The organism is Singulisphaera rosea (assembly GCF_054877945.1).
The window spans coordinates 1-230,686 of record NZ_JBTYIP020000005.1 but is presented as its reverse complement, the minus strand read 5'-3'; the positions used below and the strand labels follow the sequence as shown (position 1 = coordinate 230,686).

Here is a 230,686-nt window from a genome sequence, read left to right as displayed (position 1 = left end):
GCCGGACGGCCGCAGGGGCGCCGGGGTCGTCATGGGCACCTTCCCGAATCCACTCGGTGATGTATTCGTAGCTCTTGGTGTTCCGCGAGATCCGCAGGCCCCCTTCGTGCGGGAGCTCGCCGAGCGGCTTCCGCAGGACCAGGCTCGTCTCAGCGGCGAGTGGATTGATCCGACGGCCCCCCGCCTCTCGGCTCAGGACGAAGAAATCCTGGTCGGGCAAGTAGCCGCGGAGGCTGAGCTTGAATCCACCTTTGCCGGTCGGCGTGCCGTGGCAGGCGCCCATATTGCAGCCGGCCTGGCTGAATGCCGGGACGACATCCCGACGGAAACTCACCGGGATGGTCTGCCCCATCTTTTCGACCTTCACGGTCGCCTTCACCTCGACGCTGCCGCGCCTGGCGACGATCGTGGCCAATCCGTCGGCCTTGGGCAGCACGCGACCCTTCGCGTTCACCGAGGCGACTTCGGGATTGAGGCTGATCCATTCGAGGGCATGGGTGAGGTCGCGGATCGTGCCGTCAGCATAAGTCGAGGACACGATCAACTGTCGGGTCGCCCGGCTCCCATGGAGCGTCGACTCGACGGGGGCGATGACCACCGTCGTGGGGCTGCCGATAATAGCCGCCGGGTCGTCGGCAGCCCGGGCCGAAGCGGCCCCGAGCGCCAGGAAGGTCGAGACGGTGAGTGCCCAGGACCTCACGGTTCGTCGAGCGGGCATCGATCGCTCCTCCTCAATCGTCGAGTTCGGCGGCGGGCTGGTCGCGTGCTCAGGGATCGACTCCCCGAGCCTTGGCGCCAGGAATCGAGCGGCGGGGACTGCCATGGACGGTCGGGAACCTCGCATGGAATGCGCTAACATACTCGAAGGTTGGCGGGAGTTTCAAGGAAAGTCAAACATTTTCGACGTCGAATCCATTCGTGTCACGAACGACGAGGCACAAAAAATCCACTCGAACGCCCAGGACGCCTCTTCTCCGGTACCGTTCAGGTCTTCGTGACCCCTCCATTTCTCGCAGCCGGCACTGGGCTTGCACGAAGGAATCAGATGGATAGAATTTTACGGAAGATGATGCTCCGTCATTCGAGGTCGAGCGTCGTCGACTAAAGTTTCCGCGAGCTCGACGACACGATTTCGGTCGTCCTTTCAATCTCCACCGTCGGGTGTGGTAAGCTAGAGGCGTTCGGTAGCCTCGCGAAGATACGTCCCCGTCCCGGAGCATGCTCCGGGGTTTGGGTCACCGAGAGTTTTCGGTGCATCTCTCCACGGAGGGGAGGTGCAATCCCGGGCCAATCAAGGAGGAGGCGGGAATGCCCTTGCGTGGCTGGAGTGGTGTGGCGCGTTACGGCTTGCCGGGCCTGTTACTGGGCCTGACGTTGATGGCAGGGTTCGGGGGGATCCGGGGGCCTGTCCTCATGGCCCAATCGGAGAAATCGCTCGCCTCTCCGGGAGAACGTCCGCGGGCCGCCGCGGCGGCGACCGGCGATCCTTCGGGGACGCTCGCGTTCACCACGCAGGCCGACGGCGGGGCCCAGATTCTCTACCTGATCGATACCCGATCTCAAGCCTTCACCGTCTATCGGATCGATCCCATGGGGGGCGATAAGACCGTCAAGCTCGTGGGTGCTCGACAATATCTATGGGACATGAAGCTTTCCCAATTCAATAACCAACAGCCCGAGGTCGCCGCGATCGAGTCGATGGTGAAGTCCTTGGGGCGCCCGATTCGCCGATGAGGGTTGGGGTCGTGGGCGTGCATGTTCGCCGACGCGGTCCCCTCCTTCCGACCTCGAGAGCGAAAACCGGTACAACGGCCCAACCCGGCCGGGAAGATCGCGAGGAGCACGTCCATGGCTCAATTCTATACCCTTGAAGAAGCCGCCCGCGTCCTGGGAATGAGTCCCGACGAGCTGAAAACCAAGGCCCAGCAGCGCGAAGTTCGCGCCTTCCTGGACGGCGGATCGTGGCGTTTCCGCGTCGGCGACGTCGATGAGTTGGCCCGCCGCCGAGGACTCGGCAGCGACGCCGAACTGCGACTCTCCGACCTCGACATCCCGGCCGCCGACGCTGGGGACGAGATCGACCTCTCGGAATTCCAGATGGGCGTCGCCAGCCCCGATCTCGGCGCCCACACCACCGAGATTCCCCGCAGCGACTCCGGCGCCGAGCACGACATCCTCCTCGACGACCTATCCCTGCCCCCCGGGCCGACGAACTCGAGCTCGGTGATCATCGGGATGTCCTCCGGCGGCAAGCTGCCGAGTGACTCCGACGTCCGCCTCGTCCCCGAGACGCCCCCGGGTGCCCGGCCGAGCGACTCCGACGTCCGTCTGGCGACGCCCAGCGACTTCAAGCCGCCGAGCGACTCCGACGTCACCCTGATCGCCGACGACACCTCCGACCATCACGCACTCACCCCCGGCGACACGTCGATCCGGCAGAGCCCCAAGTTCGGCTCGTCCGCCGAGGTCGTCGCCGCGAACGACGACGGGGACAGCGACTTCGAGCTCACCCCCTCGAGCGTGATCGACGCCCTCCAGCCGGATTCGGGCAGCGACTTCGAGCTCAGCGCCCTTGAGGACGCCAGCGACGAATTCGAGTCGACCCCGCTCGCCAAGCCGGGAGACTCCGACGTGACCGCGGCCGACCCCGGCTTCTCCGGGATCAACCTGTCGCGGCCCAGCGACTCCGGGATCAACCTCCAGATGGCCCCCGGGCTCGGGCTCGGCGGCGGCGCCAGCTCCATCGAGCTCTCCCCGTTGAGCGGCAGCAACCTGCCTAAGTCGCCCGCTCCCGGGAAGCCCAAGCCCGCGCTCTCGGCGACGCCCCCCCCGTCGACGAAGAAGGGCGAGAAGGACATCTTCGACGACACCGACTTCGAGGTCGACGCCCTCGGCTCCGAAGGCGACTCCGACGACAAGACGATGCAGCTCGAGGCCGCCAGCGACTTCGAGCTCGAAGAGGCGGACACCGGCTCGGAAGTCTTCGCCATCGACGAGGACGAGGTCGACCAGAACGCCGCCACGGCGATGGGTCCGGCCATCCTCGAAGCGGAAGACGATGAGGAGGACGAAGGGGACGACGACGGATTCGAAGCCGCCACCTCCGGCGAAATGGCGAGCGCCTGGGACGTCGAGAGCGAAACGCCCTCCTCCGCGTCCCGAGCCTCGGCCGGGCCCACCGCCCTCGTGTCGGCCGGTCCTTCCGCGGAGTGGGGCGGCCTCTGGGTCTCCATGCTCGGCGTCGCCACCTTCTTCATGCTCTTCCTGGCGTTCGTCGCGATGGACCTCGTCCGAAACCTGTACGAGTACCAGAACGACTCGCCCGCCTCGGGCATCGTCAAGACCCTCGCCGGCCTCATCGGCGGCTGAGATTCGTTATCCGCAGCCGGGCGGGCCAGGGAGGTCCGCCCCGACTCGATCGATCGCCCCGGGGATGTTGAATCCCTCGGGGCTCGTCACGTTCGAGTCCCCTCGTCGTTCAGCGAAGTCGGACGCTCCCTTGCGAAGGAACCGCGAGGATTGTTCGCCCGGCCTCGAGACCCGCAGTGGCCTCCTCGTACCGAAAGGAGTCGGAACGGATGGTCGAGCCGTCTCGGCGCACGCGATCGTTGCGAACCTGGATCCTCGGATGCGTCGGCCTCCTGGCCGGTTGCTCCACGGTCCATCGTTCGAAGCTCGACGAGTGCCACACGCTGAGCCGCACAATCCAGTCGGAAAACTCCCGGCTCAAGGACATGGTCCTCAGCCAGAAATCCGAATACGAGGACCTCGCCCAACGCGCCGACGACGACGCCCGACGTCTCGCCGCCAAGGACGAGGAGAACAAGCTCCTCCACAAGAGCGTGCTCACCTATCAGGATGAGCTGGAGAAGGTGGGCGTCGAGCTCAACCAGATCAAGAGCAAGATCAGGGTCGCCGCGAACCCGATCTCGACGAGTACCCTCGAACGCTTCGAGACCTTCGCGAAATCCCACGCGGGCTGCGAATTCGACCCCAAGTCGGCGACATTGACCGTCACGACCGACCAGCTCTTCCAACCCGGGACAGACCGGGTCAAGCCCGAGGCTCGCTCGTTGATGCAGTCGGTCGCCAACCTGCTCGAACAGCCGGAGTTGCGCGCGTACCACGTCCTCGTGGCGGGACACACCGCCGACTCCCCAATCCAGGCGACCGGGCTCCGCGACGAAGCGCCGAAGTCAGGCCACCTCAGCCTCGAGCGAGCGACCCGAGTCCGCGAGATGATCGCCTCCGACGGCCGGATCGACCCCGTCAGGATTGAGGTCGCCGGGTTCGAGGCGACCCAACCGAAGGACGACGGTCTCGACGACGGCGCTCGAGCCCAGAACCGTCGGATCGAAATCCAGATCCGACCCGACATGGTTGCATCGGGCGTCGGCAGCGACCCTTGACTTCCGCGCACCCCAACTCCCATAATCCAAACAATGTCGAAGGATCCGGGATCCACCCGCCAAACCCCTTTCGATCCGGGAGTTTAGACCTCATGTCTCCATCAATCTCCGCGTTTTGCGGGACATTGATCCTCCTCGGTGCGACCGCGGCCGGCGCGGCCGGTATTCAAGGCGAATACATTGAAGCACGCACTGCGGACGTGTTCACTGGCCCGTGTTTCTCCAATGCCGAAATTTTCATCTATGGCAAGCAGGCCGTGATGGCCTGGAAGGTGACGGAAGGCTCCTACAAGGGGGTCCGGCTGAACGGCCTGAGCGTCGCCGCGGCCGTCCAGGCGACCACGACCTTCTCCGAGGACAAGCCGGAGGAGGCGAAGGCGGTCTTGATCGTCGACGAGAAGGCGACGGCCCCTCAACGTGAGGCACTCGTGGCGATGGCCAGGGAACTCGGCGGCCAACGACTCTCCAACGTCGTGGACATCAAGCCGGCTCGGATCAGCTTGAAACTCGAGTCCCACTCCCCCGGCGAGGCCGAAGCGGCCCATGCCGCACACGGTATGCCCCACGCTCCCCGCGCCTCGTTCTGGGCCGCGGGCCTGGCCCAGATCTTGACCCGACCGCTCGACGACGGCGATCATTTCTGCGGCAACGAGGTCGTGGCCTACCAGCCGCTCTCCAAAGGGGTCGACGTCCTCCCTGCCTACACCCTCGGACACCAGTTCAAAGGGCAAGGCCTCGAGACCCGTTGGGACGACCCGAACTGCCGAAGCAGCTTCGTCGGCCATTTCGCGCTCTGAGTCTCCTCGAGAATGACCCGACTCGAGGCGTGTCGACAAGACACCGAGACGGGGGTCTCCGGACTGCAGCCTTCAGACGCCGAGGGAGGGCCCCATCATTGCGGCCTTTCCATCGGCGTTTCGCATCGCATCCTCGACGTCGAGGCCCCAAGCGACCGAGATCCAACACCCGCCCGCTTCTATTCACGAATCCTCGAGAATGGACATCCGAATGCGTTGGAACCCCCTCGTCCCCTTGCTCGCCCTGCTCCTCGCCCCCTCGATTGTTCTCGCCCAGGGGACTTACAAGATCGCGGCTATGAACGAGGCGCCTCCTGCTGGATACTCCGACGCGATCAAGGGCCAATTGAACAGTCAGGGGTATCGGGTCGTCGACGATCAGGGAAAACCCTACGCCGACTTCTGGCTTCGCAAGGTCGTCCCCGCCTCGGGCAAGCCGGGCGCGCCAAATGGGACGATCCAGTTCCCGGTCCTCGCGCCCGGCGAGTTGCTCGGTGCCCTCCGGTTCCCCGGCGAAGGTCGAGACTACCGCGACCAGTCGATCCCCCAGGGCCTGTACACCCTCCGCTACGGCCTCCAACCCGTCAACGGCGACCACCTGGGCGTGAGCACGTATCGCGACTACACGCTTCTGCTCCCCGCTTCGAAGGATAAGGGGTTGCCGACCCTCGCGAAGAAGGCGCTCGAAGAAGGGAGCGCGGAGTCGGCGGGGACAAGCCATCCGGCGATCCTGATGTTGCTCGGCGCCCCGGAATCCTCGGCGAAGGCCGCGCCGACGATGGTGCACGACGACGCCAAGGATACGTGGGGCGCCGTCGTCCCCTTGACCCTCGCGGTCAAGGGCGAGTCGGCCCCGGCTCTCCTTCCCGTCCAGTTCGTCCTGGTCGGCACGGCGGCGAACTGAACGACCAAATCCCCGATCACGGCGGCCTTCGTGGGTTCGAGACCGAACTCGGTTCATTCCGAGGCATGCCTCGGATCTCTAGCGAAGGTTCGCCGATCACCATTCGCATCTCTGCCTGGTCAACACGGAAGGGGCGATCATGCCTTTCCTTTTGCTGGTCGCCCTTTTCATCGGATTCGGGCTCGAGGAGGCGGTGACGACCGTCGACCAGCCCCAACCCGACTTCGGCTCGGGCCTAACCCATGTCTTCGGGAGTATCGCCACGGTCGCGGCCCTGGCGCTTGCCCTGGGGCGTTGGACGGCGAATCGAATCGGCCGGCTCGGCCGCGCGCCTCTGTGGTTCCGAAAACGCTATGCCTGGGGGATGACAGGGCTTGAGATCCTGTCCTTGATCGCTTACGCGGCGATCGTCCACCTGTGGGGCTGGCCGCAGATCGTCCGACTGGGGCTCGGGGGCGAGAAGATCCCCGTCGTCGACGAAACCCTGGTCTTGCTCCCCTATATCGCGATGCAGCTCGCGATCTGGTGGGGAGCCTACCCGGCCGAGCGGGCGATGCGATCGAGCCAGGTCTCGCGACGCCAGGCCACCCTGGTTCGACACCTGGTACTCCGCGCCCGACAGACCCTGGGCCTCGCGCTCCCAATGCTCCTGATCTTCTCGCTGGGCCAGGACGTGATCGAGCGCGTCTGGCCCCAATGGGGGACGAGCGCCTGGTCGCAACCGGCCGAAGTCGTGGTCATGGCCGGAGTGATGCTCGGACTCTCGCCGCTCTTCGTCCGCGCGGCCTGGCCGAGCTATTCGTTGCCGAAAGGTCCTCTGCGCGACCGGCTCGAACGACAGGCCTGTCGGCTCGGGTTCCGCTACACCGACATCCTCGTCTGGGACACGGGGAATGTCGTCGTCAACGCATGCGTCACGGGTGCGTTGCCCTGGTTCCGATACGTGCTCCTGAGCGATGCCCTGATCGACTCACTCGACCCTTACGAGATCTCGGCGGTGTTCGGCCACGAGTTGGGTCACATTGCGCACCGGCACCTTTTCTACTTCGGCTTCTTCTTCGCCGGCAGCCTTGGACTGCTCGCGATGTTCAACCAGTCGATCGACGCGAGCCTCATGTCTCTCTCGTCGCTCCTGGCGGGTCCGGAACATCCCGCGCTCGCCTCGATCATCGAGGCGACCGTCGTCCTTTCCGTGATCGGTGTCTACTTCCTGGTGGTGTTCGGCCACGTCTCCCGTAGGTTCGAACGCCAGGCCGACGTCTTCGGCTGCCAGTCGGTCTCCTGCGGCCTGACCGACTGCCCGCCGCACGCCGATCTCGACCATGACCCCGACCGCGGGCCCGCTGCGGTCGTGCCGTGCCCCGTCGGGATCCGGATCTTCTCGAATGCACTGGCGAGCGTCGCCACGCTCAACGGCATCGAGCCCCGAGCCCGATCCTGGCGACACGGGAGCATCGCCAGGCGCATCGCCTTCCTCCAGGAGCTCGAGGGCAAACCCGAGGCTGTGCGGACCTTCCAACGAGGCGTTTCCCGGCTCCGTTTCGCGGTCGCCGGGGTTCTCATCGCGCTTGCCTTGATCGCCCTCGCCTCGGGGACGATCTCCTGGCGCTAGGCCCCGGATCTGAGCCCGAGAGTTGTCTACACGCCTGCTTAAGTTTGCCATCCGGTCAGGTCACGGCTGTACCGAATGGACGACAAACGGCCCCTCGGCTGCACGATCGTCAGACTTTAGGAAAACCTTCACGATGCGTCTTTGAGGCTCCAGGGGAGTGTGGTATAGTCCCCCGCGTCATGCCGAAGCGGACAAAGGCACTGTCCGTCGAGCGACAAGGAGGTCGTCGCCATGCCCCAATGGCCTATTCGCGTCAAGATGATTGCCGGTCTCACCTTGGTGGTCGGGATGATGCTCACCCTCATGGGTGGCTCCATCTTCGGCCTCCACTCGTTCCACACCAGCATTTTGAAGCACGTCGACTCGCTCCATGAGCTCGGGGCATCGAAGGATCTGCTTCAACTCGTCGTCCGCCTCGAAAATGTGGGGAACCTCGACTCGCCCACCGACCGCCGCGAGCTCGAGCAGCGGGTGCTCAAGGCCCAAGAAGCCTTGAAGACGTATCACACCGAGCTGAAGAAGAACACGACGAAGAAGACTCGCGCCGACGACGGTCGCGACGAATTGGCGCTCGCGTTCCTGATCGACAGCGACCTCACCGCGATCCTGGCCGAGCTCCACCCCGAACGGAAGGTCGGCCCGCTCTTCGACGGGACCTCGACTTATCTCCACCGCCACCCCGAGAAGCAGCCCCCGCTCAAGGCGCGGTCGAGCTCGGATTCGACCCTGAACATGCGGATCGAGCGGCTGAACCAACGGGTCATGGAGCTGCCCGATATCCTCCATCAGGACCTGTATAGCGTCCTGCTGATGTCCAAAGGCCAGTACCAGACGAGCCGAGTCATCGTATGGACCTCGGCCCTTACCGTACTCGCAATGCTCTGCGGACTCGCGGCGCTCTTCCACCGCTGGGTCCTCTACCCGGTCCGCCTCCTCCAGCGCGGGGTCCGAAGGGTGGCTCGAGGGGGCTTCGACTACAAGATCGACCTCAAGACGGGGGATGAGATGCAGGGCCTCGCCGAGGCCTTCAACGACATGACCGCCCGATTGAGCGTCACATACGCCGATCTCGAGCGTCAAGTGAACGAACGGAGTCGTCAACTTGTGCGTTCAGAACGTCTGGCCGGCGTCGGGTTCCTCGCCGCGGGCGTCGCCCACGAGATCAACAATCCCCTCGCGTCGATCGCGTTCTGCTCCGAGGCGCTCGAACATCGACTCCGCTCGATGCTCGACGCGAGCGAGGGGAGCGACGCCAAGGTTATCCGCAATTATCTGCGGATGATCCAGGAAGAGGCGTTCCGCTGTAAGAACATCACCGAGAAGCTCCTGGATTTCTCCCGATGCGGCGAGATCCAGCGCGAGCGGACCGACCTGGCGGGCTTGATCCAGGGGGTCGTCGAGATGATCCGCCACATGGGCAAGTATCGCGGGAAGCACATCGTCTTCCAGCCCCGCGAGGCGGTCATGGCGCACGTCGACGGCCAGGAGATCAAGCAGGTGGTCTTGAATCTGGTCGTCAATGCGCTCGACTCGATGAACGCCGACGGGACGCTCCGGATCGAACTGCGACACGCCGAAGGGATGGCGGAGATGGTCTTCGACGACGAAGGGTGCGGGATGCCGCCCGAAGTCCTCGAGAACATCTTCGAGCCGTTCTTCACCAAGCGTAAGGTCGGCAAGGGGACCGGTCTCGGACTCTCGATCACGCACCGGATCGTCAACCAACATCACGGCGAGATCATGGCCACGAGCCCCGGCGAGGGTGCGGGCGCGACGTTCGTCGTGCGGCTCCCGATCCGAGCGGCCGAGACCACCACCGCCGACTCGTCGGCGAACCCGAAGAGCCACCGCGCGGCCTGAACGATTCCAATTCCGATGGTGGGGACCTCTCTGCCAATTGGTTGTGTCTCACGGAGGAGACCTGTCTCATGGAGAAGACCCACCCGGGAGGCTTGCGGATCCTGTTCGCCGACGACGAAGCCCATCTGCGCGACCTGATGCAGATGGAGCTCCCCCGCCTCGGCCATGAGGTCACCGTCTGCCCCGACGGCGCGGCGGCTATCCGCGCGTTGGAGAAGGGCTCGTACGACGCCGCGCTACTCGACTTGCGGATGCCCGGGATGACCGGGATCGAGGTCCTGGGAAAGGTGCGCCAACTCAACCCCGATACCCAGGTCATCATCCTGACCGGCCACGCGACCGTCGATACGGCGGTCCAGGCCCTCCGGCTCGGGGCGTTCGACTACTTGACCAAGCCTTGCAAGTGGGCCGAGCTCGAGGTCATCCTCAACAGGATCGCCGAGCGCCGCGACCTGACCAACAAGGCAGCCGCCCTGGAAAGCCGCCTCAAGTCGGCCGAGGGGACCCCCACCCTCATCGGCGACACCCCGTCGATGCTCTCCGTCAGGCGCCTGATCGACACCATCGCCCCGACCGACGCGAGCGTGATGATCCTGGGAGAGACCGGCACCGGCAAGGAGCTGATCGCCCGGAACCTCCACGACAAGAGCCGAAGGGCCGGACACGCTTTCATCCCCGTGAATTGCGGGGCGCTGCCGGAAAACCTCGTCGAGAGCGAGCTGTTCGGCCACCGCAAGGGCGCGTTCACCGGCGCCGACACGCACCGTAAGGGCCTGTTCGAGGTGGCCAACGGCGGCACCCTCTTCCTCGACGAAGTCGGCGAGCTCGACAAGAGCGTCCAGGTCAAGCTGCTGCGGTTCCTCGAGTCGGGCGAGATCCGTCGCGTCGGCGAGAACGACCCGTTCCGCGTCGACGTCCGCGTCCTCTGTGCGACGAACCGCGACCTCCGCGAGATGATCGAGGCCGACCAATTCCGGGAAGACCTCTTCTTCCGGATGAATACCTTCGAAATCCATCTCCCGGCGCTCCGCGAACGCAAGGCCGACATCCCCGCACTCGCAAAACACATGCTCACGCGATACACCTCGAAGCGGGGCAATCTCGACTCGGTCCTGACCCCCGAAGCGATCGAGTGCCTCATGGCGCACGACTGGCAGGGGAATATCCGCGAGCTCGCCAACGCCATCGAACGCGCCACGATCCTCGCAGGTGGAGGCCCGATCAGCCCCGAACACCTGCCGACCCAGGTCCCCGTGCGACGGCCGGCTTCGGCGACCTCGAACGGAACCGTCGTCCACGGCCCGCACTTCCAGATCCCCGACGGGAACCCGACCCTCCGCGACATCGAGATGAAGTACATCCAGGTCATCCTGGAGAAGCATAACGGCAACAAGCCCGCCGCCTCGAAGGAGCTCGGGATCAGCCTCAAGACCCTGTACAATAAGATCAATCAGCTCCAACAGCCTTGAGGCGTGAGAATCCTTTCGTCGCATCGCTTTTCGCATTTTTTCCCCGACCCGCCCCAACCCAAATGACGTCCTGAGGGGGACCTCAGTTCCCCCTCGGGTTCCGCAAGCAGGGACGTTCGACCTGCCCTCGATCTCGTCATATCAGTATATACCGATTCGTTAATTCGGTTCGCGGGTTAGGAGAGTTCTCCTACCGTTCGCCGTGCGATGTCCGCGATCGCGCGGTAGGATGGGCAATCCCACCCACATTCAGAATTCGGTCCAACTGGGAACGACCGAGGATATAATCGGGAGACGGCTCCGCTCGGGTTGCAGCGCAGAGGCGCTCTCGGGCGAAATACGCCCTCAATCAGAATCGGTTTCGGAGTGGACACCATGAGGGACTGGCACGGTGTCTTGCAATATGTTGGCCTCTCCGTCGTTGTGTCAGTCATCGTCCACTCACTGGTCAAACGTTTCGGCATCGCAATTTTTGTCATCGCGACGTCGTGCCCTGCGCTGAGCCTGTTCCTTGACGCCTGGTCGGTCGACTTTCAAGTAAATGTCGGCTGGATGGTCCCCTTGTTCCTCGTTGGTGGCTTCCTCGGGTTGCCGGTAGCCCTTGTGGTGGGCCTGCCATTCCTCGTAGCTCGGTCGGAGGGTCATGTCCAAGCGCCTGATCTGTTGGAGGTTCTGAGTCGGGTCGGGCGGCTGTCTGAGGAGGATCTCACCCGATAGAACGTGCGATGAACTTTAAATTAACTGGCCTTTATGGATTCCGACTCTGTTATCGAATGCTTCCGCCAGGTGAGAAATTCTCAGCAGGACCATCGATCTCGAGGCTACACTGCGCCCGCCATCAAATCTCAACAGTCGCACATGTCAAACAGTTCATCAAACTAGCTTTGCCTCGTTCGTCCAACCTCTCGGTCCGCGCCACGTCGTTCGATCTGCAACACGCTGCGGAACATTGCGATAGCTCCGGGGTTGCATCTTCATCGTGTCGAGCAATCCTCAAGGCCATGGACCATGACTGGAGAACGGATGCGCGTTGACATCTCGACAGCTCTCGCCATCCTGCTCCTGACGATCTCATACCAGGCGAGTCTTGCTCTGGACGGGTCCCTCAACGGCCGCAGGAATGCCCAGGATTCCTTGAAGGCGTACTCGGGACTCGTCGGAGGCTGGCGGGGTACGGGCCAGCCGGAACGTGGGAAGGTCCGAGGTTCCTGGCGCGAATCGGCCCGATGGAGCTGGAAACTTTCCAAGGAGACCGCGTCCCTGGAGGTCGCGATCGAGAAAGGGAAGTATCTCCGATCGGCGTCGTTGAACCCCGGTCCCCAGGCCAAGACGTTCGTCCTCAAGGCGACTCTCGCCGACGGGACCGAGCGAGTTTTCCAGGGCAAGGATCTTGGAACAAAAGCCCTCGTCTTGTCCGCGGGTGCGCCGGGAGAGGGGGTCCGCCGGATCACTCTCACGCCGCTTCACGACACCCGGTTCTTGATGAAGCTGGAGGCCCAGGACTCGGAAAACCAGGCGTACTACCAGCTCGCCGAGGTCGGCTACACGAGGGAAGGGGTGGCCTTCGCGGCCGGAGAGTCGGGGCCGACCTGCATCGTGACGGAAGGCCGAGGGACAACCCCCGTCACTTACAAGGGAAAGACCTACTACGTCTGCTGCTCGGGGTGCCGCGACCTCTTCAACGAGAACCCCGAGGCCGTCCTCGCCGAAGCCGCCGAACGGCAGAAGTCCCGGGATAAGAAGTGACGCCCTGTCCAGCATCGCTCGCGGAGAATCCTCGTCGTCGACGACCTTGGAGTCGTCGACGAGGGGCTTGATTTCGAACTCTGGCGAGGTTCTCAGGGATATCCTTTCCGCCGACGACGCATTCTAATAAGCGGTGCGGCCCCACGACTTCTCTCCCTCGCCGATCATCGGCTCGCGTGGGCTGCGTCCGGGACCTTGCGACGGTCCCCGCCTTTTGAAGAAGGAAGGGCACCCATGATGGACGGGAATCTCCGGCGACGTCGGTTTCTGCAATCGGCCTCGGCGTTGGGACTCGGGGCAGGCCTCGGCCACTGGGCAGGCCTGGGCGCGATCACGCCCGCTCGGGCGGCCGACCTGAAGGTCGGACCCGACGCTGTCCGCTTCCGCCCCGAAATCGAGCCGGTCGTCCGCTGGATCGAGGAGACCCCTCGCGAAAACGCCCTCGAGACGGCGATCGCTCAGTTGAAAGACGGACTGTCCTACCGCGATCTTCTCGCCGGCCTCTTCCTCGCCGGGATCCGGAACATCAAGCCCCACCCGGTCGGGTTCAAGTTCCACGCCGTGATGGTGATCAACTCGGCCCACCTCCTCGGTCAGACGGCGGCGGCGTCCGACCGACTCCTCCCGTTGCTCTGGGCGCTCGACAATTTCAAGGGCTCGCAGTTGCAGGACATCAAGGAGGGTGACTGGACCCTCAGCAAGGTGGACGAGTCCCGACTGCCCCGGCCCGAGAAGGCGAAAGCGGAATATCTTCGCGCGATGAATGCCTGGGACTACGAGTCCGCCGACGTCGCGATCGCCGCCCTCTGCCGCTCCTCGGGTGCGGCCGAGACCATGGAACCCATCTGGCGGATGGCTATCCGAGACCAGCGCAACATCGGCCACAAGGCGATCTTCGCCGCCCAGAGCTGGCGAACCTTGCAGGCGATCGGCTGGCAGCACGCGGAGCCGGTCGTCCGCTCCCTCACCTCGGGCCTCCTCGACACTCACGGCGACTCGCGCCCCGTCGTGGTCGGCCCCTATGAAGCAAATCTCGAGAACGCCGCGAAGATCAACGACGCCTGGCAGGTCGGCAAGGCCGACCCGGGAGCCACCCGAAGCCTCCTGCAAGCCATGCGCGAGGGTAGCCCCGAATCGGCGTCGGCCGAGGCCGTCGCGCTACTGAATCGAGGGGTCGCCCCCGACTCGCTCTGGGATGCCGTCGTCCTCTGCGCCAGCGAGTTGCTGATGCGCAGCCCGGGCATCCTCGCCCTCCACGCCGTTACGTCCTCCAACTCGCTCCACTTCATCTACGGCGCGACCGGCGACGAGACCACCCGTCGTCTCGCCTTGCTCCAGGCCGTCGGCTGGCAGCCGCTCTTCCGAGGTGCCATCAAGCCCGGCGACTCGATCTCGATCGACGGCCTCCAGCCGATCAAGCCCGAGACCACCGGCAAGGACAAGGACGAAGCCATCGGCGAGATCTTCGAGGCGGTGAACGAAAACCGGGGGACCGCCACCGCCAAGGCCCTGGGCTACCTCGAATCCGGGGGAACGCCCGACATCCTCTTTGCCGCCGCCCGTCGCATGATCTTCCACAAGGGCCGGGACAGCCACGACTACAAGTACGCCGCAGCCGCCTGGGAAGAGTGCCAGCTCGCCGCCGACCCGAAGTGGCACGCCCCCCTCGCCGCTGCCATGATGTTCTATCTCCCGGGCGCCAAGACTCCCGACAGCCCCCTCATGAACCGCGCCCGCGAGGCCGTGGGCAAGGTCCTCGGCTGAGCCGGCGTTTCGGAATACGAGGTCATTTTTCGCGAAGGCGCAAGGCACACAGATATTCAGAGGATCGATAGCAGGGGCTGGTAATCCCCGAGAGACCCGGTCTTGACTAAAGACCGGGTTTCGATCAAATATCCAGGACTCAGATGGCTTCTTGAATTTCGCAATTTTTAATCTCAAACATTCGCATTGAATCCTTTGGTCGGCGAGATCGGGCCACCTGCTATTGCCACAGATTGCTCGAAGCTAACCCAATTGAGTGGGGCGCTTCGATACAATTTCAAATAGGATTGCAATTAATATTACAAGGCACTCTCGTGTCGTCATGGGAAGGTACGGTTCATGGAGGATTGAATGATGAAATTGCTTCTCGTCCTCGCCTTGTGCTCCCCATTCGCCACCGAAGCCAAAGACGATTCGAGCGCCCCTGAGAGCTCTCTTACGTCGCTCGCCGGAGATTATGGTTACAGCGATGGATTCACCGGCCACGCGCTTTCGATCACCCCCGAAGGACGATACACGTCAGAAACCGATGGTTGCATGGGTCTCTTCGACTGCAACTCGGGATCCGTCGAGATCGTCGCCGGGGGGATTCGCTTGGAGCCCGATCGCATCAACCTCACAAGGCTACGATTTTACTTTTTCTCTATGAGGGAAACCCTCTCGATGATGACCGGAGGTCTGGTCTCAGAGATTTTCGAGGGCGAACGACGGGCAGTGCCGGATATTGATGAGATAACCTCTGCTTTTCGGGGTTTAGGCACAAGAGTGGGCGAGTTCGTCACGGAGTATCGCGAGGGGAACAAATCGGTCGAATTGGTCCCTGTCCGTTGGGGCAAGTGGATGCATCTCGTCCCGCGCGAGGACGCCTCGAAATACTGCAACCTCGTCAATCTCGGATGGGTCGCTTGCAAGCCCGCGCAGAGTTTCTTCCTAAGAGGCGATGATGCCAAGTTCGAGCCCATAGGTCTGCCAGACGTGCCCGGAGGCTGGAAACCGATGCTCCTCCTGGCACCATTGGACGGTCAGATCGAAGAGGTCAAGTCCGACGGTAGAGCTCGCATCGATCTAGGGATCCAAGACGGAATCTGGAAGGGCATGTGGCTCGATACGGACTCGGGCGATGCCATCGTCGTGCGGGTTTCCGCGACTACCGCCATCATCGAGCGGACCAACGATCAAGGTCACCCGTTTCGAAAAGGAGAGCGTTTCTCTTCAAAAACCAAGCGCCTTCAGTAGATTTTCAAAAACAATCAATACAAATACAAGAGATTAACCAGGCATTCAACGCGAGGCATTCCGAGCCGGCTCACTCGAATTCGATGAAGCCACGAATCATTCGACGAATCCCGAGAGGGCCACCGTATGCAAGTGCTCGCAGAATCGCCCGAGGCGAGCGACATCGAGGAACCGGGCGATGTCGCGAGGTTGGATCGCCCGCCCCGTTCAAACGTTGGCCTGTCACTTTAACGCTTGGTTCTCAATCAGGATTTCCCTCGCGGCCGGTTAATCGAGGTGATCGAGTCCGCCCCCTTGCTGGGCTTCCCTGCTTTCTCCTCCAGAGTACCAGGTTTCGGGCCCGTCACGGACCACCAATCACCCCGAGTCATCCGCGCATGTCGGCGACCAGGGCCTTATAGGCGGCGACGGCCATTCGGTCACAGGCTTCGTTCTCGGGATGTCCGTTGTGGCCGAGGACGTGGGTCACGCGCACGCGGTGACGGGAAAGGAGTTCGTCGATCTTCTGCCAAAGGTCGACGTTCATCACCGGCTTGAGGCGTCCGCCTTCCTTGCGTTGCCAGCCTTGCGCCTTCCACTTGGGCATCCACTCGTTGATGCCTTTGGCCACGTACTGGCTGTCGGTGATCAGCTCGACCTGGCAGGGGCGTTTGAGGGAGGCCAGGCCTTCGATCGCACCCGACAGCTCCATGCGGTTGTTGGTCGTTTGAGGCTCGGCCCCCGACGCGTCGCGGGTCTGGCCGCTGGCGGGGTGCTCGAGGATGTACGCCCAACCGCCGGGGCCAGGATTGCCGCTGCAAGCACCATCCGTATACAGCCGCACCGAATCGTTCGGAGCCGAGGAATCCATTGCCATGAAGACGATCCTGTCGCATGCACGTAGACGATCACGCCGGACGATCCAGGTCGATCGCCGGGCGAGGGGAGGCCTGTGATTCTATCGTGCCGTATCACCAATCACGAGCCGAGACTCGTCGAGATTCTCCGCCGAATGGTGACGAAGGAGGGTGGGAGAGGGGGAGGGGAGACGCCGGCCGATTGATGGGATCCGGCACGACGTCACCCGTCCTGTCCTTCAGGCTCGAGTCGTTCCATCGCAATCCCATCCTGGGGATAGGGCAGCTCTCAATACTTGCGAACCACGCCGACGAGGACGCCGAGGATGTCGACCCGATCTCGGAAGATCGGCTTCATCGTCTTGTTGGCGGGTTCGAGGCGGACGCGGTTCCGTTCGCGGAAGAACCGCTTGAGGGTCGCCTCCCCGTCGTCGTCGCGGACGGCGACGATCTGGCCGTCCCGAGCGGCCTCTTGCCTCTTGATGACCACGAAGTCGCCGTCGGCGATGTGCTCTTCGATCATCGAGTTGCCGGTGACGCGGAGCGCGAACTTGTCGTCGGACCCTTCCCACTCGGAGAAACCGAGTTCCTCATCCTGCTCGATCGCCTCGATCGGCTGACCGGCGGCGATCCGGCCGAGGAGCTTGAGGGCGGCGGGGCGGGGGGCGGTCGTCGGGTCGTCCAGCAATTGGATCGCCCGCGACATATTCGGCTCGCGGTGAATCAGGCCTTTCTTCTGAAGGGCCTTGAGGTGACACATGACCCCGTTGGGGCTCTTGATGTCGAACTGGAGGCCAATCTCACGGACGGTCGGCCCATATCCACGCCCCTGGATCTTGGAGCGGATGAAGTCGTAGATCTCGCGCTGTCGGGACGTCAGCGCCTCGAGGTCGGCCATGGCTGGCTCCGATCGCCGGAGAAACGGTAAGGGAGGGGGACCGCCCTACGAACGGACGATCACCAACTGACCCTTTGGCTGCTAATGTACACAGGTTGTCTAGCGCACGCGAGAACATTTTTCCAGAATAATTCGGAATTGCCGTCAAGCGATCGGAAAAATCGCGCCTCGGTGATTTTTTCCTTGGCGTCCGCGAGGCCCGGCGTTTGATTGGTAAGCGACCCTAGTCGTGGAAAACCCGATGTCCCGGAGCTCGACATGACCGTGCCGATTCGCGTTTTGGCCCTGCACTCCCATCCCGACGACATCGAGTTCCAGTGCGCCGGGACTCTCGCCCTCTTGCGGGAGGCGGGCTGTCACGTGACCCTGGCGACGATGACGCCCGGCGATTGCGGCAGTGCCGAGCACGACGCCGAGACGATCGCCGAGATCCGGCGCGGCGAGGCGAAGGCGGCCGCCGACCTGATCGGGGCCGACTACCTCTGTCTCGAGTTCCGAGACCTTGCCATCTTCAACGACGACGAGTCGAGGCGGCGAATCACCGAGGTCCTGAGACGCACTCGTCCCGACCTCATCCTGACGGCGCCACCGAGTGACTACCTCTGCGACCACGAGATGACGAGCCTGCTCGTTCGAGACGCGTGCTTCACCGCCTCGGTCCCGAACTACGTCACCCGTCAGTGGGAACCCGCGCCGGCGTTACCGAAGATCCCCCACCTGTACTACGTAGATCCCATCGAAGGGAGCGACCGCGACGGACGCGCCATCCCCGCGGGGTTCCACGTCGACGTCTCGCGCGTGTTCGAGACTAAACGTGAGATGCTCGCCTGTCATGCAAGCCAGCGCAACTGGCTTTTGCGCCAGCACGGCATCGACGAATACCTCGACAGCCAGGCGAAGTGGGGGGCCCATCGAGGTGCCGAAATCGGGGTGGCGCAGGGTGAAGCGTTCCGGCAATACCTCGGGCACGCCTACCCGCACGACAACCTTCTCCTCAGCCTCGTCGGGCAAGACGGGCGAGGGAAATCGTTCGCGACTTCCTGAATCCAGTCGTCAAAACGGCCCCAAAGCGCGAGCGAGTGAATTTCCCCGGATCGGATTCACTCGCTTGCGCTTCAGGCTGGTAAAGGGGCGTTCGAAGCGCCAGCCGGTGGGGAAGGCCATGGGCTCGAGGATTTGTTCCCACGGCGAGGCTCAGGGGGCGAAGTAGTCGATGAGCTGGGCGAGCATGCTCCGCAGGTCGCGGCGATGGACGATCCGGTCGATGAATCCGTGCTCGAGGAGGAATTCGCTGGTCTGGAAGCCGCTCGGGAGTTGGACCCGGACGGTCTGGGCGATGACCTTCGGGCCGGCGAACCCGATGAGGGCCTTCGGCTCAGCCAGGATGATGTCGCCGAGCGACGCGAAGCTGGCCGCGACCCCTCCCATCGTCGGATGGGTTAGGACGCTGATGTAAAGGCCCCCGGCCGCATTGTGGCGCGCGAGCGCGGCGGAAACCTTGGCCATCTGCATCAGGGACAAGATCCCCTCGTGCATCCGCGCACCGCCGCCGGAACCCGACACGATGACCAGGGGGAGTTTCTGCCGGGTCGCTTCTTCGATGGCCCTCGTCAGCTTCTCGCCGACGACCGAGCCCATGCTCCCCATGATGAATCCACTATCCGTGAGCCCGAGGACCGTCCGGATCCCCTTGATGAATCCTTGCCCGACGATCGCGGCTTCATTCAGGCCGGTCCGTTCCTGCTCGGCGCGAACACGCTCGGGGTAGGGGCGTCGGTCGTTGAAACCCAGGGGGTCGCCGGGCTTGAGGTCGGGGAACCATTCCTCGAACGTGTCCGCGTCGATGAGCTGCGCGATCCGGCTCACGGCCGTTACGGCAAAATGATGGTTGCACTCGGGACAGACGTTGAGGTTCTGCTCGACTTGCTTGCGGAAGAGCGTGGCCTGACACCCGTCACACCGCATCCAGACGCCTTCGGGCACGCGCTTGGGCTCGAAGTGGCCGTGCCAGGCGTTCGAAGATCCTCCTTGTTTCAGGGCCATGGTCCGCGCTCCTGCAATGCGGGCGAGTCGGGCAGAATAGAAATCGGTGTGGGCGTAAATTTCGAGGGTGGCAAACCCGAAGAACCCTCGGGCTCGTCGAGGATCCTCTCCCTGCCATCGGACATCAAACCGTCGGAACTCGCTTTTTTCAATGGCCGTTGCGGCCCGGCTCCGGGACGATCTGGATCCGCTCGAAGCCGCCGGTGGGGACGCGGTCGTCGAGTTGGACGCGAGGGTCGCGTCGGAGGTAGCAGGCGATCAACTGGGCGATCGGCTCGCCGGCGACGAGCCCGATCACCTCATCCTGGTGTCGCTTGACCAGGGGGCGGACCGCTTGCTTGATCCGCTCGAGGGCATTCTCGATGGTCTCGCCGTGGGGAGGGCAAACGGTCACCGGGTCGTCGAGCCACTGGCGGAACACCTTGAGGTTGCGCCGCTTGATCTCGTCGAGCTGGAGCCCTTGCCAGAGGCCCTGGTCGAGGTTGCGGAGGTCGTCGATTCGCTTGGGCCGAAGCCCGAGGGCCTTGCCGACGGCCTCTGCGGTCCGGACGACGCTCTCGCCCGGCCCGCAGTAGAGCGCAGCGAGCTCGACGCCGGCGCAAGGCTCGGCGATCCGCTCGGCCAGCGAGGCGACCTCGGCACGCCCTCGCTCGCTGAGCGGGATGTCGAGGATCCCCTGGACGCGGTTTTGCTCGTCGTAAACGGTTGCGCCGGGCCGGATCAGGACGACCTGGGTCATTCTGGCGACGAAGGCCGGGCCCTTGAGGCCCGGCCATCACCTCACTCGCTGCCGCGGCGGGCACCCTGGACCAACTCGGCCAGGGCTGCCGCGTAGTTGCCATCGTTGCGAAAGACCGCCGAGCCGGCGACCAGTTGCGTGACGCCGGCCGAGACCGCCGCCCCGATGGTCGTCGGGTTGATACCACCATCGATCGAGATCCGCAAATCGGGGTGCGACTTGCGGAGCGCCCGAACCTTTTCCAGGACCTCGGCCTCGAACTTCTGGCCGCCGAAGCCGGGCATCACGCTCATCACGAGGACGGCGTCGAGCTCGTCGAGAAACGGTTCGATGGCCGAGAGCGGCGTCGGGGGGTTGAGCGCCAGAGACGCCTCGCAGCCCGCGTCGCGAATCTTGCGGAGCAGGGGGCGGGGATCCGGAACCGCCTCGATATGGAAGATGATGACGTCGCAGCCGGCCCGGATGAAATCATCGACGTAGCGAGCGGGGTCAGATATCATCAAGTGCGTATCGAACGGGAAGTCGGTCCACTTCCGCCAGTCGGCGATGACCGGAGCCCCATACGTCAGGTTCGGCACGAAGTGGCCGTCCATGACGTCGAGGTGGACGGCGATCGTCCCGGCCTGCTTGAGCGCGTCGAGCTCCTCGGTCATCCGGGTGAAGTCGCAGTTCAACAGCGACGGGGTGATGACCGGCCGTTCGGCCGAATTCAAGACATCGAGCCGGGCCGAACGATCGGCCGGCGCCTGGCGTGGTTCGCCCATCGCGTTGTCTACTTTCTACGACCGGGAAGCGATCGATGGGAGACGCGGGGCCGTAGGGGGGGGAACGATACGGCCCTCTTCGTTATCGATCGGGAATGACCTTCAGAGAGTTGAATGTTTTCCCCTCGAGACACTCGAGGAAGGCACCCCCGCCGGTCGAGACATGGCTCACCTTGTCGGCAAACCCGAACGACTCGACCGCCTCGGCCGTCTCGCCACCGCCGACGACGGTGATGGCCGGGGAAGCCGCCATCGCCTCGGCGACCTTAACCGTCCCCTTCCGGAACGGCTCGTCCTCGAACTTGCCCATCGGGCCGTTCCAGATCACCGTCCCGGCCTCGCGGATGATCTTGCCATAAGCTTCGGCTGTGGCTGGGCCGATGTCGAGCCCGAGCCAACCGTCGGGGAGCTCCGGCCCTTCGACGATTTTCGTCTCGGAGGTCGGGTCGAGCGAAGTCGCGACCAGGTGGTCCTGGGGCAAGACGAGCTTCGGCCCCGCGAGGGCGAGCAGGCGATTGGCCTCCTCGAGCCTGTCGGCCTCGACGCGGCTCTTGCCGATCGAATGGCCCTGGGCTTTCAGGAACGTGTAGGTCATCGCGCCGCCGATCAAGAGGCGATCGACCTTGGGCAGCAAGTTCTCGATGACCAGGATTTTATCGGAGACCTTCGCCCCCCCCATGACCGCGACCATCGGCGGCTTGGGATGGCCGAGCAGCGTGTCGAGGATCTGGAGTTCCTTCTCGACGAGGAATCCGATTGCGCGATTCTCGGGCGGGAAGCACTCGGGCACGGCCACCATCGAGGCTTCATCTCGGTGGCATGTGCCGAACGCGTCGTTGACGTAGGCGTCGGCCAGGCCAGCGAGCTGGGCGGCGAACTTCGGGTCGCCCTTCTTCTCGCCCGAGTTGAATCGGACGTTCTCGAGGACGAGGACGTCGCCTGGCTTGAGGTCGGCCGCGGCAGCCTGGGCTTCGGGCCCGACCGTGTCGCCAACCTTGCGGACGGAGCGGCTGAGCACTTCACTGAGCCGATCGGCCACACGGTCCAGCCGGAACGCGGCGTCTTCCTCCGGCTTTCCGGTCGGGCGGCCGAGGTGGCTCACCAGGATCAGGCTGGCCCCCTTCTCGAGGGCGAAGGTGAGGGTCGGCAGCGCGGCTCGGATCCGGCGATCGTCGGAGACCGCCCCATCCTTGGTTAGGGGGACGTTGAAGTCGACCCGGACGAGGACCTTCTTCCCAGCCAGGTCCAGGTCGCGAATGGTCTGCTTGGCCAAAGGGGTGATCCTTGAATAGGGAAGAGTCACATGCCGGATGCCCAACGCCCGGGCGTTCGCCGGACATTGGGCATCTCACGAAAGGCACGATCGTCGACGTTCAGCCGAGGTTGGCGATCTTCAAGATCAACTCGGCGGTCCGGCAGGAATAGCCCCACTCGTTGTCGTACCAGGCGATCGTCTTGACGAGGTTGCCGTCGATGACGGTCGTCCAGTCGGCCATGAAGATGCTGGAGTGGGGGTTGCCGATGATGTCGCTCGAGACGAGCGGGTCGGTCGTGTACTGGAGGATTCCCTTGAGCGGCCCCTCGGCGGCGGCCTTCATCGCGGCGTTGACCTCGTCCTTGGTAACCGACCTCTTGAGCAACGAGGTCAGGTCGGTGATCGAGCCGTCGGGCACGGGGACGCGGAGCGAGAAGCCGGTCAGCTTGCCGTTGAGCTCGGGGATGACCTCGCCGACGGCCTTGGCCGCCCCGGTAGTCGAGGGGATGATGTTGATCGCGGCCGAGCGGGCACGATACGGATCCGAATGGATCTGGTCGGCCACGCGCTGGTCGTTCGTGTAGGCGTGGCAGGTGGTCATGAGGCCCTTCTCGATCCCGAAGGTCTCGTGGAGGACCTTGGCCATCGGGGCCAGGCAGTTCGTCGTGCAAGAGGCGTTGGAGACGATCTTGTGCTCGGGCTTGAGCGTGTTGTCGTTCACGCCGAGGACGATCGTGGCGTCGAGTTTATCCTTGGGGGGGGCGCTCAGGATCACGCGTTCGGCGCCGGCGTCGATGTGCTTCTGGAGGGCAGCCTTGTTGGTGAAGAAGCCGGTCGACTCGAGGGCGACCTGGCACTTCAGGGCCTTCCAAGGCAGATTGGCAGGATCCTTCTCCTGCGTGATCTTGATTTCCTTGCCGTTGACGATCAGGGCCTGCTCGCCCACTTCGACCGTGCCCTTGAAGGGGCCGTGGACGCTGTCATACTTCAGAAGGTAGGACAGGTGCTTGGCATCCGACAGGTCGTTGATGGCAACGACTTCGAAGTCATTCGGCCGCTCCGCCAAGGCGCGGAAGACCAGGCGTCCAATCCGCCCAAAACCATTGATCCCAACTCGAACGGCCATGCGTCCCGCTCCTGGCTCTTTCAGAAAGGGCTTCCGACTCAATCGTGCACCGATGCGGCCTCCGGCGTTATGCCAGGAAGCGCGTACCGCCACCTCGTTTCTAATCCGAGACCGGATTATAGGCGTCGTCCGCGGAGACTGTCAACGTAACGGCAGACGCCACCGGCCTCCACGAACACCTGTTGGGGACGCCCACGAACCTGACCTTTCCGAAGAGTTCACGGGCATTGACGGCCACGCTCGCAAAGAGCCCGTCCTTGCCCGATTCCGCAAGAAATCGGCGACCACTCCGCAGCGAACGGCCCGCGTCGAATGACGGTGCTTGAAGAAAATATCAAACGCTCGAGGAACTTTTTCAGGAGAATCGGCACTCTGATTCTGAGACGATGGGTTCAGAGCCTCGAAACTCGTATGATCGCCGTCGAGTGAAGCGGAGTGACCTGAGCGAGTCCATGTTGACGTCGAAAACGGTCCGCCAATCCCTGGTCATTGCCCTCGCCACCTTCCACATGGTGGTGATGCTCGCGGGGCCTTGCCTCCACGCGGTCCCGGGCTGGGATCACGGGGCCTCGGCGGGGGCGTTCGCGACGGACCATCCCTCGGGCGAAACGACCTCGACGCCTCATGCCAACTCGGATCACTGCCTCGTCTGCCAATTCCTCGCCCAAGGGCAGTTGATCGCCCAGCCGACGCTCCAATCGACCGACGAACGCATCGCGACGCTCGTCCCCCTCGACCGCCCCTCGACGATATCCCACCCGTCACATGCTCCCTCGCGCCTCCGCGCACCGCCCCTTGTCTGACGGACACCACGCCTGATCTCGAAGTCAGGAAGTCCGGATGCCGGCGATCGTCAGGTTCGAGGTCGGATTGCCTCGGCAACCCAACCTCGACCGATCACCGTCCGAGGATCGATCTCGATCGGTTCGCCCGAATCCACGAGGGCGACAGTCGTAAGCCCGACTCGTCGGCTTGACGACGCTCCTCCGGTATCCCTCCCCTTCGAGGTCTTCGCGAAATTCCCGGCCCTTAGCGAACCCGACGCGCAAGCGGCCCGAGATCAACGGTTGTCCGTCCAGGGTGATGGTCGCCCTGCACGTGGCTCACTCGATGGATCGCCATCAGGAACGAGGAGCGAGGGAACCCCGATGATCTCGGGAGTCGTGACTTCAGAATCCCGGCGTGCGCAGGCCGCACCTCGCGGGAATCGCTTCGACCATACGGCAACACGACCACGAAAGGCCCTGGTGGGCAAGGGGCAAGAGGGCCTTTTGCTCGAGGTCCAACCCTTGCTTCGACCCATGGTCGCGGTGGCGAGGAAGATCCTCGGGAGCGACGACCTCGCCTGGGACGCGGTCCAGGAGGCCCTGCTGAGCCTCTGGCTCGAGGCCGAGCCGCCGGCCAAACTCCGCCCCTGGCTGATCCGGACGGTGGTCCACCGCAGCCTCCACCTCTCCCGGAGCCGAGCCAGGCGCCGGAAGCACGAGGAGCGGGCCGCGAAGGGACGCCCCGAGACCAGCCGACACGACGAACCTTCCCAAAAGCTGGAGAACGAGGAGCTCGAACGATTGGTCCACCGCGCCCTCCTCGGAGTCACGAGCGACCATCGAGACATCCTCATCCTTAGCTTGCTTTCCGACATGGACTACGCCTCGCTCGCAGAGCACCTGCGGATCCCCCCCGGCACCGTCCGCTCGCGGTTGAACCGCTCGCGGAAGGCGCTCCGGCTCGAGCTCTCGCGACTCCTCTCGAAGGATGATCATGACGACTTATTTCGCCGCGAGCCGAACATCTGATCCGCAACATCGCCGAGGTGCCGAAATGCCCAAGCCTCGAACGTCATCCGCGTGGGAGCCGCGCGGATTCACCCTGATCGAGCTGCTGGTCGTCATCGCGATCATCGCCGTGCTCATCGCCCTGCTGTTGCCGGCGGTTCAGGCCGCTCGCGAGGCGGCCCGTCGCTCGCAATGCATCAACAACCTCAAACAGATCGGCGTGGCCCTGCATAACTACCTCGACGCCCAGCAAGTCTTCCCCCCCGGTTACGTGAGCTCCATCAACAAATCGATCACCAACGCCTGCGACCAGGATGCCGAGGACGCCAGCTCGGTCGACCTGGGGTCGGGATGGGCGTGGGGGAGCATGATCCTGCCGCAGATGGAGCAGGGACCGCTCTTCAACGCGATCAACTTCAACCTCTCGGTGGCCTTCGCCGCCAATAACACATGCAGCACCACGGCGTTGAGCGTCTTCCTCTGCCCCTCGGACTTCGGGCCGTCGGTGGTGCCGGTCCTGAAGGACCCGCCCGATCCGGCCCAGCCGGGGACGTACACCGGCTCGGCGATCGTCGACACGGTCTCGCGGGGAAACTACGTCGGGATGTATGGCCTCGGCGAGATCTGCGACGGCTCGGGGGCCAACAACTCCTCGAACGCCCTCGGGATCTTCTACCGGAACAGCCGGACGGGCGTGGCCGCGATCAGCGACGGGACGAGCAACACGATCGCCGTCGGTGAGCGGAGCCACAACCTTAGTTATGTGACGTGGACGGCCCGAAGTATCGGGGGATGGCTCGGAACGACCTCGCTGATCGAAGGGGGAACCGACCGATTCAACCCCTCTCCCGAGGAATGCTGGACCCAGGTCCTCGGCCCGGCGGGGCTCGAAGACGGGACGAGGACGCCGAACGACATCGAGGCCCACGTCGAGGATTACTGGAGCTACCACCCCGGCGGCGTCAACTTCCTCTTCGCCGACGGCTCCGTCCACTTCCTCAAGTCGAGCATCAGCACAACCGCCTGGCGAGCCCTCGCCACCCGCGCATCCAACGAAGTCATCTCTGCCGACTCTTTCTAACCACGCCCCTCGCGACGCTTGTCGGCGACGATCGACCCTCTGATCGTCGCCGACAAGCGAATCTGCCAATTCGGTGAGTCCATCGCCGACATTTCTCCTTCTCGTCAATACCCGAGCGATCGCCAAATGGGTCGCGGGAATCTTGTCTGCGGGTGACCCGGGCGTCGCTCCGTCGCGGACGCGTCGTTTCTCAATCCGTCCCATCCCAAAGCATGCGCTCCAACCGCCCTGCACCGGGAAAAACTGATCGACTCACGGGTCGAAATCGGTGCTCCCAACTGGGGGTTAGGAAAGTCGTCGCGAACCGCTCGAATTGCGTTGTGTGGGCAGCCGACCGGGCCTTCCGGAAGGCCCGTGGGCAATGCCCACAGGACACGGATCTCAGCACCGATTTCGCTCCATGAGCTAAATCGATCCGTTCCTTAATGGCGGGATGCCCCGGAACCCCCCCGAATTTCAGGGTTCACGGATCGAGTCAAGGTCAATCGACCTTTCGAAGGAAATCTCGACTTCGAGGCGAAATCATTTAAGTTCGCGACGTCGCGTTGAACTTTTGCGATTCGGTATGGTATTGAGGGGGGGGACATTGTGGCTTGCAAGGCCACCTGTCCGGATTTCACACCGCGCATCGCGATTCAAATGCACAGTGGGGGTTTGAAAGACTTTTTTCCCAAGCGGGCCGTTGATTGTAAAAACCACCACACGGACGAGGGTGATTCCCGTCTCGCGTCATCGAGATCGCCATCGAGATTTCGGGATTTGAATCGTCGGAACCCTTGGAGGGTTCTCACCTTCGGAAAGTCAATGCGTCTCCTCGATCGACCTCGTTTGACATCGGCATCAGGGAGGTAGAGCCATGGCACAAGGATTGCACCAGTTATATGACGGATTACGGCGGCAAGAGGTAGCCAGGACGGCCACCCTCTCGGGCTCGAACAGGAGGTTCACGTTGACCACCGGCAAGACGATCGCTTTCGCGGTTCTGGTCTCGGGTCTCCTGATTTCGCCGGTCAAGGCCGACCCCATCTCCTGGACGTCGTCATGGGCGTCGAGCTCGAGCCTCTTCGGGGGGTCATCCATCCCGACTCGGGTTGTCTCCGCCCCATACACGCCTCCGACCACGACCCAGTCCTTCGGTTTCGCGCCGGTGTCGATGTCCGCATTCTTCAAGACCCCCACGTCCACCCCGACACCCATTGCGACGGCCACTCCAGTTGCAACTGCCGTGCCGGCCGCCACGACGTTTGCTCAAGCCGCCGCCGCACCCGTTCAGCCCGCGATGGTCGACGCGTTCATCAACATGGGGACCGGTCCTTACCCCGGCGACAGCCTGATCACGACGGGTGGGACCCAGCCCTGGTACGACAGCACCAAGCTCAACAGCTTCTTCGGCGGCCAGGCCACATCCCAGCAGCGTGCCGACTTCGCCCAAGCGGTCATCCAGGACGTCCAACAGACCTTCTCGCTCAGCGGCGTCCCCGTCTCCCTAACGGGTGACCCGAATGTCCCCGCCGCCCACACTCTGAGCCTGGTCTCCAACACTCAGGCCCAGTTGGCTCCCAACGCCATCGGGATGACCCAAATGGGAGCGAGCGGCTTCAGCTTCATCGATCAGATCGCGGGCTCGGCGCAAAACCTCACGCAGCTCCAGTGGATCGTGGCCCACAACATTTCTCACGAGCTGATGCTCGCCTTCGGCGTCGGCGAAAATCACGACACGACGGGCAACTACATCGACGCTCGCGACGCGACCTGGGCCATGATGACAGACCCGAACTCCACCTTCAGCCCGAGCGCCGTCCAGGACCTCCTCTCGAAGAACTTCCAGTCGAGCACGGTCCCGCTCTCCGGCCAGGCGGCGCAGGTTCTGGACGTCCAGCCCGTCCCCGAGCCGACCACCCTGGCTTGCTGGGCCCTGGCCGGGACGATCGCGGTCGTCGGTCGGCACCGCCGCACTCGACGAGCGGCCGCCTGAATGGTCCTGGGCATGTCCGCAACTTGCCGGGCCCGTGGCTGACCGCACGCAGCTCCAAACGAGTTCAGAGATCTCAATCTCGCCCACCGACTCTGCAAGTCGGTGGGCGATCGAATTTCGAAGGGAGCAAGTTCAGCAGGCCTCACTCGACAACTCGAGAAACCGCTCGCCCGCTGTTGGACCGATCGCCGCGGATGCGACCGTGGGCTCCATCAGGCTACAATCGGCCCGACTTGACCTGGCTTGCCCCGCGCGGTGCTGGGGACGACCTGGGTTCTCTCACCCGAGAGCGACTAACGATGCGATCCTCGATTGTCCTCGGACTACTCGCCGTGCTCGGCCCCGCAGCAACCCTGTTTGCATCGGGCAGGCTGGAGCCCGTCGAGGATTCCAAGCTCGCCGCATTCTTCCAGGCGTATCTCGAGAAGGCCTTCCGAGACGAGCCTCTCATGGCCACGCGGCTCGGCGATCATCGCTTCGACGACCAGCTCGACGACATCTCCGCGGAGGCCAGGAACGCCCGGCTCGAGCGTGACCGGAAGACCTTGACCGAGCTCCCTCGACAGGTCGACGCGAAACGGCTGTCGAGGGATGCGCAGATCGACTACGAGATTTTCGAGCACCACCTGGCTCGATCGATCTGGATCGCGGAGACCTTCCGTCCCTTCGAGGACGACCCTCGGACCTACGGCGAGTACGCGACGGAGAGCGTCTACCTTTTGCTGACTCAATCAACGCTTCCGAAAACCACGAACCTGAAAAACACCCTGGCCCGGATGACGCTCGTCCCTCGGGTTCTCGAGACGGCGAAGTCGACCCTCAAGGATCCGGCTCGAGTCAAGGTTGAGACGGCGATCCGCCAGACCGAAGGGGCGATCGGCTTTTATACAACAGACATCTTTATCCTCTCCGGCGAGCCGAAGGGGCGGGGTGAGCTCGGGAAGTCGGCCGCGGCGATCGTCGAGTCCCTCAACGATTATCTCAGGTTCCTCAAGGAGACCGTCCTCCCCAAGTCAAACGACGCATGGCGGATCGGCAAGGAGAAGTTCGCCAAGAAGCTTGAGCTCGAGCTCGACTCCGGGCTCTCCGCCGCCGAGGTCCTCGACGAGGCCGAGCGAGAAGCGACCCGGGTCGAAGGGGAAATGGCCGTCATCGCGCGACAACTTTGGGGGACGACGTTCCCCGGCGAGGTCATCCCTCCGGACGATCCCGAAGGTCGTCGTCGATCCATCCGGCGCGTCCTCCAGAAACTCGGCGAGGACCACGGGACGCCGGAGTCGCTCGTCGACGACGCACGATCCACGGTCGCTTCGATCAAGGCGTTCATCGCCAAGAACGAAGTGCTGCAACTGCCCGAGCCCGACCAGTGCAAAGTGATCGAGATGCCCGAGTTCCTCCGAGGGAACTCGGTTGCCTATCTCAACCCGTCCCCACCGCTCGACACGCGGGCCTCGAGTGAATACGCCGTCAGCCCGCCCCCTTCCGACTGGTCCCCCGCGAGGGTGGCGAGCTATCTCCAGGAATACAATCGTTCGATGCTCAAGATCCTGACCATCCACGAGGCGTATCCCGGGCATTACGTCCAGCTCGAGTACAGCAATCGCCACCCCTCCCTCATCCGGAAGGTCCTCTCCTCGGGGACGTTCGCCGAAGGGTGGGCCGTTTACACCGAGCAGATGATGCTCGACCAGGGGTTCGGCGACGGAGACCTGTCGCTCCGGCTTCACCAGTTGAAGTTCTATCTCCGCGCCGTCGTCAACGCGATCCTCGATCACAAGATGCACGCGGGCCAGATGACCGATGCCGAGGCGATGGACTTGCTCGTAGGGCGGGCGTTCCAGACCGAGGGGGAGGCTGTCGGCAAGATCATCCGCTCGAAGCAGTCGTCCGCTCAGCTTTCCACCTACTTCGTCGGCAGGACCGCCTTCTATCGGCTCCGCCAGTCGGCCCAGCGTCGACTCGGCGATCGATTCAACCTCGGCCGATATCACGAGGCCGTGCTTTCCCACGGGACTTTACCCGTCAAGTATCTTCCCGAGCTCGTTGTGAAGCCCCTGGAAGCCTCGAAGTGAGCGAGCCTCGTTAAGACGAGAGTGTTGGATCCGTGGGATGCTGATCCCAGGGTCGTCCTTGTTTCGATGTCGAGTCTTGTGAAAACCGAGACGCCCGGCCCCGAGTTGAAACTCGGGGCCGGGCGTCGTTTGTAACCGGATGTGTCGAAGATCGAGATGTCGTGGGACAAGTGCGGGAAGGCCCTCGTCGCGGCCGATCTTATTGATCCTTGCCGCCCAGGTGATTCATGTTCATCCCCTGGAAGAAGTCGGTCGGGTTGCCCTTGGGCTTGGGAGCCGGCTGGGAGGTATCGATCCCGGAATCCTTGACCACGCGGTCGCGGTGGGAGACCAGCTTGGGGTAGAGGTCGGCGTAGATCGCACGCTGCTCGGGGGTGGTGGCGGGGGCGAACCGGAGGTTGTAGGTGTGCATGAAGCCGAGCAGGCCGCCGAGGGTGGTCTGCGGGTGCTTCTCCAGCGCCGCGATCGCCTTCTCCACCCGGGGATTCTCGAGCATCCGGGCGAGGCCGGCCATCGTCTTCACGTAATTTCGCCCCTCGCTCAAGGCGAGCTTGTCGGCAGGGGGTGAGGCTTCGAGCTTGTCGTGAATTCGCAACGGGATCGCACGAAGCGTCGCGAGGGTCTTGGCCTGGATCCGCCCGTTCTCATCCTCCTTCAACACCTGGGCAATCGCCGCTTCCCAGGCCTTTCGTTCGGGCTGGAAGGCGTCGTCCTGGAGGGCGAGGGGCCAGTTGTCCTTCGAAGTGAGTTGATGGAGGCTGAGCGTCACCGAATCCGAGGCATTCTCGAACGGGATGTCGTCGATGATGCTGCCGGCGATCGGGTCGTTGGCCATCCGAATGGCTGAGCTGTGGATCCTGGGGTCGGTGATCTGGTCGAGGACCAGGTTCAGCGCGTTGCCGTCATTGATGTCGGCGTCGGTCGGGTTGTCACGTAGGCGCTGGTAGAGTTGGTCGGATGTCTGGTTGATGGCCTGCTGCCGCTGGGCCATCCGGAGATACTCGCGGCGGTTGGCTTCCTGCTGCGAGCTCCACAAATACTGGTTCCAGCGAACGACCGTGTCGGTGTTGATCGATGCGGCCTCGGCCGTCATCTCGTTGTATTCGCCGGCGCCGATGTTGTAAGCGCCGAGGCCTCGGGCGTAGTCGCCCTGGGGGGTCGCACCACCGCCGCCCCATCCACCCCAACCATATCCCCCGTAGCCGGGGTAATACTGGGCGTGAGCCTCACCGGCGAAGATCGCGATCGAGGCCGCGATCCCCATCAACATTCGTGAACCTCGGACCATCGGAAACCTCCTTCGGGGAAGGCGTTCGCGCCCACCCTCGTTGCGACCTCATGTCTTGTTCGAATTCCGAGCCACCACTCAAATTCTTCTCAAGTCTAAAGCTTAGGGAGCCGGGTGGGATTCACCAGCGGCCGACTTGAGAAAATGGACAACCATGCGAATCCCGAGCCCATAGGACCGGAACCGCTACGATTTTTGGTCAATCACCGGGCGGATTCGAGGCTCACACAACCGGGCTAGTCCACGGGAACAAGATCACCGCTTGGGTCGTGCGGATCGCGTGGGAGGTGCGGAAGGTCGGGAGGATGGGGGTGGACTTTCGGAGAGGGGACGACGGGGGCCGGTTCGGATTGCTCGACACGATAGAGGACGGGTCCGATCGCGACCTCGTCGCCGAGTCGGAGTTGAGACGCTTCCACGACCCGGCCGTTGACCCTCAGACCGTTGCGACTGCCGAGGTCCCGGATCAATAACCGGTCATACGCCAGGGCGATGCAACAATGGCGGCGAGAGATCTTCGCCAGGTCGATGCGGATGTCACACTCGGGATGACGACCGATCAGGATCACAGGCCGCTGGAGGGGTATGACCGCGAATTTTCCGACGGTCAGGGGGGTGAGTTGGGCCGACATGCGTCGAGGTTCTCCACCGCGTCCTCGTCATCACGCATCTGGACGATCACCTGGATCCGGCAACGATCGGCCATCCCCGCGGGTAGCAGTTCCCGGACGGCCGCCGCAAGCGGGTTCTCGTCACCAGGCGGGACGTCGTACGGGAGGTCGCTGAGGGGCGAGCCGGCGTAGACGGGGTCCGAGTCTTTCGTCCCGTTCGAGCTCTCGGCCACGGTCAGCTCATGACCCACACCGTCGTCAAGTCGAAATCGGATGTGGGCAATCGCGAGCTCATCCCCGGGCTTCAACCGACCCGTCTCGACCCGCTGCCCATTGATCCGGATCCCATTCGTGCTCCCCAAGTCGCGGACGATGACCTCGCCCTGATCCCGGGTCATGCAGCAATGGTGGCGAGAGACGCGGAGCGACTCGAGCCTGGCATCGCATTGCGGGTGGCGCCCCACGACGACCATGGTCCGATCCAAAGGGATGTCGGGGCCTTCGTCGAGTGCCACCAGGCGTGTGCGCATGGTCGAGTCCCTGCACCGAAGCCATTGACATCGCTTGGATTATTATCGCCCGGCGTCCCGCCCTGTCACTGAGATTATAGCGCGAAATCCAAGCGATAATCTAGAACCAATCCCCGGGAAAATACAAGGAACCTCGCCCCTCGAAGCCGATCCTCAACGACCGATTTCGTTGTCTCACCCGTCAGTTAAGGAACAAGACGACTCGCGGTCCGTTCGGTTCTGAGTCGGGCGAAATCGCCCTTCCTTCGTGGGACGAGAGCAACGGATCGTGCGAGATGATCCGTCACGACCCATCCCGATCATCGACCGGCCGAGGCCGGTCTGCCCATATTTCTGCAATTCCCGGGCCGCGCTCTCCATCGTCGTCCACCTCCACGCACTACCAAACCCTGTCAAGGTACGAGCGATCCGGCGAGACGTGTCACCGCGATGGTTTCTCGAGTTAGGCCGTCTGCGAGGGGCTCCCGCTCGAATTCGTCAGGGATCCCGTAGGACGGTCTCGATTCGAGTTACGCGGGCCTCGACGCGCTCCGACCTGCCCGACCTGCCGAAGCCAGGTCACGGCGTCCTCGAGCGACTCCCGGACGGGCCGAGGTGAGAGGCCAAGGGCCTCGAGGCTCCTCGAGGGGTCGAAATGCATGGTCCGCTGGGTCAGACGGACTCCCGTGACGGTGGCCTTCGGGGCCACGCCCGAGACGTGGTCGGCCCAGAATTCGCTGAAATGCGCGACCGCCAGGCCCAACGCGTAGGGAACTCGCCAACGTGGGACTGGAACCCCGGTCGACTCGGAGAGGACCCCCAGGAGGCCCGCCAAGGTCAAGTTCTCGCCGCCGAGCAGGTAACGACGGCCCGGTTCGCCGCGTTCCATCGTGCGGACAAGGCCCTCGGCCACGTCGCGGACGTCGATCAAATTGAGAGTGCAGTCCATCAAAGCGGGAAGTTTCCCCAGGCAGAAGTCACGGATCAGCCGAGTGGGAGGCGAGAGCCCTCGATCACCGGGGCCGACCGGCATCGTCGGGTTCCCGACCACGATGGGGAGCCCAGCCCGAGCCCGATCCATCGCTTCGTTCTCGGCCCGGAGCTTCGAGCGGCAGTACGGACCTACCGCATCCGAGAGGTCGACGACCACATCCTCGGCGATAGGGCCCGTCGCCCTGGCACACGTCAGGATGCTCTCGGTGCTCGTGTGCAGCACCCGCTCCGCACCGGCGGCGAGCGCCGCGTCGAGGACGTGGATTGTTCCTCGATAGTTCACCGCGTCGAATTCCGCACGGTCCCGGACCCAGAGATTCGGATTCGCGGCGAGGTGATATACCCACACCCCACCCTTCAACGCCCCTCCCACGGCCGCCCGGTCGCGAATGTCGGCCCGAACAACCTCCACCCCCGCAGGCAGATGCGAGACATCCGCCCCAGGCCGCTCGACCACCCGCACCCGACCCCCATCGGCCACAAGTCGCTCGACCAAATGGCTGCCGATAAACCCGGCGCCACCCGTCACGATCGTCAATGCGTCCATGCGGTCTCCTCGGCAATTCAGTCCATTTTTTGGCCACGGATTGAATACAGATAATAAAATCGAAATATTTAATTTTCGAAACAATTCAGAAATTTTAAATTTGACAACAGATTTATCTGTGTTTCATCCGTGGCTAAAAAATCCGAAGCTCCTATCGCACGCGATACAAATCCTGCCTCTTTCCCAGGGCCACCGGTGCGTCGAGCACTCCCCCATCGATGAGACGAGTGAATTCGCGAGGGGTGACGTACGGGGTGAAGCCGTAGTTTCCGGGAGAGCGGTATCGTTCGATCTCGAACCAGTCGACATAGACGTGGGTGATGCCCAGGTCCCGAAACGACTTGCGAACGTCTTCGGGGGAGGCCCCTTCGGTCAACGTCTGGAATGTCTCGTGGTTGAAGACCGTGTTATAGACGAGCGGGAACCGCACGTGGAAGACGGCAGCCTGGCCCACGAGCAGGATCTTGGAATGGGGCGGAACGTGAGACTCGAGCGAGGCGAGTGGGGGGTTGAGCATCTCGGGGACGCGCGTCCGGAGATCCTCGAGTGACGCGGTCCACTCGTTGAGCCCGGTCAATGCGGTGGAGACATACGCGAGGTTCGTCATCGTCGAGAGGCCGATCATCCCGAGGAGGATCGCCGACCACCCTCGGTCCCGGACCCAGTCGGCTCCCAGGCCGGCCAGGACGGCCATCGGCGCGAGCATCGGGAGCCAGAAGCGATCGAGCCGGTGAGTCAGGAGCCACCACGTCGCGAAGAGGTATGCCACCAGCCCCCAGACCACCAACACTTGGCGGCGTGTCGCCCGTTGCAGGAGCGAGAGGGGAGCGAGGGCCACATAAAGGGCCGACTGCCAGTCGGAACGGCCGGCGACATCGACGAGCGACGCGCCGAGGGCCCGGAGAGTGATCGGCTTGGGGCCGTGTCCCCGGGTCCATTTCGCATCCAGTTCCGCGTCCCAATGGCTGCCGCCGAAAATGCGGAAGGCGAGCGGATAGACGGGGTTGCCCGTATCGACAACGTTCTTGGCGAGCCAGGGGGTCATGACCACGGCCCAGCCTGCCACGAAGGCGAGGATACTCGACGGTGACCGTCCCCGGATCGACGCGGCCAGAGCAAACGCGCCGAAGGGGATGACCGCGGAAATCAACGCAGGGTATTTGCAGGCCATCGCCCCACCGGCGAGGAGCCCGACGAGGGCCCAGGAGCGGATTCGTGCCCGCGGGTCGGCCTCCTCCGGCCAGGCGCGGGCCGCGGCCCAAACGAGGGCCGCGTGGTAGTAGCAAAGCGGTCCCTCGACATAAGGGAGGACGCCGAGGCGATAGATCCAGGGGGTTGTCAGATAGACGACGGCGGCGACCCAACCCGCTCTCGGCGAGGCCCAAACCCTGGCCGTCAACGCGACCATGGCCGCACCTGCCGCCGCGAACGAGGCGATGAGCAACTGACCGACCAGGGCGCCGCTCCACCAGTCGTCGAAGACTTCCATGCCCAGCAAGTGGAGCATCTCGATGCTGAAGGGCATGCTCGTGTAGACGTTATGCGGAAGGAACGAGATGCGACCGGCCTGGAAATACTCCTTGGGCCCTTGCAGGTGGTACTCGATGGCGTCGAAATCGATCGTGGGCAGCATCGCCCCGAGGGCCATGAGCACGAGGAAAGGCCCGAGGATGAGGATCAGGCCCAGGTAGGGAAGTCGCGACGAGAAGTTGAGGCGGCCGACGTTCGCCTTCGAGCCCGGACTCTGACCGGAAACCTGACGATCGCCTCCCCGAAACCGGAGAGCGACTTCCGCGAGGATGAGCGCCCCCAGTCCGACCCGAATCGGCCACGGCGAGAGCGCTCCGAGGCGTCCGGCGATCAAGGTCCCGACTCCGAGACCGGTCGTCCCCAAACCGTATGCCAGCGGGACGATCTCGACCCGACGTAGCGACCTTCGGAGCCCTAAAACGCGGAGGGTGAGACACCCCAGGGCCACCGCCGCCGCGCCGATGTAGCCGGCGACGACGACGATCGGCAGCCGCTGCGGCAGATATTCGAGGTGGGACAGATCCCTGAGAGCCAAGCCGAGATACGACTGCCCAAAGCTCACCCCCGGGACGACCTCGGGAAGAAAACGCGCGGCGAAGATCCAGCGCCGGACCCTCGCACCGGTCTCGCTAGGCGGGACGTTGGGGAGGGGCTCGAACAGGTACCACCCGAACCAGGCGGTCTCAAGAATGGCCAGGAGGCCGATTAAGGTGTAGAGGAGGGGGCCCGACCTCGTCCTCGACTCCAACCTCACAGCATCGGCCCGATCAGCCATGGGGCGAACTCCTCCTCACCGACGCCCTGCTTCTCGCTCTTGGTGCTCTGGCCCCCGGCCACATCCAGGATCAGGTCGAACATCCGCCGACCGACGCTCTCGACCGATTCGCCCTCGAGGATCGTGCCCGCGTTCAAGTCCATGTCGTCGACCATGCGGTCGAACATCGGGGTATTCGTGGCGACCTTGATGCACGGGGTGGGCTTCAGACCCAGCACGCTCCCCCGACCGGTGGTGAAGACCAGGACGTTCGACCCACCCGCGATGAGGCCCGTGGTACACGCGGGGTCGTAGCCGGGCGTGTCCATGAAGACCAGGCCGGGGATGTCGACTCGCTCGGCATAGCCGACGACGTCGACGAGCGGGCTCGAGCCCGCCTTGGCGAGCGCCCCGAGCGACTTTTCATAGATGGTCGTCAGTCCGCCCTGCTTGTTGCCCGGCGACGGGTTGTTGTTGATCTCGGCGCCGAACACTCCGGCGTACCACTCCCACCACTTGATCCGATCGACGAGTTTCTCGCCCACCTCCCGACGCACGGCCCTCCGGGTGAGGAGGTGTTCGGCGCCGTAGATTTCGGTCGTCTCGCCGAGCACCGCGGTCCCCCCGTGCGCGACGAGCAGGTCGGCCGCGACCCCGAGCGCCGGATTCGCCGTCACCCCCGAGTTCCCGTCGGAGCCGCCGCATTCCATGGAGAGGTGGATCTTCGAGGCGGGCTGTTCGGAACGGACCCAGGCATTGGCCTCGGGGAGGAGTTGGTGGACCGCCGCGACGGCGGCCTCGACCGTCTTGGTGATCCCCCCCTGTTCCTGGATGTTCAGCATCCTCGGCCGAGCGGCCTCCGCCCCCGGGCTCCGGACGGCGCCCATGGCGACGAGGTCATGCGCCTCGACCAAGTGCTGGGCGTAGCTGACCTCGCATCCGAGGCCCACGATGACATAAGCGGCGATGTTCGGGTGGTTGGCGAAACCGGCCAGGACCCGCTCCAGCGTCGTGTGGTCGCCCCCCTGGAACGGCATCGCACATCCGCCCTTATGGGTGATCGCGAAGACGCCGTCGACGTTGGGGAAGTCCTTCCGCCACTCGTCGCCCCGAAACCGCTCGGAGATATACTTCGAGGTACTCGCCGAGCAGTTGACCGTGCTGATCACGGCGACATAGTTCCGGGTCCCCACGCGACCGTCGGGGCGGAGGTAGCCTCGGAAGGTCCTCGGGGTGATCAGAGGAGGTGTCGGGGGTGCTTCGGAGGCATAGGCGTAGTCGCGTTCGAAGAGGTCGGCCCGGACGTTGTGCTCGTGGACCCAGGCACCGGGCGGGATCGGCTTCGTCGCGAAGCCGATGATCTGCCCGTATTTGCGGACGGGCTCGCCCGGCGTGATCTCCGTCAGGGCGACCTTATGCCCGAGCGCGATCGGCTCGCGGACTTCCACCGGTCCTTGGCCGACCGTCAGGACGAACCCCTTCGGAATCGGCCGAGCGGCGACCGCAACATTATCATCCCCACGCAAGAGGATCGCTCGCTGCATCTCGGCCGCCATCGCCATGATGAACCCTAATCGATTTCTTCGATGCCTGTGCGTGCCCCTGACGCGGAGATCTCAGTTTAGTGCGTCCCCTCCACTTTGGGAAGAAAGACTGCCCCCCAATCCGACCGTCGCATTACGCTTCACCTCCCAGAGGGCCATCCGCCTCCGGAGACCGGCCCCCCTCCTCACCATTGCATGCTAAGGAGTTTCGGCGTCATCACGAAAGGTCACCGGCCGACGTCTCCTCGAGACTCCGTGCACTCGACGACTCGATCCGCTTGACGAATGTACCCCCCAAGACCGATCCCTCGGGATCGCCCCGTCTAACCTTTGGCGATTTCTCCGGAGAATCACATCTTTTAAATTAAAGAATGCGAGTTCGATGGGATTGTGGATTTATTCTTTAGCTCGAGCCCGAAGATCGAAGGATGGACTCTAACGTGGCCTGGCTTCGCCTGACGGCCCCTCGCCGCACCGTGGTCAGAGAGGGCGGACGAACGACTACGGGCACCCCAGCCCCTAGAGACGCTCCCCCCAGTTGGCCCGCCAGGGCGTCCGGATTTTCCGTAAGGACCTGGACGGGACCATCGAGGTCCGCAGCGACGGCAGGACCTGCCGCGTCGTCGCGCGGCACCTCGCGACCTGGGGGCCCCCGGCCGGAAAGGGCCAGCGGCGACCCCAGAGGGGCGGGATGTCGGGCTCGGCCAACATCAACACCGCGAGTCTAACCGAGCTCGAGGCATTACCAGGGATCGGGCCGAAGTGTCAGACAGAGATCCGGTCTCTGGCGAAGGCCGAATAGGTTCAAGGCATCGTGTATCGCGGTGAAGGATTTGACTGGATCGTGGGAGATATTTCAAATGGAGATAACAAGTGATTCCACGGAGTGGATTCCTAGAAAACGGAGATAGCAATGAGTGCCAGAATAGAAGTCTATCTAAATGTCCAGAGGCGGCGAGACCGAAACATCACGATCTCGCTGTCCTCCCTGGTTGGCGGTGTGGATACGGCACATGTCTTTGCTTAAAGGTTTTAAGGCCCCGACTTCCCTCGGCTCCCCAAGTCCTCGAGGGATCGTGCCGAACACGTAGAAGAGAGGATGGAGTAGCACACTCAACGAGGATTTCGGAGCACGCGAAAGGCAATCTCCTGATTTCCCGAGATCACCGACGCAATAGGCTCGCGACCTGGCGTCCTCTGGCGAGCAAACCGGGTCGTGCAGGAGGAATTCCTGGCCGGCAAAACATCGCCACTTCCCGTATACGCCCCGCCATTTCGAGGTGGGGCGAAACAACATCCATCCCTCGGTTGACCCGCAATGTGTGAGTCCAAATCCCGCCTGAGCCACTGACGCAGCGAAGCGCTTCCATGACCGGGCGGTGGAGCTAGAGCGGTTCAAACACGCGATGCGCACGGCGGAGGAAAACGGGGACTGGCTCCCGGCCGGGTTAGGCTGGGCCGCTCCCGGATCAACTCCGAGGCCGGGTGCCTGTCTCCATTTTCCGGGCCGTCGCCGTCCGCTGCGGCGGAAACGGGGACAGCCTTCACGCCGCCATTCTGGCGGCACCCGAAACCCATGCGCTCTAGTAGACACGCGACTCCGAGACGGTCGTGCCGAGGCCAAAGTCGTGGGAATACGAATCTCCTGTGGTCACTCGATGACGCCCAGAGCGGTCGACACCGCGCGCTGCACCCTCGGGTCGCGATCATCGAGCGCCCGCGTCAGCCCGGGGATCGCGGCCTTCGCGCGGGATCCGTGCCGCGTTAGCGCCTCGGCAACCGATGCGCGGATTTCGGGGTCCTCGTCGCCGAGCTTAGCGATCAAGTCCGGCAGCGTCTCCTTGTGGAACTTGCGGGATTCCTTGTCGATCGCCTCAGCGGCCATTCGGGCCGCGAACCTCAAGTCAGCGGCGCGGGAGCTGTCTCCGGCCAAGGCGCGGAGGGCGGGCAGCGCCTGGTCGGCCTCGAGGCCGAACTCGCCCAGGGTTCGGACGCTCCACACGGGGGTGGGGTGGCGTATGTCAAGGTCGCGGATCAGCACCGGCACAACCCGGCGAGCCATCTTCTGGCCCAACTGGATCAGGACATCGGCGGCCCTGCGTCGCACGCGATCATCTTCGTCCTCCAGGTAAGCCAGCAAAGCCCCCGCAATGGGCTCAGCGACCGTGAAATCCGGGTTGCGACGATACCAGTTGCCGTCCGAGGCGCGGAGGAAACAGTTCAAGGCGATGATGCCCGAGATTCGGACCTGGGGGTCGCGGTCGTCCATCGCCTCCAGGATTGCGGTCAGTGCCTCCGGCTCGTCGCGGTAAGCAAAGCCCAGGACCCACAGCGCGTCGGCCCGGTCGTCCGCGTCGACGACCGAGCGGAATCGGCCAACTGGCTGGCCTGTCGTCCTTGCCGCGTGCAGGAGGATGGCGAAGCCTTCCTTCGACCTGGCGTTGAGTTGTCTGGTCGAGCCCAGCCCGCTCGCCGCTCGCAGGCGGACGGTCGGATGAGGATCCCGCAGCGCCTCAGTGAGCGCCGCCTTGACAGGCCCCGCGAGCGACACATTGGGTTTCTGGTGCGCGGCGTCACGCTGAATAGCAACCGCCATCGCCTGCACCGCCGCCGCACGCACAGCCGGGTCGGCATCGTCGAGTGCAGTGAGCAATGACTCGATGAGGTCAGAATCTGATGCTCCGGAGCCAGTCAGCTCCCGGACGTCGGAGTCAATGATTTCTCGGATGGCCGCAATCTTCCCGTCGGCGTTGGCATACCGAATCTGGCGGGCGCGGGCGTAGGTCGGGTCGTAGACCCCGCGGCGATACAGGAACGCGGCCATAAACGTCGCGCACACGGCGACCAGAACGAGCATGTGCCAGACGCGGATCCTCGGAGCACCCATCGCCCACCCCCAGCTCGGCTAGCGGTGCGTTCGTAGCGGCCCGAGTGTAACCTCTGACGCTTGTCGTGTCCATGAGTTGTTGCTCGGTGCCTCCATGGTAGCGGTGGGTTCTGCCTCGTCGCGACGGCGTTTGACGAGGAGAGAAGTCGCTCCGACGACTGGGGCCAACTATGCTATCCGTGACGACGACGGTATGTGGATCGCCTACAACCAGGGGGGGGTTATGGCATAAATTTGCAAGCATCAAGAAAATCATTTTGCATTCCGGGTTTTGGCCAGTTATTTTGAGGAAGAATCCCCTTCCCAAAGCGCAAACTACTACGGCTCAATCTGGCTGATCATGAACTCCGCCGACCCCGCACGAATCATGAGGTCGATCTCGAGAGCATGCCTCATGCTCTTGGGATTGGTCCTGTTCGCGCCGGCCCAGGCGAATGCGGGGTGCAGCCATCGCGGTTTGACGAGCATCACGATGCCGGGAATGGATTCGCTTTCTGGCCTCGCGTTGCTCGACGCGACCGATGGCCGGGCGAAGACGGATCCTCCTCCTCGCGACCGGCCCTGCTCGGGGCCTACGTGTTCGAAGAACTCCGGCGTCCCCTACGTCCCGGCTCCCGTCACCTCCGTGCGGAGCGAACCGTGGTGCGAGACGTCGATGGTGCTCCGGCCGGTCACTCCCGACCTGGTCGATGAGCTTTCAGAGCTCGCCCTCCTGAACTCGGCGCCTGTCGGGTCCGCACTCGAACGTCCCCCTCGATCCCCCGCCTGACGTCCCTTCTCTCCAGATCGCCCGAGCAAACCATCGAGGTGGGGTCGGACCATTGGGTCTCCCCGAAGCCTGTCGCACGCCGCTGGGTTTTCCAGGCTTGCTGACGAGTCGAGGCATCGACACGTCGAGTGACCGGCCCGAGGATCCTCCCGTTCGGGTCAGCTCACCACCTCGCTCGCCTGGATACCGTTCTTCGACAATCGAACGCGGTGCCGACGCCGCTCCGAGTGTCATCGCCCAACGTCCGGGATCCGCCTCGATCTTGCCCAACCTCTCCCGGGGTGTGGTCGAGGGGCTGTCCATGCGATCGCCTTGTGCACGTCCATAGTTTCCTTGATCTGAACATCTCAAATCATTTTGATGAGAAAGAATCGAACGATGCGCCGCAATCGTACCGGTTTCACCCTGATCGAGCTATTGGTCGTCATCGCGATCATCGCCGTCCTCATCGCGTTGCTCCTCCCGGCCGTCCAGGCGGCCCGCGAGGCCGCTCGCCGCACCCAGTGCGTGAACAACCTCAAGCAACTCGGCCTGGGCTTGCAGAATTACCACGACTCGACCAACGCCATCCCCCTCGGCCGCACGCTCCAGGCGGGGACCTATCGGCCCTTCTCGCAGTTCGCGAGGATCCTCGGCTTCATGGAACAGAAGAATATCTTCGACACGCTCAACTTCTCCGTGAGCAGCTATGACCCCATGAACGTCACCGGCGCGGCGGCAAGCCTCAGCGTGTTCCTCTGCCCGAGCGACACTCCGACGCAAATTCCCCCGGGTCAGGTCCTGCCCGGATACGGCTGGGGTGGCGTCAACTACCGAGGCAATGAAGGGACCAGTGTAGCGATGTGGTATGGGGCCGACGACACGGCCGGCGTCAACACGGCGATCCTCGCCCCGAACGGGATCTTCCACAGCGACAACCTGGTCACGATCGCGACGATCACCGACGGGACGAGCAACACCGCCGCCTTCAGCGAGCACCTTCTCGGCGACTTCAGCAACTCGATCTCCACCCAACTCAGCGACACGTATGCCCCGGGGACTCACCCCACGACCTCGGACGAAGCCGTGGCGTTTTGCCAGGCGACCGACGTCAAGAACCTGACCCTTCAGGGGTATTCCAACGTCGGGGCCCCCTGGATTTACGGCTATCACTCGACGACCAGCTACTGGCACTCCTCCGCGCCGAATACGCTCTCGTGCATGTTCCCCCCGTCGCGGATCTCGACGACCGCCAACAGCCGGCACCCCGGCGGCGTCAACGTCGGGCTGGCGGACGGCTCGGTCCGGTTCGTCAAGTCGACCGTCAATCTCCAGGCCTGGCGCGCGCTGGGCACTCGCAACGGCGGCGAGGTCATCAGCGCCGACAGCTTCTAATGGCCTTTCGGCGTCACCCGATCCCCCGAAGTGGAGGGGATTCCGCGCCGGCGGCATCCCCGACCCGAGGAGTCGACAGACATGAGAATGCGACTGCGGTACGCCGGGCCCCTCTCGCTCGCCCTGGGCATGATCGCGAACCTTTCAGGTTGCGGAGGTGCGGCAGGATCCGCCGCCGACCCGATGCGGGCCCAGGAGGCCCTCCAGAAGGTGCTCGATGCGTGGAAGGCGGGTGAGACCCCCGAAGCCCTCGCGACTCGGACGCCTCCCATCCACGTCTCCGATGGCGACTGGCGGAGCGGCTTCCGCCTCGTTGGCTACAAGGCCATTGGGGAAGGCCAGCTCGTCGGCTACGACATGACGTATCCCGTCACCCTCGAGCTCAAGAGCCCCAAGGGCCGAGGCGTCGCCAAGAAGGCCGTTTACACCATCAGCACGAATCCCATGCTCCTCGTCCTCCGACAGGAAGGCTGAGCACGCCGACACGCGGACCATCACAATATCCAGGCACATCCATGAAGCGTATGGAGAACCGTCCGATGCGAACGAAGCCCTACCCGATCGCGGCCGGTTGCCTCTTGTTGGCAACCTACGCCCCAGGCGCTTCGAGCGCCGCCGAGACATCGCCGTCCGACAAGCCGACGCCGATCTCGCTGACCCGTCCTGAGTTGAAAGAACAGCTCGAACGTTCGAAGAAATCCCAGCCAAGGCTACCCCTTCCGCCACCGACGCAGGAAGAGATCGCCGCCGCCGAGAAGGCGAGGGCCGCTCAGAACCGGGGGCCGATGGGCGGCATCATCAACAATGGCCGGATGCGGAAGTTGTACCTGCCGGCGGAAGTGACCGGCGGCGGCTTCACGCGCGAGCCGGACCCGGCGATGACCCTGAGCAACACGTTCAAGACGATGTTCTTCTGGATCGTCTCACGGGCCAACAACTGCATGTACTGTCAGGGCCATCAAGAGGTCAAACTCGCTGGCGACGGCGTGACCGAGGACACCATCGCCGCCCTCGACGGCGACTGGTCCGAATTCACCCCCGCCGAGCGTGCGGCGTTCGAGTTCACTCGCAAGCTGACTTTCGAGCCCAACCACCTGACCAACGCCGACGTCGACCACCTTCGAAAGCACTACAAGGATCTTCAGATCCTCGAGATCATCACCGCGGTCGGCGGATTCAACGCCATGAACCGCTGGACCGGGGCCCTGGCGATCCCCCAAGAGGATCATCGCGAGTACCTGACCGCGACCCCCGAGAAGTTCAAGACGGTCCGAAGCCATAACGCGCCCCAGGTGATCAGTTCACCGAACGCGCCGACCTGTGCGAAGCCGGCCGATCGCGGGACGCTCGAATCCCGAGCCGAAGTGGACGCCGCCTTGGCGGCCTGCCGAAAGCGTGAAGCCCGATTGCCGCTGGCGACCGAGGCCCAAGCTCGCGCGGTGCTCCCCGAAGACTGGTCTGGCTCGGGTCCGCTCCCCGCCTGGGTCAAGCTCCTCGCCAACTTCCCCAAGGGGGGGAAGAACTGGGTGGGCATCGCCTATTACAGCCAGACCAAAGGACGCCTCAGCCCGAAGCTCAAGGCGGAGATCGCTTACGTCGCCGCCCGCAACGACCGCGCCTGGTATGCCCTCGGGCACGCACAGCAGCGACTCAAGGAACTCGGCTTCGACGACGCCTCGATCGACGCGCTGGATCACCCCGGCGACTCGATCCCCAAGGCCGAGCGCAACGTGATCGCTCTGGCCCGCAAGCTGACGGTCGACCCGGCCCTCATCACCGACACCGACATCGCCGGACTCCGCAAGGATTACTCCGACCGTGAGGTCGCCGAAATCGTCTTCCACGTGACCCAGGCGGCCTTCTTCGACCGGCTCACCGAGGCTGCCGGCCTCCCGCTCGAGTTTTGAACGTGATTCCCGAATCAGACCAACGCACAAGGCCCGCCCTCCGCGACGGAGGGCGGGCCTTTCGTCATGACATCTGGGGATTGTCGCCCGATTGGTCGACGGAGACCAGACGATCAAGGTCGCGGGACGAGCCGGTAAATCTTGCCGTCGAAGGCAAGGATGTAAAGCTCACCCGCGGCGTCCTCACCGAAGGCCGCGATGTTGAGCCGGGTCTTCTCACGCTTCTTGTCGATGATCTCGGCGTTCGCGACGGCCTTGCCATCCTTCTCGCGAAGGCCCCAGATCCGGCCCGTGTCGTAGTCGCCGTAGACGTAGACGCCCACGAGTTCAGGCAAGGCCTTGCCGCGATACACGTAACCGCCGGTGATGCTCTTCCCGTCGTCGGGCCGAGCGGCCGTGGGGGCGTGGGGGTATTCGACGATCGGCGGGCTGATCTTGCCGCTGGCACGCTCGATGCGCTGGCGGCGTTGGGGCTCGAAGGGGTGGAAGGCTTCCTTGATGCTCCAGCCGTAATTGCCGCCGTTCTCGATGATATGGACCATCTCATAGAGGTTCTGGCCCACTTCACCCGCCCAGAGCGCCCCCGTCTGGCGATCGAAGGTGAACTTCCAGACGTTCCGCAGCCCGATGCAGTAGACCTCGGGGGCCCACTGGGCAAACTTGGGAGAGCGCTTGGCGGGGTTGTCGGAGGGGATCCCGTAGGCCTTGCCGTCGGAGGGGTGGTCGACGTCGATCCGAAGGATCGAGCCGAACCAGTCCTTGGGGTTCTGGCCGGTCGTCAAGGGGTCGGCCGCGGCACCGCTGTCGCCGAGCGAGATGTAGAGCAATCCGTCGGGGCCGAACTCGATGCAGCCACCGTTGTGGTTCTCGAACGGGTCCTTCTCCGAGACCCAGATTCTCGTCTCGCTCTTGGGGTCGGCCTTGCGGGGGTCGTCCTTCGAGACGAGGAACCGAGAGACGACCGAGCGCCGTTCGCCCTTGTCGTTCGCGGAGTAGTAGACGAAGAACTGGCCGTTCTCTTTGTACTTGGGGTGGAAGGCCAAGCCGAGGAGCCCTTCTTCGTTACCTCGGTGGATCGGGTCGGGCAGCGTCAAGAACTCTTTCTTGTCGCTCGTGGTCTTGTCATTCGGGAACGAGAAGATCTTGGGCGTCTGCTGCTCGACGACGAAGAGCAGGCCGCTGCCGTCATTGGGATAGGCGAGGGCGACTGGGCGTTCGAACTTGAGATTCGGGAACGCGACTTCGGTGGTCAGGGCGGGGAGGGTCTGCGACTGCTGCGCCTCGACTCGGGGCGCAAACACCACTCCGAGTGCCAGGGCCAGGGCGAAGCCGAAGGAGGCACTCGACCGGAGAGGTCGCGGGGCGGGGGCGGGCATACCAGTCCTTTCCGAAGGAGTCGTCGGACGAGTCTCGAGCATCGCGGCCGGCGACGATCCGGCGGTGGCCCGAGACCCGGTGCACCTCGGGGGCGGGAGAATCCCCCTCCCGAGCCAGTAGACCGGATCGCAAGGCCGAGGTCAAACCTCCGAACGACCTTCCATGCTGCTGGACCCCATGCCCCGGCGCCATTATGCTGGCCTTTCGATCCATTCAAATCCAGAACTTTCCCCGCCGCACCAGTCGAGGCCTCGATGGCTACCTATCCGCTTACCGACCTCACGCACGACGTCTGGATTGATAGCTTTGATCTTAGTGCCTTCGACTTCGATATGCCGCCGGAGCCGGACTGGACCGTGATCAAGCGGACGTTGCGCGGCGGGCGGCGGCAAGGGGTCGACCTGATCCACGTCAACAACGGCGCACTCTCTTTCACGATCGTCCCGACCCGAGGGATGGGGATCTGGAAAGCCTGGTACCAAGGCGACCCGATCGGCTGGGATTCGCCCGTCAAAGACGGACCTGTCCACCCCCACTTCGTGAACCTCATGAATTCGGGCGGCCTGGGTTGGCTCGAAGGCTTCGACGGGTTGCTGGCCCGTTGCGGCCTCGAGAATAACGGCGCTCCGTACGGCACGAAGTCCGTGGACCCGGATGGCTCCGAGCGTCACACACTCCACGGCCTGCATGGCAAGATCGATTATCTCCCCGCGTCGTTCGTGGCCGTCCACATCGCCCACGATCCTCCCTACGAGATCACCATCGAGGGGCATGTCGAAGAGGCGAGGCTTTTCGGCCCCCAAATCCGGCTGGTCACGAAGATCACGACGACTCCGGGGTCGAATACGGTCAAGATCCACGACGAATTCGTGAACCTGAAAGACTCTCCCGGAGAGATGCAGATCCTCTACCACTGGAACTTCGGGTCACCGTATCTAAACGAAGGGTCGCGATTCGTCGCGCCGATCAAGGTGGTCGCCCCTCGCGATGCCCGAGCCCAGGAAGGCATCGACCACTTCGAACACTACGCCCGCCCCGAGCCCGGATTCGCCGAACAGGCGTATTTCGCCGAGCTCCACGCCGGCAAGGACGACCGGACCCTCGCCATGCTCCGCAACCAGGCCGGCGACAAGGGAGTAGTCCTCCGCTATGCGAAGAGCCAACTCCCCGCGTTCACCCTCTGGAAGAACACCGGCGGGCGCAAAGAGGGGTATGTGACCGGGCTCGAACCCGCCACCAACTACCCCAACCCCAAGCCGTTCGAGGCGTCGAAAGGCCGCGTCGTCGCCCTTGCCCCGGAAGGTCGCTACCTCACCGAGACGACGCTCGAAGTCGTCAGCTCAGTATCGGCCGTCGCCGGCATCGAAGCCGAGATCCGCGCCATCCAAGCGCAAGCCGCACCGGTCGTCCACCGGGCACCGACGCAGCCGTATTCACACGTGGATTGAAACCCCAACACTCCCGGCCGTCCCCGAACGGGACGGCCGGATCGGCTCTTCGATACTCCACTCGTCAGGCATTCTCGGGCAGCCAGACGGTCCGCTCAGGCCGGTGGACGACTCGCTTCGCCGCCCACCCGACGACGAGCAACAGCAGCAGCACGCCGACGGCAATCGAGCCATTCGTCCCCAGGATCCCGGCGATCGTGATCAGGATCCGCTGGAGCCCTCTGCGCCGGACGCCGTTGACTTCGACGTCCACCCCGGACGCAAGCTCGCCGGCCGTGTGGTAGATCAATCCCCAAATAATCCCGCCAACGACCCCGAGCAGGGCGGGCGGGATCAAGGCCTCGACCACGCCGATTTCTTCCTGGGCGGGTTGGTAAGTCCGGCCGGACCGGGCCAGGATCGTCCGGAGGATTTCATCGGCATTGTCCTCCGCCGGGGCGAACTCGACCTTCGGCGCCCCCTCGCCCTCTCCATGCAAGGTCAGCGAACTGTTCCCCGGACTGACGACGGCCTTCCCGATCGCGCGGACGTCGAGCGTCTGCTGCAGCTTCGCCTTCACCTCCGCCGGGTCTTGCCCTTGCCCCAAGGCGTCGAGGACCCCTTGCACCTTCCCCTTCAGCGTTATCGACATCCCCGACACCTTCAGGCTGCTGACCTCGTTTCCTCGCAGGATGAGGATATTGGCCCATTTCTCCTGGGTTTTGCACCAGATTTGCGTTTCCATCATGCACCTTGAACCGAGACAACCGAGCGTGCGAATCGGTCCCTAGCCGGACCATCCGAGGCCGGGGATTCGTCCAAGGGCACACTTTACCATCCCACCAGGCATGAATGAAACGCAGATTGGTTCAACCACTCAGGGTTTCGATCGAGTGGGCCATCAACGTTGAACGATTCTTGAAGACGACATGAGGACATGACCGAGCCCGAAGGCAGGACGACCTCGGTCAGGGGCGAGGGCGTGCGGCATGCTCGGCCCCGGGCGAATGAAGAAGGCGGAGGGCGTTCGCGGTGACCAGGAGACTGGTGCCAAGATCGGCCGCGATCGCCAGGCCGAGGCTCGCGTAGCCGAGTGTGGCGAGGATGAGGACCAGCCCTTTGGTGGCCAGGGCCAGGGCGATGTTCTGGCGGATCCGAGCGAGCGTTTTGCGGCTGTGTCGGACCAGCCAGGGGATTCCCTCGAGGTCGTCGGCCATCAGGACGATGTCGGCGGTCTCCAGGGCGGCACCGCTCGAGATTCCCCCGAGCGCGACGCTGACGCGGGCATTCGCGAGTGCCGGGGCGTCGTTGACGCCGTCGCCGACCATCCCGGTCGGCCCATGCCGAGCGTCGATGTCGGCGAGGGCCGAGACCTTGTCCGCGGGGAGTAGCCCCGCCCGATGCTCGTCGATCCCGAGTTCCCGCGCCATCTCCGCGGCGGTGGGCGAGTTATCGCCCGTGAGCATGACTACCTGGACGTCCAGCTCCTTCAGCTCCGCCAGGACCCGCGCCGCCTCGGGACGGGCCCGATCGGCGAGCCGGATCCACCCGAGGGGACCCGAGCGCGCGCTCAGGGCCACGGACGTCCCCGCATCGCGCTCGGCGTGGCCGAGCCTCGCGTGGAAATCCGGGGGGCAAAGCCCCGCCTCGTCGATGTAGCGATGACTCCCGATATGGTACTCGACCGATTCGATCCGACCCGAGGCCCCCAGGCCCGGCTGGGCCACGTAGTCGTCCGCAACCGGGACGCTGAGGCTCAGACCTCGGGCATGCCTGGCAATCGCCCGGCCGAGCACATGCTCACCGCGGTCACCCAACGCGGCGGCAATCCGCAAGACGTCCTCGTCGTCCTGGCCGTCGGCCGAGACGACCTCGACCACGTCGGGCTCGCCGCGGGTCAACGTCCCCGTCTTGTCGAAAGCCAGGGCTCGGAGTCGACCGAATTCCTCGAGGTACGCCCCCCCTTTGACGAGGATCCCGCGCCTCGCGGCCGACGCAAGCCCGCTGACGACCGCGACCGGCGTCGAGATCACCAACGCACAAGGACAGGAGATCACGAGCGAGACGAGTCCTCGGGCGAACCAGGTCCGCCAGACCTCGGCCCCGACCGAACTGCCCGAAGCGAGTTGAAACAGTGGCGGGACGAGCATGATGGCGAGTGCCACCACCATCACGGCCGGCGTATACGTTGCGGCAAATCGCCCGATCCGACGCTCGACCGGCGCGCGGACCGCCTGAGCCTCGCGGACCTGGGCGATGATCCTCGAGATGAGGGCGTCGCCGAGCGTCCCCGAGGCCCGCACCTCGAGCGCCCCTTCGCCATTCACGGTCCCGGCGAACACGGGGTCGTCCACCCCTCGCGAAACGGGGACCGACTCGCCCGTGATCGCCTTCTGGTCGACGCTCGACCGTCCGGTAACCACCGTCGCGTCGATCGGGATCCGCGCCCCCGGGCGGATTCGGACGCGGTCGCCGGCCTTCACCTCGCTGGCAGGGATCACCTGGACCTTCTCGTCGGGACCGACGAGCTCGGCCGTCTCAGGGGCGATCTCCATCAGCCTCCGCACGGCACGCCGGGCCCTGTCGAGGCTCAGGGCCTCGATCGCTTCCGAGAGGCTGAACAGGAACGCCACCGTCGCCGCCTCATCCCACTGCCCGAGCGCCAAAGCCCCCGCGACCGCCGCCGACATCAGCACGTGGATATCGAGCTTGAGCCCGGTCAGGCTCCGAAACGCCTTCGGGAAGAGCTCCGTCCCTCCCAAACCGATCGCGAGCAGGTACAAGACTCGGGCGATTTCGACTCGACCACCCAAGGAGTCGATCAGGACGCCCAAGAGAAGCGCGATCCCCGAGGCCCCCGTCGTGAGCCAACGGCCGTATCGCGGCCACCAATCGTCCTGGACGTCCGCCTCGCCGACGACGGACGCTCGCATCTTGGCGTGCTCGGAGATGCGGCCGACAAGCCGTTCCGGCGCGGTGGTGTCGACGTCATAGTCCACGGTCATCGTGCCGTGGATCAGGTCGAAGCCGAGCGAAACGACCCCCTGGTAGGCCTCGAGCGCGGCGCGAAGCGCTTCCATCTCGACAGGGCAGTCGAGTCCTTGGACTTTGAGCGTACAACGAGCCCGACGCATCTTGGCCCATCCTCTCGGCCACGGGAAGGACGAGCCGCAGGCGTCTTCGGCCCGAGCTCTCGCGGTATTCCTATTCCGACCGCTGCGGCCATTCCGGTCGCTCGGTCGCCTCCTCCGGAGGTACGTCGCCGCCCCGATCTAGTCCTTGAGACGACGCCCGAGGATCACCGAACGGACGACGCCCCAGAGGGCGCAATCCATTCGGTCCTCATTCGACGCATTATAGAGAAGAGTCGCGGTTTGCGAAAACGCGAGGTCGTCCCGTTTTGGTCGACTTGCCACGGTTCAAGTGCACCTGTTACCTTGGATCACGATCGGATCCCCCCGTGTCGAGCAACGAGGCCTGTATGCCCTTTTGGTACGTGATCCGCTACGGCCTGATGGGCCGAGTCGGCCGGTTCTCGTCGGAGTCCTCCGATTACCAACGCGGTCAGACTGTGGTCATCCGTTCCCATCGGGGGACCGAGCTCGGCGAAGTCCTCGTCTCAAGCCCCGCCCCCTCGCCGACCGACCCGACGTCGGCGTCCCCGGTCTCGGCCCAGATCCTCCACCTCGCCGACGATGAGGACTTCGAACGCGCGCAGCGGGCTGATGCCGATCGCTCCGGACGCTTCGACGCCTGCCGACGCGTCTTCGAGGACGGCACCTGGCCGCTCGAGCTTGTCGACGTCGAACCCCTGCTCGACGACCGCCGCACCGTCCTCCATTACCTCGGCCCGCACCGGCTCGACGTCGCCGGCCTCCTCGCCGCGTTCCGCTCGACCTGCAACCTCGACGTGATGCTCGAACCGGTCGGCCGCGACGCCCCGGAGCCCGAAGACGAGACGGACGAAACCCCCGAGGCCGAGCATGGTTGCGGCCAGGGGGGCTGCGGCTCAGGCGGAGGTTGCGGTTCCTCCCACGGCGGCTGCGGCTCCTGCAGCGTCAAGAAATTGGTCTCGGGCCGCAGCACGGCGATTCCCGGTTGAAAGCCCCTCCTCCCCGATCGTCCGTCGCGGCCTCAGGCCCGTGGAAACCCGACCCTCGGCCACGACGGATCGTCGCCGATCGGTTTCCTCAGCGAGCTCGAGGCGCCCTTCGATTCCCCTCCTCAAGCCGTTCTAATTTTGACAAATGAACGTGCCTTCCTTTTTCCCACAATTCGCGACCAAAGAAATCCGCAATTGTTTTCATTCTTTTATATTGAATGGCTTCTTCTTTAGTGAGTTGATTCGCATGGCTTTTCAGCATCAAATGTCCCTTTTCCTTCAGGAGCGAGCGAAGGGTCTCCTTGTCGGCCTCATATTCCAATTCTTCGATCTCCGCCTTCGCGCGAGAATCGGCGATTCTCTGCCGCTCTTCGGCGGCCAGCTCGGGAGTCTCCCCCTTGGGGACTCGAGGGGCTTCGACGGGTTTGCCATCCGTCGCGGCACTCGTTTCCTGTGCGGTGTCCCCTGGTTGGTTGGCCTCTCGCTTGGGAAGTTGGCCGAATCCGACGGTGACCATCCCCACCGCCAGCAAGAGTCCGCCCGCGCCCAAAACCTTCGAATGGCTCATCGTTCTCACCGTTCCCTTGACTAGGTTGAGGACCGACGGCGAGGTAATCCCCGCCGTCATGGTTCGTCCGGTCGCGAGACGGCTCGCGGCCCGAACGAGGGACGACCGCACCGCCACCGGGATTGCCGCCGAAACGATCTCGGAAGAGGCCAACGAGCCCGTGACGGCGAACGTCGGGGTGATTCCTCGACGGGTCAGGCGAATCCGAAGTCGCTCCCGGGCTCGATTCAGGCGGCTCTTGACCGTCCCAATGGGGCGCGCAAGAAGACGCGCCGCCTCGTCGTAAGAGAACCCTTCGAGGTCGCAAAGCACGACCGGACGCCGGTATCGATCCGGTAGACGATCGATCTCCTCGTGCAAGATCGCCTCGAGCTCGGCGCGAGCCTCGATGTCGTCTGATTCCACGGGAATCTCGATCGTGCCCGTCTGGCCTTTGCGCCTTCGATCGGCAGCGATCTTCGCGTGGGTGGCCACGCGATAGGCAACGCGATGGAGCCAGGGCCCCAGCGAATCCTCGATCCAAACGGACCTCTTCTTGAAGACAAGGATGAGGAAGGTGGCCTGGAACGCGTCCTCCGCCTCGTGAGAGTCGCGAAGGACCCTCCGACAGGTGTTCAAGACCATCGGCCCATGCCGCTCGACCAGGGAGTTGAACGCCAACTCCGAGGCGTCGCCAGCATCGGACCGGAAATGCTCCAAGAGCTCGCCGTCCGACCGGGCCGCGACCCTTCCCACGCCGAAGAGAGTTCGCAGGTATCGCGTCGGGGTCTCCCTTCGATCGTGCATCATGGGTCAGGAACTCGCTTCGGCTCGCGTAAGATCGTCCTTCGGATAGAAAGAGGCGAGACCGCGAAATGTTCCCGATTTCTCGAAGATCGCCGAGCCGCTTTGGCCGCATAAGGAAGAAGGGCGGCGAGACCAACCGGAACTTCTCCCGATTCGATCCTGCCGCCCCTTGGATTGGCCGGTTCGCTCGTGGCGAGGCGTTCGCGAGGTCGTTCCCGTTCTTATCGGGCCGGACCCTCGAACAGGAGCTTGCCGTAGTCCTCGTAGCGGTGGAAGCTCGGCTGGGTCAACGGGGCCGAGCTCATGAGGATCGGGTCGGTCCCGTCCGGACCGTAGTCGTAGCGGCAGAGGGCGAAGTTCCAGGTCGCGCCGGCCTTGGGCCGACCGCCGGTGGGCGAGAAGGCCGACCAGGGGATCCGACCTTCGACGGTCCACCCTTTGTCCTTATCGCCGGGCTTGTCGAGAGTCCCGTCGACGACCGCCACCGCGACGAAACCGTGGGGGGGGAGTGCGGCCAGCTTGTCGAAGTCGAACCCTCGCTTCGGGATCGGCAGCTCGAGGATGACCGACTTCGGGTTCACCTGGAACTCGTAATACTCCGGCCGATTCGCGTTCGGCTTGAAGAAGAGCTCGAAGACATCGCCGTCCCAGAGGTGGTCATTCCGCTTGTCGCCGAAGGCCCGCATCTCGGCGTCGGTCATGCTCGCGGTGAAATAGAACGCATCGGCGTCCCAGAGTAGTCGGGCGCGAGTCCCCGTGCCGGTGTCGGTGTTGCTCCAGAACGCCGGGAATTTGTCGATCACTTGCGCCTTTTCCCAGACCGCCTCGTCGGGCTTTCCGTCGATCTTCGGGGCCGACGCTGTCCAGCGACAGATGGCTTCCTTGGTCGCGGGGACCTCCTTCAAAGCGGACTTCACCTTCGAGGAGACCTGCTCGGCGAGGGCCAGGGAGCCGGCCTTGGTGAAGTGGACCCCGTCGGCGACGATCGCCCCCTCGGCCCCGATCCGCTCGACCACGCCATGCAGGTCGTCGATCTCGACCGCAGGGGCGGCCTTCATCACCTCGAGCGCCACCTTGTTGTACTCGCGGACATCCGCCTCGTGGCGCGAGAAGACCTTGTTCGCCTGGTGCCGAGCATCGATCACGGGCGTGGTCGTCGCGAAGATCAGCCGTGCCGAGGTCTTGCCCTTGAGCCGGGTCACGACCTTCTCGAGGTTGGCCCGGTAGGCGTCGAGCTCGACCTGGTGCCTCCCGGACTCACGGTCGGTCTTCAGGTCGTGCAAGCCGGCGTTGAAGTGGATGACCGCCGGCTTCGGGTCGACGGCCCATGCGTCGAGATGCTTGAGGACGTTGCTACTGTCGCCACCGTTCTCGGGCACGCTGATCACGGTCGCCACTCCCTTGAGTTGCTCGGCGACCATCGGCGCGTAACCCATTCGGATCGAGTCACCGATCAAGACAACCACCGGCGTCGAGGACGTGTCGCCCTGGACGGTTCCGTTCGCGGCGATCGCCGCCAAGGCAGAGACGATGGGGAGGAAGGCGAAGCGGCGCGAGTGTTTCATGATGGGATAGCCTCACCATTTCGCGGGACGTTGAAGGCGATGTCGAAATGACCCCGGACAGGATAGTTCACCCCAAAGCGCCGGGCAATCGTCGAGGCTGCGGGAACCGAACATCCCTTCGAGACCGTTCAGACGGATGTCCGTGTTGACCAATCCGGGGACCTGGACCAGAATTCGGCGCGAGAAACGCCTTGTCGGTGCGTGCCGACAGGTCGAGGGGTCCTCTCAAACGGAGCCGGCAAGGATGCCCGATCGACGCGTCGCCTGGGGATTGATCGCGCTGGCGGTCGTGGCCCGATCGGCCCTGGTTTTGGTTCTCCAGAGCCACCACGTCCCGAACAGCACCTACGAGCACGGCGAGATCGCGGCGAACCTGCTCGCCGGGCGGGGCTTCTCCACCCGATTCCTCGGCGCCGAGGGGCCGACATCGCAGCAGGCCCCCGTCTATCCGGCCCTCGTAGCTGGGGCCTACGCGCTAGGTGGGGTAGGGACGCCTCGCTCCCTCCTGTTCCTCGAGCTCGGCCAGTCGCTCCTCGGCGGGTGCCTCGTGGCGAGTGTCCTTATGCTCGCGCACGAGGTTCTCCCAGGCCGGACGTGGACCGCCCGGCTCGCCGGACTGATCGCGGCGGTACATCCTTCGCTCGTGTACGCCGCCACCCATGTCCAGGTCGCGTTACTCGCCGCGGCAGGGCTCACGGCCACGCTCGCCTGGGGATATCGCACCGGGCGGACGGGACGTCTTCGCGACGCGGTCGTCTGCGGTGGCTTACTCGCATTCCTCGCCCTGACCGACCCAATCCTGGGACTCGCGGGGGCGGGAGTGGCCTGGGCCATTTTCCAGGGCAGGGGGCTTCGTCCGGCGATTGGGCCCCTGGTCACGGTCCTCGTGGTCGCGGGGCTCGGCGTAGCACCCTGGATCGTCCGCAACGCCCTGGTCCACGGCGAGCTCTTCTTCGTCAAGAGCTCGTTCGGCTACGCCTTCTGGCAGGGCAACTGCTCGTTGAGCGAGGGGACCGATAAGGTCGTCCGCCCCTCCGTCGAGGTCGCACTGAAAGGCCCTCGTGGCAGCCTCCGAGCGATGAATCAATCCCTCTGGGAAGCCCGGCACCAGGCCGGATATATCGACGACATCGCCCTGTCGGCGGCCGACTACCGCGAGCTATCCCAGGTGACCGAGCCCGAGCGTTCTCGCATCTTGTTCCGTCGAGCCCTGGTCGACCTCCGCGCGGCCCCTTGGCGATACGTCCGGCTGTCGGTCCGCCGGCTCCGCTACTTCGTCCTCTTCGACGAGACCAACCCGAAGACCCGGAACCTGATCTATCGATCAAGCCACCTCGCGTTGACCTTGGGAGCGTTTGTGGGGTTCTGGCTTGCCCCCTACAATGTGAAACGGCGACTCGGGCCCACCGTCTTGACGGCGGCCCTCATCGCCACGTTCCACAGCCTCACGATCGTCTCCGCCCGCTTCCACATCCCGATCGAGCCCTTGTTGGCCCTCTGGACAGGGGCAGGGGCTTCGAGCTGGGTCGGTTCGATCGCGACTCAGCCCCGGCTACTGACCACGTCGAAGGCGTCGGCGTCGAATTCGGGCTTGGTGAAGGTATAACCCTGGGAGTTGGCCCGATTCGCTAGCCTCGAAAAGTGGACCCAGGCGATGGTGGTTCCGCCCAGGACGCCCATACCGGCCACGATCATACTCGTGAACCAAATCAGCTCGCCCATACCTCTCATCTCTTCGCTCGCGGCCCAGGCGAGGACGAACAACCCAAGCGGCTGAAAGACCCCAAGGGCGACGCTGATCCGGGGCGCCGACCACCACGACTCATCGCCGAGGTGATTCCGGCCGAGCTCCATCGCCCGAATCCGTTCCCGATGCTCGAGCTCGCGCACGAACCGCCGATGTTTCATCCAGAGAGAGATCGGGACGATGATGATGGGGATCGACATCGCGAAGATCGGGATGATCAGAGGGTCGATGGAGGAGTGCATGAATAAGGTCCATCGCGTGACAACGTGAGTAGATGAAAGCGGGCGACCTCGACAAGGCACTCGCCTTCAAAAGTCCGGAGGAGTTGCCCCCTCACATTCGCGGATTATCGAATTTCCAGGCCCGTCGGGGAAGGCTTCATTGGTAGAGTGGGGCCTTCCCAACCACCAATCCGAGTTCTCGCACCGAGACCTTGCTCCGGGGGCAACCACGATGGCTCGCGACCACCTTTTGGCGATCGACCAGGGGACGACCAGCACCCGCGCCCTGGTTTACGACAACCGGTTGCGGCCGATCGGTCAAGCCCAGGCGGAGGTCCTCCCAACGTATCCCCGATCGGGATGGGTTGAACACGATCCCGCGGCCCTCGTCGACTCGATCGGCCCGCTCGTCACCCGAGCCCTCGCAGAGTCAGGTCTCGTCGCCGACCGGATCGCCGCGATCGGGCTCACCAACCAACGCGAGACCACCGCCATCTGGGATCGCCGGACGGGACAGGCGATTGGGCCGGCCCTCGTCTGGCAGGATCGTCGGACGTCGAAGTTCTGCGAAGAGCATCGGGACCGTCGCGGTTGGCTTGCGGAACGGACAGGGTTGGTCCTCGACCCGTACTTCTCCTCCACCAAGATCGCCTGGCTGCTCGACAATGTCCCGGGCGCCCGCCAGCGTGCCGAAGCTGGCAAGTTGGCTGCGGGGACTGTCGACAGCCTGGTGATCTGGCATCTGACGGGGGGGCGTCGATTCGTAACCGACGTGACCAACGCGTCTCGGACGCTGCTGATGGACCTCCGAAGCTTGCGCTGGGCCGATGACCTCTGTGAGTTCTTCGCCGTCCCTCCCGGGATATTAGCGGAAATCCTGCCGAGTTCCGGGGAGTTCGGGCGTACCCTCGGCCTCGACTATCTCCCCGACGGCCTGCCGATCATGGGTGTGGCGGGCGACCAGCAGGCGTCGCTCGTCGGCCAGGGCTGCCTCGCCGAAGGCCAGGCCAAATGCACGTACGGCACCGGGGCCTTCCTCCTCGCCCACACCGGCTCTACGATCGTCCCTTCGACCCGAGGGTTGGTCACGACCCTGGCGGCGACCTTGGGAGAAGGGCCGCCGCAATACGCCCTCGAAGGGAGCGTCTTCGTCGCCGGTGCGGCCGTGCAGTGGTTCCGCGACGGCCTCAAGGCCGTGGGGGCGGCCCCCGAGATCGACACCCTCTCCCACGACGCCGATCCCAACTCGGGCGTCCTCTTCGTCCCCGCCCTGACCGGCCTGGGCGCCCCCCACTGGGATCCCGAAGCCCGGGGCACGATTTTCGGCCTCACCCGCGCGACCACCATTGCCGACCTTGCCCGCGCGACGCTTGAAGGGGTCGCCTACCAGATCGCCGACCTCATCGACGCGATCAACGCCGACCTCTCCACTCCGCTGGCCGACCTCCGCGTCGACGGCGGCATGGCCCGCTCCGACCCGTTCCTCCAGTTCCAGGCCGACCTCCTCGGACTTCCCCTGCGCCGGAGCCCCCAGACCGAATCCACGGCATTGGGTGCCGCCCTCCTCGCCGGCCTCGGCGCCGGCCTCTGGCCCGACCCCGCATCCGCCGCCGAACTCCTCCAGGCCGGCTCCCACGCGTTCCAACCGGGCCGCGACCCCGCCTGGCGAGCCGCAAGCCTCGGCCGTTGGCAGCACGCCGTCGCCACCGTCCGGGGGCACTATCGAGAATGAATTATCGGGCAGGCGACAGTTCCGGTCCGATCCGCAACAAATGCTGGGGCTCAGGACATCGGTCATTCTGGCGGGGCAAGAGTGCCCCTCCAGAATGAGCACTAGATATCAGTGAAATCCTCTAGATCTGACGATCGGATCCGGATGCCTTCGACGTCCTCTTCCTCATTTTGGACGCCTTCCGCCCGTTGTTCCGCCCGTTGACGCGGGTCACCGTCACCGGCAGGATTGGCCGTCGGACGGATTCGAGCGAGAGGCCTGCCCGCAATGCGCAAAGGACCCCGACGGCTTCGAGATGGTTTTCAACGACGTGGAATTGACCAGACGCCCAGGGCAGGGCGGCGATGTCATTGCGCATCAAATTGACGTTGTCGCGGACGGCGATGACCGGAATTCCTTGCTCGAGGGCCGCAAGGACGGGAAGGCCGAGGCAGCCGTCCGGCGTGATCAGGCAGGAGACGTCTCGCGCCCCGAGGATCGACGGGTGATCGAGTGCGGCGGCGTCGGTCACGATCCGAGGGCTTCGCTGGAGGCCCTTGAGGATCGACTGGAGGAAGGTGATCGAGACGGCCTCGGCCGCCATCCTCGGATCGACGATACCAGGGTCGGCCGACTCGATCTCCTCGGATTCGATCATCGGTGAGTGGGCCGAGGGGATCCCGCGCAGGAGTGACAGGGCGTGCGTGAAGATGGCTTCGACGCCCCCCCAGGGGTTGACCATCTCGCCGCCGCTTTCGAAGTAGTCCTGGTGGAACTCCGGGGGGACGTCGATGACCGACGACACCGCCAACGCGTCGAACTCATGGGAATACGGGGCGATCGCGTCGAGGAAGACGGAGAGGTTATCGACGCGACCCGCGGCCCGGCCCGAGGCCGTGTAACTGGAGACGAGCTTGACCGGCGGGTCGAGCATCAGGATCCGGGGGCACTCGAGTCCGTAGCAGGCCCGCGCGGCATTCATGGAATTGATGGCCGCGTTCGAGTAGGCAACTTCCTCGTGGCGATCGATGACCAATAGGACGCGGTTCGACCTCGTGCGTTGAAGTCCCGCCGTCCCCATCAGGAGCCGGCAGATCACGCTCCCTTCGACGTACAAGGTGTTCTCGGTCATCTCGTTGATGTCCGAGCCATTCACGACGTTCGGATGCGTGATCAGCGTATCGGCCACGCTGGCGATGAGTCGCGCGACCGGCCCGGCGTCGCCAGCATGCCCCCCGAGCGTCGCGTGGACGCCCGTCGGGACGAGGAGGACGACGTTGAACGCGTCCGTATTCTCGAAAAGGCGTTTCCGGAACCCGAAGATCGAAGGAACCTCCGGCGTCTCCCCAGGGTCCACAGCGAGCAGCCCGACCTCGCAACGATAGTTGCACTCGTCAGTCACCGAGACGACGAACCGGACGGGAAACTCGCCGGGTGGGAGGCCCTCGGAAACGCCCTTGGCGAAGCTCGAGAGCAGGTTGCGATGCCCGGGGACGAGGGGAAGGTCCAACTCGCGTTCAAAGAGACGCATCGCCGGTGGCTCCGGAACGGGAGAGGAAGTCGTCGTAAGTGAAACGCCTGCGGAGCACGAGCCGGCCTTCGGCCGTCATCGAGTAGATCGTCGGGAGGTTGACCCCGTTGAACATGTGAGACTTGACCATCGCGTAAGCCCCGACGTTCGGCATGACGACGCGTGAGCCGAGCTCCAGCCGCCTCGAGAAGGAATACTCGCCGAAGAGGTCGCCGGCCAGGCAGGTGCATCCGGCGAGCAGGTAGTCGTACTCGCCATCGTCTTCATGCCCGAGCACGTCGGGCTCGAATTGGTACTCGAACACTTCCGGGAAGTGGTTGACCGTCGTGTCCAGGACCGCGACGACTCGGTTGCCCGAGCGGAAGACGTCGATCACCTCGGCGACAAGGTAGCCCGCGTCCCGGACCAACGCCGCGCCCGGTTCGATGAAGACTTCGAGGTCCTGGCGGGATCTCAGGAGCGCCACCGCTTCGGCTAGTATCCCGAAGCCGTCGGGATTGTCGAAGACGTAGCCCCCTCCCAGGTTGAACCACTCGAGGCCGGGGAGCAGGCCTCGGAGGCGTTCCTCGACGTGTCGTACGGTCCGCAACCAGGGCTCGAAGTCGGGGCTGTCGCAGTTGGTGTGGAACTGGAGGCCCTTGAGGCCATCAAATGCGGCGGGATCCTGGCGATGGGCCTTCACAAGCCGATCGATCGGAGCCCCGAGCTTCGAATACGGTCGGCACGGGTTGTATCGGGGGTCGTCGACCAGCGGCAGTTGGGGGTTGATGCGCAGCCCTGCCTTCGAGGGCCCGCACAAAGTCCCCGCCAGGCGCTCGAACTGACTGAGCGAGTTGAAGGCCACGTGGTCGCAGAAGCGGTCGATCTCCGCCATCTCGGCCGCCCGGAAGCCTGGAGTCGTGATGTGGACCGAGCCGGAATCGCCAATCACCGACCGCGCGAGCCTGGCTTCAAAGGGTGAGCTCGTCGCGAAGCCTTCGACGTGCGGCGTCATCAACTCCAGGACGAACGACGCGGCCATGGGCTTGAGTGCATAGAGGAGCTTGCACCCGGCCACTTCGCACGCCCGACCCGCGACCTCGAGCGCATCAAGGATCGAAGGCTCGTCTATGACGAACGCCGGAGTTTCCACCTCGGGCCACACCGAGACAAGATTCATCGTGCGGGAGCCCGCCTCGATCCCATGACCCCCTGCGCCAATACGGCTTCGCCCCAACCTCCGAGGCGGTCTTCCTGGCTGAGGAGGTTCCGGTGGAATATACCCCCGATCGTCGGCCCTTGCGGATGATCCCATCGTCGCCTCGTCCCGTTCTCGACGTCGCCGTGACCGATGGAGATCCGGCCCGGGCCCCAATCCAAGCATTCGACGACCGACGCAACGCCTTGGAAGGCCCGGAAGGAAGCCCTGCCCGATCGCGCCCCATTCCAAAGAATTCGGGGTCTTTCCGGCCTTTTTTGTCTCAATGCCAACCTTGAAGATGCGGATCGACTCGGCTATTTTATCTGAACACCTCAAACGTCCAAGTCGCATGTAGCGAGGCAACAGGACGTAGGACGATCACCCGGGGGAGTTCTTCGCGATGCGAACCAGCGTCGGGAACCGTAGGCGCTTGGTTGGAATTTCCGCGGTCACGATGCTGGTTCTCGTGATTCCCGCGTTCAAAGTTCGAGCCCAGACGCCAGCACCGGCCCCCGCACCCACACCCTCTCGCGGGACGCCTGGCGGCTCGGTCGCCGGATCGCCCAGGTATCGGGTGAACTACCGACCGTCCAGTTCGCAGCCGTGGCAGTTGTACGCGGAGGCCCGGACGAAGGACAAGGCCAATGCGACCGCGGCCGAAGTCCGTGAGTCGGGCTACGAGGCCGAGGTCGTCACCAACGCAACGCCACTCCCGCAACCATATCCCGACGTCTCCGAGTCTAGCGCCTCATCATATTACCCCACATCAAACTGGTCGAACGACTACAACTATTATTCCGTCCCCGGCGGGGGATACAACTACGGTTGGTGGGGGGGTACGAACCCGTCCTACGGCTACCGTTCCTACCCCACTTACTCGGCCGGGACGGGATCGAGCTGGACCAGCGGAAACTGGCGTGGCCACGGCTGGAACGGCGGTTGGCGACGCGGGAGTGGCGGCTACGGCTGGTACGGCGGGACCGGCGGCTACGGCGGTTGGGGCGCGAGCCACCGGAACTGGAATTACAACCACTCGAGCCGGGGCTCGCACTGGAGCCATAGCGGCCGACATAGCTTCACCGCCCACCACGGCTATCACGCACACTCCGCGACCGCCGGCCATCATTATGCCGGACATCACGCGGCCGGGCGCCACTCGAGCCACCACACGAGCGACCATCGCGGGACCGGCCATGCCGGCCACGGAGGCCGGACCGCCGGCCGGAACGGGAATCATCAGGCCGGGGGCCATGGGCGCGGGGGCGGAAGCCGTTCGGCCGGGCATCACGCCGGCGGCCACGGCGCCCGGCATAACGATCCCTGAGGGGCGCCCGACGCTCCTTCGCCTCATTTTTCGTCGTCCCTCGACCCGACCAAACTACGAAGAGGTTCGATCAACGATGATTTATTCGATATTCTCGAGAAACCTCCGACGGTTCGTCATCGTCATACTCCTCGCAGCGGGTGCCCCGACGATGAGCGTGGCCCAGCAGGGACCTGACGCCAAACCGATCGAGCAATGGGTCCAGCAGTTGAAGGACGCGGACCCCGCTCAGCGCCGACAAGCGGCGGTCTCGCTCGGCTCGTTCGGACCCGACATCACGAAGTCGGCCATCCAGGCCCTCGGGCAGACGCTCGCCGATGCCGATAAGAACGTGAGGCACGCCGCGATCCTCTCGCTGGGGAACTACGGCCCGTCGGCCAAGATTGTCCTCCCGGCCATCCGAGCCGCCGTCAAGGATCAGGCACCCGCAGTCCGCCGTGCCGCGGTCTTCGCCATCGGCAACATCGGCACCCCGGCCAAGTCGGCGGTACCTGAGCTGATCCAGGCCCTTGGCGACGACAACGAGAACGTGCGACATGCCGCGGCCTACGCGCTCGGCAGCGTCGGCGAAGAGGCCAAGTCCGCCGCCGAGGCGCTCGGCAAGGCCGTCGCAGGCGACTCCGACGCCGACGTCCGACAGGCGGCCGCCTTCGCACTCGGCGAGATCGGACCGGACGCCGCCGACGGTATCGACTCGCTCGCCAAGGCCCTCGAGGATGCCGACGACGGCGTCCGCAAGTCCGTCGTCGAAGCCCTCGCCTCGATGGGCCCCGAGGCGAAGTCGGCCGTCGACGCCCTGGCGAAGGTCATGCTCAACGACAACGACTTCGCCATCCGACGCTCCGCGGCCTATGCCTTCGGCGAGATGGGCCCGGAGGCTCGCGGTGCGACACAGTCCCTCGCCCAGGCCCTTCGCGACCCGGATCCGGGAGTCCGCCACGACGCGGCCCAGTCGCTTTCCGTCATCGGCCCCGACGCCAAGGCGGCTGTCCCGGCGCTCGCCCAGGCCCTCGTCGACGAGGACGTCGAGGTCAAGAAAAAAGCCGCGTTCGCCCTCGGCGAGATCGGCCCCTCGGCCAAGGACGCCTCCGACGAGCTCGGCCGGGCGCTCAGCGACCCGGATGAAGACGTCCGCAAGGCGGTCGTCTACGCCCTCGCCGCGATCGGGCCCGGGGCCAAGCCCGCCGTCCCCGCCCTCATCCAGACCTTCCGCGACAAGGTCGAGAGCGTCCGACTCGGGGCGGCCTACGCCCTCGGCGAGATCGGCCCCGACGCCGTCGAGGCGGTCCCGACCCTCATCAACTTCCTCCGCGACCCCGACGACGACGTTCGCCAGGAAGTGGCGTTCGCCCTGGGCGAGATCGGCGACAACGCCAAGCCCGCTCTTCCCGCCCTCCAGGCCGCCCTCCAGGATCGCTCGGGCGTCGTCCAGACTGCGGCCCGGGAAGCCATCGACAAGATCAACGACACCGATGGCGAAGAAGACGACGACTCGGACAACGCTCAGACTCCCCCTAATACCAAGCCTGACGCCAATATCAACAACCAGGGTGAGGCCAACCCAGCTCCCCCCGACAACGATCAACCAGCGACCAGGCCGATCCGACGCAATCGGCGCACGCGTCGTCCGCCCCCTCCCAACTGACCACGGATCCTACGATCCCGCCCGCACCGCATGCCTGTCCGATTGATTGACCTGCGAGGTGAGAATCTTTCCTGCCGCACCTCATTGACTCGGCCCTGGCTCGGACTTAGCCTGACGAGATGGATTCCGACGTCGTCCGTCTCATTCCTCTCCCGTAGGTCAACCGGAGATTCGTCCCATGGCAGAGGCCAAGGCTCCCCACAACACCGAATGCGGCTCGATCCTCTCACGACGCGAGTTCGTCAAGGCCCTGGGGACGACCGCGATCGCGGCCTCGGTCCCGTTGATCGGAACTCGTGGGGCCTCGGCCGCCGCACAGGGCCCCACCTCCTCGGCGGCCGCGGAAACGGCCGTGGCCCGCTTCTTCAAGACGCTGAAGGACGATCAACGAAAGCTTATTTGTTTCCCGTTCGACCACCCGCTACGTTCGCAGGTCCGGAACAACTGGGCCATCGTCAAGCCGACGATCGGCGACATGTCGACAGAACAGCAGGCGCTCTGCGAGGAGATCTTCAAGAACCTCTGTAGCGAAGAGGGCTACGAACGGTTCAAGAAGCAAATGGACGACGACTACGGCGGGTTCGACAGCTACCACGTCGCCGTCTTCGGAGAGCCCGGCACCGACAAGCCGTTTGAATGGGTGATCACCGGTCGTCACGACACCCTCCGGGCCGACGGCAACAGTGTCGATGGCGCCGCGTTCGGCGGGCCGATCTTCTACGGACACGCCGCCGACGGCCACAACAATGAGGATTCCAAGCACACCAACAACGTCTGGTGGTATCAGGGCCAGCAGGCGAACAAGATCTTCGGCACCCTCGACGAGAAGCAACGCGCCAAGGCGCTTGTCGCCAAAGGCGAGGCGGACGATGCACGCTCGGTCAAACTCCAGGGCGAGAAGCTCGGCGAGGCGGGCCTCGCCGTCTCCGAGCTCGACGGCCAGCAGAAGCAGATGGTCCAGCAGCTCCTCAAGGACCTGACTCGGCCCTTCCGCGCCTTCGACGTCGAGGAAGTCCAGGAGTGTCTCCGCGACGCCGGCGGCGTCGACAAGCTCCGCCTGACCTACGCCAAGGAAGACGACATCGGCGCTGACCAGGTCTGGGACATCTGGAAGCTCGAGGGCCCGGCCTTCGCCTGGTACTTCCACGGTTCGCCGCACGTCCACACTTGGGTCAACGTCGCCCACCAGGCCCCGAAGGCCTGAACGGAGTGAGTGGCCACACCATGAAACGAGGACGCCCGCGGTAAATTCCGCGGGCGTCCTCGTTTCGATGGATTGTGACGAACACCGCCGGGCCTTAAGAGCAGCCCATGCTGTTGCCGCAGTTGAAGCAGCGGTAGCAGGTGCCGCACCGGACCGTGAGGGCGCCGCAGTTATCGCAGGCCGGGGCGTCGCTCTGGAAGTGGGCGAACTGCTTCTCGCGACCTTCCGGGCCGTCCTCGAGCGGGGAAATCGGCGTGATCTGATGGACCTCGCTCACGGCCTGGACGTGTTCGAGGTCTTCGATCGTCGCGGTCCGGTGTCCGTTCACCTTGACGACGGGCGCGGGCTTGGGGGGCTCGGAGTGTTCGTCGGTCGGACGCTGCGGGGCGTTGGCCTCGCGGTAGCCGGGGATGAACTCCATGCCGAGCCAGCGGAAGATGTAATCCGCGACGCTCTTGGCGATCGGGATGTCCGGGTTCTGGGTGAAGCCGGCCGGCTCGAATCGGCTGTGGGCGAACTTGTTGACGAAGACGTCGAGCGGCACGCCGTACTGGAGGCCGATCGAGATCGACGTCCCGAGCACGTCCATCAGGCCGCCGATGGTCGAGCCCTCCTTGGCCATGGTGATGAACACCTCGCCGGGCCGGCCGTCGAGGTAGAAGCCGACGGTGACGTATCCCTCATGCCCCTGGATGTTGAACTTGTGGGTGAGGCTCTGCCGCGTGTGAGGTAGGCGCTCGCGACGCGGGCGAGCCGCGGGAGCGGCAGGGGCCGGGGCAGCCACGACCGCCGGAGCTGGGGCGGGGGAGGGGGAGGGGGAGGGGGTCACGACCGGAGCCGCGGCCACTTCGGCCTTCGCCTTGCCATCCGAATCCGACTTCGTATTTACCGGCTGGCTCCCCTTGGAGCCGTCTCGGTAAATCGCCAGGGCCTTCAGTCCCAGTCGCCATCCTTCGAGATAGGCATTGCGGATGTCCTCGATCGTCGCGTCGTTCGGGACGTTGCAGGTCTTGGAAATCGCGCCGGAGAGGAACGGCTGGACGGCCGACATCATCCGAAGGTGGCCGAGGAAGTGGATGCTCCGCCCCCCCTGCGGCGGCGCGAACGCACAGTCGAAGACCGGCAGGTCGTGGGAGTCGATCCCGGGCGCCCCTTCGATCGTGTCGTGGGAGTCGATGTAGTCGAGGATGCCTCGGATCTTCGGCTCGTCGTAGCCAAGCTTCCGGAGCGCCATGGGCACGGTCCGGTTGACGATCTTGAGCATGCCGCCGCCGGCCAACGACTTGTACTTGACCAGCGCGATGTCGGGCTCGACCCCGGTCGTGTCGCAATCCATCATGAACGCGATCGTGCCCGTCGGCGCCAGGACGGTCACCTGGCTGTTGCGGTAACCGTGACGGCGGCCGACTTCGAGGCACTCGTCCCAGGTCGCTCGGGCCTCCGCGAGCAGGTCGGCGGGGACCGTGGGATCGATCGACTCGACGGAGTCGCGGTGCATCTCCATGACGCGGAGCATCGGCTCGCGGTTGAGGGCGAAGCCATCGAACGGACCGAGGTGCCCGGCGTGTTCGGCGCTCGAGAGGTACGCCTGCCCGTGCATGATCGCCGTGATCGCACCGGCGAGGGCACGTCCTTCGGCCGAGTCATACGGCAAGCCCGAGGACATGATCAGGCTGCCGAGGTTCGCGAAGCCCAGTCCCAGCGGGCGGAACTTGTGGCTGTTGCCGGCGATCCGGTCGGTCGGGTAGCTCGAATGGTCGACCAGGATCTCCTGCGCCGTGATGAAGATCCGGCAGGCCGCCCGGAACGACTTGGCGTCGAAGCTGCCGTCCTCGCGGCGGAACTTCATCAGGTTGATCGACGACAGATTGCAGGCGGAGTCGTCGATGAACATGTACTCGCTGCACGGATTACTCGAGTTGATCGGCGCCGTGTTGGGGCAGGTGTGCCAGCGCTGGATCGTGTCCTCATACTGCATGCCCGGGTCGCCGCAGAGCCAGGTCCCCTCGGCGATCTTGTCCATCATCATCTTGGCCGAGAACGACTCCATCGGCCGGCCGGTCGTGACGGCGCGGGTCGTCCAGTCGTCGCCGTTCTCGACCGCCCGGAGGAACGCGTCGGTGGCGCGGACCGAGAGATTGGCGTTCTGGAACATGACCGAGCTGTAGGCTTCGCCGTTGAAGTTGGCCTCGTAGCCCGACTCGATCAGCGTCTGCGCCTTCTTCTCTTCCTTCGTCTTGCACTCGATGAAGTCGAGGATGTCGGGATGCCAGACCTTGAGCGTCTGCATCTTGGCGGCGCGTCGGGTCTTGCCTCCCGACTTCACAACGCTCGCGACGGCGTCGTACACCCGCATGAAGCTGACCGGGCCCGAGGGCTTGCCGCCGCCGGTGAGCTTCTCACGGCTCGAGCGGAGCGACGAGAGGTCCGTGCCGGTCCCGCTGCCGTACTTGAAGAGCATCGCCTCAGAGGTTGCCAGCCGCATGATGTCCAGCATGTCGTCGGAGACACTCTGGATGAAGCAGGCCGACCCTTGGGGATACTGGTACGCGCTCTCGGCCTTGACGACGGTCCGGGTCTCTTCGTCCCACCGCCAGTTGTTGGCTGAGCCGGTCAGGCCGTAGTTGTGGTAGAGGCCGACGTTGAACCAGACCGGCGAGTTGAACGAGCCGTACTGGTTCACGCAGAGGGTCGTCAGCTCGTCGTAGAACCGGTCGGCGTCCTCGGTGCTCGCGAAGTAGCCGTCCTCACGACCCCAATCCGAGATCGTCCGGCTCACGCGGTCGACCAGTTGACGGACGCTCGTCTCACGCTCCGGGGTATTCACCTCGCCGTAGAAGTACTTGCTGACCACGACGTTGGTGGCCAACTGGCTCCACGACTTCGGGATCTCGCACCCGGTCTGCTGAAACAGAACCCTTCCGCGCTCGTCTTTGATCTCCGCCGTCCGCAAGTCCCAATCGACCAGGTCGAACGGATTGACGCCCTCGGTGCTGAATACGCGAGGGACCGCCATGCCCGAACGCCCCTGGCCTGTCCTCGACTCCGAAGTCCCCTTCGTCGTCCGCTCGTCAACGGTCGCCATGGACGGTCTCCCGAAATCCACCAACTGTACACTGCACCACGTTGCCGCTTGTATAGTGTGAACTGTCGTCTCGGGTCAAGTCAATTCTTGCGAGTTTCTTTCGCGAGGAAAGTTTTTCGGAGAATTGACTGCCCGAGTCCGTTCCGACACTCGGGTTCGTTCGTCCCACGCGTCCTGCGAACGTTCTCAGAGGACTGGGGCCGCCGGGCCTCGATTCGACAGGGATCGCCTTGCGTTGGCAGGGCTCAATCGTTGGTGCAACCAAATATCCATTCTACACAACGTCTGGCCGCTTGTGAGAAATTGGGGAAGCCGGGGACGATAAGTAGAAACAGGAGTGCCGTCTTTAGCGACTATAGCCGCGTCGGAGGTCGTGATGAACGAGTTCGTCGACCTGTTTTGATTCTTGGATTCTTCACTGGGGCCGAGGCGGCGAATGCAACTGCGAACGAGACGGGGACGATTCGGCTTGAGCATTTCGCTGCCGACAGCTTGTCCGAAAGGACCTCGAAAATCAAAAGCCGTTCCTCACCCGGTCGATGACGGGAAAAGAACGGCAACTTCGGCATCGAAAGTGGGCGGATCTGGAAAAGAGACATCCCAAGTTCGCCATGAGGCGCACTCGGGATGTCAATGATTCGCGTTTGACCAGGCGACGATCGCGGTCAGGTCAGGCGGAGGTGACGACCTGGGTGATCTTGATCATGGTGTAGGGCTGACGGTGGCCCTTTCGACGACGCATGTTCTTACGACGTCGGAATTTCTGAATGATGATCTTCTTGTCGCGGAACTGATTGACAATCTTGGCGACGACCTTGGCTCCTTCGACCAGCGGAGCTCCGATGGTCGCGCCGTCGGTCCCGGCGATGAGCAAGACCTTCGGGAAGATGACTTCGCTGCCGGGGTCGCCCTGACGCCGGTCGACAACGATTTGGTCTCCCTCACTCACCCGAAACTGGTGACTACCGTCCTCAAAGATCGCGTACATCCATCAAGCTCCTCGCGAACCGGGCCGAAGTCGGCGAATGGTAGGGCCGGGTCCGTTTTCTCAATCTCGACCGACGCCGGCCCCCCCGCATGGAGAACGTTCCCACTTCTTGAATTCGCGGAGGGCGACTACGGAAAAGGTCGAATTATACCTCGAGCTTGCGCCGAGGGGAAGGCCATCGTGGAGACGTCTCGGTACTCGGTACCCCGGTACGCCAGGCCGGTGGAGCGACGTCCCGCGGACGGATCAGGTCAGGACGGGCCGGCCCCCCAAACAGGGGACCGGCCCGCGGTTGGAACTCGAAGTCGTTCGACCCGACTTAGTGGGACCGCCGACCGGTCGGAGTGGGTTGGGGCAGGAGACGAATCTCCGCGTTAGCACCGTCGAAGCAGTCGATCTGGAGGTGCTCGGCGGACGCCTCTCCCTCGGTCCGAATGTGGATGGTCATGTTGGCCTCCAACTCGATCCGAGCGATCTCGCGCCGCTTCCGGTTATTCAGGAAGGCCGCAACCGCCGGGCTCACGCTGATGTTCACGCGACGGATGTCGTCGCGGTGCGAGGCCAGGGCGAGGAGCCGCATGACGTCGATCGACATGCTCTCGACGGTCTTGACGACACCCGCACCGCCGCAGTTCGTGCAGTCCTCGTAAACGGATCGCTTCAGGCTCGGCCGGATCCGCTGGCGAGTCATCTCGATGAGGCCGAACGCGCTCATGCGGAGGACCTTGGTCCGGGCACGGTCGCGTTTGATCGCATCGCGAAGGGCCCGTTCGACGCCTCGACGGTGGCGTTCGTCACGCATGTCGATGAAGTCGTTGACGATTACGCCGCCGAGGTCTCGGAGCCGGAGTTGACGGGCGATCTCCTTGGCCGCACGGAGGTTCATCTCGTACGCGGTCCGCTCGGCGTCGTTCTCGACCCGGAAGTTCCCCGAATTCACGTCGATGGCGACGAGGGCCTCGGTCTGGTCGATGACGATCGACCCTCCCTCGGGCAGCGGGACGTGCCGGCGTTGGATCTTGGCGATCTCGTCCTCGATGCCGTACTTGTGGAAGAGAGGGGCCTTCTCGTCGTACAGCTTGAGGCGGTTGACGAACCGCGGCATCACGACCCGGAGGAACTCCTGGGCACGCTCGAACGCGGCGGGCTCGTCGATCCAGATCGTGTCGATCTCGGAGGTGAAGATGTCGCGAATCGTTCGCGTGATCATGTCCGATTCTTGATAAATCGGGGCAGGCGTTCGGGCCTTCTTGATCCTCCGGAGGATCACCTTCCAGAGGCGAAGCAGGTAGGCGAGGTCGCGGGCCAGCTCGCGCTTGGTGCGCTCGAGGCCGGCAGTCCGGACGATGAATCCGAGCCCCTTGGGGGGATTCAGCTCGTTCATGATCTCGCGAAGCTTGCGGCGCTGGGCTTCGTCGGCGATCTTCCTGGAGACGCCGACCCGGTTCAAGCCGGGCATGAGGACGAGGTAGCGGCCGGGGATACTGATGTAGGTCGAGAGGGTCGGACCCTTCGTGCCGATGCTCTCCTTGATGACCTGGACGAGGACCTCGTCGCCGCGGCGGAAGACTTCCTGGATCGGCGGCTTGGCCATCCCCCGCCCGCGGGTGAACCGGTTGCCGCCGCGTCCGCCCTCGGGCTCGGCACGTTCGTCGCCGCGTCGAGGACGAGCCTCGACCGGCCCTCGGAGGCCCATCTCTCGCTCGAGCTCGGCGATCTCGGCGATCTCCTTGCGGATTTCCTCCTCGAGCTCGGGGTCGATCTCTTCGTCGACCGCCGCCGGGCGCCGAGCCTCTTGGAATTCATCGGAGGTCAAATCGTCGTCGTCGACCTCGTCCACGGTCTCGTCGCCGAAGTCGAAGTCGTCGATCGCGGGCTCGAGCTCGAGATCGGGATCGGCCGACGCGCCGGGCCTCCGGGATGACTCGCGGGGGGCGCGGGGCTCGACGGTCTCGACATCGTCGAGGAATTCGGTTTCGTCCTCCTCGGACGAGGACGTGACCTCGGAGCGATCGCGTTCACGACGTCGTCCTCGACGTCGACGACGCCGACGCGGGCCATCGGCCTTGGAAGCGCCCGAGTTCGCGTCATCACCGGCGCCGGCGTCATCCTCGCCCTCGACCTCGTCGACGTCGGCCTCGGCGATCGGTTCGAGCCAGTCGAAATCGGGAGTTGGCAATTCGGGGCCGAACGGATCGGTCGGACGCGATCGCTCTCGGCGCGGGACATATCCCGGCTCACCCGCCCGATCATGCGGCTTGGAACGCTCGCGAGGGGCCTCGGGCTCGGCGGCACGGCCGCGCTCGACGTCCCTCGGACGTTCGCGTTCGCGTTCGCGCTCGCGCTCGCGGCCACGTTCGCGTTCGGGCTCGGCGGATCGATAGCGCGATTCGGGTTCGAATTCCGGAGCCGCACCACGCGACCGCTCGGTCACGGGTTGATCGCGCACACGTTCGGGTGTGGGTCGCTCGACGATCGGCTCGCGGGATCGCTCGAGGGCGGGGCGCTCGACGACCGGCTCCCTCGGACGCTCCGGCAAGGGGCGCGGCTCGACGACCGGCTCCCTCGGGCGTTCCGGCAACGCGCGCTCGACGACGGGTTCACGAGGACGCTCGGGGGCGAATTCGCGTTCACCGCCCCGGGAACGGATCGCCGCACGACCACCGCGCCGCTTGGGTGGAAGCTCGGGAAAGTCTTCGGCGACCAGATCCGCAGGCTCCTCGACGCCCGGTGATTTCGGTAGGGACTCGAGCTCGGGTTCCGGCGAGGAGAGAATCGGATCGGGCGCCGACCGACTCCCTCGACCGCGGCCGCGTGACCGCCTCGGCTCGCGAGCGGGCGGCGGCTCCGGAGCCGAGTCGATCGGGTCGGCCGTCCGACCTCGATCCAGGTCCTCGAAATCGAAATCGACCGGACGTGCCGGGGCGGGCGGGGGAGGGGGCGTCGATGCGGCCCCGCGTGAGCGTTGTGTGCGGCTCGGGGGGAGGTCGGGATCGAACGGCTCGGGAGCCCGGTCAACCCGACCGTACAGGTCGTCGGGAGCCGTTGCCCGAGGCTCACGTTCCCGATCTCGATCTCGATCTCTGTCGCGGTCGCGGTCGCGGTCGCGATCCCGTTCCCGATCGCCACGGACCCGCTCGCGTTCCGGGGCGCGGGGTGCCGGGGCGTCGTCAGCCCAGGAGACCGGAGAGGGAGCCTCGCCCCAAGGGGAACGAGGTTCCTCGCGGATCGGCTCGGGTCGAGACGGTTCGCGGGATTGGGGAGGGGAGGGTCGGTCGTCGGCCAAACCCTCACCGAAAGGCCTGGCTTCCGAGCGGTCACGACGCCCTCGTTCGGAGAGGTCGGGCCGTTCGCGATCACGGTCTCGGCCTCGGTCTTCACCCCGCGGGGGGGGAGGCGCACCGCCCGAGTCGCGGTCGTCGACGCGAGGACGGCGCCGGTCGTCGCGATCACGACGAGGTTCGCGCGGGGCGGGCGCCGGCTCGGTTTCGTCGAGCAGCCGCTGATAATATTGCGGCTCCACGTCGGAGATGTGGAGGAAGCCGTTGCGGCCGACCGAGAAATCGACGAATGCGGCCTGGATCGCCGGTTCGAGGTTGACGATCTTTCCTTTGTAGATGTTGCCGGTATAACTCTCGTGACTGGTCCGTTCGACATAGAGCTCCTCGAGGACGCCATCTTCGACGATGGCGATTCGGCATTCCTCGGGTTGGAGCACGTTGATCAGCATTTCTTTCTTCATGCGGTCATCTTTCTGACACGATCGCGGTGTGCATTGGTCGGGTAAGGGGTTCTCGGCTCGAGAGGCCGGTCGGGGCGACGGTTCGGACTCGATCTCGGGTCCTGCGTGCGCCGCCTCCGCCTCGGGAGGCCATGTCGAAAACCCACCTCGGTCAGGAGACTAGTTGCACGTCGGTGCGAACCAGAATCGACCCATTCCCCAGCAGGTCGCGCAGCTCGAGGGCGTCAATCACTTCCTCAGGGCGAGCCGAACCGCTTGGGGAGATCTTCATTCGGAATCGGAGGAGGCCGGAGTCGTCGAATCCGGCGTCGAGGACGAACGGGCGAAGGTCGATCGCGACGGTACGATCGGGACGATGTCGCGTGTACGGCCACTGCGTCTCAGCCAGGAATTGGTCTAGGCGGGCCCGCGCGGCCTCGAGACGCTCGATGGGGACGTCGAATTCGTACGCCACCACGTCGGGTTGCGAGGCGCGACCGGGGTTCACCGCCTCGACGTCGAGCCAGTCGAAGCCGGGAGGGGCGACATCAATGAGTCGTCGAAGGACGTCGTCCGGTTCCATCGGCTCGGCCAGTTCGATCTCGACCACTTCCCGACGCCCCTCGATCCCCAACGCCAAGGCGAGCGTGAACACCACCTTGGGGCGGGGGTTGAAGCCCTGGCTGTGGGCCAAGGGGAGCGAAGCTCGGCGCGCCATCCGCTCCAAGCACCGCATCAGGTCGTGATGGCTGATGAGTCGAAGATCGCCACGTTTGGCGAAGCGAAGTCGCACCTTGGTCGCTGTCATCATTTGCGGCGTGGTCGGGCCCCGGGAGGGGTCCGCATCGTCCGCCGATCGCGAAAGGTCCTCGAACGTCTTCGATGGGCGAGGGCCGCACGACCGCCGGGCGGTCAAAGGACTCGGGTCTTACTCCAGGAGAAACTCGCGATTCCGACACCGAGCCGAAACCACGGACGATCGATTCGCCGGGCGCCGCGAGACCCGCCGACAATCCGGCGATTCGCGCCGGTCGCGGTCGATCTGGGGCGACCGATTGTGTTCTCGAAAAGGGGCTTCGTCACCGGGCACCACCCCGCCCTTGGTCGTGGGGCGTCGGCGTGTCCGGCAACGCACGCCGGAGCGCGTCCCGGAGTAACGCGGTGACCGCCTCCGAGGTATCCAGCCGGAGCGCCTCCGAGGCCAGGGCCCGGGCCTGCTCGGCATGGATCCCGCGGATCACCCGCTTGATTTCGGGGAGTTGGTGCGAGGGCATGCTCAACTGCCGCACGCCGAGCCCCATCAATAGCATCGCGTAGAGCGGTTCGCCCCCCATCGTCCCGCAGACGCTGACGTCGATCCCACGCGGCCTGGCCGCGTCGACGACCATCGCAATCAGGCGGAGCACGGCCGGGTCGGCGGCGCTATACAGGGACGCGACGGTCTCATTCGTGCGGTCGACCGCCAGGGCGTATTGGATCAGGTCGTTGGTACCAATCGAGAAAAAATCCACCTCCTTTGCGAATTGGTCGGCCACCACCGCGGCGGCGGGGACTTCGATCATGACGCCGACCGGCAGGTCGGCCCGGATCGTCACCCCTTCGGCCATCAGGTCGGATGCGACGTCGTTCAGCAACGCCCGCGCCTGGCGGAACTCGGCCAGGTTCGTCACGAGCGGAAACATCACCCGGACGTCGCCCAGGGCCCCGGCGCGGAGGATCGCGCGGAGCTGCGTTCGGAACAGGGCCGGGTCCCGGAGCGAAAGGCGAAGACTCCGGAGCCCCAGCACGGGATTCGGCTCGGCGAAGCCCGCGCTCTGATAGGAGACGAGCTTGTCGGCGCCGAGATCGAGGGTACGGATCGTGACCGGATGACCCTGGAGCGAGCGGACGACGGCGGCGTAGGACTCGAACTGCTCGTCTTCGCTGGGGGGCCGATCGCTGTTCAGATAAAGAAATTCCGTCCGGTAGAGCCCGACGCCCAAGGCGCCTCGTTCCAGGCACGGAGCGACCTCGCCGGGGAACTCGATGTTCCCCCAAAGGCCAACAGCCTCGCCGTCGAGCGTCACGGCGGGGAGCTTGGCCAGCCCTGCCAACCCTTCGAACCGAGCGGCCCGCTCGGCCGCGGCGCGTCGGTAACGCTCCTGCGTCGGCGGGTCGGGGTCGAGGACCACAAGCCCTTCGTCGCCGTCGATGATCACCCGCCGACTCTCCCGGGCGAGGTCGAGGAGTCGCCCGAGGCCGACGACGGCCGGGATCTCCAAAGCCTCGGCGACAATCGCCGTGTGGCTCGCACGCCCCCCGGCCTCGGTCGCGAAACCGATGACGCGTTCGGGGTCGAGACCGGCGGTCTCGCTCGGCGAGAGATCGTGGGCGAGGATGACGGTCGGACCGGTGACATCTTCGAGGGGATTCGCTTCGCGATGCCCGAGGAGTTGGCCGAGAATCCTGCGCTGAATGTCGCGGACATCAGCAGCCCGCGCGGCGAGGTGCGAATCGGTCATCCGCTCGAGGCGGGCGGCATGGACGTCGAGGACCTCGCGAACGGCGTGCTCCGCGGAGATCCGGCTCGATTCGATCAGGGTCCGGGCGTCGCGACGGAGCGTGGGGTCGGCGATCATCTGGGCGTGCGCGGCGAGAATATCGGCGTATTGCGGCCCGAGTCGCTCTCGAGCCTCGGCCTCGGCGAAGGCCGCTTCAGTCCGAGCGGCTTCGAGACCTTGATCGAGACGCTCCAACTCGGCCGGGATCGTCTCGGCCGGGATCGCGCGATGGGGAAGGCGTTGGCCGCGAGGGTCAATCACGAGGGGTGGCCCGATCGCGATTCCGGGACTGACGGCGATCCCTCGGAGGGTTTGCATCGTCATGGCATGACCCGGGGGCATCGGGACGCAGCCCCAATCGTCTGGGCGTCGGATCGTGGGTTCGGCCCGCAAAGGGCGTCGGTCGCCGCGACCCCGCCCGGCTCGTGGTTTAGGCGACTTCGGCTCCGGAGCCATCATGGAATAGGCTCCGGCTCACCCTCGTCATTCTCATAGAACTGGGCCAGGACGAGGGCCTCGAGGGCCTCGAGGGCCGCCTCGGCATCAACGCCTCGCGCCTCGATCTCAAGGCGGGTGCCGCGCTCGGCGGCGAGGGATGTCAGGTCCAGGATACTCTTCCCATTATACTGCGCCCCGTCGTGATAGACCCGGACCTCCGACTGGAACAGCAGAGCCAACTTGACGAACTTGTCGGCGGGCCGCATGTGCAAGCCGAGGCTATTGGTAATCTCGACTTGGCGACGGACGACGGGCGAATCGTGGCTCATCGGAGGCTCGATCGGCCTAGGCTCGGGAGACCACCGAATTCTTCGCAGAAGGGCGACGGTCTCGGGCCGGTAGTTTCATTCGTGGATTTCCGTCAACCCGCCCCTCACGCACGCGGGAGGGGGACGCCGGCGGTCATATCTCGACAAGGATCCGGGCGGTTTCGTCCTTCGCGACTCGAGGGACGGTAGTCCGACGGCCGCGATGGACGACTTTCGGCGCTCGGTCCGATCAAGGCGTTGCCTGGTCGGCTTCTTCGAGCAGGTCGACCACGCCCTCGCGGGTCTTGGCCTGACGGAGGAAACTGACGAAGCGTTCATCCTTCAGGTGCCGCGAGATATTCTCGAGGGCCCGAAGGTGGTCACCCGGCTGATTCGGGGGCGAGATCAGCAGGAAGAGGATGTCCACCGGTTCCCCGTCGAGGGCGGCGAAATCGACCCCGCGCCTCGAGAGGGCGACGGTCCCAATCAGACGGTTCACGGTAGGATGCCGGGTATGCGGGACCGCGACCCCCTGGCCGATCCCGGTCGAGCCGAGTTCCTCGCGACCGAGGATCGCCCGGGCCACGCTCTCCAGATCCCCTTCGGCAAGCCGGCCCGCATGCACCAGGCTTTGCACGATCTCACGGATCGCATCTTCTTTACCGGTCGCCTGAAGATCGACGAGGATCGCCTCGTTCACCACGAAATCCGAAAGCTTCATCCGACCCTCCATCGACGTGCCGCCAGACTCCCGATCCGACCGCGGGCGGCCCCGATCGGGAGACACCAAGGCGGTGCGGCCACGCCGGCCGCCCTTTCCAGGGCGGCCCAGTCGTCGCGACGCTCTCTAGTCAGAGACTGAGACGGTTCCACGCTCGATCGCACCCCTCGAGATCGAATCACGACGACTCCGGAGGCTCGGGAAGATCGGCCTCCGGTGACGCCGTCTTGCCGAGATGGACGTCTCCCTTGTGGCTCTGGACCTTCTCTTTGTACCGGCGAAGCTGCTGCTCAATCTTGTGGACGCACTGATCCATCGCCGTTTCCGGGGTCGGCCCCTCTTCGCGAGCGACGAAGTCGTGCTTGTGCTCCGCAGACACGAGGATCTCGACCTGCCAAGAATGCTTGAGGTGCTCAACCTCCACGTCGATCGCCATCAGACGGCCGAAATACTTCGTGAGTTTCTCGGCCTTTTCGCGGAGGTAAGACTGCTGTTCGGTCCCCAAGCCACCATGGCGGGTCGTAATCTCGATATGCACCCGTCCGCTCCTTGCCTAGTCATCCCGCCTGCCCGAAACAATGTCGCGGGCGTCAACAAAGACTAACTCCGCTGGCGACTTCGGTCAAGGGTCCACCGTCGTCCGACGTGCCTTCCCGGCCCCTCGCGCCGGCTCCTCGCCGTCCCCGATGGAGGCATCCTCCGGCCGGGTCGGACACATCATAAGGTAAGCACGCCAACGTCGGTTCCGAACGGCAGACTCGCCTCGACAGACGACCCGCGACGCCGACCGTGGGCGGGAGTTGTTTCCCGATCGGCTAGTAAACTACTATGCGAAAGCAATGCGTCGTCGCAATGCCTCCTTCACGGATTCGACTCAAAACCTGCGCAGGGGCGATGGGCTTATGGCTCTGCTTGGCGTCCTCGATCGCGAACGGACCGTGGCCCCGCCCGGGTTCGATCGCTGGCTCATCCCGCCGGCCGCGCTCGCTGTTCACCTCTGCATCGGCGAGGTCTATGGGTTCAGCGTCTTCAACAAGCCCTTGACCCAGGTGATCGGGGTCACCGAATCGATCCGAGGCCGCGATTGGACCATCCCCCAGGTCGGCTGGATCTACTCGATCGCCCTGATCATGCTCGGCCTCTCGGCGGCCGTGCTCGGGCGCTGGGTCGAACGCGTCGGGCCGAGGAAGACGATGTTCGCGAGCGCCTGCTGCTTCGGCGGCGGGTTACTGCTCTCCAGTCTCGGCACCCACCTCCACAGCATCGGGCTCCTCTACCTGGGTTACGGCGTCATCGGGGGCATCGGCCTGGGACTCGGCTACATCGCCCCCGTCTCGACGCTCGTCAAGTGGTTCCCCGACCGCCCCGGGATGGCGACCGGCCTGGCAATCATGGGCTTCGGAGGAGGGGCCCTCATAGGAGCCCCCCTGGGTATCGAGCTCATGGGTCACTTCAAGACGAGCACCTCGGTGGGAGTCGAGGAAGCATTCCTCGTCATGGGACTCGTGTACTTCGCCTTCATGATGTTCGGTGCGATCAGCGTCCGAGTCCCCGCGGCGGGCTGGACGCCCGCAGGTTTCGTCCCGACGACTCGACCGAGGGCGATGGTCACCCAAGACCACGTCGCCGTGGACCGCGCCTGGACGACGCCCCAGTTCTGGCTACTATGGGCCGTGCTCTGCCTGAATGTCACCGCCGGGATCGGCATCCTCGGCCAGGCCTCCTTGATGTGCCAAAACATGTTCGGCGTCCCCGAGGCCGTTGGCGCCGGGTACGCCGGGCTCCTGAGCCTCTTCAACATGGGGGGCCGGTTCTTCTGGTCCTCGACGTCGGACTGGACCGGGAGGAAGGTGATTTACACCCTCTACTTCGTCCTGGGAGCCTTGCTTTACGCCCTGATTCCACTCACTCAGAAGATCCACAACGTCTCACTATTTGTCCTGGTGACCGCCCTGATCATCTCGATGTACGGCGGCGGGTTCGCCACGATCCCCGCCTATCTGCGCGACCTGTTTGGCACGATGCACCTCGGCGCGATCCACGGGCGGCTGATCACCGCCTGGTCGATGGCCGCCGTCCTCGGGCCGCAGCTCGTCAACTACGTCTCGACGTATCGGATCGAACACGGCGTCCCGAAAGCGGAGGCTTACAACGCCACCATGAACCTGATGGCTGGCCTCCTCCTCATCGGCCTCGTCTGCAACCTCCTCGTCCGACCCGTCCACACTCGGCATCACCACCAACGGGATTCGCCAGTCCTTTGATCTAGCCAACGGAACCGACCCATGATCGATTCCCGAACAAAGACCCCGACCGGCCGGCTCGCGTTGGCCTGGATCATTGTCCTCGTCCCGCTCGGCTGGGGGGTCTACCAGAGCCTCCTCAAGTCACTCCCCCTGCTCCGCGGCACGACCTCAGCCACTTCGCCCCTCGCCCCGAGGAATCCGGGACCAGATGGAAGCCACTAATTCTTTCAATTATTAAAAATGAATTTCGTCGACATCCAAATATTATAAATCGACAAAAATCAACCGGCACAGTCATCCCGGCTTCTCGCGTTGACTCGGCACGAGCCTTCCCCCCGGCGGGCGGGGCACTCTCGCCCCGTTCTTGCGGCGGGAACCGAGGCGAAAGTGGCGGGGCAAGAGTGCCCCGCCTTCCGGGGGATCGCCCTCATCCGCGAAGGATCCCTGCAGGCGGCCCAACGTTTCGCCTCGACCCCCCACTTGAAGATCGGCCTCGAGCCTATCGAGAAGGCGAAAGCGGTCGGTGATTTGACAATTCAGTGAAGCCTCCCAATCGCGGCAGTCATCATGTAAGGTCGTTCCCGGGGATTTCGACCTGACGAAGAGTCGGGCGACTTGGCCGGAAGCCCCTGGGGAGCGATGCTGACGTGTGGACGCAAGTTTATGACCCGTTGGGCAACTGGCCGGCCTCGACGTTCATGGCGGCCCTGCCGGTCCTGGTGTTGCTCGGGCTTTTGGCCTCGGGGAAGGTGGGCGCCTGGCAGTCGGCCCTCTTCGGGCTGATCTCGGCGAGCGCGGTGGCGATTTTTATCTTCAAGATGCCGGTCGCGATGGTCGTCTCGAGCGCCGGGGTGGGGGTTGTCTTCGCCCTGTTTCGGATCGTCTGGTTGATCGTCGCGGCGGTCTTCCTCTACGACCTCGCGGTCGCGACGGGGCAATTCGAAGTGATGAAGGCGTCGATCGCCGAGTTATCGGGGGATCGCAGGCTCCAGGCCGTGCTTGTGGCGTTCTCTTTCGGAGCGTTTATCGAGGGTGCGGCGGGGTTCGGAGCTCCGGTGGCGATCTCGGCAGCCTTCCTCGTCGGACTGGGATTCGACCCTTTCAAGGCGGCCGTCCTCTGCCTCATCGCGAATACCGCCCCCGTCGCCTGGGGAGCCATCGGGACGCCGATCCTGACCTTGAGCAAGGTGACCGACCTGGATGTTGAAGCCCTGAGCGCGACGTCGGGACGAATCCTCCCGCTCCTTTCGCTCCTGATCCCGTTCTGGCTCGTCCGGACGATCGTCGGCTGGCGCGAGACGTTCGCGATCTGGCCGGCCCTTGCGGTGATCGGGGGAACATTCGCCGCGATCCAGTTCGCTTGGTCGAACTTCGTCGGCTTCGAGTTGGTCGACCTCGTCTCGTCGGTTGGTAGCCTGGTCGCGGGCGTCGTCCTGCTAAAACTCTGGCATCCTCGAGAGACCTGGCGTTTCGCCCACGACGGCGGGACGCCCGAGGCGACCGCCTCGCCGACCATCGAGCTGACGACGAAGCGCGTCGCCCGAGCATGGATGCCCTTCGGTTTGCTCTCTCTCACGGTCTTGATCTGGGGCATCCCCGCGATTGCGCCGTTGGGGACGCCGGCGGTCAAGGACTGGCTCGACGCTCGGACCTCCTGGAAACCCGAAGTCCCCTGGCTTCATCTGAAAGTGGCGAAGGGGGCTGCGGTCACCGGACATGAGACCCCCGAGGAAAAGGACAAGGAGAAGGCCACGGTCGACCTGGTCCCGGCCTCATCCACGGGGACCGCGGTCTTCCTCGCGGCGATCTTGAGCGGCCTGTTTCTGGGCGTGAGTCCAAGCAGGATGGCCGCGATCCTGGGACAAACCGTCGTCCGGATGATCCCCGCCATTGCCGCGATCTTTAGCATGCTTGCATTGGGTTTCGTGACCAAATATTCGGGAATGGACGCGGTCCTCGGTCTCGCATTCACCCGGACCGGCCCCTGGCTTTACCCCGTCTTCGGGACCATGCTGGGCTGGCTTGGCGTCGCCTTGACGGGCTCTGATACGTCGAGCAACGTCCTCTTCGGTAACCTCCAGAAGATCACCGCGAAGACGCTCGGCCTGGATCCGGTCTTGATGGCTTCCGCCAACACGACCGGCGGTGTGATGGGAAAGATGATCGACGCCCAGTCGATCGTGGTGGCCGCGGCCGCGACCGGAGAAGGGGGGCGCGAAGGAGAAATCCTCCGGGCGGTCTTCATCCACAGCATCGTTCTGGCGCTACTCGTCGGGGGGATCGTGTGGGTCTATGCCCACTACATGCCCTGGATGGTCGCCGCCGCGGGCGCCTCGGGACCGTGAAGCGAAGCGAAGTGATCGGTCGAGTCGCGACCCTGTCGGATTGTCCGAATCGGACCAATGGAAATGCCCCGCGACTTCACCCGGTGGCCGGGTCGGAATCGGCGGGGCATTCGGAATGGAAAGCGATCGAGGTTACCGGCCCGAGGTTCGGGGGGACATCCGGGAGAGAGGAGCCCGCGAATGGGCCGGTAGAACGGGGCGGTGGGGCCTCCGGAATCCCAGGACAAGGTCCTGGCCCGACCGCTCAGCTCTGGCTCCGGCCGTGCGTGAATTCATGCTCCGAGAAGGAGGATCGCCCTTCCCCGGCGTCGGGGGCCTCGGCCCATCGTCCCGCCCGGGTTTCCGGGGCCTCGCGGACGACGTCTTCACGTTCGGGGGCTTCGGCGACGTTCGATGCCGGCAGGCTCTCCATCGAGAGGGGGCTCGACACCGACTTGGTCGAGGACGGGTTAATCAAACGCTTCGTACGAATCGCGACGGACATGCAACACCTCCCCGCGCGGCGCGGGAAAACCCAGGGACGGGGAGTGGCGATCCCTCGAAAGGGTCAATCCGGTCTCCCTTCCCGCGACAGACCTTGCTCGCGGCCGGTCGCGCGACCGCCCCACGGGGGCGATCGCGGAGCCTTCCAAGGATACGTTCGCCACCCTCTTCGAGGTTCGACGGACCCATCCTCGAGTTCTCCATTGATGAGTCTAACCGCTCACCAATGGTTCGGCCAGTGAGATAAGAGGGCGGATTCGTCGGGTTCTACTTATTAATCGGCGCCGGTAAGATCCCCGGTTCCGGACTGAAATCCTTGGGAGAGAGACGATGCGGATCGGGATCCTATCCGACACCCACGACCAGGTCGCGAGGACGGCCTCGGCCGTCAGGCTCCTCGTCGCCGAGGGGTCCGAAGCCCTGATCCATTGCGGCGACATCACCATCCCCGACGTCGTCTACGAGTGCGCCCGGCTCCCAACCTATTTCGTGTTCGGGAACAACGACTTCGATCAAGACGACCTCCGCCGGGCCATGAACGACTCAGACGGAGTCTGCCTCGGACGCGCCGGCGAGATCATGATCGGCGGGAAACGGATCGCCGTCGCGCACGGAGATTCCTCGCGAGACTATCGGCGCCTCCTCGGGACTCGGCCGGATTACCTGTTCTACGGCCATACCCACGTGGCGGCCGATGGTCGCGACGGTCCGACCCGCGAGATCAACCCAGGTGCGATTTATCGCGCGTCGGTCTGGACCGTCGCCACCCTCGACCTGGAGACCGACTCCCTCCGGTTCCACACCGTGACCGATCCGATCGTCAGGGGCCGTTGAAGGTCCAACGGTTACATCCCTCGCCTTACGAACGAGGGATGTTCCGATCTGGCGGACATTGCGGGCTCGGTGATATGATGCCGGGCACCTCTCAAGAGACCACATCCTCGGCACGAATGGACTCGCGACGGCGCCGCTCGAGACCTCGACTCTCCCGCGTGACATCCACTGGAATGGAGGTAAGGATGCGTCTTTGCCTGGTGGAAGACGACGCTGTGGCCGGGCTGGAGCCCTTGACGTTAACCCGACCCGCGTATGAACTTATCCTGGGTGCGACCACGCTCGGCGCGAAGATCGCGCGCGCCTTTCGGATCGGCCCCGGGCCGCATCGCCGAGGCGCGGTCATTCGCCCTTACCTCGGCCCGATCCAGCAATTTCGGGATCCCCACACCACCGTGAACGACCGGGACTGGCTGGCTCGAGGGCCGGTGCTCGTGGCGAACGCCCGCTGGCTACCTCCCGACGACCTCGAACTCCCTCAGATCGGAGGGACGTGGCTCGGCCTGTGCGATGGTTTGCCGGCGTGTGCCCTCGTCGGACCCGACCAGGCGGTCGACCTCGAGACGAATCGTGTCTCGGGATGGTTCGAGGAGCAAGCCGAACGACTCGGAGGTCAGGAACTCGGCGGCGAGTGGATCCGGAGGCCCTGGGACCTTGTCGCCAAGAATGCCGATCACCTCAAGCGAGACTTCGTCGCGGAAGGGCGGATCGGGGTCAGCAATCGCCACCTCGTGACGGCGGCGGTTGTCGGGCCGGTCAACCGCCTCTTCATCCACGAGTCGGCCAGGGTTGATCCGTACACGGTCTTCGACACGACGCAAGGGCCGATCATGGTCGGCGCCGGGGTCGTGGTCCAACCGTTCACGAGGATCGAAGGCCCCAGCTTCATCGGCCGAGACACCCAACTGTTTCGCGCCAACATCCGTGGTGGGGTGACTCTCGGGCCAAACTGTCGGATTGGCGGGGAAGTCGAGGCATCGATCGTCCACGGCCATTCGAACAAATACCACGAGGGATTCCTCGGACACGCGTATGTCGGCGAGTGGGTGAACCTCGGAGCGATCACGTCGAACAGCGACCTGCGCAACGACTATGGCGAGGTCTCCGTCCCGCTCGGCGGCGACCCCGTGGCGACCGGCCAGGCCAAGGTCGGCTGCTTCATCGGCGACCACACCCGCACCGGCCTCGGGAGCCTGCTCAACACGGGGACCGCGATCGGCGTCATGTGCAACGTCTTGCCCGCGGGACCGCTCCTTCCGAAGCATGTCCCGTCATTCACCGCAGTCTTGCACGGTCGGGTCGCGCCGGGTTCCCCTCTCGAATCGATGTTCGAAACGGCCAGGACGGTCATGGCACGACGGGGCCAGCACTTCACTGACGTCGAAGAGCATCTCTACCTCGACCTCTACGAACAGACCCGCCTCGAACGCGAACGCGCCTGGCAACGCAACTACGACCGACGTATCGATCCTTGGCCGCTCGGCCTCCGCAACCCTCGTTCGGGAATTCCAGGCTCGGACGCGGTCTGAAGGGAACGACTTCGAGGTGCTTGAGTGGATCCACAGATAGCGTAGAACGACGCAGATGGAATCGAAAACGTTTTCGACGTTCATCTGCGCCGATCTGCGACATCGGCGGAAAGACTGACCTCCTCGGTACGGTTCGATGGGCTCCAACGCCAGCCGAGCCGGCGATGGACGACCTCGGCGGAAGGGTGAGTCGACTCCCGTCCGCCGAGGATGCCACAACGCTCAGTAAGAGTCGGCGCTGATGACTTCGCCGGCGCTCATCGATCCGAGGGCCACCCAGGTGGTGATGTTGACGGTGTTTTTGGCGAAGCGAACCGAGCCGTCGCACATCAAGGAGTTGACGCCACCGGGATGTCGGCTTCGCGAGGCGGCGTAGCAGCCGGCCTCTTTGCCCTGGGCGAAGCAAGGGAGATTCTGGCCGGGCTGGTTATCGCAGAGGTCGCCATTGGCGAGATTCGCGGGGCTCTGGCCGGGCTTGGACGACCCGTAGGCCGGGAGGTTGTCCATCGTGTTGCCGCCGGCAGAGTCGATGTAAGGCGAGCCGGCCCAGAAGTCCACATTGCCGTTGGGGGCGAGTCGCGTGACGAACGAATGCGCCCCAGGGAAGTCGGTCCAGATCAGTCCTCGGATATCATCCGAAGCACCCTGGAGGATTTCGCCACCGAGTAACGTGTTGCTCGTACCGTCGGTGACCGAAGCGATCGAGGCGAGCAGCGGCCCCGTGGCCCCCTGGTTGTAACCGAACGGCGAGGCGCGGTGAGCAGAGGGGTTCGACACGAACCAACTGTCGCCGGTCTGGCCTTGGCCGTAGTCGGTGTTCCCCCAGTTCACCCCGTAATTCCCCTTCGTGATCTGGAGGGCCGGGACACCGGATAGCACGGCTCCCACGGCCGACCCCTGGACACTGAACGTCTTCGGCGAGTCGCTGGGGCACTGGAAGAAGCCGATCTTAGTCGTCAACAACGTCGAATTTGCTACGTACGAGTATGGATAACCCGTCACCAACATCGTCCCTTCCGAGCCAACCGAGAAATTGAAGGCATTGGCCAGGTTCACACCTTCCATGTAAGGCAGGGTGAGGAGGAACCAGGTGGTGTTCTGGCAATTGCTGCCGAAACCCACGCCGCCACACGGCGGCATCTTGGTGTTGAACACCTTGCCCGAGGGGAACGAATTGTTGGAGCTGTGATAGTTGTGCATCGAGAGGCCGAACTGCTTGAGATTATTGACGCACTGGATGCGTCGCGCCGCCTCTCGGGCCGCTTGCACGGCGGGCAGCAAGAGGGCGATCAGGACCGCGATGATCGCGATCACCACCAACAGCTCGATGAGCGTGAACGCGCGACGACCGGTTGACGTCCTCATACCATGCGACCCCGATTATTGTTGGTGACGAAGGTTGGTTTCGAGACGGGGGGATGGTGAAAGGCTTGCCCCGTGTATGAATAAGCATACTCGATCAGATTCACCAGTAACTCCATGCTCCCGTTCATGACGTCAGATTGCAAGGGAATTCCCAGAGTTTTTTTTGAATCCGAGGGTGCTGGTCTATCGACGGTGATTGATCACCACATCGTCGCCCGTTCCCTTGAAACCCAGCGGGTTCGGGATCCAGTCGAGGGTATCCTTCGATTGAGCGACAGGTACGGCGCCCGCGAAGACCTGCGGCCTCTAACGGCATGGGACTCAGTCCCGCGCAAGGAGACTCGGTGCTCCGATCCCAAGGTCGACGCAGGATCGGCACGCCGAGCTTCGTTCCAATGGGAAAGCGTTAGTGGACACCAAGGTCTCTTGAGTACTAATAGACATCAACTCGCAGACGTTTCGGACTCCATGAATGGAAGGGGATGGGATCGCGCGTCGGAGACGCGAGCGACATTCATCCTGTTTCCTTGTACGTCGAGCAAATGCCTCTGAGACAACCCTTTCGTAGAATGTCCTCAACAACCTTAGGTTACGCCCGCGTCCGAAGACTCTCGTTACAATCTTTTACAAACACAAAGAGGCGGCCATCGTCGCGAGTGTGGCGCTCGCCCAAGCACAATGGTGCAGGCGAAATGATGCGGACTCGACTCGACGCTGCTCGGAGGTCGTGAGCGAGCCGACGATTTCGCGTTGAGCGAACGTTGCTGAATGGCCGACCTTGATTGGGATAGGCGATCGAGAAATCGATCAGTCGGACGGGAGGTCGGGAGATGGGACGTCGTCGGGGCCGCCGAGGGCGTGCATAGCATCCTGACGTTCGAGCCACCGCCAGAAGCCGAAGCAGGAGGAGAAGAAAGTGTTGGTCAGGTGGTTGAGCAGCTCTTGGTGGATCCCTCCCTCGAAGTTGAGCCACTGTTCGCAGACGACCCGGCCTGAGGTCGAGGTGTTCGGGTCGTCGATCTCGAGGTAGACCTTCGGCATCTTGTAGAGGCTATTCCATTCGTTGCAGAGGCGGAGCACCCGATCCCAGTCGGTACGAGCGACGCGCCTCATGGTGTCACCGCGGAGGCAGTATTGTTCGTCCTCGTCGCCGGAGACCGCGAGGAGGAATCGGGGATAGCCGGAGATCTCCTCGTCGTAGCCAAACTCGACGATGAAGTCGCCGTCACGGTCGCGGAGGTAATGGAGTTCGCCCTGGTCGAGGAAGGACTCGATCATCGTGCGGCCGAAGGTCTCGACGAATCCCATGCAATGGTCCCCCCCTGGACGGTCCCGACCGACAGACCTTTCGCATGCCATTGGAGTCGTCCCCCGGGGCCGCCGCAAGGGGCGTGTCGCCGACTCGAGGGCGAACCTCGGGCTTGCCCTGATGTCTACGATAATGTTTGTTGGGCGTGTGGGTCCGACGAGCAAATGTTGTCGATGTGTTAGAACCGGGAAGGTGGCGTTAGCCATGGCCGCGGCGGGGGTTTCGGAGCCGGGTGTCGTCGATCGTCGGGAAATCGATTTCGGCGCGTATGTCCTTTTGGCCTTAATGGTTGTGATCGGTTCCGGCACGGCGCCGGCGGCCAAGTTCGCGGTCAAGGAATTGCCCGTGGGCCTCCTCCCACTGGCGAGGTTCGGCGGCGCGGGTCTTTGCCTCCTTCCCCTCGTCTGGCGAGGCGGGGTGCTCCGCAGGATGTTCCGCGAGGACCTCGGTCGGCTTGCCCTGGCGGCCGCGTTCTGCGTGCCAATCAACCAGTACTTCCTCCTCAGCGGCGCGAAGCTCGCGCCGACCTCCCATGTCGCCATCATCTATGCGTCGTGCCCGCTCGTCGTCGCCCTCTTAACCTCGGTCCTCGGCCAGGAGCGACTGGCCGCCCGGCGGTTGGCCGGGATCTTGCTGAGCGTCTCGGGCGTGGTGGTGATCGGCATCGGCAACCTCATGCACGGGACGGCGTCGGGCCGTGACGTCCTCTGGGGCGACCTGCTGCTCGTCGGGGCGGTGGCCTCGTGGGGCATGTACCTCACCGTCAACAAGCCCCTCATCACCCGACACGGGGCACTCCCAGTCCTGGCCGGCACATTCCTTCTCGGTGCCCTCTTCAACCTGCCGATCGCGCTCGCGACCCTCCCCGACTGGCCGCCGCTCTCCGCCGCGTCTCCGGCCGCCTGGAGAGGCCTGGCCTACCTCACCTTGATCGTGTCGGTCTTCGGGCTCGCGTTTCAGAATCAGGCACTTCGCCGCCTCGACGCGAGCCAGGTTGCCAACGTCGGCAACGCCGCACCCATCCTGACGGTCCTCTGGGGGATCTGGCTTTTTGAGGAGGCCATCACCCCAGCCCTGGCCCTCGGTGGGTTGCTGACCCTGGCCGGCATCGTCTGGACGAGCCGACCCGAGCCCCGCCGAGCCTGCCTCGAGGCGCGATGACTCTCGATGCGGGTGCGGACGGATCCAATCCGCGGCACCCGCATCTTCCCCGAAAGGCCGGACGACTCGCTTATCGCTGAATCGTCTCTCCGGCAATGTGATCGCCTCGAACGATCCTGCCGGACAGCGCGACGTCCTCGAGGGGCGTCGCCGCGGGAACAGGCCGATAGTCGGGGAGCTTCGACCAGGACCCAGCTTTCGATGGGGAGGCGAGGTCTCGGGCCAGGATTTCGGCGAGGTCGAAGGACAGGGTGTGCGCCCCTTGGCCGTCGAGGTGGGTCGCGTCGACGAAGACATCAGGGCCGTAGCCAGCGTACCGGCCGTCGACGATTCGGATGTGGGGATATCGGGATTCGAATCCGCGGATGAATGCCAGGTATCCCGCCTCCGCTCCCGATGCCTCTCGCCTGGCCTGGAGTTGCGGAGAAAGCGGCGGCAGGATCCAGTAGACAGGGATCGCTTTCTGGGCCGTGAGGTCGAGGATCTTGCGCACGTAGGCCTGGTTGACCCGATGGCAGTACCATCGGTCCGACAGGAGGGTCTTGTGCTGCGCGGCGTCGACTTCGCCGGTGAACGCGGGGTTTTTCGACGCAACGTTGGCGCCGTCGTTCACGCGCCAGTTCCGTTGACAGATCTGGTTCGTCAGGCGGAGCGGATTCACCTCGCCCCGCAAGGCCGCGGTGATCGCGCCTCGGATCTCATGTCGCGAACGGAACGAGGGCAGGGCCCTCCCGATCGCCAGTTCGGTGAGCAGTGACGCGCCCCCACCCGTCCTGACGAGGTCGAAGCATTCTCGGGGCGTCAAAACCTCCTGGAAGTAGCGGAGGTTGTATCGGGGGCTGCCCACCAGGACCCCGGGCTTGAAGTTAAGCACGACCGCCGACGGCTTCGCTCCTGCCTCGAGGGCCCGGCGGAGCAGAAAATACGTGATCGGCGAGGGGCCTCGCGCAGCGGCGAGGTTGCTGGTCTTCCGACCGATCCGGGCCTCGACCACGGCGGGGATCACGCCGTGTTTGACGAGGCTGTCGCCGACGCAGAGGATCTCGGCCCCGGGGGCTCGATCTCGAGCATCCTCGGCACTCAGTCGCCAGTTCAAGCTGACCGGGTCGGAGAACTCGATCGGGTGGCCCGCGACGAACGTCTCCACGAGCATGATCAAGCCGAGCATCCCCACAACCCCGGGGGGGAATCTCCCTCGGCTATCGGCAGCTCGCCCGGGCTCCTCGTCGCTTACACGTGAATCGGCGTCCATCCGCTTCAGGCCCATGTGGTTCGATCTCGCAGCAGGCCCTTGAGATTCCTCAACGTCTCGCCGGCGCCGACGGCAACGCCCCTGATCGGCTCGTCGCTCGGCACTTAATTCGGGGACGGTCGCGCCCTCATAAGCCTCGGATCGCGAAAAAAATCCAGCCCAAAGTCGATGTGTGGCGACGCTGCCGTGATGGAGATGGTCTCTGCACCGTCTTGCACTTGCTGCGAGTCTTGCCCCCGGCGGCGCCGGGCGGTTATCCTCGTCCTCCCCGTCGCCTTGGCCCAAGGGCCCGGCGATCTGCCGCTACTTATGAGTGAGGTTCTTCGATGGGACAGCGCGGTGGACTCGTCGTCTACGTGACCAGCCACGGGTTCGGCCACCTGAACCGCTCCGTGGCCGTAATCAATCGGATGCCGACGGACATCCCGGTCACGATTCGGTGCCATCCAAACCTGTTCGATCACTGGCAGGAGCGGCTCCGGAGGCCGGCGACCCTGGAATCCCACGTCTCGGATGTCGGGGCACTGAATCCCCCCGGCGATAGCGCGACGACCGACGGCGAGGGGACGCTCAAGCTCGCGGCCCAGGTCCATGCGGGAGCGATGGAAGGGGTCGATGACGAGGCCGAGACGCTCCGCGAGGCGGGAGTCGGCGCCGTCCTCTGCGATGCCCCTCCCGTCCCCCTGGTCGCCGCAAGGCGGGCCGGCGTACCGGGCTTCCTGCTGGCCAACTTCACCTGGGCCGACATCTACGCGCCCCACGCGAAGAAGCTTGGCGGCGAACACGTCGCGTTCGTTTCCGAGCTTCGCAAGGCCTACCGACACGCGACGGGCCTCTTCCGCACGGAGCCCGCGCTCCGGCTCGTGGACGTCGCACCGACGACGGAAGTCGGCATGGTCGTCACGCCTGGTCGTAACCGCTCCGTCGAACTCAAGGGTGTCCTCGGGCTCTCCCCCTCCGACCGGTTGGTCTACATCTATGTCGGCCGTTACGGGCAGTCGAACCTAGGCTGGGAGCGTCTGGGCGAGCTCGAGAAGAAGGGGATCCATTTCGTCGGCTTCCACGCGGCCCCATCCGGATCGGCGTCGAACGTCCACGTCGTGCCGGCCACCGGCTGGACCGGGGCCGACCTGGCGGCCTCGAGCAACGCGATGGTCGCGAAGGCCGGCTACGGAACCGCCTGCGAAGCGATGGTCGCGGGGACCCCGATGATCTACCCGCCCCGGACCGGTTTCGCCGAACATCGGGCCCTCGACCGAGCCCTCCGAGACTGGGGAGGAGGCATCCCCGCCAGCGCCCGGGCGTTCGCCGAGTTGCGGATCGAAGGGTTGCTCGAGAAGGCCCTGGCCCTCAAGCCCGGCCCGCCGCCGTTCCCCGCGGACGGCGCGGCGAGGGTCGCCGAACATCTCACCCAGACCTGTCGGACCGCCTCGCCCACCCTGCGAGCGGCTCGGAAACTCTGAACGCGACGTCTCGCACGCCGACGTCACGAGCACGAAGGCGGGCGATCGCGAACTCGAACGCCGCCGGAGAACGCCCCATGAAGTTCGTCATCCATCCGGCCCTCGAAGCCGATCGTCTCGAGACGCTGAGGGCCCAGGCTCCGGAGGCAGAGTGGGTCAACGCCGCCGATCCCGCCGAGGCGATCGGCTCGATCCAAGGCGCCGACGCCTATCTCGGCAAGATCACGCCCGAGATTCTCGCCAAGGCCGACCGACTCTTTTGGGTCCAGGCGTTCACCGTCAGCCTCGAGCACTACATTTTCCCCGAGTTGATCGCCCATCCTTGCCTGCTTTCCAACATGCGGGGAATCTTCGGCGACGTCATCGCCGACCAGGTGATGGGATACGTACTCAGCTTCGCCAGAAATCTTCACATCTACGCCCGCCGGCAGATTGAACACCGTTACGAGCCTGTCGGCGGCGAGTCCGCGCGGGTCAGCAACGCGAGTGGCCCGGGGACGGTCAATGCCATGGACCGCGGCACGATCTACCTCCCCGACGCCACGCTCGGCGTGGTCGGCCTTGGCGGGATCGGGGCCGACATCGCACGTCGGGCCCTGGCTTTCGGGATGACGGTCCGCGCGGTGGATCGCTACCCGGACCGCACGAGCCCGCCGGAAGGGGTCATGTCGGTCGAGGGACTCGACGCCCTCCCTGAGGTCCTGGCGTGGAGCGACTTCGTCGTCATCGCCGCTCCCCAAACCCCCGAGACCGAGCGGCTCTTCGACGCCAAGACCCTTTCCTCCATGAAGGAAACGGGTTATCTCATCAACATTGGTCGAGGTGCCATCGTGGTCCTCGACGACCTGGTGGCGGCCCTCCGCTCGGGCCGGATCGCGGGTGCCGCGCTCGATGTCTTCGAGGTCGAGCCGCTCCCCGCCAATCATCCCCTCTGGGACCTCCCCAACGTCATCATCACCCCGCACACCGCCGGATACTCCCCGATTATCGCCCGGCGACACCTCGCCACCCTGGTCGAAAACGTCCGGCGCTTCGCCGGCGGAGTGACCCCGACCAACGTCGTGGACAAGGCCCTCTGGTTCTGACCGCGGACGCCGAGTCACCTCCTTGGCCTGCCCTTCCGACATCGATTCCGAGATCCGCCACCCCTGATCCGCCTTGATCCCTCAACGCGTGGAGCTCGCCGATGCGAACCGTCCTGACGGGACTCCTGGCCTTGCTCATCTCGTGCTTGCTGAACGTCCAGGCGACCGCCCTCGGTTCTACCCCGTATGAGCGAATCAAGACGGCGATCGACGCCGTCCCGGCGATCGACACGCACGACCATCTCTGGCCGTTCGACCGCTTACCGGGCCTGATCGACACGGACAAAGGCCGCGGGATGACGCTGTACGGGCTCTGGCAGGCGAGCTACATCCCGCCAGTCGCCCCGCTCACGATTCGACAGCCAGGCGAAACGTTCGACGCCTGGTGGTTCCGAGCTCGTCATGACTTCGACGACGCCCGCGCGACGGGGGTCTACCGATACCATCTTCCCGCGTTCCGCGACCTCTACGGAGTCGACTTCGACCGCATCACCGACGCCGAGGCGAAGGCCCTCGATGCCAAGATCTTCGAGAACTACCGCGACACGCGATGGGTCGACCACGTCGTCCGGGAGCGAGCCAACATCGAGTTGATGGTGAACGACCCGTATTGGGGACGCTTCGACTTCATCACACGTTACCCGTACGAAGTCCTCGTCTTCAACGTCACGACCCTCCTCGACGGCTTCCACCCGTCCGAGTTCAAGTCACCCGCCGACGACCCGTACCGATTCGCGTCCGGGAAGAACCTCAAGGTCGAGACTCTCGATCAATACCTCGAAGTCCTCGAAAGTCTCTTCGTCGAGGCGAAGTCCAAGGGGGCCGTCTGCCTCAAGTCGACCCGCGCCTACTCGCGGACCTTGCAGTTCGACGACATCTCGAAGGAACGCGCGAGCAAGGTTTTCGGCAGGCCGAGGAGCGAGCTCTCGCCGGTTGACGTGAAGGCGTTTCAAGACTTCATCATGTGGCGGCTCTGCGAGCTGAGCGCGAAGCACGAGCTCCCGTTTCAAATCCACACCGGGCACGGGCGGATCCAGGGGTCAAACCCGATTCTGCTCGTCGACCTGATCCAGGCCAACCCGAAGACCAAGTTCATCTTGTTCCACGGCGGGTTTCCATGGGTCGGCGAGACCGGCGCAATCGTGCTCCGTCACGGGAGCCATGTCTGGATCGACATGGTCTGGCTCCCCACGCTCAGCCCGACGATGGCCCGTCGAGCCTTGCACGAATGGCTCGAGTTGGTCCCTTCGAATCGCATCATGTGGGGTGCCGACTGTAGCCATGCCGAGGGGATCTACGGGGCGGCCGTCGTGATGCGCCAGACCATCGCCCAGGTCCTCGCCGAGAAGGTCGAGCGGAGCGAGTTGCTCGAGGAACACGCCTTGCGGATCGGCCGCCAGATCCTCCGCGACAATGCCCTCGCGATCTTCCCCCAGCTCAAGGCCCGGACCCGACCCTATCCCGTGAAGTGATCTCGAAGCTCCGTCTCCCCAGGCGTCGAATCCCGAATCCCGGGTTCTTTCTCAAAAACCGGGTTTCTGACGCAGTCGAGGTCGTCAGGCCCGATTGGGGTTCCGCTGAATACTGGCTCAGAAACCCGGTTTTTCAGAAAAACCGGGTTGCGAAACGAACACTCGATTCTCAAAACCATAAACATAACAAGTTTTCTCCGAGATTTATCGACAAACAAGAAGCCCCGACCTCCTCCTGCGACTCTCATCGAGCCACGGTGGACGATCGGGGCAATGGTCAAAGAAATCGCTGTGATGATTCGCGTCAGATCAGCCGTTCGGGCCTCGCGACAGGTCGTCCATCACGGCTCGCTTGTAGTCGTCGTTCGTCGCGGGGCCGGCGTCATTGGCCACCCGGGCGCCGGGAGCGGTGAGGGCGTGATAGGCGATGAGGAGCACCACGGCGCCGGCAATGGCGGCGATCCAATCGGTGATCCCGGTGCTCGGGTCATATCCCATTTCCCGGGCCGCGTAGCCGCCGAGCTCGGCGCCGCCGATGCCGAGGAGCATGGTCCAGAACCAGTTCATGGGGTCGCGGCCGGGGTGGACCATCCGAGCGATCGCGCCGGCGACAAGGCCGAAGATTGCATATCCAACAATCCACATCGAACGTTCTCCTTGATCTTGTGAGGTCGGTTGTTTTTGACGAAATCCGGGAGCGATATCCTGTTCCGACGCCCGGTCAACGATCGTAAGAGCGGTTCAGGAGTTTGCCGGCGATTACCCCCACGAGGCCGGCGACGAGCGGCTTGCTCATCCAGCGGACGAAGAACGGCTTGTCCGCCACGACTCGACTGAAGACCTCGGGGTGGTTCTGCCTCGAGTATTCGGCGAGCTTGGCCACGTCGTCGGCGCTGGCTTTGTCCGGCTCCGAGCTGCCTAGGCCGAGCATCTTCTGGAGCCAGGTCGGTGCGAGCCCGCGTTGCTGGAGCTCGTCGAGCAGATCCTTCGCAATCTCGGAGCGCTCATGGGGCTGCATCTTCGACGCGGCGTCTCGGAATTGCGGCTCCATCTGCTCCGGCGGGACCGACTCGGGATGAAAGGCCTCGCCGACTCCCGCTTCGACGTCGCGTCTCGGGGCGCCCGACGAGAAGTTGGAAAAGTGCTCGAAGTGGTCGGTGTCCGGCGAGTCGCCGCCAGAGCCCTTGGAGAGTTGCTCGAACACGGCATTCTTATAGTCTTGATTGCCCCACTGCGGCATGGACGTGCTCCTTCGAGTTAGTCTTCCCAGCGCACTTCGCCGTCGCGTTCCAGATGGGCCTTCCCGATCCGTTCCCCTTCGGGGTCGAAGACGGTGGCCACGAGCTCGCCCTTCGGGAATTCCTTCCGCGCCCCTTCGAGCAAGGATTTGGTCAGGGGCCGGACGTCGGCCGGCTTCACATCGCGTGTAACGCCGAACCAGAGCCGTCCGTTCCGCTCGAGATCGGCTTCGACGTAGCGGATCAACGACTTGCCGTGGGACTCGGCCCAGGCCGCGAACGTCTTGTCGCGTTCGGTAACTCCGCCCCTTTGGAGGGAATCCGTGGCAGGTGGCTGCGAGGGTGCCGGGACTTGCGTATGCGGTGCGGCATTCCCCGGGCTACCCTCGTGAGCGATCCGATAGCGAACCCCTTCGCCGGGCCGGAAGTGAGCCTTGAGTATGGGCTGTCCCTCCGGGTCGTAGACCGAGAGGAGGATGGGCCGGTCCGGGAAATCTTTACGGGCCCCGGCCATCAAGCTTTTGGTGAGAGGCAAGGTGTCGTCGGGCGCGACCGACCGCGAAACCTCGACGCGCAACTCGCCTTTCTTCTCGAGACCCACGGCGGCTTTCTTGATCAGCCCGCCGGAATGGTCGCGAAGGAACTTCGCGAAGGTGCCGTCGCGCTCGGTTTCCCAAGAGACGTCGGCCACAGCCGCGGGCCGATCCACGTCCCGGGGAGCCGTCGAGGGGAGGGAGGGCCGCCTCGTCTCATACGGTACGCGAGGGGTCTCGGTCGGGATCTCGACGTCCCTCCCGTTGCAGCCGGCTGCAAAGCCACTCCCGGCCGCCATCGCCGCCATCAAGATAGACCGCTTCCAAACCGATGTCACCACGATGGCAACTCCTTCGTCTCAAGCTTCGTCGACGACAGGTCCCGGGACTCCAGAAACTGCCGCTTCCATCTTGAGCAATTCTCGGGCCGAATTCGAGTCATCGATTCGTTGAAAGGACGATGCCGATCGTACGGGATCCGACTCCGCCCTCTCAGTCCTTCGGATGTGGGGCCACAATATCGAGCCCAAGCGGCGGACCAGCCTTGAACCGTCGCGACCCGAACCAGGGGAGGAGTGTACGTAGGATCTCACGCCATCGCGTCTCCGCCTGTTGGATTCCGGGGAAGCGTCGTGGTTAAGATGAGCGGCACGTCGGCGAGTCGGTCCGGGGAGCGAAGAGTTGAGACGTCTGCCCCCGGAGCTCGTCGCGACGCACGTCGCCAAGCCTAAGGTGTCCCCAGGGGTTCGTCCATGAAGAGGAATTTCGTCCTGACCCTGACAGGCCCCGACCGGATCGGGATCGTCGGCGAGTTGACCAGGCTCTTGACCGAGCGTGGGGGTAATGTCGAGACGAGCCGGATGGCCCGGCTCGGGGGCGAGTTCGCCGTCTTGATGCTCGTCACGATGCCCCCCGACGCCTTAAGCTCGCTCGACGACGGCCTCAAGGGACTGCTGGGCGACGGCTACAAGGTCACGACGACCGTCTCGGAACGCACCTACGCCGAGGCCTACCCCGGGTGGCTCCCCTACCAAATCGAGGTCAACGGGGCCGACCACGAGGGGATCATCCACGAGATCTCCCACTACCTCTCGCAGAGGGGGATCAGCATCGAGTCGATGGAGTCGGAGTGTACCCCCGCGCCGACCAGCGGCATCCCCTTGTTCTCGATGACCGCCCAGGTCGTCGTCCCGCCGAGTCTCGCCGGCCAGGGGTGGGAAGCTGGGCTCCAGGACATCGGCAACCGGATGAACCTCGAGATCGAGGCCTTCGCCCAAAAGGATTGAAAGTCTCGCTCCCTTTTGCGTTCGCCCCACGATTGCGGAAGTGCAGGGATTCTCAACGCCAAAAGTGCCACTCCGATCCGACGATCGACCCGTACGAGGGAGGACACGTCCATGAAACGGCTCGTCACGTCTCTGGGGCTGACCGCTTGCCTCGTCGGCCTCGTGTCGGCGGAAGAGGCCTTCGCCGCGGACCCGTCATCGAAGATCGACACGCCTCCGCGTAAGGTTGTCGTAGGGACGGCAATCTTCGGGACCTACGGCAAGTACCCCGGTCTCGAGGAACGGATCCAGGCGCTATGTGGCCTCGTCGACGAGATGGCCCGCCAGGCATCGGCCAAGTCGCCCGGGCACGGTTTGGACCTCGCCGTCTTGCCCGAGACGTCCGTCACCTCCAACGCCGGGGGGGCCTCGTCGCGAGCCATCCTGCTCGACGGGCCGGTCCGCGAGACGTTCCGCAAGTTGGCACAGTCCCATAAGACGTACATCGTGGTCCCGATGGATCTGACGGAGATTGGGCCCAAGGGACCGACGTATTCGAACGCGGCGGTCCTCTTCGACCGCAAGGGGGACATCGCCGGGGTCTATCGCAAAGCCCATCCCGTTGCCTTACTCGGGAGGAGCGACCTCGAAGGGGGAATTTCCCCCGGGCGCGAATTCCCGGTCTTCGCGTGCGACTTCGGGAAACTCGGGATCCAGATCTGCTGGGACATCAAGTACGACGACGGCTGGGACGCCCTCGGCAAGAACGGCGCGGAGATCGTCGTCTGGCCGACCGCGTCGCCCGCCACCGCCCAGCCCGCGGCGAGGGCCGGGGCCCATCGTTACTACATCGTCTCGAGTACCTGGCGTGAGGATGCCACCGTCTTCGAACCCACGGGCCTGATCGCCGCCCAGGTCGTGCCCCCCGGCCGAGTCCTCGTCCACGAGCTCGACCTGAGTTACGCGGTCCTCGGCTGGTCGCCTCCGCTCCAGAACGGGAAGGGACTGACCGAGAAATACGGGGACCGCGTCGGCTACCACTACGAACCGAGAGAGGACATCGGCCTCTTCTGGTCGAACGATCCGAAGACCACGATCGGTGCCATGATCCGATCTTTAGGGCTCGAGGAGATCGACGCCCAGGTCGAGCGGAATCGACGACTCCAGGATCAGGCCGCCGGCAATCAGGGCTCCTCGGCCGCGGACACCCCTCACACTCCCCGCTGACCCACCGAAAGCGGCCGGGCGTCACCCTGAAACGGGACCAACGACCGGCCGTCGACGCTTCTTCTCCATTGTACTCGTGAATCGGTCTAATTCGACCGATGCTCTCTGGACGAGCGAATTCGGAGTCGGTTCAATATTCGTTGGAGACGACCCGCCGAACGAGCCGCTTCGACGCCCTCGAGAGTTAGCGGCTCGGAGATATCTCGTCGCCTTGATGGCGGCCCCGCGCAAAGCCGAAGACCGACCAACCACGCCTCCCCTGGCCCTCGACCCAGGCCCACCATGAGACCTTTCCTCGCCGCCTTGTTCGTCGCGACGACGGTCGCCGTGCCCGCCCTGGCCATCAGCCCCGCCATCCGAGGGATCAGCCCCGTCGGCGGCCAGCGCGGCACGGACGTCACGGTCACCTTCACAGGCCAACGACTCACCGACGCCAAGGAGATCCTCTTCTATCAGCCGGGGATCACGGTCACGAAGATGGAGGTGGCCCAGAACGGCCAGCTCGCCGCCACCCTGAAGATCGCCCCCGACGCCACACTCGGGCTGCACGACTTTCGGCTCCGCACGGCGACCGGGATCAGCCCCTTGAAGACCTTCAGCGTCGGGGCACTCAAGGACGTGTCGGAGGTCGAACCGAACAACGAGTTCGCGAAGCCCCAGCCGATTGAGATGAACGTCACCGTGAATGGCATAGCCGACAACGAGGACGTCGACTACTACGCCGTGCCGGCGAAGAAAGGGGATCGGATCACCGCCGAGGTCGAGGGGATCCGCCTGGGCCTGATCCTCTTCGACCCCTATGTGGCGATCCTCGACGCCAAACGGTTCGAGCTCGCCTCCAGCGACGACTCGGCCCTGACCTGGCAAGACGGATTCGTTTCGATCGTCGCTCCGGCGGACGGCACGTACATCGTGATGACACGCGAGAGCGCCTACGCCGGGAACGCCAACTGCCTCTACCGACTCCACGTCGGCAACTTCCCGAGGCCAACGGCCACGATCCCCGCGGGGGGCAAGTTCGGTGAGGCCGTCGCGGTTCGCTGGATTGGCGACGTCCTCGGCGAACGGACGACGAACCTCACGCTCCCGGCCCACCCCGATCGCCGGTTCGGCCTGGTTGCCCATGACGAACGGGGGACTGCACCCTATCCCAACCTCTTCCGACTGAGCCCATTCGGCAACACGATCGAGGTCGAGCCCAACGATACTCCGGCCACCGCCTCGGCCTTCGTACCGCCCCTGGCCCTGAACGGGGTCATCGGGTCGGCGGAGGATGTCGACCATTACATTTTCAAAGCCACCAAAGGCCAGACCTTCGACGTCCACGTCCTCGCCCGACAGCTCCGGTCGCCGCTCGACTCCGTGCTCACGATCGCGGAGAGGAATGGTGGGCAAGTCGCGGGCAACGACGACAGTGGCGGGCCCGACAGTGCGATCCGATTCACGGCACCGAAGGACGGCGAGTTCGTGATCGCGGTGACCGACCACCTCAAGAAGGGCGGGCCCGACTACGCCTATCGCGTCGAGATCAGCGCGGTCGAGCCGAAGCTGATCCTGACCACGCCGAATGAATCCCTCCGCCGGGGGACCGGCACGATGGCCCTCGCCGTGCCTCGAGGGAACCGGCAGGCGATCCTCATCAATGCCGAGCGTGCGGACTTCGGCGGTGCCCTGTCCCTGGCCGCCTCGGGACTTCCCCCGGGCGTGACGTTCGAGGCCGACGCCATGAATCCCGGCTCGGCCGTCCAGCCCGTCCTCCTCGCCGCGACCGCCGACGCACCGATCGGCGCGACGCTGGCGACGGTCACCGGAAAACTCACCGACTCGACTCGACATGTGCCTTGCGAGTTCACCTCGACCGCCGAGTTGGTCCTCGGGCAAAACAACGTCCCCTTCTGGACGAGGACCGTCGAATCCCTCGCCGTTGCCGTGACGGAGGAGGCCCCTTTTACGATCGAGATCGTGGAACCCAAAGTCCCGCTTGTGCGGGGTGGGTCGATGGATCTCAAGGTGATCGCCAAGCGGAAGCCCGGCTTCACCGCCCCGATCGCCATTGCCTTGCCGTGGAACCCGCCCGGCGTCGCCTCGAAGGGGGGGATCGTCATCCTCGAGAAGCAGGATGAGGCCGTGATCCCGATCAATGCCAGCCCAGGCGCGGATCTCAAGACCTGGCGGATCCTCGTCAACGGGACCTACGTCGAGATCCCCACCACGCCGCCCCCCGCAACAGGCGTTGGCGGTCGCCAGCGCCGCGGGGCAGGTCGCTTGATGGTGTCCTCCCCGTTCGCGAAGCTGGCGGTCGCGTCCCAGTTCCTCGGCCTCGAACTCGCCGCCGTCAGCGTCGAGCGAGGGAGAGACGCGGCCCTCGGTGTGAAAATCAACAAGGCCGTCGATTTCGAGGGCGAGGCCAAGGTGACACTCATCGGCCTCCCCAATAAGGTCACCACCGACGTTGCGACGATCACCAAGGACTCCTCCGAGATCGTCTTCCGACTCAAGACCGACCCGACGTCCCCCGTGGGCGAGACCACGAGCCTCTTCTGCCAGGTGGTGATCATGAAGGACGGCCAACCCATCCTTCACAACCTCGGCAGTGGCCGGCTCCGCATCGACGCTGCACTGCCATCGACCAAGAGTTCGCCCGCCGCAAAACCGGTCGTCGCCTCGGCCGGGACGTCGACCACGAAGCCCCTCAGCCGCCTCGAGAAGCTGCGGTTCGAAAACCAGGAACGCACCAAGGCCGTCGTCAACGAAGGGACAAGGGCCCCTCAGGACCAGGGCGCCGTGCTCACCCCTCAACAACCCTGACCCGTATGCCTGCGGCTGGAACCCGGCGATTCCTTCGAAGTGGGCTTCTTGACACGATGGAATCCGGACCGCCCAACCGGCGTGGACAAGGCAGACCATGCGCGTCGATTCTCGTCGATCCATACGCGACGGCGAGGCAGGGGGCTGGTCGTCGATCGATTCGTCGTCCTTGAGAGATCACGGCCGAGTCGTTACCTTGAAAAATCATTCGGTCCCCGAGGAGGGTGGGGCCGGGAGCCAAGGCTCCCGCAGGATCGTCCTCCTCGGGAACCAGGCCTTCGAGCCGGGTTACGAGAACGCATTTTCCAAGGACGACGACGAACATGGCCAGACCCAGCGTTTACTTCGACATCGCCATCGACGGCAAGCCGGCCGGGCGGATCACCTTCGACCTGTTCGACGACGTGGTCCCCAAGACGGCCGAGAATTTTCGCGCCCTCTGCACTCACGAGAAGGGCTTCGGCTTCAAGGGCTCGAGCTTCCACCGCGTGATCCCCCAGTTCATGCTCCAGGGGGGCGACTTCACCAACCACAACGGCACGGGCGGTAAGTCGATCTACGGCAACAAGTTCAACGACGAAAACTTCCAGCTCAAGCACGACCGGCCCTTCCTGCTCTCGATGGCGAACGCCGGCCCGAACACGAATGGCTCGCAGTTCTTCATCACCACCGTCGTGACGAGCTGGCTCGACGGAAAGCACGTCGTCTTCGGCGAAGTGACCGACGGGTCCGACCTCGTCAAGACGATCGAGAGCCTCGGATCGGGCAGCGGCAAGACCCAGTCCAAGATCGTGATCGAAGACTGCGGTCAGCTTTGAGCCGACTCGCGGACTGAGTGAGATTCACCCGTCCGAGGTCTCGCCTCGGACGGGTCTCTCGCCGTCCACTCTCCCCGCTTACTAACAGTGCCTGGGAGATTCAATAGGGGCGGGCCTTCTCCTTACCGCCCGACCGCCAGCCACCAGGGAGACGGCTTCAATGGGAGATCGGCGATGAGCATAGGCGCGGCCGTTTCCGACGACATTTCCCCGGTCCTGACTCGTGAGCAACTGGAGCGACTCGAGCACTTCGGACAACGCAAGGGCGTCAAAGAAGGGGAGATCCTCTTCGACCAGGGGGACCAGGGGATTGATTTCTTCGTCGTCATCGAGGGCTTGCTCGAGGTCCTGCAGTACTCCGATGTGGGGATGAGGCCCGTCGTCCAGCACGGCCCCGGCCAGTTCAGCGGCGACCCGGCCACTCTGACCGGGCATGCGGCCGTGGTCCAATGCCGCGCGGCGGAAGACTCGCTGATTTTGAGGATCTCGCAAGAACGATTCCGCCGGATCGTCGTCGAGGATTCGGAACTCTCCGACCTGTTCCTCAAGACCTTCCTGGCACGCCGGACGGCCCTGATCGCCGGAGGCTTCGGTTCGATTAAGGTCGTCGGGTCACGCTATGCCCGCGACACCCATCGGATCCGCGAGTTCCTCTTTCGAAACAGCCAGCCGCACGTCTTCCTCGACGTGGAGCGTGACGATGGGGTCGCGACCCTGCTGGAAACGCTCCGGCTCAACGTCGACCAAACTCCGATCATCATCTGCTGCGAAGGCCACGTCCGGAAGAACCCGAGCGACTCGGAGCTGGCGAGGGCCCTCGGGTTCGACACCATCAACCAGTTCGAGTTGTACGACGTGGTCGTCGTGGGCGCTGGGCCCGCCGGCCTGGCCGCGTCGGTATATGCCGCATCCGAAGGGCTGTCGGTCACCACGATCGACACCGGCTCGCCCGGAGGTCAGGCGGGCACGAGCTCGAAGATCGAGAACTACCTCGGCTTTCCCACGGGGATCTCCGGCCAGGAGCTCACCCAGCGAGCCATCACCCAGGCCGTCAAGTTCGGCGCCAGGATGGCCAACCCCGTCGAGGCGGTCGCCCTCGAGAAGCGGGGAACTGACTACGAAATCCGGTTTGCCGACGGCCGACACGTCCGGGGCCGCTCCGTCGTCATCGCCAGCGGGGCGAAGTATCAGAGGCTGGAAGTCCCGGGCTCCGACACGTACGAGGGGAGTGGTCTCTACTACGGTGCCACCCCGATGGAGTCGGAGCTGTGCGCGGGGTGCGACGTCATCCTCGTCGGCGGCGGCAACTCGGCCGGGCAGGGTGCGGTCTACCTGTCGAAGCATGCCCGAAGCGTCCACATCCTGATCCGACGCCCGGATCTCGCCGAGACGATGTCGCGATACTTGATCCGTCGGATCGAGGAGACCCCGAACATCCACCTCCACCCGCGTTGCGAGATCACTCGGCTTTTCGGCGAAGACGGGAGACTCCAAGGCGCCGAGTTCGTCGACCGAGGACGCGGCGAGACCACGCGCATGGAGACCCCCGCCGTCTTCCTGTTCCTCGGGGCCAAGCCATGCACGTCGTGGCTCGAAGGGACGCTCGCCCTGGATGAGAAGGGTTTCATCAAGACCGGCCCCGACCTCAGCCCCGAAGACCTCGGCCTCGGCGGAGGCGACCCCGAGCGCCGACCCAGCCTTTTTGAAGGCAGCCTCCCCCGCGTCTACGCCGTTGGCGACGTCCGAGGAGGCTCGGTGAAGCGGGTCGCCTCCGCGGTCGGTGAAGGGTCGATTGTCGTCCAGTTCATTCACCGGGCACTCGGCGGCGAATAACCTGACATCCCGGGTGGAACCGAACGTTCGCCGTCGTGGTTAATCGACCACGACCACGACGGCGACGATCGACCTTCCAAAACGCTTTCCTTCCATCGATGCGAAAGATGTCGACCCCACACTGGAACGGTTCCGCTCATTGATGAGGGTTCCATCGATGGTCAAGATGAAACGGATCGGCATCCTCGGCGGCTCGAGCGACCAGGCGACCGCCGACTACTACCGTCGGATCAACAAAGTCGTGAATGACCGCCTCGGGGGATGGAACACCGCCGAGCTGATCATGACCTCGATGAACTTCGCCTTCAGCGCCGACTGCGTACGACATGAGCGCTGGGACGCGATGGGAGAGTACCTCGCCGACCGCGCCGCTGCGCTGGAGAAGGGGGGGGCCGACCTCCTGATCTGCGTCTCGAACACGCTCCACCGAGTCGCCGACACATTCATGGCCGGGCGAAATATCCCGTTCCTGCACATCGTCGACCCGACGGCCGAGGCCATCCGCAAGGCGGGCCTCGACCGCGTGGCGCTGCTCGGAACACGACCGGTGATGGCGACCGACTTCCTCAAGCGTCGCTACCTCGAAAACTTCGGGATCGACATCCTGGTCCCCGAGGACGATGAGCAGGAACTAATCGACCGCATCATCTTCGACGAGCTCTGCCGGGGCCAGTTCACCTCGCTCGCCAAGACGGCCTACCTCGAGATCGTCGACCGGATCCGCAAGCAAGGGGCGGAAGGCGTCATCCTCGGCTGCACCGAGATTCCTCTCCTCATCGGTCAGGCCGATCGGCCCGACCTGCCGATGTTCGATACGACGGGCCTCCATGTCGACGCTGCCGTCGGCCAGGCTCTTGAGGGCGTCGAGACCCCCGGCTTCTGATGCGAATAGGGATCCGATCCGATGATCATCATCCCCACAGGGACCGATGCGCCCATTTACCACTGGCCCTACGCCACCGTCGGATTAATCCTCATCAATATCGCGTTGTTTATTGTCGTGCCTCCCCCGTCGAGCATCCCCAGGCTCGACGATGGCGAGGATGAAGCCATCGCGAAAGCCGTCCAGTCGAACTTCGGCAAATACAGCCTCACGATCGGCGACGGCCACCTCGACCCTAAACAGTGGGTTACGCACAACTTCCTGCACGATGGGATCGGCCAACTCCTCGGCAATATTCTCTTCATCTGGGCCTTCGGGATTGTCGTCGAGGGGAAGCTCGGGATCTTCAAGTATTTGCTGGTGTACCTCTCGATCGGGACCTTGCACGGCCTATTCCTCCAGCTACTCATGCCGCGTTCGGACATGATTTCACACCTGGCGGGGGCTTCGGCGGTTGTCTACGGGCTGCTGGCCGCGTGCATGGTCTGGGCGCCGAGGAATGAGCTGAGCTGCCTCGTGATCATCCTCGTGGGACTGCGAGGGATCACCCGACATTGCGAGTTCTACTTCACGACGGTGGCCTTGTTCTACGTCGGGGGGCAGGTCTTAACCCTCGTGTTCTGGCACGTTCCCGGGGAGTTGTTCATGTCCTCGGAGTTGGCTCACCTCTCCGGTGCGTTCTGGGGGGCCGCCCTATCCTTGGCATTGCTCAAGCTCAAGCTAGTGGACTGCGAAGGTTGGGACATCCTTTCGCTCTGGTCCAAGAACCGTGACCTGGCTCGAGACTGGAAGGCGCGAGGCGATCGGCAAGAGCGTTCGGCCAACGCGCTTCGCACAAGCGTGAAGAACACGATAAAAGCGAAGGCCGCGAAGCGAGACCGGAACACCGAGGAGGACGCCGATTCCGAGGCCCGTCGCGACGCCGCGATTCAGAAGGTCCAGACCTTGATCGAGAGAGGGGACCTCGCGGGGGCCGCGACGGCGTACGACAAGTCCGCACGGACGTTGGTGAACTGGCCTCCCCAGCCCGCGCTCCTCGCGATGATCAAGGCGCTCCAGGCCCGAGGCGCCGAGGTCGAGTCCGTCCGCATGATGCGTGACCACTGCCGATACTACCCCGCGGCATCGACCCGGCTCCGTCTGAAGCTGGCGCAGGTCCTCACGAAGAACTGCCAGCGCCCCGCCGCGGCCCTCAAAGTCCTCAACGAAATCCCGCCCGGCTCACTCGATGGCGAACTCGAAGTCTTCCGGAAGAAGCTCGCCCTCCAGGCGACTCAGATGTGCGAAGACGGGGTCCTCGAGCTCGAGGGCGACGACTGACGAATCCTGATCTCAGAGCCAGCTCGATCAATCTCGGCAACTCGACATCCGGATAGGAGAGGACGGCAGAGCACGATCCGCCGATGACGCAGATTGGGACAGATGAAATTCAAAATTTTCGAAATTTCATCTGTGTCAATCTGCGTCATCTGTGGATAGATCCGCTTCTTCTTAACCGCCTCGTCAACGACGATCGCCAAGGTTTCGGAGCACCTCGAACGGGGGCTCCCAGGAATCCTTGCCGTACTCGCGTGTCGTGAAGAAGTTGAAGAGGTAGATTCCGTCGGCACCGTCCGCCAGGAGATGACGTGCGTTCCGGCGATAGTCATCGGCCTTGAGGTACTGCTCCTTTTTGCCGCCGACCGTGCATTCGATCCCGCCATAGACCGGGAACTTGCCCAGGGCGGTTTTCCAAGGTCGAATCGAGAGATCTTCGCGGTTGTGAAGAAACTCCGAGACCGTGACGAAGTCGACCAAGCCGTTTTGCACCCAGGCGGCGATGTCGCAGCCCACCTCGCGGCTACTTTCGAGGCTCGGAGGAGTGCGCCCGTAGTTCGACGGGACACGAACTCCTAAGACGAGCCGACGTCGGCGATTTCGGCCGAGTTTCGTCACCACATCGCGGACCTGCCCCATCAGGGCATTCATCGCCTTGATCCGCTCCTCGGTGGACCCGCCTTCGAAGAACGTGGGGAAGCGGTTGAAGTCGAGCTCGATGCCATCACAGTCGTAACGCCGAAGGCTCTCTTCGATCAATCGGAAAACATAATTTCGTACGGGTTCCTTCGCGAAATTGAGGGCTCCTTCACCGAGTCGACAGTCCGGGTGGTCGAGCCAGAATCGCGTCTTCAGGAAGTCGTTGCCATGGTTGTCGTTCATCCGGAACGAGACGAGGGCTTCCCGGCCTCGCTTTCGCGCCTCCGTAATGATCACCGAATAGGGATCAACTCCCGCGTCGAAGAAGCGGCGAAGGTTTTCGTACCGTTGGCGTTCGGAGGCAGGCCAACGCGATCGCTCCTCGGCCGTCGCGAGCGTCCCGCGCATCGTGCCGACTCGGCTCGGGTAATACGTCACCTGGGCATTCACGCAGAGCAAGATCGTGTCGACCTGGCTCCCCTCGTAGGCAACCTCATCGACCAGCCGGATCAAATCCTCGCGGGTAATGGCGACCGGACCAAGCCCCCCGGCCTTGGTGGTCATGCAGGAGTCGCCGTCGAGGTTGTAAAGGACGCGCCTTTCTCGTTCGTCGGCCTCGACCGTCATCCCGATGAGGAGTAGTCCAACGAAGAGGCCAAGCCTGGTCGAAGCTGCATGCGTCACGATGAACCTCACTGCGGGTTTCCATGATCATCCCAAACGGCGACAGAGCCTCGCCCCGGCCTGCCGGCCTTGCGAGAATTATGTACGCGACTCCTCCGCAATTGAAGGCCGAGGCGTATGGCCGTCATCCAATAGGGTCAGACGCCGGCGGACGGAAGACAAGGCCTGGAACCCCTCGAGGGATGAACGATGCCACGTAGTCTCGCCGTGTTGATGGTACTGACGTCGATGATGGTCACGAACGGTACGGCGGCAGAACCGTTGAAGGTGGGCGTGTTCGCCGTCGACGCCTCGCCGCCGATCGGCAGCCCGCTCGCCTATGATCCGACCAGAGGTGTTGCCCATCCGCTCAGTTGCCGGGGCGTCGTCCTCATCGGCGAGGGAAAGCCGGTCGTCCTCTGTGCAATCGACTGGATCGGCGTCGCCAACGACGGCCAGACCGAATTCCGCAAGGCGCTCGCCGAGGCCGCGGGAACCGTCCCCGGCCGCGTCGCCGTTCATGCGCTCCACCAACACGACGCCCCGGGCTGCGACTTCACCACCGAGAGATTGCTCGCCCAGTATGGGATCAACCGCGAGGTCTTCGACACCACGTTTGCCCGTGACGTCATCACCCGGGCCGCGGCCGCCGTCCGCCTGGCCTCTGAGAAGGCCCGTCCTATCACCCATGTCGGGGTCGGCCAGGGAGAGGTCGAAAAGGTCGCATCGAACCGGAGGATCCTCGGTCCTGACGGCAAGGTCCAGTACATCCGTTGGACCGCCTGCACCGAGCCGGAGGCGAGGGACGCCCCCGTCGGGACGATCGACCCGATGGTCAAGTTGATTAGCTTCTGGGACGGAGAAACGCCGATCGCCGCCCTGACCTATTATGCGACCCATCCCCAGAGCTACTACCGCACGGGCCTCGCCAATCCCGACTTTCCCGGGATGGCTCGAGACCAACGCGAGGCGGCCACCAAGATCCCGCACATCCATTTCAATGGAGCGGGGGGCAACATCGGGGCCGGGAAATGGAATGACGGCTCGCCCGGGAACCGGCAAGTCCTCGCCGACCGTGTCGCCGAAGGCATGGCCAAAGCGTGGAAGGCGACGGTCAAGTCTCCGATCTCGGCCAACGACCTCGCATGGGGATCCGTCCCGGTCGCCCTGCCGCGGGCGCCTCATCTCGACGAGTCGAGACTGAAAGCGACTCTCGAGGATGCTTCCAAGCCGGTCGCCGCGCGGTCCGACGCGGCCACCGAGCTCGTTTGGCTCCGGCGCTGCCTCGCCGGTGACACGATCGACGTCACGTGCCTCCACCTGGGCAAGGCTCGGATCTTGCACCTGCCCGGCGAGTTGTTCGTCGAATACCAACTCGCCGCGCAGGCGATGCGGCCCGACCTCTTCGTCGCGATGGCCGCCTACGGCGAATACGCCCCCGGCTACATCGGGACGGAAGTGGCCTACCCCCAGGGCGGCTACGAGACCAGCCCAGGCGCGTCTCTCGTCGCCCCCAGCGTCGAGCGGGTTCTCATGGACGCGATTGGCAAGCTTCTGAAGTAAGAACCTCTTCGGAGACAGCGCCCCGGCTTTCGCGAACGTTCAATGTGCCTGCCATGGCCGTTCCTGGAGCCACTCGCGAAAGATCTCGGCCGCGGGTCGACTGTCGCCCGGAGCCCGATCGATCAGGGTCAAGTCCTGGGCACGGACCAGGCGGCGGATCCGCTCATCTTCGGCCGACTTCGTCGGGTCGGGGGCGACCACGGACGGGTGGACGACGACGCAGTCCCATCCGCCCAACCCGAAGTTCAAGGACCAGTTCATGACCCATGCGTAACTGTGGATAAATGACTCGTCCGAGTCGGCCTTGGCCTCTCGAGGAACAGCCAGGACGACGAGGTCGGGGGCGAGGGGCCGGACACGGGCCTTGGCGTCGGCCTCGACTTCCGCGAGCGACTTCTTGTCGACGCTCCAGGGCGTGATCTCAACCTTGGCCTCAGGAACCGCATCCTTGAAATCCGCGACGATCTGAGCGTCGAACGGCGACATGGCGAGGATCCGAACGGGCTGGTGTTCCGCGATCCTCGCCGCGACGCGAGGGAGGACCGGGGTCGGAGGGGGGACGTCGTCGAGCGAGACGCTTTGCCCCGTGATCGTTCGGGCCAGCAACTCCGCCATACGCTTATGTCCGTCCATATTCGGGTGGACTTCGTCGCTCATCGTCATCCGCCAGGCGAGCGGGTCGCGGGCACGTTGCGCCTCGAGCTCGGTGTAGAAGTCGCAGACCGGCACGTCCAGGCGACGACCGGCTTCGCGGGTTTCCTGGCAGCAGAGTCGAACTTTCTCCGCGGCCGGCCCCTGGCTTGTGATCACATTATTTGTCGTGCATAGGAGCACGTCCGCGCCGGAGGCGCGACACTTGGTGACGATCACCGCGAGGTTCTTGCGAAACTCGTCGATCGGCAGGCGGGCGGCGTCGTTCAGGCCGAACGCGACCGTCACGAGCGTCGGCTTGTGGGCGAGGACGTCGCGGTCGATACGGGACAGACCGTCCTGCGTCGTGTTGCCGCTGATTCCCGCGTTGATCGTCGTGAGATCGGCGTCGGGAAGGATCCGCCGCAGGGCGATCCCGAGCATATCCGTATAGGCCCGACGCCCCCCGGTGTGGTAGTAGACGCCGGTCACGCTGTCGCCGAAGCAGACCACCCGCACGGGCTTCTTGGCCTCGAGGGTCTTCCTCAACGCGGAGTTCGTCGAGACTTGCGCCGGCGGCTGGAGTGAGGCGAGGAGCACCGGGAGCATGAGGTCCGCCATCTCGCGGTGCCCTCGAGGATTCGGATGGCACCCATCCGTCATCCAGTCCCGGAGCGCCTGTCCTTTCGCTTCTGCCTCGGTCCAGTGAGCAAAGTGGTCGACGAGCGGCACGCGTGCGTCCTTCGCCACCTCGCGACAGGCGTCCATGAAGGGGATGAGAGGACCGTTCGGGTTCTGGCCTCGGCCGTCGGTGGCATCCGGCGCCCAACGGGGTTCGGTCATCAGGACCGGGACGATGTTCTGCTGGCGCAGGTCGGCGACGATCGTCTTCAGATTCTTCCGGAACTCCTCCACGGTGATCCGACTCGCAGACTTTCCGGGATCGACATAACTATCATTCGTCCCGTACATGATCGTGACGATTCGAGGATGGGTGTCGAGCACCGACTTGAGCCGCCGGACCGACTCGTCGGTCCTCTCGCCACCGATCCCCATGTTGATCGCCTGGACCTTGAGGCCTTTCGCCTTGAGCTGGCGCTCGACGAGCGCCGTGAACGTCTCCTCGGGGAGGACGCCGGCCCGCACCCCTTTGGTGATCGAGTCACCAAGGGTCACGAGCGTCGGCGACTCGTCCTTCAATACGTCGGCCCTGGCGATCGAAGTCGCCAAAATGGCGACCAGGTAAACGAACAATCGTCGATCCGGCATCAGCGATTCTCCTCTCTCGAGTCCGCACGTCGGCGGGGTTAGGGCCCGACTCTATCACCTCGAAATCCACCTCGCGACCCCGCGGAGGGGAGACTTTTCGGGGGATGGCGCAGGCAATTCGTGTGGGTTTACTTCAAGGGACGGGTCTGGGATAGTCATGCGTCACCGCTACCAGCTTGAACGACGAGCATGGCTCGACGAGCGTCCTCCCGCGAAATCGGAGGCGGCCCTCGCCGTGGTCGGCTGCGCGGTCGAACCGATGGGTCGAGTCCCGACTCCCCCGAAAACGAGGAGATGATCATGAACCGTTCCCTTGTGTGCTCGGTACTGACCACACTGATCGCGGTCGGGATGGCCGACGTCGTCGTCGCCGACGACATCGTGCCGCCCGGCGCGACGTTGGAGTTGATCTATACGAGAACCGTGCCCATCAAAGGAGGGCTGACGGAAGGGGTTGCCGCGGCCCCCGATGGGACGATGTACTTCTCCGAGATCCTCCTGGGTGAGGACAAGGGGATGATCATGCATTTCGACCCGAAGACGAAGATGACCTCCGTCTTCGCGAAAGACAGCCACAAATCCAACGGGCTGATGTTCGACGCGAACGGCTCGCTTCTCGCCTGCGAGGGTTCCGACCACGGGGGACGTTGTGTCGCGCGTTGGGACGTCAAAACGGGTCGGCGAGAAGTCGTCGCCGACCGTTACGAGGGCAAGCGGTTCAACGCCTGCAATGACCTTTGCATCGACGAGCAAGGGCGTATCTATTTCACCGACCCCCGCTATCTCGGCACCGAGCCCCGCGAGTTGAAATATCGCGCCGTCTACCGGATCGATAAGGACGGCACCGTCGTCGAGATCACCCACGACGTCGAGAAGCCGAACGGCATCGCCATCAGCCCCGATCAGAAGACCCTCTACGTCGCCGACCACAATAACGGCGTCGATCGGATCGACCCGACCGCACCGGCCCCCAAGAAGGGTGCGATGAAGGTTTATGCGTTTCCGCTCGGCTCCGACGGGCTCGTCAACGGCCCCAGGAGGACGCTCATCGACTTCGGCGACGAGGAAGGGAGTGACGGGATGACCGTGGACACCGAGGGGCGACTCTACCTCGCCTCGCGACGACCGAGCCGCCCCGGGATCCTCGTGCTCGACCCGGCCGGGCGGGAAGTGGCCTTCATCAAGACCGGCTCCCCTCAGGGTGGTGCCCGCGAGGTCAAGGGTAACCCGAGCAACGTCGACTTCGGGATCGGCGACGACAAGAACCTCCTCTACCTCACCGTCGACACCAGCGTCTACAGGATCCGGCTCAACGCCACGGGCTACCACATACCCTGGGCCTCGAAGTAGCTCCAGGTTTCGGGAACCTGGCGCCGGAAATGACGCCAGGTTCGGTGGCAAAAACCTCAGTCCTGCCAGAACGTCGGGACGGTCGGGGCATGGTAGCGGACCGCGAGGTGGGGCGTCGGCATGCGAACCTGACCGGTGGCGAGAGACTCGACGCACGCGGCGACGAGACCGGTCGTCAGCAGGGTTCGCTCGATCGGGTACGGGGTCTTGCCGGTCAGGAACATCTGCTCGGCGCCGTTCATGAGCGCGGCCGAGTAGACGACGTTCGGGTTCGGCGGGAGATAGAAGAGGGTCGAGAGCGGTTCGGGCTTGTCCTTGAGTTTGGCGGCGAAGGTGAAGTCTTTCACGAGGCCATTCATCAAGAACATCGTGGACTTCAGGCCGTCGGCGTACTCGATCCGGTAGGCGACGGGTTCCTTGACCCACTCGCGAATCTGCTCCGGAGTCGGGTAGCGGTCGCTATAAGTTGGGGGTTGGGCGAGCGTCTGGCTACGGGAAAGGCAGGCTTCCCAGAGTTTCGGATCCCAGCCTCCCGCCGCCCATGAGCCGGCACTCATCGCCTTCCAGACCGAATCTCCACGCAGACCTTGCACCGCGACCACGCCGGTCTCGCCGCCGCGTCGGCGTTCCGCCATGCACTGGATGGTCTCGAGCGCGTGGAAGTCGTAGACGTCGACCGGACCGTTCGCGAGACACATGACCTCTTCGAGGACCGCTCCCTCAGGCATGTCGATCGAAGGCATTCGCCAGGTGTGGGGCAACGACGAACCGGCCAGGAACGGGAAATTCATCGCCTTGGACGCATCGACCATCTCCTTGGCCCAATCCCACTTCCATGACAGATGCTTGTCGTTGAAGACGGGAGCCGTCCGGCCATCTTGCTTGTACACGTCGACGATCTGCCTGAAAAACTCGTAGCGCGGGTACATGTTCTGCCCGAAAGCAGATTTCGGGTACTTGCCGTGTTCCCCGATGACAAGCACCGCGTCGACGGCGAGCGACTTCCCCCCGCAACGAAGTGCCTCCGCAATCGTGGGATAGATGGTGAATCCGAATTCCTTGGCCCGGCCCCGACTCAGATCCTTCTCCGGGAACTGGTCGACGTACGCCGAGACAACCTCCAACTCGGGCGTATGCCACTTGCCTCGGAGTGGGTAACCGACGAGGAACCGCTCGGCCATATGCCAGGCGTGCGACTCGTACCGCCACTCGGTCGTGACGACCGCTATCTTCTTGCGACCCGATGGGCGAGGCTCGAGAGCCCCCGCCGACAGGGGGACCAGCATCGCGGCGCTCGCGGTCGTGAGAAAATCTCGTCGCGTGATCATAGGTGGGCCTCTCTCGTCGGTCGTCGACGGCGGGTGGGTCTGCAGGCGGGAGCAGCGTACGTCGAACTCGAGGCACGAAGGCCCGAAGTCGTCCGGCCGGCTCATCGAGCGGTAGTGGCAATGCCCATGGGTCAACCGAGGGCCGATGATGGTCGACCCCCTGCCGGGTTTGCTTGATTCGCAGTATAGCGGGCAAGTCCCACTCAGATAACAGCCCGCCGCGACCTCGTTGAAAAAACGTAGGGCCGAGTTTCTTCGGTCGGCAAGCCTCGCAGAACCAAACAAAGCACCGGTGCTCGGAAGATCCGGCGAGATCCAGATCTATCACGGTCCAATGCTCGAGGAGGTGGACCGATGGCCGACAGTGCCCTCATCTACGTGGGAATCCTGGTCTCCGTCGCGTATCTCTTGGCCAAGTACTTCGAGCATGCGAGCGGAAGAAAACGCTCGGCGACGACCCAGGTGCGTCGAGGTGTCGGGAACGCATTACTTGGTTTGCAAGGATTCGTCGAACCGTCCGTCGAGTACATCGTCCAGGCTCAAAACGTCGAGCAGAAGGACGAAGAGGGTGATGATGGCGACGGAGGCGACGAGGCGGAGATCCGTTCGGATCTCGGCACGGCGCTGGAGCGTACGCCCGTCGACCTCGAGGAAGTCCGGCGACACCTGGCCGCGGCCTCGCGGCTCGGCCTCGAGTGGAAGGCCGTCTTCGAAGATGCCGTCGCGGCCGAGGTTCAGAAATGCCCCTACCGGTCGCCGTCCATGCCCCCGGTCTGGCGAGTGGCCCCCCGAGAATGAGCGTGACTCCAAGGAGTCGTTGCTTGTCTCGAAGCCGATCTGATTCTCCAGAACAACGACTCGCCTCCTAGAGCGACTAACATGTGATGTGGCTGGCACAAGGCCCGACGTGTCGCTTGACCCGAGAGCGGAGGCGGAAACGGGGACTGGCTCCGCAGCGAAGCGCGGGTGCCAGCCCCCGCTTCCGCCGCAGCGGACGGCGACGGCCCGGAAAATGGGGAGAGGCACCCGGCCTCGGGGCTGATCCGTGAGGAGCCCAGCCTGACCCGGCCGGGGGCCAGTCCCCGTTTTCCTCCGACGTGTTCAATGCGTACGTGAAACGCCCTGGCGAGTCGAAGGGGTCCAAACCATCCGCAGTTGACACAAATTGACATAGATAGAATAAAAAGATTTTACAATCTTATCTTTGTCAATTTGCGTCATCTGCGGGCACATACGCTTTGACTTGTCCCGCATTCCATGCGGGCCTCGCTCGAATCGAGCTGGTTTACACCCCGAGGAGGCGACGCGCGTCGGCGACGCCGGGCGCCGGGTGGCCGTGTTCGCTCGCCGTCACGCGGGCAAGGGCCGCGAGGTGCCGCCAGCGGAAGGTGGGTCGGCCCACGGCGAACTCCTCGGTGACGGTCCGATAGAACTTCTCGGCGTGGAGTGCCCCGTCTTCGCTAATCGCGTAGCGCAGCAGCAGGTCGAACGCGGGTCGAGCGGGGTTCCCGAGCTCGCCGTATCGATGGACGAGGGCGCAAGCACGCGACTGGTCGTTCGCCCGGATCGCGGCGTCGGCCTCGGCCAGCAGGGCCTCTGGTTTGACGTCCCGGATCTTCTCGCGATGCTCGGCGAGCGGGTAGGGCTGCGGGTTCAGACTCCCGGACTGGCCCGCGGTGTGGTAGGCCCCGACGATGAGGCTCGCCATCGCATTCCTCGGATTGCTCACCCGCGCGATGTTCCGCCAGGCGTTGGCGGCGTCGGAGGCATGCACCCCCACCGAGGCCCCGTGGACGCTCCCGACCGGCTTGGCGTCGGAGTCGGCTTTCTTCCGGCCAGGGTCGTGGAGGACCAACTGGTTGGCGGCAAGGGAGATCGCCTCGCCGACGACCTCGGGCGAGACACCATCAGCCAACGCAGCGGCCACGGCGTCGGCCGCCTTCGAACGGTCGTTGCCGTAGACGATCTGGGCAAGCTGGTCGACCCACGCGTCGTCGGGACGCCGGTCGCCGGGGCTTCGACTCTGGAGGTGGTACTGATCCAGGAGTTTGGGAAGGAGCGTACGGAGCGGGTCGTTCCCGAAGTGCTTGCGGACCCCCGCCTCTTCATTGACGCAGAACCGGACCGACTGCCGGAGCATCGTGTGCGCGTGCTCCTTGCCCGTCAGGTCGAGGAGCGCCCAGGCCCGCCAGGCGAGGACGACGCGATGGACGTTCGTGTGATCCTGGACCGAATAGAGGAGGTCGTTGTAGGCCTCGTCGAGCGACCCGCCCACCAGCGTTGCGAAGGTACGCTCGGCGCCGTCCATGTCCTGCCGACGCACGGCATCGCGCAAGGCCTCGGCGGTCGGCCGGTCGCCGGTGGTCGTCGGCACTTCAAGCGAGTGGAGCGTCTCGTGCGCGCAACCGCCCGTGTTCTGAATATGGTTCGTATTCCGGTACAACACCTTCAAGACAGGGAGGGCCCGTTCCGAGGCCGGGAGCTCTTGGGCCATGTGGTACGCCGGCGCGAGGGCCATCAGCGCATGGTAGCCGTCGTAATCTTGCCCGCCGAAGGCACGGGCATTCGCCAGGGCCGCGGCGGCGACGAACTCGCGGAGGTCGGCGCCCCCCCGGATCTTCTCAACGACAATCGGCAGGAGCTTGTCGGCCGGGGTGTCCTGCATCAAGTCGACCAGCGGCTCCATCGCCCCGAACGAAAGATGCCCTTTCGACTCATCCGCCAGCGCGGCCGGCGCGAGTCCCAGGTCCTGTGCGAGCGTCGAACCGACGCTCACCACCAGCATCCCACGACCGACGTCCGCGAGGAATTGACGGCGACGATAGCGATCCATGGACGGTCTCCCTGGGGCGAAATGCCCTATCGAAAGCCTGCAGCCCGGTCACCTCGACACACGACAATCGCGATTCTCCGACGTGCCGCCCCCCATTGCACGACATTTTTTGATCCCGCACGACACATTGGTCAGGGCATTGCCACGCAAAAATCCACGCCGTTTATCAAGTTCAGGACCGTCGACGCCTGTGCCGCCTGGTGAATCCAAATCGATGAAGAGATTTGAAGTCTTGAAGGAACCGCACGGTTTGGACTCACCGCCCCATCTCGCGGGCATGCCAGCCGACGGCGTAAAAATGATCCAGGTGGAGGGGCGTCAGCAGCCCCAACGCGCCTCGAGGGCCGGCCACCCGGAGATTCGCCACCCCGGGTTGGTAAACCGGTCGACCGAAGCCGCTCAGGCCGGGGACCCAGACGTGTTCGAGGTGATTGGTCAGCGAGGCGCAGTCCAACTCCTCGAAGATCAGGCGATGCTCGGGGACCGAGGGGTCGAGCAGAGTGATCCGAGCCACACGCTGGCCGGTGCGCTCCATCAGGACTCGAGCCGCGCGGATGGCAATGATGCAACCCGAGCTATGCCCGACGAGATGAAGGCTCGACGGTTGGACGCCGGCATGGTAGAGAGTCATCCCCAAGGCATTTCCCTGGGCGATCGCGTTCTGCCTGATGATCGCCGCGCGATAGCTCGGCATCGTCGCGGCATTCCAGTCCCAGCCCACGACATTGACATTCGAGCCGTACCGACTCCCGATCGACTCCGCGTATCTCTCGGCGATCGTGAAGTGGAGGCGGGGGTGATACGGGTTGAGGCCGTGGACGACGGCGACCGTCCAACGCGTCGGATCGATCGGGTCGAAGGGCCCCGCTCCCACGGTCGAGTTGACGAGGATCCCCGTCGCCTCGTCACGGCCCTTCGCGATCAAATTGGCCGTGAGGTCGACCCCGGGCTGACCCAGGACCGTGGCCGCCAGCAGCGTGGCAAATGAGATCATTGGCCGACCGGGAGTTGTGGTGTCTAGGTGTGGCATCAAGTTCGGGCGGCTGCCCTGGGCAGCTTGCCGTAAATCTATCACGCGTCCGTCGTATACGTCGGACGCAACTCCGGGATTGGTCCGGCGTATTCAAGGTGGTCCGAGAGCGACCTCGAAGGCGACCCACACGCTCGCTCCGCTCGCCCATTCTTGTCCGTCCCGCAAGAGTTCACGACGGGGGATGGGGATGGCCGTCGTGGCAAGAGTTCGGGTCGTGAAGGTTGGACGTCTGTTCTGGCTTTCGACTTAGGAATGCGCTCGGGACTTGTCACTCCCATGCCGATCTCGTTGATCCGAATCGGGTTTTCGTATTCCTGGAGAAGTCACTTGCAGATTGCTACTCGGATTGACTACAAATGTCTTAGTTTTGGTTCTCGTCGCCTTGAGAGACCTACAAATCGCTGGCGATACGTGACGGCTTCGAGCGAGGATTTCCGAAGTCTCGCGGGTACAAGGTGGAACGGCCGCCCCCCGAGACCGGTCTCCTACCCAACGAAGGTGACATGACGTTGATACGATCGGCGGTGGCGATCCTCATCTTCCTGCCCGGACTGGCGTTCGGACAGGTCAAACCCGACGAGGTCGACAAGGTCTCCAACGATAATCCTGCCCGCCCCCTTCAGATGCCCGCGGCCTCGACCGAGGCGAAGGAGGCCCTCGACGACTTCGACCGGTTTCAACGTCGAGGGGCCTGGGAGCGGGCCTTGAAGTCGCTCTTCGCGATCCCGGACGATCAAGCTCGCCGGTTCGTCGACGGCGACAACGGATTCGTCATCTCGATCGCGCGGAAGCGTCATGTCTTGCTATCACGGCTCCCGGCGAATGGGCAGGCCGCGTTTCGGGTCTTCTATGACGCCGAGGCCCGGAGGCTCCTCGAGGAGGCCGAAGGTCCCTCGGAGTTGGCGAACCTCGAGCGCATTTATTCGGCCTACTTCCTCACGTCGGTGGGCGACAACGCCGCCGATCGGTTGGGCGACCTCTACTACGAGCTCGGCCGGTTCGACCGGGCGGCCGAATGCTGGATGGCGGTGTTGAAGGAACGCACGGACACCGACCTGTCTCCGGCGTTGCTCACCTTGAAAGCCGCCCTCGCCCTCTCCCGCGCCGGGAGGATCTCCGAGTTCGAAGCACTCCGAAGTGAGCTCGCGAACCGCTATCGCGACGATTCGCTGGTGATCGGGGGACGCGCCGGGTCCCCCTCCGAGCAGCTTCGCCGCCTGCTGGAAAGCCCGAGCACTGAGACTGTCGCCAAGAGTCCATCAACATCGGAAAGCGCCACCGATGCAACGCTGGGGGCCGGGGAGCAGGTCGACCCGACCTGGCAGACCCGGGTCGCCGAGTCGATCGAGGCGGGGATGAACCCTCACGAGTTGACCCAGTGGGAATCGAACCCGCTGAGCGCGGCGGTCCCCGCGGTGACGATCGACGGATCGAGCTTGTATGCCAACTACCTCGGCCACGTCTTCGCCATCGACCTGAAGAGCGGGAAGATGCTCTGGCGCTCGGCCTCGTTCCACAACCTCGAAGTCATCGCGATGCAGGACCAGTCCCGGATGTTAGATCCGAACCGGTTCGCGATCATCGCCTCGGGTGACTACGTCTGGTCCCTCGGCCGCGACATCAAGGACCAGAACTTCATGGCCCCGTTCCGACTGACTTGTCGACGGGCCTCGAGCGGCGAGGTTGTCTGGCAATCGTCCGACCTCGCCGACTATGCCCAGGTCGACATGTTCGGGGCCCCACTCCTCGTCGGCGACAAGATCTTCGTGGTCGGGAAGGCGGTGGCGAATCCTCAGCAGCAAGGTCTCCCGCAAGAGCTCCTCCTTGCGATCCAGCCCCATGACGGGAAGCTGCTCTGGAAGACCGAGGTCGCGACCTTCCGCCAGGCCAACCAGATGTACTTCTATTACTATGCTCGCGACACCTCGCCGCTGCCGCGACTGGTCTACCGGGCGGGCTCGATGTATCTCGACACCCAGGTGGGACTTCTCGCGAGAGTCGACGCCGAGTCGGGCACGCTCGACTGGGGCTACGGCTATCGGACCGACCCTTCGCAAAACATGGGTGGCCGATTCTTCTTCGGTTATCCCCAGCAGCAAGACGCAACGACCGCGAGCAGCCCACCTCTCCCGTTGGGAGACGCCTTTCTGGTCAAAGGGGCGCAGTCCGACCGTCTCACGGCGGTCGAGCCGAACCAGATGAAAATCCTCTGGGAACGCCCGATCTCGAAGTCGGCCCGGATGCTTGGCGCGGACGACAACGCCCTTTTCCTGGGTGGTCCTGAAGTCAGCGCGATCGACCTCAAGACGCGAGACCTCCTCTGGGCGACCCGGATCCCGAACGGGAGCCTCGAGGGCCGGGTCCTGGTCCGCCCCGACGGTGTGTGGCAGCTCACACCCCGAGGGGTCTTCGAGATCGATCCCAAGTCGGGTTCGATTCGACGGATCTTCCGCGGCAAGGACCTGGGTTCGGTCGGGGGCGACCTCTACCTGACCGACAAGTTCTTCCTCACCGTCTCCAACCGTACGATCTCCGCCTATCCTCGATCCGGTGCGGCTTCCGACGCCGCCGGCCGAGACGAATCTTCGACCGCAAAGGAGAAGGCTTCGGATGAAGAATGAGTCGAAAGTCGCGGCCTTCGTCCTCTCCCTACTCCTCCTCGGCCAGTCGAGCCCCGCGCGGGCCCAGTACTTCTACGGGCAGTCGATGCCTTCGTCGATGGAGAACATCGAAGGGTTCTCGGTCACCGGCAAGGGCTCGGTCGCGGCCAAGCCGAATCTGGTCGAAATCGACCTCGACATCTCCGCTTCTTCGGAACTGACCGGCGATGCGATCGTCAAATATCGCGACGCCCGGAAGCGTCTCCAGGAAGCTTTCAACGGCCTCAAGCTCGACAACGTGGCCGTTGAAGAGCGGGGACTGCTCGTCGACCAGAAGGGGGCGATGATGAACCCCTACTTCTTCGGCGGGTTCCAGCCCAATTCGAGGACCAAGGCCGAGGTCCAACTCTCCCGCAAGCTCATCGTGAAAACGTCGAAGATCCGAGAGATGGAGGAGGATCGCCTGCTCCAACTCATCGGGAAGCTTCTCGACGTCGCGCAGGATGCCGGAGCTCGGGTCGGATCTCAGCCGAACTTCAACCCGTACTACTACAACCCCTATCAGCAAATGGGGGGAGGGCTCGTCCGCTTCGTCCTCGACGACTTCGACAAGCTCCAGGAAGAGGCCTATGAAAAGGCCATCGCCGACGCCCGGGTCCGGGCGACGCGACTGGCCAAGTTGAGCGGGGTGGAGCTAGGCCCGGTCGTGGCGGTCCGCGAGCTCGCAGTCCCTGCCGATCGGCAAGCCTCGCCTGACGACGAGATGCCCCGCAAGCGGCTGGAGACCTCAAAGTTCCAGGAGATCCCCGTCCGGGTCGAGTTGCTCGTGCGCTTCCAGATCCATTCCAATCCCGACGGGAAAGGAAAGGCCGGAAAGTGATGCACCGATCGGGATCAGATGATCGACGACCGGAGTCGGGCCGACGGACCGATCGGCGCCGGTTCCTGACGAGAATCGGAGCCGGGGCCCTCGCCTCGGCCTATGGAGCGGCATGGGTCGGGATCGGCCGGGCCGCGGAGAAGGAAGTCCTCCCGAAGCACGTCACTCCGGAGACGCTCCAGGCCGTCGTCAAGGGCCTCGACTATCTCGCCGGGAAGCAGTCCGACGACGGGTCTTGGATCATCGGCGGGGGCGAAGCCTATCCGACCGCCATGACGGGCCTCTCCGGGATGTCCTTCCTCGCGCATGGGAACTCGCCCACGCGAGGCAAATACTCGAGGAACGTCCAGGGGGCCGTCGAGTATCTGGTTCGTTGCGCGACCCCGACGGGGTTGATCACGAGCAGCTCGCAAGATAGCGGGATGCCGATGCACGGGCACGGTTTCGCCTTGCTCTTCCTCGCGTCCGTCTACGGGATGATCAGCAAGGAATCGCTCCGACAGCAGGTCCGGGCCGCGATCCGTAAGGCTGTGGCGCTCACGAGCCAGGGGCAGAGTGCCCAGGGAGGCTGGACCTACGTCCCGGGGACCGGTGACGAAGGCTCGGTCACCGTCACCCAGGTCCAGGCCCTACGCGCCGCGCACAACGCCGGGTTCCTCGTGCCGAGGGCCGTGATCGACGAGGCCGGTAAGTATCTCGAACGCTGCCGAACTCCCGAGGGGGGGATCCAGTACTCCCTCGGCTCGGGGGGCGGGCCGAGGCTCCCCATCTCCGCGGCCGCCGTCGCCACCCTGTATAACGCCGGCCAGTTCGACAGCACCATCGCCACGGACTGCCTGAAATTCGTCTGGGACCAGTTCAAGGCCAACGACGGCTGGGAGAAGGGGGGCGGGCACGCCTTCTACACCCACCTGTATGCCGCCCAGGGCTTTTACATGGCCGGCAACGAGTACTGGGATGCTTACTTCCCCAAGGCTCGCGACCAACTCATCGGGATGCAAGGCCCCGACGGCTCCTGGAACGGCGACGGCATCGGCCAGGTCTACGGCACGTCCATCGCCACGATCATCTTGCAGCTCCCCTACAAATATCTCCCGGTCTTTCAAAGATAATAGCGGAGGCACGCGATCTTGAGCGGCACACCTGCTGATCTCGACCTGGCCGAGCTGGAGGATCTGCGATCCGCCCACGACCAGATCCGCGCCCAGATCGCCCGGCAAATCGTCGGCCAGGACGAGGTCGTCGACCAACTCCTGATCGCCGTGTTCGCCCGCGGGCACTGCATCCTCGAGGGCGTCCCCGGCCTTGCGAAGACCCTGATGGTCCACTCGCTGGCCCAGTCGCTCTCGCTGGACTTCAGCCGGATCCAGTTCACCCCGGACCTGATGCCGAGCGACATCACCGGGACCGAGGTGCTCTACGAGGATCGCAACACCGGCGCCCGCGAGTTACGCTTCGTTCAAGGGCCGATCTTCGCGAACCTGCTCCTCGCCGACGAGATCAACCGGACCCCGCCGAAGACCCAGGCCGCGTTGCTCGAGGCCATGCAGGAGCGGCAGGTGACCGCCGGCGGCCATCGCCACGTCTTGCCCGACCCGTTCTTCGTCCTCGCGACCCAGAACCCGATCGAGCAGGAAGGGACCTATCCGCTCCCGGAAGCCCAACTCGACCGGTTCCTCTTCAAGATCTACATCAGCTATCCGACCCCCGACGAAGAACGGCGAATCTATCGGCTCACCACGGGGTCGGAAGAGCAGACGATCACCCCGCTCTTGACCGGCGAGCGGATCGCGGCCCTCCAGAAGCTGGTGCGCCGGGTGCCGGTATCGGACCACTGCATCGACTACGCGATGGACCTCGTCCGGGCCACGCGAGGCCCCGAGCACGGGGGCCCGGCCTACATCGGGGAATGGGTCTCCTGGGGCGCAGGTCCGCGAGCGGGACAGGCCCTGATCCTGGCCGCGAAGGCGAAGGCCGCGCTCGCGGGTCGGCCGAGCGTCTCGATCGACGACATCCGGGCCGTCGCCCGCCCGGTGCTCCGCCACCGGATCGTGGTGAACTACAACGCCCAGGCGGTCGGCGAGTCGAGCGACTCGATCGTCAAGAAGCTGCTCAACGACATCCCGGTCCGGAAGGGAGCCGCCGATGCCGCCGTCGCGGAAATTTTCCGATCCTGACGCGATCGCGCGGATCTCGGACCTGACGCTTCGCTCCCGACGACTCGTGGAAGGGGCGATCAACGGCCAGCACCGCAGCCCGTTCCACGGCTTCAACATCGAGTTTGCCCAGTATCGCGACTATGCCCCCGGCGACGACCTCCGTCGGCTCGATTGGCGCGTCTTCGCGCGTTCGGATCGCCATTACATCAAGCAATACGAGGAAGAGAGCAACGTCCGCGTCACCTTCGTCGTGGACGCCAGCGCGTCGATGAATTACCGAGGGTCGGGGACGCTCTCAAAATACGAATACGGCGCCACCTTGGTCGTCTCGCTGGCAATGCTCCTGACCCGTCAGCAAGACCCCGTAGGCCTCGTCCTCTTCGACGAGAAGGCGAACACGGTCCTACCCCCCAACGCCACGCCCTCGCAGGTCGTCGTGATGTCGGGCCTGCTCGAGCGTTGCACGCCGGCGAGGAAGACGGAGCTAGGAGGACTCCTCCGGACCCTCACCGACCAGCTCCGTCGCAGGAGTCTCGTGGTCATCGTCACCGACCTCTTCACCGACCTCGACGCCGTCTACGACGGTCTGAACCGCTTCCGGTTTCTCGGCCACGAAGTCCTGCTCCTCCAGATCCTCGACCGGGACGAGGTCGACCTCCCCTTCGAAGGGCCGACGATCTTCCGGGACATCGAAGGGGACGAGGAGCTCTTCGCCGAACCCTGGGCGTTCCGACGGTCGTATCAGCAGGCGATGACCGACTTCCTCGAAGGCGTCACCAAGGAATGCCGCAAGCGTGGGTACGACCACGTCCGCTTCTTCACCGATGAGCCCCTCGGGGCCGCGCTCAGCCTGTTCCTGCACACGAGGGAAGAGTCCGGCCGCTCGGTCCGACAGGGCAATCGATCATCATGATGTCACTGCTGAGCCCGCTCCTGATGTGGGGGATGCTCCTCGGCGCGATCCCCATCGTGATCCATCTCCTGAACCGTCGACGGTTCCGGCGGGTGGAATGGGCCCCGATGCGCTACCTCAAGCTGACAATCCAGCGCAATCGGCGACGGATCCAGATCGAGCAATTCCTCCTCCTGCTCCTGCGGATCGCCCTGTTCCTGATCCTGTTCTTCCTCCTCGCCAGGCCGGTGCTCAACCCGACCGGGCTCGAGAAGTGGCTCGGGAACGGCGGCCGATCGAGCCAGGTCGTCCTCGTCGACGACTCCTTGAGCATGGGCTACGCCTCGGGCGAAGCCGTCGCGTTCCGCCGGGCCAAAGAGGTTGCCTCCGCACTCTTGGCGGCGGCACGTCCTCAGGATCGTTGCACGATCCTGACGACCTCGAGGCCCCGGACTCCCGTCCTCCACGAAGTCGAGGGGACCCGACGCGACGACCTGACCGGGGCCATCGCCTCGATCCAACTCGGCGCCACGCACGCGGCCTGGCCGACCGTGCTCGAAGGGGTCGACGAGGTCTTGCGCTCGTGTACGTACCCCACGAAGCAACTCACGATCGTGACCGACCTGAGGCGCGCGGGTTGGGAAAGCGGAGCCCTCTCCGTAGGCCGGCGCTGGAGCGAACAGGGGGTGGTCGTCCGAGTGGTCGACGTCGGTTCCGACGAAACCGCCAACATCGCCATCGATTCCCTCGTCCCGCTCGATCGGACCATCCTCGCGGGGGCGGAGAGCCGATGGGAGGCCGTCATCCGGAACGACTCCTCGAAAGCCCTCGCCGGAGTCAAGGCGACCATCCGCGTCGATGACAGTCCGGCGGAACTCCGCCTGCCCGAGATCGCCCCGCGCCAGGTCGTCCGGGTCCCATTCGGGGTCCATTTCCCCGGCGCAGGCCCGCACGACCTCTCGCTGCAACTCCCCGAAGACCCGCTCCCTGGCGACAACCAGCGGTGGGCGGCGGTCCCGGTCAAGGACTCGCTCCTCATCCGGCTCGTCGACGGCGAGCCCTCCGCCGAACCGTTCGGATCGGAGATCGACTACCTGGCGGCTCCGCTGTCGATCGGGATCGGGGCGGCCGAGGCCTGGCGGGTCGAGGTGGCGCAGGACAACGACTTCCTCTCCCAGCGGCTCGATCCGGCGGACGTGCTCATCCTCGCCAACGTCGCGGCCCCCACGGCCGAGCAGGCCGAGCGTCTGGGTAAGCTCGTCCGGGACGGGATGGGCTTGATGATCTTCACCGGCGCGAAAGTCGATACGGGGACCTATAACGAGCTGCTCTCCCGGCCGAATAGCCGAATCCTGCCGTTCCCGCTCCGGACCCTCGTGGACGAGAGCTTCCGCGGTCTCATCGTCGAACCGGTCAGGCCTTCCCCGCTCGAGAAGCTCCTCGAGTTGAAGCCGTCGGCCCTCGAACGGGTCGCCGTCAAGCAGTTCATGTCGGTGGAAGAGCAGGGGGATGGCGCCCAGGTCCGCGTCCTGGCCCGTTGGAACGACCCGAGTCGTTCGCCCGCGGTCGTCGAGCGGATCCTCGGCGAAGGCCGGGTCCTGCTTTGGACCACAACCGCCGACCGCGCGGGGAACGACTGGCCGATTGAACCAAGTTTCGTGCTGGCCGTGCGCGAAGCCGTTCGCGGGAGTGCGCGGCCGACACGATTCGCCAACAACGTCACCGCGGGCGAGTCGATTCGGCGCGTCGTCAACTCGAGCCAGCAGGTCGCCAACGCCCGATTGAACCCACCAGGAGGCGGCGAGCCGATCCCGCTCACAGCCGTCCCTCGGCCCGAGAAAGCCGAGGACTCCGGGCCCTCGGTCGAGATCACGGTGCCCGACACGCGTCGGGCCGGACTGTACCGGATCTCCTGGGACGAGGGCCCGCTCGGGTCGCAGCAAGATTTCTACGCGTCGAACCCCGACCCTCGCGAGAGCACCCTCGAACGCATCGGCGGTTCGGAGCTGAAGGAGTTGCTCAGACCTTTAAAGGTCGAAGTCGTCCCCGCGAGGGGGGACGCGACCAGCCTCTTCGCGGCGACCGGCCACGAGATCTGGTACGAACTGGCGTGCGGACTCCTCGTCCTCCTGATCCTCGAGTCGATCTTCGCAACATGGGTCGGCCGTTCCCGATAACGCCCTTTTGATCGAAGACCATGAATCAACTTTGGCAGACACTCATGGGAGTCGGTCGATCGCCGGGCGACGCCGTCGGCGAGTCTCGGCTCGATCTTTCGAGCGCCCCCCAGGGGGCCGCGACACTCCTGGTCATCCTCGCGTCGATCGCCCTCCTCGCCTTCCTCTGGCGACTCAACGGGATCGAGAGCCGAGAGCTCACGAAGGCGAGGAAGACCGCCCTGGTCGTCCTCCGCGCGATCACGCTGCTGGCCGTCCTGGCCATGCTCCTGGAGCCGGTGCTGGTCACGTCCCACCGCGAGACTCAGCCCTCGCACCTCGCGGTGATCTTCGACGACTCGGAGAGCATGAAGTTCTCCGACCCCTATACCGACGAGTCGAAGGCCGCCCGGCTCGCGTCCGAGTTGAAGATCCCGTCCGACGGGGGGCGGTCGCCCGTCCAACGACTCCGGGAGACGCCTCGCCTGGATCTCGCGAAGTCGGCCCTGGCCGCGAACCTCGACGCCCTGAAACGAGGCCGAGAACTCCATCTCTATGACCTCGAGTCCGCGGCGAGGAGCCTGCCGAACTCGTCCACCAAGGCACGCAAGCTCGAGCACATCAAGCCGAATCGCCCGGTCTCTCCCCTCGGTGACGCCCTCCAGGGGGTTCTCTCCGGGCTCCGGGGCCAGCCGGTCGCCGGGATCGTGCTCGTCACCGACGGCCGATCGAACACGGGCGAAGACCCACTTCGATCGGTCGACGCCGCGCTTCGCCAGAACATCCCGATCTATTCGATCGCCGCAGGCGCCGCCGAAGGGCCGAGGAATATTCGGCTCGCCGAGGTCGAAGCGAGCCCGGTCGTCTTCGTCCGCGACCCCATGAACGTCGCCGTCGTCGTCGAGGCCCGCGGCCTCCGCGACGCCGAGGCGACGATCGTGTTGGAACAACGCGTGAACGAAAACGATTGGGAGCCGGTCGGGACCCAACGCGTCGTGCTGGGCGAAGACGGGATCCTCAAACGGTCGTTGTTCCGAGTCACTCCCAAGGTCGTCGGCTCGCACGAATTCCGCGCCAGGGTCGAGGACGCAGGGCCGGAGCTCACGCTCGAGGACAACGTGGCGACGGCGGCCGTCAAAGTCGTGAGACAACAGATCCGGATTCTCTGCATCGCGGGCGCACCGTCGCCGGAAGTCCAGTTCCTGCGCAATGCGCTGATGCGCGACCAACACGTCGAGTTCGCGTCCTGGCTCCAGAACGCCGACCCGGGATACCGCCAGGCGGGCGACCACCCGATTCAGCGGCTGCCGAACGACCAGGCCGAGCTGAGTCGCTACGACGCCCTGCTCCTGATCGACCCGGACATGAAGTCTCTCGGCCCGCAATGGCCCGCGATGATCACTCATTTCGTCGGTCAAGAAGGGGGAGGCCTCATCTTCGTGGCTGGCGAGCTCTACTCGCAGCAGCTCTTCGAGTCGGTCGAGGCCGACGCGAGCGGGGGCAACTGGACGCGGATCCTCCCGATCGTCCGGGAGCCCGGCCTTTTCCGGACCGAAGCGGAAGTGCGGCTCAGCACCCAGTCGACCTATACGCTCGACCTCACGCCCGAAGGGCGCGGTGATCCCGTCTTCGAATTCAACGGGGATCCGATTCGCAACCGGACCATCCTCACGAGCCTGCCCGGGATGTACTGGAGCTTCCCCGTGACCCGAGCTCGACCAGGGGCGACGGTGCTCGCACGCCACGGCGACCCGCGGATGTCGAACCAATACGGGCGGAATGTCCTGCTGGATTCGCAGTTGTACGGGCCGGGTCGGACCGTCTTCATCGGTTTCGACAGCACCTACCGCTGGCGTTACCTCTCCGAGGATTACTACGACGGCTTCTGGGCCCGGCTCGTCGATCGCGTCGGTCGGAATAAGGCCCTGGGGGGGCGATTCCCGTTCGAAGTCCACCTCGGCAAGGACCTTTATCACGTCGGCGAGCAGGTGAGCATCGGCATCCGGTACACCGAGGCCGCCGCCCTGGCCGAGGCCACCGACCTGACCGCCGAGATCGAGATCGCCGGCCAGCCCCCGGAACCGCTTCACTTCGAGCGCGTCCCCGATGACCCGGCCCTCCTCAGCGCGACCTTACCCGCCGAGAAAGCCGGAGCCTATACCCTGCGGATCGTCTCCACGACGGCCGCGGACCCGAGTTCGGGCGTCCGCGCCTCGACGACGACCTTCCGAGTCGAGCCCCCTAGACGTGAGATCGACGAGCCCGCGCTGAATCGGACTCTGCTCGCGGACCTCGCCCGGCTCACCAATGGCCGCGTCTTCGAGCTCGGCGAAATCGGGCGCATCGACGACGCGATCCCGATCCGCGAAGTCACCCGAACGATCGAGACTCGCGATGAACTCTGGGATGCCCCCCTCATTTATGCGACAATTGTGCTGGGCCTGACCGCCGAGTGGCTTCTCAGGAAACGGTATCGGATGGTCTAGGGCCGACCACGCATGGATAGGAAGGAAGACGGGTTTATCGACAGACGACGCAGATCAACACAGATTTTAAAGCACAATTATTATTTAATTGTTTTTATTATCCGTGTTTCATCCGTGGCCAGATGTTTTCCTGCCCCATCCGCAACTCCGGGCTCGTAGGGTCGAGAGGTCTGAAACGTGACGATCGCACAGGACTTGCCGAGCCTCGGTTCCCTCCGCGAAGAGCAGCGTGCCCTGCGCGCGGAGCTCGCGAGTTTGCGGCAACGCCTGAAGCTCCAGCTCGCGCTCGAGTTCGCGGTCGATGCCATGACGTGCGTCGTGGCCTCCGCCGCCGTCCTCGTCTTGCTCGACTGGTGGCTCCGGTTCGGCGTCCAGGCCCGATTGGCGATCCTGGCCCTGAGCGTGTCGGGGGGCCTCGGTTTCCTCGTGGTCAGGGCCTTCGGTCGTTGGCGGTCCTCGAGGCTCGACGAGCTGTCTCTGGCGATGGCGCTCGACCGATACCGACCGGGGACGGGCCAGCAGATCGCCGATATTCTTCAACTCCCGGACCTCCTGGACGAAGAGACCAGCTCGGCCTCACCGGCGATGGTCCGGCTGGCCGTCCGGCAGGCGACCGAGGCGCTGGCCCGATCGGACTGGCGAACGCTCTGGAATCGGAAACGGACGACCTTGCACTCCGGCGCGCTCGTGCTCGGACTCGTCATCCCGCTCGTCTTCGGTCTCGTGGCGCCGGACGCCGCCCGACTGAGCGCGGCCCGCTGGCTCTTCGGGTCTTCGGAACGCTGGCCGCAGTGGACGTATCTGACCGTCAACGGCCTCGACGACCAGGGCCGGCTCCTGGCACCTCGAGACGAGCGGGTCGTCCTCGACGTCCGATCCGACCTACCCGAACTCACGTCTCAGAACGGCGAGTGGTTCGTGTCGGGTCGGGGCGAACCCTTCACGCTCCGGCGGAAGCCCAAGACGTTGCGGAATCCCAAAACGGTCCGGGTCAACGAACGGGCTCCCGACGGGGTAACTCGCTCAGCAATCATGGTCGCGACGGGGCCGTCGCGGTTTCGATTCGAGTTCCCGGCCTCGTCGACGTCCTCGACGTTCGACCTCGTCGGGGGCGACGACTGGCTCGGCCCGCTGAAGCTAGAACGCATCGATCGGCCCTCGCTCGGTGACATCAAGCTCCGGGTACGCGAGCCGGGCGCCCCGGCCGGTTCATTCCGGGCGATCCCCGACGCTCGCCAACACCTCCTCTTCCTGCCCGACACCGAGATGGAGCTAACCCTCGTCGGCAGCGAGGCTCTGGCGGATATCCAGTTGAAGTTCCATCCCGAAGGTTCGACGGAATCGAGGCGCGTCGATGAACGGACCTACGCGGTTCGCTGGGTCCTCCGCGAGGCCACGACCCTGGAGATCGTGCTCACGTCCGCCAAGTCTCGACTGCTTTCGCGACCCGCGTTCCTCTCGATCGGGTTGCTGCGAGACCGGGAGCCGCGAGTGACCCTGCGGGCAGTCGGGGTCGGCAGCCACGTCACCCCGGTCGCCACGATCCCACTGACGATCGCCGCGACTGATGACTTCGGCCTGGCCGCCGTCCGACTCCGGGACGAACGGACGACGAACGTCGACGAGAAGTCGGAGGACAAGACGCCCCCGAAGACCGAACGGAAGGTGGTGGATCTCCCGCTCTCTCCCGAGCCCGGGCGAGCGATCCTCGACCACCAGGCTCGACACGAAGTCTTGCTGCAAACTTCCCCACCCCCCGTCGGGACCGTGCTCCGATTCCTCGCCGAGGCCGAGGACCGTTGCTCTCGAGGCGCCCAGGTCGGGCGATCGAGCACGCTCCAGCTGCAGGTGGTATCGCCCGATGAACTCTTCTATGAGCTGTTGATCCGGCAGAGGGCCGAACGGGCGAAATTCGTGACGTTGCTCGAGACGCTCGAGAAGCAGACGCCGGTCCTGGACGGGAACCCGTCGGCCGAAGAGATCGTCAAGATCTCGCGAGTCGAACAGTCGGCGGGCCGGCAGGTCGACCAGGTCGCGGCGAAGATCGGCGACGCCCTCCTGGAAATGAAGCTCAACCAGATCGGGTCGCCCAAGTCCCATCGTCTCCTCCAGGACGGGATCCTCACGCCGTTGAAGGCCCTTTCCCAGGGCCCGGTCAACGAGCTTCGCGGGGTCCTCCAGAACCTCGCGGCCGGCAGCTCGACGCCCACGGCCAACAAGGACTCGGCCCGGAAGCTGCACAAGGAGGTCGTCTCTAAAATGCAGGCGATCCTCGAGCAAATGTCCCAATGGGAGAGCTTCGTCGACGTGGTCAATCAGGTCGCCGAGGTGATCCGGATGCAGCAGAAGGTCCTCCAGAACACGGAAAAGGCCCGTGAGTCGCGCACCCAGGAGATCTTCGATGCCAAACCCTGACACGCCTCCCTCGCGGGCTTCACGGCGACCTCTTCGAGGCTTCGTCGAGCCGTGGATTGTCCGTCTCGTCGTGGTGCTCTTCGTCTCGATCGGTACCTCTTCGATCGTCGTCGGGCAGGACAAGCCAGCGGCCGACAAGGCGGAAGGGCTGTTCGACGACGAGGAGAAGAAGAAGGACGAGAAGGCTCCCGACTCGAAGAAAGGGGCCGACTCACCCAAGGCCGAGACCGTTTCGGATCGCGACACCATCGGGTTCACCCAGGAAAACGTCGCCTCGCAGATGACCGAGTTGGAGGAACGGATGTTCCGGCTCTCCGAAGCCCTCCGGAGCCTGGAGCCGGAGAACGCCTCGCGACTGACACTGGCGCTCAAGTTCTCGCGCGAAGAATTGATCCTGCACCAGATGAAGCAGACGCAGTCGCTCCTGAAAGAGGCTCAACTGAGCAAGGCCGAGACCGAAGCCCGGGAGCTGCTCGCCAAGCTCGAGCACCTGCGGAACCTCCTCCTCGCGGAAGACCTCGACTTCCAGATGAAGCTCGCCCGGCTCCGCCAGATGCGCGACGCGCTCAACCAGCTCGATCGCATCATCAAGGAAGAGAAACGCGAGCTGACCTGGTCGCGCATGGCCACCGATGCCCAAAAGGACCTGGCGACCCTCAAGAAGCACCAGACGGGCCTGGAACAACTCGTCCGCGATCAGAAGGCCGTCATAGGGGAGACGAAAGACTCGTCCGGAAAGGAAGGGGACGCGGCGAAAAAGGCGGCACGTGTCGCGGCCCGAGAACGAGAGACGGGCGTCCGGACCGGGACCGAGGCCCTCGCCGGAGAAGCCTTTTTCGCGGGGCTCCAGCCACCGTTCCTGAAGCAAGCGGGGCCCCACCTGGGCGATGCCGTCACGCACCTCGACGCGACCCGGGTCGACGAGGCCGTGGCCTCGGAAGACCGCGCCCTCGCGCAACTCCAGAAGGAGCTCGACCGCCTGAACAAGCGGGTCGACGACGTCGAGAAATCCGCGTCGACCCCCGAGTTCAAGAAGTTCGAGCAGGACCAGGCCCGGAACCGAGGTGCGGCCGACTCGCTGGCGGAAGCCTCGGCACGCATGGGGGATTCCGGGGTCGCGCTCCAGAAGGATCTCATCCGCGCCGGCGGATCCATGCAGTCCGCCGTGGGCGACCTGGCGAAGACCGAGGCCAAGCCCGCGGCCGACGATCAGGCCGCGGCGCTCAAGCATCTGCAAAAGGCCCGAGAAGACCTCTCCAAGTCCATGGAGAGCCTGCTCGTCGAGCTTCGCGTCGAGCTCCAGGCCCGCATCATCGCCGAGTTGACCGAACTGCACGAGATGCAGGTCGCGATCCGAGAGACCACGGAGGCCCAGGCCCCCCGCATCGCCCAGCGGTCGCGGACCGCCCTCGTCCTTGTCGTCGGGTTGTCGCCCAAGGAGTCCGTCCTGGGGGATCGGACCGACGCACTCGCCGCGCTCGCCGAGGAGACCGAATTCGGCATCGCACTGCCGACCTCGCTTCGCGTCATCTCGCGCGAGATGCGAAAGGCCCAGGCGTGGCTCAAGGAAGGGGACGCGACCGTGCACACGGTCACGCTCGAGAAGCGAATCGAGGTCGACTTGCTGGGGTTGCTCGAAGCCATGAAACGCCTACCGCCGACGACGCCTCCCCCCCCCGGCACCCCTTTGCCCTCGGAGCCGAGGGCCCGCGAACGGGAGCTCAACCGACTCATCGCCGAACTCAAGATGATCCGTCTCCTCCAAACCCGGATGAACGACGACACCTTCGAAGTCGATCGCTCGCATCCGGCCGAAGCCGTCCTGACCCCGGCCCTCCGGCGTGAGATCGAGGCTCTCGCGAGCAGCCAGGAAGAGATACGCGACTCCCTCGACAGGATTTCCGAACGACTCGAACCGGCCGAAGAGGCCGAGCCCAGGTCGAAGGCCGAGATCTTCGAACGATAAGCAACTGTCCCGAGACCCGGTTTTTCTTAAAATCCGGGTTTCGGGATGGGATCTCAGTGTCGATGATCACTGATTCACACGGCAAGCGTTTCCACGGAACTGACGTCTTTTTATCGAACCTCAGCGAGGGTGTGATGAGAAAACTTCGCAACGTCCTCGTCGCGACCACAACGATCGTCGGGATGCTCGGCACCTCGGGCCGGGCTGAGACCCCGATCACTCCGATCACGAAGAAGATGACCGTCGTGGTCGGCGACCTCGGCAAGCCCCAAACCAACGAGCCGGTCCAGACGAAGCAGAAAGAGATCGTCAAGGATCTCGATGTTTTGATCGCCGAGCTCGAGAAGGAGTGTCAGGCATGCAAGAACGGGATCAAGCGCAATAACCCGAAGCAGGGGCTGAAAGATTCGGTCATCCGGTCCGGCACCGGCGGCATCGGCGACCTCGTCGCGCCGGGCGAAAGCGAAAAAGACTGGGCGAAGCTCTCGGGCCGCGAACGGGATCGGATCCTCCAATCGATGTCGGAAGGATTTCCCCCCGAATATCGCACGGTCCTCGAGCGTTACTACCGTCGCCTCGCCGAGGAGAAGTCCGCCCCGGCCAAGGGGGCGAGCACTCCGGCGAAGGACGCCGAGGCCTCGCCGGAGCGTTGATGCGGATCGAATCCGCCGGGGAAGGGAGACCGACCCGGCGGTTCGCTCGACATCAAGAAGGTGGGTCGTCTGAACTCTGACTTGTGCAATCGCGACAGCGAGTCCGGGGCGGTCGCGTCCGAGGAGCTCGAGGAGTCGACATGCAAGGCACGGCCCTGATCTTGTTCTGCCTGTTGGGCGTCGGCCCTCAAGACTACTCGCGCCCCCTCGACGCCAAGGCGCTCGACCAGGCGACGCTCGATACCGAGGGCTACGGCGAGAAGAAGGCGTTCACGCGTGAGAACGCCGGCCTCAGGATCAAGCTGGCCCCCGGCGAACCCGAGACCGGGTGGAAGACGCCGCAGACCGTGAGGTTCGGCGGGAACTTCAAGATCACGGCCAACTTCCTCATCAAGACTCTCCCCAAGCCCGGCCAGGAAGACGGCGCCGCGTTCGGCATCGCGATCGCGTTCCAGGACATCAACCAACCCGACATCACCCTCCTTCGGATGCGTGAGCCGAACGGTGCGGAGATCTTCCGCACCGTCGAGAAGGCCGGCGGCAACCCAATGCAGCCCCAGCACGTCCAAATGATGATGATGATGGGGGGAGGGTTCGGCCAGCCCGGCGGGAAGCCCCCGAAGCCGCCTCGTCCGACGTTCCCGGCTTCCGGTGACGAGGTACGGGTCGAGCTGCAACGCGAGGGGATGATCCTCCGCTACCAGGTCCTCGACGCCAAGTCGAACCGACTCCGCTACCTCGGACAGTCGACGCTTCAGCCGCAAGACGTGGCGGCCGTCAAGCTGTTCGCGGCGAACCGGAACGGGGCCGAGCCCGTTAATGTCCTCCTGAAGGACGTCTCGATCCATGCCGAACGGATCAACGGTCTCGGGACGATCGTCCGCACCGTCTTCGATCGGCTCGTCTACGCCGACCCGACGTCGATCGACAAAGACGTGTTGATCCTCGGCGGCGAGCCCAAGGCTCCCCCCCCGGCGCCGAATGCCAATCCCGCCGCCAAACCGGGAGAGCCCCCGAAGTCTGACCCCGCGGCCAAGCCTAAGGACGCCGAGAAACCGAAAGAGGCCCCGAAAACCGAGGCGGCCCCAGCCGCGGCAGCCGCTCCGGCCCCTGCGGTCGCAGCCGTTGCGGTCGCGGTCGCCCCAGCCGCCCCAGGAGTCGTCGCCGTCGTGGGTGTCGCCCAAGCCGCCCCGGCCGTCGCCGCACCTCCGGCCGCCGCCACTCCCGCGCCAGCGCAGGCAAACCCGGCTCCAGGCGCTCCTAACGCCCAGGGGGGAGCACCGGCCCAACCGCCGAAGCCCAAGGAGCCGAAAGCCAAGATTCCTCTCGACGAACTCGCGAGCATTCAATTCGAACGCACACCGAATCTGACCGCTCGATTCGTCGGCCAGCCGAACCTCGACTTCACCATGCCCGGCCTGAGCGCCAAGAAAGAGGACGCGAAGACGAAGCCGGGAGAGAAGACGGACGAGCCGGCGAAGGACGGTGACAAGAAGCAGGACGCGAAGGAACCCGAAAAGAAGGCCGGCGACAAAACTGATAAGAAAGACGCGAAGGAACCTGAGAAGAAGGACGGCGACAACGCCGAGAAGAAGGACATCAAGGAGCCGGAGAAGAAAGACGGGGCAGAGGCCAAGGCGAAAGCCGAGCCTGCCGCGAAGAAGGCCGAGGCGAAGCCGAAGAAAGAGGGCGAGAAGAAGCCGGGCGCGGCCGACGACCCGCTCGCCCCGCCGCCGGGGACGGCGGCCGTGGCCAAGATCGCCAAACTCGAGCCGAAGAAGAACGGGATCCGCGACATCAACCTCTCACTCGGCAACCTCCGCCCCGTCGCGATCAAACAGATCATGATCACCTGTCCGACCGATGGCGGCCCGACGAGCTGGCGACTCGACACGACCGACTCGCAGGATTGGCCGGTCGTTTTGCGACGTTCAGGGACCGAAGGATGGGCCGACGTCTTCCTCGAGCCTCCCGCCAGCGACTGCCACCAGAAGGACTTCACGGTCAACGTCACCTATGAAGATGGGCAGAACGGCAACGCGAACGCGAAGGCCGAGGGCCATTCCGACGCCAAGCTCGCGATCGACTCAAAGACGCCTCAGACGCCTACGCTCGATGCCTGGGTCGTCCTGTCGGACGACGAGAAGCTGTTCGGTAAAATCGAGGGGATGACTGAAGAGACCCTGAAGCTTACATCCCCCGCGCAAGAACATCTCAACATCCCGTTGGGTCGAGTGGTGGGGATCCATTTCTGCCTGCTCGACCGCAAGGAGACCCCCGCGTCGTTCGCCAAGCGCCTGAAGTCGCGAGGGACCGAGGATGTCCTCCTGGCCCAGACGAAGAACGGCGAGGTCGTCGCGATCTCCGGCGTCGTCGAGAAGCTCGAGAACGAGCGGCTGTCCATCCTCTACCAGGGGAAGAGCCGATCCCTGCCGATCAAGCAAGTCGAAGGGCTGGTCATGGCCACGAAGCCCGAGGCCAACACGCCGAGCGAGCCTCGGCCGACTTTCACGATGCCCGGCGGGGTGATGATCTCCGGTAAGTGGAAGGACCTCGACACCAGCGTCTGGAAAGTGGAAACCGCCTGGGGCCAGGAGCTCAAGCTCCCCGCCGGGGACGTCCAGGAGGTGAAATTCCGAGGTGGCAAGGTGACGTATCTGTCCGACCTCACGCCCGGAAAGGTCGAGGAAACCCCTTTCTTCGGCCGCAAATTCGGCTGGCGGAAGGACGTCAACCTGCTCGGCGAACCCATCAAGGTGGACGGTCAGACCTATGAGCGTGGCCTCGCCGTCCATTCCCGCTGCGTCCTGACCTACGACCTCAACGGGCAGTACTCGTCCTTCGAGACCACCCTCGGATTCGACGACGCCGCGAAGGGCAAGGGGCGAGTCGATTGTCGGGTCCTGGCGGACGGCAAAGAGATTTATGCGAACCCCGACCTGCGGGCCGATGCTCCCCCGCTCAAGTTGTCACTGCCGGTCAAGGGGGCCGCGGAGCTCAAGCTCCTCGTCGACTTCGGCCGCGGCCAGGATACGGGCGACCGTGTGATCTGGGCGAACGCCCGACTCGTCCGCCCCACGCCCGCCGAACCCTCGGCGACGAAATCGGCGGCCAAGGCCGACACATCGAAAACCCCCGAGAACGTGACCGAACGACGCTGAACCCGGCGACCACTCGGCGAGGGATGAATCGCTCTATGCCTATTGCCTGTGTCCACCCCGCCCGCTTGGCGATGTTGCTCTGCCTCGGGATCCTTCCCCTAACCTCGAAGGCCGACGAGAAATCGGCGGCCAAGGCGGGGGAAAAGCCCGCCTCCGACAAGGCCGAAGGGAACGCCCAGACCCCGGTCGAGGTACAGGAGTGGTCGATCTGGGTCGGCAACCCCGCCCTCACCACGATCAACTCCTCGCGCGTCTATCGGAATGCGATGCCGAGCGTCGTCGGGACCAGCCGGCCGAAGTTCGAAGAGAAAGAGCTGTCCGGAAAATTCCCCGTCGAGCCGATTTCCGTGGTTCAATTCTTCGGCGAACCAAGCCGAGACGTGGACGTCGACATCCGGGTCAAGAAGGGGATGATCCTCGCCCACTGGCCCGCCAGCACGGAGCGGGGCGGACGGCTCCAATGGTTCGGCTCGGACCTCAACCCCGAGGATCCGCCAGGCATCCCCCAGAGCTACCTCCCCGAGAATCACTGGTTCCACAAGCTCCGGGTCGAGAAAACCTCGCTGGTCCTCAAGCATGAAACCCACTTCGAGCGGTTCATCGCCTACGACACCGAGCTCTCGATCCCGATCCCGCTACGCCTCCGAGGCGGGCCGGACGAATACTCGCTTCAGAACCTGACGGCGCGAAAGCTGACGGACGTCGCCGTGATCGCCCCGAGCGACGACGGATTTCGCGTCGGCTGGCTCGACGAATTGCCGACCGCCGCCCCCGAGAAGAAGGAGGAGGCGAAGGATAAGGACAAGAAGAAAGAGACTCCGAACGCCGATGCCGTCTTCCAGGAAGCTGAGGCCAAGCCGAAGGAAGAAGAGGAGGCGATCCCGCCGCTCCCCGCCGAAGGCGACGCGAACGTCCGGGCGCAGATCGACCAGGTGCTCAACCGGCCGATCTCGGTCACGGTCAACCAGATGCCGAGGCGCGAGGTTCTCGACCTCATCGCCGGACAGACTCGTCTCCAGTTCGAGCTCGACGACCGGACGATCGCCAAGGCGGAGATCAACCTCGGCGAACCCACGAGCCTGCGGGCCACGAACCTCGCCGCACGCGACGCCTTGGCCGACGTCCTGGGGGGTGCCGGTCTGAGTTACCGGGTCACCGAAGCGGGTAAGCTGTTCATTACCACGTCCGTGAGACTGGCCGAGGACACGGGGAAGAAGGGGGGAGTCGTCGAGGGTCCGCCCGTCAAACTCCTCATGTCCCAACCGGTCAAACCCTCGGCCCCGACCTTTCGCGAGGTCACGCGCGACACCCTGACGCGTAGGCTCGCCGGCCAGGGGCTCCGTCCCGAAGTCATCAAGCTCCTCCTCGACCAATACAGCAAGGCCCTTTTCGAGCCCGGCGAGTTGATCGTCCTGGCCCACGTCTCGCGCGAGACGATCGACGAGGCGGTTCTGCTCGACGTCTTTCCCCCGCCGAAGAAGATCGTCCGTACGGCCCTCCTCGTGATCCACGGGATCGACCCACGGCTCCAGGATCGCGCCCGAGGGCTGGTGAAGCAGCTCGGGGACGACTCCCCCAAGACGCGTGAGACGGCGGAGTCGAAACTCCTTGAACTGGGGCCGGTGGCGGTCCCTGTCCTTGAGGAGGCTCTGAGCAACAAGGACGTGGAAATCGTTTTTCGGTCAGAACGCCTCCTGCTGAGGCTCAATCGACCGGTTCCTTGAGCTCCACACTCCAACCTCGTGCCGCGACGACACCGTAACTGATAGAATCCACGGCGAGAGACGGAGGCCCGACACGCAGGCCCTCGTGGATGCCTCGGGCTTTGCCTGTGTCGAACCAGTGCCCTCGGAGTTTTGTAGCGTGGGCATTGCCCACCGGGGCTTCGATATGCTGGTGGGCAAAGCCCACCCTACAAAACTCGGATTCGGACCTCAGCCCCGGTCATCTGCGCGGAACACGCCAATGTCCTTACCCGAAACAGGATCCCGACTGGTCCTCCCGCGGTTCGACTCGTCGGGACGTGAGCCGGCTTGGCGTGATCTCTCCCACAAAGCTTCCGGTCCGGTCGGGTTTCTGGGATGCCTCAGGTCCGCGATCGTCAACATTGGCTTACTCGCCGTTATCGCCGTCCTCTGGGGGCTCTGTTCCGGCGTCGAGGCCGCCACGGACGCCGCTTCGACGGACGCCTCCCGCCGAACCTTCTTCGAGGAGAAGATCCGGCCGGTCTTGGCCGGCCATTGCCAGTCCTGCCACGGGCCGCAGAAGCAGGAAGGGGGACTCCGCGTCGATTGGCGTGAGCCGCTCCTGAAGGGGGGCGAGTCCGGGCCGCTGTTCGAACCCGGGCAGGCCGGGGACAGCCTCCTCATCCGCGTGCTCGATCACAGCGAGGCGGGGTTGGAGATGCCGAAGAAGGCCCCCAGGCTCCCCGATCGGGTCGTCCGTGATTTCCAGGCCTGGATCGTCTCCGGGGCATTCGACCCTCGGGATAAGCCCCCGTCGGCGTCCGAGGCCGCCCAGCAGGAGTGGGAAGCCAAGCTCGCCGAGCGCCGATCGTGGTGGAGCTTGCTCCCATTGGCCCGACCCGTCATTCCCGAGCCGAAACGGGTGGGGTGGGCGGATGGGCCGGTCGACAAGTTCATCCTCGTCCGGCTCGAGTCGGCGGGGCTCGCGCCCGCCCCTCGGGCGGATCGGTTGGTTCTCGTCCGGCGCCTTTCCTTCGTCCTGACCGGGCTGCCACCGACCCCCGAGGCGATCGACTCGTACCTGTCGGATCCGGCGCCCGAGCCCGAGGCCTACGGGCGACTCGTCGATCGACTCCTGGCCTCTCCGCATTTCGGCGAGCGCATGGCGCGCCACTGGATGGACGTCGTTCGCTATGGTGACACCTACGGCTACGAGTGGGACATCCCCGCCAAAGGGGCCTGGGTCTATCGCGACTACCTCGTCCGGGCCTTCAACGCCGACGTCCCCTTCGATCGGTTCGTGCGGGAACAGGTGGCGGGCGACCTCCTGGTGGAGCCTCGTATCAACAATGTGGCCCACGTGAATGAGTCGCTCATCGGCCCGATGTTCTACCAACTCGGAGAGAATCGCCACGGCGACAGCGCCGAGTTCGACGGCATCCATCAAGAGATGCTCCACAACAAGATCGACGCGTTCTCCAAGGCTTTCCAGGGCGTGACGGTCGGTTGCGCCCGCTGTCACGACCACAAGCTCGACGCGATCTCTCAGCGCGACTACTACGCTCTGGCCGGTGCCTTCATGAGCGCGCGTTGGGTCAGCCAAACCGTCGACACGCCGGGGCGGAACGCCCAGGTCCTGGCAAAACTCCGGGCTCTCAAGGCCGAGTTACGCCAGGTCCTCGCGACGGAATGGCTCGAGGAGTCGTCCCGGTGGGTGACGGACTGGATACGCAGCACGCCGACGAGCCCGAGCCCATGGGATAAGGCCAGGATGGCCGCAGGAGCCTCGCCGGGCTGGGAGCAGCCGGTCCGGGCTTGGGCCGAAGCGTTGGATTCGAAACGTGACGAGAACCTGTCCGCGACCTGGTCCCGACTTGCAAAGCAGTATCCCGAGGAGCATCGGATACGCGCCGAGTTCAATTCGAAGACGTTTACCGTCGTCGCCGATTTCCGCAACCCGCTCCCGCCCGATTGGTCGGTCGATGGTGCGGCTCTTCAAGAGGGCCCGGCGCCTCCGGGCGACTTCGTCGTCTCGCTCGAAGGGCCGACGGCCGTCGCGGACCTCCTGCCGGGCGGGCTCTTTACTCACCGACTCTCGCCCCGCCTGAACGGAGTCGTCCGGACCCCCGATCTCGCAAAGTTTTCCGGGGCTTGGCTCAGCCTTGAGACGTGCGGGGGAGACTTCAGCGCCGAGCGTACCGTCGTCGACAATGCGTTCCTGACCGAACGTCAGGCGTACCTGGCTCGGCGAGATCCGGCCTGGTCGTCGTTCTCCCCGTCGCCGGATTTCAAAGACCGTCGGGTCTTCCGCGAAGTCGCGACCAAGACGAGCAACCCGAACTTTCCGCCTCGGATCGGCCTCGGAGGGGCTTGTTCCACCGCCCAGGAAGCCGAGCCTCGGAGTTGGTTCGGGATCACTCGGGCGGTTGTTCACAAGGCGGCGGGGACGCCGAAGGACGACCTGTCGCGTTTCCTACCACTGTTCGACGGTCCCGTCCCGACCACCCGAGACGAGGTCGTCGGCCGCTTCGCCGCCTGGCTGCGGCACGCGGTGGAACGCTGGGCGCGGGACGAGGCCACGGATGATGACGTGATCCTGCTCAAAGGGATGCTCGACCAGGGCTTCCTCTCGAACCGTTCGGACGACTCGGCCTCGCCCCGAGTTCGTTCGCTCGTCGACGAGTATCGCCGAGTGGAGACGCGTGTGCTCGCCCCGAGGACGGTCAACAGCATGGCCGACCTCGACGACGGGATCGACTACCGGCTGAACGTCCGAGGGGAATACGACCAGTTCGGGCCCGCGGTCCCTCGTGGCTATCTCGAGGTTCTCGCGAGAGGCGGCGTTCCCCCTCGGTTCCAGGACTCGAAGAGCGGGCGTCGAGAGTTGGCCGAACGGGTGGCCTCGCCCGAGAATCCCCTCACGGCGCGGGTCTACGTCAACCGCGTCTGGCAGTGGGTCTTTGGCACGGGCCTGGTCGCCACGCCCGACGACTTCGGCCACCTCGGCAGCCCTCCCACCCATCCCGAGCTCCTCGACTTCCTCGCCGGACAGTTCATCGATCGTGGCTGGTCGACCAAGGATTTGATCCGCACCCTGGTTTCGAGCGCCACCTTCGTTCAGGGGAATACCGCCGATCCCCGGGCCATCGAAGTCGACCCCGGCAACCGCCTGCTCCACCACTATTCGCTCCGTCGCCTCGAGGCCGAGGAGGTCCGCGACGCGATCCTCGCGGCGTCGGGGCGACTCGACACGCGACTCGAGGGACCGAGCGTCGATCCCCACCGCTCCGGCGAGGATCTTCAAAAGCGGCTCGTCTCCGGCCCCCTGGATGGCCTCGGCCGACGTTCGCTCTATGTGAAGGTCACGATCATGGAGCCGCCCCAGTTCCTCGCGACGTTCAACCAACCGCCTCCCAAGATCCCGACCGGTCGCCGCGACGTGACGAGCATCCCCGCGCAGGCCCTGACCCTGCTCAACGACCCGTTCGTCGTCGGCCAGGCGAACGCCTGGGGCGCCCGGATGGCGAGCCTCAATCTCTCCTCGACTCGAGACGGGCTGGATCGGATGTCCCTCGAGTCGCTCGCACGCCTCCCGAGCCCCCAGGAATCAGCCCGCTGGGAGACGCTGATCCGAGAGCTTGCCCGAGAACACGGGGTTGACCAGGAAGACGCCGCGAGGAGCGCGGCGGTCTGGTCGGATGTTGCCCATATTCTGTTCAACACAAAAGAATTTCTCCATTTCCGTTGACGCGAAGAGGCCGCGATGCCAATGACCGAGAATCGCCTTGATCGACGGGCGTTCCTCCGGGCCTCGACCTCCGGATTCGGGGGTCTCGCGCTCGCGGGCATGCTCGGCTCCGACGCACGCTCGGCCACGGCGGAGGCTCCCGCCAAGAGTGTGATCTTCTGCTTCATGGACGGAGGCCCCAGCCACGTCGATACCTTCGACCCCAAGCCGGCGCTGCAACAACACCAGGGACAGGCCATCGGGGCCGGCGCGGTCTCGAAGCGGTCGCAATCCACGGCCGGCCGTGTCTGGATGCCGAGCCCTTGGGATTTCCGCCAACGGGGTGAGAGCGGGCTCTGGGTCAGCGAGTTGCTCCCCTATATGGCGAGTTGCGCGGACGACCTCTGCGTCGTCCGGTCGATGGTCGGCGAGTTGCCGCTGCATGGCCAGCAGAACCTCCTCCTGCACACCGGCAAGGTCACCGGCCAGGCACCGAGCTTCGGGTCCTGGGTCTCCTACGGCCTGACTCCGGGCAACGCCAACCTCCCCGGCTATGTGCTGCTCAACAACGACTGGGTCCCCAACGGCGGCTACGAGAACTTCGCGAGTGCCTTCCTCCCCGCCGTCCACGGGGCGACGACACTCCGGGCCAAGGGGGTCCCCGTCGACAACATCCGGCCGGCCGACCCCTTGGGCCGCCAACGCCGAAAGCTCGACCTCCTCGCCGCGCAAGACCACGAGTTCGCGGCCCGGACCGCCGAGCGTTCCGTGGTCGAGTCGGCCGTCCAGAACTACGAGACGGCGTTCCGGATGCAGTCGGCGATCCCCGCGATTGCGGACGTCCGCCACGAATCCGCGGCCACCCGCGAGCTCTACGGCCTCGACCGCCCCGACGACTATCAAAAATTCTACGCGCTCCAATGCCTGAGGGCCCGTCGACTCGTCGAGGCCGGGGTCCGATTTGTCGAGATCACCTGCCCCCTCACCCACGCCAATAATTCGCCCTGGGACCAGCACAGCCAACTCAAGAAGCATCACACCGAGAACGCCCGGATCACCGACCAACCGGTCGCCGCGCTCATCCAGGACCTGAAGCGGCGCGGGCTCCTCGACCAAACGATCGTCGTCTGGGCCGGCGAGATGGGGAGGACCCCGCATACGACCAAACTCGGGGAGACCGCCGGGCGTGACCATCACGTCGACGGCTACTCGATCGCCCTGGCAGGCGGAGGCTTCCGCGGCGGATTCGCATTCGGCGAGACGGATGACTTCGGCAACTCGGTCGTGAAGGACGCCCTCTCGATCCACGACATCCACGCGACGATCCTGCACCAGATGGGACTCGACCACGAAAGGCTGACGTTCCGCTATGGAGGTCGCGACCACCGCCTGACCGACGTCCACGGCAAGGTCGTTCGTGCGCTCCTGGGATGAGGACCGGGGTATCGACGCGACCGATAAGGCGATCCTCGAGCGAAGGCCGCGTTTCGTTCGAGTCGACCGAGACCCGGTGGAGTTTCCCTTCCGCCGGTGTTAAGTTCACACGATTCGGCTCCCCGAAGCGGGGAACCTGGAACGCCTTGATTTCGAACCGAGGATGTCACGAAATGTCAATTCCACGCGGGACGTTACTCGCCATCGGTCTCGTCGCCACCACGATCGCGGCCGACGCCGCGCGAGGCGCGGAGCGGGGTGGGCCGATTACCTGGAAGAAGACCGTCGTCGAGGCCCGCTTCCGTTCCGAGGGCGTCGCGGTCGCTGACGTCAATCGGGATGGCAAGATGGACGTCCTGAACGGCGACTTCTGGTACGAGGCGCCCGCATGGTCGAAGCACGAGATCCGCAAACCCGGCGAATTCGGCGACGGCCTGCACTCCTACAGCGAATGCATGGCCGCCTGGACCGACGACATCAACGCCGACGGGTGGGCCGATCATGTGGTCGTCGGCTTCCCGGGCGCCCCCGCCTACTGGTACGAAAACCCGAAGGGCAAGGAAGGGCACTGGCCGAGGCACGAGATCTGGCACAGCGCCTGCAACGAAACGCCCTTGTACGCCGACCTCTTCGGCGACGGGCACCGCGTCCTGGTGATGGGATGGCAGCCCAAGGGCAAGGACAACGAAGGCCAGATGGCGTGGTTCTCGCCCTCCGGCGACCCGACGCAGCTCTGGGAGATGCACGCGGTCAGCCTGCCCAGCCAACCCGGCAAGATCATCCCCGGCACCTTTCGCTTCGCCCACGGGCTCGGCGTCGGCGACCTCAACGGCGACGGTCGATCGGACGTGATCTGCGTGGAGGGTTGGTGGGAACAGCCGAGCGACGGACGCCAGGCGAGCACCCCCTGGAAATTCCACGAGGCCAAGCTCGGCGACGCCGTGGCGGACATGATCGCCTACGACGTCAACTCCGACCGGAAATCGGACGTCGTCGCGAGCTCCGCCCACAAATTCGGGATCTGGTGGTTCGAGCAGGGCGCCGATGTCGACGGCTCGCCCGTCTTCACCAAGCATGACCTCTTCCCAGAGCTCATCTCCGAAACCCACGCCCTGATCAGCGCCGACATCAACGGGGACGGCCTTAAGGACTTCGTTACCGGGAAGCGATTCTGGTCGCACGGCAAGAGCGAGCCGGGCTCGGAAAAGCCGGCTCGGATCTACTGGTTCGAAGCCGGCCGCGGCATCGATGGCAAGGTCGGATTCACGCCCCACGAGATCGACGACGACAGCGGCATCGGCACCCAGTTCGTCGTGGCCGACTTCAACGGCGACAATCTGCTCGACGTCGTCACATCCAACAAGAAGGGTGTGTACATCCTCGAACAGGTTCGCTCGAAGCGTTGAACGACCCGAGGATTGTTACTCCGTGTCAGTCCCCAAACCCCGATTCTCATGAAAACCAGGTGGCTCATGGGGCGAGATCGGTGCCGAAGTCATCCCGTAGAGTGGGCATTGCCCACCAGTCTTTCCTACTGACAATCGAGGACAGGAAAGTTATCAACCCCGAAGGCTGGTGACGTCTACTGGGCCTCCCGGAATGCTGGTGGGCAGTGCCAACCCTACGAGGAGCTCCGCACCGAATTCGCTCCATGATCCAACCGGGTTTCTGCCCCAGTCAACGTCAAAACCCCTCCTGGGATGTCGTCGCCTACTCCCTCAGAAACCCGATGTTCAAGAAAACATCGGGTTTCGGGGCCCGAGCTCAGCTCGCCGAGGGGAGGTCCTTGGCGAGCTGCTCGGCTTCGGTGACCATGTCGCCGAGCAGGCGCAGGCCGAGGTCCCAGAACTGGGGGTCGGTCACGTCGATGCCGAGCCGGTCGAGGAGGGCGTCGGGCGAGTCGGAACCGCCCGACGAGAGGAGCTCGAGATACTTCGGTACGAACGAAGGCCCCTCGTCCTTGTGTTTCTGAACGAGCGCGAGGACCAGGAGCTCGCCGAAGGCATACGCATAGCAGTAGAAGGGGGAGCGGACGAAGTGGCCGATGTAGAGCCACCACCAGCCGTACCCTTCGGTCAATCGGACCACGTCGCCGTGCATAGGCCGATTGGCTTCGAGCCACAGGGCGTTGATCCGCTCGGTCGCGAGCTCGCCTTCCTCGCGACGGGCCCGGTGCAGGGCCTGCTCGAAGCGAGTGAGCACGACCTGGCGAAAGACGGTGGCGAAGCTGTCCTCGATCTTGCCGCAGAGGAGTGCCAGGCGTGTCCTCGGGCTCGGCTCCCGTTGCAGGAGGCGCTGGAACGTCAGCATCTCGCCGAAGACGCTGGCGGTCTCCGCGGTGGTCAGGGGCGTCCCCGACTGGAGATAGCCGACCGGCCGGGACAGATACTGGTGCAGCCCGTGGCCGAGCTCGTGGGCCAGGGTCATGATGTCCCGGAGCCGGTCGGAGAAGTTCATCAGGATATAAGGGTGGACGCTCGGGACCGCCCCGCTGCTGAACGCGCCCCCGCGTTTGCCGGGCCTCGGCTCGGCATCGATCCAGTTCTTCTCGAAGAATTCGCGGATGACCTCCCCCGCGCGAGGGCTGAATTGCTCGTAGCTCTCCGTCACCACCTGCCGCGCATCGGCCCAGTCACAAGCCGGGAGATCGGAGAAGAGCGGGGCGTAGCGATCGTAGTCCTCGAGGGACTCGACCCCGAGTAGGCGGCCTTTCAGCCGGTAATAGCGATGGACCAGGTCATGGTGCCGCTCGGCGGCCGTCATGAGCGCCTCGACGACATCGTCGCGGATCTCGTTCGCGAGATGCCTCGACGCCATCGGGCTGTCGAAGTGGCGGAGGCCGGTGTCCGACTGGTGGTCGAGGACGATCGTGTTGAAGATGTACGTGATCAGCCGGGCCTGGTCCTTGAGCCCTTGGGTCAGGCCCTCGGCCGCCGCTCGCCGCACAACACGATCGGCGTCGTACAGCTTGGAGAGGATCTGCTGGGTGTCGAGCGACTCGGTCGTCCCGCCGAGTTCGAACGGACAACGCATCGAGGACATCGTCTCCTCGAAGAGCCGGACGAACGCCGACCGCCCCGTCCCGGACTTCTCGTCGAGGATCTTCTCCTCAGCCTCGCCGAGGTAATGCGGCCGCCAGGCCCGCTCGCGGTCGAGGTAGTGGCGGTACCGGGCCAGCTCCGGCGCCTCGATGAGGGCATTGGCGACCTCGTCGGGGACCTTGATCCACTCGAGGTCGAAGAAGATCAGGTGCTTGTTGATGACGATCCGCCGCTCTCGAGTTTTCGCAAGCAGGGCCCCTCGCTTCGGGTCGTCGGTCTTGGCCGAGTGGAGGAGGCCTGCGTAGACCCCCGGGCGATCCCGCTGCTCGGCGAGGCTCTCGAGCTCCTGGAGCGCGGTGAGGAGTAGCGACGGAGTCGGGCTGGCGACGACCTCGATCTTCCCCCGATACGTGTTCTCGAACGCCTGGGCACGCCGTAGGGCCTCGTCGAGGTCGCGCTCGATCCCGGGATCCTCGGGCCCCGAGTACAGGTCGCTCAGGTCCCAGGCAATCCCCTCGGCGCTGCTCGCGGTCCCCTCGGTCATCGACATAATCCTCTCCTCGAAAGCAGAACGAAATTCGGACGCCGGCCTCGAAACGGAGGCCCGGCGTCCCGGAGCCGGATCAACGGCCGACTCGGCGACGTCCCGGTCGGCCGAGTCATCTCAAATCAAGATCGTGGGATCACGAAGTAGCGACGGTCGACAGGACGCCTCGGATGTAGCCGACGCTTTCCGCCAGGCCGGGCAGGGGGTCGCTGGAATCCTTCTCATACTCGAGCCCGACGTGATGGGCGTACCCAAGCTGCTTCAACGTCATGAGCATCCCTCGGACGTCGAGGACGCCTCGGCCGATCTCGACCGGCTTGGAGGCCCCCGTAACGCTCGAGATGTCCTTGAGATGCAGGTCATAGAGCCGTGAGGAGCACTTCTGGATCGCCTCCGAGGGATCGACCCCACAACGGGCGGTATGGCCCACGTCGATGCAGAGCCCGATCCGAGGATCGAAGGACTGGATCACCTCCCAGACGTCGAAGGGGGACGGCCATACCTTGTCTTCCGGCCCGTGGTTATGGATCGCCAGCTTGATGTCGTATTCCTTGACGAGCTTGTCCAGGAGCGGGAACGACCCGCGTTTCGTCGTGCATACGATGGTGGGGATGCCCGCGTCTCGGGCGTATTCAAAGGCGTTCCGGACCTGGGCCTCGTCGTCGGTCAGCGAGATCACCCCGCAGCTTATGGGGGTGATGCCGGCGTCTCGAAACGCCTTCACGACGGCCTTACGCTGTTCCGCCGTGCTCTTGAGCGGGAGGTGGGCATCCTTGATTGACACGTAGTTGACGCCAACCCGTCGAATCCCCTGCACGGTCGTCTCGAGGGACAGCTTGTGGAACGTGTAGGAGGCCACGCCCAGCTTCAGGCCTCGCCAGGGATCGTTGTCCTGGGCTTTGGGGGCCAACACGCTGGCGTTGGCCGGCGCCCCGACCCCGACGAGCCCCGACAAAGCCGCGGACGCGCCGAGGCGTACGAGATCCCTGCGGGAGAGTTCGCGGAACGTATCCAAGGGAGGCTCCATTCGTTCTCGAGGTCCAGGTATCGCGCCCGGTCGCCGTCCCCGCGGACGGAGGACCGCCCGGCGAAGCTCCCCGAGCGTCCAGGGGGCGACGGTCCCCTATCGTAACCGGAGTGCTCCGCCAGCGGCAGCGTGGAGCGTCTTCACCGGGACGTCCGGGAATCGACAAGGGACGATGGAGCCTTACCTTCTCCGATGCTATGCTCAGCCTCGTCCGTTACGACCATCCTCGGAGGAGATCCCATGCTCGCCGCTCCCCAGTTCCGTCCCGCCATCATCTCGAGCGTCGTCGCGTTCGTCCCCCAATCGACGCTCAGGCGTCTTGGCCTCTGTCTCATCTCCTCCTTCGCTCTCGCCTCACCCATCGTTGCCGGGGCGGACGAAAAGGCCCAGGCGGGCCCCGAGGCTCCCCGCCCTCTGGTTCTCTTCGACGGCAAGAACCTCGACGGATGGAAGCGCACTGACTATCGGGGCACGGGCGATGTCGCCGTCCAGGATGGGTCGATCGTGTTGAAGACCGGCCGCGCCATGACCGGAATCACTTCCACACGTCAAGACTTGCCAAGGACTAATTATGAACTGACATACGAGGCCCAGCGGCTCACCGGCATCGACTTCTTCGCGGCGGCGACGTTTCCCGTGGGGAAGTCGTACGTAACCCTGGTCAACGGCGGCTGGGGCGGGAACGTGACCGGGCTCTCCAGCCTCAACGGGGCCGACGCGCTGGAGAACGACACCAACACTTACGTCAAATATCAGGACAAGACCTGGTATCGCTTCCGAATCCGGGTCACGGACAAGATGATCCGCGGCCGGATCGACGACAAGGACGTCGTGGCGGTCGACTACTCGGAACGGATCGTCGGCACTCGGATCGAGATGCGGTCGTGCCAGCCGCTCGGCTTCGCCACGTATGACACGACCGGCGCCTTACGTAAGATTGAAGTCCGTCCCCTGACCCCGGCCGAGATCGCCGAGACCGACAAATAGGGCGGTCACTGTCACTGGAGAGAGGCGACTCGATCGTATGCCGCTCGATTCGAAAACGACAAGGGCCGGCCGCGAATCGCCTTCGTGGCCGGCCCCGGTTTATCTGACTTCCAAGGATCAGGCGAGGTGCCGATCGACTTCGGGGAGGAGCTTGGCGAAGTCGAGCTTGTTGGGGCAGGCGGCGCGGGCGGCCTCGAGGTCGGCGCCGGACCAGTCGCGAGCTTCGGCGTCGAGGGCCGCGTACTGGCGACGGGCCTCGGTACGGATGCCGTGGTGCTCGTGGTAGGTCAAGAAGCGGGTCAGGTTGCCGAGCTCGGCCTTGGTGCCGGCCGCGGTCGAGCAGCGGCCGTCGCAGTCGGCGCAGAGGGTCGGGCCGAACGCGAGGGCGGCGTCGCGGAGCTGCATGATCTCGGCCGTCTTGAGCGGCTCGTAGCGTCGGGCGGCGTCGGCGTTGTCGCGGAGCTGGTCGGTCGTCTTGATCGAGACGCACGAGCCGCTGATCCGCTCGTCGGTCCAGATCGCGTGGAGGAGTCCCTGGTAGGGGGTCAGCTTCTTCTCGGCGAGCATCGGGACCTTGCGGACGACCTCGTCGAGGATGTTGACCTTGGGCTTCTCGGGGAACTGCCCGGCGACCTGCTTCATCGAGATCAGGCCGATCTCCTTCTTGTGGCAGGCGTCGAGCGCCTTGTTGAGCGCCGAGTCCTTGTCGAGCCAGGGGGTGTACTGGAGCATGATCGCGTCGACGATCCCGGCGTCCGCGGCCGCCTGGATGATCTCGGCGCGATTCCGGTGGTGGGTCGAGAAGCCGAGGAACTTGGCCTTGCCCGACTTCCGGATCGCCTCGGCGGTCTCCTTGAATTCCTGGCTCTTCACGAAATTGATCGACTCATCCAGGCTGTGGTCGTCGCCGAGACCGTGGATGAAGAACAGGTCGATGTAATCGGTCGACAGCGCGGCGAGGCGCTGATCGAGCATCTTGATCATGTCTTTCGGGACGCGGGGATTGTCCTTCGTGACGAGGACGATCTGCTTGCGGATCTCGGGGAATTCTTCGAACCACTTCTTGAAGCCGGGCTCGGTGCCGTACGCCTTGGCGGTGTCATATGTACGGACGCCGTTGGCGAAGGACTGCCGGAGCAGGCGGTCGAGCACCCCACGCTCGCGGAGGGCGCCGGTGCCCATCTCGAGCATGGTGATCTCAAGGCCGGTCCTCCCGAGCTTCCGCGTGGGCAGGACGTTCGAGGTCTTGGCGGCGACCTGCGCCTCCGCACCGGAGGTGGCGCCCAGGGCCGCGACCGTCGCCAGCGCCCCCGCCTGAAGGAAGCCGCGGCGGTCAGTTCCGTTCGTCTCGTCTTGGGACATCGCTCTGAACTCCTCGTAGGGCGGACCGTTCAATACGAGTCTCCGTCTCCGCTCCCGAGGATCATATCAGGTGCGAGCCGGCTTGGCACGCCCGTTCGCCTCGTTGTCAGCCAATTGTCAAATCATCTCCGACCACCCCGTCCGAAGGAGTCGAGCAGGTTTTCCCTCGCAAAACGTACGATTCACGGGCCGGAATCCGGGACGACGCCGTGCTCGAGTATCCCCGTGGAACCTCACCGACGCTTCGGATCGACGAAGTTATTTATTTTCATTTAGTAGATCTATTATCTCAATAGCTATTTTATAACTGTTTTCTCATTTAAATTCAAGTCCAGCCCTTCGGGCCTCCTGAGCGTCCCGACTGGATCGTTCCCCGATCATCGCTCCCTGCGACCCGCAAGATTCTCCCCGAATGAGTACGTCGGGACTTGACCCACATCGACGCCAAGGGCAAGTTGGGGCGAGCCGCATCCTCCGCCCCGTCGAGGGTCGTCCTCTCGAGCGGGACGATGCAGGCATCAGGGGGGAGCGAGGTCCCGATGTTGAGCTCGAGAACCGCAGGAACCCTTGGCCTTTGCGGCCTCTGGGTTGGTATCGCGTTGGGGATCGGCGCGGTGGCCGTCGGCGGAGAGCCGCCGAAGGTCGTCAAGCACGTCGTCGTCTACTCGGAAGAGGGCCGATTCGCGGGCTGGCCGGCGAATCACGGGATCTGGATCTGGGGCAACGAGATCCTGACCGGTTTCAGCCGGGGCACACACAAGGACCGGGGCAACTTTCACAACATCGACCTCGAGAAGCCCGAGGAGATGCTGCTCGCCCGGAGCCTCGACGGCGGCTTGACGTGGTCCGTTGAAGAGCCCAAGCCTCGAGGCATGCTCGTCGGGACGCGGAATGTGCGCCACGGGACCATGCCTCCGGGCGTTGAAGAAGAGCGCCCGGTCGATTTCCAGGGGAAGATCGACTTCACCCATCCCAACCTGGCATTCACGGTCCGGATGGAGAACAAGGACGCGGGGACGTCCCGCTTCTTCTACTCCTACGACCGAGGTAGGTCTTGGCAAGGCCCGTTCCGGCTCCCCCTCTTCGGCCAGAAGGGCGTGATGGCCCGCACCGACTATGTCGTGAACGGCCCCGAGGATTGCACCTTGTTCCTGACCGCGTCCAAGAGCAACGGGCTGGAAGGACGACCGTTCTGCGCGAGGACGACCGACGGCGGGAAGACCTGGCGATTCCTCTCGTTCATCGGGCCCGAGCCGATCGGCTACTCGATCATGCCGTCGACGGTCCGGACCTCGCCGACCGACCTCGTCTCCGCCATCCGGCGCCTGGATCCTCCCAAGAGTTGGATCGAGGCTTATGCGTCCCACGACGACGGCCTGTCCTGGTCGCCCCTCTCCACGCCCGAGCCCGACGCGGGCGAAGGGAACCCGGCGAGCATGCTCCGACTGCCCGACGGCCGGCTCAGCCTGATCTACGGCTATCGCGCCAAACCCTTCGGGATGAGGGCCAGGCTCAGCAGCGACAAGGGCAAGACCTGGACCGAGCCGATCGTCCTCCGCGACGACGCCGGCGGGCGCGACATCGGCTACGCCCGTTCCATCGTCCGACCCGACGGCAAGGTGGTCGCCGTCTACTACTATCACGACCGGACGAGCCCGACCCGACACATCGCCGCGACGATCTGGGATCCGGGTACCCCTTGACCGACGCCTCGATGGCTCGCCCCGACTTCACTTCCTCCGTGTATGGAGATCGGCCCCCACAATGAATTCACGCACACTGGTCTCGAACTCCCCCCAACGCTTGCGCATCGATCGGTCGACCTTGCTCCTCAGCCTATTCGTGCTGATTGCGGGCTCCGCCACGCACGCCGCCCAACCCTCGACCAGGGACGCTTCCGCGCCTCGTCGTGAGGAGAATCCCAAACCAACCCTGAGCCCCGGGGATTCCGGCAGGGCCGTCGAGGATCTCCAGCGCAGGTTAAACGCGCGGATGACCCCTTCGCCGGGCCTGGATATCGATGGCGACTACGGCGACGCCACACGCTCGGCCGTCGCCCGGTTCCAAAAATCCAAGGGGATCGAGGCCACGGGCATCGCCGACCCGAAGACCCTCGACTCGCTCGGCAACACGCCGATTGTGGAGCCCGAGGTCCCCGCCCCGGAAACCGTCAATAACCTGGTCCTTCCCAAGAAACCCGCCGACGCGCTCGAAGGGCCGCCGTGGGTCACCTCGAAGGCCTGGGCCATCGCCGACGGCAAGACCGGGAAGATCCTGGCCGGCGATCACGAAAAGGATCCGCTCCCGATGGCCAGCACCACCAAGCTGATGACCGTCCTGGTCGTCATGCGAGTGGTCCAGTCGAACCCGGCCGCACTCGACGAGATCGTCACCTTCTCCGAGCGGGCCGACCGCACGCCGGGATCGACTTCGGGAGTGCGCGCGGGGGAAAAGCTCACCGTTCGCGAGTTGCTCTACGGATTGCTCCTCCCCTCCGGGAACGACGCGTCCGTCGCGCTGGCGGAACATTTCGGGAGTCGAGTTCCTCCCCCCGCGGACACTCCGGCGGAGGCGGACCCGCTCGCCCGCTTCGTCGCCGAGATGAACCGACTGGCCGAAGAATTAGGTCTCCACGAGTCGCATTTCGCGAACCCGCACGGCCTGCCCGCCGCGAAGCACCACGCAAGCACGCGAGACCTGGCGACGATCGCGAGGCATGCCTTGAATCAGCCCGAGATCGCCAAGGTCGTCTCCACTCGAAAACGAGGCTGCATCCTCGTCGACGGGGCGGGTGCGAAGCGGAACGTCCTCTGGACGAACACCAACAACCTACTGGATATCGAAGGCTACGACGGCGTGAAGACGGGCACAACGACGGCCGCAGGTGCCTGCCTGGTCGCGAGCGGTCGACGCGGTAACGACCATCTGATCGTCGTGGTCCTGGGCGCCACCTCTTCAGAAAACCGCTACATCGACGCACGAAACCTGTTCCGCTGGGGTTGGAATACCTTGATCGGTGCTCCAGCAGTCCCCAAACAATAGAGCTCACCCGGTGAGTCCCGCCTGGATGGCAGTCGGGTCTCACCGTATTTCGCCCCGGGTCCATTCGATTCCGGAATATCGAAGTTTTCCTGCCCACGGATGGGACACGGCCACGATAATCTCAAATTATCAACAATCATCCCAACAATTATTCGCCAAAAACACAATATGTTTCGACATTAAATTAATGCCAGGTGGATGCGAGGAAGGCCGTCGCATCCCCCAAGAACTCTGACGAAATAGGACACTCCTCGCCGATCTCCACCAGACTTTCCCCGCGCGCGAGGATTTCACCACAAAGGCACAAAGGACACAAAGAAGAGGAGCCAGAGAGAACCAATCCACTTCGGACCTGCTTCGATGTTCCTTTCTGCCTCCGTGGTGAAGCCTTCTTCCGGCCAGGGAGACGCGCGTGGCGCTCGCGAAAACCGCTCTGGCGTGGGTGTACATCCCCGAGATCGCTTATGGGGATCTGATTTCAGCGTCGATAGGACGGCAGGTTCTAGCCTGGTTGTGTAGGCCCCGAGGAAGTGAACAAGACCACGTCCTGCCTTCGTTTCGTACTCCGCGTGAACGGTCGACTTCTTCGGAACGGCTCGATTTCGCCCTGCCCTGGTTGAATTCCAGGCCGTCTCTCCGAACACGCGGCGGTGATCATCGCCGGCTCTTTTTCTTCTTCCCTGCCGCCTGAGCTTTGGCCGTCGCGGGGTCGGCCCCGAGGTCCTTCTTCAGCTTTTCCGAAACCGAGAGGCCGTATTCGGGATCGCTTCGGTCCTTGACACCTTCCAGTGGCGCATTGCCACCGCCGCAACCGGCGAGGAGGCCCAAGAGCAGGGCGGTAACGGTTCCGATCGGGATCTTCATAAATCCAACCTCCTCGGGAGGGAATGAGCGATGGTAGAGTTCGGGGCCGCCCCGAGGGCGGGGATTTTCCTCAGGTCGGCGGCACCTCGGCTCTTGGATTCTCCTGGATTTTCTACCAAGGGGTGATCAAAGGGCGTCGGCGCTGATGATTTCGCCCCCGCTGCGGGTCCCCAAGCCCCACCACGCCTGCAAACCCACCGTATCCTTGACGAAACGGACCGAGCCGTCGCACATCCCGACATTGACGCCACCGGGGTGATTGCTCATGGCCGTCAGGGCATCCATGCCGTCACCGACAGGGTTCCCGCCCGAGGCGGCGTAGCACGACGCCGAGTTGGGGGGCATGAAGTGGTCGTAAGAATTGAAGCGAAGCGTGCAGCCGTGGCTCCCCGCCCAGACGGAGGCCGTGTAGGGGTTGAACGCGGCCGTGGTCGTGGACGTGGACGCCGAGATACTCTTACACACGCCGACGAAGGCATTGGCCCCGGCCAAGCCCCCCGTGTCCATGGTTTCCGTGGCCGTGATCGGGAAATGATAACGCTTGCCGTTGTTCCCGCCGGGGGCCTGTGCCGCCGAGTTGCCGAGGCCAACGAGCTTTTCGCTGAAGGCCGCCGTGTTCGACGTCCCGTCCATGATGGACTGCATCCCGAGCGTCGTACAGTTGCTGGTGTAGAGGGTGTACATGCTGTCGGCCATCGACCCATTGCCCGATGCCGCCATGGGGACCAGCACGCCGCTCCAACCGGAGATCGGAGGAGCCCCTCCGATGTTGGCCGCGTAGTTTGTCCACGAATTGAAGACCGGCCCCTGCTGTTGGCTTTCGGAAGGACAAATGTAAGTCGCAACTTTCGACTGGCTCACCGTTCCATTCTGGGGACCGTCGGCACCATAGGAATAGTTGGCCGCGTTGTAGAGCGCCGGCTGCTCCATGAACGGGAGGAGGGCGACGCCCCAACCGAGCGGCCACGCGCCCGAATTGAGCTTCGGCAACGCCACCGAGCTCGCCGAGTTCGAACTGGTAAACAGAGGAGGGATGCTGTTGTTGGTCGAGATGTAATTCTGAAGCCCCAGCCCCATCTGCTTAAGATTGTTGACGCACTGCGCACGACGGGCCGCCTCACGAGCGGACTGCACCGCCGGCAAGAGCAACGCGATCAGGACCGCGATAATGGCAATGACGACCAAGAGCTCGATCAGTGTGAATGCACGACGCCTCGAAATCGCAATCATGAACATCGACTCCCTGGATCACGGTTTCATAAAAACAGTGGGGGGAGGGGGGAATGATGGAAGGGATTCAGGACATGCCTGATACGAGTCTCCGACCCGGATTCGCTGGAACTCTCCTCGGGGAGTTCTCACACTCCCAAGTCGATACGTGAGCAAGTCCTCCACAACGCGCGGGCGACGAACGTCGAGGATGGGGGAAGGGAGCGGGGTCGTGGAGGGCGACTGACGAGGTCCGCAAATCCGCTTGTCGACAACCCGGGCCGACTCGACCTCGTACGGTCCCAACCTGGTGAGGATGGCCCACAGGCATGGACGCCCTTGCGCACGACGCGCCGACTACCAACCCAGGTTTGACGCGGGCCCAGGACTCGATGCAGGCCGCAACGTCGACCCCGAGATCCCTGATTGAACTGTCACGAGCCCGGTTTCGAACGGTCTTGACGAGGATTTCCAGGCCCCCATGCCAAGGAAAAGTCCCAATTCCGGAATTCGTGTCGTCGCGGTGTTTGATCCCGTACCTGAGTTGCCACGCTTGGGATAGGTGGGACCGCCCTAAGACTACAGCGACTTTCCCTTCCCCCTCGTCCACAAATCTCGACAAATCTTCAACCTCTGTTCGCAGAATCGGTCCCATCCCAGAAGTCGCCCTCCGCCGCAACCGCGCAGCACCGAACGGCACCGCTATCGGGACGGCAGGCGCGAGATTCCTTAGCTTTCCCTGAAGAGGACCTCGCGATCGCACACACGGGCATGGATGGAGTCTTGCGTGATCGTCCGAGGATTAAACCATCAGGCGATCGACATAGAGGATTATATCGGCAACTCGATCCTGGGAAATAGTCGGAGTGTCAAAATTTCTTTGCGGCTGGGCTGATCGCTGGTTGATGGGCGAGGCGGAGATCCGGAAAACGGGTGCAAAACATCGTGACGCAAGGTCCATCGGGCGGCTCGTCGGAGCTTTGCCTTCCGTGCTCGGGTCGTGCGACGGTCGCGGCCCGCGCCTCCCCGTATACATCGGTTGACGCAGGCATGTCGCACGAGGTGAACGGTTCCGCCCGAAATCCAAGGCTTTCAGGCTATTCTGTAGCGTGCGACGCGGCTGGGGGCCGCTGTGGCAGCGTCGGTTTGCAGCGTCCAACATTTCCAACTCCAACCGACCGACCACACCATCAAATATCAAATAATTAATAATAACAATATAACAATATAAAAAATTTTAAAAACATTGGCCATTTTTCCTTATCGGTGTTCCATCCGAAGCTGAACGTCCTCCGTCGATCATCGCTCGAAGTGCAGTCGCTACCGAAGGTTCATGAGGTAAGTTGACGAATCAACGCTTGAAGCTTAGTGAAGTCGATGGGCTTGGTCATGTGGGCGAGGAAGCCGGCGTCTCGGCTCTGGCGGATGTCTTCTTCCATGCCATAGCCGGTCAGGGCGATCGCCGAGACGGGCCCTCGACGGGCGATGACCTGCTGCATCAACCGCAATCCACTCCCGTCGGGGAGGCCGATGTCGCTGATGATGAGGTCGAAATCCCCTTCGGCCTCCGCCTCCAGGGCCGCCGCGATGGTCTCGGCCGCGGTCACTTCGTGGCCCAGACCTCGAAGGAGCTTCGCCAGGAGCCTCAACGTCGCGGGCTCATCCTCGACGAGGAGGATCTTACGCCGGGCGATGTCGGCGGAATCGGGCGAATCGGCGGGATGATCCGACGTTTCGGAGTCCTCCGGCCCTGGATCTGCTGACGTTTGCAGCTCGATCCGGAACGTTGCACCCTGGCCCGGCCCTCCGCTCTCGGCGATCAGCACGCCGCCAAGGCCTTCGATAATCCCCTTGCTGATCGCGAGGCCGAGCCCCAGGCCTCCGAACCTGCGCGTGATCGAAACCTCTCCCTGCTGGAACGGGTCGAAGATCGCCGGCAGGATCGCGGGATCGATGCCGATGCCCGTGTCGGTGACCTCGAGAACCAAGAACTCCCGATCGTCCGGGTCGACCCGATTGCGAGTCCGAATCGTGATCACCCCCGACTGCGGAGTAAACTTTACCGCGTTCTTGACCAGGTTCCACAAGACTTGTTGGAGCCGGGCGGGATCGGCGTTGACGTGTCGCCGAGGGGCCGCGACGTCCAAATCGAGCCGCAGCTCCTTCCCCAGCAACTCGCTCCGACAGACCTCGACGGCTCGCTGGACCAACTGGTTGCAGTCGGTGACTTCCCAATTCAGCGGCATCTTTCCGCGCACGATCCGCATCACGTCGAGCAGGTCGTCGATCAGTTGAGCCTGGAGCCCGACGTACTGGCGGATCATCTCGAGATTCGTCCGGAGCTCCTCGACGGCGTCCTGTCGCTCCAACATGGACGTGACGGCCAAAAGGATGGGATTGAGCGGCGTCCGGAGCTCGTGGCTGAGGACCGCGAGGAACTGATCCTTCGCGCGGTTCGCGTCCTCGGCCGCTTCCTTGGCCAGTCTCAGTTCGTCCTGACCGCGTTGTCGCTCGGTCACGTCGCGAAAGACCATGACCACGCCCGACACCCGGCCCGAGTCCTCGCGGATCCGGGCGGCATTCACCTCGATCGGCAGTTCTCGGCCGTCACGTGCCATCAACAAGGAGTGATCGGCGAACCCAACGCCGGCCCGTTCGTCGACGAGCCGCTCGAGCGCGATCGGAGGGGCGTGAGGCGATTGTCCGTCCAGGATCGGACCGACTTCGAGTACCGACCGACCGGCCGCGTCGTCTTGCGACCATCCCGTCAGCGACTCGGCGACCGGGTTCATGAACCGGACCCGCCCGAGCTCGTCTGTGGCGATCACGGCGTCGCCGATGCTCGCAAGCGTCGTCGAGAGCCAGGCCGAACTCTCTGTGAGGGCCTGGGTGTACGTCTTCCGCTCGACGCCCAGGGCGATGACTCGCGCGACGGAGGCCATGGCGAAGAGCGTCGCGTCGGAAAAGGGGCGACGCGAGTAGGTCGCCCAGAAGCCGAGGGGTTCTCCGTCGGCGACGAGAGGAAAGCCCGCGAACGCCACGATCCGCTCACGCCCGGCCCACTCGCCCGCCGGGACGAGGGGGTCGCGCGGGACGTCGTTTGATAGATACGGATGGCCTGCCTCGACCATCCGTCGGAGCTCGGGCTCGGCGACGAGGACATGGTGGTGGGCATCCTCGGCCTCGGTGCCGACGTTGGTACTCGCCTGGAGCTCGACGTGGCCCTGCTCCCCGACCGTCCAGATCCCCGAGAATGTGGAGTCGAGACGCCCGACCGTGAGCTGAGTGCATCGCCCGAGGATCTCCGGCAGCGTCCCCTCGCCGGAGAGTGCAAACCCCATGTCTCGGCCGAACTCGGCGAGCCGACGCTGTTCGTCGCGGAAGGCGTCCTGTCGCCTCCGCTCGGTCGTGTCCCGGAACACCAGGACGACGCCGACGATCTTCCCGTCCTCGTCCTTGATCGGCGCGGCACAGTTTTCGATCGAGGTCTCGCTCCCGTCCCTGGCGACCAGCAAGGTGTGATTCGCCTCGGCGAGGGTCCAGCCTTCCCCGATCACGAGGCCGACGGGATCCTCCGAGGGCTTGCGGGTCGTCTCGTCGATGATCGTGAAGACGACGGCCATCGGCCTGCCGACGGCCTCGTCGGCCCCCCAACCCGTGAGCTCGGATGCGACCGCGTTCATGAGTCGGACACACCCCTGGTCGTCGGAGGCGATGACCGCATCTCCGATGCTGGCGAGTGTCGTCGACAACCAGGCTTCACTCCGCTTGAGCGCCGACGCCGCCTTCTCCCGGACCGAACCTTCGAGCCATTGGAGAAGGAACACCGCGAACAGGAGGACAATCGCCGCGCCCGTGGTTGCGGCGAAGGTCAGCACCAGTCGGCGGACGGCCGATCGGGCGGCCGCCGTCCGGATGATCAGGAGCCGATCTTCCTCCCTCCCGAAATCGCCCGCGACCCGGACGATCTTCTCCATGACCTCCTTGCCTCGGTCGGTCAGGACGATCTCGAGCGCTTTCTCCAGCCCCTGGGACCGTCGGATCTCGACCGTCTGCCGCAGCTCGATCATCTTCACGGCCGCGAGGACCCGCAAGTCGGCGATGAGCTCTCGCTGTCGAGCGTTCTCCTTCGTCAATCGCTCGAGACGGCCAAGTCCCGCATTGAAGCGGGTCTCCGCCGACCGGAGAGGTTCGAGGTAGGAGCTCCGCCCCGTCAGGAGGTACCCGCGCTGGCCCGTCTCCGCATCCTTGAGGATCGCGAGGGTGCGTTCGAGCTCGGCCGAGACCTGGCGAGCGTTGTCGACCCGTTCGTAGCTCCGGAGGATCGTCCGCACGCTGGCGGCGACGAGGAAGGCGTCGACGAGGAGGACCGCGATGACGAAGAGGTATCCGGCGGCGAATGTCGCACGCGTCATGCGGTCCATAGATATTCACGCATGCATAGTTTCGACGATCACGCTCGACCCGGACCCCGCGGCCCGGCCTGGGTCGAGGGATCAGGCGTACGGCTCGGGTCGGATTATATACGAACCGGGCGCGACATGGCCACGACCTCCGGTCCGTCGAATCGACCGGGTTCACGCCGAGGAGGGAAGCCGGACGAAGTGAGCCCATCAGGGGCGGCGCATCGCAATCCAAGGCATCGCCCAGTCGAGCTCGCCCCGGTGCCTCGATCGATCTGCCGGGAATGATGACTCCCCGGCGATCATCCTCGCAGATATCGAAATAAGGAACCGGCGGCGTCCGGATGGGTATGCCACCCGGACGCGCCCGTTTCGCGAATTACAACGACTTGGAAACGTTCGCCTTCGACGCGAGCGGGCCGTCGATCGACTTCGGGTCGACCCTCAGGCCCGGTCGAAGTCGCTGAAGGCCTTCGACGACGACGAGTTCGTCGGGCTTCAGGCCGTCCTCGATCGCGGACATGTCGCCGTGGCGGGCCCCGACCTTGATCGTCCGATCGAGCACGACGTACGAGGGCTCCTGACCAGGCTGATCGTCCGCCCGTTTCTCGGGCCGGACGACGTAGAGGTAGTTTCGACCCTGATCGCTCCCGATCGCTTCTCTGGGGATCAGCACCTTCTTACGCGGGTTCCCGATCGGCAGGCGGACCCGGGCGACCATGCCGGCGGAGAGGATCCGGATCGAACGGTTACCCTCCCCCTCGGACGAGTTCTTGATGATCGCGCGGAGTCGAAGGGTGCCCGTGTTCGCGTCGAATTTGTTCTCGCTGAAGTTGATCTTCCCCTCGTGCGAGAAACCGTCCTCGTCGAGCAAGCCGATCTGGACGGCCGTTTCCGAGTCCTGCGTCGTCGGGATGACCCCTTCTCGGATCAGGTGTTGGATCCTCAGCAGCGTCTGCTCGTCCACGTCGAAATAGACGTAGATCAGGTCATCCGAAACGATCGACGTCAGGATCGTCTCGTTCGCCTGGACGAAGTTGCCCGGGTCCAGCATGCGACGACTGAGCCGGCCGGTGAGGGGTGCGGTGACCGAGGTGAAGCTCAGTTGGAGATCGGCCATGTCGAGGCCGGCCTTGGCGGAACCGACAAGAGCCAGGGCCTCGGCGTGGTCGCCCTCGACCTTGTCGAATTCCTCTCGACTGACATCCTTGCGCTCGAAAAGGCTCTTCGCGCGATGGTAATCCGCTTCCAGCCTGGCGAGGTGGGCCTCGGCGCGCTGGAGATTCGCCCGGCTCCGACTCACCTCCGCGAGGAAGGGGCGTTGATCGATCCGGAAGAGAGGATCCCCCTTCTTGATCTCGGTACCGTCGACGAAGAAGACCTTGTCGAGATAACCGCCGACCCTGGCCAGGACGTTGACCGAGAGGACGGAGTCCGTCCTCCCGCTGAACTCCTCGTAATCGGCGAGGTAGTCGATCACCGCCGGCTTCACGATGACGGTCGGAGGCGCCTCCTCCACCACCTTGGGCTGGGGGTCTTCACATCCGACGATCGTGACGGTCAAGACCAGCGACACGAACAACAACGCGGTCCATCGGCCCATGGGACGGAAACTCCGGCGGGAGGAACTGGGGAGAAACCTGGCGGCGGGGAGGTTTAGGGGGGGCCAGGACGGCTTGCGTCAACGGAGGGAACCGGCCTCGAATCCCGGGACGCACTCATCGGCGTCCAAACACATCATCACCAGTGTTTGTGGAAGCGAGGCACGGCGAACGGCGAGGTGACCTCGTGGAACTTTCGCTCATGGCTCGCCCGATACCAGAGGCCGAGGCGGCCTAGTAACGTCCAGGCGAGCGCAAGGGTCCAGGGTACCAAAGCCAGCATGCAGGACCAATAGACGAAGTCGAACATGGTCGCCTCGCTTCCAAGAAACCCGGTCCGGGCGCCCTCCGCCGTCCTGGTCTCGCGAAGGATCTCGACACTCCGGGACGATCGATCGCCCCACAACCGCAAGACCCCGACGGGGCCACTCCTTGTCCCCACGTAAGCTCCTGCGAAAAATGATCTCGTGACCCTTCATGGTTTTTTTCGGAGGCGGGATGGAGAGCGAGCGGCCGAGGGACCTGACGCGGATCCTGGGCCGCGCCCAGGCCGGCGACGATCGCGCCAGGGATGAGCTCATCACCCTGGTCTATCACGAGTTGCGTCACGTGGCCGCCCGACTGATGCGAAAGGAGCGTCTGAATCATACCCTGGCCCCGACCGCGGTCGTCCATGAGGCGGTGATGCGGCTCCTGGGAGACCAGGTTTTCGAAAAAGCGCCCGACCGCAACTACCTTTTCGCCTCCGCGGCCCGAGCCATGCGAGAGATCCTCATCGACCACGCCAGGCAAAGGGCCTCGGCGAGGCGGGGAGGGGGGTGGCAACGTCGCCCGCTCGATTTGGTGGTCGATTACTTCGAGTCGCAAAACCTCGATATCCTCGCGGTCCACGAGGCTCTCGACCGGCTCGCGGTGCTGAACGAACGTCAAAGCCAGGTCATCACGCTCCGGTACTTCGGCGGACTGACCGTACCCGAGGTCGCTTCGGCCCTCGACGTGTCGGTGGTCACCGTCGAAAGGGACTGGAGGCTCGCGAGGGCCTGGCTCCTCGGGCAACTCCGAGGGGGGGAAGGGGCATGACTCCCGAACGCTGGCGTGAGATCGACGAACTCTTCGGCTCCGCGATCAAGCTCAAGCCCGACGAGCGGCCCCCCTGGCTCGACCGTGCTTGCGGTCCCGACCTTGCTCTGCGCGCCGAGCTCGACCGGCTGCTCGCGCACGATGAGCAAGCCGATGACGACGGGTTCCTCGTCCCCCCGGAAGGCGTCGTCAACCGGTCCGACGTGACGGCGGACTGGGCCACGACACGACATGACCTGCCAGGTCTCGACGGCCGCGCACTCCCGCCTGAAGAAGCCGCCCGCAGCGAGGACACCGGGGGATTCACCCCGAAGGCGGTGATCCAGCCCGGCGAGGGGCGTAAGGCCGGCGACGAGTCGACCTCGCTCATCCGGGCCCGCGTCCGCGAGCTCCCCGTGATCTACATGCTGATCTGCGGCATGACGATCTTCTGGCGGCACCTCATGCTCAGGATCGCCGACGTCACGATCTCGGCCTACAACGCGGCGGCGATGCTCGCCCTCGGCGTCATCGCGGCCGTGCTTTGGAGCCGACGAAGTCTCTCGCTCGGCCGGCTCAAGGCCCTGGAGTTCGCGACCGTCGCGGTCCTGGCGGCCATGGTCGCATGCACACAGTACCACGTCATGCTTCAATCATCCGAGCTGGGCAACACCCTCAAAGCCCAGCGGGTGATGAAGAACTCGGTGCTGCTCACGTCGATCCTGATCCTGACGTACGGGATCTATGTCCCCAAGAATTGGCGGAGGACGGCCGCCGTCACGATCCCGCTGGCGCTCTTGCCCTTCGCGACGCTGCTGTCCCTCGGGGTCGGGCACTCCGAGGCCATGTCCTGGCTGTTGGAAGGAAACACCGACGACGGGACGATGCCCCTGGCCCTGTTCAGCTACGACGCCATGCTGTTGCTGATCCTCGCGCTCTGCTCAACCTACGGGGCGCACACAATTTCCAGACTCCGCAGGCAGGTGGTCGAAGCACGCCAGCTCGGCCAGTATCGCCTGCGACGTCGAATCGGCGTCGGCGGAATGGGCGAGGTTTATCTCGCCGAGCACGAGCTGCTCAAACGTCCTTGCGCCATCAAGCTGATCCGGCCGAGCAACGTCTCCGACCCGAAGACTCTCGAGCGTTTCGAGCGTGAGGTCCGGATCACCGCGACCCTCTCGCACTGGAACACCGTCGAGATCTTCGACTATGGCCGGACCGAGGACGGGACCTACTACTACGTCATGGAATACTTGCCCGGCCTGAGCCTCGAAGAGTTGGTCAAGCGCCACGGCCCTCTTCCTCCGGGACGGGTGGTTTACCTCCTGCGGCAGGTCTGCCTTGCCTTGCGCGAAGCCCATGGCGCGGGCCTGATCCATCGCGACGTCAAGCCGTCCAACATCTTCGCGGCCCGTCGCGGAGGGGTGGACGACGTTGCCAAGCTCCTCGACTTCGGCCTGGTCCGCCCCGCGACCACGGTCCACGAACCGAGCCTGAGCCGCGAAGGCCAGATCCTCGGGACCCCGCTCTTCATGTCCCCCGAGCAGGCGATGGGGGCTCGCACGCTCGACGAGCGCAGCGACATCTACTCGCTCGGGGCCGTCGCCTACTTCCTCTTGACCGGCCGAGCCCCGTTCGACGAGGAGAGCGGGATCGGCGTCATGATTGCTCATGCTCGGGACCCGGTCGTCCCCCCGTCGAGCGTCGTGGCGGACATCCCGGAGGACCTCGAGCGCGTCGTCATGAAATGTCTCGAAAAGCGCCCCGACGATCGATACCAGGATGCCGAGAGTCTGGGACTCGAACTCAGCGACTGCCCATGCTCCAACGACTGGGACCAGGCCCGAGCCGCCCGTTGGTGGAGTTCGGGCGACACCAAGTCGGTTGCCATTCCGGAGCCAAGACCGGCCTGAGAATCGAAACGAGGCGACCGTCGTTCGCTCGAGAATGAAGGCGGATCCCAGCGACCCGATCCGTTCAGGCTCGTGCTTGCGAAGGTCGCCTCGTCGAAGGTGGTAAGCGACTCGGTTTCGAGAGACTCCTCACGGCTCCCCACCGAGACCAATGCGGAAGAACGCTTCACCACAAATGTGCAAAGGACACAAAGGAACATCGAAGCAGGTCCGAAGAGGATTGGTTCTCTCTGGCTCCTCTTCTTTGTGTCCTTTGTGCCTTTGTGGTGAAATCGTCGCGCAGCGAGAGTCTGGTGAAGATCGGTGAGGAGTGTCGGCGTCGTCGACTCAGACCCCCTTTGCGAGGATCTGCTTCATCGCGTCGACGAAGGTATCGACCTCGTCCAGCGTTGTATAAACGTTGGGCGAGATTCGCACGCCTTCGAACTGGGCATGCTTCGTCGGCGATGTGACGATCCGGTGCTTGTCCCAGAGGTTACCGAAGACCTTCCCAGATTCGATCCCTTCGATCTGGACCAAGGCAATACCGCCGGAGATCGCGTCTTCGCCGACGGGCGTCCAGAGCTTGATCCGAGGGTCGGCCGCGAGGAGCGGCTTGACCCAACGCTCGCGGAGGAACCGCAGGCGGGCGATCTTCCGCTCGATGCCGATTGACCTGTGGAACGCGAGCGCCGCGGAGATCGCATTATGGTTAGCGGCCGGGTGCGTCCCGATCTGCTCATACTTGCGAATGTCCTCGTCCAGCGGGGCGTCGGCACCCATCATCGGCCAGATCGATTTCTGCTTGGATTTCCGGACGTAGAGGAATCCGTTGCCGATCGGGGCCAGGAGCCACTTGTGCAGGCTGCACCCGAAGTAGTCGCACTCGAGGTCGTCGCGTTTGAAGGGCAGGTGGGCGAAGCCGTGGGCGCCGTCGATGAAGACCTGGATCCCCTTCTCCCGACCCAGGCGAACGACGTCACGCACCGGCAGGACCTGGCCGGACATGTTCGTGACCTGGGGGAACTCGATCACTTTCGTCTTGGGCGTGATCGCCTCGCGGACCTTGTCGACGAAGACGCTGGGCGAGGGCAAGGGGACCGGGAAGGAAATCTTCTTGACGACGATCCCCTCGCGGCGGGCCCTTTGCTCCCAGCTCGTGATCATCCGAGGATAATTCTGGTCGGTGATGATGACCTCGTCACCCTTCTCCAGGTCGATCCCGAAGATCAACGTCTCCATGGATTCGGAGGCGTTGCGGGTGATCGCGATCTCCTCGGTGTCGCAGCCGAACTCGCGGGCGAGGTCGTGGCGGACCGACTCGACCCGGGGCTCGAGGACGCGCCACATGTGCTGGACGGGGGACTCATTGGTGAACTTCAGGTCCCGGATCATCTGATCGAGGACGTGGGTCGGCGTGGGGCAAACGCCGCCGTTGTTGAAGTTGATGACGGTCCGATCGATGTCGAAACAGCGCTGGATTTCCGACCAGAAGTCTTCGTTCGTGGCGAGGTCGCAGGCCGCGCATTTGACGGCATCTTCCGCGGCCCTGGCGGCACGCACGAGCGCGTCGCCTCGAAAGGCGGCGCCGACCAAACCGGCTCCCGCGACACCAGACATGAACGAGCGGCGAGTCGCCATGGCACACCTTCCGAGAGAATTGGGAGATCGGGGATGAGTTCGGCCCCGAGCCGTCGAGAAGACGTCCGGGGCCGAGGATGGCGTCGAGATCACGTAGGCAGAGGGACGGGAAAGCCGAGGTGAGAGGTCCGGGACTCGCGCCGAAGGCGACTCCCGGACCTGGGCCGGGCTCAATAAGCGTCGGCGCTGATGACTTCGCCGCCGTTGCGGCTGGAGAGGGCCTGGTAGACGCCGCCCTGCGTGCCGGGGGCGACCGTGTAGGTCGTTCCGGTGTAGGTCACGCCGTTGGGCAGGAGGGTGGACTGGTTGACCGGCCAGGAGTTGATCGAGTCCTTGATGAACTTGACCGTGCCATCGCACATGGCGAAGTTGGCCCCGCCGGGGTGGTTGCTCGAAGCCGACGCCTCGGTGGCGTTGCCGCCGCCCGGGATGTCGAAGTCTTGCGCCTCGCCCTGAATCAAGCGAGTCGGGTTGATCGGATATAGAGTCGAGAACATGGTGTCGCTATACGCGCCGGAGAACCAGAAGAACCAGACCTGCTTGGCCGCGGCGGGCTGGAGCTTGTTGAAGGCCCGTTCGCCGATCAGGAAGGTGTTGCTGGTGCCGTCGGTGATCGACTGGATCGAGGTGGTGCTGCCGAAGTAGGTCACGCCGCTCGCCTGGCTCAGAATCGTCGTATAGTTCGGGTCGGCACCGGGACGGGCCGGGGGAGCGGTCTGCGGGCCGGTGGGGTAAACGGGCAGGATGCCCGCGTTGCCGGCATACGTCGTGTGGTAGAGCAGCCAAGGCGGGGTCACGACCTGCCCGCCGCCCATACCGCTGCAGCTACCAAGGACGTTCCGGGGGATCGATGCCGAAATCGGCGCCGCGACTTCGCCGTCGCTGGGGCACCAGAGGGCGGCGAATCCCAGGCCCTGGACGGTCGAGTTGTGGGCCTGGTAGGGGTGCATCGAGTAGTTGTAGGCGTTGGCCGCCGAGGTCTGCTCGATGTAGGCGAGGAGGCCCAGGAGGAAGCTCGGGCCCTGCTTCCAGCGGTTGCAGCTCGAGGGCCACATGTAATATGTGCCCGACGGGAACGAGTTGTTCACGTCGTGGTAGTTGTGCGAGCCCAACGCGAGCTGCTTCAGGTTGTTGGTGCACTGAATTCGCCTGGCCGCCTCGCGGGCCGACTGGACCGCCGGGAGGAGCAGGGCGATCAGGACCGCGATGATCGCGATGACGACGAGCAGTTCAATCAAGGTGAACGCTCGCGTCGAGGGGGAACGGCGAACTGAGGCTGTCATGGCAAGACAACTCCTAAACGAGAGACAACGATGAGAGCAGATCAGTCCGAGCGATACCGGGACGATTGGTAAGCCGAACGGATGATAATCGTCCCTTCGACATTCCGGAGTCGCGAGGGGGGCAGACATCGCCCCGCAGAAACCGACCGATCAATTCAATCCGCCCTCGAACTACGCCCGGTGCTCGACGCCTTGGCGCCCCGGGGAGACCGCTTCGTCTTCGCCTGTTCGAACTTCTCTCGATAATCCGCAGGGGTCATCCCGTTAATCTCTTTGGGAGCCTCGCCCGGCCCCGAACCGGAACAACCCGGCACGGCGACCATCGCGGCCGCGACGCCCAAAGCCAACAGGAATCGCCCCACGCGGAAGGAGGGGACCCTCCCCCCGATTCCACCGAACACAACACTCAGCATGTTTTGAAGACTGGCGGTAACCAAGCCCCCGCATGAAGATCGGACTCGAAGCCTCGCGGGGCACGCCCCGCTCCGACCTTGGCCATCGACGAAGGCGATGCATCACTAACAGCGACATCGACGACATCGGGCATGACCCGAGCTCGCCGAGTTGGTAGCTCTGCCTCCGTGTTGGGTGATCGTGTGTAGTTATCATGCGGAACGGCCATGCATATCGCAAACGATTTCTTTCCGATTTTCCATTTAATCTCCTCACTCAACAATGCGGACGTGCCCTACCCAAACCCTCGACAATGGCATAAGGCCTCCGTGCCGTACACGTATTGCGGTCCCAAGTCCTTAACTCATCCAAACCTAGGACTTCAACGATGGGAGCCTCGATCAAGCAGCAACGACGAAAAATTCGCCACGACAACAGTCCGAGACTAACTCATACCCAACGATATCGATCGATTTAATTTGATCCATAAAGACAACATCACTCACGAAGCCATCCCCGCAAAAGGGCATGGGGTACATTCGGGGATATCAAAGAAATTGAGAGGGTCCGCATTAGTCGGATCCATCGGCCACCTGGAGACGACGAGGGATCCGGAAAGAAAGCGCTTGCCAAGACCGTCGCGGATCACCTAGCTTTGGGCCTGAGCTTCCGATTCGGGACGCCAAGTTCAAGCGACAAGCCGCCAGATCGATTGCATCCCGGCGGCCTATGCCTCAAGGCTGAGCGTCACAAACGACTGGGTAGAGACGTACTTACGAAAATTCTCTCGGTTCGGGATCGATAAACCGGCATTACCGGAGATTCTCTCAAGATGGACCAGGCCAAGTATTACCTCGTCTACTGGGTAATGTTCCCGGGGCTCTTCGTCTGCTTCGCGATCGTGACATGGAAGATGCTGACGAACCGCCATTGGAAGTCCGCGTTGCTCGGCATCGCATTCCTCTGGGCGTGCGGCGGAGGGCTCTTCATCCCCCTGATCGTCGGTTGGCAGGAGGCCGACAAATGGAAAATCAAGAAGGTGATGATGCTCTATAGCGGCCTGATCGTCGTTTGCGGGGCCATCTTCGTTTATACGACCTTCGACCGGATGATCAACCCCGAAGTCGTCCTGGACGCGAAGACCAAGGCTCGGATGAAGGCCCAGGCCAAGGCCGATGCGAACCGTAAGGGTCGACTCGGGAATTAATCGCGTCTTCGACGGATTTGGCCTCGGGGTCGAGACTCGCGACGACCTTATCATCCGCGACCTGGCCCCGAGACGTTGACTGGCCTCGACGATTGTCCCACCTCCGCACCTCCACTCCGCTCCGCCTCACTCCACATCTTCACCGTTTCTCTACACCCGCCCAAGGCCCTCGCCCCGCCACAGGGGTCTGAACCATTCCTCAATCCGAGCCGGCCTGACGTTTGACCTCGCGCGGCACCACGGACACAATCAGTTCCCGGGCGCATCCCGGCCAGGGGTGCCGAGGTGCAGGTGCCTCGATCGGATCCCAATGGCCCCGAGCCGTGGGCCGACTTCGGAGGAACGGGCGGATGCGAATGACAGCTCTCTTCCTGATGGCCCTCGCCTGGAGTACTGCGAACAGCACACGAGCGGACGAACCGACCTACGCCAAGGGCCTGCCGACGGGTCCTGACGCCGCCTTCCCGATCGCCGTCTGGCTCCAGTCACCTTCCAATGCGTCGCGCTACAAGGAAGTCGGCATCAACCTGTTCGTCGGCCTCTGGCGAGGACCGACCGAGGAGCAGCTCAACGACCTCGACCGGGCGGGGATCCGCTTGATTTGCGGACTGAGCGAACGATCGTTGCGGTTTCGCGATCGACCGACGATCGTCGGCTGGATGCACGGCGACGAGCCGGACAACGCCCAGGACCTCGGCAACGGCAAAGGCTATGGGCCCCCCATCCCGCCATCGAAGATCGTCGAGGGCTATCAACGAATCCGGGCGACCGACCCCGACCGGCCGGTGTTGCTCAACCTCGGGCAGGGCGTGGCGTGGGACGGCTGGTACGGTCGAGGCGTCCGCACGAACCACCCGGAAGACTACCGAGAGTACATCAAAGGCTGCGACATCGCGTCGTTCGACATCTACCCGGCCTGCCACGACGATCGGGAGATCGCCGGGAACCTCTGGTATGTCCCGCGAGGTGTCGACCGCTTGCGAGAGGTCAGTCAGAACACCAAAGACGTCTGGTGCTGCATCGAAACGACGCACATCAACAACCCCAAGCGCAAGCCGACTCCCCAGGAAGTCCGATCCGAAGTCTGGATGGCGCTGATCCACGGCGCCAAGGGCTTGATCTACTTCGCCCACGAGTTCAAGCCGAAGTTCATCGAAGCCGGCCTGCTGGCCGATTCGGAGATGGCCCAGGGGGTCGCCGCGATCAACCGGCAGATCCAGGAACTGGCGCCGATCTTGAACACCGCCGACCTGAAAGCCCACGCGACCGTGGTCTCCTCGAAGCCCGAGACACCCGTCGATTTCGTCGCCAAGGAGTACGCCGGAAACACCTACGTGTTCTCCGTGGCCATGCGCCCCGGAGAAACGACCGCGACGTTCAAGCTCCCCTCGCTGGGAGAGGCTCGGGTTGAAGTCCTGGGCGAAGGCCGCACCCTCAAGGCCTCGGGCGGGTCCTGGAGCGACCAGTTCGCGAATCACCAGGTCCACCTATACCGGATCCGAACCCTGCGTTAGAGCGGCTCTCGCTTGCATTGCGCACGTCGGAGGAAAACGGGGACTGGCTCCCGGCAGGGTCGGACCCGGACTCTCGCGATCGACGTCGAGGACGGGTGCCTGTCCCCATTTTCCGGGCGGTCGCCGTCCGCTGCGGCGGAAATGGGGACAGGCACCTGCGCTTCGCTGCGGAGCCAGTCCCCGTTTCCGTCTCCGCTCTCGGGTTCGGGTCACATTGGGCCGTGTGTCAGACAAACGTTAACCGATCTAATTGCAATCGTCGCCATAACGAGTCCCGACTCAGGCCCACCTACTCCAGTAGACGGAGTACAAGGAGGAATGGCGATCATTAGTATCTACGTATTTACATATTAATTACTCACGAAGACTCTCAATCTCATCTGCGTCGATCTATGTCATCTGCGGATCGTTCTCTTTCTCTGAAGACCAAGTCGTTTCTGTAAGGTGCAGACTAGGGCGCAACTGGTGCAAGTCATCGACGATCGGGCTATTCTGGTCCGATCGCCCGCGACGGAGTGGGCCCAGAAAAATTTCCCGAGTCTCGCCCGGGAGCGGTCTTGATGCCCCGAGACGTTCGTACCTGCGTTCCCCTAGTCCTGTCCCTTCTCGTCACTTCCGCGGTGCTCGCGGAAGCCCCAAAGGGCCTCCCCTCGAAGGCTCTCGAGCTCGAGTTGAGGCACCGCGACCCCGCGACAGGCGAGCCGAGAGTGGAGTCGCTCGCCGTCGATCCCGCGAAGGTGGGGGTGGTCGTCGTCGACGTCTGGAACTGGCACTGGTGCAAGACGGCGACCGAACGCGTCGGGGCGCTGGTGCCCCGGATGAATCGAGTCCTCGACTCTGCGCGTGAGCTCGGGATGTCGGTCATGCTCTGCCCGACCGACGTCGTCGATAACTATGTAGGTTGGCCCCAGCGCGAAATTATCTTCGCCCTGCCAAAGCATCCACTCCCGCCCTTGGCGTCGATCGTCTGCCCCCCTCCTCCCGACGGAGGCGGCTGTGCCTGCGGTCGGGAGCGGTGCCGCAATAACTTCGGGTGGGACGGGATGCACCCCGACCTGAAGGTCTCGGCGACGGACCTCATGCCCGACACCTTCGAGGAGGTCTACTCGATCTGCAAAGAGCGGGGCCTCACTCACCTGATCTACATGGGCGTCCACACGCAAGTCTGCCTCCTGGGCAAACCGATGGGCCTTCGGAACCTCAAGTCGGCCGGCCTGAGTTGCATCCTGGCGAGAGACCTGACCGACGCCCACCCTGGATACGACCCCGCCCGAGGGTTCACACCCGACGGCCATACCGCCGACGTCGTCGCCCACTTCGAGCGGCACCTCGCCCCGACGATCGACTTCGCCGAGACACTGAAGACGCGAGGCCTCTGGGACGACTCACTGGTCCTCGACCCTGTCCGGATCGCCCCCTGGGGAACGCCCATGCGGCCTCACCTTTTCGATGACGAGGTCGTCGTCACCCTGAGTGTCCCCCGAGAGCCTGGGGCCTCGATCCATTACACGGTCGACGGGACGCCGCCGACGTCATCCTCCCCGCACTACGAAAGGCCGCTCACGCTCCGCGATTCGACGACCCTTCGAACGCTCGCTTTCGAGTCGGGCCGCCCCGTCTGCCTCGAGTCGGTCGGCCGCTTCGACCGCCTCCCTCCGACGCCCCCCCTGCCGGAAATCGCCCTCTCGGACCTCACCCCGACCCGCATGGTCGGCCCGAGTCACTCCTTCGGCGGCAAAGCGCGATACTCGGCCCATAGCGGACCGCCCCGGCGCGATCTTTCGAACGAAGGGATCCCGCTTCGTCTCCGAGGTAAAGACTACGCAAAGGGGATGGGCGTTCATGCCTCGAATCAATTGATGTACGACCTGAAGCCCGAATACGGCCGCTTCGTCGCACTCGTCGGCGTGGACGAAGGGATCCTCAAGGTCTCCAACGGCTCGAACGTCGCGCGATACCCGAGCGTCGTGTTCAAGGTCTTCGTCGACGGCAAGCAACTCGCCGAGAGCCCCGTGTTGAGGATCTCGATGCCTCCCTGGGGATTCAACGTCGCGATCCCCCCAGGCGCCAAGCAGATCAGCCTGGTGGCGACGGATGCGGGCGACGGCAACCGCGAAGACTTCGCCGATTGGGTCGACGCCGGTTTCGTCCTCAGGGCCACGCCCTGAGCCCGGCGGACATCGAGACGCCGGCATACTTACAACGACAGAAAGGCCGAGTCCCAAGGTTGGGACTCGGCCTCTCGAGGTTTTCGGTCGGTCCATCATCTCGACGAGTTTCAGACGTTCTCGGGCACGACGAACGGCTTGCGGTACTCGCGGGTCATCATGGAGTTCGCCTCGCTGTCGCCGACGAACGTCTCGGCCTTCGGGTCGAAGGTGAGGCGGCGGCCCAGGCGATAGGCGATGTTGCCCAGGTGGGCGAGGGCCGAGCTCGTGTGCGCCGTCTCGACGGGGCCGTGCAAGGTCGAGACATCCCGGCTGCGGACGGCGTCGATGAAGTTGGCGAAGTGCTTCGCCACCGGGTCGCTGTCCTTGTTCTTCGGGCCGGGCTCGCGCTTCTGACCGAGGAAGGTCTCGTACGAGTTGTAACCGTTGACGATCAGGTACCCTTCCGACCCGTAGAAGATGTTCCCGATGCCCGAGCCCCCTTCGGTGTTCGTCACCCAGGGGCGGACTTCGAACTCGATCATCTTGTTCTGTTCGGGGAAGTGGTAGCTGCTGGTGAGGACCTCGGGGGTCTCCTTGTCGTCATCCCAGAGGAACTTGCCGCCCATGGCGGTGACGGTGGTCGGCAAGGTCTCGAGCCCGAGGCCCCAGAGGCAGAGGTCGGTCTCGTGGATCCCCTGGTTGCCCACGTCGCCGTTGCCGTAATCCCAGTGCCAGTGCCAATTGTAGTGAACATATCGTTTCGAGAAGGGCCGTTCCGGCGCGGGGCCTTGCCAGACGTCCCAGTCGAGGCCGGCCGGGACGGTGTCCGGGGTCTTGAAGTGGCCGATCGATGGGCGCCACTTGAAGACGAGGCCTCGGGCCATGTAGAGCTTGCCGATCAGGCCGGCTTGCATCTTCTCGACCGCCTCGCGGACGGCGTCGGAGCTGCGAAGCTGGACGCCGTGCTGGACGACGCGGCCGTACTTCTTGGCCGCCTCGATCATCTTGCGGCCTTCGACGATGTTGTGGCTGCCGGGCTTCTCGACGTAGACGTCTTTACCCGCCTGGCAGGCCCAGATGGTCGCGAGCGCATGCCAGTGGTTGGGGGTGGCGACGCCGACGACGTCGACGTCCTTCCGATCGAAGACCTTGCGCAGGTCGGTCTCGGTCTCGACCTTGTACCCGTACTTCTTCTCGAACTCCTTGGCCCGCTTGTCGAGGACCTCGCGGTCGGGGTCGCAGAGGACGCCGACCTTGACGCCCTTGGTCCCCATGAACCCCTCGATGTGGGTTTTCCCTCGGCCGTTGAGGCCCAGGACCGCCGCACGGATGGTGTCGTTCGGGCCCGGTTCCGCCCCGCGGGCCGTCATGCTCGCACCGGCGACGGTGCCGGCGGCCGCCGAGATAAAGGTCCTGCGATTCACGGACATGGTTAAAACCCCTTTCACTTCACCTGGAGGGACCGGAGTGGGCAGGCGAGGAGGTCCGCCCACCGGAACGGCATGATACCGAGGAAGGCCTTGGGGGGCGCCACCGGATAGAGCGAGAACGCCCGCCCAGGTCCGGCGGTGAAGACGTTTTCCGAGACGTCCCCAATCGCGAACTCAGGTCGACATCTCGAATCGAACGAGGCGGCCGATCCGCACCGACCCAGTCTAGGACTCCAGTCCTTCCGCCACAACGGGGAACCGGACCAGCGTATCGCCCCGACCAACACTCGCATCGGTCAAGACGTCCTGGCACCACCTCCGATCATCTCACCGCCGCAGCAACGCCGCGAGGGCCTCGGCGCTCGCCGAGTGATCGCGGAGGATCGAGCGGACAGCCTCCTCGGCGACTGAGAGTGAGGGGCCCCGATCCGTGGTCTCCTCCGCCTCGAGCCCTTCAATACCCAGGCTCCTGGCCAGGGCGACCGTCGAGTCCGGGAAGTTTGCGAGGAGCCCCGCGACCGCGGCCTCTCCCTCGGTAAGTTCCTCAGTAGCAGTGACCGCCGGGCCCGAAGTTCGCGAGACGGGCGACGGAGCCGTTTGTTCCCAGGGCGCCCGCCAGGTCGACAGGTCTTCCAGGCGTGCGGGGAAGGTCCCCGAGACCTCCTTCAGGAGCGCGGGCACGACCGACTCCCCGTGCTGGCGGAGCATGAGGATCAGGCCGGGGAGCCAGGGGAGGAGGACTCTGTCCGGCAACCGTTCGAAAGCCCGGCTCACAACCTCGACCGCGAGGGGCCCGACGAGCGGCGTGAACTGGAGGGCCATGAGGAAGCCCGAGACGTGGGCCGGGAACGAAGGCAGGGCCATGGGGTTGGCGAGGAGGTCGTCGAACGTCCGGCGGATCTCGTCCAGCGAACGGAGCCCCAGGAGCCACTCCGAGGTCCAGAGCAAGCCCCGCTTGTTCGGGTCCTGCGTCACGGGCCCGGATTGTCGGACGGCGATGATCAGCTCGCTACGCCGGCAGCCGAGCGAGAGAGCAAGGCTTTCGAGCGTGAAGATGAACGCGAGCATCCCCGCCACCTGTTCGGGGGCGGTGCCGTCGTCCTCGAAGGCCCTCGGGAGGAGTGTCGAGTAATGGGAGTAGCCCGTCGCGACGAACGACTTGATCCAGCCGGGGAGACCGCCGGCCGTGGATCGGTAATGGTGGACCAGGCGTCGGATGCGTTGGAAGCACTCTCGGGCCGACCGGGCGCTGGTCTCTTGCACGAGCAGGCCGACCGCGAGATCGCCGATCTGCTCGGTCAGCCGGGCACTCTCCAGATAGAGGAGACACTCCTCGGCCGCGACGAGCGCAGTCGCGGCGTCGGCCTCGGGCGCGAACGCCTTCGCTCGAAGCCGCTTCTCCAGGACCTGCTCGACGGTCACCCCCTCATACGCGAGCATCAAGAGGGGCGTCTGGTTCTTACCGATGGCGATGTCCCACGACTCCTGGACCGCGACCTGTCCGAGGACCTTTTGACCCATGATGGGACGGACGATGCGCTGGGGACCGAGGAGGTGGGCGAGCTTCCAGAGGAGATCCGAGGCGACCCGAAGCTCCGGCCGCAGGCGGAGGTCGAGGAGCGCACGCTGGATGGTCGTCGCCTGGAGGTTGATGCCCAGGGTGCCGAGCCTCTCGTAGACGTCCTGGGCTAACGGCGGGAGCGAGGTGAATCCGACCTGCCCGATCCGGTCCCCCCCCAGCAGCATGTCGCAGAGCCGGGCGATATCCCGCTTCCTCGGCGTCCGGTCCTTCTCGAGGCAGGTGATGGCGGCGTCTCGGAAATCGTAAGCGGTCGGGTGGAGTCGGTCGCGGACCTGGGCCAGTAAAACCGCGGTCTGATAGATCGCGATCGAGTCGGCCGTCGTCGAGAGATACCCATGCTTCCTGGCCAGGGCGACGATGCCCACACACCAGGACGTCAGTTGATCCTCATCCTCGCGGGCCGGGGCAGGGGGGCGGACGAGGTAATTGAGGAGCACTCCTCCCTCGGGGTCTTCTCCCCCTGAAGCTGCGGGCGAGAGTTCCGGCGAAGCGGCCGCCTTTGGCTTCGACTTCGCCTTTTCCTTCCAGGTCTGATGGACCGTGTCGGCCTTGGTCAACGCAAACGGCTTCACGCCGAGTAGTCGCCTGCCCTTATCCCACAAGGCGTCTGCGAGCGTGACCGTACCCGGAGGGAAATGAAACTGGGCATCGATGGCCGCGTAACTCGAGGGGACCACCCCGTAGAGCCAGGAAGTCGAGGTCTTCGCGGGGATCTCCCAGCGCAGCGGGTTCTCGGCCCCGTACTCGGCGACGTCGCTCACCGCGTGGATCGCCCCGCAGATATGCAGGGCATCTCGCGGGTCGGTCCGATGCTCGGACAAATACGCCTTCATTCGCGTCCACATGAACCGTTCGCGACGCCGGTCGGACTCATGGTCCTCGTCACGCCGCCCGAGCCTGCGAAAGAGGCTGCCGATCAAGAACATGACCTGGCGGTAGGTGGCGTAGTCGCTGGCGAGGACCGGTTGCTCGACGAACTGGTCCCACCACTCGGCGAAGTAGCGGACGCGGGCGTTCGCCAGCAGGAACTCGTGGAAGAGCGGGAACGTCGGCTCGATCGCGCCGACCTGGATCCCGACCGAGGCGGCGTGAGAGGGCCCCTCATCATTGTCCGGAGTCCCTTCCGGAGGAGCGCCGAGTTGCTTCTCGAGCGCGTCCTCTTCACGGGGCATCCACTGGAACAGGTGGTCGACGCTCCGATCGACGAAGACCAGGTCGACCTCGGGATGTTCGAGCGCATAGACGATGGCCTGGTACTCGGCAGAAAATTCGGTCAAGGGCGCGACGACGCCGAGCGGGGACCAGCCCTCCGGGAACTCCTGGCTTCTCCCGGCATACCCCTGGAGCGCGACGGGGAGCTTGCAGTCGCGAAGCTTCTCGACCAGGGGTTGGAGGTCCTCGCAGAGCTCGATGAAGATCACCTTCGGCGCCTTCCGCTCGATCCGGCGGATCAGATGGAGCGCCGAGGCCGGTGAGTGGTGGCAGACCGGGAAGATCTCCAGGGCTTCGGCGTCGGCCCGTTCGACGTCATCCACGAGCGACCCGAGCAGATCGCCGAGCGGCCTCGCGTCGGCCGAGAACGACCGGGCCGCCGCCAACAGTTGGTCGCGCAGCGGTTGGAAGGCGCCCGGCAGGCTCCCCGGCAATCTTGCGGCGGTGTTCATCGTCATCGGAACACTCCTGGAACGCGGCACGTGACGACCTTCATCCGTAATCGGAAGGCGGGGAACGTCTCCCAGATCTCCACCGAGCCATCACCAGATGACATCTTCACCACAAAGGCACAAAGAGGATCCTGGCCTCATTGGGTCGCTCACGCTTTTATTCTTTGTGTCCTTTGTGGTGAGCTCCTCGCGCGATGGATGGCCGGTGGAGATCGGCGAGGCTTGACCTCAAGGCCCTCCCGATCAGGTGAGCGTTTCCATCGCGTCCTTGCCTCCCTGGAGGAACGGCTCCCACGCCCCCTTCTCGGTCCTCGTCCGCTTCTCCACCGACGAATGCCAGAACTTGTTCATCACCGAAACATCTTCGGGGATCCGCCTGACGAGCGTCCCGACGAGCGACCGGGCGAGGGCGTAGGGCTCGAGCTCGGCCTTGCCGAAGAAGACCCCCTGGAGGACGGCATCTTCGAGCACGCCGATCTGCTCGGCCGTCGAGAGGCTCGATTCCAGGCGTTGGTCCTCGGCCGTCGTCGAGGCCATCGCCGAGCGCATGTCGGAGAAGGTCTGGAGGAGGATGTCGAGCAAGGCCGGGGGCATCTCGACCTCGAACTTGTTGCGGGCGAGGAGCTCGCGGGTCCGGAAGAGGACAATCTCCTTCTCGGTCTTCTTGTTCGTGACGACCGGGACCTGCACGAAGTTGAATCGGCGTTTCAGGGCGGTGGACAGGTCGTTGACCCCTCGGTCTCTGCTGTTGGCCGTGGCGATGATGTTGAAGCCGGGCTCGGCGAAGACGACGTTCTCGCCCGAGGCCAGCTCGGGGACTGCCACGTATTTCTCGCTGAGGATCGAGATCAACGCGTCCTGAACGTCGGACGTGCAGCGCGTCAACTCCTCGAACCGGCCCATCTCCCCGCGTTTCATCGCGGTCATCATCGGCGAGTCGATCAGCGACTCCCTGGACTGGCCGCGGGCGATGACCATCGCGACATTCCAGGAGTACTTGATCTGATCCTCGGTCGTACCGGCCGTCCCCTGGACGACGTGGGTCGAGTTCCCGCAGACCGCCGCCGCGAGGAGCTCGGCCAACCAGCTCTTGCCGGTCCCCGGGTCGCCGATCAGGAGGAGTCCTCGGTCGGAGGCGAGCGTCACGATCGCGCGCTCGACGATCGAAGGGTCCCCGTAGAACTTGGGGGGGACCTCACGGTCGATTCCGTCCGACGGTCGTGCGCCGAGGATGAACGTCCGGATCATCCGGGGCGAGAGCCGCCAGTTGAACGGCCGGGGCGAGGTATCGACCGACGTGAGGTACGCCAGCTCCTCGGCGTACTTCACCTCGGCGGGCTGACGGAGGACATCCGGCTTGCCCTTGTCCTGTGTCGTGCCCTCGGTGGAGGTCTTTGGCGCGGGCGTGACCGACGCCGCGGCGGGCTTCGTCTTGGCCATCTTGGGTCTCGCTCCGTTTATTTCAAGAAGTCTTTGATTTCGGCGATCAACTTGCGGACGTCGCCGGTCAAGACCGGCAGGCCGATCTCCTTCAGGCGAGCTCGGAACCATTCATTGACACTGAAATAGCCGCTGCTCTTGAGCGCCCCGACGGGGACGAACCGGACGCCGGACTCCTTCACGGCCTTGATCTGCTCGAACAACGGACGGTCGTTCTGGAACTCGAAGAAGTCGGAGATCCAGACCATCATGGTCCTGCGCGGCTCGACGACCTTTCCAAGTGCCTCGATCATCGCCTTGGGGCCGTCGTTGCCGCCGCCGAGATTCGTGCGCATCAGGACCGCGAACGGGTCGTGGACCCAGGGGGTCAGGTCGATCACATTCGTATCGAAGGCGATCAGGTGGACATCGACCTTCGGCAGGCTCGCGAAGATCGAGCCGAGGATCGCCGTCTGTACCATCGCATCGACCATCGAGCCCGACTGGTCAACGACCACGATCAGGCGCTGGGGGAGTTCCTTGGAAGCCGTGCGCCGGTAGTAGAGCCGGTCGACATAGAGCCGGCCGTCGTCGGGGTTGTAGTTGATCAGGTTCTTCCAGATCGTCCGCCGCAGGTCGAGGTTGCGGAACACGCGCTTCGGCGGGACGGAGCGGTCGACCTTCCCCTTGGGAGTGCGAAGGACCTGCGTCTTGAGCACTTCGGCAAGCTGATCGACATACGACTTGATGATCCGGCGGGCATTCTCGAGCGCCTTGCCCGAGAGGTTCCCTTTGTCGAGGAGCAACTGCTCGACGAGCGACATCGAGGGGGCCAGCCTCGCGGAGAGGACGTCGTCTTCGAGCACTTCGCGGAGCGCCATCCGTCGGATGAGGTCGGACTCGAGGCCGACGAGGCTTCGCTCCAACGATTCGTCGGTCACCGAAGGACCACACCCGGATCGACCTCCACCCTTCTGCCCGCGCATCGCGCCGGGGGGTTGCCCGAAGCAGGCCTCGAGTCGAGCCACGTCGCGACACCACTGGTTGAACTGTTCGGCCGAGACCGACCCGCCGAGCGTGTTCGGGCCGAAGATGTTCAGGAGGAGTTTCGAGTAAACCAGGTCGCGTCGGAGATCGGCTTCCTCAAGCTCCTTCGACTCGACGACCGCAGGCGCGTCGTCATTCGACAGCATCGATTCCAGGGCCGAGAACTCCGCTTTCAGCTCCGGATACCGCTCGGTCACGGTCTCGACCGCGGGGTGCGGGTCGAGGATCATCCGGGGGAGCTCCAGTTGGTCGGCCAACGCCTCGGTCATCCGCTCGACGTTCCCCGCCTTGTCGGTGGAGCCGAAGCAGGCGGCCAACAGGCGCCAGTAGATGATTTGACGTTTCGAGCGGATCTCGTGATCGATCGGGATCGCTGTCATGGATCCTCCTGTCGCCCGGGGTTGCGTCATGATTTCTTCCGGAGCAGTCGGCCGGCACGCTCGCGGAGGATGGCCAGGGTATCCCCGTCTTTCTTCTTTTTCGAAGTCCCTTTGGCCGTCTCCGGAGGCCCGACGAAGACGTCGCCCCCCGACTTCCCCTTGGTCCGTACGCCGAGCGGTTGGACACTCCACCGACCCGAGTCGAAGCGAAGCAGGCCGATCATGGCCTCCGAGCTCCGCACGGCCACGGTCCGGGCCTCGACGTCGATGGTGGCCCCGGCCTTCGGGAGCGGGCGGCCCGTCGCCACGGCCAGACGAAAAGTCTCGCCCCAGGCCAGACTCAAACCCTCGTCCTCCTCCACGACCGTGTAGCCTTCGAGGAAGACGGGCTCGGCGAGTTGAGCCGGGTGACGATCGGCGGGTGGAATCCCGGGGCAAACGACCATCGAACCAGGTGCGAGCCATCGGGCCGCCAACGCCATCGGCTCAAAGGCCGGCCCGAGTTTCGCCGATTTATCCCAGACGAGTTCCCCCGACTCCAGGAGTCGGACCCCTTCGAGCTCGAGCGATCGACGGTCGGAAGTCGCCCGAAGTAAGGATTGAGCCTCGGTTGCGAAGCAATTCCAAACCTCGTCCCCGCGTACGGCGTCCACCTTGTAGCCCGAGACCGAGGTACGGACGACCCGCGGAGGAGTCTCGGGTACTTCGAGCAACGCATAAACGTCGGCACTGGCGAAATAGCCGTGCTGCCGGAGATCGATCCCGAAAGGAGACAGCCGCCCCGACACCGACCGACCGCTGAGCCGGGCGAGGGGCGTCGAGGTCGCGACCATCGCCCGCGACCACAGGTCGGCCCAACGATAGATGGGAAGGGCCGGGAGCGACGCCATCGGGAGCGAGCGGAGGAGCTCGCCATGAAAACCTGTAAGGAGCGAGGCCAATCGGACGAGCCGAGGGTCGGCCTGCAGCTGTTCGAGCGTGGCGTGGAACGGGCCGATCGACGATTGTTCAAGATTCTTGAAGCCAGCCACGGCCAGTTCCATCAGCCATTGTCGCGTGCTCTCGCACCAACCCGCGATCGGACCTTCGGGCGTGGACGCCTCGGGGCTGCCGATGGTGGGAGGCGCCTCCTCCGCCGTTCGGCCCAGCGCCGAATTGACGGCCGCCCGAAGCGCGTCATGACGGGCACCCTGGAGCGCCGATCGAGCACAGGCAAGCCTGAGGAAGTGTTGGTCCAAGAACTCAAGACGACCGAGGGCCTCGACGGCTTCCGCCAGAGCGGGCCCGAGTGCGGTGCTGCCGAAGACGTTGACCAGGCTCCCCAAGGCCCGTGACTGGTCAGGCCCGAGCCGGCCGAACCCCAGGAGTAAGCAGCGATCGAGCGCGGCGAGGATATCCGCCGCGTGCCCGTCGACCTCCGAAACACGCGCGAGCGGCTGCAAGGGATGATCCGACATCGGGGCCTCCGAAGCCTTAGTGGCCGACGAACCAGCTCATCTCCGGCATCGGGCCGGCCTCAGACGCCAGCTCCACGAATCGCAAGTAATTCAGGAAACGGCTGAAGATCGCCCCCGAGGGCTCGGGGCGGAGCATCCCATGGCGTGCGACGGCCTCGATCAGCGCGGCGGGCGTGCCGATCTCGCCCGCCGTGATCGGCGGCTGTAAGTACCGCACGACCCGCTCCCGACCGTACTGGGCGAACGCCGCCTCGGCCAACCACCGCAGGCGTTTCGCCGTCCCCGCGTCCGGCCGATTGTTGTTGGTCCCGCTGTAATAGGCCAGCGTCCCGGCCTCGATGAAGCAGCAATAGACCCGCTCCACGTCAGAGCCGCTCGAGACCACGCCGTGGAGACGCTGGTCGACCAGCTCGACGAAGGGGACCTGCTCGATATCTCGAGGCTCGGCCAACTCGGGCGAACCTGGGTTCGAAGTCTGCTCGACGCTATTGGACGACGACACGGGCCATCCTCCCTCGACCTTGTCCCAACCACCGTTCTCCACCCCAACGCTTTGGCCGGATCAGAAGGACTCCAGGCCGCCTCGAGGAACGATGAAACTTCGCGTCCATTGACGTGACGCAATGACCTCCAAGTCGACTCGAAACTCAACTTCCGTCCCAATCTCGATTTCGGGAATGTCTCTGCAATCACATCCTTATTTTCGGAATCATTGGCTCACGGATTTCTGCTATTTATTCTGAGAACTCGACCTTCCGGATGAGTGTACTTTAGATCACTATCACTGTCAAGTCTCGTCGACGGACTTTTGGGCGGCCTCCCACCGAAGATCTCGAAATCCCCCGGGTCACCGTGAGGCTCTCAACCCACCGGTCCGAAGTAGGATTTCCAAGGCGCAGAATCATCCGTGAGTTGTTAGAGACGATCCGCTCTCCGTCGAGCGAACCCTCGGCTGGTTTCGGAACTGCCGGGGGGGGGAAACTCACATAATTCGTCTCGGGGACACAGGGGATCTTCCACGTCTTTTCAATACAATATCACAAAAATCAATTACACAATCACATTCATATCAATCTTCAAAATCATTAATCTAGTCGACAAGTCGCCGAAAGTCTACCCGTACCGTGCTCCAGAACGAGTTCTCATGCCGCGTTCCGCGGTTTCGCTTCGGTTAATCCCGCTCAAGGGCGTTTCCACGGTCGCGACTTCCAGAGCGCGGACAGGGTTTCCGCGATTGTTCCTCCGGTGGTTTTCTCGACAAGATTGGCAACGACGCCGGGCGTGCTGCAAGGCGAAGGAGCCCGGACGGTGGCGCCGTCGAGGTATCGGCCGAGGTCCTCGGCCAGCTCATCGGCGGATCCATATCGATCTTCGCCTCGTTTCTCCAGGCATTTCCGGGCGATGGCCTCGAGGTCGCGGGGTACGTCGACGTCGAGTGGAGGAGGTGGGAGTTGGAGAGTGGCCTGCATCCGACGGGCGATGCCACCGGTGAAGGGCGGCCGGCCCGCGAGCATCTGATAGAGGAGGCAACCCAACGCATAGACGTCAGTCTGAGGCCCGATCCTGGACAAATCGCCGAGGATCTGTTCCGGTGCCATGTACCCGGGACTGCCCATCACGGCTCCGTCGCGCGTCAGCTCCTCCACGGCGTCCGGGAAGGAAGCGCCGAGAGACGCCAAGGCCTGCTGCCTCGCTTCGGCGACGAAATCCCGGACCAGGGACTCGCGTCCCAAGGTCGAATCGAGGTCGGTAGGGCCGATCTTCGAGTTCCACAAGGTCCGGACCGCGAACTCCTCGAACGTAGGCGCCCCCTCAGGGTTGGAGCGGTACCGGGACTCGAGGTCGGTCTTCAACTGGTCGTCGGCCAACTGCTGGGAGCGCAAGAGGATGTCGAAATCTCTCGCGGTCATCGTGCAGTATTCCGAGCTGACGTCGTCGATGGACCGCGTGAACTTCGCCAGGCCGAAGTCGGTGACTTTCAAGGTCCCGTCGGCAAGGAAGAGGACGTTCGACGGCTTCAAATCGCGGTGGAGAATCCCGCGGCCGTGGGCGTGGGAGAGGGCGCCTGCCAGGGTCTTCGACACCTCCGCGGACCATCGGGGCGGTTGCGGCCGGTCCCCGATCCTCGTATCCAGGCCCTCCCCGCCCGCCAGCTCGAAGACGAGGAAAGGGAGCCCCTGGTGAACGCCGATCTGATGAATCCGGATGATATTGGGGTGGTTCAGACAAGCGACGGCTTCCGCCTCGATGCGGAACCGCGCGAGTTGGAGGAAGTGGGCCTCGCGGCTCGCGGGGATCACCTTGATCGCGACATGCCGGTCGCGGTCTCGTTGGCGAGCCCGATAAACGAACCCCATCCCCCCCGAGCCGAGTCGGCCCAGCGTCTCGTAGCCGGGGAAATCGGGCAGTGCCACGTCAGGGCCGAATGGATCGCCTCCCGAGTCCAGGGCAGTCACCGTGGGGTCCATGGGTCAACCTCATCGCGTTGGATTGCCGAGAAGGGGGGAAATATCCGCGCGAATCGAGCTTCGACACCGATGATCCCAACGACGTCATGGCGTGGTCGTTCGGATCCCAAAGCCGGTCGGAAAGACTCCGATCGAATCTACCAGAATGGGAACCGGCCGGGGTCGAGACTGAGCGGACGCCGGTCGCCGAACGGGTTGAGGCCGTCGCGGACGCGCGAACCGAGGAGATGCTGAGCAGCGTCGAAGCTAGGGTAGAGGAAGAGGACGAGGAGAACGACCGCCCAGATCGTTCGCCGATGGGACCACCGGTGGACGGTCTCGGCCCCTTCGGCGATCAGCATCAGGAAGGAGGGGACGAGGAACAGGATCAGGCGGCCGTGGAATGGGTGTTTCTGCAGGTAGCAGGCCAGGAGCGTGAAGAGGCAAGGGAGGAGCAACCTCGCCAGGTCTTTCGGGCGCCGGCGTCGGAGAGACACCATGCCCACGACGGCCAAGCCGGCCACGGGGACGATCGAGAGTCGAGAACCGACGGGCATGCTGAAATTCAAGGGATTCACGAAGACGTAGAGGAGCCTCCAGAATCCCCAGGTGGCCTCGTAGAACGAATGCGGCGGGAGAGGTGGGAAGGCAAAATTCCAGAACGCCCACATCCCTCGGCCATAGCCGAGCTGGTGTTGGGAGACGAGATAGACTCCCGCAAAGCTCAGGATCCACAGGCCCCCGACCAGGGCAAGCAAGGCACCGGACCGTCGGTCTCTTCGACGCAAGGCGGAGAGAAACGCCACGGTCCCGAGCCCCGCAAGGACGAAGATCGACGGGTGCGAGAACCAGACGATAATGGCGCCAAGGCCTCCGAACTTCAGGGCACGCGAGACCGTCAGCGGCTGCGAGTCCATCGCGAGCGCCAGGACGTAGCACAGCAGGCCGAACATGACGTCGCTGGAGTATTGTTTGATCTCGGTCGCGTAATAGATCAACTCATCGGAGACCACCGCCAATCCCAAAGCGATCCATGCGGCACCCGGCCTGAGAATCCTGATCGAGAGTCGTTCGATCAGGAACAGGGTCGCGATCCCGCAAACGAGCGGGAAGAGCCTCATCGCCATCGAGCTCCCGCCAAAGACTCGACTGACGAGCGACTCGATGAGGAGGAACCCCGGAGGCGCGAGCTGCATCGCGGCCAACGGCCCGAACAACTCGCCCCAGGTCCGTCCCACGATGTTGCCGGAGAGGCTCCCCTCGTCGAGCCAGAGACCTCGGTCGTAGGCGTACTCGATCAGTCGGAGTAGGACGCCGACGCCGAGCAAGACCCGGACCCGTTCCTTCCAGAACCAGGCCTTGATCAATTCGCCGATGTCGTCGCGACGAAAGAGCCCCGGCACTGCCTCGGTCCCGAACTCGCCCGACGTCGCCATCACGGACCTCGTTCCCAAACAAACCGAGGGTCGCGACTCGCCCCTGAAGCCGAGCCCCCGATTCCTCCTCTCCAAGATCCTGAATGATAGGGGACGCCCGATAGTGATGCCAGGCACCCTAAACGCTTCAGCAGAGTCCCAGTTATCAACCACGAGGAAGTGTTCGGGTGGCCGGATCGGAGCGCAGCGACGCCCCGGGATCCTTGACACCACGCGGTCGGGGGCGTCGCTGCGCTCCGATCCGGCCACCCCTCACATCTCCCGATTCGACTTCGAGCAGAGAGAACATCAGGTCTTCCGGGCGCCACGAATATCGCGGATGACTCGGGAGATTTCGACCGGTGTCGAGTCGGACACCTGCCAGACAGGTTGAGGTTGCGGTTTTCTTCGAATCGTTGTTTTATGCGGGGACTTTGCGTGCGTTGATGGACCGACGAGAGACCAGGGGAGTCACGGATCGATGCCCCAAGCCGATCAACCTCGAAAGCGATTCGGACGGATCAAGAAGTTCCTGGCCCTGGGAACGCTCACCCTAGGTGGGTTGGTCGCAGCCTTACCCTGGCTCGCGTCGACCGCCCCCGCCCGGAGTTGGGCCGTGGCGCAGGCCAATGCGACCCTGGCCCCGGCGAAGCTGGACGTGGCCTCCGTCCAGCTCAACTGGCTCGGGTCGAACCGACTGTCGGGCGTCGTTCTCCGCGACAAGTCGGGCAAGACCCTCGCGACCGCCCCGAGGATCACGATCGACCGGAGTCTCCTCTCGCTGGCGACGTCCCGCACCGCCCCGATGAAGGTGCGGGTGGAAGGCCTGGCGCTCGACCTCGAGAGGAAGGCCGACGGAACGCTCGACCTCACCGATGCGCTCAAGCCGCTCCTCGGCGGCCCTCGCACAAAGTCTCCCGAACCGCCTCGAGAGGCCGGCAGTGCACCGGTCGACTTCACCCTCACGGTCGCGAATGGCTCGCTCCGGCTCCGCTCTCCCGAGTTGCTGGAACCGGTCGTCGCGAAGCGGATGGGCCTGACGTTCCGCCGCCCCGCGACCAAGGGCCTGGCCTCGTGGCGACTCACCTTGGGCGAGCCGAGCGACGGCGACGACGCTACGCTCGAGATCGCCGGCGAGTTCGACCATCGCGCCGAGGGGGACACCATCCCGAACCTCTCGACCAAGATCACCGGCAAGCATTGGCCAATCTCTCATACGTCCGGAGGCCTCTCGACGAGGGGCAGGCTGGACGGCACAGTCCAGGCCGAGCGGAACGCGGCAGCCTGGACGCTGACGGGCGACGCTCGAATCCTCGGCCTCGACGCACGAGGGTCGACCCTGGCCGGCGACCGTCTCAGGCTCGAGCAGGTCGGAGGCCAGTGGGCGCTGACGCAGACCGCCGCCGGATGGAAGGTTGGCCGACTCGACGTCGGGTGCCCGCTTGGATCGATCAAGGCGGGGGGCGAACTGGCCCCGGGCGCTTCGGGTAAGATCGAGGGGAGGCTCGATCTCGCGGGCCTGGCCCGACAGCTCCCGCACCTGCTCCGGATCCGCGACGGCCTGACCCTCGAACGGGGCGCGGCGGAGCTCGTCGCCGATATCCACGAAGGGAACGGCGCCGAGGCGACTCGACTCGCGATCGAGGCGAAGATCACCGACTTGGTGGCCCAGCAGGCCGGGCGAACGGTCGCGATCCGTGACCCGGCCACGCTCTCGGCGAAGGTCCACCAGACGACTGGCGGCTTCGGCGTCGAGAAGCTTGCCGTTCGAACGCCCTTCCTCGACGCCAAGGGATCGGGCGACCTCGAGCAGGGCCTCGTCCTCTCCGCCACCCTCGACCTGGCCGGCCTCCAGAAGGAGCTCCGTGACCTCATCGACTTCGGCACGCTCGACCTGGCCGGCAAGGGCCGACTCGCCGCCGACTATCGACGAGGGGCGAACAGCTCCTACTCGGCGAGATTTGCCGCGGAGATCCACTCGATGAAGGTGGCGGGGCTGACCGCGGACCCGATCGCCCGGGAGCGGTTCCATGTCGACGCCACGGCCGCGGGCCCGATGGCCGCCTCGGGCATCCCCGAATGGTGGACTCGAGGCCGGCTGGACATCAAGACCGACGACCTCGTCGTGAATGCCCATCTCGCGTCGAAGGCCGATGGCCCCGGCATTAAGATCGCTCCGCTCTCCGCGAGTTGGAGGTTGCCCACGATCGCGGGGACAGCACCGTCGAAAGCGGAATCCGACCTCGTTCGCCTCGAAGCCGAAGGGGAACTCGACCCGGTCGCCGGCCGGCTCGAGCTGCGTCCTCGAGCGGACCAGCCCCAGCTCGACACGATCCGACTGACGGGCGACGGGCTTCGAGTCGAGGGGTTCCACGACAAAGAAGTCCGCATCGACGCGAGCCTGGCCGGCAACCTCGCCTGGCTCGACCGCACTCGAGTCGCCATGGGCGGAGGGACCACCAACGACCTCGCCGGAGCGTACGCGCTCCGGATCGGAGCGAAGCTCGGCGAAGGGGGGACGCTGTCGACTTCCCTGACCTTCGAGTCACCCGACCTCTCGCTCCCGCAAGACGGGGGGACACGTCGGGTCCTCGGCCCGATCTCGCTTGCGGTCGACGCGGGCACGACGGGTGGATCCGACGCCATCTCGTTCCAGCGTCTGAGCCTGCGCGGGTACTACGGACAGGTCGACGTCGCGGGCAACCTCGCCGAGCTCTCGGCGCGACGCGTGGCGGATCTTCAAGGCACGTTCGCCCCGAACTGGCAGGCGGTCGAGGCCCTGCTGGCCGGATCGGTCGAGCCCGACACTCGGATCCTGGCGAAGCCTCGCACGTTCCGGGTCAAGGGTCCGCTCGCGGGCGAGAACCTCGCGGCGATTCTCAGGGGACTCGACGCCGAGCTCGCCTTCGACTCGGTGCGTGCCTTGTCCTTCGGACTCCAACTCGCGCCCACTCCGATCGTGGTGCGAGCTGCGGGGGGACGAGTGGCGATCGACCCGATCGAGTCGACGCTCAACAACGGCCGCGTGCATCTGCTCCCCCAGGTTGATCTCAATGACCAGGGAGCGATCACGTTCCGCCTCGCGCCCGGATCCGCGCTGGAGCAGGTGGAGATCAACGACAAAGTTTCGAAGAGCCTGCTCGTCTACATCGCCCCCGTGCTGCACGAAGCAACGCAGGTGCATGGGAAGGTCTCGATCAACTTCGACCAGGCCGACTTCCCGATCACCGGCGACGGGAATCTCCACTCGACGGTCGCCGCGCGGGTCCGGTTCGACAACGTCGCCTTCGAGGCCGGGCCGTTCACCAAGGAGTTGGTGGAGCTCGTCGGTAAAGGGAAGAGCACCGCGATTCGACTCGACGAGCAGATGGTCCTCGCCATCGCCAACGGCCGGATCCACGAGAAAGGCCTTGCGGTGCCGATCGGGCGGAACGCTCGGATCGAGCTCGACGGGTCCGTCGGCTTCGACAAGACGCTGGCGCTTCGGGCGCGGGTGCCGGTCGCGAAGGAACGCATCGGGAACCGCGAGGGACTCGACGGGTTGCTCGAGGACTTGAGGGTCGGGGTACCGATCGGCGGGACGATCAATCGACCGACCATCGATCGGAGAGCCTTGCGCGTCGGACTGGGGAAGGGTGGCAAGTCGGCGCTCAAGCGACAGGCGAATGACTTATTGAAGACGTTGGTCAAGCCGGCCGAGGGCGCGCCGTCGGATGACTCTCGGGGCCGTTGAACGCCTCGAGAGTTTGGCAACATTCTCGGATGACTCGGGTCGCAAACCCGTTTGGCTCATGTGGCGAAATTGGTGGTGAGGATGTGGACTTATGTGCCACCCCTTCCCACCCGTTTCGCGACATGAGCCAACCCGCTTTCTTGGGAGAAAACGGGTTTCCAAGGTCCTCGAGGCCCGGTGCGATCGACCGGGCACGGCCAAGATTCGACGTGAGGTGAAGTGAAAGGGCTCAGACGAGCTCCTTGAGGGCCTTCATCGGGACGGCGCGGACGACGTTCCGGGCGGGCTTCGCCTTGATCGTCATCGGCTCTTTGGTGAACGGGTTGATGCCCTGCTTCGCCTTGGTGGCCGGCTTGCGGACGACCTTGAGCTTGAGCAGGCCGGGGACGATGAACTGGCCGGGGCCCTTCTTGCCGAGCTCGGTGGCGATGAGGCTGCCGAGGGCGTCGAACACGCTGGCGATGTCCTTGCGGGCGAGCCCGCTCGCCTCGGAGATCGCGGTGTAGATCTCATTCTTCGTCGCCGCCTTCGGGCGGGCGGCGGATGCCGGGGCGGACTTCGCCGCCGGCGCCGCCTTCGCGGCGGGCGCCGGGGCGGCGGCCTTCGCGGGGGCGGCCGGTGCAGCCTTGCCGTTGGCAGCCTTGGGTGCGGCTTTCTTGGCCATGGTCGTTGCGCTCTCCATCAATCGGGGTGGGTGAACTCGGTCGACCGCCCTCGGCGCCCGGCGTGCTCTTCGGCGTTTCCCGGGTTTTTCGTGGGAGCAGATCGACAAGCCTTCAAGATCATTACAAGAATCCCCGAGGCCTTGCAGCGCCAATCCCCGCATTTTTCCCCGGAATTTCGCGGTTTTTTCGGGTCCGAACGCGTGGAAGGGCTGGATGGCCCGCGTTTTCGCCTCGAAGGCACGCGCGACGCCCTCATCTCCTCGCCATTTCGCCGCACTTTCGAGGCACTCGTCGCCTTGCTATCTCGGGGCAGGACACCATCACGTGTCGGCTTGACCATGATCTCCGAAAGGCCTTCGACCGAGCGCAACGCGTCGGCGCCGAGCTTTCCGACGATCAGGGAGGCCCTCGGTAGGGCCTTCGAGCCGATCGGGCGCGGCTCATGTCGCACGAGGTGCCACCGGCCGCGGGGATGTAGCACTTCTGGACGTAGTCCATCACCATCCGGTCGGAGTTAGACCGCCAGCCCAGGGAGCGGATCCACGACTTCATGCGGGCGGGCCATCCTCGGGGGAGGCCGTCGCGGGTTGTTCAGCCAGACGTCGACCCCCTGAACGAGACGCCGGGCCACGTTCATGTCGTAAGCTTCGACGAAGACGACCTTGCCGGCGAACTGCGGGTCGCGCGCGAACTCGGCGATCTGCTGGCGGAGGTGCGTGCCCAGGCCGTCGGGCGGGTGGGCCTTGCCCGCGAACACGACCTGAACCGGAAGCCGAGGGTCGTTGATGAGCGAGGCCATCTGCTCGATGTCGCGGAAGGCGAGGTTCGCCCGCTTATAGGTCGCGAACCGGCGGGCGAAGCCGATCGTGAACCCTAGACTCTCCTCGACGCTCGGCCTGTCGCGCCGCGCGATGGCGGACGAAGGCGAGGAGTCTCGCCTTCAGGACCTGATGTGTCTCCCGGAGCTCGCCGTCGCCGACGTCGCCGATCCGCTCCCAGATCCCCGTCTCGCCGCTCCGCTGCGACCACTCGACGCCGAGGTGCCGGTCGTAGAGGTGCCTCATCTGCCGGGCCATCCACGTCGAGACGTGGACCCCGTTGGTGATAGGACCGATCGGCACCTCGTCCTCGAGCCGACCCGGATAGAGCTCGGCCCGCATCGCCCGAGACCTGGCCGTGCAGCGAGGAGACCGCGTTCGCCTTCCTCGAGTACTTCAGCGCGAGGACGGTCATGCAGAAGTCCTCGGCGGGGTCGTGGGCGAAGACCCTGCCAAGTCCCATGAGGGCCTCGTGCCCGATCCCCCTACGACTCGCGGAGCGGCCCGAGGTGTTCCTCCATCAACTCGGAGGAGAACCGGATCGGCGAGAGTTGGTGAGTACCGTGGCGGGCGGCCTCGATTTCGAACCTGGGTGCCGGCGTGACGGCCGAGAAAGGCGAAGGATGAATGGGACGGGGCGAGTCGATGGTTCGATCGCCCGCTTGGAATGCCCAATTCCGATTTGAAGGAAAGCACCCTGCATGCCGCTCTCATTGATCGCGAAATGGCGACGCGTTGCCGTCGGCGGCGTAGCGACGCCCGATGACGAGCCTCGCCCCCGGTTTTCTCGAAGATCACAGGAATCGTCGCCGTGAGGACGACGCCTCGAGGGATGCGACCTAGGAGATGATGTGTGGGTCTTCGCTCGAGAGGGTTCGCCCAAGGCTTAGGCAAGCCGGCATTCATAGAGGGCGAGATCGGGCGCGTTGATTTCGAGAGTTTCGTCATTCACCCAACGAAGGGATTAGAGCGGCTAACGTGGGGCCTGGCACGGGGCACAACGCGTCGCTTGACCGGAGAGCGGAGGCGGAGACGGGGACCGGCTCCGCAGCGAAGTGCTGGTGCCTGTCCCCGTCTCCGCCGCAGCGGACGGCGACTGCCCGGAAAATGGAGACAGGCACCCGGCCTCGGAGTTGATTCGTGAGGGACCCGGCCTGACCCGGCCGGGAGCCAGTCCCCGTTTTCTCTGGCGTACGTAACGCCTGCGAAACCGCTCGAAGCACAGGCGATGTGATTGGGCGACGGTCGAAAGATGCTCGTCCTTCCACCGAAGCCGTCTGATGCGCCCGACCGAGCTCGGGAACCAGAGATACCTCTCGAGACTCGTGAGAATCGTTTGCCTAACCCGACGGTCCATTTTTACAGGCCTCGGAGGGAGGACTGCATTGCATCGTCGATCGTGTACTCGTGATTGCCAAGCCAATGTTCCAAGGCCACCATCTGCCTGAGCCGTACAGCCAGTTGAAAGCCGCCGATACCTTCTTCCGCATAATGCAAGGGGATCCGTTCGATCTCCGGCAAGCGATTTCGCGCCATTGAGCGGAGATCTTCCGTCAGCACTTTGAACTTCTCTTCCGCATCCTCGCTCTCAGCAGCTGACTCCATAAGTCGACGCACCAAGGCCTCGGTATCCACGCCAGTGCTGGTTTGCGAATCGAAGAGGTTCGTAGGCGTCAGCTTGAGGTTCGCCTCATTTCCTGAAAACAGCCGGTTTACGATCTCGGCTTCCTTCAGCTCGACGACTCGCCTTGGGAGATGTTTGTCGAAGAACGGAATCGCCAGCAGGGCACGCTCGCAGGAGCGCAGGTCGAGGATCAGTGATTCGTTGGCCCGCAAGAAGAAAGCACCGATCACGATCGGGTGCATTCCCTCCTCAATCTGGGCAAGCGACTTCGAGAATCGAAGCGACTTCGCCTCGTCAGAGTAGAGCCAGACCCAACGCTTTTCCTGCGCCACGAAATCCAAACATCGAAGCTTCTTGAACCCCTGAAGTAGACCGGCCCGGTTCCGTATCCTGTAATGGATCCGGACCGGCTGGAAGTTCTCACCAGTCATGGTTCCCAAGGGAGAGCTATCCGCCATTTCCGCCTCCCAACAAACCCACTTGAATCCATGCGTACCCGGCACGACCGCCCGTATTCTCGTCTCAACGCAGGCTGGGCCTGTTGTCGACGTGGCGACAACCTCTCCAGCCTATCCCACAGAATGAGATCGTGACGTCCTACGCCGAGTCGAAATCGAACATTTCGGGTTCACCCGGCCAGCGTTATCAGCCGCCAATATCTCGAGCAACCCAACACCTTTCGTCATAACTAATTATTATTTAAGACAATAAATAAATATGAAAAACACAGCACTTCACGCCAATCAAAAAATTTTTGGCATCACCTTAACGAGTTTACTCATGAAGGGGCAATGTCACCGTTCGGAACGATCGACCTGGACCGACGATGACGGAGCACCGAGGAAATTCTTTCGCGGTGATGGCTCGGGGCGGAGCACCGTTGATCGAAAGCCGGTATTGCTCAAGTTTGGTCCCGGACACCCTCAGCTCGAGGGCGTAAGGCGCATCGTAGGGCATGGAAAGAGTGGCCAAGGGATTATTGAGAGTGAGCTCAAGGTCCGCACCTTTGCGAGTGAAACTCTCGACAGCGAGCCCGTCGGCACCGACCGCCAGGTCATGCTCGAGGTCGAGGTAAAGCCCGCCGAGTTGCTCAGAGACCTGAGCGGCCCCGGTGAGGGCACCGACGCTCGACCAGCTCGGGCCCGAGCTCAGCGGCTTCTGGGGGAAGCCTTCATGGTCGATGTTCTCCGGCCCGAGACCGACAGGAAAATCCGAATAATCGTAAATATGATTGGCGCTGTGGCGGGGATGGACGACGAGCGTGAACGCGGCTCGGTTCATGGCAACGCCGCGTTCCATCAGGTCCTGACGTCCGGTCAGTCGTCCTAAACGGGCGAGGGGGCCGGCGAAACGATGGCCGCGCATGTCGAGCCATTCCGCATCGCCGAGTTGCGAGGAGATGCCCCCGAAAGGATAAGCGGTGATGACGTAGGGAGGGGCCCAGACGGCCTGGAAAAGGCTCAGGTAGTCGGCCATGGCCTGCGCATGGTCGAGCCAGTCGGCCTCACCGGTCGTCTCGTAGAGCGACGTGAAGCTTTGTAGCGCCCAGAGCATCGACATCGTGTCACGCCCCGGCTGGCCGGTGCGGGCGTCGAAGAAGGTCTCGGGCTTGATGGCGCACGAGTAGAAGGTCTCGAAGTCCGCCCACTTCTGGTTCGGCATGACCTCCCGCGTCAGAAAACCCGCGAACTTTTTCGATGCGACGAGATACGGGGTTTTCTTCGTGGCTCGATAAAGCTCCGCGAGCATCCAGGCGTGGGCGCCCCCTTCCGCATTCCAGGTCATCGCGGGCATCGGCTTCAAATCCGGCCCGAACCAGGATGGAATCCGCCCTGATTCGGAGACGTGGCTGAGGAGGAATGCGGCGTAACGCTCGGCAAATTCCAGGATGCGCGGGTCCCGTTCACATTTTCGATGGTATTCGAGCAGGTAGCCGGCGGTGAGGCTCGCGGCCGCCGTGTGGTATGCACCTTGGCTCCAATCCCAGTAGGGACTCGCGCGACCCGGGTCGTAGCCCGTCGTCGGAAAGTTCCACAGACTCCCGATCCACCGCTTCTCCTTGAGATTGTACAGCGACGGAAACATCCCGTCTTTCTGCGGTGCGCTCAGCGCGAGGTTGACGATCCGACGAGACTTCTCGACGAGCTTCGGGTCATCAAGTCGTTTTCCCCAGTCGTTCATCCCACGGGCATCATCGGCGTTGTTCCACCAGGCCGAGAAGGAGATCAGGTCGTACCACTGGGGGGCGGACAGGCGAAACCCTCCCACAGGCTTGCCGTCCTGAGACCATTCTTGCCAACTGTTGAGGTCCGGCCGGTCGGGCAATTTCCGATGGTTCAGCCCTTCCGACCCGGCGACGTCGTATCCCTGGTAATCCTCGTAGGCCGAGTAGCAGACCTTGGCGTACTCGTCGAAGGGCATGGCCTGGGGCCGGGGCTGTTGGAGGTATCGCGTGCCGTATCGTTTCCACAAGTGTCGCGAGACGGTCGCATATCCGCGATGGGCCGGGGCCTCCGCCTGGACGAATAGATCAAACCCGCATCGAACGCCAGGTCTCGAAAGCTCTCGCACCATCGTCGCTGGCCGGCTTTCATGGCGGTACCAGACGTGCTGATTGACCACCGAGTCCATCGCCCCGTACCCGATAATCGGCCTGCCGGCGTCCGTCTTCACGTCCACGATCAGCGCATGGGGCAATGTGATCTTCGATGGGTCGACGGGGACCGCGAAGATCCTGGGATGTGTCTGTTGCCGTGCCTCTTTCGCGTAGACGATTTCCCGAAGGATCAAATCCAGGTCGGGCACGACGGCGGCGAGAACTCCCCCCTTCTGCACGATGGCCGCAGGTGAAAAGAAGACGCGATCACTAATCACGCTGTCGGCCGTCGGCTCGAATGACGGAGCGTGGGCGAAGTCGAGTTGCCCGTCGATCTGGACCTCGATGGGGAGAACCAGAGATTCCAACCTTGGCGGTGTGCCTTTCAGTGTCGCCGCGAATTCGATATGTACATAGGGATCACCGTCGTCCAGTGTGACCGTCGACTCCACGTCTTGGCCGTGTCGCGACCCGCTGAGGTGGACTGACGAGCGCGAACCCACTCGAACCGGCTTGCTGATCCTCGTCAGTGATTCGCTCACGATCAGACGGTGGTCGGGGTCGATGCTGGAATCGTAAAGCCTCCCGGCGAGGGAGGACGATGGCGGCGGGAGGAAGGACGACGCAACAAGGAGCCATCCCTCGCCCGACTTTGCCAGGAATTCCTGGCGGACACCGCCGGCCGTCGTGATGAATCGAGCCTTGACCCTTCCGTTGTCGATTTCGACGGGCTCTGCTTCCGCCGAACAGGTTCCGGGTAGCAGGATCAACGTGATCGCGAGCGGGAAACCGACGATACGGCCGACAGTAATCATCAGAATACCCTTCGGTGTCCGCCGACTCCGGCTGGCGGGATCATTGGGATCGCACTCGCATTGTCTCGGCTACAGCCCGGGCACACAACCGAGCGGATCAAACCGAAGTGGATGGCCCCTTCAAATCGCGGTAGAGCATTTCGGGAGCGGGCGGTCGGCGTTAACCTAGAGCCCTCCCCCGGTCCAACGGCCGACCGAGCGACGTCGTCTCGGGGCTTCGGACTCTTAACCGTGAGGCGTCCAGGGATGCACTCGTTGTGGGAAGGCTCGGCGTGGCGATTGGCTCTGCTCCTCGGACTTTGCCTGGCCAGTCTGTCGGAAGTCCGGGCGGAAGGGCCCGCGAAGTTCCGGGTCTACTTCGGGACCTATACCGCGAAGACGAGCAAGGGGATCTATTCGGCCGAGCTCGACACGGCGTCGGGGACCTTGTCGAACCTCAAGCTCGCCGTCGAAACGGAGAGCCCCTCGTTCCTGGCGATCCACCCCAGCCGGAAGTTCCTCTATGCGGTGAACGAACTCGACGAAGTGAAGGGCATCAAGGGGGGCGGGGTCAGCGCCTTCGCGGTCGACCCGAAGGACGGGGGCCTGACCTTCCTGAACCAGCAGTCGACCCGAGGGACGGGCCCTTGCCACCTCGTCGTCGACCGCACCGGCAAGGCCGTGCTGGTGGCCAACTACGGCGGCGGGAGCGTCGCGTCGTTCCCCCTCGGAGAGGACGGCCAGCTCGGCGAAGCCTCGACGTTCATCCAGCACACCGGCGAGGTTGCCGACAAGCGCCGGCAAGGTTCCCCGCACGGCCACTCGATCAACCTCGACGCGGCCAATAAGTTCGCCGTCGCCGCCGACCTCGGCCTGGATCAACTCCTCGTCTACCGGTTCGACCCGGCCAAGGCGACGCTCACCGCGAACGACCCGCCGTTCACCAAGCTCGCGCCGGTCTCGGGGCCCCGGCACTTCGCGTTCCACCCGGACGGCCACCATGCTTACGTCATCACCGAGATCACGTGTAAGGTCGCGGCGTTCGAGTACGACCCCAAGCGCGGGGTTTTGACCGAGATCCAGTCGATCTCTACGCTACCCGATGGGGTCAAGCGCGGTTACTCCACCGCGGAGATCCAGGTCCACCCGTCGGGCAAATTCGTGTACGGGTCGAACCGAGGCCACAACAGCATCGCGATGTTCGCGGTCGAGCAGGGGGGCAAGCTCCGTTCGCTCGGCCAGGAGCCGACGCAAGGTCGCACGCCTCGAAACTTCGGGATCGACCCGACCGGTGCGTTCCTCCTCGCCGAGAATCAGGACTCCGACACGGTCGTCGTCTTCAAGATCGACCCCGAGTCCGGCAAGCTCACCCCGACCGGGCAGAAGCTCGCCGTCCCGATGCCCGTCTGCGCCAAGTTCATCCCGATCGAATGAGCAGGAGGATAATCAACCGATGACGCGGATGAACACAGATAAGTCAAAGCAAGAAAAAGACTTTCGATTTTATCTGTGAAATTCCGCGCCATCTGTTGATCGGTTCTGCTCGACTCACTCCCACGCCGATCTCTGATCTTGCATCCCGGAGGGCTTGACCCTTGCCCCTGAAGATTTCCGCGTTCCCGAAGTGTTATCTCGAGACGATCGCCGGGGACCGGTCGATGTCGGTCTTCGACTGGATCGAGATGGCGCGGTCGCTCGACGCCGATGGCCTGGAGATGTACGAGGGGTTCCTGACGAGCCTCGACGACGCGTACCTCGACCGGGTGAAGGGGGCGATCGAGTCGGCGGGGTTCGTCATGCCGATGCTCTGTTGCTCGCCCGACTTCACGAACCCCGACGCCGACGCGCGGAGGCGCGCGGTCGAGCGAGAAGTCCAGATGGTCCACGTCACTCGGAAGCTCGGCGGGCCGGGGGCCGTCTGCCGAGTTTTGTCGGGGCAACGTTATCCCGAGGTCGATCGTCGGCAAGGGCTCGAGTGGGTCGTCGAGTGCATCGAGCAGGTCCTGCCGAGCGCCCGGGAGCACGACATCGTGCTGGGACTCGAGAATCATTACAAGGACGGGTTCTGGAGCTATCCCGAATTCGCTCAGAAGCAGGACGTCTTCCTCGAACTGCTCGCCGCAATCCCCGAGCGAAAATACTTCGGCGTCCAGTACGACCCCTCCAACGCGATCGTCGCGGGCGACGACCCGGTCGAACTCCTCAAAGCCGTCGCGGGTCGGGTCGTCAGCATGCACGCGAGCGACCGCTACCTCGCCGAGGGGACGACGCTCGAGGAGTTGAAGCAGACCGACGGGACGCTCGGATACTCCGCCAACCTCCGGCACGGGGTCACCGGCCGGGGTCTCAATGACTACGATGCGATCTTCCGAATCCTCGCCCAGCACGGCTATCGCGGCTGGGTCAGCATCGAGGACGGCATGAACGGGATGGACGAGATGGCCGAATCCCTGGCCTTCCTGCGCACGATGAGCGCCAAGTATTTCCCGGAGTCCTGACGTGGAACGCGTGCGAACGGCCCTCGTCGGCTGCGGCAAGGTCGGTCAGATCCACGCCGAGGCGCTCCGCGACCTGCCGGAGTCGGAGCTCGTCGCCGTCTGCGACGCCTCGGGCGCCCGAGCCGAGGCGTTCGCCGAGATGTATGGCGGCCGGGCGTTCGACGACGTGGGCCAGATGCTCGCCAAGTCCAAGGTGCAGATGGTCACCATCTGCACGCCGCACCCGCTCCATGCGGATGCAGCAATCCGGGCGGCCGCGGCCGGCGCCCACGTCCTGATCGAGAAGCCGATGGCGGCGACGCTGGCGGATTGCGACGCCATGATTGCGGCGGCCAAGGCCGCCGGGACGAAGCTCGGCGTCGTGAGTCAGAGGCGTTATTACGAGCCGGTCCTCCGCATGAAGGCGGCGATCGACGCGGGGAAGATCGGCATGCCGGCCCTCGGCGTCTTCTCGATGTTCAGTTGGCGCGACCCGTCGTACTACCGGTCCGACCCCTGGCGAGGACGGTGGGACACCGAGGGGGGCGGCGTGCTCGTCAACCAGTCGGCCCACCCCTTCGACCTGCTCCAGTGGTTCATGGGCGAGATCGACGAGGTCAGCGGCGACTGGGCGAACCTCAACCATCCGGAGGTCGAGGTCGACGACACGGCCGTGGCGACCGTCCGATTCAAGAGCGGCGGGCTCGGGTCGATCGTGACGAGCCTCTCGCAGAAGCCGGGGCTGTTCAGCCGGATCCACGTCCACGGGTCGAACGGAGCCTCGGTCGGGGTCGAGACGGACCGAGGCGCCACGTTCATCGCCGGCGTCTCCGAGATCGACGAGCCGCCGCTCAACGACCTGTGGAATATCCCGGGCGAAGAAGACCTTCTCGCCGGTTTCCAGGACGAGGACCGGGCCCGGTTCCGAAGCGTTCGCGCGACGACCCACTACCACGCGGTCCAGATCCGCGACTTCCTCCGAGCGATCATCGAAGACCGTCCCCCATTCGTCTCGGGCGAAGACGGTAAGACCGTGGTCGCCATGTTCACGGCCATCTACCGATCCAAGCGAGAACGCAGGCCGATCAAGTTCCCCCTCCACGCCGAGGGCTGAGCCGGACCGCTCGGATCGCCCCCTTCACATCCCCCCAGGTTCAACGGCCCGGCCCGATTTTCGGCCGGGCAGGCCCTCGAGAGGATCCACTCCGATGAACAGACGAGATACGACAGGGCGACTCTCGGGAGCGATCGCCGCCTGGGCAATGCTCGCAGCGGGCTCGATCGCCGCAGGGGCCGAGTTCACGATCGACGGCCGGACCTTCACGATCCCGGCCGGGTTCACGATCGAGCGCGTCGCCGGTGCGCCGTTGGTCGACCGGCCGATCGTCGGGGCCTTCGATGAGCAGGGCCGACTCTACGTGGCCGATTCGTCGGGCTCGAACGAGAACGTGAAGGTCCAGCTCGAGACGAGGCCGCACCGGATCGTCCGGCTCGAGGACACCAACGGCGATGGCCGCTTCGACCGCCAGACCGTCTTTGCGGACCGGATGATGTTCCCATCCGGGACGATGTGGCTCGACGGCTCCCTCTACGTCTCCGCACCTCCGAGCATCTGGAAGCTCACGGACAAGGACGGCGACGGGGTCGCCGACGAGCGGACGGAGTGGTTCCAGGGTAAGACGCTCACCGGCTGTGCGAACGACCTCCACGGGCCGTATCCCGGCCTCGACGGCTGGGTCTACTGGTGCAAGGGAGCGTTCGCGACCCAGACCTACGAGCGTCCGGGTCGTTCGCCCCTCGTCACCCGCGCCGCGCACATCTTCCGCGCCCGGCCCGACGGTTCGGGGATCGAGCCGGTGATGACCGGAGGAATGGATAATCCGGTCGACGTGGTGTTCAACCCCGAGGGCGAGCGGTTCTTCACCTCGACCTTCGTGCAGAACCCCGAAGGCGGGCGTCGCGACGGGATGATTCATGCCATCTACGGGGGCGTCTACGGCAAGATCCACAGCGTCATCGACGATCACCCTCGGACCAGCCCCGAGGTCATGCCGGTCCTCGTGCACTACGGCCCCGCGGCCACCAGCGGGCTGACCCGCTACGAGTCCGACACGTTCGGCGCCGACTATCGAGACAACCTCTTCGCGACCCTCTTCAACCTCCGCAAGGTGACACGACACGTCCTCGCCCCCAATGGGGCGACGTACTCGACGCGTGACGAGGACTTCGTCGTCACCGAGGACCGCGACTTCCACCCGACCGACGTGATCGAGGACGCCGACGGCAGCCTGCTGGTGGTCGACACGGGGGGATGGTACAAGCTCTGCTGTCCGACCTCGCAGCTCAGCAAGCCCGACGTCCTGGGGGCGATCTACCGGGTTCGCCGCCAAGGGGCCCCGCGTGTCGAGGATCCCCGAGGGCTTGCCCTGGCCTGGGACAGCCTCAAGGCCCCCGGACTCGCCGTCTTGCTCGACGACCGCCGCCCCGACGTCCGCCGCCGGGCGATCGAGGTCCTGGGCCGGTCGGGTGCCCCCGCGATCGCCGCCTTGGGCGCGACGCTCACGACCTCGAAGTCGACCGAAGCGAGGCGGAACGCCGTCTGGGCCGCGACCCGGATCGACTCGGCCGATGCCCGAGCCCTTGTCAGGTCCGCGCTCGACGACCCGGACGAGAGCGTTCGCCACGCGGCGATCCAGTCCCTGAGCGTGACCCGTGACCGCGAGGCCTCGCCGAAGCTCCTCGCCCTCCTCGCCAAGGATGCTTCGCCGCAGATCGGCCGGGCCTGTGCCGAAGCACTCGGCCGGGTCGGCGGGAGCGCGGCCGTGCCGGCGTTGCTCGAAGCCCTGACGAAGCCCTCCGACCGCATCCTCGAGCATTCGCTGACCTACGCCCTCATCGAGATCGCCGACCCCCGCGCGACGGAGAAAGGACTCGACGCGGAAAGCCCGCTCACCCGACGCGCCGCGATGATCGCCCTCGACCAGATGGACGGGGGAGGACTCCGCCCCGAGGCCGTCGTCCGGAACCTCGAGACGAAGGAGGCCCGCCTCAAGGAGACCGCCTCGTGGATCCTCGGCCGGCATCCGGATTGGGGAGGGGCCCTCGTCGGAATGCTCGGTCAACGGCTCTCGAAGCCTAACCCCGACAAGGCCGAGTCCGACGACCTCGTCCGTCAGCTCGCCCGCTTCGCGACCGCGGCCCCGCTCCATGCTTTGCTCGCCGAGCGGCTACGGGACGCCTCGGCCCCTGCGGCCCGGCGGAAGCTCGTCCTCGAGGCGATGGCTCGCTCGGGGCTCAAGCCGGTCCCTGAGTCCTGGATCCAGGGGTTGACGGACGTGATCGCGGCCAGGGACACCACGTTGACCCCGGTCGCCGTGTCGACGGCCAGAAACCTCGCGATCCCGAAGGACGGGGGCAAGGCGCTGGGAAAGGTGCTCCTCGACCTCGCGGCGGATCCCAAGACCCCGGACCCGGTGCGACTCGAGGCCCTCGCCGCGGTCCCCGGCGGCTTGACCGAGGTCGACGCCAAGGTCTTCGACTTCCTCCGCGAGCAGTCGGAGCCGGAACAGTCGGTCGCCGCCCGAGGGCTCGCCGCCGACGTCCTCTCCAGGGCGACGCTCAAGCCCGAGCAGTTGGTCGCCCTGGTCGATTCGATCAAGACGATCGGCCCCCTCGAGCTCGACCGGATCCTCTCCTCCTTCGAACGATCGACCTCCGATGACCTCGGCTTCAGCCTGATCGACGCCTTGAAGGCGTCACGCGTGCGCTCGACACTCCGCGCCGAGATGCTGCGGCCCCGATTCGCGAAGTTCGGCGACGCCGTCCGGAAGGAATCCGAGGCCTTCTACATCACCCTCAACGTCGACGCCGCGAAGCAGAAGGCGAAGCTCGAGAGCCTCGTGAGCTCGCTCCAAGGAGGCGACATCCGCCGAGGCCAGTCGGTCTTCAACAGCGCCAAGGCCGCGTGCGTCTCGTGCCACTCGATCGGGTACATCGGTGGGAAGGTCGGCCCCGACCTGACACGCATCGGTCAGATTCGCACCGACCGCGACCTCCTCGAAGCGATCGTCTACCCGAGCGCGAGCTTCGTCCGGAGCTACGAGCCCCTGGTCGTGGCGACCAAGGAGGGGAAGGTCGTCAACGGGGTCAGCCGGAAGGACGCCCCCGACGAGATCGTCCTCGCCACGGGCCCGACCGAGGAGGCCCGGATCGCCCGTGACGACATCGAAGAGATTCGGCCGGGGACCGTCTCGGTCATGCCCGCGGGCCTCGACCAGCAGCTCTCGCCCGAGGACCTGGCCGACCTCGTCGCGTTCCTCAAGGCCTGTCGTTAACCCGAGCCCATACGCCGCGATCGGGACGATTCGCCCGAGAATCGTCGGAAGGGCATTTCGTCGCCGAACGCGGCTCTGTATGGTAGGGTCAGACGCTTGTTCGTCACCTCCGAAGGTCGACATCAACCCATTCGGGGCGTGTTCGATGCTGAGGCTCCTCCACAACAGCCCGTCGCCCAAGAGACGGAGCCCGTCATTCCCGGTTGACCGGGCGGTTCCTCCTGGATCCTCGAGAACAAAGCGACCAACCGACTCGGATTTCGTGGGGTGGGCACCGTCCACCCGACGTAAAGACCTGAGTCTTCGTCCCGAAACCTGGTTTTTCTCAAAGAATGGGTTTCCGTGGGATTCCCCATGAAACCCAGAAGCGGTTGTCGATGTTTCGCGTGCCAAAAACCCGTTCTTTCAGAAAAAAACAGGTTCTGTGAGAGGCTTTGCGGCTCGACGTCGACCATGACCCCGCTTTGATCCGGCGCTCGCATTGGAAACGAATTCGAAGGGACTCTCCTGATGGATGAGACGGGTGTGAGGGACACGCTCCTCTTCGTCCTGACGATCACGACGCTCACGGTCTTCCCGTTCGTCTTCATCATAGGCGGGGTGATGGTCATCAAGTGGGCATCCAGCCGAGGGAAGCCCACCTCCAACGGGGAGGACGAGTAGTGTCGGACCATTCTTCCGGGAGAAACCGGGGAAGGGTCGACTCGGTCTGGCGCTCTTCTCTCCTGGGTCGACAAAAATTCGACGGCGACGTCCCCCCGGACCTTCGGCGGGAGCCGAGGGCGAGCCGGGAAGGCGAGGCCGATCGCTCGAGACGGCGGCCCACATTCGCGTGGGCCGAACCTTTGATTCGACACCCAAGTTCGATCGTCCTTGATCTGGAGCGAAGCCGATGCTGAAGGCGAGTAGATTGGTGACGACGACCGCTGCGCTCGTTCTGGCGAGCCTCCCGAGTTGGGGTGCAGAGCTGACCAAGGGGGCGCCCGACTGGAAGTCCTCGGGCCCGTTGGCCTTCGGCCCCGAGGGGCTGCTCTTCCTCGCCGACACGCAAGGTGCGGCGATCTTCGCGGTCGACACCGGGGACAAGCAGGCGGATTCCGCCGGCGGTACTCTCAAGGTCGAAGGGATCAACGACAAGATCGCGGCGCTGCTCGGGTCCACGCCGAAGCAGATCACGATCAGTGACCTGGCGGTCAACCCCGCCTCCGGCAAGGCCTACCTGTCCGTCTCCCGAGGGACCGGCCCCGGCGCCGCCCCGGTGCTCGTCCGGGTCGACCGCAGTGGCAAGGTCGAGGTCGTCGCCCTCGACAACGTGCCGTTCGCCAAGGCCGTCTTGCCGAACCCCACCCCCGGCACCGCCCAGCGGAAGCCCCGAGCCGACGTGATCACGGACCTCGCCTTCGTCGACGGCCGCGTCTTCGTCGCCGGACTGTCGAATGAAGAGTTCTCCTCCAGGCTCCTGTCCGTCCCCTATCCGTTCGCCGACACCAAGGAAGGCACGAGCGTCGAGATCTTCCACGGAGCCCACGGCCGCCTCGAGACGTCCTCGCCGGTCCGCACGTTCACGTCCTACAAGATCAACGGCGAGTCTTACCTGCTCGCGGCCTACACCTGCACCCCGCTCGTCAAGATCCCCGTCGCCGACCTCAAGCCCGGCAAGCACGTCAAGGGGACGACGGTCGCGGAGCTCGGCAACCGTAACAAGCCCCTCGACCTCATCGTCTACAAGAAGGACGGTAAGGACTACCTGCTGCTCGCCAACAGCAGCCGGGGCGTGATGAAGATCACGACCGAGCACGTGGACGACACCCCGGCGATCACCAAACCCGTCCGCGACAAAGAAGGGTTGACCTACGAGACCCTCTCCGACCTCAAGGGTGTGGTCCAGCTCGATGAGCTCGATAAGGAGCACGCCTTGATCCTCGTCCAGTCGACCGACGCCAACGGTGCGTTGAACCTCGAGACGATCGCCCTGCCATGATCGACCGACGTTGGCGAGGGCTCGCGGCCCTCGCGATCGCCCTCCTCGCCGCCGACGCGCCGGACGTCAATCGTCCGGCGCCGGCGGCCCGCTATCAGGTTCGTTGGGAGTTCAACCAGGCGACAGGGGCCGCCGTCGTCGAGGTCTCCGGACTCTCCGCCAGCGACCTGAAGGCGCTCGGCAGGGTCGAGTGGTCGCCCGAAACCTGGGCGACGCTCCTCACCGTCGTTGTCGCCCCAGAAAACCCTGCCTCGGATCCTCCGCCGATCATCGGGACCTATCGGGTGGAGGACCAATACCTCCGGTTCCGGCCTCGATTCCCGCTCGAGCCAGGTCTACGCCACCGGGCCCGATTCCGTCCCCAGAAACTCCCGAACGCCCCGCCTGGCAAGGATTCCCCCCTCACCGCCGAGTTCACAAGGCCCCAACCTCCTCTCGCCGAGCCCGCCTACGTCGTCCGGGTCGATCCGAGCGGCGAAAAGGTCCCCGAGAACCTCCTGAAGCTCTACGTCCACTTCTCGAGGCCGATGGGCCGAGGCGAGTCGTATCAACACGTCCGCCTGCTTGAGGCCTCGGGCAAGCCGGTTGAACGCCCGTTCCTGGAAATCGGCGAAGAGCTCTGGGATCCGTCGGGAACTCGACTGACCCTGCTTTTCGACCCTGGCCGAATCAAGCGCGGACTTCGACCTCGCGAGGAAGAAGGACCGATCCTTGTGGCGGGTGCTGCGTATACCTTGGTAGTGGATCGCTCCTGGCCGGACCCCGACGGCCAACCCCTTCGGGAGACGTTCCGGAAGGCGTATCGAGCCGGCCCGGCCGACGAAGTCCAGCCCAACCCGAAGTCCTGGACCGTCCAATCGCCCGATGCCGGCACTCGCGACGCCTTGACGCTCAAGTTCCCGGAATCGCTCGACCGGGCCCTCCTCGAGGGTTTGATCCACGTCGAGGACGCCCGAGGCGACACGGTGGCGGGCAACATCGCGGTTGAGGCGGGCGAAACGCGCTGGCGATTCCTTCCCGAAAAACCCTGGACGGAGGGGACGTACCGAGTGATTGTCGGCACCGCACTCGAGGATCTGGCCGGGAACAGCGTGGGTCGCCCTTTCGAGGTCGATATCCTGCACCCGATCGGCCCGCGTGCCGAAACAAAAACGGTCGAGATCCCAGTCACGGTCCGGGGGGTCGGACGGTAGACAGGATAGTCGACCACGCTGATTAAAATCATCCGTTGATTTTGAAAGGTCTTTTCGGCCTATAATACTTTCAGTCCGGTGAAATGGCGGTCGACGTCAGACCCCAACTCTCCGGAACGACTCCCGCGGAGCGGTTGAATGCCTCCCGGAACTTGTTGCTGTTGATCCCACCGATCGCAAGGAGTCCCGCCGCGCCAGCGGCCTGACCTCCCGCGACGATCGCCGACGATCGTACACCACCCGACGAGTCGCCGGGTGACATGCAACCTCCCAGGATTTTGGGCCCTTCCCGATATCCTTACTCCCCCCTTTCGCAGGGAAAGGATCGCGCATGCGTCGGATGAGGACATCCGTCATGCGGGCCCTACTACTTTGGTTTCCCCAGCTTATGTGAGGGCGAAATGCCTCTTCAAGTCGTCGCAACGGTCGCTCCCCGTGTCACGATCGAGGAGCGCCTGATGTCCGAGCGGACCACCCCACTCCCCATCGGACGAGACGAACGCCCGACGCAGGAAACCTGTGTCTCGCTCACGTGCCGTGATGTCATCGACGGTGTGCATCAACGGCTCGCCCACAAGGGCTGCCACTGGTCCTGAGACCTCCACCACAACACTGCCCCCGGTCGTCCCCTCGAAAGCTCACGAGGGATACTGCGGAGGCACTCGCCACCGACTCCATGATTTTGAAGATCAGGCCGTCCATCCCGTCGGGCCCTCAAGTCTAGGGCCCACCGGATCGACGGCCTTTTCGTTTCCTTCCCGCTCCGTTTGACCGCCAAGGCCCAGCCAAATCACCCTAATTTCCCACATCAACACGACCGATGTGTCCCGGAAAAATTCGGCGACTCGATTGATTCCTGGGCTGGTCAAACCTACAATCCTAATAGCAACCCAAGTGGATGCATGTCCGATTGGGTGAATTGCTTCGTGAGCTTCGGCAACAACCCCACCGATTGAGGCTGCGGATGAGGCCGACACCGGCCTTTGACGCCAAAACCAGGACGAATTCGGCGATCCTCCCCCCCTTGGAGTTCAGGCCGATTCGGCAACCCCGGCCCGCTCCCGCAACCGCCGGCGTGATGCACGGAGGTCGATGCGACGGATTTCGGTGTCGAACCTAGGCAAGGCGAGCCGCCCTCCTGAACACGGCCCGCCAAGGCGACGCCGTATAGCGTCCGCTTCATGATGTCAGGCATCCCCCGCGTGGCGAACGCGACGCTCGGGGAGGTGTTGCCACATAAATACATTCACCCGTCCGGCGTGTGCGAGCGCCGAGGCAGGTATCAAGAGGTCTGGAGTCTCCCGGTTCGGATCGTCCCGAACGGCTCGGTCGCCGTTTCGGGTGTCGATCGGCCGTCGGGAGTGCTCCAGCCCGCGGCTCTCCCCAAAAGCTCTGATGAGGGACGACGATGGGAACACTGCTCCGATCGGTCGCGCTGATGATGATCGCGCTGACGATATCCGCCATCGGCGTCGCGCGTCTCCACCCCAAAGGGGCGGCCTGGCGAATGCTCCAGGCGTCGACCTGGGTAAACCTCGACAGCCAGTACATGGCGGAGAAAGCCGGGGAGTCCATCTGGCTCGACATCGAAAACGGGCGAGTCTCCCGTCTCAAGTTGCCCGAAGGGGAGTCGGTGGAGATGGCGAGTTGCTCCCCCTTCCGCGACGACAATGGACGTGCCCAGGCGGTGGGACGTTGGGCGACGCGAACGAAGGTCGGTGCCGATTCCGTCGTGGGGGCTTATGGATTGGCCCGATTCACCTATCCGGACGGCGAGATTATCGACCGAGTGACGACCGACATCATCCCCAAGGGGCCGCCTTGCTGGTATCCCGGGACAAAGGCGCGGATCCTCTTCTCGGCCATCGACGGGAAGCTCTACCACCACAACTTCGAGCCCTCGTCGCGGGCAAGCTCATTGACCGATCCCGAGTTGTCGATCAACCCCGGTCCCCGGCCCTTGAAATGGCTCTGCCCCCATCCGGGCGACGGCCACGAGACGGTTTCTGATCCCTTCTGGTCCTCCTCGCCGACGCTCGCAGCCCGGCTGATCGTCTCGATCCGCCCCCTCAACGAGACGAACGGCACAGTCTATTCGTTCTCGAGACTTTGGTGGTTGGAGCTCGACGAGGCGGGCACGTCGATCGTCGCGGCGGGTCGGCTGATCCCCAGGCCGGATTCTGAGCCCGAGCACGACATGGACGAGCGGTTCCCTGCCGTCTGGACCAACGCCGACGGCCGCATGACCCTGGCCTATCAGACTCGACTGCCGCACCAGCCCCACGGCCAGATCCGGGTTGTCCCACTCGAGCTCGACGCGAGCCGAAAGATTCCCGTGGCCCGGACCGAGGAAACCCGGATCCTGGTCGACCGGTGCGCGGTCAACCCGCCGAGCTTCTCCAAGGACGGTAAGTCCTTGTTCGTCGTCCACCTCGCCGACGGATATCGCGGGGAGGTGCTCCGCGTCCCCTTGTCCGACGAGCGGAGCTTCGCCGCCTCGAGCCAGACCTTCACGCCCAGCTCGGGGGAACTTCCGGACTGATGCTCTGGGCCTCGTGCCGTCGATTTCGATCGTTGAAATGCGCGGGCTCAAGATCGGGGACGATTTGAGGGATTCTTCTGTCCAACTTCCAAGAGACCCAAGTCAATGATCGGCTGAATCTTCCGGAAAGGTCGGCCGGCCACGCGGTCGAAGTTGCGGAAGGCTCGGCGAGTCATGACGGTCGATAACGCGGTGAACCCCGCCAATGCACACGCAATATATGCGAACATCAACGTCAACGAACCATCGTCATTGACGAGCATCCTCAGGAGTTGGCCGTCGACCTCGTCGTAAGAAAACAGCGACGCGGCGAGGAAGACGAACGGAGAAGGCACGAGACAGCACGCGTGCGGGACGATCAGGATTCCAAGCACGGCCGCCTGGGCTCTCCATACCGTCTTGGAACGCATCGCGATGGTGATCCCGAGGGACATCACGTACCAGGTAAATAACACCACGCAAACCAGGGCGGCGACCACCCCCAAAGGATGGACCGCTCCCGAGGCCGCCCCGAGCAAGCCCAGCGCCACGATTGCGCCGCCGAAGGCGGCCGAAGCCCGGAGCGGACCGAGCATCTTTCCCTTCACAATCTCAGCGCCATCCAACGGAGTCGCGAGGAGGCCCACCCAGGTGTCCTGTTCGTGTTCCGAGGGAATCCCCGAGGCGAGAGCCGTCCCGAGTCGGATCATCCAGCAGACGAACAGGAGCGTCACCCCGTAGCGGATCACGAAATTGAACGAGTAGCGCCCTTGATAGCTGGACCTATCGACGAACCCATATCCCGACCTCAAAACCTCCTGAAACGCCTCGATCGAGTTGAGCAAGGCCCAGACGAGAACACCCGCCAGGATCAGCAACATCCCGAATCTCGCGAGCCTCCTCAACCATCCCCGGGGACGGCGTGAGAAAAAGGCTTCCTTCCAGTACACGGGGTCATCGCCGCAGGCCCGGCGTGAGAAGGCGCTCCGGTACTCCTTTCTCGAGAGAGCCCTCCGAACCCCGGTCCCCTCATTGCGGCGTGAGGCGATCCGAAGTCGGCCCGCAGCTAGCGCGATACCGAGGGATCCATAGACGAGCCAACGAACGATCGCCCAGACCGCCCGCGACCGGAGACCCGCGAGATCCCCCGACCCGATGAAGTCGAAGTCCCCGAGGATCAAGAACGGGTTGGGTGGCCAAGCCCATTCGACCCCCCTCTCGATCCAGTCGAGAACGAGCAACGTGCGAGGGCTGAGCGGACCCAGGAGGTCTCCACCTCGGAGCGCACCGAAGCCATTCGACAAGAGTGCCGGCAGGATGAGCCATACGGCCGCCGAGGAGTACGCCAAGACGATGGCTTCGCGCGGCCGCCGCAACTCGACGGAAGCCAGGATCGACAGGCCGGCGAGGAATAGCGCCGAGGCCCCGACGATGGCGATGCTCCAGACAAGTCCCTCGGGATCGACTCCGCCGAGGAGCGTCAACAGGCTGAAGATCGGCAAGACCTCCGCGAGGAAGGTCGCGATGTGTAACAGTCGCGCCGTGAGTTTCCCGAGTACGATTTCTCCGCCACTGAGCCGGCTCGTCAACAGGTCGTGCAAGGTCTTGCGATGTCGCTCGGAGGCAATCGCGTCCGCGACCACCGCCGGCGTCAGGACGAGCACGAGCACGGCTTGCGCCAAGGTCATCGACGTGAAGAGCGCTCGGGCGAACCAGGTCAGTTGCCGACCCGAGACCTCTCCCGTGCCGAGATCGTTCCCGAACCAGACAAACCCGAACAGGCTCCAATAATTGATCCCGACGATCGCGAGAAGGATCAGCCCGAAGCCGAAACGGAGCGAGAAGAACCTCCCGCGCCTCGCGAGTCTCACCAACTCGAAATGTGCAACGGGCCCCGCAAACATCCGCGACACTCCTGAGGGTCACCCCGTTCGAGAGCGGAGGAGGAGACGCCGAGCAACACGGCGGATTCCGACGCTTCATTCGCGTATGGCGGTAGAGTATCGCGTGGCGAGAACGATTTGACGAGCCAGCATCACGGGCTCGGCCCGAGGAACCCACGCCGCGAACTGCGACGGAGATTGCGATTCGGCCTTCCCCGCGTGTGTCGCGTCTTCGACAATGAACAAACGCCCATGCGACTCATGTTTGAGATCGGAGGGCCTTCGGGGAGGTGACTTCGTGTCGGATTTGGATGACGCACGTCGGTTGTTGCGACAGACCTTCGGCTTCGACGACTTTCGGGAAGGCCAGGAACGGGTCGTCGCGTCACTACTGGAAGGCCGCTCGGCCCTGGCCGTCTTCCCGACCGGCGGCGGCAAGAGCCTCTGCTACCAACTGCCGGCCCTCATCCTGGAAGGGTTGACGGTGGTCGTCTCGCCGTTGATCGCGTTGATGAAGGATCAAATCGATTTCCTGGAGAGACACGGCATCGCGGCGGCTCGACTCGACTCGAGCCTCGACGCCGTCGAGGCCAGGCAGGTCCTTTCCGCAGTCCGTGGGGGAGGCCTGAAACTCCTCTACGTTTCCCCCGAACGTCTGGCGGGTGGACGATTTCTCCAGACGCTCGCCGGACGCAAGGTCTCGCTTTTGGCCGTCGACGAGGCCCATTGTATCAGCGAATGGGGGCACAACTTCCGTCCCGAGTACATGAAGCTCGCGCGGCTCGCCCGGGAGATCAAGGCGGAACGCGTCCTTGCCTTGACCGCGACCGCCACACCCGACGTCGCCCGAGACATCGCCCGGGCGTTCGAGATTGGCGACCGAGACGTCGTCATTACCGGGTTCCACAGGCCCAACCTCGAGCTGCACGCGACCCCTTGCCGGGCGGACGAGCGCCGGCGGGAATTGCTCGAGCGTATGAAGGCCGGCGCGGGGGGACCGGCCATCGTCTACGTCACCTTGCAGCGGACGGCCGAGGAGGTCGCGGAGTACCTCGTCGGCCAGGGGCTCGACGCCGAGGCCTATCACGCCGGGCTCCCCGACGACCGCCGTCATGCGATCCAGGATCGGTTTATGGCGTCCGAGTCCGGCGTCGTGGTCGCCACGATCGCGTTCGGGATGGGGATCGACAAGGGGAATCTCCGCGCGGTCTACCACTTTAACCTCCCCAAGAGCCTGGAGAACTACGCACAGGAGATCGGGAGGGCGGGGCGCGACGGCGGGCCCGCACGCTGCGAGTTGTTCGCGTGTGCCGAGGACGTCATCACCCTGGAAAACTTCACGTTCGGCGACACGCCTACGCCCGAAGCGATCGGCTCGTTCCTCGACGAAGTGCTCGGCCAGGGCCCTCAGTTCGACGTCTCCGCCTATGACCTCTCTCAGTCGCACGACATCCGGCCGTTGGTCGTCCAGACCCTCCTGACCTACCTCGAGCTCGAAGGGGTCATCGAGGCGACCGGGCCGTCGTTCGCCGAGTACAAATTCCAGCCGTTGCGGCCCTCGGCCGAGATCCTTGCCCGGTTCGACGAGCGTCGCGCGTCATTCCTCAAGCGTGTTTTCCAGCAGGCCCGCAAGGGGAAGATCTGGTTCACCATCGACACCCAGGCCGCGGCGCTCGCCCTTGCCGAGCCCCGCGAGCGGATCACCACGGCCCTCAATCACCTGGAAGAGCAGGGGGACTTGAAGATCCAGGTCTCGGGGGTCCGCCTCGGTTATCGGCAGACCGGCCTCGAACCGGACTTGCGTCGCCTTCGAGAGTCGCTCGTCAGACGGTTCATTGAACGGGAAGACCGCGACATCGCTCGAGTCCAAAAGGTCCTCGACTACGCCCAGTCGCCGGCCTGCTTGACGGGTCTCCTCCTCGCCTATTTCGGCGAGTCGCTCCCGACTGGCTGCGGCCATTGCGACCGATGCCTCGGACACTCTCCTCGCCCCCTGCCCAAGCCGGCTCGACAGGTCTTCGGGACGCAGGAGCAGCAGTCGATCGAACGGATCCGCGCCGAAGGACATCGAGGCTTGCAAACGGCCCGGGCCCTGAGCCGGTTCCTGTGCGGCTTGTCTTCTCCGGCAACGACCCGAGCCAAGCTCTCCAAGCATCCGTCGTTTGGTCTCTACGCCGAGAGGCCGTTCCTGCAGGTCCTGGCGTTCGTCGAAGGCCTGGCAAGCTCCGCCCCCAAGGGCCGTTGAGGCAGCTCGGCAAGGCCCCCCGGTTCTCGGTGTCCGCGAGCGACCTGCGGATGGGATCCACAGGACCGCCTCATGTTCGTGGCAAAATATGCCGCCCAGGGATTTTCGTGGGATAATCTCAATTGGGAAGAATGAAGGGGAATGCGTTTTGCCTTCCATCCTTTCCCGGCCGATCCGGTCCTCGTCCGACTCCCCTTGGAGACTACACCATGAAGAAAACCACGTTGCTCGCGCTGACGATCGCGTCGGCCGCCTGGCTGGGCTCGTCGTCCGGCGCGAAGGCCCAGGGCGTCATCACCTACTCCTCGTGGTACGCCGCGCCGGCGAGCCCTTGGGGACTCTCGTACGCCCCGGTCGTCACCACGTACTCCGCCGCCACGCCGGTCTGGACCTCTCCTCCGTATCTTCCGGTCGGCCAGGGCTACAACGACTTCCCCTACTTCGGCCGACCCTACGGGAGCCCGAATGATCCTTGGACCTGGCCGTTCATGAGCGATACCTATCAGCGCTCCCTGGCCCGCTACTACTATCCCCCTGTCCGATGACTCCTCGCCCCGCCCGACGGGACCCCTAGGGGCCATCGCGAAGCGACGGCCCCTTTCCATTGCGGTTCGCCGGGGGGCGCCGAGCGTACTCGCTTGACTAGGCGGTAAACATCGGGCGTTCCATGCCGCGCAGGTCATGCCTGTCGAGTCGTTGCTCGATGCGACGCTTGCGGGAGATGAGCCGGGCTCGTATGGTGGGATTCACTCGAAATCCTCGCGTGGACCGGGTCGTGGGTTTGTGTTGCTATCCCCATTACTCCGGAAAACGCCGAGGATTTCGAGCTTTTTCGTCGAATTCTTCCCGCCAAACCGCGCCGGGTACGCTTGGTTAAGGACTAGGATGGCGTTCGGTCGCACCTCGCGGGGATTGACGGATCGACGTGGCCCACCGCGGCCTGTACCGGCGAGCACGCTCCAGCCCTCCTCCATGGGTTGTGGGCGGCTGTCACATAAAACCGCGTGTCATAGGTCATGATGCGATGCCTTCGAGCGGGTCGAAGCTGAGACAACGTCCACCGTTCGTGAGATACGCGACTTCCGCACTCTTCGTGTCGCTGGCGGTCCTGGCACGCCAGCTCCTGGCCCCCGTCCTCAGCGATCGGCAGCCCTTTCCGACGTTCTACATCTCGGTGACCGCCGCCGCCTGGTGGGGAGGTCTCGGTCCGACGCTCTTTGCCCTGGTGCTCGGGTATCTCGCGGCCGACTGGTTCTTCATCGCCCCACAAAAAGCCTTCTCCGAGTTGAACCTGGCGAACACCGGGACGTACTTCTTCGTCGGGCTGGCGATCGCCTTCTTTACGCATATGATGCACGCCGCCCAGGATCGTGCCGAGGCGAGCGCGGCCGAGGCCAGTGAACGCCGCGAAGAGCTGGAACGCGAGGCCGTCGAGCGTCGACGAATGGAAGGGGAGCGCGAGCGCCTGGTCGACGAGATCAGGACCGCTCGAGGCCGTTTGGAAGCCGTGCTGCGGCAGATGCCGGCGGGGGTCGTGATCGCCGAGGCCCCTTCCGGGCAGATCGTCCTCGCCAACGAGCAGTCGCAACAGATCTGGCGGCGGCCGCTCACGACGGCCGACGACTCGGGCTATAGCGTCCACGAACTGCTCGACAAGGTCGGTCAGCCGTACCTGCCGCACGAATGGCCGCTCGTGAGGTCGTTGACGACCGGTGAGGTCGTCAAGAACGAAGAGGTCCGATGCCCCCGGGGCGCCAGCGAGTGGGGCACCGTGAGCGTCAGCTCCGCCCCGATCCACGACCAAGGCGGCGCGGTCATCGCGGCCGTGGCGGTCCTCTACGACATCACGTCCCGCAAGCTCGCCGAGGAAGACCTGATCAGGGCGCACGAGGAGTTGGAGCGGCGCGTGTCCGAGCGGACGGCCGACCTGGCCCGGGCGAACGAGTCTTTGCGCGCCGAGGTGACCGAGCGTCGGCTGGTCGAACAGGCGCGGAACGGCCTGCTCCGGCGATTGGTCGTCGTCCAGGAGGAGGAGCGCGTCCGCATCGCCCGGGAGCTTCACGACCAGATGGGGCAACAGCTCACGGCCCTGAAGCTCGGGCTGGAGTCCCTCGAAGGGTCCTTGCCGGCCGGAGAGAACCTGCCGGAGAAGCTACAGGGATTGCTCGGGCTGACCCGCCGGATCGGGCATGACATGCACCGCATCGCCTGGGAGCTCGGCCCGGCGGCGCTCGATGAGCTGGGGCTACCCGGGGCGTTGTCGGACTACGCGGAGGAGTGGTCGGAGCATTCCGGCGTACGCGTCCAGTTCCAATGCACGGGGGCTGGGGACGGCCGCCTTCCCCCCCAGGTTGAGACCACCGTCTATCGGGTGGTGCAGGAGGCACTGACCAATGTGGCCAAGCACTCGGGAGCGAGCCGGGTGAGCCTGATCCTGAATCGACACGAGGCCGACGTACTCGTCATCATCGAGGATGACGGCGTGGGCTTCGACCCGGAAACCGCGACGGACCCCTTGCGCACGAGGCGGAAGCTCGGGCTGATCGGCATGAAGGAGCGAGTCAAGGCGGTCGGAGGCGCCTTCCAAGTCGAGTCCGTGCGAGGGAGCGGCACAACCCTCTTCATACGGGTCCCGCTGCGGGAAGAAAGCACGAGGCCGTCCGATGGGTAAGTTACGCGTGCTGCTGGCCGACGACCACGCGGTCGTCCGCGAGGGTTTGAAGGCGTTCATCGACGCGCAGCCCGATGTCGAGGTGGTCGGAGAAGCATCGGACGGCGAAACCGCCTGCCGCAAGGCGGCCGACCTCCGTCCGGACGTGGTGGTCATGGACGTCTCGATGCCTGGGCTGTCGGGTGTCGAGGCCACCGAACGACTGAAGCGGGTGCGGCCGGAGCTCAGGGTCTTGGCCCTGACCGTCTACGAGGACAAGGGACACCTGCGGCGGATGCTTCAAGCCGGGGCCTCGGGCTACATCCTCAAGCTGGCGACGGGCGAGGAACTCGTCCGCGCCCTCCGCGTGGTCGCCGCCGGCGGCGTCTACCTCGACCCGGTCCTGGCGGGCAAAGTCATCGGCGACATCACATGCGTGGGGCCCGAGTCGGGCCGGGCCGGGGGCACGCACCTGACCGAGCGGGAGTCCCAGGTGCTGCTCTGCGTCGCGCAGGGCTTCAGCAACAAAGAGATTGCCAACGAGCTCGACATCAGCGTGAAGACGGTCGAAACGCATAAACTCCGCTCCATGGAGAAGCTCGGCCTCAGGAGCCGTGCGGAAGTCGTTCGATACGCCCTCCGCGAGGGTTGGCTCGCGCCGGATTGAGAAGGTCCGAAGGCCCGTCGAGACGCTCGTCCGGCCCTGGCCATGTGGCGAGCCTCAGGGAATCCCCTGACCAATACCTCCATTTCCACTCAACCTGTCAGGCCTGATCTCCTGATTCACTTCTCTCCCATTGCCGATCGACCTGACTCGCACGGGCACGAACAATAGAGCGATGGAATGACGTCGGCGCGTGTCGAGAGCGTCGGCCGCATCGTGGCCGTCGCCCCAGCCCCGAGACTGCTCCCCTCGCGAATCAAGAGGGGATGACCGCTCGCTCGTGTATTTAAAGGGACAAGACACGTCGTCAAAGACGGGGTCGATACGACCCCGAAAGCCCCCGTGGGCCCCTCTCGCCGCCGGACCCGTCCCGACTTGCAAAAGAAAAGCGGCGGCGGAGGGGCCGCGAAGGCGACCAGGCATCCCGTCGGCGGATGCCAGCGGTCACGCCTTCGTGGCCGCCCCGATCTCGGGCCGTCGGCAACCGCGGCGTCCCATCCCCTCACGTACGCCGTTCGGAGCACACCCCATGCAACTTCTGGTGAATAGCGGTCGGGCGAAAGGCAGTGTCCTCGCGATCACCGCGCCGCGCTTCCTCATCGGGCGCGGCCCCGAGTGTCAGTTGCGTCCCCAAAGCCCCGAGGTCAGCCCACGACACGCCGAGGTCAAGACCAACTCCGGCACCGTGCTGATCAACGACCTGGGCAGCGAGAATGGGACGCGCGTCAACGGGCAGAGGCTGGCCGCACCGGCGTCTCTACGAACCGGAGACATCATCGAGATCGGCCCGCTGAACTTCACGGTCTTGCTGGATAGGCATCGGCCCCGGAAGCGGCCGACGAAGCGCTTGACCGAGGACATGGTCGCGTCGTGGCTGAGCGACGAGGTCGAGGACGAGGACGAGGAGGAAACGGACTCGGCCCCTCGACCCGGGAAGCTCGCCAAAGCATCCCCGGCCGTCGCCGCCGGGGTCCGGCCGTCGTCTCCGCCGACGCCCATGACCCGGCAAGCGAAGGAGCGAACGGGGGATGACTACGAATTCTTGAAGTCCATGACGATCCGGCCTGAATGACGCGGGTGCCGGACCGCGCCGGACAACGGCAGCTGGGCCCACCGCGAAACGGCGGCGCCCGCCGCGCGGCGGGCGAGTTGGTTACCAGGGGGAACAGCCGAGATGTGGGACCGAAGTACATTGCACGAGTTGATCGCGACCCGGCTACGCGGCCTCAAACTGGTCGTGGTCGCCAACCGCGAGCCCTACATCCACCGCTACGTGGGCGACGTCGTCGAGTGCTTACGCCCCGCCAGCGGCATGGCGACGGCACTCGACCCGATGATGCTCGCCTGCGGAGGCACATGGGTGGCGCACGGATCCGGGGACGCCGATCGGCTCACCGTCGACGCGGACGACCGCGTCCGGGTCCCGCCCGAGAGCCCGCGCTATACCCTGAGGCGGGTCTGGCTCACCAAGACCCAGGAGGAAGGCTATTACCATGGCCTTGCGAACGGTGGCCTGTGGCCCCTCTGCCACGTCGTCTTCACTCGCCCGGTGTTCGACCCCGCCGACTGGCGGGCTTACCGCGAGGTCAACGAGTTGTTCGCCGACGCGATCATCCAGGAGACCGGGGACGGGCCCGCGTTCGTCTTCATCCAGGATTACCACTTCGGCCTGCTTCCGAGGATGCTCAAGGCGCGGAACCCGGCCCTGACGGTGGCCCAGTTCTGGCACATCCCCTGGCCGAACCCCGAGACGTTCCGCGCGTTCCCCTGGAAAGAGGAGTTACTCGACGGCCTGCTCGGAAACGACCTGCTCGGGTTCCACCTGGGGTATCACTGCCAGAATTTCTTGGAGACGGTGGACCGAAACCTCGAGTCGCGCACCGACCGCGACGCGTCGGAGGTGCAGCGGGGAGGACACACGACGCGGGTCCGACCCTTCCCCATCAGCATCGACTTCGAGCGACAGTCGGCCGCGGCGGCGAGCCCCGGGGTCGAGCGTGAGGCCGTACGCTGGCGGCACCGCCTCAAGCTCGACGGCAAGCTCCTGGGATTGGGCATCGAGCGTGTCGACTATACCAAGGGCATCCCGGAGCGGCTCCGGGCGATCGACCATCTGCTGGAGACCCGGCCCGAGTACCGCGGCCGGCTCGTGTTCGCCCAGGTGGGCGTCCCGAGCCGCGGACATATCCGCGCCTACCAGCAGCTCGACGACGAGATCGACGCCCTGGTCGAGCGGATCAACTGGCGGTGGGGCACCGGGGCCTGGCGCCCCGTGGTCTACGAGAAGCGCCACTTCGACCAGGACGAGATGATGGCGCTCCATCGCCTCGCAGACTGCTGCGTCGTCAGCTCGCTACACGACGGGATGAACCTGGTCGCCAAGGAGTTCGTGGGCAGCCGGTTCGACGGGGACGGCGTGCTCGTGCTCAGCCGATTCACGGGCGCCGCACGGGAGCTGTCCGACGCGCTGCAAGTCAACCCGTTCGCCGTCGAGGAGCTCTCGGCCGCCATGCACGAGGCGCTCACGATGCCCAGGGAGGAGCGAGCCCGCCGGATGCGGCGGCTCCGCGAGGCCGTGGCCGAGAACAACGTGTACCGCTGGGCGGGCAAGATCGTCTCGACACTGCTGCGGATCGAGCCGGAGGAGAACAGTGGGACAACCTCGCCGTCGATCGACGCCCTTCCCCTCCCGAACGGAGCACCCGATGGACGTGCCCTTGCCATTGCTCGAGGCGCTTGACGAGATCGGTGCGGCCGTCGCCGCGGCCGGACACCTGGCGATCTTCCTCGATTTCGACGGCACGCTCGCGCCGATCGTGGATAGCCCGGCACTCGCCCGGCTGCCCGAAGCAACGCGGGGATCCTTAGAGCAACTCGCCCTCAGGCCGGATTGCACTCTCGGTCTCATCAGCGGCCGGGCGCTCGACGATGTCCGGGAACGGGTCCCGATCGACGGGTTGATCTATGCCGGCAACCACGGCCTGGAGATCGAAGCCCGAGGCCTCCACTTCGACGAGACGACGGCCGCACGTCTCCGGCGGGAGACCACCGGCGTCGTCAGCGCGCTGGCCGGCCGGCTAGCCCATCTCCCCGGCGTCCTGATCGAGCCCAAGGGGCTGACGGCCTCCGTCCACTACCGCCGCGTCCGGCTTTGGCACCGCGACGAGGTCGAGCGGGTCGTGCGGCGAACCGTGCCGGATGATCACCCCCACCTCCGCGTGCTCCGAGGAAAGATGGTCTGGGAGGTGCGTCCGCGTGTCGACTGGAACAAGGGGAGTGCGATCCGTTGGATCCGCGAACGCCTCGGTCTGGAGCAGGCCCTGACCTTCTATCTCGGCGACGATCGCACCGACGAGGACGCGTTCACGGAGATCGGTCGATTCGTAACCGCCCGCGTCGGCCCCCCCCAGCCGACCTGGGCCGGATACCGCGTCGATAACACCCAGGAGGTCGCGGCATTTCTCGCCTGGCTCTCACGCGTCTCTCCGTCCGAAGCCACACCGCTTTCAACTTGAGGAGAGGTGACTCCGCCAACGGTCGCCTCCCGACGGGCCGAGCGGCACAACGCCTCCTCGAGCGAGATCCTCAGACAGCCGAGTGGAACGAGGCGGGAACGTTCACGGCTCCGGCTGAGACGTGACGCCGAGCCCGTGAACTCGGGCGACGGGCGGACTCGAGCCGCCACGACGAGGGCATCGTCACAAAGGGGTCGAGACGTTGAAGCCATTCCCCGATGACATTACGATGTTCCTCAATAACAACGTCGAGTCGATCGACCAGCTCGAGCTCCTTCGGGTACTGGGAGAAGATCCCGACCGGGAGTGGGACGCCCCGGCCCTGGCCGAGGCCGTCCAGGCCGATCTCCGGGCTGTGCTAGCCCACCTGGCGGCGATGCAAGCCCGGGGACTCCTCGCCTCGGCATCGAGCGGAGCATATCCCTCCTATCATGCCGGAGCCCGCACGGCCGAACTCGATGCGAAGGTCCGTCGACTGCTTCGGATCTACAAGTCCTACCCAGTCACCACGATTAGAAAAGTCTACGACCAAGCCAAGGATCCGCACCGAGACTTCGCTGACAAATCGGGAAAGAAGCAACCGGACTGAGCCGACTGCGCCGGTCGACTTGTACTGCCTCGCCCCGCACGGACACTGACACGGAGGCGACCCACCTTCGGAATCCCGGCGCATGGGACGCACCCGTCGTGAGTTATCCCCTCGCCCCGAGATTCGGCCTGGCCGCCTTCGCGTCGAATGGTGCGAGGTCGATGGCGGCGGGATTCGATCCTTGCCGACGCATTGAACAAAGACTTGGATGAGGGTCGTGGTCCTCACTTCATGTTGCGATCGGTTCCCCGGGTCAGTTCGATCTACGCTCTCGGATTCCCATCTGATACGCTCGAGTCCATGAGCGCAAACACACCGACGGTCATCGACTCGAATCAGGATTCCTTCGACAAGGACGTCATCGAGGCGTCCAAAGCGCGCCCGGTCGTCGTGGACTTCTGGGCGAGCTGGTGCCAGCCGTGTCGGATCCTGGCCCCCGTCCTGGAGCGGGTGGTCGGCGAATTCGAGGGGCGGCTCTCGCTCGTGAAGTTGGAGACGGAGCAGGCCCCTGAGATCGCAGCACGCTTCGGCATCCGCTCGATCCCTGCGGTCCTGGGCTTCCGGGACGGGAAGGTCGTCGATTCGTTCGTCGGCGTCCTCCCCGAATCGGCGATCCGGAGCTGGCTCGAGCGGCTATTCCCGACCCCGGGCGAGGTGTTGGCCTCGGAGGCGGAACGCCTCGCGCCGACCGATCCCGAGGCGGCCGCGGCCCGGTACCGCGAGGCGATCGCGCTCGGAGGCGAGGTCCTGGCGCTCAAGTTCGCCCTCGCGAAGCTCCTCCTGGCCCGAGGCGAACTCGACGAGGTCCAGGCGATCGTCGCCGGACTCGACTCGCGTGCCTCGCTCGAGCCCGAGGCCGAGCGTCTCAAGACTCTGCTCTCATTCCAGCTTCGATCCCGAGAATCGGGCGGCCTCGACGCCTGCCGTGCCGCCGTCGCCGGCGACCCCGACGACCCCACCCGCCACCTCGAACTCGCGGTCGCCCTGGCCTCGGTCGGCGAATTCGTCGAAGCCCTCGACCTTTGTCTTGCGCTCGTCGAACGCGGTCGCAAGGAAATCCGAGAGCCCGCCAGGAAGCTCATGGTTGAGATGTTCCGCGTCATGGACGACGCCGAGACGGTCAGCAACTATCAACGCCAACTCGCAGCCGCCCTGTTTTGAGCCGAAACGCCTCGCAACCTTTCCGCCGAAAAGGCCGCGGCTCGATTCCTGGGAGATCCCGGGGAAGTCTCCGCATTCGGGAGCAACCGACCATGTCAGACCAGCCTTCCAGCGCATCGCGTCGCGACTTCATCAAGTCGGCCGGGATCGCCGTCGCGGGCACGTCGCTCGCCCCCGCATTCGTGGGGGCGCAGGACAAGTCGGGGAGTAAGAACCCGATCATCGGCGAAGGCCGATATCGATACGAAGTCATCCACGGCTGGGGCGAACTCCCGGACGGGTTCCACTGGGGCGAGACTCACGGTGTTGCAATCGACGCCGACGGCCTGATCTACATCAAGCACCGTTCCAAGACTCCGACGCCCGTGGACGCCGTCGTCGTCTTCGACCCGCAGGGGCGATATGTCCGGTCGTTCGGCAAGGAGTACCACGGCGGCGGGCACGGCATCGACCTCCGGAAGGAAGGTCAGCAGGAGTACCTCTACCTCTCGGACGTCGCCCACGGGATCGTCGTGAAGACCAACCTTCTGGGCGAACCGGCGTGGACCAAGGGTCGTCCTCCCGAGCCCGGCGTCTACGACGACCCCTCGGCCAAGTACAGCCCCACGAACGTGGCCTTCGCCCCCGACGGGGGTTTTTACATCGCCGACGGCTACGGGTCGAACTATATCCATCAATATGACAAGTCCGACCAATGGGTCCGGACGTTCGGCGGCACCGGCGACGAGGCCGGCAAGTTCAAGACCCCGCACGGTCTCTGGCTCGACGACCGGCCGGGCCGAGTCCCCTCACTGGTCGTCGCCGATCGGGCGAATAACCGGCTCCAGTACATGACCACGGACGGGAAACATCTCCGCTTCGATAAGGACGTCAGCTTCCCCGCCCACTTCGACATCCGAGGCGACATCCTGCTCTGCCCGGACCTGCACGCGCGGATCACCCTCTTCGACAACGAGAACCAGGTCCTCTCCCACCTGGGCTACGACCCCGAGTGGACCAAGTTCGTCCTGGACGGCTTCAAGGTGCGCGCCGACCCTTCCCTGTGGCAACCCGGCAAGTTCGTCCACCCGCATGATGCCTGCTTCGACAAGGACGGCAACATCTACGTCGTCGAGTGGGTCCCGACCGGCCGCGTCTCGAAGCTCCGCTGGCTTGCTTGAGCAACGGGCTGTCCCGAAAATACAAGCCCGAAGCGCAATCGAGTGATGCTGTGTTTGATCAACAGATTCACTCGGTTGCGCTTCGGGCTTGCAATCGTTCCTTCGAACGTCGTCCGTTGGGAGCACCCCGAGTGATCGGCCTTGGGCTTCGATCATCCGATGTCAGTGAGGCTTCGCGATGGCCTGGCGTTTGCTGAGAGGTTTGAAGAAAGTCGACCGCTCGACTTCTCTTGTCGTTTCGACGGCTCCACAACCTCGCAGGCCACGCATTGAAGGCCCTCGATGAGCACCGTATCTCCCGTGCGAGCGCACGAGTTCGAGACCGACATCCCCGCCAGGATGGACCGGCTCCCGTGGTCCCGTTGGCACTGGCGGGTCGTCGTCGCGTTGGGGATCACCTGGATCATCGACGGGCTCGAGGTGACTCTCGTCGGGGCGATCAGCAGCGTCCTCGAGCATCCCGACAGCCTGCATTTCTCCAGTGAGCAGATCGGCCTGCTGGGCTCGTCGTACCTGGCCGGCGCGGTGCTCGGGGCACTCGTGTTCGGTTATCTGACGGATCGGATCGGACGCAAGAAGCTGTTCATGGTGACGCTCGGCGTGTATGTTGCCGCCGCGTTCCTGACGGCGTTCTCCTGGAATTTTTGGAGCTTCGCGATCTTCCGCTTCTTCACGGGGGCGGGGATCGGGGGCGAGTATTCGGCGATCAACTCGGCGATCGACGAGTTGATCCCGGCCCGGGTGCGCGGGCAGGTCGACCTGGCAATCAACGGGACGTATTGGATCGGGGCCGCGGTCGGTTCGTTGGCGACGCTCGTCCTGCTCGACCCGAGGATCCTCTCCGTGAACCTGGGATGGAGAGTCGGCTTCGGGATCGGGGCGTTGCTCGGCCTCGGGATCCTGTTCCTCCGCGAGCACGTCCCCGAGAGCCCGAGGTGGCTCCTCACCCACGGCTTCCCCGACGAGGCCGAGCGCATCGTGGGGGGCATCGAGGAAACGATCGGCCGCGAGCGGCCCCTCGAGGCCCCTTCCGGCGAAAAAATGACGATCCGTCCCCACGGCAAGGTGGGCTTCGGCCTCATCGCCCGGACCATGTTCAAGAAGTACCTCGGCCGATCGATCCTGGGCCTCTCCTTGATGGTCTCGCAGGCCTTCCTTTATAACGCCATATTTTTTACCTATGCACTCGTGCTCAGCCGGTTCTACAAGGTCCCGGCCGACCGCACCGGCCTGTACCTGCTCCCGTTCGCGGTCGGCAATTTCCTCGGGCCCGTCATACTCGGGAGGTTCTTCGACACGGTCGGCCGGAAGCCGATGATCGCGGCGACGTACTCGATTTCCGCGGTACTGCTCGGCATTACCGGCGGACTCTTCGCGGCGGGGATGCTGTCGGCGACCTCGCAGACCGCGCTCTGGACGGTGATCTTCTTCTTCGCCTCGGCCGCGTCGAGCTCCGCGTATTTGACCGTCAGCGAGATCTTCCCGCTCGAGCTCCGAGGGATGGCGATCGCGCTTTTCTACGCGCTCGGCACCGCAGTCGGAGGAGTCCTGGCCCCCTGGCTCTTCGGGCACCTGATCGAGACCGGCTCCCGCACGAACCTGTTTTACGGCTACCTGATCGCTTCGGCCCTCTTACTCCTGGCCGTTGTCGCCGTGATCTGTTTCGGCGTCAAGGCGGAGCAAACCTCCCTGGAACACGTCGCCGAACCCTTGTCGGTCGCGACGGGGGGCCAGTAACGTCAGGCGTCATCGCAATGGAGGTCGTGGGATCCCGCGGATCAGGAAACCGTACCGGCGGCCCCATTGCCTCGCATGGATAGGGCCGAGGCGCCCGCGAAGGAATTCACCACTCGCTCGTCGAGGGAGACTCGCGCTCGGACGCTTCAAACACCTGGCTCGTCGTTCAAGGCCGATCGCCGGACCGGTCAGGTTTCGTTCTCGGTCGGGCGAGGCCGAACGACTTCCCGGGCTTTCAAGGGGGGGAGCTTGCAGACGGCAGCCTCGAAGAACTTATGGGGGCAAGGCTCGCCGAAGGCGAGCCGAGCGAACGAGCCGCCCTCGCGTGTGCGCTTGATTTCCAGGACATTGGCCTGAAGGCAGTCGGTCGGGTCGGATTCGCCGAGGTAGAGCCAGGCCATTTCCCCCTGGGGAGGGGGCTCGGTGACGGAGACGAGGGCTCCGCCTCGGCTGATATTGACCAGTCGAGCAGGGCTGGCGAAGAACGCTTCTTCCTTACGCTTCCAGCCCACCCAGATCTCCATGTCGTGCGCGGGATGCCGCGGCATGCTCCGGCGATCCTGGGGCGATTGCCTAATCCAGGCCCGGAAGAGGTCGAGAAGGCCGAGCGATTCCGGAGAAGGCTCGCCCTCGGCGCAGGGTGGCGGATCGAACCGGACGGACCGGTCGCCGATGTTCTTGAAGTTGGGCCGATCGAACTCGTGGCTCATGATGCGCCTGGGTTCTTGGCCTATCGTTTCCAATAGAAAACAAGACTTCCGCAATCAAATTCTAGAACAACGGTCCCGAGTTGGCAAACATGGTGTTGTTAGGAATCAACTCCAAACATGCGTTCGACGGCGTTCGCATCCCAACCTCAGGCCTGTCCCAAGTGCCGATCCGACGTGAATGCGGTGGAATGAATCGGCAAAAAATGGCCAAACACGAACATTGAAGACCGGTTCGCGCACGTCGAACGAGAAAAGCGGGAAATGCGTTCTCGCGAATTTCCCCCTCGCGACCCGGCCGTGCGTGGATAAGACCGTCGCGAATGACCTGGAGTTGACACTCCGAGCGTGGCGTGAAGTAGGGGCGAGTGGCCTGGGTTACTAACCAAGGCTGACTCGATCCAAGTCGACGAGCCTGACCTCGGTCGGTGTCTTCTCCCCGACGACATGGAACGTCAGCGTGTCGTGGGTCGAGAGCCGAATGCGATGGATTCCAAGGTTGAGCGTCCCCAGCGAACCGACGCCGGTCATGGCCTTGAACAGGCCCCAGAGTCGGCCCCGCGTCCACCGGAGTCGGATCGGGCGGCCTTTCGATCGCTCGGCGACCTCGGACTTCGACAATCGCTCCGGACCCGCGACGATTCCGATCAGGTCGCCCGTCACGACTCGGGTGCCGAAATAGTGGAGCCGGTCCCAGGTGCCGGTCTCGGAGAGCAAGCTCACGATCGTCTTGAATTCGTGACGAGGGATCGGACTCGTTCGAGCAGTCGAGGGCTGCCCCTGGCTTCCCGACTCCAGGTTGAGGAAGAAGTCGACCACGGAGGAAAAAATCTGCTCGGCAAAACTCTGCGGACGGGGCTGGTTGAGATACGCATCGAGCGAGCGTCGGCTGATGACCTCGGAGCGTGCTTCGATCGCCGGATCGAGATCAAGCCTCGGGTTCATGAAGATGATTTTGGGGACAATGTGTTCTCGGATCAATGAGTCGTCAAGGGTCAAGCCTCGGGCGGCGAGGTATTCGACGACGGCGTCTCGCTTGAGGAGATTCGACTCGAGCAAGTCGCCGTGATCGACCACGTCGCCTCCGCGCCTGGTCTGTCGCCAGGAATGGCCGCGGAGGTCGAGTCGCCCCGACCAGTTCTTGACCTCGATCAGGTAGATCGCCCGTGTCGTACAGACGATGAGGTCGATCTCGCGCCGTCTCCCTTGTTTCGCCGAAGGGATCCGGCGCCCGCCGAAGACCTGGGCTCCTTTGAAGTGGTACGAGGATCCCACGAGTTGACCCAGGAGCGCCTCGGCGTCTCGCCCACCAACCAGATCCGGCGCCTCTTCAAAGGGCCGAACTTTTTGGATTGCCGACCATTCTCTCAGCCTCGCGACCAACCCCATGACGGACCGGACCTCGACCGTGACAATCGATGCCGACCCAGCGAATCGCACGGGTGTTGGAGGCCGTTAAAGAGAGGTGCCGGCCGCACAAGCTCGAGGATTCCGCCGCCGACCGACGAGCGTCGGGGCTGGGTTCCGGACGAAGGTCGCCATGGTAAAGGGGGCGACGATCCTTGGCAATTCCTCCAATCCTCGAGGTCGGAGTTTCAATAGCCGAGAGCAATGCCCCCCTAAAGACAACCTCGATTCCCGCGTTCAGCCCGATTTACCCAATCCCTCGTTGGAGCGGACGACATCCGCCGGCGATGTCATCGCTGGTTCGCCGTTCCTGGTTCGCTCGAGCCTGGCCAGTTCATTCTCCGCCGACCAGAGCCGCCGACAGAGCGCAACGTCGTAGCCGGCCCGCCGGGCACGTTCGGCCACGACGAGGATCGAAGCCAACGAGGCAGCCGAGACACCGCCATCCTCGATCAAGCCCTGAATCAGGTCTTCGAGTCGCCCTTCCCACGATTCCGAAAGCAAGTGTCAAATCCTCCATGGAGGGATATTCCGTCTCCGATCCGCCGCGAGAGTCGGGCCGACGATCGCGCGTATTGGTTCGCAGACAGCAGTCGATACAGACGCGCCGGTGAACGCCGGGCGGGCCGCCGCCGAAAGGTCGGACGAACCTCGCAGAAGGCATCACGATTGGCTGGCCAAGGAGACGACCCGCTCCGTTGGCAAGGCTCTCGAAAGGGACGTGCCGGCTACGTGGTCAACTAATTCTGTGACATAACCGCCGTTTGCTTTCCATCCGAGAAACGTTGGACACCCTGATTCGCGACGTTGGTGTCGCAAAAACAACACGCATCCCCGCCCGATGTTGACGGAAGGAAACGTGGTCGGTTAACTCAGAGGAGAGGCGACCCGAGGGGAGCATCGAACTTCGCACGAGTGATTGATTCTCGATCTCGGCACGATCGGCGCGCCGGAACCGCCTCGGATGTCGCCAGGCGGGGGGCCTCGAGGCCGAGACCACGATGGATGGGTGTTGATGGAACTTGCCTTCGCCTTTTTCGCCAAGGCCGCGGAATTCTTGCCTGACGGTCGGTTCTCGGCACTCGGGGGTGGCATCGAAGCCGTTCGGAGTCGACAGCTCCCGGCCACGATCGATTCGCTCTGCCTCGTCCTGAAGTTCCGCCTGAAGCTCGAGGAATGCCGGGCGGCGCATCGCGTGAGGATCCGCCCCAGGGACCCGGAGGGGAGAGTCGCGGCGGGCGACTTCACCTACCTCGCCGGCCCGATCCCCAGCCCCGCTGGTCGCCACCTGCGTTCGAGCCTGGGGATCACGGTGAGCCTTACCGGATTTCCGATTTCAAAAACAGGAGAATATCACTTTCATATCGATGTGGACGAACGTCCGATCGGCGTCGTGGGGCTCTATTCCGAGGTCGGACCGCTCCCCGATCCTTCCCGGATTGTCGGCTCCCACGGGGACGCCTGAGCGTTCAAGGAGGAGGCTCGGTCTTGACGACCCGATGATCGTGCGTTGTCCGTCGACATAGGCTTGAAGGATGGCGAGCTCAAGACGTCCAGGGTACGGGCCTTCGTCCGGCAGGGGAGGTCGCACGTCGAGATTTGGGGATGAGGGAGTCCGATTCCAGGATAGGGAGCCTTCTCTTATTTCTGGTAGGGGCGCGTCCCAATCCACACCCGCCCTGGTATTTCCTATATAACGAGAGGGCTCAGGCTTCTGCCGACTTGCGAGGGTCGGTCATAAGCCCGTCCTCGTGGCCGCCAGTTCGGGTTAGCTTGGCATGGGGAGGTGGTCATTCGCCATGAACGGGATAGGCTTCGGATTCGAAGGGGGGACGGCCGACGACCCTGAACGTCGCTGGCTCCCCCGATATGCGCCGGTTAAGGATGTGGTCTATCTCGGCTGGTGGGTCGGCACAGAGTTTCGGACGGTCTCGGCCGTTCTCAAGGACATCGGGCTGGGCGGAGCCTCGTTGCTGGTAGAGGCCCCGGACCCCGTCGATCGTCGGGTCTGGATCAGCCTCGAAGGGCCGAATCCCGGCGACTGGGTGGAAGCTCGAGTGATCAACGTCGAGTCGGTCCCGGGCCCCGACGCCGAGTCCTCATCGTCCACGCTTCTTCATATCCAATACGCCAAAGATTGAACGTGGCGTCTTCGTCTACGCGCACGCACTCGATGGGCCCCGGCGGAGACTGGCGGGAACTCGTCGGACCCAGGTCCGCTCCACCGGAGAGGCGAGGCCCGAACGGCCTCGTCCAACAGGTGGAGAGGGCAGGGGAGAGGATGATCGTGCCCAAATCCTGGAGAGGGACGAGGATCGATTCGGATCCTCGCTCATGCCAACGACGTCGATGTTCGAGGAGTGCCCTCGACTGCGAGAGCAACTCCCGGAACGCAGACCGAGGTAATCAGGCGGAACAGACCGGGTGACCGAGGCAGTCATCGCCCACATCGCCCGGCGTGTCATCAAAGGGTTTCGTCTTCCAAAGGACGGTTGATGGCGTCCGTCACGAAACCTTCGGGCGGAGTGCCCCGGAAGGTCAGACGCAACTGGTAGGGTCCGTGGCGCGTGAGGTGGGCTTCCACCAACTGCGCCTCGATCCAGGGCGATGGCGAGGGCTCGACGAGGCGCACGAGGAGCGTGCCCCCGGCGGGAGGGGCGTCGTCCGCGAGGACGAGGAGGCCACTCCGACTAACGTCCATCAACTGCGCATCCGTCATGCACAGATGATCTTCGACCCACCACGCAACCTTCGAGACGTTGTCGACGGCGGGATACCGGGCTTCACGACGTCGCTCCATCGAGGCCAGACGTTCGGTAAGGCTTCGGAGATTTTGCATGGGGACGCTGATTCTGAGGGTGTGGTACGCCCGGCCCGGCCTCATCAAACCTCCGAACGACGGGAGGCGGACGAAATGCCGAGCTACGCGCGAAGTCTCTTCTTAATCCTAGAATACGTTTCAAGTGGCGTACCGAAAAGTTGCAAAAGTCGGTCGGATTATCCCTCGATTCGAATGTCTCGGCGGGTGAGTGCGTGAGCACGCCCGCGCTCTCAACTTCCTGTCGAGACGCCCAAACCCAGGGGGTTGATCGCGGGCCATCGCTAGGGCCGGCCGATTCCCGATAGGAAACCGAGGCCATCGGACGAGTCGGGGGGGTGCCGCCCCGGAGTGCGAGACGTCGAGATGCCCCGGGGGCATGCCCGAGCTCCGGCCCAGCCGCCTTCACTTCACGAACCGCGCAATCCATCCGGCTCGCGTCCGGGAAAAGTTGTAACCGAATCCGGTTTCCCCGCACTTTAGCAAGTAGGTTAGACCGAGCGGGAGGGAAACGATGGTAAGTCGACCGATCGAGCGGGATAGGACGGAAGCTCGCCCAGCCCCGACGTGGGACGAGGCCGAGGAATTACCGGACGAGCAACTCCTGGATCGCTTCCTGGCCGGCGAGAAAGCGGGGGCCGAAGAGGCCTTCCGCGAGTTGGTGGTCCGGCACGGGCCGATGGTCCTCGGCGTCTGCCGACAGATCCTCAGCCAGCAGCAGGATGCCGAGGATGCCTTCCAGGCCACGTTCCTGGTGCTCTCGCTCAAGGCTAACACGATCCACGACCGTCGGGTCCTGGGTCGTTGGCTCTACGAGGTCGCGTATCGGATCGCCGTCCGGTCCAAGATCAATGTCAACCGGCGACGTGCGTTTGAAAGGCAAGGCGCGGAGATGTCGGTCCAGGCCGAAGACTTTGAACCCGGTTGGAGTGAGCTCCGGCCGGTCCTCCACGAAGAGGTGAATCGCCTGCCCGAGAAGTACCGGGCCCCCGTGGTCCTCTCCTACCTCGAGGGAAAGTCGAACGAGGAAGTCGCACGGCTCCTCCGTTGGCCGGTGGGGACCGTGAAAGGCCGACTGTCCCGCGCAAGGGACCTGCTGCGAGAGCGGCTCACGCGTCGAGGCCTGGTCCTCTCCGCGGCCTTCCTGCTGACCACACTCTCGAGGAACATGGTCTTCGCCGAGGTCGTCCCCTCGCGACTCATCGACTCGACGGTCGTTTCGGCGATGAGACTCTCGAGACGCAACCGAGCTTACGTGAGCGCCGCGACCGCGGAGGCGATCGCGTACGCCGAGGAAGGGTGGTGGGTCCGTTTCGTCGCCGAGACTCGGCGATCCGTGGCGTTCCGGGCGGCCCGGGTCGCCATCCCCCTGCTCATCCTCGGAGGGATTCTGTGGGGGGCGACCCTCATCGCCATGGATGCGTCGGGTATGACGTTCAATCCGAACTCGATCCTGCCAATCCTCGACTACGGCGACGACGCCCGATCCTGCCACCCCACCACACCGACGACGGCTCCCTGAAGCCTTATCGAAACCTCCCACGAACTCGGGCCGAGAGGACACTTCCGGATGTGTCCCTCGGCCCGAGTTCGTCCCGGAAGCAGGGCTCACGTTCCTCCGGGACACATCCCGAGGATCTTCCCCCTCGCCCCCTTCCCCAATACTTTCGGACTTGATTCGTCAAGGCATCGCCCTATCGTATTTATTTTTTCGATAATTTTATATTAATAGGAGTTACGCAGTTGAGGGATTTGTGAGCCCAATCCAGGGTCTGGCGAGGTAGCTTCGGATCGCCTCGGCCACGATCCCCGACTTGGCCATGAACCCGCTGACCCCGGTGGTGAAGAAATGCCATTCCAGCCGCAGGAAGGCCCGTACTGCCATCCCGATGTGGTTGCGCTGCGCCGTCTCCGAACGCGCTTGGCACCCCTCGACCCCACAGTTCTGCTTCAACTCCCGATGATAGTTCTCGATCGCGAAGCCCAACTCGGCGTAGTATCGCCGCATCCCGGACTCCATCCCCAACTCGTTGGTGGCCCAGTATTCCGCGTCGCCATCTGGGGCGTCGATCCGGAAGACTTGGACCATCCCGTAGCCCT

166 protein-coding genes and 3 pseudogenes (1 of these 169 cut by a window edge) are annotated in these 230,686 nt (G+C 64.5%); 95 read left to right on the top strand and 74 right to left on the bottom strand.

Annotated features, from left to right (window positions below; all coding sequences use genetic code 11):
* Nucleotides 1-718 carry the 5' end (the start) of a DUF1549 domain-containing protein gene (locus ACYOEI_RS11980; protein ID WP_462849758.1) on the bottom strand. It extends 1,748 nt beyond the left edge of the window, so 718 of the gene's 2,466 nt are visible here — the first part of the coding sequence; it begins with the start codon at nucleotides 716-718; its stop codon lies beyond the left edge, outside the window.
* 590 nt (nucleotides 719-1,308) lie between these two features.
* Between ACYOEI_RS11980 and ACYOEI_RS11975 the strand changes: the two genes are divergently transcribed.
* The 11 genes from ACYOEI_RS11975 to ACYOEI_RS11925 all read left to right on the top strand — a co-directional run bounded on the left by ACYOEI_RS11975 (nucleotide 1,309) and on the right by ACYOEI_RS11925 (nucleotide 15,797).
* Nucleotides 1,309-1,734, top strand: a complete 426-nt coding sequence (locus tag ACYOEI_RS11975) for a hypothetical protein (protein ID WP_462849757.1) — start codon at nucleotides 1,309-1,311, stop codon at nucleotides 1,732-1,734.
* Nucleotides 1,735-1,848: 114 nt separating this feature from the next.
* Nucleotides 1,849-3,369 carry a helix-turn-helix domain-containing protein gene (locus tag ACYOEI_RS11970; RefSeq protein ID WP_462849756.1) on the top strand — a complete coding sequence of 507 codons (1,521 nt, stop codon included), beginning with the start codon at nucleotides 1,849-1,851 and terminating at the stop codon, nucleotides 3,367-3,369.
* 209 nt (nucleotides 3,370-3,578) lie between these two features.
* Nucleotides 3,579-4,409, top strand: coding sequence for an OmpA/MotB family protein (locus ACYOEI_RS11965; RefSeq protein WP_462849755.1), 831 nt, complete (start codon nucleotides 3,579-3,581; stop codon nucleotides 4,407-4,409).
* Between the two features lie 92 nt (nucleotides 4,410-4,501).
* Entirely contained in the window at nucleotides 4,502-5,206 is a 705-nt protein-coding gene (locus ACYOEI_RS11960) for a DUF1326 domain-containing protein (RefSeq protein ID WP_462849754.1), read from the top strand.
* A gap of 211 nt (nucleotides 5,207-5,417) precedes the next feature.
* Nucleotides 5,418-6,110 carry a hypothetical protein gene (locus ACYOEI_RS11955; protein WP_462849753.1) on the top strand — a complete coding sequence of 231 codons (693 nt, stop codon included), beginning with the start codon at nucleotides 5,418-5,420 and terminating at the stop codon, nucleotides 6,108-6,110.
* Between the two features lie 139 nt (nucleotides 6,111-6,249).
* Complete coding sequence (locus tag ACYOEI_RS11950; protein ID WP_462849752.1) at nucleotides 6,250-7,722, top strand: M48 family metallopeptidase; 1,473 nt, start codon at nucleotides 6,250-6,252, stop codon at nucleotides 7,720-7,722.
* Between the two features lie 231 nt (nucleotides 7,723-7,953).
* Nucleotides 7,954-9,582 (top strand): sensor histidine kinase, encoded by a 1,629-nt coding sequence (locus ACYOEI_RS11945; RefSeq protein WP_462849751.1) that lies wholly within the window; start codon nucleotides 7,954-7,956, stop codon nucleotides 9,580-9,582.
* Nucleotides 9,583-9,650: 68 nt separating this feature from the next.
* Entirely contained in the window at nucleotides 9,651-11,051 is a 1,401-nt protein-coding gene (locus ACYOEI_RS11940) for a sigma-54-dependent transcriptional regulator (RefSeq protein ID WP_462849750.1), read from the top strand.
* A gap of 1,023 nt (nucleotides 11,052-12,074) precedes the next feature.
* Nucleotides 12,075-12,797: a hypothetical protein gene (locus ACYOEI_RS11935; protein ID WP_462849749.1), complete on the top strand. Its 723-nt coding sequence runs from the start codon at nucleotides 12,075-12,077 to the stop codon at nucleotides 12,795-12,797.
* 234 nt (nucleotides 12,798-13,031) lie between these two features.
* The gene (locus ACYOEI_RS11930) at nucleotides 13,032-14,561 is read left to right on the top strand and encodes a hypothetical protein (protein WP_462849748.1); all 1,530 of its coding nucleotides are present in this window, start codon (nucleotides 13,032-13,034) and stop codon (nucleotides 14,559-14,561) included.
* A gap of 351 nt (nucleotides 14,562-14,912) precedes the next feature.
* Nucleotides 14,913-15,797, top strand: coding sequence for a hypothetical protein (locus ACYOEI_RS11925; protein ID WP_462849747.1), 885 nt, complete (start codon nucleotides 14,913-14,915; stop codon nucleotides 15,795-15,797).
* Between the two features lie 367 nt (nucleotides 15,798-16,164).
* Here the strand turns inward: ACYOEI_RS11925 and rnhA are convergent, their stop codons facing one another.
* Nucleotides 16,165-16,653 carry a ribonuclease HI gene (gene rnhA, locus ACYOEI_RS11920; protein WP_462849746.1) on the bottom strand — a complete coding sequence of 163 codons (489 nt, stop codon included), beginning with the start codon at nucleotides 16,651-16,653 and terminating at the stop codon, nucleotides 16,165-16,167.
* Between the two features lie 269 nt (nucleotides 16,654-16,922).
* Nucleotides 16,923-17,531 (bottom strand): transcriptional repressor LexA, encoded by a 609-nt coding sequence (gene lexA / locus ACYOEI_RS11915; RefSeq protein ID WP_462849745.1) that lies wholly within the window; start codon nucleotides 17,529-17,531, stop codon nucleotides 16,923-16,925.
* Between the two features lie 258 nt (nucleotides 17,532-17,789).
* Between lexA and ACYOEI_RS11910 the strand changes: the two genes are divergently transcribed.
* Nucleotides 17,790-18,575, top strand: a complete 786-nt coding sequence (locus ACYOEI_RS11910; protein WP_462849744.1) for a PIG-L deacetylase family protein — start codon at nucleotides 17,790-17,792, stop codon at nucleotides 18,573-18,575.
* A 150-nt stretch (nucleotides 18,576-18,725) separates the two neighbouring features.
* Here ACYOEI_RS11910 and accD read toward each other — a convergent pair whose 3' ends face one another.
* The 5 genes from accD to gap all read right to left on the bottom strand — a co-directional run bounded on the left by accD (nucleotide 18,726) and on the right by gap (nucleotide 23,458).
* Entirely contained in the window at nucleotides 18,726-19,574 is an 849-nt protein-coding gene (gene accD / locus ACYOEI_RS11905; RefSeq protein WP_462849743.1) for an acetyl-CoA carboxylase, carboxyltransferase subunit beta, read from the bottom strand.
* A gap of 148 nt (nucleotides 19,575-19,722) precedes the next feature.
* Nucleotides 19,723-20,313: a histidine phosphatase family protein gene (locus ACYOEI_RS11900; protein WP_462849742.1), complete on the bottom strand. Its 591-nt coding sequence runs from the start codon at nucleotides 20,311-20,313 to the stop codon at nucleotides 19,723-19,725.
* A 41-nt stretch (nucleotides 20,314-20,354) separates the two neighbouring features.
* Nucleotides 20,355-21,077 carry a ribulose-phosphate 3-epimerase gene (rpe, locus tag ACYOEI_RS11895; RefSeq protein WP_462849741.1) on the bottom strand — a complete coding sequence of 241 codons (723 nt, stop codon included), beginning with the start codon at nucleotides 21,075-21,077 and terminating at the stop codon, nucleotides 20,355-20,357.
* 82 nt (nucleotides 21,078-21,159) lie between these two features.
* A complete protein-coding gene (locus tag ACYOEI_RS11890) occupies nucleotides 21,160-22,350 on the bottom strand; it encodes a phosphoglycerate kinase (protein WP_462849740.1) in 1,191 nt (396 codons plus the stop codon).
* Nucleotides 22,351-22,450: 100 nt separating this feature from the next.
* Nucleotides 22,451-23,458 (bottom strand): type I glyceraldehyde-3-phosphate dehydrogenase, encoded by a 1,008-nt coding sequence (gene gap / locus ACYOEI_RS11885; protein ID WP_462849739.1) that lies wholly within the window; start codon nucleotides 23,456-23,458, stop codon nucleotides 22,451-22,453.
* A gap of 452 nt (nucleotides 23,459-23,910) precedes the next feature.
* Between gap and ACYOEI_RS11880 the strand changes: the two genes are divergently transcribed.
* The 5 genes from ACYOEI_RS11880 to ACYOEI_RS11860 all read left to right on the top strand — a co-directional run bounded on the left by ACYOEI_RS11880 (nucleotide 23,911) and on the right by ACYOEI_RS11860 (nucleotide 30,361).
* Entirely contained in the window at nucleotides 23,911-24,261 is a 351-nt protein-coding gene (locus ACYOEI_RS11880; protein WP_462849738.1) for a hypothetical protein, read from the top strand.
* A gap of 345 nt (nucleotides 24,262-24,606) precedes the next feature.
* Nucleotides 24,607-25,254, top strand: coding sequence for an RNA polymerase sigma factor (locus ACYOEI_RS11875; RefSeq protein WP_462849737.1), 648 nt, complete (start codon nucleotides 24,607-24,609; stop codon nucleotides 25,252-25,254).
* Nucleotides 25,255-25,279: 25 nt separating this feature from the next.
* Complete coding sequence (locus ACYOEI_RS11870) at nucleotides 25,280-26,314, top strand: DUF1559 domain-containing protein (protein ID WP_462849736.1); 1,035 nt, start codon at nucleotides 25,280-25,282, stop codon at nucleotides 26,312-26,314.
* An 856-nt stretch (nucleotides 26,315-27,170) separates the two neighbouring features.
* Complete coding sequence (locus ACYOEI_RS11865) at nucleotides 27,171-28,289, top strand: hypothetical protein (RefSeq protein WP_462849734.1); 1,119 nt, start codon at nucleotides 27,171-27,173, stop codon at nucleotides 28,287-28,289.
* Nucleotides 28,290-28,588: 299 nt separating this feature from the next.
* Nucleotides 28,589-30,361, top strand: a complete 1,773-nt coding sequence (locus ACYOEI_RS11860; protein ID WP_462849732.1) for a DUF885 domain-containing protein — start codon at nucleotides 28,589-28,591, stop codon at nucleotides 30,359-30,361.
* A gap of 199 nt (nucleotides 30,362-30,560) precedes the next feature.
* Here the strand turns inward: ACYOEI_RS11860 and ACYOEI_RS11855 are convergent, their stop codons facing one another.
* The 6 genes from ACYOEI_RS11855 to ACYOEI_RS11830 all read right to left on the bottom strand — a co-directional run bounded on the left by ACYOEI_RS11855 (nucleotide 30,561) and on the right by ACYOEI_RS11830 (nucleotide 38,155).
* Nucleotides 30,561-31,649 carry a hypothetical protein gene (locus tag ACYOEI_RS11855; protein ID WP_462849731.1) on the bottom strand — a complete coding sequence of 363 codons (1,089 nt, stop codon included), beginning with the start codon at nucleotides 31,647-31,649 and terminating at the stop codon, nucleotides 30,561-30,563.
* A 236-nt stretch (nucleotides 31,650-31,885) separates the two neighbouring features.
* Complete coding sequence (locus tag ACYOEI_RS11850; protein ID WP_462849729.1) at nucleotides 31,886-32,281, bottom strand: FHA domain-containing protein; 396 nt, start codon at nucleotides 32,279-32,281, stop codon at nucleotides 31,886-31,888.
* Nucleotides 32,257-32,790, bottom strand: coding sequence for an FHA domain-containing protein (locus tag ACYOEI_RS11845; protein WP_462849728.1), 534 nt, complete (start codon nucleotides 32,788-32,790; stop codon nucleotides 32,257-32,259). Before ACYOEI_RS11845 ends, ACYOEI_RS11850 begins: the two co-directional genes overlap by 25 nt.
* A gap of 442 nt (nucleotides 32,791-33,232) precedes the next feature.
* Nucleotides 33,233-34,309: an NAD-dependent epimerase/dehydratase family protein gene (locus ACYOEI_RS11840; protein WP_462849726.1), complete on the bottom strand. Its 1,077-nt coding sequence runs from the start codon at nucleotides 34,307-34,309 to the stop codon at nucleotides 33,233-33,235.
* Nucleotides 34,310-34,460: 151 nt separating this feature from the next.
* A complete protein-coding gene (locus tag ACYOEI_RS11835) occupies nucleotides 34,461-36,614 on the bottom strand; it encodes a glycosyltransferase family 39 protein (protein ID WP_462849724.1) in 2,154 nt (717 codons plus the stop codon).
* The gene (locus ACYOEI_RS11830; protein WP_462849722.1) at nucleotides 36,590-38,155 is read right to left on the bottom strand and encodes a UxaA family hydrolase; all 1,566 of its coding nucleotides are present in this window, start codon (nucleotides 38,153-38,155) and stop codon (nucleotides 36,590-36,592) included. The genes ACYOEI_RS11835 and ACYOEI_RS11830 overlap by 25 nt, the downstream gene beginning before the upstream one ends.
* A 673-nt stretch (nucleotides 38,156-38,828) precedes the next feature.
* On the opposite strand from ACYOEI_RS11830, the gene ACYOEI_RS11825 reads away from it, so the two are divergent.
* The gene (locus ACYOEI_RS11825; RefSeq protein ID WP_462849919.1) at nucleotides 38,829-38,939 is read left to right on the top strand and encodes a ComEA family DNA-binding protein; all 111 of its coding nucleotides are present in this window, start codon (nucleotides 38,829-38,831) and stop codon (nucleotides 38,937-38,939) included.
* An 849-nt stretch (nucleotides 38,940-39,788) separates the two neighbouring features.
* Here ACYOEI_RS11825 and ACYOEI_RS11820 read toward each other — a convergent pair.
* Entirely contained in the window at nucleotides 39,789-40,994 is a 1,206-nt protein-coding gene (locus ACYOEI_RS11820; protein ID WP_462849720.1) for a HEAT repeat domain-containing protein, read from the bottom strand.
* Nucleotides 40,995-41,418: 424 nt separating this feature from the next.
* Here ACYOEI_RS11820 and ACYOEI_RS11815 point away from each other — a divergent pair, with 424 nt between their 5' ends.
* The 4 genes from ACYOEI_RS11815 to ACYOEI_RS11800 all read left to right on the top strand — a co-directional run bounded on the left by ACYOEI_RS11815 (nucleotide 41,419) and on the right by ACYOEI_RS11800 (nucleotide 45,074).
* Entirely contained in the window at nucleotides 41,419-41,793 is a 375-nt protein-coding gene (locus ACYOEI_RS11815; RefSeq protein ID WP_462849718.1) for a hypothetical protein, read from the top strand.
* Nucleotides 41,794-42,171: 378 nt separating this feature from the next.
* Nucleotides 42,172-43,167 carry a DUF1559 family PulG-like putative transporter gene (locus tag ACYOEI_RS11810; RefSeq protein ID WP_462849717.1) on the top strand — a complete coding sequence of 332 codons (996 nt, stop codon included), beginning with the start codon at nucleotides 42,172-42,174 and terminating at the stop codon, nucleotides 43,165-43,167.
* A gap of 81 nt (nucleotides 43,168-43,248) precedes the next feature.
* Complete coding sequence (locus ACYOEI_RS11805) at nucleotides 43,249-43,641, top strand: hypothetical protein (RefSeq protein WP_462849715.1); 393 nt, start codon at nucleotides 43,249-43,251, stop codon at nucleotides 43,639-43,641.
* A 65-nt stretch (nucleotides 43,642-43,706) separates the two neighbouring features.
* On the top strand, nucleotides 43,707-45,074 hold the full coding sequence (locus ACYOEI_RS11800; protein WP_462849713.1) for a carboxymuconolactone decarboxylase family protein: 1,368 nt from the start codon (nucleotides 43,707-43,709) through the stop codon (nucleotides 45,072-45,074).
* A gap of 113 nt (nucleotides 45,075-45,187) precedes the next feature.
* Here the strand turns inward: ACYOEI_RS11800 and ACYOEI_RS11795 are convergent, their stop codons facing one another.
* Nucleotides 45,188-46,450 (bottom strand): PQQ-dependent sugar dehydrogenase, encoded by a 1,263-nt coding sequence (locus ACYOEI_RS11795; protein WP_462849711.1) that lies wholly within the window; start codon nucleotides 46,448-46,450, stop codon nucleotides 45,188-45,190.
* Nucleotides 46,451-46,705: 255 nt separating this feature from the next.
* Here ACYOEI_RS11795 and ACYOEI_RS11790 point away from each other — a divergent pair, with 255 nt between their 5' ends.
* On the top strand, nucleotides 46,706-47,899 hold the full coding sequence (locus tag ACYOEI_RS11790) for an aldose 1-epimerase family protein (protein WP_462849709.1): 1,194 nt from the start codon (nucleotides 46,706-46,708) through the stop codon (nucleotides 47,897-47,899).
* A 64-nt stretch (nucleotides 47,900-47,963) separates the two neighbouring features.
* Here ACYOEI_RS11790 and ACYOEI_RS11785 read toward each other — a convergent pair whose 3' ends face one another.
* Together ACYOEI_RS11785 and ACYOEI_RS11780 are read right to left on the bottom strand one after the other, a co-directional pair.
* Nucleotides 47,964-48,626 carry a hypothetical protein gene (locus ACYOEI_RS11785; protein WP_462849708.1) on the bottom strand — a complete coding sequence of 221 codons (663 nt, stop codon included), beginning with the start codon at nucleotides 48,624-48,626 and terminating at the stop codon, nucleotides 47,964-47,966.
* 220 nt (nucleotides 48,627-48,846) lie between these two features.
* Complete coding sequence (locus ACYOEI_RS11780; protein ID WP_462849707.1) at nucleotides 48,847-51,012, bottom strand: heavy metal translocating P-type ATPase; 2,166 nt, start codon at nucleotides 51,010-51,012, stop codon at nucleotides 48,847-48,849.
* Nucleotides 51,013-51,359: 347 nt separating this feature from the next.
* Between ACYOEI_RS11780 and ACYOEI_RS11775 the strand changes: the two genes are divergently transcribed.
* Entirely contained in the window at nucleotides 51,360-51,980 is a 621-nt protein-coding gene (locus tag ACYOEI_RS11775; protein ID WP_462849706.1) for a PSP1 C-terminal domain-containing protein, read from the top strand.
* Nucleotides 51,981-52,068: 88 nt separating this feature from the next.
* Here the strand turns inward: ACYOEI_RS11775 and ACYOEI_RS11770 are convergent, their stop codons facing one another.
* From ACYOEI_RS11770 to ACYOEI_RS11760, 3 genes and pseudogenes are all read right to left on the bottom strand, one after another.
* Nucleotides 52,069-52,548: a hypothetical protein gene (locus tag ACYOEI_RS11770; RefSeq protein ID WP_462849920.1), complete on the bottom strand. Its 480-nt coding sequence runs from the start codon at nucleotides 52,546-52,548 to the stop codon at nucleotides 52,069-52,071.
* 210 nt (nucleotides 52,549-52,758) lie between these two features.
* Nucleotides 52,759-53,334: pseudogene (locus ACYOEI_RS11765) on the bottom strand (RNA polymerase sigma factor); the annotation flags it as partial.
* 221 nt (nucleotides 53,335-53,555) lie between these two features.
* On the bottom strand, nucleotides 53,556-54,899 hold the full coding sequence (locus ACYOEI_RS11760) for a sugar-binding protein (RefSeq protein WP_462849705.1): 1,344 nt from the start codon (nucleotides 54,897-54,899) through the stop codon (nucleotides 53,556-53,558).
* Nucleotides 54,900-55,143: 244 nt separating this feature from the next.
* Here ACYOEI_RS11760 and ACYOEI_RS11755 point away from each other — a divergent pair, with 244 nt between their 5' ends.
* On the top strand, nucleotides 55,144-56,505 hold the full coding sequence (locus ACYOEI_RS11755; RefSeq protein WP_462849703.1) for a hypothetical protein: 1,362 nt from the start codon (nucleotides 55,144-55,146) through the stop codon (nucleotides 56,503-56,505).
* Here the strand turns inward: ACYOEI_RS11755 and ACYOEI_RS11750 are convergent.
* Complete coding sequence (locus ACYOEI_RS11750; RefSeq protein WP_462849701.1) at nucleotides 56,442-56,888, bottom strand: hypothetical protein; 447 nt, start codon at nucleotides 56,886-56,888, stop codon at nucleotides 56,442-56,444. The two genes, ACYOEI_RS11755 and ACYOEI_RS11750, sit on opposite strands and share 64 nt — an antisense overlap.
* Before the next feature lie 211 nt (nucleotides 56,889-57,099).
* Between ACYOEI_RS11750 and glpK the strand changes: the two genes are divergently transcribed.
* Entirely contained in the window at nucleotides 57,100-58,599 is a 1,500-nt protein-coding gene (glpK, locus tag ACYOEI_RS11745; protein WP_462849700.1) for a glycerol kinase GlpK, read from the top strand.
* 121 nt (nucleotides 58,600-58,720) lie between these two features.
* Here glpK and ACYOEI_RS11740 read toward each other — a convergent pair whose 3' ends face one another.
* Entirely contained in the window at nucleotides 58,721-60,109 is a 1,389-nt protein-coding gene (locus ACYOEI_RS11740; protein WP_462849698.1) for a DUF3326 domain-containing protein, read from the bottom strand.
* The gene (locus tag ACYOEI_RS11735; RefSeq protein ID WP_462849697.1) at nucleotides 60,096-61,268 is read right to left on the bottom strand and encodes a type III PLP-dependent enzyme domain-containing protein; all 1,173 of its coding nucleotides are present in this window, start codon (nucleotides 61,266-61,268) and stop codon (nucleotides 60,096-60,098) included. Before ACYOEI_RS11735 ends, ACYOEI_RS11740 begins: the two co-directional genes overlap by 14 nt.
* A 421-nt stretch (nucleotides 61,269-61,689) precedes the next feature.
* Here ACYOEI_RS11735 and ACYOEI_RS11730 point away from each other — a divergent pair, with 421 nt between their 5' ends.
* From ACYOEI_RS11730 to ACYOEI_RS11720, 3 genes are all read left to right on the top strand, one after another.
* Complete coding sequence (locus tag ACYOEI_RS11730) at nucleotides 61,690-62,613, top strand: hypothetical protein (protein WP_462849695.1); 924 nt, start codon at nucleotides 61,690-61,692, stop codon at nucleotides 62,611-62,613.
* Nucleotides 62,614-62,689: 76 nt separating this feature from the next.
* A complete protein-coding gene (locus ACYOEI_RS11725; protein ID WP_462849694.1) occupies nucleotides 62,690-64,258 on the top strand; it encodes a HEAT repeat domain-containing protein in 1,569 nt (522 codons plus the stop codon).
* A 178-nt stretch (nucleotides 64,259-64,436) separates the two neighbouring features.
* Nucleotides 64,437-65,462 carry a DUF3500 domain-containing protein gene (locus tag ACYOEI_RS11720; protein WP_462849693.1) on the top strand — a complete coding sequence of 342 codons (1,026 nt, stop codon included), beginning with the start codon at nucleotides 64,437-64,439 and terminating at the stop codon, nucleotides 65,460-65,462.
* Nucleotides 65,463-65,556: 94 nt separating this feature from the next.
* On the opposite strand, the gene ACYOEI_RS11715 is transcribed toward ACYOEI_RS11720, so the two are convergent.
* The 9 genes and pseudogenes from ACYOEI_RS11715 to hpf form a co-directional block, all read right to left on the bottom strand.
* Nucleotides 65,557-68,547: a vitamin B12-dependent ribonucleotide reductase gene (locus tag ACYOEI_RS11715; protein ID WP_462849691.1), complete on the bottom strand. Its 2,991-nt coding sequence runs from the start codon at nucleotides 68,545-68,547 to the stop codon at nucleotides 65,557-65,559.
* A gap of 670 nt (nucleotides 68,548-69,217) precedes the next feature.
* Nucleotides 69,218-69,535 carry a 50S ribosomal protein L21 gene (rplU, locus tag ACYOEI_RS11710; RefSeq protein ID WP_462849690.1) on the bottom strand — a complete coding sequence of 106 codons (318 nt, stop codon included), beginning with the start codon at nucleotides 69,533-69,535 and terminating at the stop codon, nucleotides 69,218-69,220.
* Between the two features lie 319 nt (nucleotides 69,536-69,854).
* Nucleotides 69,855-71,129: an Rne/Rng family ribonuclease gene (locus tag ACYOEI_RS11705; RefSeq protein WP_462849918.1), complete on the bottom strand. Its 1,275-nt coding sequence runs from the start codon at nucleotides 71,127-71,129 to the stop codon at nucleotides 69,855-69,857.
* 1,910 nt (nucleotides 71,130-73,039) lie between these two features.
* Nucleotides 73,040-73,277, bottom strand: a pseudogene (locus ACYOEI_RS11700) (S1 RNA-binding domain-containing protein); the annotation flags it as partial.
* A gap of 151 nt (nucleotides 73,278-73,428) precedes the next feature.
* A complete protein-coding gene (locus ACYOEI_RS11695; protein WP_462849688.1) occupies nucleotides 73,429-74,067 on the bottom strand; it encodes a TIGR03936 family radical SAM-associated protein in 639 nt (212 codons plus the stop codon).
* Between the two features lie 268 nt (nucleotides 74,068-74,335).
* Nucleotides 74,336-76,120, bottom strand: a complete 1,785-nt coding sequence (gene ptsP, locus ACYOEI_RS11690) for a phosphoenolpyruvate--protein phosphotransferase (RefSeq protein WP_462849686.1) — start codon at nucleotides 76,118-76,120, stop codon at nucleotides 74,336-74,338.
* Nucleotides 76,121-76,251: 131 nt separating this feature from the next.
* Nucleotides 76,252-76,563, bottom strand: coding sequence for an HPr family phosphocarrier protein (locus ACYOEI_RS11685; protein WP_462849684.1), 312 nt, complete (start codon nucleotides 76,561-76,563; stop codon nucleotides 76,252-76,254).
* 229 nt (nucleotides 76,564-76,792) lie between these two features.
* A complete protein-coding gene (locus tag ACYOEI_RS11680) occupies nucleotides 76,793-77,263 on the bottom strand; it encodes a PTS sugar transporter subunit IIA (protein ID WP_462849682.1) in 471 nt (156 codons plus the stop codon).
* Nucleotides 77,264-77,441: 178 nt separating this feature from the next.
* A complete protein-coding gene (gene hpf / locus ACYOEI_RS11675) occupies nucleotides 77,442-77,801 on the bottom strand; it encodes a ribosome hibernation-promoting factor, HPF/YfiA family (RefSeq protein WP_462849680.1) in 360 nt (119 codons plus the stop codon).
* A 364-nt stretch (nucleotides 77,802-78,165) separates the two neighbouring features.
* Between hpf and ACYOEI_RS11670 the strand changes: the two genes are divergently transcribed.
* The 3 genes from ACYOEI_RS11670 (at nucleotide 78,166) to ACYOEI_RS11660 (ending at nucleotide 81,854) form a co-directional block, all read left to right on the top strand.
* Complete coding sequence (locus tag ACYOEI_RS11670) at nucleotides 78,166-79,527, top strand: L-lactate MFS transporter (protein ID WP_462849679.1); 1,362 nt, start codon at nucleotides 78,166-78,168, stop codon at nucleotides 79,525-79,527.
* A 21-nt stretch (nucleotides 79,528-79,548) separates the two neighbouring features.
* On the top strand, nucleotides 79,549-79,731 hold the full coding sequence (locus tag ACYOEI_RS11665) for an MFS transporter small subunit (protein WP_462849678.1): 183 nt from the start codon (nucleotides 79,549-79,551) through the stop codon (nucleotides 79,729-79,731).
* A gap of 425 nt (nucleotides 79,732-80,156) precedes the next feature.
* Entirely contained in the window at nucleotides 80,157-81,854 is a 1,698-nt protein-coding gene (locus ACYOEI_RS11660) for an L-lactate permease (RefSeq protein WP_462849676.1), read from the top strand.
* Nucleotides 81,855-82,098: 244 nt separating this feature from the next.
* Here the strand turns inward: ACYOEI_RS11660 and ACYOEI_RS11655 are convergent, their stop codons facing one another.
* A complete protein-coding gene (locus tag ACYOEI_RS11655) occupies nucleotides 82,099-82,338 on the bottom strand; it encodes a hypothetical protein (protein ID WP_462849675.1) in 240 nt (79 codons plus the stop codon).
* A 329-nt stretch (nucleotides 82,339-82,667) separates the two neighbouring features.
* Between ACYOEI_RS11655 and ACYOEI_RS11650 the strand changes: the two genes are divergently transcribed.
* Nucleotides 82,668-83,171, top strand: a complete 504-nt coding sequence (locus ACYOEI_RS11650) for a metallophosphoesterase family protein (protein ID WP_462849674.1) — start codon at nucleotides 82,668-82,670, stop codon at nucleotides 83,169-83,171.
* Nucleotides 83,172-83,356: 185 nt separating this feature from the next.
* Nucleotides 83,357-84,700 (top strand): putative sugar nucleotidyl transferase, encoded by a 1,344-nt coding sequence (locus tag ACYOEI_RS11645; protein ID WP_462849672.1) that lies wholly within the window; start codon nucleotides 83,357-83,359, stop codon nucleotides 84,698-84,700.
* 222 nt (nucleotides 84,701-84,922) lie between these two features.
* Here the strand turns inward: ACYOEI_RS11645 and ACYOEI_RS11640 are convergent, their stop codons facing one another.
* On the bottom strand, nucleotides 84,923-86,065 hold the full coding sequence (locus ACYOEI_RS11640; RefSeq protein ID WP_462849671.1) for a DUF1559 family PulG-like putative transporter: 1,143 nt from the start codon (nucleotides 86,063-86,065) through the stop codon (nucleotides 84,923-84,925).
* A gap of 807 nt (nucleotides 86,066-86,872) precedes the next feature.
* On the bottom strand, nucleotides 86,873-87,373 hold the full coding sequence (locus ACYOEI_RS11635) for a type III secretion system chaperone family protein (RefSeq protein WP_462849670.1): 501 nt from the start codon (nucleotides 87,371-87,373) through the stop codon (nucleotides 86,873-86,875).
* Nucleotides 87,374-87,578: 205 nt separating this feature from the next.
* Here ACYOEI_RS11635 and ACYOEI_RS11630 point away from each other — a divergent pair, with 205 nt between their 5' ends.
* Complete coding sequence (locus tag ACYOEI_RS11630) at nucleotides 87,579-88,535, top strand: DMT family transporter (protein ID WP_462849669.1); 957 nt, start codon at nucleotides 87,579-87,581, stop codon at nucleotides 88,533-88,535.
* A gap of 70 nt (nucleotides 88,536-88,605) precedes the next feature.
* Here ACYOEI_RS11630 and ACYOEI_RS11625 read toward each other — a convergent pair whose 3' ends face one another.
* A complete protein-coding gene (locus ACYOEI_RS11625) occupies nucleotides 88,606-89,703 on the bottom strand; it encodes a hypothetical protein (RefSeq protein ID WP_462849667.1) in 1,098 nt (365 codons plus the stop codon).
* Nucleotides 89,704-90,113: 410 nt separating this feature from the next.
* Here ACYOEI_RS11625 and ACYOEI_RS11620 point away from each other — a divergent pair, with 410 nt between their 5' ends.
* From ACYOEI_RS11620 to ACYOEI_RS11610, 3 genes are all read left to right on the top strand, one after another.
* Nucleotides 90,114-91,250 carry a hypothetical protein gene (locus ACYOEI_RS11620; protein WP_462849666.1) on the top strand — a complete coding sequence of 379 codons (1,137 nt, stop codon included), beginning with the start codon at nucleotides 90,114-90,116 and terminating at the stop codon, nucleotides 91,248-91,250.
* 77 nt (nucleotides 91,251-91,327) lie between these two features.
* Nucleotides 91,328-92,335 (top strand): D-2-hydroxyacid dehydrogenase, encoded by a 1,008-nt coding sequence (locus ACYOEI_RS11615; RefSeq protein WP_462849665.1) that lies wholly within the window; start codon nucleotides 91,328-91,330, stop codon nucleotides 92,333-92,335.
* A gap of 101 nt (nucleotides 92,336-92,436) precedes the next feature.
* Nucleotides 92,437-93,807 carry an amidohydrolase family protein gene (locus ACYOEI_RS11610; RefSeq protein ID WP_462849664.1) on the top strand — a complete coding sequence of 457 codons (1,371 nt, stop codon included), beginning with the start codon at nucleotides 92,437-92,439 and terminating at the stop codon, nucleotides 93,805-93,807.
* A 309-nt stretch (nucleotides 93,808-94,116) separates the two neighbouring features.
* Here ACYOEI_RS11610 and ACYOEI_RS11605 read toward each other — a convergent pair whose 3' ends face one another.
* From ACYOEI_RS11605 to ACYOEI_RS11595, 3 genes are all read right to left on the bottom strand, one after another.
* Nucleotides 94,117-94,452: a GlsB/YeaQ/YmgE family stress response membrane protein gene (locus ACYOEI_RS11605; protein ID WP_462849663.1), complete on the bottom strand. Its 336-nt coding sequence runs from the start codon at nucleotides 94,450-94,452 to the stop codon at nucleotides 94,117-94,119.
* 76 nt (nucleotides 94,453-94,528) lie between these two features.
* A complete protein-coding gene (locus ACYOEI_RS11600; RefSeq protein ID WP_462849661.1) occupies nucleotides 94,529-95,047 on the bottom strand; it encodes a hypothetical protein in 519 nt (172 codons plus the stop codon).
* A 17-nt stretch (nucleotides 95,048-95,064) separates the two neighbouring features.
* The gene (locus tag ACYOEI_RS11595; RefSeq protein ID WP_462849660.1) at nucleotides 95,065-95,919 is read right to left on the bottom strand and encodes a hypothetical protein; all 855 of its coding nucleotides are present in this window, start codon (nucleotides 95,917-95,919) and stop codon (nucleotides 95,065-95,067) included.
* A gap of 411 nt (nucleotides 95,920-96,330) precedes the next feature.
* On the opposite strand from ACYOEI_RS11595, the gene ACYOEI_RS11590 reads away from it, so the two are divergent.
* From ACYOEI_RS11590 to ACYOEI_RS11560, 7 genes are all read left to right on the top strand, one after another.
* Nucleotides 96,331-96,864 (top strand): glycine cleavage system transcriptional repressor, encoded by a 534-nt coding sequence (locus ACYOEI_RS11590; RefSeq protein ID WP_462849659.1) that lies wholly within the window; start codon nucleotides 96,331-96,333, stop codon nucleotides 96,862-96,864.
* Between the two features lie 111 nt (nucleotides 96,865-96,975).
* Nucleotides 96,976-98,070, top strand: coding sequence for a carbon-nitrogen hydrolase family protein (locus ACYOEI_RS11585; protein WP_462849658.1), 1,095 nt, complete (start codon nucleotides 96,976-96,978; stop codon nucleotides 98,068-98,070).
* 282 nt (nucleotides 98,071-98,352) lie between these two features.
* Nucleotides 98,353-100,878, top strand: a complete 2,526-nt coding sequence (locus ACYOEI_RS11580) for a PPC domain-containing protein (RefSeq protein ID WP_462849657.1) — start codon at nucleotides 98,353-98,355, stop codon at nucleotides 100,876-100,878.
* 323 nt (nucleotides 100,879-101,201) lie between these two features.
* Nucleotides 101,202-101,696 (top strand): peptidylprolyl isomerase, encoded by a 495-nt coding sequence (locus ACYOEI_RS11575; RefSeq protein WP_462849655.1) that lies wholly within the window; start codon nucleotides 101,202-101,204, stop codon nucleotides 101,694-101,696.
* A gap of 174 nt (nucleotides 101,697-101,870) precedes the next feature.
* Nucleotides 101,871-103,529, top strand: a complete 1,659-nt coding sequence (locus ACYOEI_RS11570; protein WP_462849653.1) for an FAD-dependent oxidoreductase — start codon at nucleotides 101,871-101,873, stop codon at nucleotides 103,527-103,529.
* A gap of 157 nt (nucleotides 103,530-103,686) precedes the next feature.
* Nucleotides 103,687-104,412, top strand: coding sequence for an aspartate/glutamate racemase family protein (locus ACYOEI_RS11565; RefSeq protein WP_462849652.1), 726 nt, complete (start codon nucleotides 103,687-103,689; stop codon nucleotides 104,410-104,412).
* Nucleotides 104,413-104,433: 21 nt separating this feature from the next.
* Entirely contained in the window at nucleotides 104,434-105,732 is a 1,299-nt protein-coding gene (locus ACYOEI_RS11560) for a rhomboid family intramembrane serine protease (protein ID WP_462849651.1), read from the top strand.
* A 183-nt stretch (nucleotides 105,733-105,915) separates the two neighbouring features.
* Here ACYOEI_RS11560 and ACYOEI_RS11555 read toward each other — a convergent pair whose 3' ends face one another.
* On the bottom strand, nucleotides 105,916-107,052 hold the full coding sequence (locus ACYOEI_RS11555) for a glycoside hydrolase family protein (protein ID WP_462849650.1): 1,137 nt from the start codon (nucleotides 107,050-107,052) through the stop codon (nucleotides 105,916-105,918).
* Between the two features lie 189 nt (nucleotides 107,053-107,241).
* On the opposite strand from ACYOEI_RS11555, the gene ACYOEI_RS11550 reads away from it, so the two are divergent.
* Nucleotides 107,242-108,594 carry a hypothetical protein gene (locus ACYOEI_RS11550; RefSeq protein WP_462849649.1) on the top strand — a complete coding sequence of 451 codons (1,353 nt, stop codon included), beginning with the start codon at nucleotides 107,242-107,244 and terminating at the stop codon, nucleotides 108,592-108,594.
* 39 nt (nucleotides 108,595-108,633) lie between these two features.
* Here the strand turns inward: ACYOEI_RS11550 and ACYOEI_RS11545 are convergent, their stop codons facing one another.
* Nucleotides 108,634-110,493, bottom strand: a complete 1,860-nt coding sequence (locus ACYOEI_RS11545) for an SGNH/GDSL hydrolase family protein (protein ID WP_462849648.1) — start codon at nucleotides 110,491-110,493, stop codon at nucleotides 108,634-108,636.
* 300 nt (nucleotides 110,494-110,793) lie between these two features.
* On the opposite strand from ACYOEI_RS11545, the gene ACYOEI_RS11540 reads away from it, so the two are divergent.
* Complete coding sequence (locus ACYOEI_RS11540; RefSeq protein ID WP_462849647.1) at nucleotides 110,794-111,843, top strand: SMP-30/gluconolactonase/LRE family protein; 1,050 nt, start codon at nucleotides 110,794-110,796, stop codon at nucleotides 111,841-111,843.
* A gap of 56 nt (nucleotides 111,844-111,899) precedes the next feature.
* Here ACYOEI_RS11540 and ACYOEI_RS11535 read toward each other — a convergent pair whose 3' ends face one another.
* Nucleotides 111,900-113,171 carry a hypothetical protein gene (locus tag ACYOEI_RS11535; protein WP_462849646.1) on the bottom strand — a complete coding sequence of 424 codons (1,272 nt, stop codon included), beginning with the start codon at nucleotides 113,169-113,171 and terminating at the stop codon, nucleotides 111,900-111,902.
* Nucleotides 113,172-113,525: 354 nt separating this feature from the next.
* Here ACYOEI_RS11535 and ACYOEI_RS11530 point away from each other — a divergent pair, with 354 nt between their 5' ends.
* On the top strand, nucleotides 113,526-113,969 hold the full coding sequence (locus ACYOEI_RS11530) for a hypothetical protein (RefSeq protein ID WP_462849645.1): 444 nt from the start codon (nucleotides 113,526-113,528) through the stop codon (nucleotides 113,967-113,969).
* A 487-nt stretch (nucleotides 113,970-114,456) separates the two neighbouring features.
* Here the strand turns inward: ACYOEI_RS11530 and ACYOEI_RS11525 are convergent, their stop codons facing one another.
* Nucleotides 114,457-116,004, bottom strand: coding sequence for a hypothetical protein (locus tag ACYOEI_RS11525; protein WP_462849644.1), 1,548 nt, complete (start codon nucleotides 116,002-116,004; stop codon nucleotides 114,457-114,459).
* A gap of 256 nt (nucleotides 116,005-116,260) precedes the next feature.
* Nucleotides 116,261-116,998, bottom strand: a complete 738-nt coding sequence (locus tag ACYOEI_RS11520) for a thioesterase domain-containing protein (protein WP_462849643.1) — start codon at nucleotides 116,996-116,998, stop codon at nucleotides 116,261-116,263.
* Nucleotides 116,999-117,540: 542 nt separating this feature from the next.
* Here ACYOEI_RS11520 and ACYOEI_RS11515 point away from each other — a divergent pair.
* The 15 genes from ACYOEI_RS11515 to ACYOEI_RS11445 all read left to right on the top strand — a co-directional run bounded on the left by ACYOEI_RS11515 (nucleotide 117,541) and on the right by ACYOEI_RS11445 (nucleotide 144,657).
* Complete coding sequence (locus tag ACYOEI_RS11515) at nucleotides 117,541-119,658, top strand: outer membrane protein assembly factor BamB family protein (RefSeq protein ID WP_462849641.1); 2,118 nt, start codon at nucleotides 117,541-117,543, stop codon at nucleotides 119,656-119,658.
* On the top strand, nucleotides 119,648-120,517 hold the full coding sequence (locus ACYOEI_RS11510; protein ID WP_462849640.1) for an SIMPL domain-containing protein: 870 nt from the start codon (nucleotides 119,648-119,650) through the stop codon (nucleotides 120,515-120,517). The genes ACYOEI_RS11515 and ACYOEI_RS11510 overlap by 11 nt, the downstream gene beginning before the upstream one ends.
* On the top strand, nucleotides 120,517-121,629 hold the full coding sequence (locus ACYOEI_RS11505) for a prenyltransferase/squalene oxidase repeat-containing protein (RefSeq protein ID WP_462849917.1): 1,113 nt from the start codon (nucleotides 120,517-120,519) through the stop codon (nucleotides 121,627-121,629). Before ACYOEI_RS11510 ends, ACYOEI_RS11505 begins: the two co-directional genes overlap by 1 nt.
* Before the next feature lie 18 nt (nucleotides 121,630-121,647).
* A complete protein-coding gene (locus ACYOEI_RS11500; protein ID WP_462849639.1) occupies nucleotides 121,648-122,694 on the top strand; it encodes an AAA family ATPase in 1,047 nt (348 codons plus the stop codon).
* Complete coding sequence (locus ACYOEI_RS11495) at nucleotides 122,663-123,589, top strand: DUF58 domain-containing protein (RefSeq protein ID WP_462849638.1); 927 nt, start codon at nucleotides 122,663-122,665, stop codon at nucleotides 123,587-123,589. The genes ACYOEI_RS11500 and ACYOEI_RS11495 overlap by 32 nt, the downstream gene beginning before the upstream one ends.
* Nucleotides 123,586-125,745 (top strand): BatA domain-containing protein, encoded by a 2,160-nt coding sequence (locus ACYOEI_RS11490; RefSeq protein ID WP_462849637.1) that lies wholly within the window; start codon nucleotides 123,586-123,588, stop codon nucleotides 125,743-125,745. The genes ACYOEI_RS11495 and ACYOEI_RS11490 overlap by 4 nt, the downstream gene beginning before the upstream one ends.
* Before the next feature lie 20 nt (nucleotides 125,746-125,765).
* Complete coding sequence (locus ACYOEI_RS11485; protein ID WP_462849636.1) at nucleotides 125,766-128,210, top strand: vWA domain-containing protein; 2,445 nt, start codon at nucleotides 125,766-125,768, stop codon at nucleotides 128,208-128,210.
* A 177-nt stretch (nucleotides 128,211-128,387) separates the two neighbouring features.
* Nucleotides 128,388-130,625 (top strand): hypothetical protein, encoded by a 2,238-nt coding sequence (locus ACYOEI_RS11480; protein ID WP_462849634.1) that lies wholly within the window; start codon nucleotides 128,388-128,390, stop codon nucleotides 130,623-130,625.
* On the top strand, nucleotides 130,612-132,591 hold the full coding sequence (locus tag ACYOEI_RS11475; RefSeq protein WP_462849633.1) for a coiled-coil domain-containing protein: 1,980 nt from the start codon (nucleotides 130,612-130,614) through the stop codon (nucleotides 132,589-132,591). Before ACYOEI_RS11480 ends, ACYOEI_RS11475 begins: the two co-directional genes overlap by 14 nt.
* 134 nt (nucleotides 132,592-132,725) lie before the next feature.
* Nucleotides 132,726-133,244 carry a hypothetical protein gene (locus ACYOEI_RS11470; protein ID WP_462849631.1) on the top strand — a complete coding sequence of 173 codons (519 nt, stop codon included), beginning with the start codon at nucleotides 132,726-132,728 and terminating at the stop codon, nucleotides 133,242-133,244.
* A gap of 140 nt (nucleotides 133,245-133,384) precedes the next feature.
* Complete coding sequence (locus ACYOEI_RS11465) at nucleotides 133,385-136,405, top strand: NPCBM/NEW2 domain-containing protein (protein WP_462849630.1); 3,021 nt, start codon at nucleotides 133,385-133,387, stop codon at nucleotides 136,403-136,405.
* 35 nt (nucleotides 136,406-136,440) lie between these two features.
* Nucleotides 136,441-138,129 carry a hypothetical protein gene (locus ACYOEI_RS11460; RefSeq protein ID WP_462849629.1) on the top strand — a complete coding sequence of 563 codons (1,689 nt, stop codon included), beginning with the start codon at nucleotides 136,441-136,443 and terminating at the stop codon, nucleotides 138,127-138,129.
* A gap of 241 nt (nucleotides 138,130-138,370) precedes the next feature.
* Complete coding sequence (locus tag ACYOEI_RS11455) at nucleotides 138,371-141,838, top strand: PSD1 and planctomycete cytochrome C domain-containing protein (RefSeq protein ID WP_462849628.1); 3,468 nt, start codon at nucleotides 138,371-138,373, stop codon at nucleotides 141,836-141,838.
* Between the two features lie 15 nt (nucleotides 141,839-141,853).
* Nucleotides 141,854-143,251: a DUF1501 domain-containing protein gene (locus ACYOEI_RS11450; RefSeq protein ID WP_462849627.1), complete on the top strand. Its 1,398-nt coding sequence runs from the start codon at nucleotides 141,854-141,856 to the stop codon at nucleotides 143,249-143,251.
* A gap of 173 nt (nucleotides 143,252-143,424) precedes the next feature.
* Nucleotides 143,425-144,657, top strand: coding sequence for an FG-GAP repeat domain-containing protein (locus ACYOEI_RS11445; RefSeq protein WP_462849626.1), 1,233 nt, complete (start codon nucleotides 143,425-143,427; stop codon nucleotides 144,655-144,657).
* Nucleotides 144,658-145,015: 358 nt separating this feature from the next.
* Here ACYOEI_RS11445 and ACYOEI_RS11440 read toward each other — a convergent pair whose 3' ends face one another.
* On the bottom strand, nucleotides 145,016-146,842 hold the full coding sequence (locus ACYOEI_RS11440) for a M3 family oligoendopeptidase (protein WP_462849625.1): 1,827 nt from the start codon (nucleotides 146,840-146,842) through the stop codon (nucleotides 145,016-145,018).
* A 133-nt stretch (nucleotides 146,843-146,975) separates the two neighbouring features.
* Nucleotides 146,976-147,854: a sugar phosphate isomerase/epimerase family protein gene (locus ACYOEI_RS11435; RefSeq protein WP_462849624.1), complete on the bottom strand. Its 879-nt coding sequence runs from the start codon at nucleotides 147,852-147,854 to the stop codon at nucleotides 146,976-146,978.
* Between the two features lie 252 nt (nucleotides 147,855-148,106).
* On the opposite strand from ACYOEI_RS11435, the gene ACYOEI_RS11430 reads away from it, so the two are divergent.
* Entirely contained in the window at nucleotides 148,107-148,853 is a 747-nt protein-coding gene (locus ACYOEI_RS11430; protein WP_462849623.1) for a 3-keto-disaccharide hydrolase, read from the top strand.
* 117 nt (nucleotides 148,854-148,970) lie between these two features.
* Here ACYOEI_RS11430 and ACYOEI_RS11425 read toward each other — a convergent pair whose 3' ends face one another.
* A complete protein-coding gene (locus ACYOEI_RS11425) occupies nucleotides 148,971-150,215 on the bottom strand; it encodes an aldo/keto reductase (RefSeq protein WP_462849622.1) in 1,245 nt (414 codons plus the stop codon).
* 539 nt (nucleotides 150,216-150,754) lie between these two features.
* On the opposite strand from ACYOEI_RS11425, the gene ACYOEI_RS11420 reads away from it, so the two are divergent.
* Nucleotides 150,755-151,918 (top strand): sialidase family protein, encoded by a 1,164-nt coding sequence (locus ACYOEI_RS11420; protein ID WP_462849621.1) that lies wholly within the window; start codon nucleotides 150,755-150,757, stop codon nucleotides 151,916-151,918.
* A gap of 61 nt (nucleotides 151,919-151,979) precedes the next feature.
* Nucleotides 151,980-153,257 carry a peptidoglycan-binding protein gene (locus ACYOEI_RS11415; protein ID WP_462849620.1) on the top strand — a complete coding sequence of 426 codons (1,278 nt, stop codon included), beginning with the start codon at nucleotides 151,980-151,982 and terminating at the stop codon, nucleotides 153,255-153,257.
* A 654-nt stretch (nucleotides 153,258-153,911) separates the two neighbouring features.
* Here the strand turns inward: ACYOEI_RS11415 and ACYOEI_RS11410 are convergent.
* The 5 genes from ACYOEI_RS11410 to ACYOEI_RS11390 form a co-directional block, all read right to left on the bottom strand.
* Nucleotides 153,912-154,121 (bottom strand): hypothetical protein, encoded by a 210-nt coding sequence (locus ACYOEI_RS11410; protein WP_462849619.1) that lies wholly within the window; start codon nucleotides 154,119-154,121, stop codon nucleotides 153,912-153,914.
* 126 nt (nucleotides 154,122-154,247) lie between these two features.
* Entirely contained in the window at nucleotides 154,248-155,351 is a 1,104-nt protein-coding gene (locus tag ACYOEI_RS11405) for a DUF1559 family PulG-like putative transporter (protein ID WP_462849618.1), read from the bottom strand.
* A 1,310-nt stretch (nucleotides 155,352-156,661) separates the two neighbouring features.
* Nucleotides 156,662-159,745 carry a CHASE3 domain-containing protein gene (locus ACYOEI_RS11400; RefSeq protein WP_462849617.1) on the bottom strand — a complete coding sequence of 1,028 codons (3,084 nt, stop codon included), beginning with the start codon at nucleotides 159,743-159,745 and terminating at the stop codon, nucleotides 156,662-156,664.
* Nucleotides 159,746-160,112: 367 nt separating this feature from the next.
* On the bottom strand, nucleotides 160,113-161,336 hold the full coding sequence (locus ACYOEI_RS11395) for an efflux RND transporter periplasmic adaptor subunit (RefSeq protein ID WP_462849616.1): 1,224 nt from the start codon (nucleotides 161,334-161,336) through the stop codon (nucleotides 160,113-160,115).
* Between the two features lie 137 nt (nucleotides 161,337-161,473).
* Nucleotides 161,474-161,644: a hypothetical protein gene (locus ACYOEI_RS11390; RefSeq protein ID WP_462849615.1), complete on the bottom strand. Its 171-nt coding sequence runs from the start codon at nucleotides 161,642-161,644 to the stop codon at nucleotides 161,474-161,476.
* Between the two features lie 188 nt (nucleotides 161,645-161,832).
* Between ACYOEI_RS11390 and ACYOEI_RS11385 the strand changes: the two genes are divergently transcribed.
* Together ACYOEI_RS11385 and ACYOEI_RS11380 are read left to right on the top strand one after the other, a co-directional pair.
* Nucleotides 161,833-162,414, top strand: a complete 582-nt coding sequence (locus ACYOEI_RS11385; RefSeq protein WP_462849614.1) for an ECF-type sigma factor — start codon at nucleotides 161,833-161,835, stop codon at nucleotides 162,412-162,414.
* Nucleotides 162,411-164,306 carry a serine/threonine-protein kinase gene (locus tag ACYOEI_RS11380; protein ID WP_462849612.1) on the top strand — a complete coding sequence of 632 codons (1,896 nt, stop codon included), beginning with the start codon at nucleotides 162,411-162,413 and terminating at the stop codon, nucleotides 164,304-164,306. The genes ACYOEI_RS11385 and ACYOEI_RS11380 overlap by 4 nt, the downstream gene beginning before the upstream one ends.
* Before the next feature lie 327 nt (nucleotides 164,307-164,633).
* Here the strand turns inward: ACYOEI_RS11380 and ACYOEI_RS11375 are convergent, their stop codons facing one another.
* Both ACYOEI_RS11375 and ACYOEI_RS11370 read right to left on the bottom strand, forming a co-directional pair.
* The gene (locus ACYOEI_RS11375) at nucleotides 164,634-165,926 is read right to left on the bottom strand and encodes an aminotransferase class V-fold PLP-dependent enzyme (RefSeq protein WP_462849611.1); all 1,293 of its coding nucleotides are present in this window, start codon (nucleotides 165,924-165,926) and stop codon (nucleotides 164,634-164,636) included.
* Between the two features lie 170 nt (nucleotides 165,927-166,096).
* Nucleotides 166,097-167,209, bottom strand: coding sequence for a DUF1559 family PulG-like putative transporter (locus ACYOEI_RS11370; protein WP_462849610.1), 1,113 nt, complete (start codon nucleotides 167,207-167,209; stop codon nucleotides 166,097-166,099).
* Nucleotides 167,210-168,434: 1,225 nt separating this feature from the next.
* Here ACYOEI_RS11370 and ACYOEI_RS11365 point away from each other — a divergent pair.
* From ACYOEI_RS11365 to ACYOEI_RS11355, 3 genes are all read left to right on the top strand, one after another.
* On the top strand, nucleotides 168,435-168,809 hold the full coding sequence (locus tag ACYOEI_RS11365) for a hypothetical protein (RefSeq protein ID WP_462849609.1): 375 nt from the start codon (nucleotides 168,435-168,437) through the stop codon (nucleotides 168,807-168,809).
* A 350-nt stretch (nucleotides 168,810-169,159) separates the two neighbouring features.
* Complete coding sequence (locus ACYOEI_RS11360; protein WP_462849608.1) at nucleotides 169,160-170,323, top strand: hypothetical protein; 1,164 nt, start codon at nucleotides 169,160-169,162, stop codon at nucleotides 170,321-170,323.
* Between the two features lie 560 nt (nucleotides 170,324-170,883).
* Nucleotides 170,884-172,491, top strand: a complete 1,608-nt coding sequence (locus ACYOEI_RS11355; protein ID WP_462849607.1) for an NPCBM/NEW2 domain-containing protein — start codon at nucleotides 170,884-170,886, stop codon at nucleotides 172,489-172,491.
* Nucleotides 172,492-172,601: 110 nt separating this feature from the next.
* Here the strand turns inward: ACYOEI_RS11355 and ACYOEI_RS11350 are convergent, their stop codons facing one another.
* The 8 genes from ACYOEI_RS11350 to ACYOEI_RS11315 all read right to left on the bottom strand — a co-directional run bounded on the left by ACYOEI_RS11350 (nucleotide 172,602) and on the right by ACYOEI_RS11315 (nucleotide 185,335).
* Nucleotides 172,602-173,903 carry a Gfo/Idh/MocA family protein gene (locus ACYOEI_RS11350; RefSeq protein ID WP_462849606.1) on the bottom strand — a complete coding sequence of 434 codons (1,302 nt, stop codon included), beginning with the start codon at nucleotides 173,901-173,903 and terminating at the stop codon, nucleotides 172,602-172,604.
* Nucleotides 173,904-174,230: 327 nt separating this feature from the next.
* Nucleotides 174,231-177,155, bottom strand: a complete 2,925-nt coding sequence (locus tag ACYOEI_RS11345; protein ID WP_462849605.1) for a DUF5682 family protein — start codon at nucleotides 177,153-177,155, stop codon at nucleotides 174,231-174,233.
* 237 nt (nucleotides 177,156-177,392) lie between these two features.
* Entirely contained in the window at nucleotides 177,393-178,589 is a 1,197-nt protein-coding gene (locus tag ACYOEI_RS11340; protein WP_462849604.1) for an ATP-binding protein, read from the bottom strand.
* A 17-nt stretch (nucleotides 178,590-178,606) separates the two neighbouring features.
* Entirely contained in the window at nucleotides 178,607-179,995 is a 1,389-nt protein-coding gene (locus tag ACYOEI_RS11335) for a vWA domain-containing protein (RefSeq protein WP_462849603.1), read from the bottom strand.
* Nucleotides 179,996-180,021: 26 nt separating this feature from the next.
* Nucleotides 180,022-181,452: a hypothetical protein gene (locus ACYOEI_RS11330; protein ID WP_462849602.1), complete on the bottom strand. Its 1,431-nt coding sequence runs from the start codon at nucleotides 181,450-181,452 to the stop codon at nucleotides 180,022-180,024.
* Between the two features lie 16 nt (nucleotides 181,453-181,468).
* Entirely contained in the window at nucleotides 181,469-181,954 is a 486-nt protein-coding gene (locus tag ACYOEI_RS11325) for a hypothetical protein (protein WP_462849601.1), read from the bottom strand.
* A 679-nt stretch (nucleotides 181,955-182,633) separates the two neighbouring features.
* On the bottom strand, nucleotides 182,634-183,920 hold the full coding sequence (locus ACYOEI_RS11320; protein ID WP_462849600.1) for a serine/threonine-protein kinase: 1,287 nt from the start codon (nucleotides 183,918-183,920) through the stop codon (nucleotides 182,634-182,636).
* A 137-nt stretch (nucleotides 183,921-184,057) separates the two neighbouring features.
* Nucleotides 184,058-185,335 (bottom strand): hypothetical protein, encoded by a 1,278-nt coding sequence (locus ACYOEI_RS11315; protein WP_462849599.1) that lies wholly within the window; start codon nucleotides 185,333-185,335, stop codon nucleotides 184,058-184,060.
* 460 nt (nucleotides 185,336-185,795) lie between these two features.
* On the opposite strand from ACYOEI_RS11315, the gene ACYOEI_RS11310 reads away from it, so the two are divergent.
* Nucleotides 185,796-189,047, top strand: coding sequence for an AsmA family protein (locus ACYOEI_RS11310; protein ID WP_462849598.1), 3,252 nt, complete (start codon nucleotides 185,796-185,798; stop codon nucleotides 189,045-189,047).
* Nucleotides 189,048-189,276: 229 nt separating this feature from the next.
* On the opposite strand, the gene ACYOEI_RS11305 is transcribed toward ACYOEI_RS11310, so the two are convergent.
* The 5 genes from ACYOEI_RS11305 to ACYOEI_RS11285 all read right to left on the bottom strand — a co-directional run bounded on the left by ACYOEI_RS11305 (nucleotide 189,277) and on the right by ACYOEI_RS11285 (nucleotide 195,565).
* Nucleotides 189,277-189,711, bottom strand: a complete 435-nt coding sequence (locus ACYOEI_RS11305) for an HU family DNA-binding protein (RefSeq protein ID WP_462849597.1) — start codon at nucleotides 189,709-189,711, stop codon at nucleotides 189,277-189,279.
* Between the two features lie 515 nt (nucleotides 189,712-190,226).
* On the bottom strand, nucleotides 190,227-190,511 hold the full coding sequence (locus ACYOEI_RS11300) for a hypothetical protein (protein WP_462849596.1): 285 nt from the start codon (nucleotides 190,509-190,511) through the stop codon (nucleotides 190,227-190,229).
* A gap of 34 nt (nucleotides 190,512-190,545) precedes the next feature.
* Nucleotides 190,546-190,872 (bottom strand): hypothetical protein, encoded by a 327-nt coding sequence (locus ACYOEI_RS11295; protein ID WP_462849595.1) that lies wholly within the window; start codon nucleotides 190,870-190,872, stop codon nucleotides 190,546-190,548.
* A 1,017-nt stretch (nucleotides 190,873-191,889) separates the two neighbouring features.
* The gene (locus ACYOEI_RS11290) at nucleotides 191,890-192,612 is read right to left on the bottom strand and encodes a hypothetical protein (RefSeq protein WP_462849594.1); all 723 of its coding nucleotides are present in this window, start codon (nucleotides 192,610-192,612) and stop codon (nucleotides 191,890-191,892) included.
* 316 nt (nucleotides 192,613-192,928) lie between these two features.
* Nucleotides 192,929-195,565 (bottom strand): YyaL domain-containing protein, encoded by a 2,637-nt coding sequence (locus ACYOEI_RS11285; protein WP_462849593.1) that lies wholly within the window; start codon nucleotides 195,563-195,565, stop codon nucleotides 192,929-192,931.
* 246 nt (nucleotides 195,566-195,811) lie between these two features.
* On the opposite strand from ACYOEI_RS11285, the gene ACYOEI_RS11280 reads away from it, so the two are divergent.
* From ACYOEI_RS11280 to ACYOEI_RS11240, 9 genes are all read left to right on the top strand, one after another.
* The gene (locus ACYOEI_RS11280; protein ID WP_462849592.1) at nucleotides 195,812-196,978 is read left to right on the top strand and encodes a lactonase family protein; all 1,167 of its coding nucleotides are present in this window, start codon (nucleotides 195,812-195,814) and stop codon (nucleotides 196,976-196,978) included.
* 161 nt (nucleotides 196,979-197,139) lie between these two features.
* Complete coding sequence (locus ACYOEI_RS11275) at nucleotides 197,140-198,042, top strand: sugar phosphate isomerase/epimerase family protein (protein WP_462849591.1); 903 nt, start codon at nucleotides 197,140-197,142, stop codon at nucleotides 198,040-198,042.
* Between the two features lies 1 nt (nucleotide 198,043).
* Entirely contained in the window at nucleotides 198,044-199,135 is a 1,092-nt protein-coding gene (locus ACYOEI_RS11270) for a Gfo/Idh/MocA family protein (RefSeq protein WP_462849590.1), read from the top strand.
* A gap of 94 nt (nucleotides 199,136-199,229) precedes the next feature.
* Entirely contained in the window at nucleotides 199,230-202,355 is a 3,126-nt protein-coding gene (locus ACYOEI_RS11265; RefSeq protein ID WP_462849589.1) for a PVC-type heme-binding CxxCH protein, read from the top strand.
* Between the two features lie 510 nt (nucleotides 202,356-202,865).
* A complete protein-coding gene (locus ACYOEI_RS11260) occupies nucleotides 202,866-203,018 on the top strand; it encodes a hypothetical protein (protein WP_462849588.1) in 153 nt (50 codons plus the stop codon).
* A 229-nt stretch (nucleotides 203,019-203,247) separates the two neighbouring features.
* Complete coding sequence (locus ACYOEI_RS11255) at nucleotides 203,248-204,336, top strand: hypothetical protein (protein ID WP_462849587.1); 1,089 nt, start codon at nucleotides 203,248-203,250, stop codon at nucleotides 204,334-204,336.
* Entirely contained in the window at nucleotides 204,333-205,529 is a 1,197-nt protein-coding gene (locus tag ACYOEI_RS11250; RefSeq protein WP_462849586.1) for an Ig-like domain-containing protein, read from the top strand. The genes ACYOEI_RS11255 and ACYOEI_RS11250 overlap by 4 nt, the downstream gene beginning before the upstream one ends.
* A 458-nt stretch (nucleotides 205,530-205,987) precedes the next feature.
* Entirely contained in the window at nucleotides 205,988-206,125 is a 138-nt protein-coding gene (locus ACYOEI_RS11245) for a hypothetical protein (protein WP_462849585.1), read from the top strand.
* Nucleotides 206,126-206,937: 812 nt separating this feature from the next.
* Nucleotides 206,938-208,071, top strand: a complete 1,134-nt coding sequence (locus tag ACYOEI_RS11240) for a hypothetical protein (protein ID WP_462849584.1) — start codon at nucleotides 206,938-206,940, stop codon at nucleotides 208,069-208,071.
* Between the two features lie 47 nt (nucleotides 208,072-208,118).
* On the opposite strand, the gene ACYOEI_RS11235 is transcribed toward ACYOEI_RS11240, so the two are convergent.
* The gene (locus ACYOEI_RS11235) at nucleotides 208,119-209,954 is read right to left on the bottom strand and encodes an ABC transporter permease (RefSeq protein ID WP_462849583.1); all 1,836 of its coding nucleotides are present in this window, start codon (nucleotides 209,952-209,954) and stop codon (nucleotides 208,119-208,121) included.
* 277 nt (nucleotides 209,955-210,231) lie between these two features.
* On the opposite strand from ACYOEI_RS11235, the gene ACYOEI_RS11230 reads away from it, so the two are divergent.
* From ACYOEI_RS11230 to ACYOEI_RS11180, 11 genes are all read left to right on the top strand, one after another.
* A complete protein-coding gene (locus tag ACYOEI_RS11230) occupies nucleotides 210,232-212,178 on the top strand; it encodes a RecQ family ATP-dependent DNA helicase (RefSeq protein ID WP_462849581.1) in 1,947 nt (648 codons plus the stop codon).
* Between the two features lie 209 nt (nucleotides 212,179-212,387).
* The gene (locus tag ACYOEI_RS11225) at nucleotides 212,388-212,723 is read left to right on the top strand and encodes a hypothetical protein (RefSeq protein WP_462849580.1); all 336 of its coding nucleotides are present in this window, start codon (nucleotides 212,388-212,390) and stop codon (nucleotides 212,721-212,723) included.
* Nucleotides 212,724-213,244: 521 nt separating this feature from the next.
* On the top strand, nucleotides 213,245-214,849 hold the full coding sequence (locus ACYOEI_RS11220) for an ATP-binding protein (protein WP_462849579.1): 1,605 nt from the start codon (nucleotides 213,245-213,247) through the stop codon (nucleotides 214,847-214,849).
* Nucleotides 214,842-215,495, top strand: coding sequence for a response regulator (locus ACYOEI_RS11215; protein ID WP_462849578.1), 654 nt, complete (start codon nucleotides 214,842-214,844; stop codon nucleotides 215,493-215,495). The genes ACYOEI_RS11220 and ACYOEI_RS11215 overlap by 8 nt, the downstream gene beginning before the upstream one ends.
* 526 nt (nucleotides 215,496-216,021) lie before the next feature.
* Complete coding sequence (locus tag ACYOEI_RS11210) at nucleotides 216,022-216,564, top strand: FHA domain-containing protein (protein WP_462849577.1); 543 nt, start codon at nucleotides 216,022-216,024, stop codon at nucleotides 216,562-216,564.
* Nucleotides 216,565-216,666: 102 nt separating this feature from the next.
* Nucleotides 216,667-218,232 (top strand): alpha,alpha-trehalose-phosphate synthase (UDP-forming), encoded by a 1,566-nt coding sequence (locus ACYOEI_RS11205; protein WP_462849576.1) that lies wholly within the window; start codon nucleotides 216,667-216,669, stop codon nucleotides 218,230-218,232.
* Nucleotides 218,198-219,007, top strand: coding sequence for a trehalose-phosphatase (otsB, locus tag ACYOEI_RS11200; RefSeq protein WP_462849574.1), 810 nt, complete (start codon nucleotides 218,198-218,200; stop codon nucleotides 219,005-219,007). Before ACYOEI_RS11205 ends, otsB begins: the two co-directional genes overlap by 35 nt.
* 202 nt (nucleotides 219,008-219,209) lie before the next feature.
* Nucleotides 219,210-219,596, top strand: a complete 387-nt coding sequence (locus ACYOEI_RS11195; RefSeq protein ID WP_462849573.1) for a hypothetical protein — start codon at nucleotides 219,210-219,212, stop codon at nucleotides 219,594-219,596.
* A 300-nt stretch (nucleotides 219,597-219,896) separates the two neighbouring features.
* Entirely contained in the window at nucleotides 219,897-220,757 is an 861-nt protein-coding gene (trxA, locus tag ACYOEI_RS11190) for a thioredoxin (RefSeq protein ID WP_462849572.1), read from the top strand.
* 92 nt (nucleotides 220,758-220,849) lie between these two features.
* Nucleotides 220,850-221,917, top strand: coding sequence for an NHL repeat-containing protein (locus ACYOEI_RS11185; protein ID WP_462849571.1), 1,068 nt, complete (start codon nucleotides 220,850-220,852; stop codon nucleotides 221,915-221,917).
* A gap of 282 nt (nucleotides 221,918-222,199) precedes the next feature.
* Nucleotides 222,200-223,654 carry an MFS transporter gene (locus tag ACYOEI_RS11180; protein WP_462849569.1) on the top strand — a complete coding sequence of 485 codons (1,455 nt, stop codon included), beginning with the start codon at nucleotides 222,200-222,202 and terminating at the stop codon, nucleotides 223,652-223,654.
* A 188-nt stretch (nucleotides 223,655-223,842) separates the two neighbouring features.
* On the opposite strand, the gene ACYOEI_RS11175 is transcribed toward ACYOEI_RS11180, so the two are convergent.
* The 3 genes from ACYOEI_RS11175 to ACYOEI_RS11165 form a co-directional block, all read right to left on the bottom strand.
* The gene (locus tag ACYOEI_RS11175) at nucleotides 223,843-224,364 is read right to left on the bottom strand and encodes a PilZ domain-containing protein (RefSeq protein WP_462849568.1); all 522 of its coding nucleotides are present in this window, start codon (nucleotides 224,362-224,364) and stop codon (nucleotides 223,843-223,845) included.
* Between the two features lie 378 nt (nucleotides 224,365-224,742).
* Entirely contained in the window at nucleotides 224,743-225,750 is a 1,008-nt protein-coding gene (locus ACYOEI_RS11170; protein ID WP_462849567.1) for a nuclease-related domain-containing protein, read from the bottom strand.
* Between the two features lie 255 nt (nucleotides 225,751-226,005).
* Nucleotides 226,006-226,272 (bottom strand): hypothetical protein, encoded by a 267-nt coding sequence (locus tag ACYOEI_RS11165; protein ID WP_462849565.1) that lies wholly within the window; start codon nucleotides 226,270-226,272, stop codon nucleotides 226,006-226,008.
* Between the two features lie 511 nt (nucleotides 226,273-226,783).
* Between ACYOEI_RS11165 and ACYOEI_RS11160 the strand changes: the two genes are divergently transcribed.
* Together ACYOEI_RS11160 and ACYOEI_RS11155 are read left to right on the top strand one after the other, a co-directional pair.
* On the top strand, nucleotides 226,784-227,233 hold the full coding sequence (locus tag ACYOEI_RS11160) for a DUF6941 family protein (protein ID WP_462849564.1): 450 nt from the start codon (nucleotides 226,784-226,786) through the stop codon (nucleotides 227,231-227,233).
* A 334-nt stretch (nucleotides 227,234-227,567) separates the two neighbouring features.
* Nucleotides 227,568-227,909 carry a PilZ domain-containing protein gene (locus tag ACYOEI_RS11155; protein ID WP_462849563.1) on the top strand — a complete coding sequence of 114 codons (342 nt, stop codon included), beginning with the start codon at nucleotides 227,568-227,570 and terminating at the stop codon, nucleotides 227,907-227,909.
* A gap of 323 nt (nucleotides 227,910-228,232) precedes the next feature.
* Here the strand turns inward: ACYOEI_RS11155 and ACYOEI_RS11150 are convergent, their stop codons facing one another.
* Entirely contained in the window at nucleotides 228,233-228,607 is a 375-nt protein-coding gene (locus tag ACYOEI_RS11150) for a PilZ domain-containing protein (protein WP_462849562.1), read from the bottom strand.
* 493 nt (nucleotides 228,608-229,100) lie between these two features.
* On the opposite strand from ACYOEI_RS11150, the gene ACYOEI_RS11145 reads away from it, so the two are divergent.
* Complete coding sequence (locus ACYOEI_RS11145) at nucleotides 229,101-230,108, top strand: RNA polymerase sigma factor (RefSeq protein WP_462849560.1); 1,008 nt, start codon at nucleotides 229,101-229,103, stop codon at nucleotides 230,106-230,108.
* A gap of 213 nt (nucleotides 230,109-230,321) precedes the next feature.
* Here the strand turns inward: ACYOEI_RS11145 and ACYOEI_RS11140 are convergent.
* Nucleotides 230,322-230,686 (bottom strand): annotated as a pseudogene (locus ACYOEI_RS11140) (IS701 family transposase); the annotation flags it as partial.

Coding starts and splice junctions, on each gene's coding strand:
- ACYOEI_RS11975 (WP_462849757.1), top strand. CDS start 1,309: ATGCCCTTGCGTGGCTGGAGTGGTGTGGCGCGTTACGGCTTGCCGGGC.
- ACYOEI_RS11970 (WP_462849756.1), top strand. CDS start 1,849: ATGGCTCAATTCTATACCCTTGAAGAAGCCGCCCGCGTCCTGGGAATG.
- ACYOEI_RS11965 (WP_462849755.1), top strand. CDS start 3,579: ATGGTCGAGCCGTCTCGGCGCACGCGATCGTTGCGAACCTGGATCCTC.
- ACYOEI_RS11960 (WP_462849754.1), top strand. CDS start 4,502: ATGTCTCCATCAATCTCCGCGTTTTGCGGGACATTGATCCTCCTCGGT.
- ACYOEI_RS11955 (WP_462849753.1), top strand. CDS start 5,418: ATGCGTTGGAACCCCCTCGTCCCCTTGCTCGCCCTGCTCCTCGCCCCC.
- ACYOEI_RS11950 (WP_462849752.1), top strand. CDS start 6,250: ATGCCTTTCCTTTTGCTGGTCGCCCTTTTCATCGGATTCGGGCTCGAG.
- ACYOEI_RS11945 (WP_462849751.1), top strand. CDS start 7,954: ATGCCCCAATGGCCTATTCGCGTCAAGATGATTGCCGGTCTCACCTTG.
- ACYOEI_RS11940 (WP_462849750.1), top strand. CDS start 9,651: ATGGAGAAGACCCACCCGGGAGGCTTGCGGATCCTGTTCGCCGACGAC.
- ACYOEI_RS11935 (WP_462849749.1), top strand. CDS start 12,075: ATGCGCGTTGACATCTCGACAGCTCTCGCCATCCTGCTCCTGACGATC.
- ACYOEI_RS11930 (WP_462849748.1), top strand. CDS start 13,032: ATGATGGACGGGAATCTCCGGCGACGTCGGTTTCTGCAATCGGCCTCG.
- ACYOEI_RS11925 (WP_462849747.1), top strand. CDS start 14,913: ATGATGAAATTGCTTCTCGTCCTCGCCTTGTGCTCCCCATTCGCCACC.
- rnhA (WP_462849746.1), bottom strand. CDS start 16,653: ATGGCAATGGATTCCTCGGCTCCGAACGATTCGGTGCGGCTGTATACG.
- lexA (WP_462849745.1), bottom strand. CDS start 17,531: ATGGCCGACCTCGAGGCGCTGACGTCCCGACAGCGCGAGATCTACGAC.
- ACYOEI_RS11910 (WP_462849744.1), top strand. CDS start 17,790: ATGACCGTGCCGATTCGCGTTTTGGCCCTGCACTCCCATCCCGACGAC.
- accD (WP_462849743.1), bottom strand. CDS start 19,574: ATGGCCCTGAAACAAGGAGGATCTTCGAACGCCTGGCACGGCCACTTC.
- ACYOEI_RS11900 (WP_462849742.1), bottom strand. CDS start 20,313: ATGACCCAGGTCGTCCTGATCCGGCCCGGCGCAACCGTTTACGACGAG.
- rpe (WP_462849741.1), bottom strand. CDS start 21,077: ATGGGCGAACCACGCCAGGCGCCGGCCGATCGTTCGGCCCGGCTCGAT.
- gap (WP_462849739.1), bottom strand. CDS start 23,458: ATGGCCGTTCGAGTTGGGATCAATGGTTTTGGGCGGATTGGACGCCTG.
- ACYOEI_RS11880 (WP_462849738.1), top strand. CDS start 23,911: ATGTTGACGTCGAAAACGGTCCGCCAATCCCTGGTCATTGCCCTCGCC.
- ACYOEI_RS11875 (WP_462849737.1), top strand. CDS start 24,607: ATGATCTCGGGAGTCGTGACTTCAGAATCCCGGCGTGCGCAGGCCGCA.
- ACYOEI_RS11870 (WP_462849736.1), top strand. CDS start 25,280: ATGCCCAAGCCTCGAACGTCATCCGCGTGGGAGCCGCGCGGATTCACC.
- ACYOEI_RS11865 (WP_462849734.1), top strand. CDS start 27,171: ATGGCACAAGGATTGCACCAGTTATATGACGGATTACGGCGGCAAGAG.
- ACYOEI_RS11860 (WP_462849732.1), top strand. CDS start 28,589: ATGCGATCCTCGATTGTCCTCGGACTACTCGCCGTGCTCGGCCCCGCA.
- ACYOEI_RS11855 (WP_462849731.1), bottom strand. CDS start 31,649: ATGGTCCGAGGTTCACGAATGTTGATGGGGATCGCGGCCTCGATCGCG.
- ACYOEI_RS11850 (WP_462849729.1), bottom strand. CDS start 32,281: ATGTCGGCCCAACTCACCCCCCTGACCGTCGGAAAATTCGCGGTCATA.
- ACYOEI_RS11845 (WP_462849728.1), bottom strand. CDS start 32,790: ATGCGCACACGCCTGGTGGCACTCGACGAAGGCCCCGACATCCCTTTG.
- ACYOEI_RS11840 (WP_462849726.1), bottom strand. CDS start 34,309: ATGGACGCATTGACGATCGTGACGGGTGGCGCCGGGTTTATCGGCAGC.
- ACYOEI_RS11835 (WP_462849724.1), bottom strand. CDS start 36,614: ATGGCTGATCGGGCCGATGCTGTGAGGTTGGAGTCGAGGACGAGGTCG.
- ACYOEI_RS11830 (WP_462849722.1), bottom strand. CDS start 38,155: ATGGCGATGGCGGCCGAGATGCAGCGAGCGATCCTCTTGCGTGGGGAT.
- ACYOEI_RS11825 (WP_462849919.1), top strand. CDS start 38,829: ATGTCGGGCTCGGCCAACATCAACACCGCGAGTCTAACCGAGCTCGAG.
- ACYOEI_RS11820 (WP_462849720.1), bottom strand. CDS start 40,994: ATGCTCGTTCTGGTCGCCGTGTGCGCGACGTTTATGGCCGCGTTCCTG.
- ACYOEI_RS11815 (WP_462849718.1), top strand. CDS start 41,419: ATGCTCTTGGGATTGGTCCTGTTCGCGCCGGCCCAGGCGAATGCGGGG.
- ACYOEI_RS11810 (WP_462849717.1), top strand. CDS start 42,172: ATGCGCCGCAATCGTACCGGTTTCACCCTGATCGAGCTATTGGTCGTC.
- ACYOEI_RS11805 (WP_462849715.1), top strand. CDS start 43,249: ATGAGAATGCGACTGCGGTACGCCGGGCCCCTCTCGCTCGCCCTGGGC.
- ACYOEI_RS11800 (WP_462849713.1), top strand. CDS start 43,707: ATGCGAACGAAGCCCTACCCGATCGCGGCCGGTTGCCTCTTGTTGGCA.
- ACYOEI_RS11795 (WP_462849711.1), bottom strand. CDS start 46,450: ATGCCCGCCCCCGCCCCGCGACCTCTCCGGTCGAGTGCCTCCTTCGGC.
- ACYOEI_RS11790 (WP_462849709.1), top strand. CDS start 46,706: ATGGCTACCTATCCGCTTACCGACCTCACGCACGACGTCTGGATTGAT.
- ACYOEI_RS11785 (WP_462849708.1), bottom strand. CDS start 48,626: ATGATGGAAACGCAAATCTGGTGCAAAACCCAGGAGAAATGGGCCAAT.
- ACYOEI_RS11780 (WP_462849707.1), bottom strand. CDS start 51,012: ATGCGTCGGGCTCGTTGTACGCTCAAAGTCCAAGGACTCGACTGCCCT.
- ACYOEI_RS11775 (WP_462849706.1), top strand. CDS start 51,360: ATGCCCTTTTGGTACGTGATCCGCTACGGCCTGATGGGCCGAGTCGGC.
- ACYOEI_RS11770 (WP_462849920.1), bottom strand. CDS start 52,548: ATGAGCCATTCGAAGGTTTTGGGCGCGGGCGGACTCTTGCTGGCGGTG.
- ACYOEI_RS11760 (WP_462849705.1), bottom strand. CDS start 54,899: ATGAAACACTCGCGCCGCTTCGCCTTCCTCCCCATCGTCTCTGCCTTG.
- ACYOEI_RS11755 (WP_462849703.1), top strand. CDS start 55,144: ATGCCCGATCGACGCGTCGCCTGGGGATTGATCGCGCTGGCGGTCGTG.
- ACYOEI_RS11750 (WP_462849701.1), bottom strand. CDS start 56,888: ATGCACTCCTCCATCGACCCTCTGATCATCCCGATCTTCGCGATGTCG.
- glpK (WP_462849700.1), top strand. CDS start 57,100: ATGGCTCGCGACCACCTTTTGGCGATCGACCAGGGGACGACCAGCACC.
- ACYOEI_RS11740 (WP_462849698.1), bottom strand. CDS start 60,109: ATGCGTCTCTTTGAACGCGAGTTGGACCTTCCCCTCGTCCCCGGGCAT.
- ACYOEI_RS11735 (WP_462849697.1), bottom strand. CDS start 61,268: ATGAATCTTGTCTCGGTGTGGCCCGAGGTGGAAACTCCGGCGTTCGTC.
- ACYOEI_RS11730 (WP_462849695.1), top strand. CDS start 61,690: ATGCGAACCAGCGTCGGGAACCGTAGGCGCTTGGTTGGAATTTCCGCG.
- ACYOEI_RS11725 (WP_462849694.1), top strand. CDS start 62,690: ATGATTTATTCGATATTCTCGAGAAACCTCCGACGGTTCGTCATCGTC.
- ACYOEI_RS11720 (WP_462849693.1), top strand. CDS start 64,437: ATGGCAGAGGCCAAGGCTCCCCACAACACCGAATGCGGCTCGATCCTC.
- ACYOEI_RS11715 (WP_462849691.1), bottom strand. CDS start 68,547: ATGGCGACCGTTGACGAGCGGACGACGAAGGGGACTTCGGAGTCGAGG.
- rplU (WP_462849690.1), bottom strand. CDS start 69,535: ATGTACGCGATCTTTGAGGACGGTAGTCACCAGTTTCGGGTGAGTGAG.
- ACYOEI_RS11705 (WP_462849918.1), bottom strand. CDS start 71,129: ATGGCCAAGCCGCCGATCCAGGAAGTCTTCCGCCGCGGCGACGAGGTC.
- ACYOEI_RS11695 (WP_462849688.1), bottom strand. CDS start 74,067: ATGATGACAGCGACCAAGGTGCGACTTCGCTTCGCCAAACGTGGCGAT.
- ptsP (WP_462849686.1), bottom strand. CDS start 76,120: ATGACGATGCAAACCCTCCGAGGGATCGCCGTCAGTCCCGGAATCGCG.
- ACYOEI_RS11685 (WP_462849684.1), bottom strand. CDS start 76,563: ATGAGCCACGATTCGCCCGTCGTCCGTCGCCAAGTCGAGATTACCAAT.
- ACYOEI_RS11680 (WP_462849682.1), bottom strand. CDS start 77,263: ATGAAGCTTTCGGATTTCGTGGTGAACGAGGCGATCCTCGTCGATCTT.
- ACYOEI_RS11670 (WP_462849679.1), top strand. CDS start 78,166: ATGGCTCTGCTTGGCGTCCTCGATCGCGAACGGACCGTGGCCCCGCCC.
- ACYOEI_RS11665 (WP_462849678.1), top strand. CDS start 79,549: ATGATCGATTCCCGAACAAAGACCCCGACCGGCCGGCTCGCGTTGGCC.
- ACYOEI_RS11655 (WP_462849675.1), bottom strand. CDS start 82,338: ATGTCCGTCGCGATTCGTACGAAGCGTTTGATTAACCCGTCCTCGACC.
- ACYOEI_RS11650 (WP_462849674.1), top strand. CDS start 82,668: ATGCGGATCGGGATCCTATCCGACACCCACGACCAGGTCGCGAGGACG.
- ACYOEI_RS11645 (WP_462849672.1), top strand. CDS start 83,357: ATGCGTCTTTGCCTGGTGGAAGACGACGCTGTGGCCGGGCTGGAGCCC.
- ACYOEI_RS11640 (WP_462849671.1), bottom strand. CDS start 86,065: ATGAGGACGTCAACCGGTCGTCGCGCGTTCACGCTCATCGAGCTGTTG.
- ACYOEI_RS11635 (WP_462849670.1), bottom strand. CDS start 87,373: ATGGGATTCGTCGAGACCTTCGGCCGCACGATGATCGAGTCCTTCCTC.
- ACYOEI_RS11630 (WP_462849669.1), top strand. CDS start 87,579: ATGGCCGCGGCGGGGGTTTCGGAGCCGGGTGTCGTCGATCGTCGGGAA.
- ACYOEI_RS11625 (WP_462849667.1), bottom strand. CDS start 89,703: ATGCTCGGCTTGATCATGCTCGTGGAGACGTTCGTCGCGGGCCACCCG.
- ACYOEI_RS11620 (WP_462849666.1), top strand. CDS start 90,114: ATGGGACAGCGCGGTGGACTCGTCGTCTACGTGACCAGCCACGGGTTC.
- ACYOEI_RS11615 (WP_462849665.1), top strand. CDS start 91,328: ATGAAGTTCGTCATCCATCCGGCCCTCGAAGCCGATCGTCTCGAGACG.
- ACYOEI_RS11610 (WP_462849664.1), top strand. CDS start 92,437: ATGCGAACCGTCCTGACGGGACTCCTGGCCTTGCTCATCTCGTGCTTG.
- ACYOEI_RS11605 (WP_462849663.1), bottom strand. CDS start 94,452: ATGTGGATTGTTGGATATGCAATCTTCGGCCTTGTCGCCGGCGCGATC.
- ACYOEI_RS11600 (WP_462849661.1), bottom strand. CDS start 95,047: ATGCCGCAGTGGGGCAATCAAGACTATAAGAATGCCGTGTTCGAGCAA.
- ACYOEI_RS11590 (WP_462849659.1), top strand. CDS start 96,331: ATGAAGAGGAATTTCGTCCTGACCCTGACAGGCCCCGACCGGATCGGG.
- ACYOEI_RS11585 (WP_462849658.1), top strand. CDS start 96,976: ATGAAACGGCTCGTCACGTCTCTGGGGCTGACCGCTTGCCTCGTCGGC.
- ACYOEI_RS11580 (WP_462849657.1), top strand. CDS start 98,353: ATGAGACCTTTCCTCGCCGCCTTGTTCGTCGCGACGACGGTCGCCGTG.
- ACYOEI_RS11575 (WP_462849655.1), top strand. CDS start 101,202: ATGGCCAGACCCAGCGTTTACTTCGACATCGCCATCGACGGCAAGCCG.
- ACYOEI_RS11570 (WP_462849653.1), top strand. CDS start 101,871: ATGAGCATAGGCGCGGCCGTTTCCGACGACATTTCCCCGGTCCTGACT.
- ACYOEI_RS11565 (WP_462849652.1), top strand. CDS start 103,687: ATGGTCAAGATGAAACGGATCGGCATCCTCGGCGGCTCGAGCGACCAG.
- ACYOEI_RS11560 (WP_462849651.1), top strand. CDS start 104,434: ATGATCATCATCCCCACAGGGACCGATGCGCCCATTTACCACTGGCCC.
- ACYOEI_RS11550 (WP_462849649.1), top strand. CDS start 107,242: ATGCCACGTAGTCTCGCCGTGTTGATGGTACTGACGTCGATGATGGTC.
- ACYOEI_RS11545 (WP_462849648.1), bottom strand. CDS start 110,493: ATGCCGGATCGACGATTGTTCGTTTACCTGGTCGCCATTTTGGCGACT.
- ACYOEI_RS11540 (WP_462849647.1), top strand. CDS start 110,794: ATGAACCGTTCCCTTGTGTGCTCGGTACTGACCACACTGATCGCGGTC.
- ACYOEI_RS11535 (WP_462849646.1), bottom strand. CDS start 113,171: ATGATCACGCGACGAGATTTTCTCACGACCGCGAGCGCCGCGATGCTG.
- ACYOEI_RS11530 (WP_462849645.1), top strand. CDS start 113,526: ATGGCCGACAGTGCCCTCATCTACGTGGGAATCCTGGTCTCCGTCGCG.
- ACYOEI_RS11525 (WP_462849644.1), bottom strand. CDS start 116,004: ATGGATCGCTATCGTCGCCGTCAATTCCTCGCGGACGTCGGTCGTGGG.
- ACYOEI_RS11520 (WP_462849643.1), bottom strand. CDS start 116,998: ATGATCTCATTTGCCACGCTGCTGGCGGCCACGGTCCTGGGTCAGCCC.
- ACYOEI_RS11515 (WP_462849641.1), top strand. CDS start 117,541: ATGACGTTGATACGATCGGCGGTGGCGATCCTCATCTTCCTGCCCGGA.
- ACYOEI_RS11510 (WP_462849640.1), top strand. CDS start 119,648: ATGAAGAATGAGTCGAAAGTCGCGGCCTTCGTCCTCTCCCTACTCCTC.
- ACYOEI_RS11505 (WP_462849917.1), top strand. CDS start 120,517: ATGCACCGATCGGGATCAGATGATCGACGACCGGAGTCGGGCCGACGG.
- ACYOEI_RS11495 (WP_462849638.1), top strand. CDS start 122,663: ATGCCGCCGTCGCGGAAATTTTCCGATCCTGACGCGATCGCGCGGATC.
- ACYOEI_RS11490 (WP_462849637.1), top strand. CDS start 123,586: ATGATGTCACTGCTGAGCCCGCTCCTGATGTGGGGGATGCTCCTCGGC.
- ACYOEI_RS11485 (WP_462849636.1), top strand. CDS start 125,766: ATGAATCAACTTTGGCAGACACTCATGGGAGTCGGTCGATCGCCGGGC.
- ACYOEI_RS11475 (WP_462849633.1), top strand. CDS start 130,612: ATGCCAAACCCTGACACGCCTCCCTCGCGGGCTTCACGGCGACCTCTT.
- ACYOEI_RS11470 (WP_462849631.1), top strand. CDS start 132,726: ATGAGAAAACTTCGCAACGTCCTCGTCGCGACCACAACGATCGTCGGG.
- ACYOEI_RS11465 (WP_462849630.1), top strand. CDS start 133,385: ATGCAAGGCACGGCCCTGATCTTGTTCTGCCTGTTGGGCGTCGGCCCT.
- ACYOEI_RS11460 (WP_462849629.1), top strand. CDS start 136,441: ATGCCTATTGCCTGTGTCCACCCCGCCCGCTTGGCGATGTTGCTCTGC.
- ACYOEI_RS11455 (WP_462849628.1), top strand. CDS start 138,371: ATGTCCTTACCCGAAACAGGATCCCGACTGGTCCTCCCGCGGTTCGAC.
- ACYOEI_RS11450 (WP_462849627.1), top strand. CDS start 141,854: ATGCCAATGACCGAGAATCGCCTTGATCGACGGGCGTTCCTCCGGGCC.
- ACYOEI_RS11445 (WP_462849626.1), top strand. CDS start 143,425: ATGTCAATTCCACGCGGGACGTTACTCGCCATCGGTCTCGTCGCCACC.
- ACYOEI_RS11440 (WP_462849625.1), bottom strand. CDS start 146,842: ATGTCGATGACCGAGGGGACCGCGAGCAGCGCCGAGGGGATTGCCTGG.
- ACYOEI_RS11430 (WP_462849623.1), top strand. CDS start 148,107: ATGCTCGCCGCTCCCCAGTTCCGTCCCGCCATCATCTCGAGCGTCGTC.
- ACYOEI_RS11425 (WP_462849622.1), bottom strand. CDS start 150,215: ATGTCCCAAGACGAGACGAACGGAACTGACCGCCGCGGCTTCCTTCAG.
- ACYOEI_RS11420 (WP_462849621.1), top strand. CDS start 150,755: ATGTTGAGCTCGAGAACCGCAGGAACCCTTGGCCTTTGCGGCCTCTGG.
- ACYOEI_RS11415 (WP_462849620.1), top strand. CDS start 151,980: ATGAATTCACGCACACTGGTCTCGAACTCCCCCCAACGCTTGCGCATC.
- ACYOEI_RS11410 (WP_462849619.1), bottom strand. CDS start 154,121: ATGAAGATCCCGATCGGAACCGTTACCGCCCTGCTCTTGGGCCTCCTC.
- ACYOEI_RS11405 (WP_462849618.1), bottom strand. CDS start 155,351: ATGATTGCGATTTCGAGGCGTCGTGCATTCACACTGATCGAGCTCTTG.
- ACYOEI_RS11400 (WP_462849617.1), bottom strand. CDS start 159,745: ATGACGCGTGCGACATTCGCCGCCGGATACCTCTTCGTCATCGCGGTC.
- ACYOEI_RS11395 (WP_462849616.1), bottom strand. CDS start 161,336: ATGGGCCGATGGACCGCGTTGTTGTTCGTGTCGCTGGTCTTGACCGTC.
- ACYOEI_RS11390 (WP_462849615.1), bottom strand. CDS start 161,644: ATGTTCGACTTCGTCTATTGGTCCTGCATGCTGGCTTTGGTACCCTGG.
- ACYOEI_RS11385 (WP_462849614.1), top strand. CDS start 161,833: ATGGAGAGCGAGCGGCCGAGGGACCTGACGCGGATCCTGGGCCGCGCC.
- ACYOEI_RS11380 (WP_462849612.1), top strand. CDS start 162,411: ATGACTCCCGAACGCTGGCGTGAGATCGACGAACTCTTCGGCTCCGCG.
- ACYOEI_RS11375 (WP_462849611.1), bottom strand. CDS start 165,926: ATGGCGACTCGCCGCTCGTTCATGTCTGGTGTCGCGGGAGCCGGTTTG.
- ACYOEI_RS11370 (WP_462849610.1), bottom strand. CDS start 167,209: ATGACAGCCTCAGTTCGCCGTTCCCCCTCGACGCGAGCGTTCACCTTG.
- ACYOEI_RS11365 (WP_462849609.1), top strand. CDS start 168,435: ATGGACCAGGCCAAGTATTACCTCGTCTACTGGGTAATGTTCCCGGGG.
- ACYOEI_RS11360 (WP_462849608.1), top strand. CDS start 169,160: ATGCGAATGACAGCTCTCTTCCTGATGGCCCTCGCCTGGAGTACTGCG.
- ACYOEI_RS11355 (WP_462849607.1), top strand. CDS start 170,884: ATGCCCCGAGACGTTCGTACCTGCGTTCCCCTAGTCCTGTCCCTTCTC.
- ACYOEI_RS11350 (WP_462849606.1), bottom strand. CDS start 173,903: ATGTCCGTGAATCGCAGGACCTTTATCTCGGCGGCCGCCGGCACCGTC.
- ACYOEI_RS11345 (WP_462849605.1), bottom strand. CDS start 177,155: ATGACGATGAACACCGCCGCAAGATTGCCGGGGAGCCTGCCGGGCGCC.
- ACYOEI_RS11340 (WP_462849604.1), bottom strand. CDS start 178,589: ATGGCCAAGACGAAGCCCGCCGCGGCGTCGGTCACGCCCGCGCCAAAG.
- ACYOEI_RS11335 (WP_462849603.1), bottom strand. CDS start 179,995: ATGACAGCGATCCCGATCGATCACGAGATCCGCTCGAAACGTCAAATC.
- ACYOEI_RS11330 (WP_462849602.1), bottom strand. CDS start 181,452: ATGTCGGATCATCCCTTGCAGCCGCTCGCGCGTGTTTCGGAGGTCGAC.
- ACYOEI_RS11320 (WP_462849600.1), bottom strand. CDS start 183,920: ATGGACCCCACGGTGACTGCCCTGGACTCGGGAGGCGATCCATTCGGC.
- ACYOEI_RS11315 (WP_462849599.1), bottom strand. CDS start 185,335: ATGGCGACGTCGGGCGAGTTCGGGACCGAGGCAGTGCCGGGGCTCTTT.
- ACYOEI_RS11310 (WP_462849598.1), top strand. CDS start 185,796: ATGCCCCAAGCCGATCAACCTCGAAAGCGATTCGGACGGATCAAGAAG.
- ACYOEI_RS11305 (WP_462849597.1), bottom strand. CDS start 189,711: ATGGCCAAGAAAGCCGCACCCAAGGCTGCCAACGGCAAGGCTGCACCG.
- ACYOEI_RS11300 (WP_462849596.1), bottom strand. CDS start 190,511: ATGGCCTCGCTCATCAACGACCCTCGGCTTCCGGTTCAGGTCGTGTTC.
- ACYOEI_RS11295 (WP_462849595.1), bottom strand. CDS start 190,872: ATGCGGGCCGAGCTCTATCCGGGTCGGCTCGAGGACGAGGTGCCGATC.
- ACYOEI_RS11290 (WP_462849594.1), bottom strand. CDS start 192,612: ATGGCGGATAGCTCTCCCTTGGGAACCATGACTGGTGAGAACTTCCAG.
- ACYOEI_RS11285 (WP_462849593.1), bottom strand. CDS start 195,565: ATGATTACTGTCGGCCGTATCGTCGGTTTCCCGCTCGCGATCACGTTG.
- ACYOEI_RS11280 (WP_462849592.1), top strand. CDS start 195,812: ATGCACTCGTTGTGGGAAGGCTCGGCGTGGCGATTGGCTCTGCTCCTC.
- ACYOEI_RS11265 (WP_462849589.1), top strand. CDS start 199,230: ATGAACAGACGAGATACGACAGGGCGACTCTCGGGAGCGATCGCCGCC.
- ACYOEI_RS11260 (WP_462849588.1), top strand. CDS start 202,866: ATGGATGAGACGGGTGTGAGGGACACGCTCCTCTTCGTCCTGACGATC.
- ACYOEI_RS11255 (WP_462849587.1), top strand. CDS start 203,248: ATGCTGAAGGCGAGTAGATTGGTGACGACGACCGCTGCGCTCGTTCTG.
- ACYOEI_RS11250 (WP_462849586.1), top strand. CDS start 204,333: ATGATCGACCGACGTTGGCGAGGGCTCGCGGCCCTCGCGATCGCCCTC.
- ACYOEI_RS11245 (WP_462849585.1), top strand. CDS start 205,988: ATGTCCGAGCGGACCACCCCACTCCCCATCGGACGAGACGAACGCCCG.
- ACYOEI_RS11240 (WP_462849584.1), top strand. CDS start 206,938: ATGGGAACACTGCTCCGATCGGTCGCGCTGATGATGATCGCGCTGACG.
- ACYOEI_RS11235 (WP_462849583.1), bottom strand. CDS start 209,954: ATGTTTGCGGGGCCCGTTGCACATTTCGAGTTGGTGAGACTCGCGAGG.
- ACYOEI_RS11225 (WP_462849580.1), top strand. CDS start 212,388: ATGAAGAAAACCACGTTGCTCGCGCTGACGATCGCGTCGGCCGCCTGG.
- ACYOEI_RS11215 (WP_462849578.1), top strand. CDS start 214,842: ATGGGTAAGTTACGCGTGCTGCTGGCCGACGACCACGCGGTCGTCCGC.
- ACYOEI_RS11210 (WP_462849577.1), top strand. CDS start 216,022: ATGCAACTTCTGGTGAATAGCGGTCGGGCGAAAGGCAGTGTCCTCGCG.
- ACYOEI_RS11205 (WP_462849576.1), top strand. CDS start 216,667: ATGTGGGACCGAAGTACATTGCACGAGTTGATCGCGACCCGGCTACGC.
- otsB (WP_462849574.1), top strand. CDS start 218,198: ATGGACGTGCCCTTGCCATTGCTCGAGGCGCTTGACGAGATCGGTGCG.
- trxA (WP_462849572.1), top strand. CDS start 219,897: ATGAGCGCAAACACACCGACGGTCATCGACTCGAATCAGGATTCCTTC.
- ACYOEI_RS11185 (WP_462849571.1), top strand. CDS start 220,850: ATGTCAGACCAGCCTTCCAGCGCATCGCGTCGCGACTTCATCAAGTCG.
- ACYOEI_RS11180 (WP_462849569.1), top strand. CDS start 222,200: ATGAGCACCGTATCTCCCGTGCGAGCGCACGAGTTCGAGACCGACATC.
- ACYOEI_RS11175 (WP_462849568.1), bottom strand. CDS start 224,364: ATGAGCCACGAGTTCGATCGGCCCAACTTCAAGAACATCGGCGACCGG.
- ACYOEI_RS11170 (WP_462849567.1), bottom strand. CDS start 225,750: ATGGGGTTGGTCGCGAGGCTGAGAGAATGGTCGGCAATCCAAAAAGTT.
- ACYOEI_RS11160 (WP_462849564.1), top strand. CDS start 226,784: ATGGAACTTGCCTTCGCCTTTTTCGCCAAGGCCGCGGAATTCTTGCCT.
- ACYOEI_RS11155 (WP_462849563.1), top strand. CDS start 227,568: ATGAACGGGATAGGCTTCGGATTCGAAGGGGGGACGGCCGACGACCCT.
- ACYOEI_RS11150 (WP_462849562.1), bottom strand. CDS start 228,607: ATGCAAAATCTCCGAAGCCTTACCGAACGTCTGGCCTCGATGGAGCGA.
- ACYOEI_RS11145 (WP_462849560.1), top strand. CDS start 229,101: ATGGTAAGTCGACCGATCGAGCGGGATAGGACGGAAGCTCGCCCAGCC.